The 228,791-nt window shown below is 66.6% G+C and carries 213 protein-coding genes, 2 tRNA genes, 1 other RNA gene and 3 pseudogenes (2 of these 219 running past the window's edge); 94 read left to right on the top strand and 125 right to left on the bottom strand.

Annotation, left to right across the window (positions count from 1 at the left end):
- Positions 1–1,211: the 3' portion of a hypothetical protein gene (locus TEF_18670; protein ID ANK82594.1), read on the top strand. It extends 7 nt beyond the left edge of the window; only the last 1,211 of its 1,218 coding nucleotides appear in the window; its start codon lies off the left edge, out of view; it ends in the stop codon at positions 1,209–1,211.
- Between the two features lie 19 nt (positions 1,212–1,230).
- Here the strand turns inward: TEF_18670 and TEF_18675 are convergent, their stop codons facing one another.
- The 8 genes from TEF_18675 to TEF_18710 form a co-directional block, all read right to left on the bottom strand.
- On the bottom strand, positions 1,231–2,139 hold the full coding sequence (locus TEF_18675; GenBank protein ID ANK82595.1) for an ectoine hydroxylase: 909 nt from the start codon (positions 2,137–2,139) through the stop codon (positions 1,231–1,233).
- A 306-nt stretch (positions 2,140–2,445) separates the two neighbouring features.
- Positions 2,446–3,147, bottom strand: coding sequence for a monofunctional biosynthetic peptidoglycan transglycosylase (locus TEF_18680; protein ANK82596.1), 702 nt, complete (start codon positions 3,145–3,147; stop codon positions 2,446–2,448).
- Between the two features lie 27 nt (positions 3,148–3,174).
- A complete protein-coding gene (locus TEF_18685; protein ANK82597.1) occupies positions 3,175–3,585 on the bottom strand; it encodes a hypothetical protein in 411 nt (136 codons plus the stop codon).
- 102 nt (positions 3,586–3,687) lie between these two features.
- Positions 3,688–4,794 carry a hypothetical protein gene (locus tag TEF_18690; protein ID ANK82598.1) on the bottom strand — a complete coding sequence of 369 codons (1,107 nt, stop codon included), beginning with the start codon at positions 4,792–4,794 and terminating at the stop codon, positions 3,688–3,690.
- Positions 4,791–5,189, bottom strand: a complete 399-nt coding sequence (locus TEF_18695) for a biopolymer transporter ExbD (protein ID ANK82599.1) — start codon at positions 5,187–5,189, stop codon at positions 4,791–4,793. The genes TEF_18690 and TEF_18695 overlap by 4 nt, the downstream gene beginning before the upstream one ends.
- On the bottom strand, positions 5,186–5,614 hold the full coding sequence (locus TEF_18700) for a biopolymer transporter ExbD (protein ID ANK82600.1): 429 nt from the start codon (positions 5,612–5,614) through the stop codon (positions 5,186–5,188). The genes TEF_18695 and TEF_18700 overlap by 4 nt, the downstream gene beginning before the upstream one ends.
- Positions 5,568–6,254, bottom strand: a complete 687-nt coding sequence (locus TEF_18705) for a hypothetical protein (GenBank protein ID ANK83598.1) — start codon at positions 6,252–6,254, stop codon at positions 5,568–5,570. The genes TEF_18700 and TEF_18705 overlap by 47 nt, the downstream gene beginning before the upstream one ends.
- A 99-nt stretch (positions 6,255–6,353) precedes the next feature.
- Positions 6,354–6,767, bottom strand: coding sequence for a hypothetical protein (locus tag TEF_18710; protein ID ANK82601.1), 414 nt, complete (start codon positions 6,765–6,767; stop codon positions 6,354–6,356).
- 184 nt (positions 6,768–6,951) lie between these two features.
- Between TEF_18710 and TEF_18715 the strand changes: the two genes are divergently transcribed.
- From TEF_18715 to TEF_18760, 10 genes and pseudogenes are all read left to right on the top strand, one after another.
- Positions 6,952–7,386: a nitroreductase gene (locus TEF_18715; GenBank protein ID ANK82602.1), complete on the top strand. Its 435-nt coding sequence runs from the start codon at positions 6,952–6,954 to the stop codon at positions 7,384–7,386.
- Positions 7,387–7,453: 67 nt separating this feature from the next.
- The gene (locus TEF_18720) at positions 7,454–7,837 is read left to right on the top strand and encodes a hypothetical protein (GenBank protein ID ANK82603.1); all 384 of its coding nucleotides are present in this window, start codon (positions 7,454–7,456) and stop codon (positions 7,835–7,837) included.
- Positions 7,838–8,116: 279 nt separating this feature from the next.
- Positions 8,117–9,274: a hypothetical protein gene (locus TEF_18725; protein ANK82604.1), complete on the top strand. Its 1,158-nt coding sequence runs from the start codon at positions 8,117–8,119 to the stop codon at positions 9,272–9,274.
- Positions 9,275–9,755: 481 nt separating this feature from the next.
- On the top strand, positions 9,756–10,196 hold the full coding sequence (locus TEF_18730) for a hypothetical protein (protein ID ANK82605.1): 441 nt from the start codon (positions 9,756–9,758) through the stop codon (positions 10,194–10,196).
- Positions 10,193–12,372 (top strand): annotated as a pseudogene (locus TEF_18735) (recombinase RecD). The gene TEF_18730 and the pseudogene TEF_18735 overlap by 4 nt, the downstream one beginning before the upstream one ends.
- Positions 12,369–13,079: a hypothetical protein gene (locus TEF_18740; GenBank protein ID ANK82606.1), complete on the top strand. Its 711-nt coding sequence runs from the start codon at positions 12,369–12,371 to the stop codon at positions 13,077–13,079. The pseudogene TEF_18735 and the gene TEF_18740 overlap by 4 nt, the downstream one beginning before the upstream one ends.
- Before the next feature lie 162 nt (positions 13,080–13,241).
- Entirely contained in the window at positions 13,242–13,955 is a 714-nt protein-coding gene (locus TEF_18745; protein ANK82607.1) for a hypothetical protein, read from the top strand.
- Positions 13,956–14,129: 174 nt separating this feature from the next.
- Entirely contained in the window at positions 14,130–15,470 is a 1,341-nt protein-coding gene (locus TEF_18750; GenBank protein ANK83599.1) for a DNA methylase N-4, read from the top strand.
- Entirely contained in the window at positions 15,467–15,916 is a 450-nt protein-coding gene (locus TEF_18755; GenBank protein ID ANK82608.1) for a hypothetical protein, read from the top strand. Before TEF_18750 ends, TEF_18755 begins: the two co-directional genes overlap by 4 nt.
- Positions 15,909–17,366, top strand: a complete 1,458-nt coding sequence (locus TEF_18760) for a terminase (GenBank protein ID ANK82609.1) — start codon at positions 15,909–15,911, stop codon at positions 17,364–17,366. The genes TEF_18755 and TEF_18760 overlap by 8 nt, the downstream gene beginning before the upstream one ends.
- A gap of 214 nt (positions 17,367–17,580) precedes the next feature.
- Here TEF_18760 and TEF_18765 read toward each other — a convergent pair whose 3' ends face one another.
- Positions 17,581–18,489, bottom strand: coding sequence for a hypothetical protein (locus TEF_18765; protein ID ANK83600.1), 909 nt, complete (start codon positions 18,487–18,489; stop codon positions 17,581–17,583).
- A 151-nt stretch (positions 18,490–18,640) separates the two neighbouring features.
- On the opposite strand from TEF_18765, the gene TEF_18770 reads away from it, so the two are divergent.
- Both TEF_18770 and TEF_18775 read left to right on the top strand, forming a co-directional pair.
- On the top strand, positions 18,641–18,844 hold the full coding sequence (locus TEF_18770; protein ANK82610.1) for a transcriptional regulator: 204 nt from the start codon (positions 18,641–18,643) through the stop codon (positions 18,842–18,844).
- A gap of 148 nt (positions 18,845–18,992) precedes the next feature.
- On the top strand, positions 18,993–19,217 hold the full coding sequence (locus TEF_18775) for a hypothetical protein (protein ID ANK82611.1): 225 nt from the start codon (positions 18,993–18,995) through the stop codon (positions 19,215–19,217).
- A gap of 79 nt (positions 19,218–19,296) precedes the next feature.
- Here TEF_18775 and TEF_18780 read toward each other — a convergent pair whose 3' ends face one another.
- Positions 19,297–20,817: a hypothetical protein gene (locus TEF_18780; protein ANK82612.1), complete on the bottom strand. Its 1,521-nt coding sequence runs from the start codon at positions 20,815–20,817 to the stop codon at positions 19,297–19,299.
- A gap of 129 nt (positions 20,818–20,946) precedes the next feature.
- Between TEF_18780 and TEF_18785 the strand changes: the two genes are divergently transcribed.
- Together TEF_18785 and TEF_18790 are read left to right on the top strand one after the other, a co-directional pair.
- Complete coding sequence (locus TEF_18785; protein ANK82613.1) at positions 20,947–22,047, top strand: nucleoside-diphosphate sugar epimerase; 1,101 nt, start codon at positions 20,947–20,949, stop codon at positions 22,045–22,047.
- Positions 22,048–22,068: 21 nt separating this feature from the next.
- Positions 22,069–23,166, top strand: a complete 1,098-nt coding sequence (locus TEF_18790) for a nucleoside-diphosphate sugar epimerase (GenBank protein ID ANK82614.1) — start codon at positions 22,069–22,071, stop codon at positions 23,164–23,166.
- A 13-nt stretch (positions 23,167–23,179) separates the two neighbouring features.
- On the opposite strand, the gene TEF_18795 is transcribed toward TEF_18790, so the two are convergent.
- Complete coding sequence (locus tag TEF_18795; GenBank protein ID ANK82615.1) at positions 23,180–23,596, bottom strand: hypothetical protein; 417 nt, start codon at positions 23,594–23,596, stop codon at positions 23,180–23,182.
- Position 23,597: 1 nt separating this feature from the next.
- Positions 23,598–24,740 carry a hypothetical protein gene (locus TEF_18800; GenBank protein ID ANK82616.1) on the bottom strand — a complete coding sequence of 381 codons (1,143 nt, stop codon included), beginning with the start codon at positions 24,738–24,740 and terminating at the stop codon, positions 23,598–23,600.
- Between the two features lie 153 nt (positions 24,741–24,893).
- Here TEF_18800 and TEF_18805 point away from each other — a divergent pair, with 153 nt between their 5' ends.
- Together TEF_18805 and TEF_18810 are read left to right on the top strand one after the other, a co-directional pair.
- Positions 24,894–26,501: a hypothetical protein gene (locus tag TEF_18805; protein ANK82617.1), complete on the top strand. Its 1,608-nt coding sequence runs from the start codon at positions 24,894–24,896 to the stop codon at positions 26,499–26,501.
- Between the two features lie 31 nt (positions 26,502–26,532).
- On the top strand, positions 26,533–27,459 hold the full coding sequence (locus TEF_18810; GenBank protein ID ANK82618.1) for a gluconolactonase: 927 nt from the start codon (positions 26,533–26,535) through the stop codon (positions 27,457–27,459).
- 17 nt (positions 27,460–27,476) lie between these two features.
- Here TEF_18810 and TEF_18815 read toward each other — a convergent pair whose 3' ends face one another.
- Together TEF_18815 and TEF_18820 are read right to left on the bottom strand one after the other, a co-directional pair.
- Entirely contained in the window at positions 27,477–28,226 is a 750-nt protein-coding gene (locus TEF_18815) for a hypothetical protein (protein ID ANK82619.1), read from the bottom strand.
- A gap of 30 nt (positions 28,227–28,256) precedes the next feature.
- Positions 28,257–29,828: a hypothetical protein gene (locus TEF_18820; protein ANK82620.1), complete on the bottom strand. Its 1,572-nt coding sequence runs from the start codon at positions 29,826–29,828 to the stop codon at positions 28,257–28,259.
- Between the two features lie 269 nt (positions 29,829–30,097).
- Between TEF_18820 and TEF_18825 the strand changes: the two genes are divergently transcribed.
- The 5 genes from TEF_18825 (at position 30,098) to TEF_18845 (ending at position 35,104) form a co-directional block, all read left to right on the top strand.
- The gene (locus TEF_18825) at positions 30,098–31,078 is read left to right on the top strand and encodes a hypothetical protein (protein ID ANK82621.1); all 981 of its coding nucleotides are present in this window, start codon (positions 30,098–30,100) and stop codon (positions 31,076–31,078) included.
- Between the two features lie 60 nt (positions 31,079–31,138).
- On the top strand, positions 31,139–31,666 hold the full coding sequence (locus tag TEF_18830; protein ID ANK83601.1) for a hypothetical protein: 528 nt from the start codon (positions 31,139–31,141) through the stop codon (positions 31,664–31,666).
- A gap of 4 nt (positions 31,667–31,670) precedes the next feature.
- Positions 31,671–33,002 carry a C4-dicarboxylate ABC transporter gene (locus TEF_18835; GenBank protein ANK82622.1) on the top strand — a complete coding sequence of 444 codons (1,332 nt, stop codon included), beginning with the start codon at positions 31,671–31,673 and terminating at the stop codon, positions 33,000–33,002.
- Positions 33,003–33,036: 34 nt separating this feature from the next.
- Positions 33,037–33,978, top strand: coding sequence for a hypothetical protein (locus TEF_18840; protein ID ANK82623.1), 942 nt, complete (start codon positions 33,037–33,039; stop codon positions 33,976–33,978).
- 109 nt (positions 33,979–34,087) lie between these two features.
- Positions 34,088–35,104, top strand: a complete 1,017-nt coding sequence (locus tag TEF_18845) for a hypothetical protein (GenBank protein ID ANK82624.1) — start codon at positions 34,088–34,090, stop codon at positions 35,102–35,104.
- Between the two features lie 221 nt (positions 35,105–35,325).
- Here the strand turns inward: TEF_18845 and TEF_18850 are convergent, their stop codons facing one another.
- The 4 genes from TEF_18850 to TEF_18865 form a co-directional block, all read right to left on the bottom strand.
- On the bottom strand, positions 35,326–36,579 hold the full coding sequence (locus TEF_18850; protein ANK82625.1) for a hypothetical protein: 1,254 nt from the start codon (positions 36,577–36,579) through the stop codon (positions 35,326–35,328).
- Positions 36,576–38,297: an amidohydrolase gene (locus TEF_18855; GenBank protein ID ANK82626.1), complete on the bottom strand. Its 1,722-nt coding sequence runs from the start codon at positions 38,295–38,297 to the stop codon at positions 36,576–36,578. The genes TEF_18850 and TEF_18855 overlap by 4 nt, the downstream gene beginning before the upstream one ends.
- A 404-nt stretch (positions 38,298–38,701) precedes the next feature.
- Entirely contained in the window at positions 38,702–39,607 is a 906-nt protein-coding gene (locus TEF_18860) for a hypothetical protein (GenBank protein ID ANK82627.1), read from the bottom strand.
- Between the two features lie 45 nt (positions 39,608–39,652).
- Positions 39,653–40,474, bottom strand: coding sequence for a hypothetical protein (locus TEF_18865; protein ID ANK82628.1), 822 nt, complete (start codon positions 40,472–40,474; stop codon positions 39,653–39,655).
- A gap of 155 nt (positions 40,475–40,629) precedes the next feature.
- On the opposite strand from TEF_18865, the gene TEF_18870 reads away from it, so the two are divergent.
- Positions 40,630–41,034 (top strand): hypothetical protein, encoded by a 405-nt coding sequence (locus TEF_18870; protein ANK83602.1) that lies wholly within the window; start codon positions 40,630–40,632, stop codon positions 41,032–41,034.
- A gap of 7 nt (positions 41,035–41,041) precedes the next feature.
- Here TEF_18870 and TEF_18875 read toward each other — a convergent pair whose 3' ends face one another.
- From TEF_18875 to TEF_18895, 5 genes are all read right to left on the bottom strand, one after another.
- A complete protein-coding gene (locus TEF_18875; GenBank protein ANK82629.1) occupies positions 41,042–42,166 on the bottom strand; it encodes a hypothetical protein in 1,125 nt (374 codons plus the stop codon).
- A 513-nt stretch (positions 42,167–42,679) separates the two neighbouring features.
- Entirely contained in the window at positions 42,680–43,114 is a 435-nt protein-coding gene (locus tag TEF_18880) for a hypothetical protein (GenBank protein ID ANK82630.1), read from the bottom strand.
- A gap of 244 nt (positions 43,115–43,358) precedes the next feature.
- Positions 43,359–44,198: a 5-carboxymethyl-2-hydroxymuconate isomerase gene (locus tag TEF_18885; GenBank protein ANK82631.1), complete on the bottom strand. Its 840-nt coding sequence runs from the start codon at positions 44,196–44,198 to the stop codon at positions 43,359–43,361.
- 23 nt (positions 44,199–44,221) lie between these two features.
- A complete protein-coding gene (locus tag TEF_18890) occupies positions 44,222–45,013 on the bottom strand; it encodes a hypothetical protein (GenBank protein ANK82632.1) in 792 nt (263 codons plus the stop codon).
- 47 nt (positions 45,014–45,060) lie between these two features.
- The gene (locus TEF_18895; GenBank protein ANK82633.1) at positions 45,061–45,369 is read right to left on the bottom strand and encodes a hypothetical protein; all 309 of its coding nucleotides are present in this window, start codon (positions 45,367–45,369) and stop codon (positions 45,061–45,063) included.
- Between the two features lie 603 nt (positions 45,370–45,972).
- On the opposite strand from TEF_18895, the gene TEF_18900 reads away from it, so the two are divergent.
- The 3 genes from TEF_18900 to TEF_18910 all read left to right on the top strand — a co-directional run bounded on the left by TEF_18900 (position 45,973) and on the right by TEF_18910 (position 50,038).
- Positions 45,973–46,671 (top strand): hypothetical protein, encoded by a 699-nt coding sequence (locus TEF_18900; GenBank protein ID ANK82634.1) that lies wholly within the window; start codon positions 45,973–45,975, stop codon positions 46,669–46,671.
- 303 nt (positions 46,672–46,974) lie between these two features.
- Positions 46,975–47,970, top strand: a complete 996-nt coding sequence (locus TEF_18905; protein ID ANK82635.1) for a hypothetical protein — start codon at positions 46,975–46,977, stop codon at positions 47,968–47,970.
- A gap of 115 nt (positions 47,971–48,085) precedes the next feature.
- Positions 48,086–50,038 carry a hypothetical protein gene (locus TEF_18910; GenBank protein ID ANK82636.1) on the top strand — a complete coding sequence of 651 codons (1,953 nt, stop codon included), beginning with the start codon at positions 48,086–48,088 and terminating at the stop codon, positions 50,036–50,038.
- A gap of 116 nt (positions 50,039–50,154) precedes the next feature.
- On the opposite strand, the gene TEF_18915 is transcribed toward TEF_18910, so the two are convergent.
- Positions 50,155–51,021 (bottom strand): integrase, encoded by an 867-nt coding sequence (locus tag TEF_18915; protein ID ANK82637.1) that lies wholly within the window; start codon positions 51,019–51,021, stop codon positions 50,155–50,157.
- Positions 51,018–51,326, bottom strand: a complete 309-nt coding sequence (locus TEF_18920) for a transposase (GenBank protein ANK82638.1) — start codon at positions 51,324–51,326, stop codon at positions 51,018–51,020. Before TEF_18920 ends, TEF_18915 begins: the two co-directional genes overlap by 4 nt.
- 187 nt (positions 51,327–51,513) lie before the next feature.
- On the opposite strand from TEF_18920, the gene TEF_18925 reads away from it, so the two are divergent.
- Together TEF_18925 and TEF_18930 are read left to right on the top strand one after the other, a co-directional pair.
- Entirely contained in the window at positions 51,514–53,574 is a 2,061-nt protein-coding gene (locus tag TEF_18925; GenBank protein ID ANK82639.1) for a hypothetical protein, read from the top strand.
- Positions 53,575–54,471: 897 nt separating this feature from the next.
- Entirely contained in the window at positions 54,472–55,140 is a 669-nt protein-coding gene (locus TEF_18930) for a disulfide bond formation protein DsbA (GenBank protein ANK82640.1), read from the top strand.
- Positions 55,141–55,271: 131 nt separating this feature from the next.
- Here the strand turns inward: TEF_18930 and TEF_18935 are convergent, their stop codons facing one another.
- The 3 genes and pseudogenes from TEF_18935 to TEF_18945 all read right to left on the bottom strand — a co-directional run bounded on the left by TEF_18935 (position 55,272) and on the right by TEF_18945 (position 59,018).
- Positions 55,272–55,991, bottom strand: a complete 720-nt coding sequence (locus tag TEF_18935) for a hypothetical protein (protein ANK82641.1) — start codon at positions 55,989–55,991, stop codon at positions 55,272–55,274.
- A 213-nt stretch (positions 55,992–56,204) separates the two neighbouring features.
- A complete protein-coding gene (locus TEF_18940; GenBank protein ANK82642.1) occupies positions 56,205–58,169 on the bottom strand; it encodes a hypothetical protein in 1,965 nt (654 codons plus the stop codon).
- A 207-nt stretch (positions 58,170–58,376) separates the two neighbouring features.
- A pseudogene (locus tag TEF_18945) lies at positions 58,377–59,018 on the bottom strand (transposase).
- A 207-nt stretch (positions 59,019–59,225) separates the two neighbouring features.
- Between TEF_18945 and TEF_18950 the strand changes: the two are divergent.
- The gene (locus TEF_18950) at positions 59,226–59,903 is read left to right on the top strand and encodes a hypothetical protein (GenBank protein ANK82643.1); all 678 of its coding nucleotides are present in this window, start codon (positions 59,226–59,228) and stop codon (positions 59,901–59,903) included.
- A gap of 4 nt (positions 59,904–59,907) precedes the next feature.
- Positions 59,908–60,654, top strand: a complete 747-nt coding sequence (locus tag TEF_18955; GenBank protein ANK82644.1) for a serine/threonine protein phosphatase — start codon at positions 59,908–59,910, stop codon at positions 60,652–60,654.
- 47 nt (positions 60,655–60,701) lie between these two features.
- Here TEF_18955 and TEF_18960 read toward each other — a convergent pair whose 3' ends face one another.
- Together TEF_18960 and TEF_18965 are read right to left on the bottom strand one after the other, a co-directional pair.
- Positions 60,702–60,941, bottom strand: a complete 240-nt coding sequence (locus tag TEF_18960) for a hypothetical protein (protein ID ANK82645.1) — start codon at positions 60,939–60,941, stop codon at positions 60,702–60,704.
- A 1,920-nt stretch (positions 60,942–62,861) separates the two neighbouring features.
- Positions 62,862–64,070: a hypothetical protein gene (locus TEF_18965; protein ANK82646.1), complete on the bottom strand. Its 1,209-nt coding sequence runs from the start codon at positions 64,068–64,070 to the stop codon at positions 62,862–62,864.
- A gap of 466 nt (positions 64,071–64,536) precedes the next feature.
- Here TEF_18965 and TEF_18970 point away from each other — a divergent pair, with 466 nt between their 5' ends.
- From TEF_18970 to TEF_18980, 3 genes are all read left to right on the top strand, one after another.
- Positions 64,537–65,079, top strand: a complete 543-nt coding sequence (locus tag TEF_18970) for a hypothetical protein (GenBank protein ID ANK82647.1) — start codon at positions 64,537–64,539, stop codon at positions 65,077–65,079.
- A 175-nt stretch (positions 65,080–65,254) separates the two neighbouring features.
- On the top strand, positions 65,255–65,782 hold the full coding sequence (locus tag TEF_18975) for a hypothetical protein (protein ANK82648.1): 528 nt from the start codon (positions 65,255–65,257) through the stop codon (positions 65,780–65,782).
- A gap of 112 nt (positions 65,783–65,894) precedes the next feature.
- Entirely contained in the window at positions 65,895–67,580 is a 1,686-nt protein-coding gene (locus tag TEF_18980) for a hypothetical protein (GenBank protein ID ANK83603.1), read from the top strand.
- A 196-nt stretch (positions 67,581–67,776) separates the two neighbouring features.
- Here TEF_18980 and TEF_18985 read toward each other — a convergent pair.
- Positions 67,777–67,852: transfer RNA gene (locus TEF_18985), tRNA-Val, on the bottom strand.
- Between the two features lie 177 nt (positions 67,853–68,029).
- Between TEF_18985 and TEF_18990 the strand changes: the two genes are divergently transcribed.
- The 8 genes from TEF_18990 (at position 68,030) to TEF_19025 (ending at position 76,822) form a co-directional block, all read left to right on the top strand.
- Complete coding sequence (locus TEF_18990; GenBank protein ID ANK83604.1) at positions 68,030–68,971, top strand: malonyl CoA-acyl carrier protein transacylase; 942 nt, start codon at positions 68,030–68,032, stop codon at positions 68,969–68,971.
- Between the two features lie 25 nt (positions 68,972–68,996).
- The gene (locus TEF_18995) at positions 68,997–69,734 is read left to right on the top strand and encodes a 3-oxoacyl-[acyl-carrier-protein] reductase (GenBank protein ANK82649.1); all 738 of its coding nucleotides are present in this window, start codon (positions 68,997–68,999) and stop codon (positions 69,732–69,734) included.
- A 183-nt stretch (positions 69,735–69,917) separates the two neighbouring features.
- Entirely contained in the window at positions 69,918–70,151 is a 234-nt protein-coding gene (locus TEF_19000) for an acyl carrier protein (GenBank protein ID ANK82650.1), read from the top strand.
- A 25-nt stretch (positions 70,152–70,176) separates the two neighbouring features.
- Positions 70,177–71,445, top strand: a complete 1,269-nt coding sequence (locus tag TEF_19005) for a beta-ketoacyl-[acyl-carrier-protein] synthase II (GenBank protein ANK82651.1) — start codon at positions 70,177–70,179, stop codon at positions 71,443–71,445.
- A gap of 10 nt (positions 71,446–71,455) precedes the next feature.
- A complete protein-coding gene (locus tag TEF_19010; protein ANK82652.1) occupies positions 71,456–72,433 on the top strand; it encodes an aminodeoxychorismate lyase in 978 nt (325 codons plus the stop codon).
- 38 nt (positions 72,434–72,471) lie between these two features.
- Positions 72,472–75,237 carry a hypothetical protein gene (locus TEF_19015; GenBank protein ID ANK82653.1) on the top strand — a complete coding sequence of 922 codons (2,766 nt, stop codon included), beginning with the start codon at positions 72,472–72,474 and terminating at the stop codon, positions 75,235–75,237.
- Positions 75,238–75,300: 63 nt separating this feature from the next.
- Positions 75,301–76,179: a YicC family protein gene (locus tag TEF_19020; GenBank protein ID ANK82654.1), complete on the top strand. Its 879-nt coding sequence runs from the start codon at positions 75,301–75,303 to the stop codon at positions 76,177–76,179.
- Between the two features lie 10 nt (positions 76,180–76,189).
- Positions 76,190–76,822: a guanylate kinase gene (locus tag TEF_19025; protein ANK82655.1), complete on the top strand. Its 633-nt coding sequence runs from the start codon at positions 76,190–76,192 to the stop codon at positions 76,820–76,822.
- On the opposite strand, the gene TEF_19030 is transcribed toward TEF_19025, so the two are convergent.
- From TEF_19030 to TEF_19055, 6 genes are all read right to left on the bottom strand, one after another.
- Positions 76,807–77,640 carry a 16S rRNA (adenine(1518)-N(6)/adenine(1519)-N(6))-dimethyltransferase gene (locus tag TEF_19030; GenBank protein ANK82656.1) on the bottom strand — a complete coding sequence of 278 codons (834 nt, stop codon included), beginning with the start codon at positions 77,638–77,640 and terminating at the stop codon, positions 76,807–76,809. The two genes, TEF_19025 and TEF_19030, sit on opposite strands and share 16 nt — an antisense overlap.
- A complete protein-coding gene (locus tag TEF_19035; protein ANK82657.1) occupies positions 77,637–78,629 on the bottom strand; it encodes a 4-hydroxythreonine-4-phosphate dehydrogenase PdxA in 993 nt (330 codons plus the stop codon). The genes TEF_19030 and TEF_19035 overlap by 4 nt, the downstream gene beginning before the upstream one ends.
- A gap of 3 nt (positions 78,630–78,632) precedes the next feature.
- Entirely contained in the window at positions 78,633–79,895 is a 1,263-nt protein-coding gene (locus tag TEF_19040) for a hypothetical protein (protein ID ANK82658.1), read from the bottom strand.
- 103 nt (positions 79,896–79,998) lie between these two features.
- Positions 79,999–82,134, bottom strand: a complete 2,136-nt coding sequence (locus TEF_19045; GenBank protein ID ANK82659.1) for a hypothetical protein — start codon at positions 82,132–82,134, stop codon at positions 79,999–80,001.
- A 2-nt stretch (positions 82,135–82,136) separates the two neighbouring features.
- On the bottom strand, positions 82,137–83,237 hold the full coding sequence (locus tag TEF_19050; GenBank protein ID ANK83605.1) for an LPS export ABC transporter permease LptG: 1,101 nt from the start codon (positions 83,235–83,237) through the stop codon (positions 82,137–82,139).
- Between the two features lie 5 nt (positions 83,238–83,242).
- Positions 83,243–84,358, bottom strand: coding sequence for a hypothetical protein (locus TEF_19055; GenBank protein ID ANK82660.1), 1,116 nt, complete (start codon positions 84,356–84,358; stop codon positions 83,243–83,245).
- Positions 84,359–84,533: 175 nt separating this feature from the next.
- Here TEF_19055 and TEF_19060 point away from each other — a divergent pair, with 175 nt between their 5' ends.
- From TEF_19060 to TEF_19070, 3 genes are all read left to right on the top strand, one after another.
- Entirely contained in the window at positions 84,534–86,039 is a 1,506-nt protein-coding gene (locus tag TEF_19060) for a leucyl aminopeptidase (GenBank protein ANK82661.1), read from the top strand.
- On the top strand, positions 86,036–86,482 hold the full coding sequence (locus TEF_19065; GenBank protein ANK82662.1) for a DNA polymerase III subunit chi: 447 nt from the start codon (positions 86,036–86,038) through the stop codon (positions 86,480–86,482). The genes TEF_19060 and TEF_19065 overlap by 4 nt, the downstream gene beginning before the upstream one ends.
- 76 nt (positions 86,483–86,558) lie before the next feature.
- Positions 86,559–87,479, top strand: a complete 921-nt coding sequence (locus tag TEF_19070) for a hypothetical protein (GenBank protein ID ANK82663.1) — start codon at positions 86,559–86,561, stop codon at positions 87,477–87,479.
- Positions 87,480–88,548: 1,069 nt separating this feature from the next.
- On the opposite strand, the gene TEF_19075 is transcribed toward TEF_19070, so the two are convergent.
- The 5 genes from TEF_19075 to TEF_19095 all read right to left on the bottom strand — a co-directional run bounded on the left by TEF_19075 (position 88,549) and on the right by TEF_19095 (position 90,972).
- The gene (locus tag TEF_19075) at positions 88,549–89,034 is read right to left on the bottom strand and encodes a hypothetical protein (GenBank protein ANK82664.1); all 486 of its coding nucleotides are present in this window, start codon (positions 89,032–89,034) and stop codon (positions 88,549–88,551) included.
- Entirely contained in the window at positions 89,034–89,525 is a 492-nt protein-coding gene (locus TEF_19080; protein ANK82665.1) for a hypothetical protein, read from the bottom strand. Before TEF_19080 ends, TEF_19075 begins: the two co-directional genes overlap by 1 nt.
- Before the next feature lie 71 nt (positions 89,526–89,596).
- The gene (locus TEF_19085) at positions 89,597–89,824 is read right to left on the bottom strand and encodes an ATP F0F1 synthase subunit C (protein ID ANK82666.1); all 228 of its coding nucleotides are present in this window, start codon (positions 89,822–89,824) and stop codon (positions 89,597–89,599) included.
- A gap of 70 nt (positions 89,825–89,894) precedes the next feature.
- Positions 89,895–90,632, bottom strand: coding sequence for a F0F1 ATP synthase subunit A (locus TEF_19090; protein ANK82667.1), 738 nt, complete (start codon positions 90,630–90,632; stop codon positions 89,895–89,897).
- Position 90,633: 1 nt separating this feature from the next.
- Positions 90,634–90,972, bottom strand: a complete 339-nt coding sequence (locus TEF_19095) for a hypothetical protein (protein ANK82668.1) — start codon at positions 90,970–90,972, stop codon at positions 90,634–90,636.
- A 238-nt stretch (positions 90,973–91,210) separates the two neighbouring features.
- On the opposite strand from TEF_19095, the gene TEF_19100 reads away from it, so the two are divergent.
- Positions 91,211–91,621 carry an alkylhydroperoxidase gene (locus TEF_19100; protein ANK82669.1) on the top strand — a complete coding sequence of 137 codons (411 nt, stop codon included), beginning with the start codon at positions 91,211–91,213 and terminating at the stop codon, positions 91,619–91,621.
- 8 nt (positions 91,622–91,629) lie between these two features.
- Here the strand turns inward: TEF_19100 and TEF_19105 are convergent, their stop codons facing one another.
- The 12 genes from TEF_19105 to TEF_19160 all read right to left on the bottom strand — a co-directional run bounded on the left by TEF_19105 (position 91,630) and on the right by TEF_19160 (position 101,438).
- Positions 91,630–92,151, bottom strand: a complete 522-nt coding sequence (locus TEF_19105) for a hypothetical protein (GenBank protein ID ANK82670.1) — start codon at positions 92,149–92,151, stop codon at positions 91,630–91,632.
- Positions 92,142–92,732 carry a hypothetical protein gene (locus TEF_19110; GenBank protein ID ANK82671.1) on the bottom strand — a complete coding sequence of 197 codons (591 nt, stop codon included), beginning with the start codon at positions 92,730–92,732 and terminating at the stop codon, positions 92,142–92,144. The genes TEF_19105 and TEF_19110 overlap by 10 nt, the downstream gene beginning before the upstream one ends.
- A 10-nt stretch (positions 92,733–92,742) precedes the next feature.
- Entirely contained in the window at positions 92,743–93,651 is a 909-nt protein-coding gene (locus TEF_19115; GenBank protein ID ANK82672.1) for a hypothetical protein, read from the bottom strand.
- A 49-nt stretch (positions 93,652–93,700) separates the two neighbouring features.
- A complete protein-coding gene (locus TEF_19120) occupies positions 93,701–95,056 on the bottom strand; it encodes a hypothetical protein (protein ID ANK82673.1) in 1,356 nt (451 codons plus the stop codon).
- Between the two features lie 2 nt (positions 95,057–95,058).
- Positions 95,059–96,189, bottom strand: coding sequence for a flagellar motor protein MotA (locus tag TEF_19125; GenBank protein ANK82674.1), 1,131 nt, complete (start codon positions 96,187–96,189; stop codon positions 95,059–95,061).
- A 33-nt stretch (positions 96,190–96,222) separates the two neighbouring features.
- Entirely contained in the window at positions 96,223–97,254 is a 1,032-nt protein-coding gene (locus TEF_19130) for a hypothetical protein (protein ID ANK82675.1), read from the bottom strand.
- A 41-nt stretch (positions 97,255–97,295) separates the two neighbouring features.
- Positions 97,296–98,069, bottom strand: a complete 774-nt coding sequence (locus TEF_19135; GenBank protein ANK82676.1) for an inositol monophosphatase — start codon at positions 98,067–98,069, stop codon at positions 97,296–97,298.
- Between the two features lie 38 nt (positions 98,070–98,107).
- Positions 98,108–98,671 (bottom strand): elongation factor P, encoded by a 564-nt coding sequence (locus TEF_19140; protein ID ANK82677.1) that lies wholly within the window; start codon positions 98,669–98,671, stop codon positions 98,108–98,110.
- Between the two features lie 79 nt (positions 98,672–98,750).
- The gene (locus TEF_19145; GenBank protein ANK82678.1) at positions 98,751–99,395 is read right to left on the bottom strand and encodes a thiamine-phosphate diphosphorylase; all 645 of its coding nucleotides are present in this window, start codon (positions 99,393–99,395) and stop codon (positions 98,751–98,753) included.
- A 49-nt stretch (positions 99,396–99,444) separates the two neighbouring features.
- Positions 99,445–100,209: a class II aldolase gene (locus TEF_19150; GenBank protein ANK82679.1), complete on the bottom strand. Its 765-nt coding sequence runs from the start codon at positions 100,207–100,209 to the stop codon at positions 99,445–99,447.
- Between the two features lie 33 nt (positions 100,210–100,242).
- The gene (locus TEF_19155) at positions 100,243–101,055 is read right to left on the bottom strand and encodes a hypothetical protein (protein ID ANK83606.1); all 813 of its coding nucleotides are present in this window, start codon (positions 101,053–101,055) and stop codon (positions 100,243–100,245) included.
- An 11-nt stretch (positions 101,056–101,066) separates the two neighbouring features.
- Positions 101,067–101,438, bottom strand: coding sequence for a ferritin (locus TEF_19160; protein ID ANK82680.1), 372 nt, complete (start codon positions 101,436–101,438; stop codon positions 101,067–101,069).
- 138 nt (positions 101,439–101,576) lie between these two features.
- Here TEF_19160 and TEF_19165 point away from each other — a divergent pair, with 138 nt between their 5' ends.
- Both TEF_19165 and TEF_19170 read left to right on the top strand, forming a co-directional pair.
- A complete protein-coding gene (locus TEF_19165) occupies positions 101,577–102,566 on the top strand; it encodes a hypothetical protein (protein ID ANK82681.1) in 990 nt (329 codons plus the stop codon).
- A 5-nt stretch (positions 102,567–102,571) separates the two neighbouring features.
- Complete coding sequence (locus TEF_19170; protein ID ANK82682.1) at positions 102,572–103,279, top strand: hypothetical protein; 708 nt, start codon at positions 102,572–102,574, stop codon at positions 103,277–103,279.
- Between the two features lie 121 nt (positions 103,280–103,400).
- Here the strand turns inward: TEF_19170 and TEF_19175 are convergent, their stop codons facing one another.
- The 4 genes from TEF_19175 to TEF_19190 are packed head-to-tail and all read right to left on the bottom strand — an operon-like array spanning position 103,401 to position 106,905.
- Complete coding sequence (locus tag TEF_19175; protein ID ANK82683.1) at positions 103,401–104,723, bottom strand: cobyrinic acid a,c-diamide synthase; 1,323 nt, start codon at positions 104,721–104,723, stop codon at positions 103,401–103,403.
- Positions 104,724–104,726: 3 nt separating this feature from the next.
- Positions 104,727–105,584: a uroporphyrinogen-III C-methyltransferase gene (locus TEF_19180; GenBank protein ANK83607.1), complete on the bottom strand. Its 858-nt coding sequence runs from the start codon at positions 105,582–105,584 to the stop codon at positions 104,727–104,729.
- Between the two features lie 50 nt (positions 105,585–105,634).
- Positions 105,635–106,141, bottom strand: a complete 507-nt coding sequence (locus tag TEF_19185) for a DNA-binding protein (GenBank protein ID ANK82684.1) — start codon at positions 106,139–106,141, stop codon at positions 105,635–105,637.
- Positions 106,142–106,143: 2 nt separating this feature from the next.
- Positions 106,144–106,905, bottom strand: coding sequence for a hypothetical protein (locus TEF_19190; GenBank protein ID ANK83608.1), 762 nt, complete (start codon positions 106,903–106,905; stop codon positions 106,144–106,146).
- A 151-nt stretch (positions 106,906–107,056) separates the two neighbouring features.
- Between TEF_19190 and TEF_19195 the strand changes: the two genes are divergently transcribed.
- Both TEF_19195 and TEF_19200 read left to right on the top strand, forming a co-directional pair.
- A complete protein-coding gene (locus TEF_19195) occupies positions 107,057–107,890 on the top strand; it encodes an MBL fold metallo-hydrolase (protein ID ANK82685.1) in 834 nt (277 codons plus the stop codon).
- 43 nt (positions 107,891–107,933) lie between these two features.
- Positions 107,934–108,740 (top strand): hypothetical protein, encoded by an 807-nt coding sequence (locus TEF_19200; GenBank protein ID ANK83609.1) that lies wholly within the window; start codon positions 107,934–107,936, stop codon positions 108,738–108,740.
- A gap of 79 nt (positions 108,741–108,819) precedes the next feature.
- Here TEF_19200 and TEF_19205 read toward each other — a convergent pair whose 3' ends face one another.
- From TEF_19205 to TEF_19225, 5 genes are all read right to left on the bottom strand, one after another.
- Positions 108,820–109,848, bottom strand: a complete 1,029-nt coding sequence (locus TEF_19205; GenBank protein ANK82686.1) for a hypothetical protein — start codon at positions 109,846–109,848, stop codon at positions 108,820–108,822.
- A 185-nt stretch (positions 109,849–110,033) separates the two neighbouring features.
- Complete coding sequence (locus TEF_19210) at positions 110,034–113,837, bottom strand: hypothetical protein (protein ANK82687.1); 3,804 nt, start codon at positions 113,835–113,837, stop codon at positions 110,034–110,036.
- Between the two features lie 192 nt (positions 113,838–114,029).
- A complete protein-coding gene (locus TEF_19215) occupies positions 114,030–117,587 on the bottom strand; it encodes a hypothetical protein (GenBank protein ANK82688.1) in 3,558 nt (1,185 codons plus the stop codon).
- Between the two features lie 151 nt (positions 117,588–117,738).
- Positions 117,739–118,278, bottom strand: a complete 540-nt coding sequence (locus tag TEF_19220; GenBank protein ID ANK82689.1) for a hypothetical protein — start codon at positions 118,276–118,278, stop codon at positions 117,739–117,741.
- 2 nt (positions 118,279–118,280) lie between these two features.
- On the bottom strand, positions 118,281–119,072 hold the full coding sequence (locus tag TEF_19225) for an enoyl-CoA hydratase (protein ANK82690.1): 792 nt from the start codon (positions 119,070–119,072) through the stop codon (positions 118,281–118,283).
- Positions 119,073–119,145: 73 nt separating this feature from the next.
- Here TEF_19225 and TEF_19230 point away from each other — a divergent pair, with 73 nt between their 5' ends.
- The 9 genes from TEF_19230 to TEF_19270 all read left to right on the top strand — a co-directional run bounded on the left by TEF_19230 (position 119,146) and on the right by TEF_19270 (position 127,039).
- A complete protein-coding gene (locus TEF_19230; GenBank protein ID ANK82691.1) occupies positions 119,146–119,940 on the top strand; it encodes a hypothetical protein in 795 nt (264 codons plus the stop codon).
- A 62-nt stretch (positions 119,941–120,002) separates the two neighbouring features.
- On the top strand, positions 120,003–120,347 hold the full coding sequence (locus TEF_19235; protein ID ANK82692.1) for a hypothetical protein: 345 nt from the start codon (positions 120,003–120,005) through the stop codon (positions 120,345–120,347).
- A 448-nt stretch (positions 120,348–120,795) separates the two neighbouring features.
- The gene (locus TEF_19240) at positions 120,796–122,196 is read left to right on the top strand and encodes a uroporphyrinogen-III C-methyltransferase (protein ID ANK82693.1); all 1,401 of its coding nucleotides are present in this window, start codon (positions 120,796–120,798) and stop codon (positions 122,194–122,196) included.
- A 16-nt stretch (positions 122,197–122,212) separates the two neighbouring features.
- On the top strand, positions 122,213–122,494 hold the full coding sequence (locus TEF_19245; GenBank protein ANK82694.1) for a hypothetical protein: 282 nt from the start codon (positions 122,213–122,215) through the stop codon (positions 122,492–122,494).
- Between the two features lie 9 nt (positions 122,495–122,503).
- The gene (locus TEF_19250; protein ID ANK82695.1) at positions 122,504–124,159 is read left to right on the top strand and encodes a sulfite reductase; all 1,656 of its coding nucleotides are present in this window, start codon (positions 122,504–122,506) and stop codon (positions 124,157–124,159) included.
- Positions 124,146–124,652: a hypothetical protein gene (locus TEF_19255; protein ID ANK82696.1), complete on the top strand. Its 507-nt coding sequence runs from the start codon at positions 124,146–124,148 to the stop codon at positions 124,650–124,652. Before TEF_19250 ends, TEF_19255 begins: the two co-directional genes overlap by 14 nt.
- Before the next feature lie 25 nt (positions 124,653–124,677).
- Positions 124,678–125,406 carry a phosphoadenosine phosphosulfate reductase gene (locus TEF_19260; protein ANK82697.1) on the top strand — a complete coding sequence of 243 codons (729 nt, stop codon included), beginning with the start codon at positions 124,678–124,680 and terminating at the stop codon, positions 125,404–125,406.
- Positions 125,407–125,420: 14 nt separating this feature from the next.
- The gene (locus TEF_19265) at positions 125,421–125,846 is read left to right on the top strand and encodes a sulfurtransferase (protein ID ANK82698.1); all 426 of its coding nucleotides are present in this window, start codon (positions 125,421–125,423) and stop codon (positions 125,844–125,846) included.
- Positions 125,843–127,039, top strand: coding sequence for an O-succinylhomoserine sulfhydrylase (locus TEF_19270; GenBank protein ID ANK82699.1), 1,197 nt, complete (start codon positions 125,843–125,845; stop codon positions 127,037–127,039). Before TEF_19265 ends, TEF_19270 begins: the two co-directional genes overlap by 4 nt.
- Positions 127,040–127,172: 133 nt before the next feature.
- Here TEF_19270 and TEF_19275 read toward each other — a convergent pair whose 3' ends face one another.
- The 5 genes from TEF_19275 to TEF_19295 form a co-directional block, all read right to left on the bottom strand.
- Complete coding sequence (locus TEF_19275; GenBank protein ANK82700.1) at positions 127,173–128,390, bottom strand: aminotransferase; 1,218 nt, start codon at positions 128,388–128,390, stop codon at positions 127,173–127,175.
- A gap of 55 nt (positions 128,391–128,445) precedes the next feature.
- On the bottom strand, positions 128,446–128,868 hold the full coding sequence (locus tag TEF_19280) for a hypothetical protein (GenBank protein ID ANK83610.1): 423 nt from the start codon (positions 128,866–128,868) through the stop codon (positions 128,446–128,448).
- A 40-nt stretch (positions 128,869–128,908) separates the two neighbouring features.
- Complete coding sequence (locus TEF_19285; GenBank protein ID ANK83611.1) at positions 128,909–130,075, bottom strand: nicotinate phosphoribosyltransferase; 1,167 nt, start codon at positions 130,073–130,075, stop codon at positions 128,909–128,911.
- 10 nt (positions 130,076–130,085) lie between these two features.
- Entirely contained in the window at positions 130,086–131,471 is a 1,386-nt protein-coding gene (locus TEF_19290) for a 3-deoxy-7-phosphoheptulonate synthase (GenBank protein ID ANK83612.1), read from the bottom strand.
- A gap of 112 nt (positions 131,472–131,583) precedes the next feature.
- Positions 131,584–134,271, bottom strand: a complete 2,688-nt coding sequence (locus TEF_19295) for a hypothetical protein (GenBank protein ANK82701.1) — start codon at positions 134,269–134,271, stop codon at positions 131,584–131,586.
- Between the two features lie 172 nt (positions 134,272–134,443).
- On the opposite strand from TEF_19295, the gene TEF_19300 reads away from it, so the two are divergent.
- Positions 134,444–135,727, top strand: a complete 1,284-nt coding sequence (locus TEF_19300) for a hypothetical protein (GenBank protein ID ANK82702.1) — start codon at positions 134,444–134,446, stop codon at positions 135,725–135,727.
- A gap of 108 nt (positions 135,728–135,835) precedes the next feature.
- Here the strand turns inward: TEF_19300 and TEF_19305 are convergent, their stop codons facing one another.
- From TEF_19305 to TEF_19315, 3 genes are all read right to left on the bottom strand, one after another.
- Positions 135,836–136,705 carry a hypothetical protein gene (locus TEF_19305; protein ANK82703.1) on the bottom strand — a complete coding sequence of 290 codons (870 nt, stop codon included), beginning with the start codon at positions 136,703–136,705 and terminating at the stop codon, positions 135,836–135,838.
- Between the two features lie 167 nt (positions 136,706–136,872).
- A complete protein-coding gene (locus TEF_19310) occupies positions 136,873–137,787 on the bottom strand; it encodes an RNA polymerase factor sigma-32 (protein ANK82704.1) in 915 nt (304 codons plus the stop codon).
- A gap of 151 nt (positions 137,788–137,938) precedes the next feature.
- Entirely contained in the window at positions 137,939–138,880 is a 942-nt protein-coding gene (locus TEF_19315) for an RNA pseudouridine synthase (protein ANK83613.1), read from the bottom strand.
- A gap of 58 nt (positions 138,881–138,938) precedes the next feature.
- On the opposite strand from TEF_19315, the gene TEF_19320 reads away from it, so the two are divergent.
- From TEF_19320 to TEF_19335, 4 genes are read left to right on the top strand one after another with little or no spacing between them, the layout of a single operon-like run.
- Positions 138,939–139,262 carry a hypothetical protein gene (locus TEF_19320; GenBank protein ID ANK82705.1) on the top strand — a complete coding sequence of 108 codons (324 nt, stop codon included), beginning with the start codon at positions 138,939–138,941 and terminating at the stop codon, positions 139,260–139,262.
- Complete coding sequence (locus TEF_19325) at positions 139,259–139,708, top strand: hypothetical protein (GenBank protein ID ANK82706.1); 450 nt, start codon at positions 139,259–139,261, stop codon at positions 139,706–139,708. The genes TEF_19320 and TEF_19325 overlap by 4 nt, the downstream gene beginning before the upstream one ends.
- Positions 139,705–140,730, top strand: a complete 1,026-nt coding sequence (locus TEF_19330) for a threonine aldolase (protein ANK82707.1) — start codon at positions 139,705–139,707, stop codon at positions 140,728–140,730. Before TEF_19325 ends, TEF_19330 begins: the two co-directional genes overlap by 4 nt.
- An 11-nt stretch (positions 140,731–140,741) precedes the next feature.
- A complete protein-coding gene (locus TEF_19335) occupies positions 140,742–141,944 on the top strand; it encodes a 2-octaprenyl-6-methoxyphenyl hydroxylase (GenBank protein ID ANK82708.1) in 1,203 nt (400 codons plus the stop codon).
- On the opposite strand, the gene TEF_19340 is transcribed toward TEF_19335, so the two are convergent.
- The 3 genes from TEF_19340 to TEF_19350 all read right to left on the bottom strand — a co-directional run bounded on the left by TEF_19340 (position 141,934) and on the right by TEF_19350 (position 146,684).
- On the bottom strand, positions 141,934–144,411 hold the full coding sequence (locus TEF_19340; protein ANK82709.1) for a hypothetical protein: 2,478 nt from the start codon (positions 144,409–144,411) through the stop codon (positions 141,934–141,936). The genes TEF_19335 and TEF_19340 overlap by 11 nt on opposite strands.
- A gap of 75 nt (positions 144,412–144,486) precedes the next feature.
- The gene (locus TEF_19345; protein ANK82710.1) at positions 144,487–145,365 is read right to left on the bottom strand and encodes a hypothetical protein; all 879 of its coding nucleotides are present in this window, start codon (positions 145,363–145,365) and stop codon (positions 144,487–144,489) included.
- Between the two features lie 62 nt (positions 145,366–145,427).
- Positions 145,428–146,684, bottom strand: a complete 1,257-nt coding sequence (locus TEF_19350) for a hypothetical protein (protein ID ANK82711.1) — start codon at positions 146,682–146,684, stop codon at positions 145,428–145,430.
- 298 nt (positions 146,685–146,982) lie between these two features.
- Between TEF_19350 and TEF_19355 the strand changes: the two genes are divergently transcribed.
- Positions 146,983–147,195, top strand: a complete 213-nt coding sequence (locus TEF_19355; GenBank protein ID ANK82712.1) for a hypothetical protein — start codon at positions 146,983–146,985, stop codon at positions 147,193–147,195.
- Positions 147,196–147,268: 73 nt separating this feature from the next.
- Here the strand turns inward: TEF_19355 and TEF_19360 are convergent, their stop codons facing one another.
- The 5 genes from TEF_19360 to TEF_19380 all read right to left on the bottom strand — a co-directional run bounded on the left by TEF_19360 (position 147,269) and on the right by TEF_19380 (position 153,580).
- A complete protein-coding gene (locus TEF_19360; protein ID ANK82713.1) occupies positions 147,269–150,538 on the bottom strand; it encodes an error-prone DNA polymerase in 3,270 nt (1,089 codons plus the stop codon).
- A gap of 236 nt (positions 150,539–150,774) precedes the next feature.
- Complete coding sequence (locus tag TEF_19365; protein ANK82714.1) at positions 150,775–151,065, bottom strand: excinuclease ABC subunit C; 291 nt, start codon at positions 151,063–151,065, stop codon at positions 150,775–150,777.
- Positions 151,066–151,130: 65 nt separating this feature from the next.
- The gene (locus TEF_19370; GenBank protein ID ANK82715.1) at positions 151,131–151,313 is read right to left on the bottom strand and encodes a hypothetical protein; all 183 of its coding nucleotides are present in this window, start codon (positions 151,311–151,313) and stop codon (positions 151,131–151,133) included.
- 16 nt (positions 151,314–151,329) lie between these two features.
- Positions 151,330–152,775 (bottom strand): hypothetical protein, encoded by a 1,446-nt coding sequence (locus tag TEF_19375; protein ID ANK83614.1) that lies wholly within the window; start codon positions 152,773–152,775, stop codon positions 151,330–151,332.
- A 28-nt stretch (positions 152,776–152,803) separates the two neighbouring features.
- Positions 152,804–153,580, bottom strand: coding sequence for a hypothetical protein (locus TEF_19380; protein ID ANK82716.1), 777 nt, complete (start codon positions 153,578–153,580; stop codon positions 152,804–152,806).
- Positions 153,581–153,749: 169 nt separating this feature from the next.
- Between TEF_19380 and TEF_19385 the strand changes: the two genes are divergently transcribed.
- Both TEF_19385 and TEF_19390 read left to right on the top strand, forming a co-directional pair.
- Positions 153,750–154,607, top strand: coding sequence for an enoyl-CoA hydratase (locus tag TEF_19385; protein ID ANK82717.1), 858 nt, complete (start codon positions 153,750–153,752; stop codon positions 154,605–154,607).
- Positions 154,608–154,669: 62 nt separating this feature from the next.
- A complete protein-coding gene (locus TEF_19390; GenBank protein ID ANK82718.1) occupies positions 154,670–155,296 on the top strand; it encodes a hypothetical protein in 627 nt (208 codons plus the stop codon).
- Between the two features lie 26 nt (positions 155,297–155,322).
- Here the strand turns inward: TEF_19390 and TEF_19395 are convergent, their stop codons facing one another.
- From TEF_19395 to TEF_19415, 5 genes and pseudogenes are all read right to left on the bottom strand, one after another.
- Positions 155,323–156,612 carry a 2-hydroxy-acid oxidase gene (locus TEF_19395; protein ANK82719.1) on the bottom strand — a complete coding sequence of 430 codons (1,290 nt, stop codon included), beginning with the start codon at positions 156,610–156,612 and terminating at the stop codon, positions 155,323–155,325.
- Positions 156,612–157,826: a 2-hydroxy-acid oxidase gene (locus tag TEF_19400; protein ID ANK83615.1), complete on the bottom strand. Its 1,215-nt coding sequence runs from the start codon at positions 157,824–157,826 to the stop codon at positions 156,612–156,614. The genes TEF_19395 and TEF_19400 overlap by 1 nt, the downstream gene beginning before the upstream one ends.
- Before the next feature lie 147 nt (positions 157,827–157,973).
- Positions 157,974–159,460: pseudogene (locus tag TEF_19405) on the bottom strand (glycolate oxidase subunit GlcD).
- Between the two features lie 30 nt (positions 159,461–159,490).
- On the bottom strand, positions 159,491–160,129 hold the full coding sequence (locus TEF_19410; GenBank protein ID ANK82720.1) for a hypothetical protein: 639 nt from the start codon (positions 160,127–160,129) through the stop codon (positions 159,491–159,493).
- Between the two features lie 23 nt (positions 160,130–160,152).
- A complete protein-coding gene (locus tag TEF_19415; GenBank protein ID ANK82721.1) occupies positions 160,153–160,278 on the bottom strand; it encodes a 50S ribosomal protein L36 in 126 nt (41 codons plus the stop codon).
- Between the two features lie 218 nt (positions 160,279–160,496).
- Here TEF_19415 and TEF_19420 point away from each other — a divergent pair.
- From TEF_19420 to TEF_19470, 11 genes are all read left to right on the top strand, one after another.
- Positions 160,497–160,571, top strand: a tRNA-Val gene (locus TEF_19420).
- Positions 160,572–160,685: 114 nt separating this feature from the next.
- Entirely contained in the window at positions 160,686–161,042 is a 357-nt protein-coding gene (locus tag TEF_19425; protein ANK82722.1) for a hypothetical protein, read from the top strand.
- A gap of 179 nt (positions 161,043–161,221) precedes the next feature.
- Positions 161,222–162,853, top strand: coding sequence for a hypothetical protein (locus TEF_19430; protein ANK83616.1), 1,632 nt, complete (start codon positions 161,222–161,224; stop codon positions 162,851–162,853).
- 152 nt (positions 162,854–163,005) lie between these two features.
- Positions 163,006–163,329, top strand: coding sequence for a hypothetical protein (locus TEF_19435; protein ID ANK82723.1), 324 nt, complete (start codon positions 163,006–163,008; stop codon positions 163,327–163,329).
- Between the two features lie 201 nt (positions 163,330–163,530).
- On the top strand, positions 163,531–164,742 hold the full coding sequence (locus tag TEF_19440) for a hypothetical protein (GenBank protein ID ANK82724.1): 1,212 nt from the start codon (positions 163,531–163,533) through the stop codon (positions 164,740–164,742).
- Between the two features lie 174 nt (positions 164,743–164,916).
- Positions 164,917–165,954: a hypothetical protein gene (locus tag TEF_19445; protein ID ANK82725.1), complete on the top strand. Its 1,038-nt coding sequence runs from the start codon at positions 164,917–164,919 to the stop codon at positions 165,952–165,954.
- 108 nt (positions 165,955–166,062) lie between these two features.
- Complete coding sequence (locus TEF_19450; GenBank protein ID ANK82726.1) at positions 166,063–166,581, top strand: hypothetical protein; 519 nt, start codon at positions 166,063–166,065, stop codon at positions 166,579–166,581.
- Complete coding sequence (locus TEF_19455; protein ID ANK82727.1) at positions 166,578–167,918, top strand: hypothetical protein; 1,341 nt, start codon at positions 166,578–166,580, stop codon at positions 167,916–167,918. The genes TEF_19450 and TEF_19455 overlap by 4 nt, the downstream gene beginning before the upstream one ends.
- A 60-nt stretch (positions 167,919–167,978) precedes the next feature.
- Positions 167,979–168,767, top strand: coding sequence for a hypothetical protein (locus tag TEF_19460; GenBank protein ANK82728.1), 789 nt, complete (start codon positions 167,979–167,981; stop codon positions 168,765–168,767).
- 36 nt (positions 168,768–168,803) lie between these two features.
- On the top strand, positions 168,804–169,571 hold the full coding sequence (locus TEF_19465; protein ID ANK82729.1) for a hypothetical protein: 768 nt from the start codon (positions 168,804–168,806) through the stop codon (positions 169,569–169,571).
- Positions 169,572–169,648: 77 nt separating this feature from the next.
- A complete protein-coding gene (locus TEF_19470) occupies positions 169,649–170,542 on the top strand; it encodes an alpha/beta hydrolase (protein ANK82730.1) in 894 nt (297 codons plus the stop codon).
- Positions 170,543–170,551: 9 nt separating this feature from the next.
- On the opposite strand, the gene TEF_19475 is transcribed toward TEF_19470, so the two are convergent.
- A complete protein-coding gene (locus TEF_19475; protein ID ANK82731.1) occupies positions 170,552–171,022 on the bottom strand; it encodes a hypothetical protein in 471 nt (156 codons plus the stop codon).
- 157 nt (positions 171,023–171,179) lie between these two features.
- On the opposite strand from TEF_19475, the gene TEF_19480 reads away from it, so the two are divergent.
- Positions 171,180–172,682: an FAD-containing monooxygenase EthA gene (locus tag TEF_19480; GenBank protein ANK82732.1), complete on the top strand. Its 1,503-nt coding sequence runs from the start codon at positions 171,180–171,182 to the stop codon at positions 172,680–172,682.
- 95 nt (positions 172,683–172,777) lie between these two features.
- Here TEF_19480 and TEF_19485 read toward each other — a convergent pair whose 3' ends face one another.
- The 6 genes from TEF_19485 to TEF_19510 form a co-directional block, all read right to left on the bottom strand.
- Positions 172,778–173,371, bottom strand: a complete 594-nt coding sequence (locus TEF_19485; GenBank protein ANK82733.1) for a recombination protein RecR — start codon at positions 173,369–173,371, stop codon at positions 172,778–172,780.
- A gap of 29 nt (positions 173,372–173,400) precedes the next feature.
- The gene (locus TEF_19490; protein ANK82734.1) at positions 173,401–173,724 is read right to left on the bottom strand and encodes a nucleoid-associated protein; all 324 of its coding nucleotides are present in this window, start codon (positions 173,722–173,724) and stop codon (positions 173,401–173,403) included.
- Positions 173,721–175,415, bottom strand: a complete 1,695-nt coding sequence (locus tag TEF_19495) for a hypothetical protein (GenBank protein ANK82735.1) — start codon at positions 175,413–175,415, stop codon at positions 173,721–173,723. Before TEF_19495 ends, TEF_19490 begins: the two co-directional genes overlap by 4 nt.
- Before the next feature lie 30 nt (positions 175,416–175,445).
- An RNA gene (ffs, locus tag TEF_19500) (signal recognition particle sRNA small type) lies at positions 175,446–175,541 on the bottom strand.
- A gap of 43 nt (positions 175,542–175,584) precedes the next feature.
- Positions 175,585–176,397: a pyrroline-5-carboxylate reductase gene (locus tag TEF_19505; GenBank protein ANK82736.1), complete on the bottom strand. Its 813-nt coding sequence runs from the start codon at positions 176,395–176,397 to the stop codon at positions 175,585–175,587.
- 71 nt (positions 176,398–176,468) lie between these two features.
- Complete coding sequence (locus TEF_19510; protein ID ANK82737.1) at positions 176,469–177,113, bottom strand: hypothetical protein; 645 nt, start codon at positions 177,111–177,113, stop codon at positions 176,469–176,471.
- A gap of 119 nt (positions 177,114–177,232) precedes the next feature.
- Between TEF_19510 and TEF_19515 the strand changes: the two genes are divergently transcribed.
- The gene (locus TEF_19515; GenBank protein ID ANK82738.1) at positions 177,233–177,643 is read left to right on the top strand and encodes a hypothetical protein; all 411 of its coding nucleotides are present in this window, start codon (positions 177,233–177,235) and stop codon (positions 177,641–177,643) included.
- Between the two features lie 4 nt (positions 177,644–177,647).
- On the opposite strand, the gene TEF_19520 is transcribed toward TEF_19515, so the two are convergent.
- The 7 genes from TEF_19520 to TEF_19550 form a co-directional block, all read right to left on the bottom strand.
- Positions 177,648–178,142: an ArsR family transcriptional regulator gene (locus TEF_19520; protein ID ANK82739.1), complete on the bottom strand. Its 495-nt coding sequence runs from the start codon at positions 178,140–178,142 to the stop codon at positions 177,648–177,650.
- A 74-nt stretch (positions 178,143–178,216) separates the two neighbouring features.
- Positions 178,217–178,987 carry a hypothetical protein gene (locus TEF_19525; protein ID ANK82740.1) on the bottom strand — a complete coding sequence of 257 codons (771 nt, stop codon included), beginning with the start codon at positions 178,985–178,987 and terminating at the stop codon, positions 178,217–178,219.
- Positions 178,988–178,989: 2 nt separating this feature from the next.
- Positions 178,990–179,703 carry a hypothetical protein gene (locus TEF_19530; protein ANK82741.1) on the bottom strand — a complete coding sequence of 238 codons (714 nt, stop codon included), beginning with the start codon at positions 179,701–179,703 and terminating at the stop codon, positions 178,990–178,992.
- Positions 179,700–181,349 carry a hypothetical protein gene (locus tag TEF_19535; GenBank protein ID ANK83617.1) on the bottom strand — a complete coding sequence of 550 codons (1,650 nt, stop codon included), beginning with the start codon at positions 181,347–181,349 and terminating at the stop codon, positions 179,700–179,702. The genes TEF_19530 and TEF_19535 overlap by 4 nt, the downstream gene beginning before the upstream one ends.
- Positions 181,350–181,374: 25 nt before the next feature.
- On the bottom strand, positions 181,375–181,731 hold the full coding sequence (locus TEF_19540; protein ID ANK82742.1) for a hypothetical protein: 357 nt from the start codon (positions 181,729–181,731) through the stop codon (positions 181,375–181,377).
- 80 nt (positions 181,732–181,811) lie between these two features.
- A complete protein-coding gene (locus tag TEF_19545) occupies positions 181,812–182,129 on the bottom strand; it encodes a lipid A biosynthesis (GenBank protein ID ANK82743.1) in 318 nt (105 codons plus the stop codon).
- Complete coding sequence (locus TEF_19550; GenBank protein ID ANK82744.1) at positions 182,126–182,851, bottom strand: glycosyl transferase; 726 nt, start codon at positions 182,849–182,851, stop codon at positions 182,126–182,128. The genes TEF_19545 and TEF_19550 overlap by 4 nt, the downstream gene beginning before the upstream one ends.
- A gap of 189 nt (positions 182,852–183,040) precedes the next feature.
- Between TEF_19550 and TEF_19555 the strand changes: the two genes are divergently transcribed.
- The 8 genes from TEF_19555 to TEF_19590 all read left to right on the top strand — a co-directional run bounded on the left by TEF_19555 (position 183,041) and on the right by TEF_19590 (position 193,018).
- Positions 183,041–184,003 carry a malate dehydrogenase gene (locus tag TEF_19555; GenBank protein ANK82745.1) on the top strand — a complete coding sequence of 321 codons (963 nt, stop codon included), beginning with the start codon at positions 183,041–183,043 and terminating at the stop codon, positions 184,001–184,003.
- Positions 184,004–184,091: 88 nt separating this feature from the next.
- Positions 184,092–185,288, top strand: a complete 1,197-nt coding sequence (locus tag TEF_19560; GenBank protein ID ANK82746.1) for a succinate--CoA ligase subunit beta — start codon at positions 184,092–184,094, stop codon at positions 185,286–185,288.
- Positions 185,289–186,164, top strand: a complete 876-nt coding sequence (locus TEF_19565) for a succinate--CoA ligase subunit alpha (GenBank protein ANK82747.1) — start codon at positions 185,289–185,291, stop codon at positions 186,162–186,164.
- An 86-nt stretch (positions 186,165–186,250) separates the two neighbouring features.
- The gene (locus tag TEF_19570) at positions 186,251–189,154 is read left to right on the top strand and encodes a 2-oxoglutarate dehydrogenase E1 component (protein ID ANK82748.1); all 2,904 of its coding nucleotides are present in this window, start codon (positions 186,251–186,253) and stop codon (positions 189,152–189,154) included.
- 34 nt (positions 189,155–189,188) lie between these two features.
- On the top strand, positions 189,189–190,493 hold the full coding sequence (locus tag TEF_19575; protein ID ANK82749.1) for a dihydrolipoamide succinyltransferase: 1,305 nt from the start codon (positions 189,189–189,191) through the stop codon (positions 190,491–190,493).
- Between the two features lie 75 nt (positions 190,494–190,568).
- The gene (locus TEF_19580; protein ID ANK82750.1) at positions 190,569–191,981 is read left to right on the top strand and encodes a dihydrolipoyl dehydrogenase; all 1,413 of its coding nucleotides are present in this window, start codon (positions 190,569–190,571) and stop codon (positions 191,979–191,981) included.
- Between the two features lie 11 nt (positions 191,982–191,992).
- Positions 191,993–192,355: a hypothetical protein gene (locus TEF_19585; GenBank protein ID ANK83618.1), complete on the top strand. Its 363-nt coding sequence runs from the start codon at positions 191,993–191,995 to the stop codon at positions 192,353–192,355.
- A 165-nt stretch (positions 192,356–192,520) separates the two neighbouring features.
- Entirely contained in the window at positions 192,521–193,018 is a 498-nt protein-coding gene (locus TEF_19590) for a hypothetical protein (GenBank protein ANK82751.1), read from the top strand.
- Positions 193,019–193,030: 12 nt separating this feature from the next.
- On the opposite strand, the gene TEF_19595 is transcribed toward TEF_19590, so the two are convergent.
- Positions 193,031–194,914 carry a glycosyl transferase family 1 gene (locus TEF_19595; protein ANK82752.1) on the bottom strand — a complete coding sequence of 628 codons (1,884 nt, stop codon included), beginning with the start codon at positions 194,912–194,914 and terminating at the stop codon, positions 193,031–193,033.
- 154 nt (positions 194,915–195,068) lie between these two features.
- Here TEF_19595 and TEF_19600 point away from each other — a divergent pair, with 154 nt between their 5' ends.
- The gene (locus TEF_19600) at positions 195,069–195,491 is read left to right on the top strand and encodes a nucleoside-diphosphate kinase (GenBank protein ANK82753.1); all 423 of its coding nucleotides are present in this window, start codon (positions 195,069–195,071) and stop codon (positions 195,489–195,491) included.
- A 59-nt stretch (positions 195,492–195,550) separates the two neighbouring features.
- Here TEF_19600 and TEF_19605 read toward each other — a convergent pair whose 3' ends face one another.
- From TEF_19605 to TEF_19720, 24 genes are all read right to left on the bottom strand, one after another.
- Positions 195,551–196,378 carry a hypothetical protein gene (locus tag TEF_19605; GenBank protein ANK82754.1) on the bottom strand — a complete coding sequence of 276 codons (828 nt, stop codon included), beginning with the start codon at positions 196,376–196,378 and terminating at the stop codon, positions 195,551–195,553.
- A 61-nt stretch (positions 196,379–196,439) separates the two neighbouring features.
- The gene (locus tag TEF_19610; protein ID ANK82755.1) at positions 196,440–197,306 is read right to left on the bottom strand and encodes a hypothetical protein; all 867 of its coding nucleotides are present in this window, start codon (positions 197,304–197,306) and stop codon (positions 196,440–196,442) included.
- A gap of 69 nt (positions 197,307–197,375) precedes the next feature.
- The gene (locus TEF_19615; GenBank protein ANK83619.1) at positions 197,376–197,843 is read right to left on the bottom strand and encodes a hypothetical protein; all 468 of its coding nucleotides are present in this window, start codon (positions 197,841–197,843) and stop codon (positions 197,376–197,378) included.
- 5 nt (positions 197,844–197,848) lie between these two features.
- Entirely contained in the window at positions 197,849–198,625 is a 777-nt protein-coding gene (locus TEF_19620) for a hypothetical protein (protein ID ANK82756.1), read from the bottom strand.
- Positions 198,622–199,497: a hypothetical protein gene (locus tag TEF_19625; protein ANK83620.1), complete on the bottom strand. Its 876-nt coding sequence runs from the start codon at positions 199,495–199,497 to the stop codon at positions 198,622–198,624. Before TEF_19625 ends, TEF_19620 begins: the two co-directional genes overlap by 4 nt.
- A 73-nt stretch (positions 199,498–199,570) precedes the next feature.
- Positions 199,571–199,864, bottom strand: a complete 294-nt coding sequence (locus TEF_19630) for a hypothetical protein (GenBank protein ANK82757.1) — start codon at positions 199,862–199,864, stop codon at positions 199,571–199,573.
- A 160-nt stretch (positions 199,865–200,024) separates the two neighbouring features.
- A complete protein-coding gene (locus TEF_19635) occupies positions 200,025–200,552 on the bottom strand; it encodes a hypothetical protein (protein ID ANK82758.1) in 528 nt (175 codons plus the stop codon).
- 181 nt (positions 200,553–200,733) lie between these two features.
- Positions 200,734–201,036 (bottom strand): hypothetical protein, encoded by a 303-nt coding sequence (locus TEF_19640; GenBank protein ANK82759.1) that lies wholly within the window; start codon positions 201,034–201,036, stop codon positions 200,734–200,736.
- A 247-nt stretch (positions 201,037–201,283) separates the two neighbouring features.
- Positions 201,284–202,912 carry a cyclohexanone monooxygenase gene (locus TEF_19645; protein ID ANK82760.1) on the bottom strand — a complete coding sequence of 543 codons (1,629 nt, stop codon included), beginning with the start codon at positions 202,910–202,912 and terminating at the stop codon, positions 201,284–201,286.
- A 96-nt stretch (positions 202,913–203,008) separates the two neighbouring features.
- On the bottom strand, positions 203,009–204,469 hold the full coding sequence (locus TEF_19650) for a transporter (GenBank protein ID ANK82761.1): 1,461 nt from the start codon (positions 204,467–204,469) through the stop codon (positions 203,009–203,011).
- Positions 204,470–204,715: 246 nt separating this feature from the next.
- Positions 204,716–206,443, bottom strand: coding sequence for a hypothetical protein (locus TEF_19655; GenBank protein ID ANK82762.1), 1,728 nt, complete (start codon positions 206,441–206,443; stop codon positions 204,716–204,718).
- A 101-nt stretch (positions 206,444–206,544) separates the two neighbouring features.
- A complete protein-coding gene (locus TEF_19660; GenBank protein ID ANK83621.1) occupies positions 206,545–207,105 on the bottom strand; it encodes a hypothetical protein in 561 nt (186 codons plus the stop codon).
- Between the two features lie 44 nt (positions 207,106–207,149).
- Positions 207,150–208,613, bottom strand: a complete 1,464-nt coding sequence (gene gatB / locus TEF_19665) for an aspartyl/glutamyl-tRNA amidotransferase subunit B (protein ANK82763.1) — start codon at positions 208,611–208,613, stop codon at positions 207,150–207,152.
- Positions 208,598–210,076 (bottom strand): aspartyl/glutamyl-tRNA amidotransferase subunit A, encoded by a 1,479-nt coding sequence (gatA, locus tag TEF_19670; protein ANK82764.1) that lies wholly within the window; start codon positions 210,074–210,076, stop codon positions 208,598–208,600. The genes gatB and gatA overlap by 16 nt, the downstream gene beginning before the upstream one ends.
- Positions 210,077–210,364 carry an asparaginyl/glutamyl-tRNA amidotransferase subunit C gene (locus tag TEF_19675; protein ID ANK82765.1) on the bottom strand — a complete coding sequence of 96 codons (288 nt, stop codon included), beginning with the start codon at positions 210,362–210,364 and terminating at the stop codon, positions 210,077–210,079.
- A 206-nt stretch (positions 210,365–210,570) separates the two neighbouring features.
- The gene (locus tag TEF_19680) at positions 210,571–211,269 is read right to left on the bottom strand and encodes a hypothetical protein (GenBank protein ID ANK82766.1); all 699 of its coding nucleotides are present in this window, start codon (positions 211,267–211,269) and stop codon (positions 210,571–210,573) included.
- A 238-nt stretch (positions 211,270–211,507) separates the two neighbouring features.
- Entirely contained in the window at positions 211,508–212,200 is a 693-nt protein-coding gene (locus tag TEF_19685; GenBank protein ANK82767.1) for a hypothetical protein, read from the bottom strand.
- Positions 212,201–212,204: 4 nt separating this feature from the next.
- Positions 212,205–212,882, bottom strand: coding sequence for a 3-methyladenine DNA glycosylase (locus TEF_19690; protein ID ANK82768.1), 678 nt, complete (start codon positions 212,880–212,882; stop codon positions 212,205–212,207).
- A 25-nt stretch (positions 212,883–212,907) separates the two neighbouring features.
- Positions 212,908–213,342, bottom strand: coding sequence for a glyoxalase (locus TEF_19695; protein ID ANK82769.1), 435 nt, complete (start codon positions 213,340–213,342; stop codon positions 212,908–212,910).
- On the bottom strand, positions 213,308–213,658 hold the full coding sequence (locus tag TEF_19700; GenBank protein ID ANK82770.1) for a hypothetical protein: 351 nt from the start codon (positions 213,656–213,658) through the stop codon (positions 213,308–213,310). The genes TEF_19695 and TEF_19700 overlap by 35 nt, the downstream gene beginning before the upstream one ends.
- A 311-nt stretch (positions 213,659–213,969) precedes the next feature.
- Positions 213,970–214,536 (bottom strand): alkyl hydroperoxide reductase, encoded by a 567-nt coding sequence (locus TEF_19705; protein ANK82771.1) that lies wholly within the window; start codon positions 214,534–214,536, stop codon positions 213,970–213,972.
- A 69-nt stretch (positions 214,537–214,605) separates the two neighbouring features.
- Complete coding sequence (locus TEF_19710; GenBank protein ID ANK82772.1) at positions 214,606–217,281, bottom strand: hypothetical protein; 2,676 nt, start codon at positions 217,279–217,281, stop codon at positions 214,606–214,608.
- A 70-nt stretch (positions 217,282–217,351) separates the two neighbouring features.
- Positions 217,352–218,530: an ABC transporter substrate-binding protein gene (locus TEF_19715; protein ID ANK82773.1), complete on the bottom strand. Its 1,179-nt coding sequence runs from the start codon at positions 218,528–218,530 to the stop codon at positions 217,352–217,354.
- Positions 218,531–218,677: 147 nt separating this feature from the next.
- Positions 218,678–220,096, bottom strand: coding sequence for a hypothetical protein (locus TEF_19720; protein ANK82774.1), 1,419 nt, complete (start codon positions 220,094–220,096; stop codon positions 218,678–218,680).
- Between the two features lie 90 nt (positions 220,097–220,186).
- Between TEF_19720 and TEF_19725 the strand changes: the two genes are divergently transcribed.
- From TEF_19725 to TEF_19740, 4 genes are all read left to right on the top strand, one after another.
- A complete protein-coding gene (locus TEF_19725; GenBank protein ANK83622.1) occupies positions 220,187–221,455 on the top strand; it encodes a hypothetical protein in 1,269 nt (422 codons plus the stop codon).
- 122 nt (positions 221,456–221,577) lie between these two features.
- A complete protein-coding gene (locus TEF_19730) occupies positions 221,578–222,450 on the top strand; it encodes a short-chain dehydrogenase (protein ID ANK82775.1) in 873 nt (290 codons plus the stop codon).
- Between the two features lie 58 nt (positions 222,451–222,508).
- Complete coding sequence (locus TEF_19735; protein ID ANK82776.1) at positions 222,509–223,342, top strand: hypothetical protein; 834 nt, start codon at positions 222,509–222,511, stop codon at positions 223,340–223,342.
- Between the two features lie 22 nt (positions 223,343–223,364).
- Complete coding sequence (locus TEF_19740) at positions 223,365–224,201, top strand: LLM class F420-dependent oxidoreductase (GenBank protein ID ANK82777.1); 837 nt, start codon at positions 223,365–223,367, stop codon at positions 224,199–224,201.
- 180 nt (positions 224,202–224,381) lie between these two features.
- Here the strand turns inward: TEF_19740 and TEF_19745 are convergent, their stop codons facing one another.
- A complete protein-coding gene (locus tag TEF_19745) occupies positions 224,382–225,539 on the bottom strand; it encodes a cyclohexanecarboxyl-CoA dehydrogenase (protein ANK82778.1) in 1,158 nt (385 codons plus the stop codon).
- Between the two features lie 46 nt (positions 225,540–225,585).
- On the bottom strand, positions 225,586–225,807 hold the full coding sequence (locus tag TEF_19750; protein ANK82779.1) for a hypothetical protein: 222 nt from the start codon (positions 225,805–225,807) through the stop codon (positions 225,586–225,588).
- A 116-nt stretch (positions 225,808–225,923) separates the two neighbouring features.
- Here TEF_19750 and TEF_19755 point away from each other — a divergent pair, with 116 nt between their 5' ends.
- Complete coding sequence (locus tag TEF_19755; protein ID ANK82780.1) at positions 225,924–227,780, top strand: DNA primase; 1,857 nt, start codon at positions 225,924–225,926, stop codon at positions 227,778–227,780.
- A 20-nt stretch (positions 227,781–227,800) separates the two neighbouring features.
- On the top strand, positions 227,801–228,791 hold the 5' end (the start) of the coding sequence (locus tag TEF_19760) for an RNA polymerase sigma factor RpoD (protein ANK82781.1). 1,022 nt of this gene lie beyond the right edge of the window; the window shows 991 of its 2,013 coding nt (coding positions 1–991); its start codon is at positions 227,801–227,803; its stop codon lies off the right edge, out of view.

The raw sequence follows: 228,791 nt of genomic DNA on the forward strand, positions 1-228,791 counted from the left end.
CCGGGCAAGCGAAAATCTTCTATGGCTGGATCGTGGTCGGCGCGGCCTTCGTCGGCACCTTCTTCGCCTTCGGCATCGCCTATTCATTCGGCCCGTTCTTTCCCGCCATCGAAACCGCCTTCCAGGCCAGCCGCTCGGACGTGGCGCTGGTCTCCGCCATCGCCGGCAGCCTGCTGTTCAGTCTCGGCGCCGCCAGCGGCCCGCTGGCCGACCGGCTGGGACCGGCCGCCGTCGCGTCGACCGGCATGATCCTGATCGCCTGCGGCCTGCTGGCGGCGTCGCGGGCGACCGAACTCTGGCACGTCTATCTGGCCTATGGCCTCGGCGTCGGCGTCGGCACGGGCTGTATCTACATTCCGGCGATCAGCGCCGTGCAACGCTGGTTCGTGCGCCGCCGCGGCCTGGCGTCAGGACTGGCGGTCATGGGCATCGGCGCGGGCACGCTGGTGACGCCGCCGGTGGCGAACTGGCTGATCGAACTGCAGGGCTGGCGCGGGGCGATGACCACGCTGGCGCTGGCGGTCGCGGCGATCGGCGGCCTGGCGATGCTGGCGCTGCGTCATTCGCCCGAGAAGCGCGGGCTCAACCCCGACGGCGGCCCGCCACCGGACCCCGCGGCCCCCGCAGGACCGGCCGCCACCCTGCGCGAAGCCCTGGGCGCGGGCGAATTCTGGCTGCTCGGCGCGGCGGGCATGTTCATTTCCTTCTCGCTGTTCGTCCCGCTGGTGCACATGGTTCCCTACGTGCTGGACCATGGCATGGACGAAGCGACCGGCGCATGGCTGCTCGGCGTGATCGGCGTCTCCAGCATCGCGGGACGCTTCCTGGTCGGCGTCGTGGCCGACCGGCTGGGCCGGCTGAAGACCCTGATCGGCGTCTATATCGGGCTCGCCGTGATGCTCGCCTTCTGGCACTTCGCCCGGGAAGTCCGGACCCTGGCCCTGTTCGCCGCCGTTTTCGGCACGCTCTATGGCGGCTTCGCGCCGCTGATGCCGGCGATTGTCGCCGATGTCTTCGGCGTGCGGCATCTGGGCTCGATCCTGGGCGTCAACTATTCGGGCGCCGGTCTCGGCGTGCTGCTGGGACCGACCATGGCCGGGCTGCTGTTTGACCTCACCGGCGGATACGGTCTCGCCATCGCCGTGGCCGTGGCGGGCATGCTTGCCGGCGCCGTCTGCCTCGCCGTGACCGCCGCGCGGCGGCACGAATGATACCGCGGGAGGCCCTGTCCTAGGCAGCCTGGGCCGTCGCTTCTTCGTTGCGGCGGGACGCCAGATACCAGGGCCGCGGCGCAGGCGCGGCGTATGGCGCGCGGAGCCGGTTCTCGACACTGTTGAACACCATGAAGACGTTGCTGCGCGGATCGGGCGAGATGTTGTCGGCGGAGCCGTGAAGGGTGTTGCAATCGAAGATCAGCACCGAGCCGCACGGGCCCAGAGGCGCGGATATGCCGCCGCGCTCCGCCAGCCATTTCAGGCTTTCCGTGTCGGGCGTGCCGATTACCTGCCGCCGCAGCGACGTCCGGTGATTTTCCTCCGGCGTCTCGCCCACGCAACCGACGAAGTGTCGGTGCGAGCCGGGTATCAGCATCAGCGGGCCGTTGTGCGGCGTGTTGTCGGTCAGCAGGATCGACATGCTGACCGCGCGCATCCCGGGCATACCGTCCTCGCAGTGCCAGGTCTCGAAATCGGAGTGCCAGAAGAACCCAGTACCGGCGAAGGCCGGCTTGTAGTTGATGCGGGACTGATGGACATAGACGTCGCTGCCGAGGATCTGGCGTGCGGCGTCGGCCAGCCGCGGATCGTCGGCAAGCCGCGCGAAGACGTCATCGGACTGGTGAACGGCGAAGATCGAGCGGACCTCGTCGTTCTCCGGCTCCCGGATGATCTCCTCGGCCTCCGAATCACGGCCGTCCCGGCACAGACGATCCAGCCGCGCCCGCAGCGCCCTGACCTCGTTCGCAGGAAAAAGTTCGGGCAGAAACAGGAACCCGTCCCGCTCGAAGCGGTCGAGTTGCGCATCGTCGAGGGGGCCGGTCCGGCGGGCCGCGCCATGCGCATGAATCACCGGTTCGGTGCGGGGCGCGACATAGGGTTTCGAAATGCGGCGCGAGGGATACGGGTCGCGTGGTTCTTCCATTTCCAACCTCCTTTCTTGCCCCTCGATTTCAACTCTGCAGTCCCGGGCCGGCGGCCGGCCCTTCGGCGGCGTTCGGCCGCCATGCCGGCGGCCAGCCCGTCCGACGGCCCGATCGCGGCGGCCGCCGACAGGCCCGCCTTCGGGACCGCGCTGTTCGAATGCCGACAGATCGCCCGCGGCCGTCGAAGTGGCGGCTCACGGCAACCGTGGCGTTCGTGGAGTTGGGGAAAGGGCGCGGCTTTTCAACTAGCCGTGAGGCTGAGTCGGGGAAGCCGCAGGTCCGCGGTCATTGGCGCGTCAGCCCGTTCATTCGATGCACGCCGCGAGGGGGGCGATGTCGCGCATGCGGCGGAGCAGCACGGGCACGCGCTCGCCCGCATGGCCCTGGCCCGGGCTCCAGCCGCGCGGATTGGGCAGGATCGCGGCGATGGCGGCCGCCTCCCGCGCCGACAGGGCGGCGGCACCCTTGCCAAAATAGCGATGCGCGGCAGCCTCGAAACCGAACGTGCCGATGCCCGTCTCCGCCATGTTCAGATAGATCTCCATGATCCGCCGCTTGCCGAGGAACAGTTCCACCGCCGGCGTCCAGAGCGCCTCCAGCCCCTTTCGGAACCAGCCGCCGCCCGGCCACAGGAACAGGTTGCGGGTGAGTTGCATGGAGATCGTGCTGGCGCCGCGCAGGCCGCGGCCGGCGCGGGCCTCGTCGATGGCGTCGCCGATGGCCTCCCAGTCGAAGCCGGCATGCCCGCAGAACCGGTTGTCTTCGGCCGCCAGCACCGCCAGCGGCACATGGTCCGGCAGGTCGTCCAGCGCCACCCAGCGGCGCGTCGCCCCGTCGCCTTCCAGCGCGCGTATCGCCATCAGAGGCGTCCCCGGCGGCGGCACGATACGGTAGAGCGCGCTCAGCACGACGGGGAGCAGAAGCAGGGCGACGACGGTCAGAAGAAGACGTCTCGCATACCGGCTCGCCCGGGAGCGCTTCTGCCGCGATGTGGGCGGACGGATCATCGGCTTCCCGGCGTGAAATCGCCCGGTTCAGGTCGGTGACGGGACCGCGCGGGATGAGTCGAACACCACCGGTTCGTCGAAATCGGCGCAGAGCCAGACCCGGTAGCGGCTGATCCGGTCACCGGCGAGGTCGAAGAAGCTGAACACGTCGCCGGAGATATCGCGGCCGGTCGGCGCGCGGCCGAGCCACGGCCCGACGTGCTTTCCGCTGAAGGACCACCAGGCCATCACCTCGTTGTCGCCGGCGACGATCCGTTCGACGACCAGTTCAAGCTCGCCGACATTGCGCCGGAAGCCCACGACGTGCGCAACCAGCCCCTCGCGGCCGGGCGGTCCGCCGAACGCCTGGTTGGCCTCGTCGACCATGTCGGGCTGGGCCAGTTCCTCGATGAGTTCGAGCCGGCCCTTCGCGGCAACCTCCAGAAGGTAGGTTTCCATCAGCTGTCTTGGTGTGCGTTTCATGGCGCCATCATGCGCCGCGCCGTGCGGCAGGACAACTCCGCGGCCTGCACGATCTGCGGGCCGGGCCCGGAACGGTCGTCAGCGCAGGGAAAAGACGATGGGAACGACCAGCTCCAGCCGGCTCTGGCGCATCGAGTCGGGGATGGCCGGCAGCGGCTGGGCGCGTTCGATCATGGCGCGAACCTCCCGGTCCAGGGCCTCGTGGCCGGAGCTTTCCTCGATCCGGGAGTCGAGGACGCGGCCATCGCGGGACATGACGAAGAAGAGCGTCGCCGTGCCCTCCTGACGGCGGCGCTGCGCGCGCCGCGGATATTCCTTGTGCCGCTCCAGCCAGGCCTGCAGCTGCGCCAGGAAGTCGGCGTGCTCTCCCGGCGAGCCGCCGCCTTCGGCGCCCGGTCCGTCACCGGTTTCGGGCGCGGCCTTCGACCCGGCGCGGCCGCCCGAGCCCGGCGGGGCGGCCCGTCTGCCGGCGTCCCCGCCGCCGGGCGGCGCGGTCGCCGCCGGGGCCGCGGCCATCTCGGTTCCGCCTTCCGGAACCTCGACGGGTTCGGCGGTCCGCTCGGGCGCCGGAGGCGTCGGTTGTGCGATACGCGGTTCGCGCTCGGGTGCGGCCCGGGCCGGCCGCGCGGGCGGCGGCGGCGGGGCCGCTGCGACCGCTTCCGTCGCCTCGCGTTCCGGAAGTTCGGCCTCAGCCACGTCCGCCTCAGCCACGTCCGCCTCCGCTGCGTCCACCGTCACCGGCTTGGCCGCCGGCGATGGATCGGGCGGCGAGGCCGTCGGGAGCGGTTCGGCCAACCGTGTCGTGGCGGGCGTGGCCTGTGGGGGCGTCGTCTCCACTGGCGACGCAGTCGCCTCCCGGGCCGGAACCGCCGCTGGCGGCGCTTCCACAGGCGCCGCCGCAACCAGCCGGGTGGCCTTCGCGTCGACCGCCTTCGCGGTTTCCGTCGTCACGGGCTCGGCTTCCAATGCCCGTTCGGTCACGGTCTCGGCAAGCGCAGGGTCGCCCGCAGCATCGGCGCCGGGCGGGGCGCCTGCGGCCGCCAGACCCACCGCCACGCCGGCCGCACCGTAGCTCTGCGCCCCCGAGGTTGGGGGCTGCCAGACAAGCACGACGGCCGCGCCGACATGGATCAGCAGGGCGGCCACCAGAGCCAGAACCCAGGTGCGGCGGCGGATCCCGCTCATCGCCCGGCCGGCACCGTGAGGAGGTGCAGGTTCTCGACGCCGGCGTCGCGCAGGACTTCCATGACCTGCACGACACGCACCGCCTCGGCCTCCGCATCGGCCTTCAGCCGGACCCGGCGCGGCTCGCGGCCCAGGCGTTCGGCCAGTTCGGCCTCGCTCACCATCGCGCCGTCCAGCGCCAGCCGGCCGTCTGCGGCGACCAGGATCAGCATCTCCTCGGCCACGGGATCCGCGCCGCTCGCCGATTCCGGCGGCGCGATCTCGAACGGATCGGCGGCGGTCAGGCGGCCCGCGAGCATGAAGAAGATCAGCAGCAGGAAGACGAGGTTGATCAGCGGCATGATCCGGTCGTCGTCATTGCGCGGGCGGCGCCGGCTTCCGGAAAGTCGGCTCATCGCCCGCCCGCCCGGTTGAGCGAGAGGTTCGCCGCGCCGGCAGCGGCCAGACGGTCGAGGACGCGGACCGTGCGCTGCAGCGACACGCCGGCCGCGGGACGGATGACCACGCTCTGGCCGGGCCGGTCGGCGAGACGCGCTTCAACGCGCCCCGCCAGCGTCTCCAGATCGAGGCGTTCGCCCGAAAGCCGCAGACCGTCGGGCCGCACATCGACCAGCATCGCGCCCTCCATCAGCGCCCCAGAACCGGCCCGCGCGGGCGGCGTCAGGTCGATGGCGCGCCAGTCCAGGAAGGACGACGCCAGCATGAAGAAAACCAGCAGGATGAAGACGACGTCGATCAGCGGCGTCAGGCTGATCAGCGGCCGGCGGCGCCCGCTAATCGCCGCCGTGAGCGACGGCGGGGCGGTAGCCTTCTCCGGCATGGCGCGCCTCCTGTTCGGGAACCGGGGCCAGTTCGCGGGTGAACAGCCGGGTGATGGCGCTGTCCATCTCGTGGGCCAGGCGCTCGACACGCCGTTCCAGCCAGTTCAGCGCGACGACCGCAGAGATGGCGACCGCGAGACCCACGGCGGTGGTCAGCAGGGCTTCCCAGATGCCGCCCGAGAGGATCGACGGATCGACCTGGTTGCCGGCGGTCTCGAGCTGGCGGAACGCCTCGATCATGCCCAGCACGGTGCCGAACAGGCCGAGCAGCGGCGCCAGCGAGGCGATCACCTCCAGCGGTCTGAGCCAGCTTCTGAACGCCTCCAGCACGTCGCCGCCCCGGCGCATGGCTTCCTCCCGCACCTCGCCGGCCGGCAGGTCGCGCCGCAGCCCCTGCATCGCCGCGGCGGCGATCCCGGCGAGCGGCCCGCGCGCGCCCTGCAGCAGGGTCAGCGCCTCCCCCCTCCGGCCCGATTGCCACAGCGCCAGCGCGCGGTGGGTGCTCGGCATCTCGCCGGACCGCAGATCGCGGAACTGCCAGAGCTTGGCGAGCACGATCGCCAGCGCCGCCACCGACATGGCCAGCAGCAGGGCGACCACGGGTCCGCCGGCCTGTAGCGTCTCGAGAAGCTGCGCCACGCCCGACGCGGGCGCCGCCGGCCCCGCCAGCACCGCGCCGGCCTGTTCGCCTTCCTGGTTCATCTGAAATACGTCTCCATGCCTGCCCTCCGCCGGCAGTTACTTGATGAATTCGAGGCCGCCGCGGGCCGAGGTCTCGACCAGGTCCATGCATCCATCGCGCCCGCCCGTGCCGTCGTCGCAGGCCAGCACCTCGTTGAGCAGCACGCGGCCGACCTGTCCGCAGGCCAGGCCCGCCACGTCGAAGACCTTCAGGCTGGTCTTGCCGGCCGGAAGCGGCCCAACCTCCAGCGCCAGCCGTTCGGCCACGATCCCTTCCCTGTCGAACATCACCAGATCCAGCTTCAGGCTCTCGAAGGCCGTCGGGGTTCCGTTCTCGATGACGATGTAGGCGCGGCAGGCGCCGTCGCGCGGCTCCAGCTTGTTCAGCTCCAGGCCCAGCCGCTCGGCCGCCGCGGCGGCGCCGCCCGTCAGCGCCAGAACGGCGAATGCGATCATCAGGATGCGATTCATCGGAACCTCGATTGCTGATCCCCGGAAACCCGTACGAACGACCAGCCCGCGCCGGAACGGTCATATCAATAATGACTATGACTCTCAATCGCAATAACTGCCGTTCGAATGGCGGCACGGAAAGAGAGCGACTGGCATTTCGTCCGGGCAGGGTCCACGCTGCCCGCCGCACAAGGAGGATTGCATGACGAAATACATCCCACCCGCGATCGACTGGGTTCGGGAGCAAGTCGAACTCTACGAGGGCAGCGGCGGGACCAAGGGGACCACGCTGCGCGATTCCGGCCTGCCCTGCATCATCGTCACCCACAAGGGCAACCGGACCGGCGCCATCCGCAAGATCCCGCTCATGCGGGTCAAGGTCGACGAGGGCTACGTACTGATCGGCTCCTATGGCGGCCGGCCGAAGGATCCCGTCTGGGTCCACAATCTCCGGGCCCATCCGGATGTCGAGATCCGTGACCGCACCGAAGTGTTCCCGATGCGCGTCCGCGAAGTGCCCGAAGGGCCGGAACGCGATCGCCTTTGGAATGCCGGCGTGAAGGCCTTTGCGCCCTATGCCGAGTACCAGGCGAAGACGTCGCGGCTGATCCCGGTGTTCATCGCCGAACCGGCCTGAGCCCGACGGCCATCGACGGCCGCGGCCCGTCTATCCACCGCTGGGCCCTCCCGGTAGGATGCGCGCTATGCTGGGATTCCTGGAACTGTTCGGCGCGTCGCGCCCGGTCCAAAGACTGGATGGCGCCCTGCGCGCCGTCGGCGTGCACCCGCGCCTGATGCCGGGTGCGGTGAAGATCGCCATCATCCGCCAGCTTGAAACGACCGGCCGCAAGGACGGCCCGGACGAGGCGGCCTGCGCGCATGCAGCCGAACTGTTCGGCTATCTGATGCATGGCCCGGGCGTGTTCGCCGACGACAATGGCGCCAGCGCCGCGGCGGCCGTCGAAGACCGCATCGCGGCGGCGGTCGGCGCGGGCACCGGGCCCGACGCCCGCCTCATCCTGCTGGCATTGCACGCGGGCATCATTGCGCCTGAAGTGCTCGAGCGTCATCAATTCGAAATCGATTGAAGCCGCGCCGTCCCCCACCGCGCCGTCGGCTGCCTGACGAAAGTGTTCGGCCCCTTACAGGGACAACCGAGTCTCAATCGGGGACCTCGGCAAGCGTTCAGGGAAGACACGCTTTCCCGGACGGCGGACGGCCCGCATGATCGTCAGCCGGTCGGGCACTGATCGATTTCCGGGACAAGGGGCGCTATCTGTCGGGGGACGACCGGCGCGAGGGGGAGGAATAGCGCGATGACGGCAACCGGCGAGCGGGCGGCAACGCCTCGGATCCTGCCGCTCCTGATGCTGCTGTTCGCAGTGGGCGACCTGTCGACCTCGCTGCTGGTGCCAAGTCTGCCCGGTATCGCCCGCGAGTTCGGCACGCCCGATGTCACCGCCCAGCTCGCGATCTCGGGCTTCGCCATGGCGTTCGGCCTCTGCCAGTTGCTGATGGGACCGCTCTCCGACGCTTTCGGCCGGCGGCCGGTGCTGATCGGCGGCCTGGTGCTGTTCGGCGCCGGCTCCGTGCTGGCGGCGCTGGCCCCCGGCATCGAGGCGCTGATTGCCGGCCGCGTCGTGCAGGGCGCCGGCGCCAGCGCCGGCTACGTGCTGGCCCGGGCGGTGGTGCGCGACATCGCGACCGACGACCGCCAGACCGCCCGGATGATGGCGCCGCTGTTCATCGCCAACGGCTCGATGATGATCTGCGGCCCGTTGATCGGCGAGGCGCTGATGCCCCATGGCGGCTGGCGGGCCGCGATCCTCGCCGGGCTGCTGGTCGCCGGCATCGCCTGCGTCTGGGTGGTCTCGAGCTTCCGCGAGACGTTGCCGGAGCGCATGACGGGCGGGCTGAACCCGATCCGCATGGCCCGGACCTATGGCGGCCTGGTCGTCCACGGGCGCTATTTCGCCTACCTGATAACGCATTGCTGCGCCTATGGTGCGACCTACACCTTCGTCGCCAACGCGCCGTTCATCGACTTGGCGAACGGCCAGGCCGGGCCGCTCGGCGTCGGCATCAGCGTCGGCGTGGTGATGGCCGGCTTCCTGACCGGGCTGATGATCGCCCGCCGGCTGGCGGCATCGATCGGCGTGCCCCAGGGCGCGCACTATTTCGTCATCGCCTCGATCGTTCCGGTGCTGGTGCAGATCGCGCTCTATCAGACGGGCCTGCTGCACCAGTACGCCTATCTGGCGCTGGAATTCCTGATCGTCGCGCTGGTCGGCGGCATGGCGCCGTTCACCGCCGCCGGCGTGGTGATCGAGGCACCGGGCCGCGCCGGATCGGGCGCGGCGCTGCTCGGCGCTGCACAGATGCTGACCGCCGCCGGCGTCATCATTGTCGTGGGTTTCCTGAACGACGGCACCATGCTGCCGCTCGCGCTGATGCAGGTCGCGCTGCTGGTCGCCGCGGTGGCCGGCTTCCGCCTGACCTACGGGCCGATCCCGAAGGCGGCGTAGCGCCGCAGGTCTCCGCCGGGACGCAGTGTGGACATGGGTTCGCGGGAGACCGGATGGTGGTGTCGGCAGTCCCGACCCAGCCAGTCTCTTGCATCGAATTCCCTGATAAGGCCGGAAAAACAGGGAATTTTGTCGAATTTACAGGGAATCGGGGACTGCTGGACGTCCATTTATCCAGCCATTACAGGGTGTTAGGTGTAGAATTCCCTACGCACTGGAACAGGGAATTTTTTGAGCCGAACAGGGAACTTGAAACGCCGATCAGGGAACTCCGGTAAGCGCCGATGACCACCGCGCTACCCAGCTACACCACGTCCGGGGACGTCACCGAAACTTGTCGCCCTCAGCGGCCGCCTCGGCCGATCAAATTTTATCTGACAGCCTCCTGGCCGACCTTCCATTGCGCTGAGGGCGTGTGCGCCGGCGATGGTCGCAAACCCGGAAGATCGATAGGATCGCCAGAACGACGGGGGACATACTGGTGGCCAGCGAAACCGAACTGCTCGAAAAGCTGGAGAAGATCGAGGCGCTCTTCGCGGGTGCCACGACCCCCGGCGAGAAGGCCGCGGCCGATGCGGCAGCGGACCGTATCCGGGCCCGGCTCAAGCAGACGGAACGTCGGGAGAAAGCCGCCGAGATCAGGTTCAGCCTGCCCGACCCATGGTCGCGTCAACTTTTCTGTGCGCTTTGCCGGCGCTACGGCCTCCGGCCGTACCGCTACCGTCGCATGCAACGGCAGAGCATCGTCGTGCGGGCACCCTCGAGCTTCGTCGATGAGGTGCTGTTGCCCGAATACCAGCAACTCAACGAGGCGCTCACCGTATACCTGGCCGAAATCACCGACACGGTGATCCGAACCGCAATCCACGGTGAGACCAGCGAGGCCGAGGTCGTCGCCGAGCGGCCTCAGGTCGGTCGGTGACCACGTACGGCACCCGAGAAGTGCTCGCCGGCCTCGTCGAGCGTGTCACGTTCCACAGCCTCGAGAGCGGTTTTTGCGTTCTGCGGGTGAAGGCACGCGGTCACCGCGACCTGATCACGACGGTCGGCCACGCGGCGTCGATCTCGGCCGGCGAATGGGTGACCGCGTCCGGCGAATGGGTCAACGACCGCATCCACGGTCCGCAGTTCAAGGCGCGGTTCCTGAAGACCTCGGCGCCATCGTCGCTCGAAGGCATCGAGAAATACCTCGGCTCCGGCATGATCCGAGGCATCGGACCGGTCTACGCCAAGCGGATGGTCAACCAATTCGGCAAGGACGTCTTCGACATCATCGAGGCGGCGCCCGAGCGGCTCAGGGAAATCGAAGGCATCGGGCCGAAGCGGGCCGACAGGATCACCTCGGCCTGGGCGGACAGAAGGTCATCCGGGAGATCATGGTGTTTCTGCACAGCCATGGTGTCGGGACCGCCCGAGCGGTACGCATCTTCAAGACCTATGGCACGGATGCGGTCCAGGTCATGAGCGAGAACCCTTATCGTCTGGCCAGAGATATCCGCGGTATCGGGTTCCGGACCGCGGACATGATCGCGGAGAAGCTCGGGATCGAGAAGACCGCGATGATCCGCGTGCGGGCCGGAATCTCCTACGCGCTGACCGAGGCGATGAGTGACGGCCATTGCGGCCTGCCGATGGACGAACTGGTCCCGCTGGCCTTCAAGCTGCTGGAGGTGCCGGACACGCTGATCCAGACCGCGATCGATCTGGAAATGACCCAAGGCACGATCACGGCCGATACGGTTGCAGGGACGGCGTGTGTCTTTCTGAGCGGGCTTTATCACGCGGAGCGCGCCATCGCTGATCGGCTCCGCTGCCTGAACGCCGGGTCCATGCCATGGCCGGAACTCGATGCCGAGAAGGCGCTGCCGTGGATCGAAATGAAGACGGGTCTCACCCTTGCGCAGAGCCAGGCCGAGGCCATCCGCCTCGCCCTTCGCTCGAAGGTGATGGTGATCACCGGTGGCCCGGGCGTCGGCAAGACCACGATCGTCAACTCGATCCTGCAGATCCTGAGCGCAAAGGCGGTGCGGCTCCTGCTCTGCGCACCGACCGGGCGGGCCGCAAAGCGGATGAAAGAGGCCACCGGCATGGATGCCCGGACCATCCATCGCCTGCTGGAGATCGACCCGAAGTCCTTCGGCTTCAAGCGCAACGAGGACAACCCGCTGGAATGCGATCTGCTGGTTGTCGATGAAAGTTCGATGGTCGATGTCTCGCTGATGCAATCGCTGCTGAAGGCGGTTCCGGATAGCGCCGCCCTTCTGATCGTCGGCGATATCGACCAGCTGCCATCCGTGGGGCCGGGTCAGGTCCTGGCCGACATCATCGGCTCGGGGAAAATTCCGGTCATGCGGCTGACGGAGGTGTTCCGCCAGGCGGCCCGCAGCAAGATCATCACGAGCGCGCACCGGATAAACCAGGGTCAGATACCGGACCTCACCCGACCAGTCGGCGAGAGCGATTTCTACTTCGTCGCCGCCGAAGATCCGGAGCAGGCCGTCGCGCGCATCCTGGAATTGGTGAAGTTCCGGATCCCGAAGCGCTTCGGGCTGGATCCCATCCGGGACATTCAGGTGCTCTGTCCGATGAACCGCGGCGGTGTCGGCGCCCGCTCGCTGAACGTCGAACTGCAGGCCGCACTCAATCCCTCCGGCGACAACAGGATCGAACGCTTCGGTTGGACATTCGCACCCGACGACAAGGTCATGCAGATCCAGAACGACTACGACAAGGAGGTCTACAACGGCGACATCGGCTACGTGGACGGGCTGAACGCAGACGAAGGCGAGTTGGTCGTCGATTTCGATGGCCGTGCGGTCAGCTATGTCTTCGGCGAGCTCGACACGCTGGTGCCAGCCTATGCCGCGACGATCCACAAGAGCCAGGGGTCGGAGTATCCCGCGGTCGTCATCCCGCTGCTGACCCAGCATTACGCGATGTTGCAGCGTAATCTGCTCTACACGGGGATCACCCGCGGCAAGCAGCTCGTCGTGCTTGTCGGCCAGCGGAAGGCCGTGGCCATCGCGGTGAAGAACGTGTCCGGCCGGCGAGTGTGGTCGAAGCTGGACGAATGGCTGGTTGAAGAGTGTAGCGCGTGATCGAGTTCAAGACGATACCAGATGATCACCCGGCGCTTTGCCATTCGCCGATGGTTCGAGGACTCGTAAAGACCTGCGACTACATCGCCGAACATGGCGGCATCGGCCTGACGCCGTCGAGGGCCTTCAATCGCAAATTCGTTGAGTGGGCGGCGGGCGAGTTCGACTGGCCGGGCTATACCGAGGCCGATCTCTACGCGATCAACAAGGTCCTGAACGAGATCGACTTCCCGCCGCTCGAGTTGCTGCACGGACTGATGAATTTGATGAAGCTCGGCCGGCACTACAAAGGCCAGTTCAGGCTGACCAGATCGGGTCAGGCGCTGGTCGGCCACCCCGGTCAGATCTTCGGCACCGTCGTCCCGTTCTTCGTCTTCCGGGTGAACCATGCCAGCTTATCGCGGTTCGAAGATGAGCCGATCCTTGGCAACTGGGACATCTTTCTCAACGTGCTGAACGTCGAGACCGAGGATGGCGCCACGGGCGCGGATCTTCGCCGCGTGTTCTATGGCGAGCCCGGTTCTGGCTACGACAAGATGATGGGCCGGCTCTACGTCGAGGTCCTGAGGCCGCTCTGCTGGGCGGGTCTTCTGAAGAAGGAAGAGAGCGCAACCCGGTACCGCACCGAGGAGGCGCTGTTTCTCAAGACACCGCTGTGGAAGGTCGCGCTGGCACTCGATATCGACGGCGGGCATCGTCATGTGTGAACGGCCGATCGAAACAGCGGCCTGTTCACCTCCCAGACTGGCAAAACAGCGACTTATGTGATCTACTTTTCTTCGGTGGAAAGGCTGGCCCGACGCAGTCTTTCCAATTTGTCACCCGCGGCGAATTCCTGATGTCCGCCGCGCATTCGTCGGAGTCCGATCATGCCTTTGCTGAATATCAACCGCCCGGATGGTTTCAACGTACTCCTCGGTAGGATGCTCTATCCGGACAAGCGGCCGGATGAAACCAGGCGCGCCGCGGATTGCGCAAGCCAGATCACAGCGGCAGCGATCTCAGCCTATCCGGGACGGGTTGGGGAGATTTGGCGCGAGGGGTTGTCCGGAAAGCATAGTGCGATCAACGTCGGACTCGACGATCTGCCGACGCGATGGCGGCGCGGCACAGCCGCCGGCGCGACACTCTGGATGCTTTTCGCGCTTCACGGTTCGGAGCCTCAAAGAGCATCCTGGAACTTGGCCGCTGACCTGGTCGAGGAGCATGCAAAGGATCCCGACTTTCCGAAGGACAAGACAACGCTGCTCAATTGCGTCAAGCAGTTCCGGCCTGTGCTTCATTTCTGGGGCGCCCTCTGGATGCGTGAGGGCGGCTTTCGCGTCGATTTCGAGAACCAGGGCCCGGCCGTTGATGACTTCCGACGTTTTCTGACCACGGCGGAAATCCTTCGGCAGTGGGGACAGGCAACTCAGTCCGGGCGAAAGCCCAACAAACCATTCCTGCCGGCAAACATGTGGACGGTCCCGCAGGAATTGCTGCTGCTGGAACCGCCCAAAGGGCCGGTAAAGCTTCATGCGCTCACTCTGGATGAGGCCATCTTTAATGGCCGCAAAAAGCCCGGTCGGCCGAGGGTTGTGTAAAACGCAAGCCATCTACTTTGTGGTTTGATTCTTCGTCTTTTATCTTTATCCGAATAGCGGCTACGGCCTTCTTCATCACGCCCATGATGAAGGAAATTGGCTATGTCGAAGCGATATCATCGCAAAACCCGCTCTCCTCGCTCCGCCGTTTGCACGCAGGCCATCGAACGCCGGCTGGGTCCGCTTGAAATCCAGGATGTGGCGATCGGCGAACTGAGGCCGAACCCGCGCAACCCGAAGACACATTCGGCGAAGCAGGTCGGGCAGATCGCGGCAAGCATCCGGGAGTTCGGGTTCTGCAACCCGATCCTGGTCGACGAGGACAGCCGGGTCATTGCCGGGCACGGGCGTCTCGAGGCGGCCCGGCTGCTGCAGATGGCCAGTGTACCGGTGATTCGGCTTGCCGGGCTCAGCGAGGCACAGAAGACGGCGCTGGCGATAGCCGACAACCGGATCGGGGAGAACGCGGGCTGGGACGAAGAGTTGCTTGCCCTTGAGATCGAGAGCCTGCTCGACACCGGGATCGACCTGACCTTGACCGGCTTCGAGATGGGCGAGATCGACCTGGTTCTCCAGGAGGGCGAGGACGGCCCCGCCCTCGACGGCGACGACGAGATCCCGGAGGCGGGCGCCGATACACCGGCCGTCACGCGCCCGGGCGATCTCTGGCTGGTCGGCAAGCATCGCCTGCTCTGCGGCGATGCCCGTGACCCGGCTGCCTACGGGCGGCTGCTCGACGGTGAGACGGCGGCGCTCTGCTTTACCGACCCGCCCTACAATGTCGCGATCGGCGGACACGTCTCCGGCCTCGGCCGTCATCACCACCGCGAGTTCGCGATGGCGAGCGGCGAGATGGCGGAAGCCGACTTCGTCACTTTCCTCCGGACCACCCTCGGTAACGCGGCCCGGGTCAGCAGCGATGGCGCCATCCACTTCGTCTGCATGGACTGGCGCCATATCCACGCCCTGCTGACCGCGGGGCGCGACGTCTACCGCGAGCTCAAGAACCTCTGCGTCTGGAACAAGGCCAATGGCGGCATGGGCACGCTCTATCGCTCCAAGCACGAACTGGTCGCCGTCTTCAAGGCGGGCACGGCATCGCACATCAACAATGTCGATCTCGGCACCCATGGCCGCTACCGGACCAATGTCTGGGACTATGCCGGCGCCAACAGCTTCGGCGCCGGCCGCGACGAGGCGCTCGCCATGCACCCCACCGTCAAGCCCGTCGGGCTGGTCGCCGACGCTATCCTCGATTGCTCGAACCGCGGCGACCTCGTCCTCGATCCCTTTGCCGGCGCGGGCACCACGCTCGTGGCGGCCGAGCGCACGGGCCGGCGGTGCGTCGCGATGGAACTCGACCCCGCCTATGTCAACGTCACCATCCGGCGGTGCCGAAAGGCCTTCGGCGCGGAGATCACGCACGCGGAGACCGGGCGGTCCTTCGACGAACTGGCGGAGGAGCGACTGGCGGATGAGCGCCGGGCCGACCAGGCAGAGGAGGCCGGCAAATGAGCGAGGACGAAAACGAAGACAAGGTCGGCTACGGGCACCCGCCGAAACACTCGCGCTTCAAGCCCGGCCAGTCCGGCAACCCGAAGGGCCGGCCAAAGGGCCACCGGAACTTCGGAACGGATTTGCGCGAGGTCCTGGCCATGACCGTCGAAGTCAAGGTCAGGGGAAAAGCCCGGACGCTCACCTCACAGCAGGCGATGCTTTACCGACTGCTTGAAAAAGCTTTGAAAGGAGAAAACCGGGCAAGCCAGCTGCTGCTCGATCTGGCCGCCCGCTACAACGGGGAGGCGCCGGCACATGACAGTGACCCGGCGCTCCCCGACGAGGACCAGGCGATCCTCAAGCAGTACCTGGCCTCCGGGCAGGCGAAGGCACCGGACGATGCAACGACAGAGGATCAGGACGGGGGACCGGAGAAGTCCGGCCAGGAGGACGAGGATGAATGACCGCCGCCTCCTGGACGCGCTTCTCCGAACGGACCTGAATGCATTCATCCAGAAATGCTTCACCACCCTCTCGCCCGGAACAGAATTCAAGGCCAACTGGCACATCAGGGCAATCACCTATGAGCTCGGGCAATGCCTGGAGAACGATGGCGGCCGGTTGGTGATCACCCAGCCGCCGCGGTCGCTGAAGTCGATTTCCACCTCCGTCGCCTTCGTCGCCTGGGCCCTCGGTCATAACCCGGCCATGCGGTTCATCTGCGTCAGCTACAGCAACGAGCTCTCGGAGGAACTCGCCCGCCAGTTCCGCCTGGTGGTGGACAGCGACTGGTACCGCCGCCTGTTCCCGGCCATGAAGCTGTCGCGGTCAACCGCGACGGAGTATGTGACGACGAGGGGCGGCGGGCGCCTGGCCACGTCCGTCGGCGGCACGCTGACCGGCCGGGGCGCCGACATCATCATCATCGACGATCCCATGAAGGCGTCGGACGCGCAGTCCGAGTCCGCCCGGCGCAAGGTCAACAACTGGTTCGCCGAGACCCTCTCGACCCGCCTGAACGACAAGCGAAAAGGCGCGATCATTCTGGTGATGCAGCGCCTCCACGAGGAAGATCTCGCAGGCTACGTCCTCGAAGCCGGCAATTGGCGTCACCTCGACCTGCCGGCCATCGCCATCGAGGACGAGCAGATCCGCATCGGGCCGAAGCCGGGGGACATCCACTATCGGCGGAAGGGCGACCTCCTCCACCCCGACCGGGAGCCCCGGGAGACCATCGAGCGAATGCGCGGCGAACTGGGCAGTCTCGCCTTCTCGGCCCAGTACCAGCAGCGGCCGGTGCCCCTGGAGGGCAATCTCGTCCGTCGCGACTGGTTCCGGCGCTACGACACGGCACCCGTGAGGAGCGAGAACATGACCGTGGTCCAGAGCTGGGACATCGCGGGGGCGATCGGCGAACGGGCCGACTACTCCGTTTGCACGACCTGGCTGGTCGACGGCCGCAGGCTCCATCTTGTCGACGTCTGGCGCGGGCGGCTCGAATTCCCCGCTCTGCGCAAGCGGGTGATCGGGCATGCGATGGACCACCAGGCCAATGTGGTGCTGGTCGAGAAAGCCGGGCTGGGGCTGAGCCTGGTCCAGGATCTGCAACAAGGTGCCCCCGACAGCTTCCCCAGCCTGATCGGCATTGCCCCCGAGGGCGACAAGGTCGTCCGCATGGTGGCGCAGAGCCAGCGGCTTGAGGCCGGCGACGTGTTCCTGCCGGAGAAGGCGCCATGGCTGGCGGACTTCCTTCACGAGGTTCTGGCCTTCCCTCACGGACGCAATGACGACCAGGTCGACAGCCTGTCTCAGTTCCTCAAATGGCAGCGGTATTGGGAGCCCCCGATCGACATCGGCAGCCCCGGCGGCGATCGAATTGAGAATATCCTGCCGCCGTTCGAATACGATGACTGACGCAAGCCGCATCCGCATCCGCATCCGCACCCGTGCCGGCGCCACCGCCGGGGTCCGGCGCCGGCGACTCACGGCATGCAAGGGGGGCTCGGGGCCATGTCGCCCACCCTCATGGGCACACAGGGGCGCCAGGTGGATCGCCGAGGCCGTTGACCGGCCGCCCTCGCAGGCGCCCGTCCAGGCGGCCCGGATGCCCCTCCAGGGGCCCTCTCGGCTACCGGGTCCGTTCCACCAGCCAGTCGAAGAGGCCGACGTCGATCGCCCGCTCCGCCACCTCGGCGGCGGCCCACAGGTGCCGGCCGGGACCAGCCTCCAGGACGAGGGCACCGGCGGGGCTGTGGCAGACGAAGAAGAACCGCTCGCAGCTGCCGTCACGCTCGAAGCGGCCCAGGTAGTCGTCCAGCGCGCTCTGCGTCGCCCTGGACTTGACCTGCACCCAGGCGCGCTCGCCGGTCACGGGCTGATCGAGGATGAGATCGACGTCGGGCATGGTCTTGCCGAGGGTGCTCGTCCGCCGCCAGCCGCCGCGGGCGAACATCAGGTCGACCAGGGTCTCGAACTCGGCCCAGTGCAGCTCCGCGATCATGCGGCGGGCAATATCCTGCATCCGCGCCTTGACCGCCACGGCCTCCTCGTGAACCGGGTTGGGCTCGCCGCGGATGCGGCGCAGAAGATAGGCCGCCGCCGGGACATCGCAGACGGTCCGGCGGTAGTTCGCCGTCTTCGTCAGGACCGAGCTCAGCGTCCGCACGAAGAGGGGCTCGCCCGTCAGGCTGTCGCGGCGCCAGCCCCCGCGCGCCATCCGGTAGCGTGTTGGCGTCCCCGGCGACGGGTCATCGGCCGGCCGGGGCGGGCCGTCGGCAAAGGCCCACCAGAGATGGCCATCGGCGAAGGTGACCCACAGGGTCTGCGGGTCGGCCTCGTAGAAGGCGCGGAGCTCGCGGAGGTCCTCGGCGATCGCCTGCCGGCCGCGCCCGGCCTCGGCCAGCTGCCGGGCAACGGCGTCCCAGTCGCCCCGGGCGCAGGCGTCGTGGGCCGCCTCCGGAAACCCGAAGGGGATGACGCCATCCCGGATCGCCGCTTCGGCCCACGCACCCCCGCTACCGAGCTTGATGTAGCGCACTGCCGTCGGTTCGAACGTCTTCGGGGTCAAGCTGCCGCCTCCTGTCGACGATAAGTCTCACCGACTTCCGCCCAGGCGCGGCGGCCAAGTCAAGTCGAATGTCACCGATCGTCTGTAGACCGATAATCTGCATCGGCCTGACATCCTGTGCGTGGATATTCGCTCACGTCTCGGTCACAACATCAGGCGCATTCGACGGGCCCAGGGCTGGTCGCAGGAGCAGTTCGCCTTCGAGGCCGGTATCCACCGCACCTACATCAGCGACATCGAGCGCGGCGCCCGCAACCCCACGATCACGGTCGTCGAGAAGCTGGCGACGGCCCTGGGCGTCAAGGCCGGGGAGCTGCTGGACTGAACGGCGCAATGGGCCGAAGGCGAGGCTGCCGCGGCCCGGGCCGTCAGCACGGGCTCGTGCAGCCACCGCCGGCCCGTGAGGGGGACTGGACTTCACCGCCACGGCAAGCGTCCATGGGCGCCGGGATCACCGGCCCGGGAGCTGCGCCATGGACGCCGACCGCCTCGACCTTGTCCGCCACCTTTTCGCCCTGGCGACGGAGATCGCCGAGGATGCCCATGACGTCGCCGTGGACGGCCAGAACGGGTCGGCAGCCGGGGCGGCCGAGTTACGCCGCGCCGCCGAGCGGCTGCAGGCCGAGGCCGGCAACCTGGGTGATCTGGCGCGCGCCATCGCGGTGATCACCGACCGGGAGCGGAATGGCGGCGGCTAGCGCCCTGAGGTGGCACGAATGAACCACATTCCGTCCGAACCGAACAAATCTGACCAACGCCGCGCCTATCTCATACGGGTCAAGTCTCGAAGTCGAAGAACTGGCCTGCGCTGACACGCACGCGATTTCCGCACACACCAGAGGCCTCTATACGCTCAATCGCAAGAGGGTCGGCGCTCTCCGCGACCACACCTTTGCCGTCCGGCGCTGTAGCGATAACTACTGCCTTGTCCGGCTTGCCCTTGGTATAAAGAACCGTCTCGCCGTCTACGCGCGCCTCGCCTTCGTACTCCATGGTGACCGCACGCGTGCGAGACTCCCGCTTCACGGCCTCAGTCACATCTGCCCAGTAGAAACCTTCAGCCGGGCGATCGCTCCAAATTCCGAATGCCTGCTTCGTAAGGACGCCCGAGGCGTTGGAGATGAGCCCGAGACGGGGCGCTTGCCGACCTGCTCCACCGCCAGAGGGGACGCGCTGCGAGGCTTGAAGAAGATCGGCCATGCGGCACACCGCCTGCAGTGTGTAATTATTGTAGGGTCCGCCGGCGAAGCTCATTCCACCCGTAACGGTAAGCGGTCTTCCCACGGGAACGCCTAGTTCCGACCCATAGAGTTCGACGGCGGCGGGAAATGCGCTGTAGAGATCAAACAGGTCAATGTCCTCGATATTGAGGCCCGCACCAGACACCGCCTCTCTTCCCGCGATGGCTGCGCCCGGGACTCGCCACAGCTCAGTGCGCGTCGACGCCTGAGCCATGTAGTTGGATTCCGTACTGGAGATTGGATAGATCCAACTGCTTTCGGGAATGCCGAGCTCGCGCGCCCTGGCGATGGAACAGAAAATCAGCGCACCAGCCTGATCGACGCTCCAGCTCGAGCACATGCGCCGCGTATATGGAAACGCCTGCATCGGATTCCGTTCAGAGGGAATCTCTACCTCCTCAGGCATGTAGGTCTGCCGGTTCCAGGCGTCAGGATTCGCGGCGGCGACCTCGCTGAAGCCGCTCCACAGCTCGGCTATAGCGTGCCGATGCTCGGCGACCGAGCGGCCAAGTTGAGCCCGAAAGGCGCTGTGCGCCATACAGTAGATGCCAATCGGCATCTGCAGGCCCACACGGAGTTCCGCCGGATGGCGCAGTTCCTGTTCTGGCGACCAGACGGCGCCCGGCTCATCGCGCTGCTGGCGGTCTTCAATCTCGACGTCGGCGATGCGCGCGCGCAGCAGCCGATAGCCGGCCTCGCCGCCGACGACAAGCGCTGTCCCCAGTTCGCCGTCGCGGATTCTGCGGCAGGCATCACCGATCAGAGTCTGCTGCAGGACACCGACCGTCGACAGCACGGTGCGTGCATGCGGTGCGCCAACCGCGCGTCCGATCTCGCCGCCGGGGTTCGCATACGACCAGCGGCCCCTAGGCGTGTAGATGCACTCAATCGTCGCCAGCACCCGTTCGCTGGCGGCGCGGCGCGCGGCGGCGCGTGTCGCGTCAATCATGAGGTCAATCGGCTCGCGCGCAGTCGTTGCGTCGTCCTCACGCTGGCTGACGGCAGCCCAGCCCACTAGGACCGGGGTGGCGGGATCAAGGGATTGCGTTTCGGTCATGGGCTCACGACTCCGTCAGGCTGGTGAAATCGGGCTCGGGCCGCGGGGGGCATGCTAGACACGCCCCGCCCGCCGATGCGAGGTTGCGATGGCCGGCCAGGAAGGGCCGGCGCCTACGGCGAGGGCGACATGGCGCGGCGCAAGATTCTGATAGCAGGAGCATCCGGGCTGGTGGGCTATGCGGCCATCAAGCATTTCACGGCCCGGCCCGACGCGGAGGTGATCGTTGTCTCGCGGCGACAACCGCCCGAACTGCACGGCGCACGCTTCATCGCCCTTGACCTGTTCGACGCCGGGAGTTGCGCCACCACCGCGGCCGATTTGGCCGACGTCACCCACGTTGTCTATGCCGCCGTCTACGAGAAGCCAGGGCTGCTCGACGGCTGGCGGGAGCGGGACCACATCGAGACCAACGCGCGCATGCTGCGCAATCTGATGGAACCGCTGTTGGCGCGTAACAATGCACTGCGTCACGTCGTGCTGCTGCAGGGAACGAAAGCCTACGGGGCACATGTCCGACGCTTCCCGATCCCAGCCCGAGAGGGACGCACGGAGGCGCGCGACATCGACAACTTCTACTGGCTCCAGGAGGACTACATCCGCGAGCGCCAGGAGGGGCAGCCCTGGTCTTGGACAATTTTCCGGCCGCAGGTGATCTTCGGCGAGTCGATCGGCAGCGCCATGAACGGAATCGCGGCCATCGGTGTCTACGCGGCACTGCTCCGCGAGGCCGACCAACCGCTCCGCTTTCCGGGCGGCCCGCCGATAGTGCTTGAGGCCACCGACTCCGGCCTGCTGGCACGGGCGATCGACTGGGCGGGCGAGAACGCGGAGGCGGCAAACGAGGTCTTCAACATCACCAATGGCGACGTCTTCGTCTGGGAGAATTTGTGGCCGGCAATCGCCGAGACCCTCGGCATGGAGGTGGGCGAACCGCGGCGAACCTCGCTGGCAGAGACGGTGCCGCCTCAAGCCGGAACATGGGATCGGATTCGACGGAAATACGATCTGCAAGCGCCTCCGCTCAACGAATTCATCGGTGAGTCGCTGTATTTCGCGGACAGCAATCTGGGTTACTACCTCAAGCGAGGCGGCCACGCACCGCTGGTGTCGACAGTCAAACTTCGCCAAGCCGGCTTCCATGAGGCCATGCACACCGAGGAGATGATGTGTGGCTGGTTCCGCACCTTCCAGAAACACCGGCTGCTGCCGCCAGCCACAGACAACTAGAGCTCCGACGAGGACTCCGCCATGGCACGCCGACATGTTCTGATCGCGGGCGCCTCCGGGCTGGTCGGCTACGCGGCACTCAAGCATTTCACCGCCCAGCCGGAAACGGACGTCACTGTCATCTCGCGTCGGTCGCCGCCGGCCATCAACGGGGCTCGCTTCGTGTCGATTGACTTGTCCGACCCCGCGCGATGCGCCGAGGCCGCTGCCGCGCTGGCTGATGTCACCCACGTCGTCTACGCCGCCGTGTACGAAAAGCCGGGCCTCGTCGCCGGTCGCCTCGAGCGCGACCACACCGAGACTAACGGGCAGATGCTCGTCAACCTGATGGAGCCGCTGCTCCGCGCCGCCCGGCACCTTCGGCACGTGACCCTGCTGCAGGGCACAAAGGCCTACGGCATCCACGTGCGGCGCTTCCCCGTGCCAGCGCGGGAGGGACGTTCGGAAGCGCACGACCAGCACAGCTTCTACTGGGTGCAGGAGGACTACCTGCGCGAGCGCCAGCAGGGTCAGCCCTGGTCGTGGACGATCTTTCGCCCGCAGCTCATCTTCGGCGAGTCTGTTGGCAGCGCCATGAACCTGATTGCCGCCCTCGGTGTATATGCCGCGCTGGCGCGCGAATCCGGCCAGCTGTTCAGTTACCCGGGCGGTGCGACCGCCGTATGGGAGGCGACGGATTCCGGCTTGCTGGCGCGAGCCATCGACTGGGCCGGCGAGAGTGACGCGGCGGCGAACGAGGTCTTCAACATCACCAACGGCGACGTCTTCGTCTGGGAGAACCTCTGGCCGGCGATCGCCGAGAGCCTCGGCACGGGGATAGGCGAGCCGCGGCGCACGTCGCTTGCGAAGACAATACCGCCGCAGGCTGCGGCTTGGGACCGGATCCGGGCGCGCCACGACCTGAAAGCGCCAGCCCTGGCGGACTTCGTCGGTCAGTCGCTCCATTTCGCCGACTACATCCTGGGCTACGATCGCGACGAAGATGGTTTTACACCGCTCGTCTCCACGGTGAAGATCCGCCAGGCCGGATTCCACGAGGCGATGGACACCGAGGCGATGATGTGTGGCTGGTTCCGGACCTTCCAGATGCATGGCCTCTTGCCGCCGCCGGGCGGCTGACCTCCCGAAACGCCTAGACCGCCGGGGCGTAGGCGGCCACGTAGTAGCCGTCCGCTCGCACCGGCTGGAGTCGGACGCGAATTCCGATCTGTGGCTCGCCCCCGTCCGCGTCGACGAACAGGCTTGGAATGCGCACGCCCGGCGCATCTTCTGGCTCGACCAGCATCACTGTGTAGGGCAGATCTGACGGGTCGCCGTCGGGCAGAAAGCTGTGGTAGACGGTAGTGAAGCTGTAAACGCGCCCGAAATCGGAGGCGCGCCGCCACTCCACCTCCGCACCCGGATGGCATGGCGCCACCGGCTTCGGATACCAGATACGGGCGCCACAGGCACCGCAGGTCGGCAAGTGCAGTTCACCGCGCGAAAGGCATTCGTAAAAATACTCACCGCCCTCACTGATATAGCGGGGCGCCTGGTGGGGAACGCCCATCTCAATGGTCCTTCCGCAGGATTGCGACGGCATGTGCGCCGGCGCCGTAGCCCGAGACGATGCCCATGTCAGCGCCCGGCACCTGGCCCTCACCACGAACGCCGCGAAGCTGACGTACCGCCTCGACCATCAACACACCACCGGGGACGTAGGCGTGCGCCATGTGACCGCCACTGGTGTTGATCGGGATGCGGCCGCCGGGCGCGGTGGCCCCGGAATCGAAGAGCCGGGCCCCCTCTCCGCGCTCGGTCAGGCCGATGCGCTCAGCCTGGTTGATGCAGGCAATCGAGAAGCAGTCGTATATCTGGGCAAACTTCATGTCCTTCGGTGCCGCGTCAGCCATGCCATAAGCACGCTCCACCGCCTGCTTGGTCGGGAAGTCGAGCAGGTCCTCGGACTGACTCAGCACGGCCGACATCGGCTTTCTGTGGAAGCCCATGCCAATCCCGGCGGCGACCACCGGCGGCTGCGGCAGGTCGCGGGCACGTTCGACACTCGTGACGATGTACGCGCAGGCGCCATCCGTAATCAGGCAACAATCCGCGGCGCGCAGCGGCGTTGCAATCATCTGGCTCTGGAGATAGCCCTCGAAGTCGAGGGGCTTTTTCTTCTGTGCCTTATCGTTAAGCAATGCCCATTGGCGGCTGGAGCGCGCGACAGCGCTCAGCTCACGCTCGGTCATTCCATGTTCGTGGACGTAGCGCTGCGCCATGGCAGCGAAGTACACGGCCTGACCGTAGTAGCCGACCGGCATCTCGTAGTCGGCCTTGTCGGGGTCATGCTTGTGGAATTCGTAGGGGCCACCCGGCCGCGACGACTTCATCGAAGACGGCACAAGGACGGTTGTCGCCAGCCCCGCCTCGATAGCGAGCTGGGCCAGCAGGAGTCCGCCCACGGCCGACGCGCCAGCGGCGGCCTCATTGCGCGACATGAAGCCAATATTTTCGACGCCGAGCGCCTCGGCAACCTCGTCGATAGTCAGATTGTAGACGCCGACCAGCCCGTCGATGTCGCGCGGCGTCAGTCCAGCGTCGGCGAGCGCGTTGTGCGCGGCCTCGACGACCATCTCCAGCGGCGACTTCGGGCTGGCCCGCATGAAGGGTGTCTCACCGACCCCGACGATCGCTACCTTGCCGCTCTGCATATTCATGGGGCCGCCTCCTCCGCCTGCGTTCGGGCGGCCGACGGGCCGCCATTCGTGCACAAGGCTTTGTTGCATTATCGATAATCGATAGAATGCGGCGTACGGTAGCACGGGTCAAGGACGGGCCCAATCCCGCGTGGGCTGGAGTACCGGATGCGGGAACGGGCGATCGGGGAGGACTTCGAAATGTGGATCGAGCGCGAGCCGGTCACGGTCTGCACCTATACGGACGCCAATGCGCTGGCGATGCACAATGCAACGGCGGTGCAGTCGCTCGACGAGCGTGTCACGTGGAACGAACTGCACACGCGCACGAACGCGCTCGCACGACATCTGCAGGAAGCCGGCATGCGGCGCGGCGACCGGCTGGCGCTGCTGGTCGACAGCGGCGTTCCATTCGTCGAGCTTGTACTCGCGGCCCTCAAGGCCGCGATCAGCGTTGTCCCGTTGTCGCCGATGCAGACACGCGACGTGCTGGCGCGCCTGATCAACGACGCCGAGGTACGCGCCATCGCCGCCAGCCCGACGCACCTCGAGACCGCCCGGGAACTCGCTGCGTCCCGCGGCATCGGCAGGCCCCTGACACTGGTTGATCGCGGCGAGGCCGAGGGCTTTCATTCGCTGGAGTCGATACTCCGCTGCGGCGACGCGAGCGACCTGATGACATGGCCGGCGCCGGAGGACGAGTTCAACGTCATCTACTCGTCGGGCACCACGGGGCTGCCCAAGGGCATCGTGCATACCCACGAGTCGCGGCTGTTCAATGCGCTGGGCTGGGGCTACCGCTACCAGATCACGCGCGGCTCAACGATGCTCCTCACAACACCGCCGGCTACCAACGCGACCTGGGTCAACCTGATCCCGACGCTGCTCGCCGGCGGGCGTCTCGTGCTGCTGCCCAAGTTCGACGCCAACCACACCCTCGAAACCATGGAGGCGGAGGGAGTCACCCACACGCTGCTTGTTCCGACGCAGGTCAAGGCGCTGATGGACGTCCCGGATCTCGAGCGCTTCGATCTCTCCAAGCTCAGCTGCGTTGTCGTCGGCGGCTCGAAGTTCTCACGCGCGTTAAAAGAGCAGGCGTCGCAACGGCTGCCCGACCGACTGCACGAGATGTACGGAACCACTGAATGCGGCAGCACCGTACAGTACCCGAACGAGCTGCCCGAGAAGATTGAATCAGTCGGCCGTCCGATTTTCGGCGCGGAGTTCCGTGTCATTGATGACGACGGCCACGAGCTGCCGCAGAGTGAGCGCGGCGAGCTGGTGGTGCGGGGCACGACGATGATGAAGGGCTACCTCAACCGTCCCGAAGCGAACGCCGATATCATCTGGCGCGACCATCGTGGACGGATCTTCATCCGCACCGGCGACGTTGGCCGCCTCGACGCCGACGGTTGCGTCTACGTCCTCGACCGCAAGCGGGACATGATCGTCACCGGCGGTTTCAACGTCTTCGCCTCAGATCTCGAGGACGTTCTGCGAGAGCACAGGTCGGTCGACGACGTGGCCGTGGTGGCAGCGCCGCACGCGAAGTGGGGCGAAACACCAGTCGCCCTGGTCATCCCGGCCCCCGGCATCGTTCTGGACGCGGAGGATCTGCGTGCCTGGGCCAATGCCCAGCTCGGGAAGTACCAGAGGCTCGGCGCTGTCGTTGTCCGGCGCACTCCGTTCCCGCGCAATCATCTGGAGAAGGTGCTCAAGCGCCAACTGCAGAGCGAGTATGCGGACGAGTTCAGCCGCCTTTTCCCTGGCAGCTGAGGGCAGCCATCCACCCACAGGAGGTCAGACCATGCTACCGCCACCACCCGATATCGAGACCAGAGTCTTTGCCCGGGTCCCCGAGGAGTTGCAGGCCGAGGAGCGGCCGTCTCGCTGGCTCGATCAGTTGGGCCGGGTGTTGGGACGTACCGCACGCATGGGTTCGTTCCTTGAAGGCCCCTCCTTCGACCGCGATGGCAATCTTTATCTCGTCGATCTTGCCCACGGGCGCATTTTCCGCGTCTCACCCGACGCGGAGTGGAGCGTGGTCGCCGATTATGACGGCCAGCCCAACGGCCTGAAGATCCACCGTGATGGCCGCATCATCGTCACAGACCAGCAGAACGGACTGGTCGAGATCGATCCCGTCAACGGCAAGGTGACACCGTTTCTGCCAGCCGATCTGATCCACGGCTACAAAGGCGTCAATGATCTGTTCTTCGCCGAGAACGGCGACTGCTATTTCACCGATCAGGGTCAGATGACAGGCTTGCAGGACTGGGCCGGACGAGTGATGCGCTATACGCCTGCGGGTCGTCTCGAGGTCGTCCTGGACAAAGTGCCAAGCCCCAATGGACTGGTGATGAATCTCGCCGAGACAACACTGCATGTCGCAGTCACGCAGATGAATGCCGTCTGGCGGGTGCCCTTCCTGGACGGCAAGGCCGTCAAGGTCGGTGTGTTCACCTACCTGATGGCTGGTATCGGGCCGGACGGGCTGGCTCTCGACATCGAAGATAACCTTGCCATTGCTCATCCGGGCAACGGCCAGGTCTGGCTGTTCGACCCTCACGCCGTACCTATCGCACGCCTGGTTTCATGCGCAGGCAAACTGCCTACCAACGTCGCCTATGGCGGCCCTGACAACAAACAGCTTTTCATCACCGAATCGGAGACTGGGACCGTGCTGGTCGCCGACCTGCCGGTACCCGGCAAGCCAATGTACTCGCACATGTAGGCGGTCTCTCAACTCCCTCAGACAGCCTCACGACGCGGGATGGACTGAGTCACCATGTTCTCGCGGATCTCACTGATCGAGATTGTGTGCATTGTGGCGAGCGCGGCGACGGCCGCATCGGCGTCGCCGCGCTCACAGGCTTCGAGCAGAGCGCCATTCCGCTGCGTCCAGCGTGCAACATAATCGAAGAATATCGCGGGATTGGTGACGTAGCGCCCGATATTGCCGCGACAGTGATCGCAGATTTCCAGCATCCGCGACCACCCGGAGGCGGCAAGCAGCGCGCGGTGGAACGCTTCGTTGGCCCGGTACCAGACGATCGGGTCATGCTTGTTTTCCGCCATCACCGAAAAATTCCGACGCATATCCGCGAGCGTCCCGGCATCCAGGGTCGGGACCACCCGACGCGCTGCACTCTGTTCCAGGGAAGCGACAATGCAGTACATCTCGTCCAGTTCGTCGGGGCTCATGCGCGAAACGACGGCTCGGCGATGAGACTCCAGTGTCACCAGCCCTTCCGCGGCGAGGACGCGTAGCGCATCGCGGACCGGCGCCTGACTAACGCTGAACTCGGTCGCCAACCGGCCCTGCAGCAGTGGCTCTCCCGGCGCGACATCACGCGCCAGGATACGATCGCGCAGGGTGGCCGCTATGGATTCCGCCAGCGTTCGTGGTCCCGCCCGCTCCAATTTGAAACTGGACCTGTTTGTATCTGCCATACGCGACTCCGTAGCCGTTCCCTGCCGAAGCGAAATGAACGCGGTCATTAGCAGATTGTTTCGCCAAGGCGAAGCCTGTCAGGCGCCGCTCTTGGCCTGCGCCTGTGAGCTAAGCCGGCCCATGACACGGTCGCGATCCCAGGCGTTCGCGTTCCCCCAGTCCTTTACCTTTCCCCGCTCGACTTCCCGCTTGGTCGCCGAACGCGGAAAATCGTCGACGAACTCGATGAATCGCGGAATCTTGAATGCGGCCATGCGTGTCCCGCACCATTCTACGAGATCGACGGGATCAGGTGCCTCGGCTCTGGCCATCACATAGGCCTTGACCTCCTCCTCCCCGAGTTCAGAGGGGACGCCAACGACGATGACCTCCTCGACTGCTGGATGCTGGCTCAGAATATTCTCGACCTCGTAGGCGGAGATGTTCTCGCCGCGCCGACGCAGCCAGTGCACCTGGCGGCCTTCGAAGAACAAATTGCCCGCTGAGTCGAGGCGTCCGATGTCACCAGTGTGCAGCCACTGGTTCCGCATGACCTCAACCGTCAGGATCGCGTTGTTGTGGTAGCCCAGCATGAAGCTGAAGGGCACGGTCGGCCGCATGACGATTTCGCCCGAGACGTCTGCCGGCTGCGACTGGTCAAGTGCGTCGACGACTGCGACTTCGCACCAACCATGCGGCCGCCCCACGGAATCGGGTACCTGATATCCGAGCCGGTTGCTCGTCAGCATGCCACCCCCAGCCTCGGTCAATCCGTAGATATCAACGATGTCGATGCCAAAGCGCTCGGCGAAGCGCGCCGGCACCGATTCGGGAAGTTGGCCGCTGACGCCCGTGGTAATCCGAACATGGTGATCTCGTTCGCCAGGCGTCTCCTCCTGCTGCGCCAGCACGGTCATCATCGTGCCGATCGGGTCGATCACGTCGGCGTCAACCTCGATCACGCGCTGCCAATAGCCCGAGCCGCTGAAGCGGCGATCCATGACAACGGTCATGTCATTGAACAGCGGGCCAACGATGCCGAGCTGGACGCCGCCGGCATGGAACAGCGGCAATGTCGAATAGTGACGTTCTCCCGCCCGGGCCTCGAGCACCTCGCCATATCGCAGACCAGCACAGACGTGGGCGAAGTGTGGCAGCACCACGCCCTTGGGCAGCCCCGTGGTACCGCCCGTGTAAATGATCATCGCCGGATCGCCGGGACCTATGTCGGTTTCGGGCAACGCGCCGCCCTCCAGGATCAATTCCTCGAAAGGCACGACGCCATTGACCTTGCCGCATTCACCGACACCAACCAGAACAAGGTTTTCGGGCAGCTTCTCCCGGATGGCAGCAATACGATCCCAGGTCTCGTCCTCGACGACAAGCAATGTGGCGCCAGCATCACGCACCGCATAGGCAAGGTCATCGCCGCTCAGCGCCGCATTTAGGGGCGCCCATATGGCACCCACCCGGCCCGCAGCGAACCAGCCGAACAGCTGCTCTGCGCAGTTGTACATGTAGCTGGCGACACAGCCGCCCTTCTTGATGTCATGGGCGACCAAGCCGCACGCGACAGCCTGCGAAAGCCGGTCGAGTTCGGCGTAGCTCAATCGGCGGCCATATATCTCGCAGAAAAACGCGTCTCCGAAGCGCTCGGCCTTGTCGCGCAACAGCTCCGGGACCGTATTCCAAGGGATCTCTCGCCCTTTCACCAACATCAATTCTCACTCCCCTTCTGGGCTCGCTGCGCCCGCAGACTCAAACACATTGACACTAATTTATCGATAATCGATAATTTTGAAAAGCGCCGCCGGTTCCAGGCTGAGGTTCCTTTAGCGGCCAATTGAATCGAACTGTTCGGGGAAACGCGTCGCATTGATGCGAAGCGACCGTACTGACGCCCACGAGCAGGCAGATAACGTCAACAGTGGGAGGAAATTTGATGCGACGGATCATCACCGCGGCCGCCTTTGGCCTTGCGTTCGCAGCAACAAGCGCTTCGGCGGAGACAAACTGGACTGCCTACACATTCTCGCCAAGCGAGACGCTGGTGAACGTCCCCGCGATGCGAGAGCTCTTCACCGAGATCGAGAAGAAGACTGGCGGCGAACTGAAGATCAGCCTCAAGCTGGGCGGCCAACTTCCCATCAAGCACACCAACATCTCCCAGGCGGTCGGCGACAACATCGTCCAGTTCGGCGACGACGGTTTCGCCGCTGGCAATATTCCGCTCATCGGCCTGCTCAAGCTGCCGCTGCTATTGCAGAGCGAGGAAGATTTCCAGAAGGCGCGCGAGATCGCTGTCCCCTACATTCGCGAAGCCTATGCGGAGCAGGGCATCCTGCTATTGGCACCCTATTACTGGCCGGCGCAGATGGTATTTTCGACCGAGGAGTTTGACAGCCTCGACGACTTCCAGGGTCGGAAAGTGGAAACCGACTCGCCCCAGCAGTCGGCCTTCGTCGAAGCGTTCGGCGGTGCCGGCTTCTCCGTCAACTCCGCTGATGTGCCTTCGGCGCTGCAGCGAGGGACGATAGACACGGTGCTGACCGCGAGCTCCGGTGGCGGCAAGATCTGGTCGGACATGCTTGATTTCAACTACCGCATGCCCGTCACCGAGTTCCCCGCGATGCTGATCGTCAACATGGACGCCTTCGAGGCCCTGTCGAAGGAGCATCAGGAGATCGTGCTCAACGCGACGCAGGACGCGGCACCAGATGTGACTCAGGACTTCGTCGACGACGAGAAGAAGGTCGCCGCGCAGCTCGAAAAACAGGGCATGGTCATCACCGTGCCCACCGACGAAGAACTCCAGCGCGCGACAGAGGCAATGAAGCCCTACTGGGAAGAATGGGCCGAAGCTACCGGCCCCACGGCCCAGAAAGCGCTTTCTGAACTACGCGAAGCGATCGGACGCTGACCCTCTGATAGCGGGCTTGGAGCAATGGCCTCTTCGCCGGTGCATGGCACGGGAGCGGACGTGGACGGCGATGTCGCCGTCCACGGCCCGCTTACAAGCCGACTACGGCCGTTGTTCAGAGCCCAACGGGCGATAGCAGGAGCGTTTATCCTCGCCATCGTCATACTCGTAACGATCGAAGTCTTCCTGCGCTCGGCCTTCGTTTACTCGCTCGGATTCGCTCACGACGTTTCGGGTTATCTTTTCGTCGGCGCCTCGTTCCTGGGCTTCGCCGTAGCCACTGCCGACGGACGACTCTTCCGCATTGAGTTCCTGATCGGCAATGTCAGCGATACGGTACGGCGGGCGATGCAGTTTGTCTTTGACCTGCTGAGCCTGACGCTCACGCTGATCATTGACTGGCATCTCGTCATGTTCGTGATCAGCTCGTTCGAGAGGGACGTGCGCGAGGCGACGGCCCTCGGGACGCCGTTGTTCGTTCCTCAGATCATGATGCCGGTAGGTGCAACTCTGCTGGCGATCGTTTTGGCTGCCCGCCTGGCCGACACGGTCATTGTAGCCCTCGACGCGACACGCAGGGAGCGATAGCGACATGTCGCTGATCGTCCTCTTTGGTGTATTCTTGGCGCTATTGATCGCCGGAACCGCGATCCCTTTTGCCATCGGCATTGCCGCGCTGATCTCACTCTACATGCAGGGCGGCTTGATATCGTTCAATGCCCTCGGCCTGATCAGCTGGGGCAGCATGGACAATTTCTCGCTGACGGCCGTGCCGCTGTTCGTGCTCATGGCAGAGATCGTCATGCAAAGCGGCCTCAGCCATCGAGTCTATCGCGGGATGTACACGCTCGTGCGTCATCTGCCGGGCGGCCTGTTGCAGACCAACATCGCCGGCTGCGGCGTCTTCGCGGCGATCAGCGGCTCCAGCGTGGCGACCGCTGCGGCGATAAGCGCGGTGGCGCTGCCACATCTGAAGGAGCGTGGCTACAATCAGCGGCTCGCACTCGGCACGCTGGCTGCCGGGGGCACGCTCGGCATCCTGATTCCGCCAAGTGTCGCCATGATCATCTATGGCACCTTCACCCAGACTTCGATTGCGAAGCTGTTCATTGCCGGCGTCATCCCCGGCATCGTGCTGGTGCTGCTGTTCATGGTCTATGTGGCGCTTTTGGCATGGATCCGTCCGCAGTGGGTGCGCGAGGCAGCTGCGGCGCAGACAACCACCGTCAAGCCTGAAGACGAGTCGGCGGAGCTCGACATGGGCAGCGGCAGCATGCTCGGCGCCGCGAACGATCTTTTGCCCTTCGCCATTCTTATCGCTTTCGTTGTCGGCTCGCTCTACTTCGGGTGGGCGACGCCGACCGAGGCTGGCGCCATTGGCGCCGTGGGCGCGACCGTGATCGCATATATCTGGTCCCCGCACGGCTTTCGCTCGCTGTGGCCGGCGTTGGTCTCAAGCGCCCAGATCACCGGCGCGGTCCTGTTCATCGTCTACGCTGCGTTCTTGTTCTCCTACGCCATCAACCTGTCAGGTTTCCCCGGCGAGGCGGCAACCTGGTTGGTCGGGCAGGAACTCAGCCGTCTGGAGTTCCTGATCGCGCTGTTCGTCCTCTACATCATCATGGGCTGCATCATGGACAGCCTGGCGATGATCGTAATTACGATTCCACTCTTGCAACCGGTGCTGATGGCGTACGGGATCGATCTCATTTGGTTTGGCGTCGCTCTGGTGCTGCTCATCGAGTTGGGGCTGATCACGCCGCCGCTCGGACTGAACCTGTTCGTTCTTCAGAGCATCTCCAAGGGCAAGCTATCGGATGTCATCTGGGGCACGGCGCCGTTTTGCGTGATTGTCCTGATCATGCTGGCATTGCTGACCGTTTGGCCCGACCTTGCCCTTTATCTGCCATCAACGTTGGAATGACCTGTCGATACGATCGGATGGGAGATGTACATCGATGGAAAATGATCTGCCCGACTACGATGCCCTGCCATTGATCGAGCGGATCGGCATGCGTCACGCTTGGGACGTGTTCGGTCGCGACGATCAACTTGGCACGATCAATCTGCTCACGCCTGATCGCGTACTTGCTGCAATCAAGACTGTCGAGCGCGGTGAGACAATCAATCTGTCGCTGCCCCTGACCGAGCCCGACCCGCCCCTTTATGGCCGCAGGCGACTGCAGCACGAGGTCTTTTCCATCGATCGCAACAACCTGGACGACCGCATGGACTCGTTCTATCCGCAGGCCTCGAGTCAATGGGACGGCCTGCGGCATGTTCGGGCCCGGGAGTTCGGATATTACGGCGGCATGACAGAGACACCGGAGGCCGGCGGCGGCCACCTCGGTATAGAACGTTGGGCCGAGCATGGCATGTTTGGCCGCGGGGTGTTGCTGGACATCGCGGGATACTTCGAAGGCTTGGGGGAGCCGCTCGATCCGCTCGAGCCGCGCCCGATAACCGCAGACGATCTTCGTGCCACGGCCGCCGGCCAGAACGTCCGGATCGAAACAGGGGACATCCTGTGCCTGCATTTCGGCTGGATCGAGGGCTATCGCGCAATGGATCATCCCGGGCGCGAGCGCTACGCCCACGCCCCGTCCTTCCCCGGTCTCGAGGGCTCCGAAGCGATGGCTCGGCTGCTGTGGAATTGGCATGTGGCTGCGCTCGCTTGCGACAACCCGGCGGTGGAGATGATGCCGGGCGATCCGCAGGTCGGATCTTTGCATCGGCGGATTCTACCGCTGCTTGGCTTCTGCCTGGGGGAGATGCTCGACTTTTCGCGCCTCACTACCGAGCTGCGTGCGGCCGGCCGATGGACGTTTATGTTTGGGGCCGTCCCACTGAACCTGCCGGGAGGCGTCGGATCACCGGCGAACGCCATAGCGATTCTATGACCAACCGAATGAAGGCGGTTCCAGAACGGCCGCAGCTGAGTCTGGTTGGCCGCTACTCACGCATCATCTGGCGGTCGTACGATTGTGCGATCGGTGCGCCCCGGACGGAATGCGCAGTGAAGGGTGGGACTGGAGAAAAGAGATGCCACTACCCCTCGAAAAGGGTCTGAAGTTCGGTATCCAGTCGATGTACCGTCGGACCGAGCCGGCGACTTCTGCCTGGCAGCCGTCGGTGGAAGACGGCCGGACTTTCGTCGAGCTTGTCGACGCGCTTGGTTTTGATTCGCTCTGGGTGGGCGACCATCTGGCCTTCGCACTTCCCATGCTTGATCCGCTGATACAACTGGCGCAGGCAGCAACATACAGTGATCGCCTCACGCTCGGCACGGCGGTCTACCTGTTGCCGCTCAGGCATCCGGGACCGGTGGCCAAGCAAGTCGCGACACTGGATCTGCTGTCCAGCGGCCGTTTCGTTTTCGGGGTGGGCGTCGGCGGCGAGTTTGTAACCGACTACGCCGTCGCGGGAGTGCCGAGAGGCGAACGCGGCGCGCGTCTGACCGAGTCGATCGACGTGCTGCGAAAACTGTGGCGCGGAGAACGCGTCAGTCACCAGGGTCGCTACTTCAAGTTCGACGACATCCTGATGCAGCCACCGCCGCTACAGTCTGGGGGCCCTCCCATCTGGTGTGGCGGCCGGTCCGATGCGGCTTTGCACCGGGCGGGTCGCGTGGCGGAGGGTTGGATGAGCTACGTCGTGACCCCAGAGATGTACCGGGACGGACTGCGCAAGATCGAGACCACCTACGACGAAGCGGAGCGCCATCTGGCGCACTTCACCACAGCTCATCTCGTCTTCGCGCGGCTCGACAAGGACTACGAGACCGCGCTCAACAAGGCGACAGAGACCCTGTCGATCCGCTATGACATGGATTTCCGTGCGGCGGCGAAGCGGTATTGCGCACTCGGTACCGCCGACGACATTGCAGCCCAACTCAACGGATTCCATGAGGCCGGTGTTCGCCACATCGTGCTCGATCTGGTCGGCGACTACGAGGAGCGCATCGACCACATGCGCGCTTTCGCCGATTCGGTTCTGCCACGTCTACGCAGTCTCGGCAGCCAATAGCGGGCCTCTTCAGGTCAAGCAACGGCACCCTTCGAGCATGCCCCCTGCCGAACTGCAGGTGGTCGCCGCCGCCCGCCGCAGCGTGATGCTCCCGCATTCGCGTCAATGCGGCCAAGTCTTTCGTGCCTTTGCCGAGCGTTCGACACTCCGATAGGTTGCCACAACGCCTCCTCGCCTTCGAGACGGCGCCGACACCACGCGTTAGTCAGGGCAGAGGGCCATCAGATGACCGGGGCCGACCTCAGCACACCCCCGGCCTCGAGCTGCCCGATCTCTGCCGCCGACAGCCCGAGGTGCTCGGCGAGGATCTCGCCGTTGTGCTCGCCCAGATCGGGTGCGTTGCGGGAGGTCAGATCACCCCGGTCCGGGAGGCGGAACAGTGAGCCCGGAACCTTGAAGGGCCCGAGCGCCGGATCATCGATGTCGATGACGGTCTGGCGCTCGAGGAGTTGTGGATGGCGGATAGCGTCGGCGACGGTCAGCACGGGGGCGCAGGGCACGCGCTCGGCCTGCAGCCGATTGATTGCCGCCGCGTCGCTCGGCTGTTCGGCAAACCATGCCTCGATGATGCGGCGAATCTCGTCGCGGTAGGCATAGCGTGATGGGCTGTCATGGAACCGCTCGTCCTCGCCAAGGTCGGGGCGACCCATCGCCCGCAACAGCCGGCGCCACATGTCCTCGCCAACAGGCAGCAGGACGACATGCCCCTCGCGTGCCTTGAAGACGCCTGCCGGCGCGATCGCCATATGATCGGGGCCAGAGCGGCGATGTTCGATCTCGCCGCCGGACGCCGTATACGTCTCGAGGGCAACGGCATGGCCATGGAAGTAGAAGTCGAGCAACGAAACGTCGATTCTCTCTCCCCCACCGCCGCGCTTCATCCGGCCGTAAAGGGCAGCATTCAGTGCCGCGAGCGCAGATACACCGGCGCCAACATCGCCAATCGCCGCCCCGACAAAAGGCGGGGACGCGTCCGGATCGCCGATCAACGACATGATGCCGGAATAGGCTTGGCCAATATGGTCAAAGCCCGGAAGGTTGGCGAGCGGACCTTCCTGGCCGAAGGCCGAGATCTGGCACAGGATCAGGTCAGGATTCAGCGCGTGGACCACCTCCCAGCCGAGGCCGAGGCGCCCGATCACGCCGGGCGAGAAATTCTCGACCATGACGTCAGCTTTGACGACGAGCCGCTGCACGAGATCGAGGCCGCGCTGCTGGTGAATGTCCACGCAGAGGCTCTTCTTGCCCAGATTCTGCTGGATGAAATAAGCGCTTCGGCCATTGCGCAACACCGGCAGCCTACGCGCATGGTCGCCAGTCGGTGCAAGCTCGATCTTGATGACCTCGGCGCCCAGTTCGGCCAAAGCGCGGGTACAAACCGGTCCCGCCACAAACTGAGTGAAGTCGAGGACCAGAAGGCCTTCGAGCGGTCGGCTATCTAAGCTATCAACGCCCGGCGCCCGTGTCACCGTCATCGCGTGGCAGGCGCCGCCTGGCCCCCGCGCACCAGCCGGCCCGGCATGGCTCCAGTCGCCTCGCCGTTCTCGAAGGTGACTTCGCCCCCGTTAACGATGGCGCGGAAGCCTTCGGCGCGCTGCACCAGCCGCCGGCCGCCAGCCGGCAAATCGTAAACCATTTCGGGCGCACACAGACGCAGGTGCTCGAAGTCGATCACGTTGAGGTCGGCCTTGTAGCCTTCGGCAACCCGGCCGCGGTCATTCAGGCCGTAGAGCGCGGCCGTCTCCGACGTCTGTTTCCGCACCGCCGCCTCAAGGGAAATCTTCGGCCCGCGGCTCCGGTCGCGCGCCCAGTGGCTCAGCATGTAGGTCGGGGTCGAGGCGTCGCAGATCAGGCCGCAATGCGCCCCGCCGTCGGAGAGACCGAGGATGGCGTTGGGATGCGCCATCATCCGCTCGATTGCCCCGAAATCGCCTTCCGCGTAGTTGAGTGCCGGCATGAACAGGAGTTCGTGACCATCGCGCTCCAGCAACACGTCGAGCGCGACCTCCTGTGGGTCCAGGCCCTCGCGCTCGGCCTTCGCTGCGATGCTCGCCTCGGCCGGCGGCTCGTAGTCCGGCGGGTCGCCAAGGCGGAACATCCGATCGAAGCGCGTGGTGACCGTGCGCATAATGTCGCTCTTGTGACTCCGCCGCTCGCTCATCAGCTGCGCGCGGAACTCTGGGTCGCGCAACGCTGTCACCCGCTCGGCGAGCGACAGGTTGGCGATCCGCTTGTAGCTCGGGCGGCTGATAAAGGGGTTGAGACTGCTTTCCAGTCCGAGCAGAAAGCCAATCGGCCGGCCGGCAACCTGGCAAAGGACCTCCTCCCCCTCGGCCGTCGACTGGGCCATACGGTCGAGCAGTCGGGCATATTTCTGCGGATCGTCGTTCATCTGCGTGAGCAAGAACCAGACCGGCCGGCTCGAGACACGCTTCAGTCGGCGGAGCAAGCCGAAATCATCGTCCTCGTCGAGGAAGTCGAGATTGACGCCTATCGCGCCCTTGCCGGTCTCGCCAACGGCCTGTGCCAACGCCACGAGTTCGTCAGCGCCGACCCCGTAGCCTGGGATGTGTGCGCCCTTCGAGGTGCGATGGACGTCGGCGCGGGAACTGGTGAGCCCGAGTGCTCCGGCGTGGATCGCCTCGCGGACCATTCGCGTCATCGAGGAAAGGTCGTCCGCAGTCGCTGGTTCGTTGGCCGCCCCCCGGTCGCCCATTACATAGGCACGCATCGCCGCATGGGTGGCTTGGGCGCCCACGTCGATCGCCCTGGGCACTCGATCCAGATGATCGAGATAATCGGGGAAGGTCTCCCACTCCCACGAAATGCCTTCGTGCAAAGCAATGCCGGGGATGTCCTCGACCCCCTCCATCATCTCGATCAGGAAATCATGCTGGTCGGGACGGACTGGCGCAAAACCGACGCTGCAGTTGCCCATGACGATAGTGGTAACGCCGTGCCAGGACGACGGCGCAAGCTGACCATCCCATGTCGCCTGTCCGTCATAATGCGTGTGCACATCGACAAAGCCCGGGGTGATCAGTTGACCACCGGCGCGGATCTCGCGCCGGCCTGGGCCCGCCTGGCGCCCGACTTCGGCTATCCGACCGTCGCTGACTGCGACATCGCCCCGATATGCAGGCTTCCCCGTCCCGTCGACGATAAGACCATCGCGAATGACAAGATCAAACATGGTTCCTCCCCGCAACGCTGCTTGTTCCTAAGCTAGATATTAGCCGACATCGTTCTCCAGACAATGTCGGCAGCCCGCCTTCCCATCGGTCAACTTGATGCCACGGAACCTGGACAGGCTATCTTGCAGGCATTTCTGTACATTGCCGTGCACGATCCGGCCGCGTAGCCGTCTCGGCTACCGACCCGCCCGGAGGTCATCATACCGCCAGGCCGGCCGTCAGGCTCCGCTTCGCCAGCCAGCCGGCCTGACGGTAAAGCAGCCCATGCACTAACATTCCACCCGGACCAATCGCTCGGGGCTGGTCATCCCGTTTGAAATCGTCGCTGAAATTGGCCTTACACTTCTTGTCGCCTCCCTGCCTCAAAATCAGGGAAGAAGGCATCTACGAATCCGGGGGCTATTCATTCCCAGAGGCGCTTCGAAAAACGTGTCCTCGCGTCGACGTTCTTCAGGGGCAGATGGACATCGTAGCCATACACTTCCGAACGCAACCAGACAATCTCCTCGTCCGGTGAGCCGGTGAGCGTCCACCATGACTTGGGCCTTTCCGGCGTCCCGGGGTCCCAGCGATAGCCTCGGTTTCTGAGCAGATCTTTCGCCTCGAAGGGCGAATCCGTTGCCCGCAGAAGGCTGAGTTCTCTTCGCGCCGAATCCAGTAACGCAGCCATCGCGGTGCGTCCGCTGGCAGGCAGTTCCCTAGTGAGGGCGAAGGCCGCCGCGATACAGTCGTTCAGAGCCCTGTGCCCGTCGTAGAACCATCCCATCCGAAGCAGCAGGAACTCTAGCGCGCCGCCGGGGAACCCCTCGCCCCGCCAATCCACGTCGGCGAGCGAACAGGCCCAGGGAACCTGTTCGAAGACCTTCCAGGGGCGCTCGACCATGGGACGGTCAAACGCGGCATTGTGCGAGATCACGAGATCGGCGCCCTTTACAAGGGATGTGAGCCGATCCTCGTCGACCACCTTGCCGGCGACCATCTCTTCGGCGATTCCATGGATCTCCAGGCTTGCCGGCGGGATGGGCATTCCGGGATCCCGCAGTTCATCGAGCGCTTCATCGAAAAAGATTGCCGTGATGCCGCCGCTCCGCAGATCATACTCGAAAGGAAGGATCGCGATCTCGATGACTTCATCGACTTCGATATCGAGGCCGGTGGTCTCGACATCGACGAACAGGCCGCGTCGGCGGGGACCTTCCGGGGAGGGCAAATTCCAGTCCTTCGGGTCCGGCAAGCGTTCCAGAACACGGTAGTCCGGGTGCGCATTCAGGAGCTGGACAGCAGCTGTGATGTCATCAAGGTCGGCCATGCAGCAGCCTAACCCGCCCTGCTACCGCAGGGCACCTGCCGGAGGTCAGATTTCAACCAGGTATCGCGCCTGGAGGTTGGCAACATGCGCGCGAAGCCAGTCGGGGCCTTCCCGATTCTGCCACGACTCCCAGAGCGCCGGGTAGGAAAGCGAGGCAAAGCGCGGGAATCCGCCCCCTGTGCGCCCGGCAAGGGCCTCGATCTCGGCTTGGTGCCAGGCAAAGACCGGGTCTGCCTCCGGGTTGGCGGGCTCCCAGTAGAGGTAAAGCAGCATCACCTCCTGGCCCGGGAAAGTGTACGCGAGGCCGAAGGCGTGCTTGATGAGCTGCGCCGCGTCGAGATGAACGTATCCGCGCGGGTCCCGCTTCAGCCGTTCCATTTCCGCGAACCAGGGGCTGTCGCGACGCTCGTCCCGAATCTTGTCCGAGTAGGCATCCGCGAACCTGGCCTCATGCGAAGCCAGGTACTCAGTGCACTTGGACTCGACGGCAAGAACCTGGCCTCCCGCCTCTGCGACGAGGTCGAGGTTGGGGCTGTTGCCCCTGAGACCCGTCGGGCACTTATGTTCGAAGCCGAGCCTGGTGATTTCACTCACACCAGCCAGCGCGAGTTCTTCGGGCCGCGTCTTGAAGGGGCCAAAGCAGTTCGCCGCAAGCGCTGAAGAGGAATGGGCAGCCAGGAACTTGCCCTCCAGTTCGTTGCCATCACCCTGCTCGAAATCCTGCCTGAAATCATCCAGGCGGACGCCTTCGAGAAGATTGGCCTCCGCCGTCTCGCCGTAGCCTTTTCCGTCGAGTGGCCTGTCGGGACGGGTGCGCCTGTAAGCGGCTGCCAGAGCGTGCGCGGCACGAACCGATATGCTGGACATGGATCATGTCTACAGCGAGATGTCGCCCTATGCCAGAAACACGCGCCGCAGAGAGGACCGGTTTGGTCGAACTGACGATTTCTTGTTCCTACAACCCGCTGACGCGTCCGCGCCCGCGGTTGATGGTCCTGGCAATGATGGCATTGGCCTTGATCATGGCTCTGGCCGTCTGCTTGCCAGGCATTCTGCAAGCGGCCGAACGGGAGGCCAGCGGAGCCGTCACGAAGGTCCGCGACGGCGACACGATCATAGTCGGCAATACCCCGGTGCGCTTCAACGGAGTTGCTGCCCCGGAACTGGCTGAACCTTATGGCCAGCAATCAAGAAGGGCGATGAGCGGCCTGGTGGCGGGCAAGCAGATCCGTTGCGAGCGCACAGGTCATCGAAGTTATGACCGTTGGGTCGGCACCTGCCATCTGCCCGACGGGACCAACCTGTCCGCCGCGATTATCTGGATGGGCCTCGCGAGGTATTATCCCCGCTACAGCGGCGGCCGCTACCAGGAGTTCGAGACCGCCCGGAGCAAGCGCCTTGCCTTTCCGGGCTATTGCCGGAACTGACGTGCGCTCACCCCGTCAATCTTGCGGACTCGCTCATACGATGTGCTACAGAGAGGAAGCGATGCAGCACGCTAGGCTCAGACATCTGGTCCAGAGCAATTGCTGGAACACCTGAAGGGTTTGACGTTGTGGTCTGGATCCCGTCAATTGCTTGGATTTCGTCCAGAAAGCGTTGGCGTACGTCCACATCAGCCAATGCCGGCCGCGATTTGAGGTAATGGAAGGCTATTTCCAAGCGTCCGCCGGAGCGCCGGACAAATAGTGGCCACGCACGTTTGCCATCATTCGTTTGAACGCTTATCGCAATTGCATCTTGAGTGTTTGTAGGGGCGGCTTCGTAGCCCTGTTGTTCGGCCCATTCGACGATTTGCCCTGCGACAAACCCATGCTGCTCGCCATACTTGGCGGCAAGTTGAGCAATCCACTCAGCATTTGAAATGGGCGGCAGCTTGCTCCCGGACGCGGATTTGTTACTTGCGGCGCGGGCGGTTTTGCCGATGACGCCCGGCACGATCGTTCTGGTGCCCGCCTCATCCGTGAAATGAGCAACTTCGATCGCTAGAACTTCTGCCGGCCGCATTTGCTCGTTGAGAAACTCGATGATCCTACGCAGCTCTTTAGGGATCACGTCGGCCACGAACACCATTCGGATCCGACCAGCTTTCAGATTCGCTTCCACGCGTTGCCAGAACTCCTCACCGTCGAGATCGTCGCCGAGGAAGTTCGACAATCTCTCGTTGGGCTCCACGCCATCCGCTCGACAGGAGAGCTCGAACTCTTCAATGAATTCAGCGGCAGGCCAATACGCAACGCCGTTTGCCGCATAATCCAGCATTTGGGCCACAACTTCCCTACGCGCTCGCGTGTCCGACGCCCGCTTGACCTCCACCAGGATCGGAATGCCGTTCTCGTCCACGAACAGGTGGTCGAGAGACCATCGGGCACTACCACTATCTTCATCGGGAACGGTCTTTTCCCGCTTGATCAGTAGGAGACCATTGGATTGGCCTGCAGCGCCGATCAGCTCCGGGAAACTGGCTAGCATCTCCTGCAGCACGTCCTCAGACTCGTAGGGTCGTGCATCGAGCCGGACGATGCTTCCTTCCCTGATGATGAAGATCGAACCGGACATGAATGAACGCCCCCTTGCTGCCTAGGCGCGCTCACGACAGCTGTTTCGCTGACGGTTGTCCAGTTTCAAAAGCCGAATTTTGGACACCGGAGAACGGGACTGGATTAGTCCCGCATGGAAACCACGAATTTGCAGTACTGCGGTGAACCCTGGATCCACAGGTCGAGCCAGATCGGTCAGTGTGTCAATCGGCACGCAAAACTGACCCCCTATCGGCGTGCAATATTGACCCCCTCGATGGTCGGATGGCTGGCTCGATCCGGCATAGCTTGCAGCACGACAATGAAGATGAGAGTGCGGCGTCAATCAGGATGAGAATGCCGCCGGGCGGGAACGCAGGGAGGGCGTAGCCCGACCGGAGGCTCCGCCCGGCGGCAGTGGCCTTTTTGCGGACCTCACGCGCGTGTCTTGAATCGCCAGCTCTCGTTGCCGGTCTCTACGATGTCGCAGTGGTGGGTGAGCCGGTCGAGCAGCGCCGTCGTCATCTTCGCGTCGCCGAAGACGCTGGGCCATTCAATCAACGGCCAGCCCCTGGTTCTCGAAATCGACACGAATTCCGCGCTCACGCATCCAAAGGGCGCCCCAGAAATGAAGTACAGGCCCGAACTGCTTGACGCATTTGACCAGCATGGTCTTGTCGCTAGGGAAGTTGGGGTCCTCTGCATATTCCTCCACCAGGTCAGCGGCCGCGTTCCAGGATGCCTTTCGTGAATCCGAACAGCGAAGCGCGAAAAGCATCCAGAGTGTCGCGCCGGCGGCCGTGCCGCGCCGCCATCGCGTCGGCAGATCGTCGAGTCCGACGTTGATCGCACTATGGTTCCCCGACAGCCCCTCGTACCAAATCTCCCCAACCCGTCCCGGATAGGCAGAGAGCGCTGCCGCTGTGATCTGGCTTGCGCACGCGACAGCGATGCTGGTTTCAGGCGGCCGTGTACCCGGATAGAGCATTCTCCCGAAAAGCAGATTTGCGCCTTCCGGGCAATTGATATCCAGCATGGGCATGATCGGACTCCGACGTCTGTGCGGCGGACATCAGGAGTTCGCCGCGGGGCACAGTTCGGAAAGATCTCGTCGGAGCAGTCTTTCCACTGAAAAGAAGTAAATCACATAGGCTGCTGTTTTTCCAGCCCGCCGAGGAGCGATGGCTTGAATGGTGGTCAAACCTGCGCAACGGAAGGAGAATAGGTCAGTTCTACCGATCTTCATCCACTACAGTGTTAGCAAGAGTTCCGATACTCGTAATTTCAATCTCTACTTGGTCCCCGGCTTTCATAAATAGTGGTCTCTCGCGCGTGGCACCAATCCCCAACGGTGTGCCAGTTGTGATGACGTCGCCCGGCTCCAGGACTGCAAAGGTGCTGATGTAGGCGATGAGGAAGGGCACCGAAAAGATCAACTCGGCAACGGACTCATGCTGCATCCGCTCCCCGTTTAGGCGTGTTGTCAGTACCAGGTGAGCCGGATCCGGTATCTCGTCGGCAGTGACCAACCACGGTCCCATGGCACCGCTGTGTTGGAAATTCTTACCTGCCGTCGCCTGGCTAGAATGTCTTTGCCAGTCCCGAACAGAATGGTCCCCGAAACAAGTGTAGCCCCCTACAAACGACAGGGCGGTCTCCTCTTTGACGCGGTGAGCGCGTCGGCCGATTATGACTGCCAGTTCGCCTTCGAAGTCGTATTGATTCGATACGCTGGGTCGAACGATCGACTGTCCATGGCCGACCACAGACGACGGAAACCGCACGAAAAGCGAAGGCTTCTCTGGAACGGAACGGCCTGCTGCCGCGACGTGGGGGCGGTAGTTCATACCCACGCAGATGATCTTATCGGCATCCGGAACCGTCGGTTCAAATACGATCTCCGCGAGCGGTCGTGCTGCTCGCCCCTTCGCCGCCGCCTCAATCTCACTCGTTGAGGCCCTTCCCAGCGCGGCCCTCATAGAGGGCCAGCAGCTCGTCAAATCGACGACGCCTGCATCTGTTACAGCGCCAAAGCGCCGGTCAACTCCATCAAGGTAGCTCAACAATTTCATGGCTGAGGGACTGGCGATTCAGATCAATATGAAACAACGGGCACCGAGCCGCCGTCGACGGCTATCGCTTCACCGGTGATCGCCGCGGCCTGGGCAGATGCGAGAAATACGACCAAGGGTGCGATGTCGGATGGCTCGACCAACCGACCGATAGGGAAGTCCGAGATAAACGCCGCCTCTGCCTCTTCCTGGGTGCTGCCGAGCAGTTCGGCCTTAGCCTTAAGCCTGTCGTTGTAGCGGTCGGTCCTCGTGAACGGTGGATGTACTACGTTGACGGTGATTCCGTCCGGCGCTGTGTCGATGCTGAAGTGCTTAGCGAAATTCACCAGCGAAGAGTTGCCGAGTCCGCTCGGCAGAGAACGAGCGGCGGGTGTGCGCGCGGAAGTGCCTCCGATGCAGATAATTCGCCCTTGGCCGGATATTCGCAGATGCGGTAACGCCGCGCGCGCGCAACGCATGGTTGCCAGCGTCTTACCCATGACGCGTTCCATCAGAGCGTCGTCACTCAAGGTTTCGAGTTTGCCACTGATATTAGTCGACGCGTTGCTGATCAAGATGTCAAGACAACCGAGCGCGGCGGCCGCGTCCCCGACCACTTTGGCACAGCCCTCAGCCGTGAACAGATCGGTCACGAACGCTTCCACTTGGCCACCGTGGGCCGCAATGGCCAAGCGCGCTTTATCCAGCGCAGAACGGTCTCGCCCACAGATGGCTACCTTGGCACCCTCCTCGGCAAACGCCAGCGCAATGGCCAATCCGATCCCGCGGTTGCCCCCGGTGACGAGGACCGCCCGTCCTTTAAGGCCCAACTTCATTGGTGATGGCTACTCCCGATCGGTCCGGTGATCAAACTTCATTGTCCCTACGCCTTGGCCGACTTAAGCATATTGTTGCGCTTCAGATCCTTAGAGTTTCGCCGAACGTAGGACTTATTCTCGGGATCGAAGTAATTGCGGTCCGGCTTGTAGTGCCCCCCGACGATGGTCACCGACCAAGTGTCGTCGGTCAGCGCCGTAAAGCTGTGAATTTCCGAAGGAGGGGCAACCATCATCATATCGCCAGTCTCGAGCATGCGGTCGTCCAGCATCTCGAGATCCGCGAACCCCTCCTTGGTCCCGTCGTCCTTGCGCTCGAACAGAGCATGATTCAACTGGCCACTGTAGATGCCCATAGCCTCCCAGACGCCGTGGTCGTGGGGGGGACATATTTGCCCTTAGGCAAGTGGTCGAAGGAGATATAGATCTCACCATCATAATATAGATAGCGCGATTCATCTATATGGTTGCCTTCGCGCTTGACACCGATTTCGGTCAGATCGCTGGCAAGAACTTTAGCCAACGACTCCCGCAGCCCGTCCATCAGCTTCGGGCCGTCCATGCCTACCAACGCCTTTTGACGCCGAACTTCGTCCGCCAAATCGCGAACGACGTGACTTGAGTGCCGTACTGTGTCAGGCATTGACCTATCTCCTCGTTATCAACATCTAGATTATCGTAGCATGCGGTAATATGTACGGACAAATAATTTCTGGAGCCTCCGCACTTTATCCGCAACTTGATGATCGGAAGAACCTCACCGCCATGTCCGGCACGGACACTCCACGCAAGGTTAGGGAACTAATGCAAAACCGGCCATCAATTGGCATGCATGCCGGAACCACAGAGAAACAGGTCGAGCTGTCAGGTTTGGTAGGATGACGTCCACTGGAAATCGCGCTCAACTACCGCTAGACGATAATGTGGGATCTCCGCTCTACGCACGCCTGCGCGAAGATTTGCGCGCGTCGATCGAGAAAGGCGAGTACGCGGTCGGCGACTACTTGCCGACCGAAGCGGAACTTTGCAGGACTTTCGGTGCGAGCCGGCATACGGTCCGCGAAGCGCTGCGCGGACTGGTTGAAGCCGGCATGATTGAACGCCGGCAGGGGGCGGGCAGCAAGGTAGTTCCGTTTTCCTTGGACAAGGTCCTCGTCCAATCCGTGGCCCATTCGTTCGCCGAGATCTGGGAAACGGCGAAGGCCACCCGGCTCACGGTTGGCAGCTCAGAGATCGCCGCGCTGGATGACGCTGAAAGCGATCTGATGGGGGTGCCGGTTGGAAGCCGCTGGCTTCGAATCGAGGCCGAGCGACGTACACTCGAGGGCAACCGGCTGATCAACACTATGGTCATATATGCCCACGCGCGTTTCAATCACATACTCAAGGATTTGGGTAACATCCAGATGCCACTGTTCGCGATTGTCGAAAGCCATTCCGGCGAACGCGTCGAGGAGGCGATCGTGGAAATCTCGACCTGTTATCTGACGAAACCAGAGGCTGAACGTCTCCATCAAGATGAAGGATCAGCGGCGCTCAAGATCGTGAGGCGGTACTTAGACGTCAGCGGCAGCACGATGTTAGTTGGTGTCAATTACCACCCGGCCGAAACCTTCACATACAAGATAAAGATGGAGCGCAAGCCTGATCGATCCTGACGCCGGCCCCTTGTCCCTTCCCGGGGAGCCAGTGTCCAGTGTCGGGGGGTCACCGCGGGCCAGCACGGCTTTCCGGAACGGGCGCATGGGTTGCCATGCAAACGAAGCTCGACAGGAAGGTCTTTCGACACGCCGAAGGCGGCGCAATATTCTGCTGAAAAATCGTAGTTTTGCGATAGACCCCGCCCGAGCCGACCTGACAAATTGACAAAAATACTGCATCGTGATATTTGTCCGGACATACATAAAGAACAGGGGGGAGCTAAAATGAGCGGGCAATATCTTAGGATAAAAATTGGGCGAATGGTCGTCTTCGCGACCGTTTTGGTTGGCGCATCAATCACTGCGTCCTACGCAAGCGCGAATGATATCATCCGGTGGGGATCATCTGTCGTCGGCGCCGGATCGCAGGCAACCATTGCGGCTATGGCTTCAGTCATCACTGCGAACACTGACCTGACCGTGCTGGAACAGGTCACGGGCGGCCCCGCGGAAAACATGCGGCTGTTGCCACGCGGCGAAATCGATGTAGGCCAGCTATCATCCGACGTCGCCTACCACGGCTATCGGGGCGAAGCCAACTACGCGAGCCAAGGCAAGTCGGATCTCATGGGGCTATTCACGCTCTACCCGGCCGGTTTGACCTTCATGACGGCGAAGAATTCCGGGCTGACACATATCGATCAGCTCAAGGGCAAGCGTATCGCCGTTGGCCCTGCCGGTTCCGCAGGGCCCCGGATCGTGGAGGCCTGGCTCAAAGCCTATGGGATTGCCGAGGGATCAGACCTGGTGGCCATCGGATATAGCGAGGGCGCGGACGCTCTTCGCAGCGGCACGGTGGATGCCGCCTTCATCGTGACCACCGGCAAAGGCCCGGCGGGCTTCACAAACAAACTCGATCTTTCGATGGACGCGGTGCCCGTCGAGTGGAGCTTCGATGGTCCTGGGTATGCCAATCTCCAGAAGAACTCGCCCGAGTTTGACGTGACAGCGACAATCGAGAAGGGTTGGCTGAAGCACCTTGATCGGGATATTCGAGTGCCGGCAACGTACTCCGCAGAATATGCGACAGGCCGCCTCTCGGAAGACAGCGCTTACAGGCTGGTGAAGGCCGTCTGGGAGCTGCGCGAAGAGATCAAGAGGCACGTCGCCAATGCCAAGTGGTACGCTGCCGATCCGGCGCGTCTCCTGCAGGGTCTGGCCCCCGCGGTTCCGGTCCATCCCGGTGCGGTTCGTTTCTACAAGGAAATCGGAGTCTGGGATCCCGAAGTCTACACCGTGGGTGTAATCCGCGAGTAGCATTCTCCCGCTCTCATTTGGATGGACGTTACGCAGGCGCGCTCGGTGCGCCTGCGTAACGTAGTTCCGAAGAGGATAACACGCGTGAGAGCCGGCAGGTAGATTTGGGATCGCGATGTTTTCGAAGAGCCGAATTTTCAATGCGATGGTCGTCGCGCTGTCCGTTGCGATGGTGGTCTATCAGGTCTGGTATGTATTTCGCCCCACCATTTCACCCGTCGAAGCCGGCAACATACATCTGGGCTTCGGCCTAACCCTGGTTTTCCTCTACGCCTTGCGCCGCGCCGCGGGTTGGTTGGAAGCGTCGCTGATCGTCGTCTTCATTGTCGCCGGACTAGCGGTCACTGCCTATGTCGGCATCAATTACGAAGCGCTCATTGATCGAATGGGCGCGTCCACCAAGCTTGATTTCTATGTCGGAATCGTTCTCATCATCGTCGTGCTGGAAGGTGCCCGCAGGGCCTTTGGCTGGGCGATCCCGATATTCGCATTGATAATCTTGGCCTATGCTTACTGGGGCCCACATATGCCCGGGCTCCTGATGCACGGTGGCTTCTCCGTGACCCGTCTGGTCGGCAACATGACCACTTATCTCACCGGAGTTTACGGTTCCGTCCTTGCCACATCGACCTCGTTGATCGCCATTTTCATGATTTTCGGCGGCATACTCAATGCCTGTTACGCTAGCGATTTTTTCGTAAAGCTGGCGTTGCGTCTAACCCAAGGCACCCGCGCCGGTCCCGCACTTGCTGCTGTGAGCGCCAGCGCATTGTTCGGGTCGATCAGCGGTTCGCCGGTGGCCAATGCGACCACAACCGGCATATTCACCATTCCGCTGATGCGGCGACATGGCTTCTCCGGCTCGTTCGCCGGCGCCACAGAGGCCGTCGCGTCGACCGGCGGCACCCTGATGCCGCCGATCATGGGCGTGGCGGCCTTCCTAATGGCGTCGATCACGGGAATTCCCTACATCGAGATCGCAGCGCATGCGCTGGTTCCATCTATCATCTACTTCGCGGCGGTCACAATCGCGGTGTATATTCAGGCGCGAAAGGCAAACCTGAAACACTCGCGCATCGAGATCGCCGCCGAACGGCGTTGGACAATGATACTCGAGGCCGTGACCTTCTTCGTTCCCTTCGGTCTGATCGTGTTCCTCATGATCGCCCGCTATCCTGTAACCATGGCGGCCCTGGTCGGCACCTCGGCACTGATCTTCCTCGTGATCTTGCGCGAAGCTCTTTACTGGCTACTACCAATCCCTCCGCCGACTCTATTGGGCGCGACGCAGCGAAATACAAGCCCAAACGAAGTGCGCGCCCGGCGCGAAGGCATAATTGGCCAGATGCTGAACGGCGCCGCTGACGGTGCCATCAACGCGGCACGCATCGGTGTGGTCTGCGCGACGCTCGGCATGGTCATTCATGCCTTCACGATGACCGGGATGGCCGGGCGCCTTGTTCACAACATGTCAGCGCTCGCCGGGGATAATCTATTGCTGACGCTTTTTGTGGTGGCCGCCGTCTCCTTGCTGTTCGGCCTCGGTGTGCCGACCGTCGGCTCTTACGTGATCGTTGCGGTGCTCGCTGCGCCGCTGCTGACCATCTTGGGCGTCGAATTGCTCTCGGCCCACATGTTCGTTCTCTACTTCACTATGATGTCCGGCCTAACGCCGCCTGTTGGCACGACCGTTGTCGTGACAGCACAAATTGCGGCGGCCAATTACTGGAAGACCGCTCTAAAGAGCATTACAATGGCGATGCCGGGCTTCGTTGTTCCGTTTCTCTATGCCTACGAGCCAGCGCTACTGGGTTTCGGGAACATGACCGAAATTGTCTGGACTTCGCTTTCGGTCATAATCGGAGTTTTCGCTTTCACGGCCTGTATCGAGAACTTCACTGTCGCGCGCTGTAGTCTCCTTGAACGGGTGGTGTTACTTTTTGCCACGGCGCCGTTGCTACTTGCCGGTGTGATCGGCTTCTGGGCTGCGGTAGTTGGCGCGTGTATTGTCGCCCTGCTCCTGTTGATGCAGCAACGCCGCCTGCGTTTGCAACAGGCTAACGTATAGTGGATAAAATCTAAGATTGAACCGCGCCGGTTGATCTACTCCCCTTCGGTTGGACAGGTTTGACCAGGATTTAAGCTACAGTCGGTGCCGGCCGATCGGGTTTTCCATCACTTCCGTCACGCTACCATGGCTGCCGGCTGGAGGTCCGGGCGGGAGCTCGGGCCGGAGGCCGACAGCGCATTTCGATATACCGAAGCCGGGGTCGCCCCGCCATGGGCGGTGTGCGGTCGTCGGTGGTTGTAGAAGCTGATCCAGGCTTCGATGCCCCGGCGCGCATCGCTGCCGCCGGCGAAGGCGTGCAGATAGACGCACTCGTACTTCAGCGACCGCCAGAGGCGCTCGATGAAGATGTTGTCGAGGCAGCGTCCGCGCCCGTCCATCGAGATGCGCACACCGAAGTCCTTCAGGCGCTGCGTCCAGGCCCAGGCCGTGAACTGGCTCCCCTGATCGGTATTGAAGATCTCCGGTGGCCCGTGGCGTTCCAGCGCTTCCTCCAGGGCATCAATGCAGAACTGCGCCTCCATGGTGTTCGACAGCCGCCATGCCAGCACCTTGCGGCTCGACCAGTCCATGATGGCGACGAGATAGAGGAAGCCCTTTGCCAACGGCACGTAGGTGATGTCGGCGCACCAGACCTGGTTCGGCCGGTCGATCATCATCCCGCGCAGCAGATAGGGGTAAAGCCGATGGCCTTTGGCGGGGATCGTCGTCCGTGGCCGGCGATAGATCGGCGTCAGACCCATCAGGCGCATCAGCCGGCGCACCCGCTTCACGTTCACAAGGCGCCCCGTGGCACGGAGATGCCAGGTCATCTGCCGGGCGCCGTAGAACGGGGCCTCCAGGAACTGGCGGTCGATCTCCGCCATCAGCGCCAGGTTCTCGGCGCTCTCGCCCCTGGGTACGTGGTAGTAGGTTGAACGGCTGATCGACGCCAGCCGGCATTGCCGGACAATCGACAGCTTCGGGTGGTCGGGCTGGATCATCGCCTTCCGCTCCTGCCGGGAAGCCGACGCAGCCCGTCGGCTAAAAAATCCCGTTCCACCGTCAGCTCGCCGATCTTGGCGTGCAGGTCCTTGATCCGTGCCGCGTCCGCCTCCGGGTCGGACGTCGCACGACCGCGCTGGAACAGCTCCGAAGCACCCTCCAGCAGCGCCTTCTTCCATTGATGGATCATCGTCGGGTGGACACCGAACCTGCTCGCCAGTTCCGAGACCGTTTGTTCGCCCTTCAGGGCCTCCAGCGCCACCCGCGCCTTGAACTCGGGCTTGTGCTGCTTCCGTTTCGTCATCGCTGATCTCCTCGTCTCGAGGATCAGCAGACACCGCCACCGTAGCCTACGTCACTGTCCGATTTACGGGGCACAGCTCAGTCCAAAGAGCTACCGCTCACTTACGCTACTCTCCGCCTGCGATTGCCCAGGTCACCAGGAAAGATTAGGCTCGGCCCGTGAGGCAGGGGAACCATCCGGTGGCAAAATGGCGATAAATGAGGATGCGCTAAACGCGTTTTTTCAGACGCATCCCAAGCAGAAGGCGGCTGCTGCTGCGCTGGACGAAGCGTTCGATGTAACATACGGCGCCTACCAGTTCGGACAGGCGTTCTGGCTTTGCAAGCCGAAACCATTTGCAGCTGAGAGGTTTGGACTTCAGCGCGAGGTTATCGCGGTGTATTCGCCGCATGCGCGGGCCGACGCACGGCTGCTGACGGCGCTTGAGAATATATCTCGGGCGCCAGAGTTTCGCCATCGGGTGGAGAACGTCGTCGCGCTGGTGATCTACGAAGGTGATGAGGAGCCAATCGAGGGCTTGGTGGCCCAGAGCAAAGAATGGGTGATTGTTCCCCTTTCGGCGGAGGAACTGGAAAACAGAGGCAAGCGGACCTTCCTCATACGATTGAAGATGGCCGCAACGATCGGCCGCTTCGATCTTTTCGGGATGTCTTCGCCGATCAAGCATGACAAATACTTCTATGGGCGTGATGCGATTGTCCAGGAACTGGTGCAAAGGGCGCTAGTCCGTAAGGAGCAATCTGGGCTGTTCGGGCTACGCAAGACCGGAAAGACGTCCGTACTGTTTGCGATCCAGCGACGGCTTTCCGAAAAGGGTGCAATCGCTGAATATGTTGATTGTCAGAGTCCCGGTATTTACGGCAGTCGTTGGTGGGCAGTGCTAGAAGAACTCTCGCGGCGAATGCTAGAGTCTGCAGCGAAAAGCGGGTGTCCAGCTCCTTCAGAACTCTCGTTCGATACGGCTGGCGCGGCGAACTCGTTCATTCGAGCGGTGAAGTGGATCCAAGATAGATCCACGGTAGGGCAGATCGTGCTCCTCCTAGATGAGGTCGAGTTCATTACGCCGGGCATCGCCAACCATCTCGGCCAGCATTGGGACGGCGACCACCTGCCGCTGTGGCAGACGATCAGGTCTGCATCGCAGGAGACGAAGGGGTTTCTTACCTTCTGCGTAGCCGGGGTCAACCCGTCAAGCGTGGAGCAGTCGCACTTCAATCAGGTTCCGAATCCAATCTTCCAGTTGGCGGTTCCATTCTATCTCGATCCGCTGACCCGTCCCAGCGTGCGAGAGATGGTTCGGTCCATCGCGAAGTATTCCGGTGCTGTGCTCGAGGAGAACTGCTTCGATCTACTGACCTCAGAATACGGTGGGCATCCCTATTTGATCCGGCTGGCATGCAGCGAGGTGTTACGTTCACTTGACGAATTGCCGGTGGACAAAAAGGTGAAGATTTCGAAGTCTAGATTCGATGCGGTTCAGCACAATATTGCCATCCGACTAGCTCAGCCAATCAAGGACATCATGCTGTCGTTGGTGTGGTGGTATCCAGACGAATATGAGCTGCTGTGCCTTTTGGCGGAGGGCGACACGGCCTTCGTTCAAGATTTTCTAGCTTCGGAACCTGAGAAGGCCTCTCGGTTCGCGCGCTACGGCTTGCTGGAAGCTGACAACGGCTCTTTCGCGATCAAGGAACTCCGAACTTTCCTCGTGAAATCTGGACTGGAATATAAGAACGCGATTTCACCATTTACCCGTGGCGATCTCCCCTTAGAATACTTGCCAGAAGAGCCGAATATCAACGACCTCGCCGCGCTTTTTGAGCGCAGGACAGAGGTCGAATATGCGCTGCGGAAGTTGCTGATAACTGTTCTGGAGTACCGTTTCGCGTTCGACGACGCAAAGGTAGCAAATGCGATCACCGGAGCGTTGCCGAAGCATAATGGAAACAGAGCTCAGCTCTTTGTCGGCAGATTACCAAAGGATGCCGTCAGTGAGCTTTACATGAGTGATATGAAGCCTGTTTTTGTCAAGAACTGGGATAATTTTTCTGCCTATTTTGGGCAAAAACCTGAAAGATTTGAGATGAATCTCGACACGATTAATATCGCTCGACGGTATGAGGCGCATACAAAGCCGGTCAGCTCAAAAGATCTTGAGGCATTTCAGAACAGCTATTTGTGGCTAAAAATACGGCTTCAAAAGATACCAGGGCTAATTCCGGAGGCTGCGGTGGCCAAGCCTTCCTAGTCTCTGTTGACAAAGGTCGGTAGCCATAGTCTTGCGGCTGCGAGGTTCAGGAAGCCGAGGAACGACAGGGCGGTTTTGTCGTATCTGGTTGCAATGCCGCGGAACTGCTGGATGCGGCGAACTGCTGGATGCGGCCGAACATGCGCTCAATCCGGTTTCGGTCCCTGTAGCTGTGAACCGGCCTGCAAAAGTGACCCCTTAGCGGGGTAATCGGCGTCCTGCTCTGAGCCCCAACGTTGGACCGCCGGATCATGGAGTTTTCCGGCTCTGGTCACGGTGACGGGCTGGTATCGCCGCCGTGATCGTGCAGCGTGATCGGCAGGCGCTGCCAGAGCAAATTCCAAGCCGATGCGATAGGCTGGATGGATGCGCAACCCCTTCCGCTATTTCAACAGCTCGCTACCTTCAGTCGCCTCCTTGGCCGAGCAAATTTGCTCTGACAGCGCCTTTCCGGGCTATTGCCGGGTCCGGTAAGTTCAATCCATGCCCCGCGCGGAGGAAGCAAGTGATGTTGCCCCGTCACGACCGGGCCAGGGATCCTCCAGTGCTCGCCAAAAGGCTGGAAGCGGAGACCGATTACCTGCAATGTTTCCGAAATCCGGTCATGCTCCAGAAGTTCGTCTCCGTCCACACATGACAATGCCGTCTCTGGGCACGGACGCCGACAGCTGGTCCGCATCTGCTTCGCCATCCAGCCTATCGATGCGATTCGCGCCGGCGTCGCGAAGCTGGCCACCATCTGCCATGTGGAATGCGGCGTGGCGGAGATCGGCGGCAACCTGAAACGCTGAACCGGCGATCTTTCAGGCCATCACCTGCATGGGTTACTATCGGGGTCACGCGCCCACCGAAGCACGGCAAACACGGCACCCGCGGACATGATCGAGAGGACCACCAATGACCCAGCCACTGCGAATCGATATAGTGTCCGACGTGATGTGCCCCTGGTGCATCATCGGGTACCGCCAGTTGGCCGAGGCGCTGGACGCCACGGGCACAGCGCATGATATCCACTGGCATCCGTTCGAACTGAACCCCGACATGCCGCCGGAGGGGCAGAACGTCCGGGAGCACATCGCCGAGAAATTCCGGGAGCACATCGCCGAGAAATACGGCTCGACGCTGGAACAGTCCGACAAGAGCCGCAAGCAGATGACCAGCCTCGGCGCGGATCTCGGCTTCGACTTCCGCTACACCGACGACATGCGGATGCACAACACGTTCAACGCCCACCAGCTGCTGCACTGGGCCGATACCCAGGGTCGCAAACACGACCTGAAGCTAGCCCTGTTCACCGCCCATTTCACTAACGGCCGCGACCTCTCCGATGACACCGTGCTGGCCGACGTGGCGGGAGAGACCGGGCTCGACCGGGCCGAGGCACTAGCGGTTCTGGCCGATCAGCGCTTCGCATCGGAAGTCCGCCAGATCGAGAACTTCTGGGTCCAACAAGGCATCCGCGGCGTCCCCGCCGTCGTGCTCGACCGCAAGCACCTGGTTACGGGCGCGCAGGGGATCGAGAATTACACGAGCATCCTGGGGCAGCTTCCGAAGGAGACTGGGTGAGGAGGCTTTGTCAGACTAATCTTGAGGCAGCACTGAGCGGCTTTCGGTAAGCTAGCCGTATGCGTAATTCTGGCATGTTGTTGCATCTCTTGATTACTGCCCAACGCGAACGGGCAATCGATAAGGTCTGATCAGCTAATATCGCACCCATCCGGCCGCGCCCAAGACTCGGTTGGCTTGGCACCCTTGTTGACTGCATCGAACGTCAGCCCCGTCACCGTCTCGATCGTCTCAACCGCCTCCAGCCACCCATCGAGGGAACTGCGCGGCGCTGCCCCGTTCGAGACGATCCACGCGTTCGCCTCGCGGTTATCCGCCCGGATCACGACCTTCCAGAAAGCAGAGGGGGTCTGGATACCATGCGTACCGACAAAGCGGTCATCCGCGAAGTTCGCGCCCCAGATCGGCCCGCCCCACACCTCGAGTGTCACCAGCTCCCGCAGGCATTCGATAATGTCTTCCGTCTCCCGCCAGGCTCCTCGGTTCATGGATGCCGTCTGCGGTAGGAGGTTCGTCCAGTAATTCGTCTGCCGGATGGCGGTCTCGGAGCCATCCATGTGATTGGCGGGCACCTGGTGGCCAACGTCATAACGCGGGCCGCCGTCCGGAATGGTCGACTGGAATGTTTCCGTGCTCAGGGACTGGCAGTGCGCCGGGATCTCGGGATCGATCTCATAATCCGATTCCCGCTCTTCGTTCCCAGTGTCCGCCGCCGCCATATAGTGAAACAGCACGGCACCCCGCCGGCCGCAGTCCACCCAGACCGTGAAACCGTCATAGTCGATTTGCATGACCTGAGCAGGAACGACCTGAGGCAAGAGAAGTCCGACGCACAGCACCAGCGCTCGCATTCCCAACCCTCTGCAGTTCTCCGTTACCGTCATCGTGAAGCGCGACGCTATGGCAGACAAGCCCCCAGGCCATGCATGTTCTCATGGCGTTTGTTCGGCCCGACCCTTGTTTCCCCGGCATCAGCGTCTTCACCTACTGCGACAACTGTCGTCACGGCCGCCCAAAAAATCTCTCAGCGTCGCGCTCATTGATTGTTTATCTGCGACCAATTCTCAATCTAGAGAGGTGGCGCCGCAATCTATCAGTGCGGACACAACAGCGTCATAGGCCTCGGGTGGTCGCGTCTCATCTGCGGCGCTGCCACGCGGGACGAACAGAACCATCCCTTGCCGCGCACGCGTGAGCAGCACCCGATACGCGTTCTTAAGATAGAGCCGCTTCTCATCGGACCGGACCTGCTGCCAGCGGCTGCCAACGAACCGAAAAGATCGCCAGGCGCCATCCACATATCGGAGATCCAAATCCCAACAAACGGCAGTCCAATCCAGCTCTAATCCCTGGATATCGAACTCGGTGGCCACCTCTTCGAGCGCAAATGATGACCGGACATCTTCTCTCGGGTTTAAGAACCAGTTGGGCGGGTCGATTTTGACGCGCGGGTTGATGCCTTCCGATCTCAATCGGTAGCCACCTGACGAGGCGACCAGGCCAACTCGTTCAGTGCCACGCGCCTGGGCTCGGAGCCATTCTCGAGCGCGATTAAGATCCCGGGTGACATGGATCGGGTATCGCGCGCGGAAGCTACCAAATACCTCTCGAGCCTGGACGATCCGGTTCTCAAGCAGGTGTCCGACAAAATCCGAAACGGTCTCTGCTCTGAAGGATCGCATCGATACGCCGAGGTGGAGCGCGGCTGAGGTTTCCACCTCAGGACGCTCGAGAGCGTTCTCCGCCGCTTGGGTCCAAATGTAGTCGGGGTCTTGAAGGCGATCGGAAACGAATATCCGCCAGTCTGGGAAGCTGTGCTGGAGTGCTGTCACCCATTCAGACAGACCCGCCTCGCCCGTGTTGATCTCTTGGCCACCGCCGACCAGGCATATGATCACGCACCAATCTGCATGCCGATCCATCACGCTGATCAAAAACTCAGGCTCGGACATCTCAAAATCAGCGAGTCCGCGCTTCTCCTTCATGAACCGGCTTGCCTGATCCTTCGTCCAAGCTCGTTGTGCCTCGTCGAAAATAACGATGCGCTCGTGCGGGGGATTGGGGTCTCTAATCGCCTCATCTCGGAAATGATGAATATTCTGGATGAAGCTTGCGACGCGTCGGCGCGCGTCACCGATACGGAGGCTTTCTCGCGCGGACTGATCTCGAGCCAAAGCCTCCCGCAAAATCGAAACCAAAGGCCCATTGCCTGACAAAAAGACGGCGTGCTCGTCATCGGCCTCATCAGCACGCTGTGTCGCGATATTGAGTCCGGCCAACGTCTTGCCGGCGCCTGGGACACCGGTGACAAAGCAGATAGCGTGAAGACGCTCCGTTTGTGCCTGTCGAACGACATCATTGATGAAATCAGTTGTCGCGGCGAGGTTCTTTGCACCCGCGTCCGAGCGAGAGATTTCTTGCACATCGTGGTCACGATAGAGCGCTTGGGCCGCTTCGATGATTGTGGGCGTCGGCCGGTAGCCCGAGGAGAGCCAGGCTTCAGGGTCCAGATTCAAGTTCGGTGTCGCGTCCAGGACCGATCGGATAGCGTCCGCCAGACCAAAACGCCCGACTTTGATGGGCTCGATGACATCGTCCGAAGCCAAATGAATGTTTGGTTCCTGAGCAGAAGCTGCATCGGTCGCCACAAGAATGGGGGCGATAACGAGGCCATGGCTGCCGAGATGAAAGTTCTTGAGGTCCAACGCGTAGTCGTGGACCTGTTCAAGCGCCGATCGATCGAAGGTCTCGGATCCAACTTTGAACTCGATGACAAAGACGATTCCGCCAACGAGCAAGACAGTGTCTGCTCGCTTGCCCATTCTCGGGATGGCAAACTCGAGAAACACCGTCGCGTCAGGCAGGGTCGCTATTTCTCCGCGTAGGTAATGGAGTTGCACAAGCCAGGCATTGCGTTGAGCAAGGTCAAGCGCGAAGCCATGTGCAGCAGCGAGTTGGCCCAATACGGCGTCATCAGACGCAGACGTGAACTCAGCCACATTTGATTGGAAATAGGCCTGGCGAAGCATGGAGCGTCTGGCTCTCAATCGAAAATGAGGATTCGAACGCTGGCATCCCGAAAGGCGTTGCCGCAACAACTTGGTTGCCGATGGCCTGTGGTCTGATCCCCACCGTGTCCGCGCCTATGAGTTATAGCTGTTGAAGGCTTGGTCCTCTCCCGACGGCATTGTCATACTAGCGCGGGCCGAGCGCGCGAAAGCTCAGTTTGCTCGATTTCAGGCGGCCAGTTGACGCCAATCTGCAAGCGCCGCATCGCGGCGCTGCCTGAAATCAGTCCGACGGATCAGCTGGCGATCGAGGTTTAAGTGATTGTGGATGGCGGCATGGGCGGAGACGAACTTCTGCAGCGTGGCCGGGCTTCGGAATCGCTGCATGGATCGCTCTTGTCGTCGGAACGGCTGATGGGAGTTCTCGGCACGATTGTTCAGCCACCTCTTGGTGTCCTGGCGTCCCGCGATGCCGAGATCCGAAAGCGCCGCTCGGTAGGAGCGGAGGCGGTCGGTGACGATGGTGCGTGGTGAGCCATGGCGTTTCAGCGCCCGCTTCAGGAAAGCCAGGGCAGCCCTGCGATCCCGCGTCTTCGTGACATAGAGCTCCAGGACCTCGCCTTCATGATCAACGGCTCGCCAGAGATAGCGTCGCTCGCCGTTGATGCGAACAAAGACCTCATCCAGGTGCCATCGCCACTGGATGTGCTGGTGAGCCGTCGTTCGCTGCCGCTTTCGGAGTTCGGCGGCAAAGACCGGTCCGAAACGGTTTCACCAGAAGCGGACGGTCTCGTGGCTGATATCAATACCCCGTTCGTGCAGCAGATCTTCAACCTGGCGCAACGATAGAGGGAAGCGAATGTAGAGCATCACTGCAGAGCGAATCACCGCTGGCGGCTGTCGAAATAGCGGAAGGGATTGCGCATTCCGACAGCCGACCGGTCCCCAATCGGTGCGGCACAGAAATTTGGTCTGACACTACCACCGTCGGGGCTTCCTCCTGAGCTCCTATGTCAATAAGGTAGCTGCAAAGAGGTGTGTTACATCTCGAACGCTCTAATTTCGAAGGCAATTTGCATGGACGAATTTGACCAACAGCCATTCAGCGATGCTGAGTTCGCGGAAAACCCGGAACAACGTTGCCCGGTAATACTTCTTCTGGACACGTCCTATTCCATGAGCGGCGCGCCTATTTCAGAATTGAACGAAGGGCTGGCCACATTGCGGCAAGAACTTATGAACGATGCCATGGCCGCGAAGCGCGTGGAATTGGCGATGGTCACTTTCGGGCCGGTAGAGGTTAAATCCGACTTCGCTACAGCGGACCATTTCTATCCCGAAACGCTTGTGGCGGGCAACGCAACCCCGATGGGGGAAGCGATTGTGACCGGGCTTGACATGCTCCGCCAACGCAAGGACCGCTACCGCGAGAATGGCGTCAAGTATTACCGGCCGTGGGTGTTCCTCATTACCGATGGTGCTCCGACTGACAATTGGCAGGAGGCAAAGCAGCGCGTTCATCAAGGCGAAGAACGCAAGGAGTTCATGTTCTATGCCGTAGGTGTGGAACAGGCGGACATGAATGTGCTTGGCCAGATCGCCAAGCGTCAGCCGCTCAAGTTAAAAGGACTGGCTTTCAAGGAACTGTTCCAGTGGCTTTCCAGTTCACTTAGCGCCGTTTCGCAGTCCAATCCCGGCGATGCCGTTCCGCTCGAAAATCCGACCGCCCCAGATGGCTGGGCTATAGCAGGGTGACACTGTGGCTTGGCGGTGGGCGTCCGCGTCCGTAATCGGTACGTCTCACATTCAAAGCGGCGATAGGTTGCAGGACGCCTACGCCGTTGCTGAATTGGGTGATGGGGGCATTCTCGCTGTTGTTTCGGACGGTGCAGGTACCGCCAAATTCGGCGCATATGGTGCTTGGCTCACGTGCCGTTTCCTGTCGGTTCGATTCCGCGGATGGTTTCGCGCTTATCCTGACCTGCCGCCAGACGAAGAACTGACGTGCTGGATAGATGAACTACGGGACCGAATATCGGCAACAGCTATCCGGCGGCAATCTACACCCCGCCAATTCGCCGCGACGCTGGCGGCAATCATTGTCACGCCGGATGAAGCCGCAACGCTGCACATCGGGGATAGCGCCGTTGTGGGCCGGAAAGGCACCGAATGGGATGTACTGTGCTGGCCCGAGAATGGCGAGTATGCGTCCAGCACCTACTTTGTCACCGATGATCCCGAACCGCGCCTGAACATCACCCGCCACCCGAGCGGACACGATGCATTCGCGCTATTTTCCGATGGTGTTGGCGATCTGGCGTTGTCACATCTGGAGCAGGCCGCGCACCCCCGCTTCTTCGACCCCATGTTCCGCCCGGTTGATGCCGCATCGGGCGAGGGACGGCTTGTCGATCTATCGGAAAAGCTGGCCACATACCTTGCCGGACCATCGGTCTGCGAACGCACCGACGATGACAAGACACTCATTCTCATTTCCGGGGGCTGACCGTGCAAGAAGTCGTCATCGGAAAGGATCGGGTTTCAGTTGCCGAATTAATCGGCAAGGGTGGCGAAGGCGAAGTCTACGCGATCAAAGGCCGCTCCGGGCAGGCCGTCAAAATCTACAACACCGGCTTGCGTGCCAATCGAGAAGACAAGATTCGGGTGATGGTAGGCGAGGGACTCGCCGTCAAGACCGACCTTGTTGCCTACCCCAGCGAGGTCGTGACTGACCGTCGCGGCAACTTTCTTGGGTTCGTCATGCGGCTTGTGTCGGACTATCGCCCACTGCATGAACTATACAGCCCGAAGTCTCGCCAGCGCCATTTCCCAAAGTCTGATTGTCGGTTCATCGTCCATGCTGCGCTGAACGTCGCCCGCGCTGTTGGGAGAGTGCACCAGACGGGATGTGTAATCGGCGATCTGAACCATTCCGGCGTGCTTGTGGCTCAAGATGGAACCGTTGCCCTAATCGACGCAGATAGCTTCCAGTTCAGCTTGAACGGCAGGTCATATCCTTGTGTCGTCGGCGTTCCTGACTTCACGCCTCCCGAGCTACACGGGAAGAACCTCGCGTCCGTTCAGCGCACCATAGAGCACGATAACTTCGGGCTGGCAGTTGCGATCTTCCACCTGCTGTTCATGGGCCGTCATCCCTATGCCGGGCGCTACAAGGGACCGGACATTTCCATAGGGGAGGCAATTGCCCAAAATCGTTTTGCCTTCTCGCTAACTCGGCAAGCGGCAACACAGACAACTCCGCCACCCGGTGCACCGACACTCGACATATTCCCGGATTCTATTTCCCGCGCATTCGAAAACGCATTCGGACTGACACCAGGCGCGCGTCCGAGTGCGCTGGACTGGATTCAAGCCCTGAACACTCTCGAAGGCTCACTGAACCGCTGTAGCAAGGTCAAGACGCACTATTACCCCAGCGCCGCCGGTAGTTGTGTCTGGTGTAAACTGGCCGGCATCAGCGGCTTTGACATGTTCCCGGACCTGACCGCCGTGGAACCGAATATCCTGACCGATGCGCCCGGCACGGAACAGGCAATCCGCGAGATTCTGGCATTCCGGTTCCCAACGGTCGCGGACTTGCTTCCGGCTGCGTCTGCGCCGCGCAGTGCCAGCAATGCACTGCGCGAAGCAAGGAGCGGAAAGCGAGGGCGGGCACTCATGGGCTTGTTGATGATGGGCGGTGCGGTAGCGGGTTTCATCTACGCCGCCCCGGCGTGGTTTGTGTGGATCGGGCTGGCAATCTGGGGGTGGTTCACATTCTCCAACCATGAAGTTGAAACTGGCCCGTTTCAACAGGCCTTCAAGGATGCCGATGAACGCGTGCAGCGCGAGTTGAATGCCTTTGTTCAGCGCAACAACATGACTGAGGTTGTGAAGGTGCGCGCCGATTTGGACGCCACAATCGCCGCCTATAAGGGCCATGACGATGCACTCGCTCGCGAACTCATGGTGATGAAGTCCAACCGGGAGGCGCGCCAGCGACATGCCTATCTTGACCGTTTTTCCGTCCGGCGCTCGAATATCTCAGGTATCGGCCCGGCGAAAACGGCAACGCTGATTTCCTTTGGAATCGAGACCGCCGCCGATGTGAATCGTTCCGCTGTTCTGCGGGTGCCGGGGTTCGGTGACGTGATGACCGGCAGGCTGGTGGCATGGCGGCGCGGACATGAATCCCGTTTCAAGTATGAACGGACGCCAAACTCTCAGGACGTTGCCGATGAAAGGGCATTACGTGGGCGGTTCGCGGTAGAAAAGGCGAAGCTGGAATCCACGATCCGCAACGGGCTGGGCACCCTGAGAAATGCCAAGGCCCGGTTGGACGCATTGCCCGCCAAGGCCCGAGGCGATAGGGCGCTGACCGACGCGCTTGCCACTCGCGCCCAAGCTGAACAAGATCTGCGAGAGTTGGGAGCAACGGTTCCGGCCTCTACCGTGGCGCTGACGGTGACGCCACCACAGCGACCAGCACCACAATCAGCTGGAACACCCCGCGTCACCACACCCACGCCGCCGCATGTGACCGCCACAACCGGCACGTCAACCTGCCCGCGTTGTGGAGCCCCAATGGTGCGCAGAACGGCGCGCCGTGGCCGGAATGTAGGCGGGCAATTCTGGGGCTGCTCGCGGTATCCTCGGTGCAAAGGAACGCGAAACCTCTAGTTCGCTCCATAGACTTGAACGGTTGCACACATTTTAGAGCTGCCGTTTTCGGAAGTTTTCGAAATGAAAGCCGAGGCTCTTGGGGGAGACTTCATCGGAAACGGTCTTGCCGCGAAGGCTCTGGTAATCCGGAGATTCAATGTGGTCTGAAACCTCAATTTTCTTGGTCTCGGGGTTGATCGAAATCAGGTGCGCATCAAAGAGTTTGTGAATGTCACTTCTCAATAGAAGACCATTCTCGGGCCTGTCACGGTCGGCAAACCGTTCCGCATAGGGGATGATGTGGGCGGCTTCCAGAACCGAAAGCTCGCTCGTGCCGGTGATCGCGCAGCAGTTTGGGCGCTTGCTCAAAAGGGCCTGCCGGAACGCGCTCTGGTATCGACGCAGGACCATTTGGCGAAGGGCGGTGGCGTCTTCGATCTTCTCGAGGTTCAGGGGTTCGTGCGGGTCCGGGTTCTGGTTCTCATATTCCGCGATCTTGTGGGCCTTCTCCCGAACGGCGGACAAAAGCGAGTCCACGTCGCTATCCGAGATCGGCCAAACCCGGCTGTGGCGGCTCGCTCCGACACTGGAAATGAAAGTCCCGTCATACTTGTGCGCCGCCAAGAGTTCCTTCCCAACGGGGCGCGCGAAGAACACGGCGTCAAGCACCTGGGCGCGACGATCCGGCTGCATGGGGCCGAACTCGACCACGGCCGTCAAGCCTCGCCCGCGCTCGCCGTCCTTCCCCTGTTCATGCAGCCATACGAGGCCCCGGAAGCCCTTGGACAGAATCTCGTCGGCATAGCTGTTCTCTTTGCGAAGCTCGGGCAGGGCTGCGTCCCGACCGACCCAGCTTTCGGCTGCGGACCGAACACCGTGCTCTCCGAATAGGTCAATTGCGCTGGATTTGACGAAGAACTGAATATCCTGCCGCTGGAACTGATTCACCTTGGTCGCACCAAGCTTCAACCGCTCCTGTGCGGCGGCGATCACGTCAGGGGTGAACCGATCCGGGTATTTGAGCACCAAGGCTTCATAGCTCTGATCCGGGTCAATCTCCTCGAACCCGGCGGAGGCGTTCAAGACCCGGCTGGAAATCATCTCTTCCGGGCCTTTCGCCCTTATGTCCCGGGGTTCATACCCGAGGCCCGCGCGTTGGCCTTGGCTTCGCTTGACCTCTTGCCAATGATCGTAGACTCGGGCGAGATCGTTTTCCAACGGATCGGCGCTGCCTCTGAGGGCTTCCATGACTTCAGACATGCGGCTCCCTGCACTCGGCTCCCCGGGGCGAGTTATTCAGGATTTCGGCAAACGCTCGGAAATTCAAATGGAAATCGGCTGTCCGGCGGTGAAGTCGCCCAAGGCGGCGGCCTTCGCCATGCGCAATGTCGTGAAGTGTTGAATCGTGCTCGCGGTGGCGATTCCGTGGCGATTTAGGCCAAAAGACGAGGGGGCGGTTGAAGCGATCTATCGCCTATATCTCGGATTTTATTGAGAGGTTCTTGCTCCGACGGTAGTGATCGAAACTACGACCAATTGATCGACAGTCAGCTTTATCGGATTGCATTGGACTTTGCGCGGCAAGGAAGCATGCATGCTGTCGGGACCGGCGGCGCCCGCATGTGTGCAGCCGGCCCCGGCCCGGCCTCCGCATCGCGGTCCGGGCTTCTCCTGGTGACAGCGCCAGCATCGGGCCGGCGCGGGAACGAAACCACGGAGACCGACCATGACCAAGCTCAATGACAAGCATATCGCCATCCTCGCCAACGCGGCAAACCGTACTGACGGCTGCGTGCTGCCGCTGCCGGAAGACATGCGACTGCAGGGCGGCGCACTCACCGCCGTGCTTCGGTCTCTGGAGCGCCGCGGCCTTGTGGAGCGCTCACCGGACGACGTCTGGACCATCACCGAGGCCGGTCGTGCAGCGGTCCCGGGAACGGTCGCGACCGACGCCGACGAGAGCGAAGAAGAGAACACGGCGCCGCAAGTCGCGACCGCGGACCCGAATGCAGGTGAGAACCATGACGCCCCGGCGCCGCTCTTCCGCCCGGGCACGCGGCAGGCGCAGGTCCTCGACCTCCTGCAGCGGGAAGAGGGCGCCGACATCGACGAGATGATGCAGCTCACCGGCTGGCAGCCGCACAGCGTCCGGGCGGTGCTGACGGGCTTCCGCAAACGCGGCGTGGACGTGACCCGCACCAAGGAAGGCAACGGCGTCAGCGTCTATCGGGCTCAGCTGCCGGCCAGCGCGGACGCGATGGCTGACTGAGGGCGCCGCGACCATGCGAAGGGACAACTCCATCCGCGCGGGCGGCAGCGGCAACGTTGCCGCTGCCGCCCGCGACACGATTCCGAGGCCGTCCCCTTCCGATGCCGCAGCCGGCGCGGCGTCATCGGTCGCTGCGCAAACGCCAGCAGGAACCTTTGACGCCCGCGTCCGGGCCATGTCCCGCGACGAGCTTGCCGTGCTCTGGCAGCGGCGCTGGCGGCGCCCGCCGCCGAAGGGTCTCAGCCGCCGGCTGCTGGAATACAACGCCGCATGGCTGCTGCAGGCTGAAGCGCAGGGCGGGCTGACGGCCGCAACCCAACGCCGTCTCGACACGCTGGCGAGCGCCAGCCAGAGCAACGGCGATGGCGCAGCGGAAGGCCGACGACACCACGGCAATGATGACCGCAGGACGCCGCGCCGCGCCCTCCGTCCCGGCAGCCGGCTGGTCCGCCAGTGGCAGGGCCGCAGCCATGTCGTCGAAGTCATCGTTGGCGGGTTCGCCTATAGGGGGCGGTCATACACCTCCCTCACCGCCATCGCTTTTGAGATCACAGGCGCGCGCTGGTCCGGCCCGCGATTCTTCGGACTGAATGCCCCTGCACCGGAGAGGAAGTCCGTCAGGAACGGAGAAAAGCGGCACTCAGACGGCAAGGGAGGTCTCGCCGCTGCGATGCACGGGGGGCAGGGCGAGAGCGATGGCTGAGCGCGGACGGCGGGAGGGCAATGGGTCGACGGCTCGGGGCGGGAAGCTCGACCGTTCATCGCTCGGCGGTTCAACGCGTACCGTTGGAGGCAGCCGTTCTGTCCGCTGCGCCATCTACACGAGGAAGTCCACCGAGGAGGGGCTGGAGCAGGCCTTCAACTCGCTGGGTGCTCAGCAGGAAGCCTGCGCCGCCTATATCCGCAGCCAGCAGCAAGAGGGCTGGAAGGAACTGCCCGCCCGCTACGACGATGGCGGCTTCTCCGGCGGTTCGATGGAACGGCCGGCACTGGCGGTGCTGCTGGACGACATCCGGGCCGGCCGCATCGACACGGTCGTCGTCTACAAGGTCGACCGGTTGACCCGCTCGCTCGCCGACTTCGCCAGGATCGTCGAGCTGTTCGAGAACCACGGCGTCTCCTTCGTTTCGGTCACCCAGCAGTTCAACACCACCACCTCCATGGGACGGCTGACGCTGAACGTGCTGCTCTCCTTCGCCCAGTTCGAGCGGGAGGTCACCGCCGAGCGTATTCGCGACAAGATCGCCGCCTCCAAAGCCAAGGGCATGTGGATGGGCGGCGCCGTGCCGATCGGCTACCGGGTCGAGGACCGCAAACTGGTCATCGACCCGGACGCAGCGGCGACCGTCCGGCGCATCTTCGGTCACTATCTGGAACTCGGGTCGGTCAGGGACGTGAAGGCCGCCTGCGACCGGGACGGCATCGCGACCGCCACCCGGACCAGCCGCTCGGGCCGCACGACCGGCGGCGGGAGCTTCAGTCGCGGCCATCTCTACTGGCTGCTCAGGAACCCGATCTACATCGGACGCGTGAAGCATCGCGGCCAGACATTCGATGGCGAGCACGAGCCGATCGTCGACATGGCCAAGTGGGAGGCGGTGCAGGCGATGCTCGACCGCCATGCGAAGCACAGACAGGCGGCGGTCAATCTCCCCTCCCCGTCTCACCTGTTGAAAGGCCGGCTGTTCGACGAGGCCGGCGAGCCGCTCTATGCCACCCAGGCCAGCAAGCAGGGCCAGCGCTACTTCTACTACACCTCCAAGCATCTGGTGACGCGCAGGGGAACCAACGGCGCCGGCTGGAGATTGCCCGCGCCGGCATTCGACAAGCTGATTATCGACCAGCTCGAGGCCCTGCTGCGCGACCCGCTGCGGGTGATGGACCTACTGGTATCCGAACATGACGACAGCATCGAAGTGACACGAGCTATCGATGCGGCCAACCGTGCAGCCGATGTCCTGACCGGCACGGACGGCAATGCGCGTCGGCGGATGCTCGATGCCCTGCTCGAACGCGTCGAGCTCCGGGAGAGCGGCATCGCCGTCCGTCTTCGACCTTCCGCCGTCGATTGCGGGTCTGACCCCGAAGGCCCGAGGGCCGGAGTCTCGGGCGATGGCGAATGGACCGAAGCCGTGGCCGTCGAGCTGCCGGTCCAGCTGACGCGACGCGCCAATGGCAGCCGCATCGTCCTAGCCGACCGCGAACAGGAAACCGGCGGGCCCGACCCGAAGCTCGTTCAACTGGTCGCGGACGCGCATCGCTGGAACCGGATGCTGGCGGAAGGCGATGTCATCTCACTGCGGGAGCTTGCCAAGCACGAACGGCTCGATACCAGTGACGTCAGCAGGGCGCTCAACCTCGCGTACCTGGCGCCCGACATCATCGAAGCCATTCTCGATGGCCGTCAGCCCGCAGGTCTGACGGCGAGGAAGCTCAAGCGGATGAACGAACTGCCGCTCGACTGGACCGCGCAACGCAAGATGCTTGGCTTCCCGGCCTGACCATATTGTTGCTCACCGCTGCCCGATGGTTTGGACCCCGAAATCGGCCAGTAGAGACACTCCCGCATTCAGCCGGAAATCGTCTCCCCTTCGGCGTCTCCCGGGAATCCAATCGCCGCCACGAGGCCCGCAAAGCCGGCAAAGCCGCGGGTCTCCGCCGGGACGCAGTGTGGACATGGGTTCGCGGAAGACCGGATGGTGGGCGATACTGGACTTGAACCAGTGACCCCTGCGATGTGAACACAGTGCTCTACCAGCTGAGCTAATCGCCCCTACCGAGGCGCGGGATATAGGTTCGTCCGGCCGCGCCTGTCAAGCGCGAACGCCGCCGCCGCGCGCCCGTCACGGCCCATTATACGGTTGCGCGCGCGCGATCCCCTGTCATATGTGGGAACAGCCCCCGCGAAGGGGGCCGGAACAACAAGACGCGAACGATACTGGGGATGGAAATGGCGCGGGCGTTTGTCTTTCCGGGACAGGGCTCTCAGGCGGTGGGCATGGGCGGCGAACTCGCGAACGCGTTCCGTCCCGCGCGGGAGGTCTTCGAGGAAGTCGACGAGGCCCTGGGCCAGCATCTCTTCCGCCTGATGCAGGACGGCCCCGAACAGGAACTGGTCCTGACCGAGAACGCCCAGCCGGCGCTGATGGCCGTGTCGATGGCGGTCATGCGGGTGTTGGAGACGGAAGCCGGACTGGACATCGCGAAGGCGGCGAAATTCGTCGCCGGACATTCGCTGGGCGAGTATTCGGCGCTGGCCGCGGCCGGCGCGCTGGAACTGCCCGACGCCGCGCGGCTGCTGAAGCGCCGCGGCCTGGCCATGCAGCGCGCCGTTCCCGTCGGCGAGGGCGCCATGGCGGCGCTGCTGGGGCTCAGCCTGGAGGACGCCGCCGCGGTCGCCGAGGAAGCCGCGCAGGGCGAGGTCTGCAGCCCCGCCAACGACAACGCCAGCGGCCAGGTGGTGATATCCGGCTCGACCTCGGCGATCGACCGTGCGGTCGAGATCGCCAGGGGCCGGGGCGCGAAGAAAGCCATGCGCCTGAACGTCTCCGCGCCGTTCCACTGCGCCATGATGCGGCCCGCGGCCGAGGAGATGGAGACCGCGCTGGCCGAGGTCGCGATCGCCGCTCCGGCCGTGCCGCTTGTGGCCAATGTCACCGCCGAACCGGTCAGCGAGCCCGAACGCATCCGCGCCCTGCTGGTACAGCAGGTCACCGCCATGGTGCGCTGGCGCGAATCGGTGCTCTACATGAAGGAACAGGGCGTGGACGAACTGCTGGAAATCGGCGCGGGCAAGGTGCTGGCCACCATGACCCGGCGCATCGACCGCGACGTCCAGGCCAGCGCCGTCAACACGCCCGAGGATATCGAGCGGCTCGTCGGCTCGCTCTGACCCACGGCAAGGCAAGGGGACCCGCATGTTCGATCTGACTGGCAAGACCGCCCTGGTGACCGGCGCCTCCGGCGGCATCGGCCGCGCGGTCGCCGAAGCGCTGCACGGGGCCGGCGCCACCGTGGGCCTGCACGGCACCCGCGAAGCGGTGCTGAAGGAAGTCGCCGACGCGCTGGGCGGGCGGGCCCACGTGCTGCCCGCCAATCTGGGCGAGGCCGGCGCGCCCGCGGACCTGGCCAAGGCCGCGGAGGCGGCGATGGGCCAGGTCGACATCCTGGTCAACAACGCCGGCATCACCCGCGACAACCTGGCGATGCGCCTCAAGGACGAGGACTGGGACGCGGTGATCCGGGTCAATCTCAACGCCGGCTTCCAGCTCGCCAGGGCACTGCTCCGGGGCATGATGAAGCGCCGCCACGGCCGTATCGTCTCCATCACCTCGATTGTCGGCCAGACCGGCAATCCGGGCCAGACCAACTACGCCGCCGCCAAGGCAGGCACCGTCGGCTGGTCCAAGTCCCTGGCCCAGGAAGTGGCCAGCCGCGGCATCACCGTGAACTGCCTGGCGCCGGGCTTCATCGAGACGGCGATGACCGCCGACCTGCCCGACGAACAGAAGGCGAAGCTGAACGAAGCCATTCCGGCCGGCCGCATGGGTACGGGCGCCGACATCGCCGCGGGCGTGATCTATCTGGCCTCCGACGAGGCCGCCTACGTCACTGGTCAGACGCTGCACATCAATGGCGGAATGGCAATGATATGATGGGAATTACCGGTGATTCGACGGCCTGCGGTGCGCTTCCCCTGTTCTGGAAAGTGTGTTAAGAGCCGCCGGATTTCGGCACGGAACAGCCTTCAGTACGTGCGCAGGACGGGCTCGAACGCCCGGCGTACCGGGGACCTTCAACAGAGACAAACCGAACCGTAAGAGCAAAGGGAACGGACCATGAGCGACATCGCGGACCGCGTGAAGAAGATCGTTGTCGAGCACCTCGGCGTGGAAGAAGACAAGGTCAAGGAACAGGCCCACTTCATCGACGACCTCGGCGCCGACAGCCTGGACACCGTCGAGCTGGTGATGGCGTTCGAGGAAGAATTCGGCATCGAGATCCCGGACGACGCCGCCGAGAACATCCAGACCGTCAAGGACGCGATCGACTACATCTCCGCGAACACCTGAGCGAGAAGAGGTTTCGGAACCCGATATGCGTCGAGTAGTCGTTACGGGGCTGGGGGCGGTCACGCCTCTGGCCTGCGGAGTGGAGGAAACGTGGTCCCGCCTGCTGAAGGGTGAATCGGGCTCCGCCACGATCGCCAAGTTCGAGACATCCGACCTGGCGACCAACTATGGCTGCGAGGTCAAGCCGAAGAGCGACGACCGGCCGGACGGCTTCGATCCCGACGAATGGGTCGAGCCGAAGGAACAGCGGCGCGTCGACGAGTTCATCGTCTACGGCCTGGCGGCCGCCAAGCAGGCGCTGCGTGACGCGGGCTACACGGCGGATACCGAGGAACAGCAGTTCCGCACCGGCGTCCTGGTGGGTTCGGGCATCGGCGGGCTCTCCGGCATCGCCGAGGGCGCGATGACGATGGAGACTCGCGGGCCGCGGCGGCTCTCACCGTTCTTCATTCCCGGGCGGCTGATCAACCTGCTGTCGGGCTACATCTCCATCGAGCACCAGTTCAAGGGTCCGAACCACGCTGTGGTGACGGCCTGCTCGACGGGCGCGCACGCCATCGGCGACGCCGCCCGCATCATCGCCCTCGACGACGCCGACGTGATGGTCGCCGGCGGCGCCGAAGCCGCGCTGAGCCGCCTGGGCATCGCCGGCTTCGCCGCCGCCAAGGCGCTCTCGACCGGCTACAAGGATACGCCGGAGCGGGCCAGCCGCCCCTGGGACCGGGGCCGCGACGGCTTCGTCATGGGCGAGGGTTCCGGCATCGTCGTGCTCGAGGAACTGGAGCACGCGAAAGCCCGCGGCGCGAAGATCTACGGCGAGGTCATCGGCTATGGCATGTCGGGCGACGCCTATCACATCACGGCGCCTTCCGAAGACGGCTCGGGCGCTTATCGCTGCATGCAGGCGGCGGTGAAGCGCGCCGGCATCTCGGCCGCCGACATCGACTACGTCAACGCCCACGGCACGTCGACGCCGCGCGGCGACGAGATCGAGATCAGAGCCATCCGGCGCCTCATGGGCGATGGCGCCCAGACCAGCACCATGTCGTCGACCAAGTCGTCAATCGGTCATCTGCTTGGCGCCGCGGGCAGCGTAGAGGCCATCTTCTGCCTGCTCGCCCTGCGCGACCAGGTGGCCCCGCCGACCCTCAATCTCGACGATCCGGACGAAGCCACCCAGGGGCTCGACCTCGCCCCGTTCCAGCCGCGCGAGCGGAAGATCGACGTGGCGCTGTCCAATTCCTTCGGCTTCGGCGGCACCAACGCCAGTCTGATCTTCAGACGCCTGAACTAGGCCGCGGTCCGTGAGGACGGCGCTGCGTCTGGCCCTGCTTCTCGCCGTGATCGCCGTTTTCGGCGCGGCGGTCGCAGGCTGGCTGGGCTGGGAACGCTACAACGAACCGGGACCGTTGGCGGAAGCCGCCACCGTCATCATCCAACCCGGCGACGGACCGCGTCGGATCGCGTCGAAACTGGACGCCGCCGGGGTCATCGGGGATCCGATGCTGTTTATCGCCGCGGTCCGCCTCACCGAACGGGGCGGCCGCCTGAAGGCCGGCGAATTCCGCTTCGAAGCCGGAACCAGCATGCGCACGGTGATCGGCGACATCGTCGCCGGCCGCACGGTCGTCCGCCGCATCACGGTGCCGGAGGGCCTGACCTCCTGGCAGATTGCAGCCCTGCTCGACGACGCGCCGGCCCTGGACGGCGAGACGCCCGTGGCCGAGGAAGGGGCGTTGCTGCCGGAAACCTACCATTACAGTCATGGCGACAGCCGGGCGGCGATCGTGGAACGCATGCGCGCCGCGCGCGACGCGGCCCTGGCCGACCTGTGGGCCGGGCGCGCCGAAGGACTGCCGCTGCGGACACCCGGGGAGGCCGTCATCCTCGCCTCCATCGTCGAGAAGGAAACCGGCGTCGCCGGGGAGCGCCCGCGGGTCGCGGCGGTGTTCGTCAATCGCCTGCGCAAGGGCATGCGGCTGCAGTCCGACCCGACCGTGATCTACGCGCTGACGGAGGGCAAGGCCGATCTCGGCCGGCCGCTCAGCCGCGCGGACCTGAAGACCGATTCCCCCTACAATACCTACGCCGTGAAGGGTCTGCCGCCGACAGCCATTGCGAACCCGGGACGAGCGGCGCTGGAGGCGGTTCTTAATCCTTCGCAAACGAACGAACTCTACTTTGTGGCCGATGGATCCGGGGGGCACGCGTTCGCGAAAACCCTGGCTGAGCACAATCGAAACGTGAGACGTTGGCGCCGGCTGCAGCGAGAGAACGAGTAGGCTTCGGACGGGACGGCGGCGGCGCTTCCGGCAAGGCAATGGTGACCGACCGTCAGATCGACCGAAACGACGTATCCGTGATCCACGCGCTGGACGCCCTGGGTCATGCGGCCGCGCTGTTCGACGCCGAGGACCGGTTGGTCGCCTGCAACCAGGCCTATCAACAACTCTGGCAGGAAATGGCCGACGGCATCCGGCCGGGCATGTCCTATCGCGAACTCTGCGAAATCGCCTGGGACAGCGGCGTGGTGCCCCGACGCTCGCTTCAGCGCGCCGAATGGCTGGATCTGGTCCACAGCCAGCACCTCACGATGGACACCCCCGTCGACCGGCTGAGTTCGGATGGCCGCTATCTGCGTTTCATCAACCGCGAGCTGCCGGAAGGCGGTATCCTGGCGCTGGTTTCCGACGTCAGCGACGAGCGGGCCGCCGAGAGCCGGGCCCGTCACGAAGCCAGGGTGCTGCGCGAGTTTTCCCGCGCCACTGCCGACTGGGTCTGGGAGACCGATGCCGAGCACCGCTTCGTCCGGCCCGCGCACGCCGACGCGGAGAGCGGCCGCCTGACGGAAGCCCTGCTGGGCAGGACCCGCTGGGAAGCCGCCGGCGATCCGGACACCCGCACAGAGTTCTGGCGGACCCACCGCGCGGTGCTGGATCGTCACGAACCGTTCCGCGAATTCCGCTACGAGCTCGACCGCGGCGATGGCGACCGGCGGCGCGTGCGCGTCGGCGGTGTGCCGGTCTTCGATGTGCATGGCGTCTTCACCGGCTATCGCGGCACGGGCATCGACGAGAGCGCCCTGGCAGACGCCGACGCCCGCGCCAACCGGGCGGAGGCGGAACTGCGCGATGCGATGGAGGGCCTCGACCAGGGCGTCATTCTCTTTGATGCCGACGGCCGCGTCGAACTGTGGAACCGGTCCTTCGAGGAGGTGTTCGAGAAACGCCTCGAGCTGTTCCGCGGCATGCCCTTCGCCGAGCTGCTGGCTGGTATGGCATCCACGGGGCTGGTCGCCGGCGCGCGCGATACCGGAGAATGGGTGCGCGAGCGCCTGTCGGTGCCGCGTCCGGTACCCGAACTGCGGGAGCGTCAGATCGGCAGTCGCTGGTTTCAGCTCCGCGAGAGCGGCACGGGCGCCGGCGGCATGGTCCATGTCTACTCGGAGATTTCCGCGCTGAAGCGACAGCAGACCGAACTGCTGGCGGCGCGGACGCAACTGGAGGAGCGGGTCCAGCAACGCACGCGTTCTCTCGCCGCCGCCTTCGATCGCGTGCGTGCCGAAATCCGGGAGCGCACCGACACAGCCGAACGCCTTCGCGAGAGCGAGCAGAAGTTCCGCGCCATCACGGAAGGCTCGATACAGGGCATCTTCGTCCACAAGAACCTGCGGCCGCTCTACGCCAACGCCACCATGGCGCGGATGCTGGGTTTCGACGACGCCGACCAGCTGACCGCCCTGGACAGCGTCACGGAATTCTTCTCGGCGGAAGACCGCGAGCTTCTGGTCCGCCGAACGCACGAACGCTCTGCCGGCCTGGCGCCACCGGCGCGCTACGACGTGCGCTACCGCCGCCGGAACGGCGAGACCTTCTGGGTCGAGCTGTTCGTGTCGGAACTGATGTGGGACGGCCAGCCGGCCATCCTGGTCACGGCCGTCGACATCGACGAGCGCCGCCGGGCGGAGGATGCCCTGCGGAACGCGGAGCGCGACTACCGCAACATCTTCGTCAACGCCACCGAAGGAATCTACCGCACGAGCCTGGATGGCCGGGCGCTCAGGGCCAATCCCGCGCTGGTGGAGCTGAACGGCTACGAGAGCGAGGAAGCCCTGCTGGCCGACGTCAACGATCTGGAAAGCCGCTGGTACGTGGAGCCGGGACGCCGCACGGAGTTCAAGGGCGAGATCGAGGCCCATGGCCAGGTCACCGAGTTCGTCTCGGAGGTCTACCGCTACCGGACCCGCGAACGGCTATGGGTGTCGGAAAACGCGCGGCTGGTGCGCGACGAGGACGGCAATCCGCTCTACTACGAGGGCAGCGTCCGCGACATCACCGAACAGCGTACGGCCCAGGCGGACCTGCTTGAAGCCAAGAACGAGGCCGAACGGGCAAACCAGGCCAAGACCCAGTTCCTCGCCAAGATGAGCCACGAACTGCGCACCCCGCTCAACGCCATCATCGGCTTCTCGGAGATCCTGCAGCAGCAGATCTTCGGCGAGATCGGCAATGCGCGCTATCTGACCTACGCCGCCGACATCGCCGAGAGCGGCCGGCATCTGCTGGATCTGATCAACGATCTGCTCGACCTCTCCAAGATCGAGGCCGGCGCATTCGCCATCCGCCGGGAACCCGTCGATCTCGACGCCCTGGTGGCGGAATGCCTGGATATCGTGCGGCCCATGGCGGATCGCTCCCGCATCGCCCTCGCGCCCCCTGCCCTTCCGGCGCCACCCGGCCTGCGCGCCGACCGCCGGGCCATGAAGCAGATTCTGCTGAACATCCTTTCCAATGCCGTGAAGTTCAACCGCGAGGGCGGCCGGGTCAGCGTGACCTGTTCTCTCGAAGGCGGCGAGTACGCGATCGTGGTGGGCGACGAGGGGGTCGGCATCGCCCGCGAGGACATGCGGCGCATCTTCGAGCCGTTCGGCCAGATCGAGAACCAGATGGTGGCCGGCCACAAGGGCACGGGCCTCGGCCTGCCCATCGTCCAGGCGCTGGTGGACCTGCATGGCGGACGTGTCGCCGTCGACAGCCGCCCCGGCTCCGGCACACGGGTGACACTCACCTTCCCCGCCGACGCTTGATCGATCGCGGGCGCAGGTTAACTTGACCCGGCATTTCGACGCCGATTCTGAGGTTGCCCGCCCATGACGCTCGCCAGCATGACAGGATTCGCCCGCACCGAAGGGACCGCCGAGGGCTGGACCTGGACCTGGGAGCTGCGCTCGGTCAACGGCCGTGGCCTGGATGTGCGGCTGCGCCTGCCCGCCGAGGTGGGTGGGCTGGAATCGGCCGCGCGGCAGGCCGCCCAGTCGGCCTTCGCGCGCGGCAATGTCACCGTCAACCTGCAGATGGAACAGGCCGGCGGAGCCGAAGGCTACCGCGTCAACACGGCGTGGCTGAATACCCTGCTGGACACCGCGCGTGCGCTGGCGCCGGAGGCCGAAGTTCGCCCCGATCAACTGCTCTCGGCGCGCGGCGTCATCGAAACCGCCACGGCGGCCCAGGACGCCGGACAGGCTGAGCGGCGCGACGCCGAGGTCCTGGCATCGCTGGAACAGGCCGTGACGGCGCTGGACCGGTCCCGGCGCACCGAGGGCGCGCGCCTTGCCGAAATCCTCGGCGCGCTGATCGTCGACATCGAGACCCTGATCGCCCGTGCGGCGGCGACCGAAGGTGCCCGCGGCGGGCAGCGCGCGGCGCGGCTCCGGACCGTCCTGGCCGAACTGCTGGAAGCGGACCCGCCGGTCAGCGAGGAGCGGCTGACGCAGGAACTGGCTCTGCAGGCCGCACGCGCCGACGTACGCGAGGAACTGGACCGCCTGAAGGCCCATGTCGCCCAGGCGCATGAACTGCTCGCCGCAGAAGAGCCGGTCGGACGCCGGCTCGACTTCCTGGCCCAGGAGTTCAACCGCGAGGCCAATACCCTCTGTTCGAAGTCCTCGGACATCGAACTGACCCGCATCGGCATGGACCTGAAGGTCGCCATCGACCGCATGCGCGAGCAGGTGCAGAACGTTGAGTGAGGCCGGAAGAATGACGCGCCGGGGGTTGATGCTCGTCCTGTCCTCCCCTTCGGGTGCCGGCAAGACCACGATCTCGAGGCGGCTGCTGGAGGACGAGCGCGACCTCAGCATGTCGGTCTCCGTCACGACCAGACCGAAGCGACAGGGCGAAGTCGAGGGCCGGGACTACTACTTCGTCGACCGAGGAACCTTCGACAACATGGTCAGGGACAACGCGCTGCTGGAGCACGCCACGGTCTTCGACAACAGCTACGGCACCCCGGCGGGACCCGTCGAGGACGCTCTCAAGGCTGGCAGGGACGTCCTCTTCGACGTCGACTGGCAGGGCGCGCAACAGATGAAGCAGCGCCGCGAGACCGACATCGTCAGCGTGTTCATCCTGCCCCCCAGCACCGCGGAACTCGAGCGGCGGCTGCGCACCCGGGGCCGCGACCCCGATGACGTCGTGAAGCGGCGCATGGCCAAGGCGGCCGACGAGATCAGCCATTATGACGGCTACGACTACGTGGTCGTGAACGACGACCTGGAACGCTGCCTGACGCAGATCCGCGCGATCCTGGTCGCCGAACGGGTGCGGCGTCAGCGGCAGCCGGGACTAGCGGATTTCGTCGAGAAGCTCACCAGGCCCTATCGCGGCGACTGAAGCGTCCGGGCGAGGGCGCAGAACTCCTCGACAGTCAGCGTCTCTGCACGGCGGCGCGGATCGATGCCGGCCTCGCCGAGCCAGGCTTCCGCGTCCGGCCTCAGCCCCTTCAGGCTCTGACGCAGCATCTTGCGGCGCTGGTTGAAGGCCGCCGCGACCACCCGCGACAGCGTGCCGGCGTCGGCCGGGGCCAGCGCCTCGGTCCGGGGCGTCAGGCCGACAACCGCCGAGGTGACCTTGGGCGGCGGCGTGAAGGCGCGCGGCGGCAGATCGAACAGCACACGCGTACTCCAGCGCCAGTTGGCCATCACCGCGAGCCGGCCATAGTGCTTCGTACCCGGACGGGCGGCGATGCGCTCGGCGACCTCGCGCTGGAACATCAGGGTCATGGAGCCGAAATGATCCGGCCGGGCCAGCCAGCGGAACAGCAGCGGCGTACCGACATTGTAGGGCAGATTGGCGATGATCGCTGCGCCCGGCCGCACGAGTTCGGCGGCTTCCGTCTCCAGGGCGTCGGCGCGGATGACCTCCAGCCGTCCCGGATAGACCGCCGCCAGCTGCGCCAGGGCAGCGATGCAACGCTCGTCCTTCTCCACGGCCACCACCCGAGCCGCGTCCGTCTCCAGCAGCGCGCGGGTCAGCCCGCCGGGCCCGGGCCCGACCTCAAGCACGTCCCGGCCCGTCAGAACGCCTGCGGCGCGGGCGATCTTGTCGGTGATGTTGAGGTCGAGCAGGAAATGCTGGCCCAGTCCCTTGCGCGCGTCCAGACCGTGGCGGCGGATCACCTCGCGCAGCGGCGGCAGACCCGGAACGCTCATCCCCGTCTGTGGCCGGCGATCTCGCCCGCCAGACGGATCGCCGAGATGAGGCTGTGGGGCCGGGCGACGCCGCGCCCGGCAATGTCGAAGGCGGTGCCGTGGTCAGGCGAGGTCCGCACGATGGGCAGGCCCAGCGTGACGTTGACCGCGCTGTCGAAATCCAGCGCCTTGACCGGGATCAGAGCCTGGTCATGATACATGCAGATGGCGGCATCGTACTCGGCCCGCGCCGGCGCATGGAACATGGTGTCCGCCGGCAGAGGACCGACGACGCTGTCGCCGCCCCGCGCCAGCTCGGCCACCGCGGGCGCGATGATGTCGATGTCTTCACGGCCCAGGGCGCCGTTCTCCCCGGCATGGGGATTGAGTCCGGCGAACGCCAGCCGCGGACGGTCGATGCCGAAGTCGTCCCGCAGGGTCCGGAGCACGATGCGGCCGATGGCGACGAGATCGCCGCCTTTCAGCGCCCGCACGGCATCGGCCAGCGGCAGGTGGATCGTCGCAGGGACGACCCGGAGGCTGGGACCGGCGAGCATCATCACCGCGCGCGCGCCGCCGCAGAGATGGCCGATGAACTCGGTATGGCCCGGATGGGTGAAGCCCGCCCGGTAGAGCTCGGCCTTGTTGATGGGATTCGTCACCACGCCCGCGGCCCCGCCTTCGAGACACAGAGCCACCGCGCGCTCGATGGCCGCGATCACCAACGGCGCGTCGGCCGGATCGGGACGGCCCGGCCCGGCCGAAACGCGGCCCTCGACCGCCAGAACCGGCAGCGCCTCCGCGAAGACCCCGGCCGCCTCGGAGGGGTCGCGGATCGGGACAACCGGCGCGTCGATCTCCAGACGCCGCGCCAGGCGTTCGAGCCGCGCGGGGTCGTCGATGACGAAGAACGGCGGCAGATCCATCCGCCCGCGGTCCCGCCAGGCGGCCAGGGTGATGTCCCCGCCGATGCCCGCCGGCTCCCCCATCGTGACCGCCAGCGGCTTCATGGCCTATCTGTAGTCCACGATCGAATCCCGGCGCAGGTCGCGCAACTGGGCCTGGGCGCGAAGGTTCAGCTTGCGGTTCAGGATCGCGTTGCGGATCCGCTCCCGGTCGACGGTCGCATCCACCGGCTCCGAGCGGTCGCAGACGATCAGCAGGTGGATGCCGGCCGCGGTGCGCAGCGGCGGGCTGACACCACCCACATCAAGGTCCGAGATGGCCGAGCGGAAATCGACGGGCAGGTCGCCGATGCGCAGTCGCCCGAGATCGGCCGCCTGCGCGCCCTGCACGTCCCCGGCCAGCCGTGCAGCGTCGGCGCAGCCTGCGATCCCGGGTCGGAGCGCGGCCGCCCGGGCCCGCGCCTCGTCCACCGCTTGCTGCGGCGCATTCCGCCCCAGCGGAATGAGGATCTGGCTGAGTTCGACCTGGACCTTCTCCGGCTGGCGCTGGCCTTCGATCCGCGTTTCGCGCAGCGCCACGATGGCGTAGCCGGTGTCGGTCCGGATCGGATCGGAAACCGAGCCCGGCGTCATGGTCGGCAGTACCTCGCCGATCTCCGGGCCGAGCTGTTCAGCGCGGATCCAGCCGACATCCCCGCCGCTCTGGGCAGTAGCGCCGGACGAGAACTGCCGCGCCAGAGCGGCAAAACTCGCGCCGGCCCGAATCTGGCGCACCAGGCGTTCGGCCGAGCCGCGCACCTCGTCCTCCTGGGACGGCTGTTCGACCGCCAGACGGATCTCGTTGACCAGATAGGATGTCTCGCCCTCGGCGGCCTTGAGCCGGGCGATCTCCTCATCGATCTCCTCGTCGGAGACATCGACGGTCCGCAGCAACCGGGCGCCGATGAAGCGCTGCCAGGCGATCCCGGCCAGGACCTGCTGGCGGATGGCATGTTCGTCGACACCGGCGCGCTCCAGGTTCTGCACCAGTGCCGGGCCGCTCATGTTGTTGCGTTCGCCGATGGCCTCGATCTCGGCGTCGATATCGCCGTTGGTGACCGTGATGCCGAGATTGCGCGCCGCCTTCTTCTGCAATTCCTCGTCGACCAGAGTGCGCAGCACCTGCGGGCGCAGCCGCTGCCGCGTCTCCTCCGTACGCGGCAGATCGGCGGTGACGATGATCAGGTCGATCCGCTCCTCCAGGTCGTAGGCCGAAATCACCTCGTCGTCGACCACGGCGACGATGTCCAGCACCTGCTGGGAAAACGCCGGCGCGGCGAACGCCATCCAGAGCGCGGCGGCGATGGCCGGCAGTATCAGCTTCACGTTCATCGGGGCGGAACGCTGCCTCCTGTTCCATCGAATTCGCGCCTGCTCTAGCGCAGCACGGTGGTTCTTCCAACCGGCAAGTTGCAGCCCGGACACCGAGGCTGAGCTAGTTCAGCCCGGTGAGACTGATCCGCACGAAGACGGAGGTCGACGCCTCCAGATCGCGGTCGCTGGTGAAATCGCGGACGACGCCGAGCTGGAAGTCGAAACATTCGTCCTCGTAGCGCAGACCTCCCTCGAAGCGGATCGGCACGCCCCGGTCCAGGTCGCCGCGATAGGCGCCGAGGACCTGCCAGTTCTCGGCGAAGTTCAACGTGCCTTCGGTGGTCAGTTCCTGGGTGTTGCCGACTGCCACGGCGCCGCCCACACGCGGTACGGAGATGTAGCCGAGGCTGAAACTGTACCAGTCGTCGCGAAGGCTCAGGCGATGCTCGTGCCGATCCAGATCCGGCCCCTTCATATCGACCCGGAAACGGAATGTGTAGTCGATCGAGTCCGTCGGCGCGATGAGCAGCCGCCCGACCACGTCGGAGAGACGGTCGTCGAGTCCGGTCCCCGGCCCGAACGCACTGGTTTCGTTGAAGCGGAAGGACTGCCCGATCAGGAGCTCGCTCTCGCCCCCGCCGTCGCCATAGACACCCATCCGCACCCCGTAATTGACGCGGGAGCCACTCTCGACGCGGTCGAAGCCGACGAAGCGGTTGCGGTCGAACAGGTTGGCGTCGGAGAACTCGAAACTGAGCGAGTCCTCGTTGGGAATATCGTTCGGGTTGGCGCCGCCCGGTGACCCGATCAGCTGCACCACCGGCTCGATCTTCTGGAAGTGCCCGTTGGCCGGTCGCACCAGCGGCAGACGCCAGTCGAGCGTCGCCTGCGGCCAGATGCGGCCCTCGTAGTAGTCGTTCTCGCTGGCGGTCGGGTCGGTGTCCTGGGCTTCCGAAACCATGTAGCCATCGGCGCGGAAATGCATGCCGAAGGTCGTCAGGCCGCCGAAGGGGTCGACGGCCTGGCGTTCCCAGGATCCGTCGAAGGACAGCCGGCGGGTGTCGCGACCGCTGGTGCGCTGCAGGGCCACACCGCTGAAGGTGTAGTCGACCCGTCCGCCCAGCACGCCGGGGCTGAATGTGTCCTGCCATGTCGCCAGCGGCATCACCAGTGGCGTCTCGCCGTCGTCATCGTTCTCCTGCAGGCCCTGGAAGGAGAAGAACTCCAGCCCGCGGAACCGCCGGCCATCGTAATCGGTGACATAGGCCGTCGAGGTGAGTGTGTTGCCGCCGCCGATATCGTAGATGCGCAGATAGGTGTCGTCGCTGGTCCGGAACAGGTTGAAGCCCCAGTCGGCGCCATCGTCGATACGGAAGTCGCCCTTGGAGCGGAAATGACCGCGGAACTCCTTGTCGCCGGTCTGCGTGCGGCCGACCACCTCGTCGACATAGGTCAGCGAGACGTCGGTATCCCAGCGCCCGGCGTCGAACTGCTGGCGGTACTCCGCCCCCATAACCGGAAGTTCCTTGGTCAGGAAACGCGGCGTCAAGGTCATGTCCTTGTCCTCGTCAAGGACCAGGTAGACCGGCTGTGAGTACTGGAAGCCCAGTTCGGTGGACGAGCCGACGATGGGCGCTAGCAAGCCGGACTTCCGTTCGACCGTGGGGTCGGGATGATAGAAATAGGGCGCGTAGAAGACCGGCACGCCGAACATTTCCAGGCGCGCGTTCTGATATTCGACGATTTCCTTGTCCAGATCGCGCGTGACCCGGTTGGCCTTGATCTGCCAGATCGGCGGCCGGTCCGGATGTTCGGGACATTCCTCGCAGCGCGTGTAGACCACGCGCTCGAGAATGGTGCGGTTCTCGCCTTCGCGGCGGGCGCGCCGCGCCGCCATGCGCGCCCGGTTGGCCAGGCGGATCTTGAGCTCCTCGACGACGCCCTGCTTGAAGTTGTCGGTCAGTTCCACGTAGTCGGCGAACAGCACGTCACCCGAAGGTTCCCGCAGCACGACATTGCCGCTGGCGGTGACGACCTCGTCGCGTTCGTTGTAGGTGACGGTGTCGGCGAACAGCACCCGCTCGCCCTGCAGGATCTCGACTTCGCCCCGGGCCGTCACCACGCCCAGTTCCTGTTCGTAGATCATTTCCCGGGCCGAGAGCTCGACCGGCAGGTCGCTCACCTGCGCCGCCGCGGCGAGCGGCATCCACAGAAGGGCGAACAGCAGCAGAATCGGGAGCGGCCTGCGCGGCGCCATTCCTAGCCGTCCTCCAGATGGAACATGGCCGCGATGGCCGTCATGGTGGTGACCGCCGCCGGTGTCCAGGCGGCGAGCACCACGGGCAGCTTGCCCGCGGAGCCGAACGCCTCGACCACGTCGGTGACGAAGAATATCGCAAACCCCGCCATGGTGCCGGCGAAGAACACAAGCCCGACGCCGCCGCGGCGCACGCTGAGCCGGATGCAGAAGGTGGCGGCCAGCAGAACCATCGAGGCCAGCATCAGCGGCAGGGACAGCAGCGAATTCCAGTGCAGCCGGTGCGCGAGCGCATTGAAACCCGACTTCTCCAGCAGCTCGATGAAGGCCGGCAGTTCCCAGAACGAGAGCGATTGCGGCGGCGCCAGGCTGTCGATGATCTGCGCCACCGTCAGCCGGGTCGGCACCAGCATGGACTCGCGCTCCTGACGCGGACGGTCCAGCTCCGTCACCACCGCGTTCTTCAGCCGCCACTGCCGGTCGAGCAATTCCGCACTCTCGGCGTCGATCCTGCGCACGAAACTGTTGTTGCGGGTAAAGGTGAAGAAGGTCGGGTTGTCCAGCGAAGTGCCCTGCGCCGAAGCGGACCAGGCATGGATCACCTGATGGCCTTCGGCGTTCACCTCCCGGAGCCAGAGGCCGGTCTTGTCGGAGACCGTGATGCGGCTGGTTTCGCCCTGGAACTTGGCGCTCGCGAGCTGCTCGTACTGTCCCGTCAGGGCGGCGGCCAGGGGATTCAGCACCGTTATCAGAATGCCGCCGATGATGGCCGCAGACAACACCAGGGGTGTCAGGATCTGCCAGATCGAGACACCGGCGGCCCGCGCCACGACCAGCTCGTTGGACCGCGACAGCCGGGTCAGCGCCAGCATGCCGCCGAACAGCACAACGAATGGCCAGAGCTTCTCGATCACCGATGGCATCTTGAGCAGGGCGAATTGCACGATCAGCCCCAGCCCGATCTCGTCGACGCCGCTGGCGCGGCGCACATGATCGATCACTTCGGCCGTGAACATGACCAGCGACAGCAGCGCGAAGACGAGGCCGGCGCCAAGCAGGAACTGACGGATCAGATAGCGGGTCAGGGTAGGAAGCGTGCGCAGCATGATCACGCCGCCATCGGCGCCGGTCCCGGCGTCGGCATGCCCGCGCCGGCCCGCATCAGGAACAGGCTGCCGGCGATCGCGGCCAGCAGCAGCACATAGACCAGCGTATTGAAGAAAGGCTCCGTCGCCGCCGCCTGGGTCAGCCCCAGCACAGCCGCCTGCAACAGCCCCGCGCTGAGGCAGCCGACCCAGATACGCGCGCCAACGCCGCGCCGGTCGAACTCGCCATAAAGCACCGTCGCGATCGCCATCAGGGCAAAGGCGATGGTCAGCAGCGGCAGCGCCACGCGCTTGTGCCCTTCCGCCTGGATCCTGTGATAGGCGGCCCGGTCGAAATCCCCCGGATCGACGAGGAACAGATCGTCGATCGTTCGTTCCTCGATCTTGGCCACACGCACCGGCGCACTGCTGCCTACCAGATCGATCTCGACGTTGTAGCGGTCGAAATAGAGGACGTTGATGTTGCCGCTCTCGTGATCCTTCTCCTGGCGATTGCCGTTGAGCAGCAGAATTTTCGGTCCCTCTTCTGCGCGGATCAGGGTCCCCTGCTCCGCCATCATGGTCACCGACTTACCCGGCTCGCGCTCGTCGTGAATCAGCAGGCCGTGGAGTTCGCCGCCGGACCGCCGTTCGGCGACATAGACCGTCAGACGGGTCTTGAGCGGCGTGAACGCCCCCTCGCGCAGGACCACGGTGGAGTAGATGTACTTCCACGCGAACCGCGTGTCGCGCATGGTCGAGTTCGCCATCGGCATGAAGTAGAACGTCATCGACGCGACGAAAACCGCGCAGAATCCGGCCAGCAGCAGGCCGGGCCCGGCCAGCGCCATGCGGCTGAGACCGGCGGCGCGCATCACCACCAGTTCGCTGTCCGACGACATCCGCCAGTAGGCGTAGAGCATCCCGCAGAACAGGCCGATCGGCAGGGTCACCGGCAGAAGCTGCGGCAGCAGCAGGAAGGAGATGTAGAAGAATGCGCCCATCGACATGTCATAGTTGATGATCTCGTCGACGAAACGCAGCGCCTGAAGGATCCAGATGATCCCCGTCAGCACCATCGTCACGAAGGCCGTAGGGCCCGCGGCGGCGCGAATCATGTAGCCGGTCAGGTGACGCATGGCGGCGGAGTATAGCGACCTCAGCGGCCTGTGAAACCCGCTTGGGATGCCTTGCGGCATGCAACCGGGCCGCCTCTCCCGGCGCAGGCCGTAGCGAACGCAAACCGCGCCATTTACATGGCCCGGCAAAGCTTGCGATATATCTGTCCGACGGTTTTTCAATGGGATGAGACAGATGGATATCTCGATTTCCGGCGCAAGCATTCCGGGCCGCGGCGTCGTCGTCGTCGGCGTCGCGAAGGACGGCAAACTGACGCCTGCCGCCAAGGCCCTGGACGAGAAGACCGAAGGCGTCATCCGCCAGGTGCTGCGCGCCAGCCGCTTCACCGGCGCAAGCGGGCAGAGCCAGACGATCGCCGCGCCGCGCGGCACCAGGCTGGACCTGATCGTCCTGCTGGGCCTCGGCGAGACCAAGTCCCTTTCTTCCCATGACCTGGAGCTGATCGGCGGCCGCGCCTTCAAGGCGGTCGCCAGTTGCGGCGCGAAGCAGGCCAAGGTGATCATCGACGCCGAGGATCTGGCAGCGAAATCGAAACTCACCAAGGGTGCGGCCCAGGCGCATATCGCGATGGGCGCGCGGCTGGCCAGCTACCGCTTCGATCACTACCACACGAAGCTGAAGGACGAGGACAAGCCCTCCCTGGAGCAGCTCGCCATCGGCGCCCGCGGCGCAGCCGCAGCGCGCGACGCCTTCGCCGCGCTGGACAAGGTCGTCGACGGCGTCTTCCTGACCCGCGATCTGGTCAGCGAGCCTGCCAACATCCTCTATCCCGCCACCCTCGCCGACCGCTGCCAGGAACTCACCAAGCTGGGCGTCAAGGTCGAGGTGCTGGGCGAAGCGCAGATGAAGAAGCTCGGCATGGGCGCGCTGGTGGGCGTCGGCCAGGGCTCCGAGAAGGAAAGCCGGCTGGTCGTCATGCAATGGAACGGCGGGGCGAAGAACGACAAGCCGATCGCCTTCGTCGGCAAGGGCGTCACCTTCGACACCGGCGGCATCTCCATCAAGCCGGCCGCCGGCATGGAGGACATGAAGTGGGACATGGGCGGCTCCGCCGCCGTCATCGGCGTCATGGCGGCGCTCGCCGGCCGCCAGGCCAAGGCCAACGTCATCGGCGTGGTCGGCCTGGTCGAGAACATGCCGGACGGCAATGCGCAGCGCCCCGGCGACGTGGTCACCTCCATGTCGGGCCAGACGATCGAGGTGCTGAACACCGACGCCGAAGGCCGCCTCGTGCTCTGTGACGCGCTGTGGTACACGCAGGACCGCTTCAAGCCCGAGTTCATGATCAACCTCGCCACGCTGACCGGGGCCGTCATCATCTCGCTCGGCGACGAGTACGCCGGCCTGTTCTCCAACAACGACCGGCTGGCCGGGCGGCTGATGGAAGCCGGCGAGGCCGTCGACGAAAAGCTCTGGCGCTTCCCGCTCCACAAGAACTACGACAAGAAGCTGAAATCCGAGATCGCCGACATGCGCAATATCGGCAACGCCCGCGGCGCCGGCTCCATTACCGCCGCGCAGTTCCTGCAGCGCTTCGTCAACGACGTGCCCTGGGCGCATCTCGACATCGCCGGCGTCACCTGGTCGGGCAGCGCGAAGCCGACAACGCCGAAGGGCGGCACCGGCTTCGGCGTCCGCGTCCTCGACGAACTGGTCCGCCGCCACTACGAGAGCAAATGACGGAAGTCGCGTTCTATCACCTGACCCGCAAGCCGCTGGAACGGGCCCTGCCCGAGCTGCTGGAAAAGGTGCTGGAGCGCGGCATGCGCGCAGTGGTTCTGACCGGCTCTGAGGAGCGGGTGCGCGCCCTGGACGCTCATCTGTGGAGCTATGACAAGGCCTCGTTCCTGCCGCACGGCGCGGCCGGCGATGGCGATGCCGATCGGCAGCCGATCTGGCTGACCGCCGAGCCGGAAAACCCCAATGCCGCCGACGTGCTGATCCTGGTCGACGGCCGCGACGTGGCGGACAAGTCAGGCTACGCCCGCTGTCTGGACATGTTCAACGGCCTGGACGAGGACGCCGTGGCCGCGGCCCGCACGCGTTGGCAGGGGGCCCGTGCGGCGGGCCACGCCTGTACCTACTGGAAACAGGGCGAGCGCGGCTGGGAACGAGGCGCGTAGGAAGTCACGGGGCTTACGCTCCGAACCCGCCCTGTAATAGAATGGCCCGGACGCAATTTGCGGGGAGCAAAGAGCCATGCGGGACTACAGCCATATCCGGGTCATGCCGCTGACCGGCGTGCTGGGCGCGGAGATCGAGGGCGCGGACCTCACCAGGCCGCTGCCCGACCCGGTCTTCGAGGAGATCGAGCAGGCCTTCGCCGATCATTCGGTGCTGGTCTTCCGGGACCAGGACATGTCCATCGAGGATCAGAAGCGCTTCACGCGCCGCTTCGGCGAGTTCGGCTTCGAGCCCTATGTCGACACGATGCAGGAGCACCCGGAAGTCATCGAGGTCCTCAAGGAAGCCAGCGAATCCGGCATGCTGAATTTCGGCGGCAACTGGCACTCCGACTGGAGCTTCCAGGAGGCGCCGCCCCGGGCCACCATCCTGCACGCCAAGGAGATCCCGCCCTTCGGCGGCGACACCTGCTTCGCCAGCATGTATCTCGCCTATGACACGCTTTCCGACGGCATGAAGGCCATGCTGGAAGGGCTGAACGTGATGCATTCGGCCCGACGTCCCTATGGCGTCGGCAACAAGCTGTTCGGCAAGTTCAACCGCGCCATGAAGATCCACAATACCGAGGAGGCGCATGCGGAACTGGCCCATCCGGCGGTCCGCACGGTGCCGGAGTCGGGCCGCAAGGCGCTGTTCGTCAATCCCGTCTATTCGATCCGGTTCGAGAACATGAGCGAACGCGAGAGCCGGCCGCTGCTCGAATTCCTGCACGCCCACGCGACCCGCATCGAGCTGACCTGCCGCGTGCGCTGGGCGCCGGGCACGCTGACTATCTGGGACAACCGCTGCGTCCAGCACAACGCCATGAACGACTATGACGGCTACCGCCGCCTGCTCCACCGCACCACGGTCAGGGGCGAACGGCCCTGGCTGGAAGGCCGGGCGCCGGGCGGCGCGGGAGAGCGCGAACCGTCTCTGGCCCAGTCCGCCGGCTAGGACGCCCCGCACCCGCACGACAGCAAATGAAAGGCTCTATTCTACTTGTCGTACCCGCACTTTGAATTCCCTCTGGCTTCAGCCGGTCTACCTCATTTGCGCCCGCAAGAATGGCATCAGCAGCAATCGGCTTCACCGCATCATGGCAGGACGGTTTGAGCGGGCGGTGCAAAAAGTTGCCGATCGAGGTGAACTAACGCGCTTCACGAAAAGGGTCGTTCAGGATCGGCTTGATCTCTTCAACCATCTCGGAGATTTGCCGCGGTCCTAGCCACCGAGCTTGCGCGTCATGCGCACCCCTGAAGAGCTTTTTGAGGTGCACTTCTGGCTCTGAAGCGGCGCTCCCTGCATAGGCATCGAAGAACCGATAGGTTTCATGCGCAACAAGGTCGGCGGCTTGCAACGCGCAACTTTCACGTACCGAGATGAAGGCAATAGAAGGTTCGGGGTCGGCGCCCGCGGCTTCAAGAGCTGGCAATATCATGCTGTCCAGCTTTGGGGTTTTCCGACCAAGGTCAAACCGCAGTGAGCATCTCTCTTGTTCGTTCTTCGCTGCTTCACAGCAGAATTTGATCACCATTCCAAACAGCGCACGCTCGTGGTCGCCAAGCGCATGCCGCATATTTGCGGGCACCAACCGCTCCCAATCATTGACTGAAATTCCGAACGACAAGACGGTCAGACCCGCGTTTTCGATCACTTCGCGGAAAAGATACCTCGAACGATCAGATTCAGCCCGATTGTAACCACGAAACTCGCCCGACCCCGACATCAAGTTGGTAGAATGAAAAGCGCTAACGGGCGGCTTGCCCTCGCACGGTGCGTTTAGTCGCTCCTTCCAGGCATTCTCAAACTTGTCAAAAAAAACGCTGTGGCCGAGGACGCCTCCCCATACCATCACGGACGATCCATCATGCGTTCCGCTATCGTCAAAATAGCATTCTAGCATGAGGAACTTCCCCCTACGCCGCGCGAAAAGGACGAGAAGCGGGCCAGTGGTCGCAGCAAATGAAAAGGGCTCCGGATCAACTCCGGAGCCCTTGTTCGTTCGTGCCGGATTTCCGGAAGCTCAGTGCAGGTGGCGTCCGACACTGCCGATGGCGTCGTCGATCAACCGGTTCCCCGCATCGCCCTTCAGTTCCTCGCGCAGGATGCGCGCCGCCGCGGCGGTGGCGATTTCGACGGCGCGGTTGCGCACCTCGTCGATCGCCTGCTGCTCGGCCTGGGCGATCTTGGATTCCGCCTGGGTCTTGCGGCGTTCCAGCGCGGCCTCCATGTCGGCGCGCATCTTCTCTGCCGTGCGCTCGGCTTCCTCGCGGGCGTGCTCGACGATGCGGTCCGCTTCCTGGACCGCTTCCTCGGCCTTGCGCTGGTAGTCGGCGTAGAGGGACTGCGCCTCCTCCCGGAGCCGCTTGGCCTCCTCCAGCTCGCCGCGGATGCGGTCCGCGCGGGCGTCGAGCTGCGCCACGATCTTGCCCGGCAGCTTCAGATAGATCATCAGCGCGAAGAAGAGGACGAAGGCGACGGCGACCCAGAATGTCGGATCTGCGAACATCAGCGGCCTCCCTCGCGCGCGGCCGAAACCGCCTGGTTGACCCGGTCGTCCGACGGCGCCGCGCCCGAAAGCTTCTGGACCAGAGCCGCGGTGACGCTGCAGGCGACGTCATCCAGCGAGGCCAGAGCCGCGTCACGCTGCTGCGCGATCTGCTTTTCCGCCTCGGTCTGACGCTGGTCCAGCTCCGCCTCGATCTCCTGGCGGCGCTTGTCGATCTCGGCGTTCATCTCCGCCTTCATGCCGGCGACGATATTCCCCGCCTTCGAGCGCGCTTCGGCCAGCCGGGCCTCGTAGTCCCGGATCGCCTTGTCGGTCTCCGACTTCAGCTCCTCGGCCTTGTCGAGGTCCGACCGGATACGCTGCTCGCGGTCTTCCAGGATCCCGCCGATCCGCGGGATGACCACCCGCGCCATGATCAGGTAGAGGATCACGAAAGTGATCGCGAGCCAGACGATCTGGGATGCAAAGGTTTCTGCAGCAAGCTGCGGCATGAGCCCGTGGCCTCGCTGTTGACGTTACGTGTTCGAGTTCGCGGAAAGGGACGCGCCCGAAGGCGCGCCGATCAGAATGCGAACAGGATCAGGAACGCGATGACCAGCGCGAACAGCGCAACGGCCTCGGTGAGCGCGAAGCCCAGGAGCACGTTGCCGAACACACGGCCGGCAGCGCCCGGATTGCGCAGCGCGCCCGCGACGAAGTTGCCGAAGATGTTACCGATACCCACGCCCACACCGGCGAGCGCGATGGTGGCCAGACCGGCGCCAATCAGCTTTGCGGCTTCAGCTTCCATTTTCCTAAGTCCCTCTTCAATTCAGGTTGAGGATGATGATCGAAGTTCGAAGTTTCCGGCTCTCTCCGGCTCAGTGCCCGGGATGCAGGGCGTCGTGGAGATAGAGACAGCTCAGAATGGTGAACACATAGGCCTGGAGCAGCGCGATGCCGATCTCCAGACCGGTCAGCGCGACGATGAAGAGCAGCGGCGCCCAGCCGGCGATGATGCCCAGAGAGACGACGAAGCTGCCGAAGACCTTCAGCATGGTGTGGCCAGCCATCATGTTCGCGAACAGTCGCAGGCTCAGGCTGATCGGCCGCACGAAATAGGAGATGATCTCGATCGGCACCAGGATGAACATCAGCGGCAGAGGCACGCCGGAAGGGACGAACAGCTTCAGGAAGCCGATGCCGTGCTTGAAGATGCCGATCAGGGTCACACCGATGAAGACCACCAGCGCCATCGCGAAGGTGACGATGATGTGGCTCGTCGGCGTGAAGCTGTAGGGCACCATCCCCAGCAGATTGCAGAACAGGATGAAGAAGAACAGCGTGAACAGGAACGGGAAATAGGGCCGGCCTTCGGATCCCGCGTTGTCCCGCACCATGTTGGCGATGAATTCGTAACTCATCTCGGCCACCGACTGCAGCCGCCCCGGCACCATGGCCCGGCCGCGCATGCCGACGGTCAGCAGCACCGTGGTGACGATCACCGCGATGACCATCCACAGCGCGGAATTCGTGAAGGATACGTCGACGCCGCCGATCTCCAGCGGGACGATCGGGGTGATCTCGAACTGATGCAGAGGGCTTTCGCCTGCGGCCACGCTATCCGTCCTCTCGTTCCTCGGCGGCCTTCTGGAACTTCATGGCCACCCTGTACACGTTCCTGATACCCACCGCGCCGCCAATCAGCAACCCGGCAAGGAAGACCCAGGGTCGCGTTCCGATCCACTCGTCGATCCACCAGCCGACGAAGCCGCAGACCAGGAACGCCGCCACCAGCTCGGCGGAGATCCGCCAGGCGATGCCGTCCGCCCTCGACCTTTCCCGCGCCTCGGCCCGCTCCCGATCCCGTCCCACGTGTCCGGACTCGCGCGCCGCCTTGATGCGGGCTTCCAGCGTCCCCACACGATCGCGCCACTTTCCGCGCTCATCGTCGCTCATCGACCGGTCCCGCCGGCCGACGCCGCGCCCCGCTCAAGGCGATGATTGATGATCACGGTACCCATGGCCCGAACGTGATCCGGTTCGGAAGCGGGCGCAACCTATGACGCGCCCGGGGGGTGGTCAACGCGGCCCCAGCGGACCAAATGACGCACCGATCCGCACTTTGGCCGCGCAGCTCCCGGGGTCCACGATGGCCCGCAGGAGAAGCCCGCAAGCCAGCGAGGAGCACCCAGCCATGGCCACCGTCCGACCGCCCCGAGACGCCGAGACCGACCCCCGCGTGAAGGCCGTCTTCGACGACATCCGAAAGACGCGCGGCACGGACTTCATCAACAACTTCTGGCGTTATCTGGCGTTCGATCCGGGCCTGCTGGAGCAGGTCTGGACCGACGTCCGCGACGTCATGGCGAAGGACAGCGCGCTCGACGGCAAGACCAAGGAAATGATCTACATCGCCGTCTCCATCGCCAATTCGTGCGACTACTGCATCCATTCGCACACCGCGTCCGCACGCGCCCGGGGCATGACCAGCGCGGAGTATGCGGACCTCCTGCGGGTGGTCTCCACCGCGGCGCGGACCAATCACCTGGTCAACGGCATGAAGGTGCCGGTCGACCCCGAATTCGACGCCGATCCCGCAACGTAGCGCGGGACCTACGCCGGTCCGCAGGCGATGTCGGCGCGCTCGCGCTCGACACTCTCCCAGTCGGCCGGGCGCCGGACCAGACGGCGGATCAGGACCACGCCCCTCTCGCCCGGAGCAACGACTACCCGGCCGCCGAGATCCGCCACCTGCGCCTCCGTGGCGAGCGTCACCTCGCCGGCTGCGAGGTCCGCGCCGGTCAGGGTCAGGAAATTCTCCGTGTCACCGCCATAGGCGGTGACCGAAGCGCGGTCGCCGGGCACGCCGAATACGATCCGCACCGGGCCTGCGGCGAGGTCGAAGGGACAGATCGAGTAGGCCAGATCGGGCGCCGGGCGCGGCAGCATGCGGGCCGCCGCGTCGACGGGCGCGGCGTGGATCATGCGGTTGTAGCCGGAGCGGTCACCGGTCTCGGCAAAGACGCGCTTCATCACCATCCACGGCATCACCGCGACGACGACGACATGGATCAGCGCCGAGGCCAGGGCCGTGAAGACGGCCCAGCGGAAGATGGTTCGCGCGTTCACCGGCACGCCCCCCGGTCGATGGCGAAGAGCGGCGCTTCGTCGAGCCGGCGCCAGACCGTCTCGTCGGGGCCATGGATTCTGAGGGTGAGGCTGAAGACCCCGCCCGCCCCTTCGACGGCGAGGCGGTTGGCGGCGCCCGGCGGCCCGCCGACCGTGATCTCGATCCGTCCGTCGCCCCGGAGCTGCACCGTCCCGGCGTCCACCGCGCCGCCCCGCGCCGGATCGGCGACCAGGAACTGGTCACGGCCGTAAAGCGCCAGGGACCACCACTCACCCGCCGGCGGCCGCCCGGTCAGATGGTAGAGGCATTCCTCCACCAGCGGCTGGCCCCGGCTGTCGGTATCGGCGGTGAAGTACAGCGCCTGCGCCCGCGGCAGGGCGAACAGGCCGGTCATGGCCTGCGCCGTCCGCAGCCAGGGCGTCGGACTTTCCTCGCCATAGCTGGCATGTGTCCGCCAGGGACCGTTGTGGAAGGATTCGACCTCGGCGACCGTGCGCACGGCATAGAGCGCGGAGCCGACGCCGAGCACGCTCGAGACCATGAGGACCGACAGCACGAAGATCACGCGGCTCCAGTCGAAGTTCATCCCCGCTCCCTCACGCCGGTTGCCGCGCCACGAACTGCGCCAGTTCGCCGATGGCCCGGCGACCCTCGGGCACGAAGGCCGCGCCCAGATGCCAGACATGATACATGCCCGGCCAGACCCTGAGTTCGGAGACCACACCGGCGGCGGTCAGCCTGGCGTGCAACCGCTCACTGTCGGAAAGCAGCACCTCGTCGCCGCCCACCTGAATCAACGTCGGCGGCAGACCGCGGTGGTCGCCCAGGAGCGGCGAGGCGCGCCAGTCGTCGAACGGAACCTCATCGGCGCAATAGAGCGTGGCCGCCGCCTGCAACGCGGCCGGACTCAGCATGGGATCGGCGCGGTCGCGGGTGCGAAGCGACGCGCCGGCGCCGGTCATGTCCGTCCAGGGCGAGATCAGGCAGGCTGCCGCTGGCAGGGGCTCGCCCGAGTCCCTCAGCGCCATCAGCGTCGCCAGCGCGAGACCGCCGCCGGCCGAATCGCCCGCAATCACCGTGCGGGCGGGATCGAGACTATCGGCGACAAGCGCCCGCCAGGCAGCGAGCGAATCATCCAGGGCCGCGGGGCAGCGGTACGCCGGCGCCAGGCGGTAGTCCAGCAGGAAGACCTCCGCTTCCAGCGCCTGCGCCAAGCGCCAGCCGAAGTCCCTGTAGTCCAGTGGCGAGCCCCAGAAATAGCCGCCGCCATGGCAGTAGAAGACCGAGCGGACCGCCTTCCTGTCGCCCAGCCGCAGCCTTTCGCCGCGCGGCGTCGCCTCGACCACCAGATCGCGCGGCGGAGCCGGCAGCCAGCGCCGGGAACTGCTGGCCATGCGGGAGAACTCGGCGGCAATGGCCTCGGGCGTCGCGGCCTCCATCTCGCGGCTGCGGCGGCGAAAGCGCAGCCACAGCAACCAGTGCGCCAGCCTCGCCTGCCAGCTCATGGCGCAGCGCCGCCGGGCCACCGGCGATGGCGGACGAAGACGGCGCGGATCACCGCTGCGTCAGCTTCAGTTCGATGCGGCGGTTGCGGCGCATGGAGAGTTCGCTGTCGCCAGGCTCGATCGGATGGAACGCGGCGAAGCCGGTCGGCGCCAGCCGGTCTGGCGGAATGCCCTGGTCGGTCAGGAACTTGGCCACGGCGATGGCGCGCGCGGCCGACAGCTCCCAGTTCGACGGGAAACGCGGCGTGCTGATCGGCCGGGCGTCGGTATGGCCGTCGATGCGCAGCACCCAGTCGATGTCGTCGGGAATCTTGTCCATCACGTTCTTCAGGGTGTCGGCCAGCTTGGTGAGCTGGATCTGACCCGCCACGCCCAGATCGGCGCTGCCGGTCTCGAACAGCACCTCCGACTGGAAGACGAAGCGGTCGCCGACAATGCGGATGCCCTGCTGGTCGGCAAGCGCCTCACGCAAGCGGCCGAAGAACTCGGAGCGGTAGCGCGCCAGCTTTTCCACCTGGCTGGCCAGCGCCTTGTTGAGCCGCCGCCCCAGATCGGCGATCTGCGCCTGGCTCGCCTCGTCGCGGGCCTCGTATTCGTCCAGCAGCGCCTGGATGTCGTTCAGCTGCTTGCGCAGATCCGCGATCTGCAGGTTCAGCAGATGCACCTGCCTGCGCGCAGCCTCGGAAATGCGCTGTTCTTCCGACAGTTCCGAAGCCGTGCGCTCGCGCGCCGCCCGAGCCGTATCGAGTTCCTCTTCGCGGCCTTCCAGTTCGTCGAGCGTCGCCTGCAGCCGGGCCGTCGTGTCCTCCAGGTCGCCCTGCAGGTTGGCGATGCGGGTCTCCGCCTCGACCTGCTGCTCTTCCAGTTCCGCGACCCTGTCCTGGGACTGGAAATAGAGTGTCTGCAGTTCCTGCAGGGACTGCTCCGCCTCGGCCCGGCTGGTCTCCGATTCGTCGCGCAGGCGGGCCAGGGCGGCCTCCCGCGCGCGCAGCTCGGCGAGTTGCGCCTCGAGCTCGGCCCGGTCGGCTTCGGTGAAGTTCTGCAGCCGCTCCAGTTCGCCCTCGGCCTGTTCGGCGCGCTCACGCAGGGTGGCGATCTGCAGCGCCAGCTCGTCCCGCTCGGCTGTCGAGGCGCTGAGCGCCGCGGAGAGCTGGGAGACGTTGCGGCGCAGATCCTCGTTGGCGCGCCGCTCGCTCGACAGGATGCTCTGCAGCGTCGCGATCTCCTCGGAGAGCCGCATCAATTCCTCGTCGCGGCCCGAGATGGCCTGGCTGAGGAAGAACTGCGCCAGCACGAAGACTGACAGCAGGAAGATCATGGCCAGCAGGACCGTGGCCAGCGCGTCGACGAATCCCGGCCAGATATTGGCCTCGTTGCGGGAACGGCCGCCGCGCAACAGCGCCATGATCAGCGCCCTTCGTCAGCGATGGCCGCGATGGTCCGCGTCAGCACCTTGATTTCGGCGCGGATCTCGTCGACCGAGTGCTGGCGGCCGGAGGTGGTCTCCTCCAGCAGCCGCGCGACATAGACGTCGAGATTGCGCAGGTGGGTTTCCATCGAGCTGTCGCCGCCCTGCTCGGTCGCGACAGCGATACGCTGCAGGATCGGCTTCATCTCCATCTGACCCTCGGCAAGCTTCACCATCAGGTCGCGCTCTGCGCGCATCTGGTCGGTCAGGCTGGCGAGCCGTTCGGCGAGCTGGAGCAGCGTCTGGTTGCCGGTGCCGCGGGATTCCTCGGACCGCGCCATGATCCGCTGCAGGTTGTCCAGACTGTCGGCGGTCTGCTCCAGCAGGGCCTGGACGTAAACGGGAACCGAGGCCTCGGACTCGGCCAGCCCGCCGCCGCTGGACAGCCGCGTGAAGCTGGAAAGCCACTCCTCCAGGTCGTTGTAGAAGCGGTTCTGCGCCTGAGAGGCCTGGAGGTCGAGGAAACCCAGCACCAGCGAACCGGCAAGGCCGAAGAGCGAGGACGAAAAGGCGGTGCCCATGCCCTCCAGGGGCTGTTCCAGCCCGCGCTTGAGGTCGTCGAAAACGGCGCCGAACTCGACGCCCTCCACAGACAGCGAACTGATCGTGTCGCCGATCGATGCGATCGTTTCCAGCAGGCCCCAGAAGGTGCCCAGCAGGCCGAGGAACACCAGCAGTCCGATCAGGTAACGCGACATGTCGCGGCTTTCGTCCAGCCGCGCCGCGATCGAATCGAGGAGCGATCGCATGGAAAGCGTCGACAGGCTGACCCGCCCCTTCTTGTCCTGCAGCATGGTCGCCAGCGGCGACATCATGGCCGGCGGCGACTGCGTCGACAGGCCGGGCTCCTTGCGCCGGAAGGTCTCCACCCAGCGCACCGCCGGCCGCAGCTGGAAGACCTGGCGCAGCACGTAGACCACGCCGATCAGCAACACGCCGACGATCAGGCCGTTCAGCGCCGGATTGGTCATGAAGGCACGGATGATGGGTTCGTGCAGCACGGCGATGACGCCGACGACGATCACCAGGAAGACGAGTATCCGCGTCAGATAGGCTGAGGGCTGGGTCATGCGTCTCGGGGTCCCTGAATCTGGTCCGCCACGTCAGCGCGACGCGATTTCGACATCCACGCGGTTGCCCGGTCCTTCATCGGCGGGCTCGCCGAGCGCGCGCACCAGGATGCGGAAGCTCTCGACCCCGTTGTCCAGCAGGACCCGGCGCACGGTCTGCGCGCGTCTGAGCGACACGCGCCGCTTCCAGTCACTGGTTTCGGTCTCCGAATCGGCATAGGCGCGAACCTGGATGCGGTCGTTGCCGTCCTGCACCGCGCGGGCGATCTCGGTCAGCCTGGCGCGGCCGGCGTCGGGCACGTCCACCTCCGCGCCTTCGAACAGGATCCGGGTCACGCCCGGCGCAGCGGCCTGGGCCGGAACGGCGGCGACCCGGGGTTCGGGTTCGGGCGCCGGTTCGGCGGCGGGGGCAGGCTCGGGGCGCGGCGCAGGCGCGGGCGCCGCCGCCTGGCGCGCAGGCCGCTCGACGGTCTCCGGCGCGGCGGGCGCGGCCACGCGGACCCTTTCGGGTTCGGGCTTCGGCTCCGGCGCCGCCGCAGGACGCGGCTGCGGGGCCGGCTCCGGCGCGGGCGTCGGCTGCGGCCTGGATTGGGACGCCGGGGCGGCGCGGACCTGCTCCCGGGCCGGTTCGGCGGCCCTCTCGGGCGCGCGCTGCGGCGCAGCCGGTTCGGCGCGGACGCTGGCGCGCCGCGCCGCGGCAGGCGGCGGACTGGCGTCGCCGCCCGGCGGCCGCAATGTGATTCGGCGCTCGCCCTGCCTCGCCTGATGCGGCGGAAGGGACGTGTCCGTGGGCGCCATCACCGGGCCGCGCGAAGTGTTGAAGGGCTTCATTGCACGGTCGGGAACGCTGGGCCCCAGAACCGATCCCGGGCGCACGGCCATGGTCGGGTCGACCGAGACGGAAGGCGGCGCGTAGTCGTCCGCGGTGCGCACGCCGCCGCCGTCGATGATGATGGTGGCGCCGTCGTACTGGGCCATCGCAGGCGCCGCCGCCAAGGCAGCGAGGATCACGGCGCCGGCGCCGATCCCTGGCAGTCTGCTCACCCGGTTGCTCTCATCCCGCATGCCGGGGAGGATATCGCAACCGGTCAGGATTGCCAGCCCTCTCAGGTACTTGCCGATGCCTTCTTGAGCGCGTTGAGAAGCAGCGGGTGGATCGACGTGTTGCCGGCGACGACGTCGCCGGTCTCCAGCATCTTCCGTCCGCCCCCGATGTCGGTCACCAGACCCCCGGCCTCCCTGATCAGGATGAGGCCGGCGGCCATGTCCCACTGCTGCAGACCGCGCTCCCAGAAGCCCTCGAAACGGCCCGCGGCGACATAGGCCAGGTCCAGCGAGGCCACGCCGAGGCGGCGAATGCCGGAAACGCTGTCGGTCAGCGCCCTGAGTTCCGCCAGCAGCGTGTCGTGGCCCGGCTTGCCCATGTAGGGAATGCCCGTCGCCAGCAGGGCATCGGCCATCTTCGTGCGGCCGGACACGCGCAGGCGGCGGTCGTTCATGAACGCGCCCTTGCCCTTCTCGGCGTAGAACAGCTCGTCGCGCACGGGTTCCAGGATGACGCCGGCCTGGATCTCTCCGCGCTGCATCAGCGCGATGGAAATGGCGAAATGCGGAATGCCGTGCAGGAAGTTCGTTGTGCCGTCCAGCGGATCGATGATCCAGTAGCTGTCGCCGTCGGGCGCCTCGACGCGGCCGCCCTCCTCCAGGATGAAACCGAAATCGGGACGGGCCTTCGACAGTTCCTCGCGGAGGGTCTTCTCGGCCTGCAGGTCCGCGGTGCTGACGAAATCGGCCGGGCCCTTGCGGGACACCTGCAGCTGCTCGACCTCGCCCAGATCGTGCAGCAGGTTGCGCGCCGCCTTGCGGGCCGCGCGCTCCATGACGTTTATGTTGGCTGTCTTGCGCAAGGTACTGGCGATCAGTCGGCGCGCTTGACGTAGGCGCCTTCGGCGGTGGCGACCACGATCCGTTCGCCGACGTCGACGAAGGGCGGCACCATGCAGCGCATGCCGTTGTTCAGGATCGCCGGCTTGTAGCTGGAGGCCGCCGTCTGGCCCTTCACGGTCGGCTCGGTCTCCGTGACTTCCAGCGTGACGTGCTCGGGCAGGATGACGCCCAGCGGCTCCTCCTCGTGGAACTCCACCTGCACCATCATGCCGTCCTGCAGGTAGACCGCGTCGTCGCCGACGAGTTCCCTGTTGATGTTGATCTGTTCGTAGCTCTCGGTGTCCATGAAGGTGATCATGTTCTCGTCCATGAACAGGTACTGATAGTCCCGCTGCTCGAGGCGCGCGCGCTCCACCGTCTCAGAGGACCGGAAGCGCTCGTTGAGCTTGCTGCCGTCGCGCAGGTTGCGCAGCTCTACCTGCAGATAGGCCCCGCCTTTGCCCGGCTGGGTGTGCTGGATGCGCACCGCGCGCCAGAGTCCGCCCTTGTGCTCGATGACGTTGCCGGGACGGATGGCGTTTCCGTTGATCTTCATGGCTCGATGGGTCCGGTGATCTGAATGGATGGCGGCGCGCCGGGCCGGGGCCGGGCCGCCGCGAGGCTGCGGTTGTCTATCAGCTTGGCCGGTTGGCCGCAATCGCCCGCTCGAAGGCGGCGACCGCGGCTCCGGGGCCGCCCTCGCGGCCCCAGACGCCATTGACCACCGCCAGAAAATCCGCGCCGGCGCGGACCAGCGGACCGCAGTTCTCCACGGTGATCCCGCCGATGGCCACACAGGGGACGGTGGTCATCGAAGACCAGATTTCAATGACATCCGGCGTCACGGAAGTCTTCGGCGTCTTGGTGGCGGTGCGAAAGAAGGCGCCGAAGGCGACATAGTCGGCGCCGGCATCGCCCAGTTCCATGGCCCGCTGGCGCGAGTCGTAGCAGGAGACGCCGACGATCGCATCGTCGCCCACGATGGCGCGCGCTTCCGGATAGGGCGTGTCCTCCGCGCCCACGTGGACGCCGTCCGCCCCCATCTCGACGGCGATGTCGGGCCGGTCGTTGATCAGAAAGGCGACGTCCCGGGCATGCGCGAGCGGCATCAGCCGTTCGACCGCGCGGCGCACATCGTCATCGCCGGCGCCCTTCAGGCGAAGCTGCAGGCAGGCGACGTCACCGCCGTCCAGCGCGGCGGCCAGATCCTCGGCGAAGGCATCAAGGTCGATCGCCGGCGGGGTGATCAGGTAGAGACGGCAGGAGGCTTCATCGGTCATGCCGTCCTGTTAGACCCGCCCCGCGGACGATGCAACATGGACCGTACGGCTACGCCCGGAAACCCGGATCGATGCGGTCGAGCTTGCGCAGCAGGCCCGGCCAGTCGCGCTTGCCCAGCGGCGAGAACTTGTCGAACTGCTGGGCGGTGAACTCGCAGGTTTCCTCGTCCGGCAGGTGCAGTTCGCGGCCGCTGCCCAGGCAATCGACCTGAAGCTGGCAGGACTTCTCCAGATAGAACAGCACGTTGAAGGTCTCCGAAACCGACTCGCCGCAGGTCAGCAGGCCGTGGTTGCGCAGGATCATCGCCTTGTTCTTGCCCAGGTGGCCTATCAGCCGCTCGCGCTCGGAGTGGTCGAGCGCGACGCCTTCGTAGTCGTGATAGGAAAGGCGGTTGTGGAACCGGAGCGCGGTCTGGGCCAGCGGCAGCAGCCCGTCCTTCATGGCGGAGACGGCCATGCCCGCGCGGGTATGGGTGTGTGCCGCACAAGTCACGTCCGGGCGGCCGCTCAGCACCGCCGAATGGATGGTGAAGCCCGCCTGGTTGATCGGATAACCGCCGTCCAGCAGCACGTTGTTGTCGTAGTCCACCTTCACCAGGCTGGACGCCGTGATCTCGTCGAAGAACAGCCCGTGCGGATTGAGCAGGAAGGCGTCCTCGCCCGGCACGCGGGCCGAGATATGGGTCGCGGTCAGGTCGTCCCAGCCATAGTGGGCGACGAGACGGTAGAAGGCCGCGAGATCGACGCGGACGTCCCATTCGGCGTCCGAGACCTTGTCGCGGACGGATTTCACGATCGGTGCGGTATCAGGCATGTTTCACGTTTCCTCCCGGCAGTGCTTCCCGCTTCAGCCGGCCGCGACGGGCAGCGACAGTGCGGCCTCGTCACCGATCACGCGGAAAGTGAGCGTCTCCTGAATATACAGGCGGACGCGCTCGGCGTCATGAGACGAATATCCGATGGCGAAGTCCCGCCCGACGAATAGCTCGAAGTCGCCGCCACGGGTCGACAGCAGCACGCCGCCGTCCAGGGAGCGGCAGGGAATGACCGGGCCGTCCAGCAGTCGCTGCACATGGTCGAGCACGCGCCGGCCTTCGGTGGTCACGGCGCTCTGGAGACCGGTATAGAGGTCCGAACCGACCACCAGCGCATAGGGGCCATGCGCACCGACTGCGGTCAGCCGGTCGAGTCCCTCGGCGATGACGCGCGGCCAGGCGGTGGCGTCTTCGGGCGCCGGACCCACCGAGTCTCCGGCGCGCTCCATGATCCCTTCGACGCCGGCGGCGCCATATCCGTGAAACACCATGCGGTCCTCGGCCATGGCGATGTCGCGCGCGGCCTCGATGACGCTGTCGATGTCGGCGTCCGGCGCGCCGCGGGCCAGGTCGTCCAGTTCCCGCATGGCGATGTCGAAATCGACGCGCAGTTCGACCATCGGCAGCACTTCCCGGCTGCGCGCCTCGACGCCCTCGAAAACCGGCTCGGACAGCCGCGTCACACGACCTGTGGCGACGGCGTCATGCCGGTAACCGAGAGGACCATTGAAGTCCACGACCCGCCGGGCCGCGAGCACGGACTTCAGCGTGTCGGCGGCCGTCTCGTCGATTTCCGCCCAGCCTTCCGCCGTGATGGGCGCCAGGTTTCGCTTCAGATCATCCATCGTCATCTCCCTCACGCCTTCAGGCTGCGAATGCCCAGATCACCGTCCCCGCCGGCCGGTTCGCCGTGCGCTTCGCCCGCGTCGCCGTCTTCACCGTGATGGCCGGTGATCGGGCCTTCGGTAAACAGGTTGGCGCGCAGTTCCTCATCCAGCTTGGGCATGTTCCGGCGCAGCCATTCCAGGTTCATCGCCGCGTGTTCGATTTCCTCGTCGCGGTTGTGGGCCAGCACCGCCTTGAGCTCGGCATCGCCGGTCGCGTCGACGCGCTGCTGGTACCAGTCCACAGCCTCGAACTCTTCCATCAGGCTGACGATCGCCCGATGGAGATCCAGGGTCTCTTCCGACAGGCGTTCGATCGGCTCGTGCAGACCTTCGCTGGACATTCCAATCCTCCTCGACTTGGCAGAACCGTCTAGGTGGTGGCAAGTTGGGCGGATCGAAAGGGGTGCGGGACAATCCGCGGCAAAGGCCGCAGGATGACCCGCGTACCACGCACCCGACCATCACGGAGAAGACGATCCATGAAGCAGATGCAGTTCAGCCGCTTCGGCAAGCCCTGGGAAGTCGCGGAAATCGTCGAGGCCGATGAACCCGGTCCGCCCGGCCCGGGCCGGGTCAATGTCCAGGTGCTGGCGAGCCCGATCAATCCGGCCGATCTGCTGAACATGGAAGGCCGCTACGGCGCGGAGCCGCCGAAGCTGCCCATGACCCAAGGCGCCGAAGGGGTCGGCCGCGTCACCGCCGTGGGCGAGGGCGTCGACAATGTGAAGGTCGGCGACCTGGTGACCCCGCCGGCGCGGGGCATGTGGCGCGAGATGGCCCAGGGCCCCGCGCGCGGACTGGTCGCCCTGCCGGAGAATGCCGATCTGCTGCAGCTCGCCATGCTGCGCGCCAATCCGGCGACGGCGTGGCTGATGCTGAAGGACTACGTGACGCTGGAGGCCGGCGACTGCGTGATCCAGAACGCCGCCAACTCGGCGGTCGGCCGGCACCTCATCCGGCTGGCGAAATCCCAGGGCTGGCGCACGGTGAACGTGGTTCGCCGTCCCGAGCTGGTGGCCGAACTGACCGAACTCGGCGCCGATCATGTGCTGGTCGACGGCGACGACCTGGACGCCCGCGTCGCGGAAGCGACCGGCGGCGCGGCGCCGAAGCTCGGCATCGACGCCATCGGCGGCAGCGCCGTCCAGCGCCTCGCCCGCTGCGTCGCCGACGGCGGCACGGTGGTGAACTATGGTCTGCTGTCGGGCGAGCCGCTGATGATCGACGCTCGGGAGACCGTCTTCCGCGACATCACGCTGCGCGGGTTCTGGCTCGCCGCCTGGTTCGGGACGACCGACCCGAAGGAAATCGGCGCCACTTACGCCTTCCTGGGCGAGAAGATCGCGTCCGGTGAGCTGCACGCGCCGGTGGAGGCCACCTATCCGCTGGAGCGCGTGGCCGAAGCGCTGAAGCATTCGGCCCGCGAGGGCCGGTCGGGCAAGATCATCCTGACCATGGGTGACGCCTGATCGACATGAAGCGGCCGGTCCTCCTCGTCGTCCATCAGAAACACTCGGATCCAGGCCGGGTGGGCATGCGTCTGCGCACGTTGGGCCACCAGATCGAGATCTGCCGCCATGCCTGCGGCGATCCCCTGCCCGAGAACTTCGACGCCTATCGCGGCGTCGTGGTCTTCGGCGGCCCGATGAGCGCGAATGACGACCACGAGCCCTTCATCCGCAGCGAACTGGACTGGATCCCCCGCGCGGTGGAAAGCGGCGCGCCGTTCCTCGGCATCTGCCTGGGGGCGCAGCTTCTGGCGCGCGCGGGCGGCGCGGCAGTGCGCGCCCACCCCGAGGGCCTGGTCGAGATCGGCTACTACCCCGTACGCGCCACCGAGGCAGGCCAGGATCTGTTCCCCAACGAGATGCACATCTTCCAGTGGCACCGGGAAGGATTCGAACTGCCCGAAGACGCCGAACTGCTGGCCACCGGCGACGCCTATCAGAACCAGGCCTTCTCCCTGTGCGATCATGCCATCGGCATCCAGTTCCATCCGGAAGTCACCGAGCAGATGAACCGCCGCTGGCTGATCGGCGGCGCCGAGCGGCTCGGCCTGCCCAACGCCCAGCAGCCCGAAGCGCACATCGCCGGACGCCGCCAGCACGACGTCTTCGTCGACGAATGGGTCGACGACTTTCTGGGCCAATGGCTGGCCCGCGACGGGCGCGGGACCGACTGACCCGATTCGCCCGCCGAGCGGGAACGAAACACGGACACGGCAGGGAGTCCGACGGGCACGGGGAGAACAGAATTCGAGTCTGTTTTCCGGAACATTCGCGAACATAAAGGGAAATTTCCCTTCAGGTCGTACCACCCGATTCGGTAGGCGATTCGCGCCTGGCGATCACGTGGGCGAAAGAACCCATGACGCTGCCCGCGCGGCGTCCCATGGGGGGGAGCGGCGTGCCGTCGGCTGCGGCGGCATCGAACAGGGGCTCGCCGGCACCCTCCGACAGCACCGTCGCGTAGTGGAACTCATGCGCCGCCAGCGGCCCGTCCCAGGGCCCCGGCTCGCGCGGCCTCAGTTCCCGGTAGCCGAGATGGAGGCGCCGTTCCGCGAAGGAGGTTTCCAGCGGCAACAGCCCCGCCATCCGATGACGCACGCCCTCGGCGTCGACGAGCCCCTCGCCCAGGACCATGTAGCCCCCGCATTCGCCGTAGACCGGCACCCCCAGACCGGCCGCGCGGCGCAGGCCGTCCAGGAAGTTTCCAGCCATCGCCAGCCGGCCCGCATGCAGTTCCGGATAGCCGCCCGGGAGGAAAACCGCATCGGCCTCCGGCGCGGGCGGTTCATCGGCCAGCGGCGAGAAGGGCAGGATCTCGGCGCCCGCGCGTCGCCAGCCGTCCAGCAGATGCGGGTAGGCGAAGCAGAAGGCGATATCCCGCGCGACCGCGACGCGCTGGCCGGGCGGCGGTAGCGCCGGCGGCGCAGATGCTGCGGCCAGGGGCCGGGCCAGCCGTTCCAGGCAGTCGAGGTCGACACACTCGGCGATCAGGTCGCCCAGCGCATCGATCGCCTTGCTCACCCCTTCGATCTCGGCTGCCGGCACCAGGCCGAGATGCCGTGAAGGCATGGCGAGATCGGCGCGCCGCTGGACCGCGCCGAGCACAGGGATATTCAGCGGCGCCAGCGCGCCGCGGATCAGGTCGGCGTGGCGGGCGCTGCCGACCCGGTTGAGAATGACCCCGGCGATACGGATGTCCTCGCGATGGCTGTCGAAGCCCCTGACCAGCGCCGCCGCCGACTGCGCCTGATGGGCGGCATCGAGCACCAGAACCACCGGCAGGCCGAGCGTTGCGGCGAGGTCGGCGGTGGAGCCGCCGCCCCCGGCTGCACCGTCGAACAGACCCATGACGCCTTCGATCAGCAGCAGACCCGCATCGGCCGCCTGCGTCGCGGCAAGGCCGCGCAGCATGTCGGACGTCATCGCCCACGGGTCCAGGTTCACCGAGGGCGCGCCGCAGGCCAGGGCGTGGAACATGGGATCGATGTAGTCGGGGCCGCACTTGGCCGCCCGCACCCCGCCGCGGCGGGCGAAAGCCGCCAGCAGACCGATCGTCAGCGTCGATTTGCCCGACGCCGAAGACGGCGCAGCGAGAATCAGCCCCCCGGCGGCCGTCACCGGTCAGCCGGCGTCTCGGGAGCCGCGCCCCAGCGCCTGAAAGACATCCTGAGGCGCGGGCGCGCCGGCCTGCCAGTCGAGGACGCGGCGCAGCGGCACCACGCCGCCGACGCAGATCAGGGCGGGCGGCGTGATCCCCTCGGTCTCGACATCGTCGGCCGCCTCGCCAAGCGTCGTCTCCAGCACCCGCTGGGTCGGCAGGCTGGCGTCGCAGACCACCGCCACCGGTTCATCCGGCGAACGGCCGGCGGCCATCAGCCGGCGCGCGATATGGTCGAGATGTTTCACCGCCATGTACATGACGATGACCGGGGAGCCTTTGGCGATGGCATCCCAGTCGATCCGCGAGGGCGCCAGACCGTTCTGGTCGTGGCCGGTCAGAAAGGTCACTGCCTGATTGACGTCGCGGTGGGTCACCGGAATGCCGGCATAGGCGAGGCCGCCGACTCCAGCGGTGACGCCGGGAATGATGCGGAACGGCACGCCGGCCTCCGCCAGGCTCAGCGCCTCCTCGCCGCCGCGCCCGAAGACGAAGGGGTCGCCGCCCTTGAGCCGCAGCACGCGCTTGCCCTCGCGCGCCAGCTCGATCAGGCGGAGCGAGATGTCGCGCTGTTTTGGCGACGGCTTGCCGCCGCGCTTGCCGGCATACTCGGTCGGCACGTCCGTCCGCACCCAGCCCAGGATACGGCTGTCGACCAGGGCGTCGTAGACGACGACGTCGGCCTGCTTCAGCGCCGAGAGCGCGTGCAGGGTAACGAGGCCCGGATCGCCCGGCCCCGCGCCGGCCAGCCAGACCCAGCCCGGCAGGAACTCGGGCCAGACCATGTCGGTGCCGGTGTCGATGTCATGGATGTTTCGCATCGCCCTCAGCATAGCGCGGCGGGGCCGCCGCGTCCTTCCATTCGCGGCGTCTAGTCGTCGCGCGTCTCGTCGATTTCGCTGATCAGCGGTTCGTGGCCGGTGGCGCGGGCGAAGGCCACCAGGTCATCCGGCGCGATCTGCGTCGTGGCGTCGTTGCGCAGCGGATGGAAATTGAGCGGATCGATGTCCAGCATCTCCTGGTCCAGCACCAATGTGACCTCACCGCGGTGATCGTTGATCACCGAGAACGGCGTCACCGACCCCGGTTCGATACCCAGCTTCTCGCGCAGCAGATCCGGCTTGCCGAAGCTGAGCTGCGCCGCGCCGAGACGCTTGCGCAGCGCCTTGAGATCGACGCGGCGGTCCTCCAGGCAGACCACCAGCCAGAGCGCGCCCTTCTTGTCCTTAAGGAATAGGTTCTTGGTATGACCGCCCAGCAGGTCCCCGCGCAGGTCCTTCGCCTCCTCGACGGTGAAGACCGGCGGATGATCCACGGTACGGGTTTCGATGCCCAGCTCGTCCAGCCGCGCCATCAGGCTCTCGCGCGTCGCCGTCATGCTCACCTCCCCTGAAAGACCGGCTTGCGCCGTTCCGCGATGGCGCGCTGGCCCTCCTTGAAGTCTTCCGAAACGATGCACGAATGGACGCCCAGCATGGCCTTCTCCTCGTCCAGGTCGCCGCGGGCCACGGCGTTCAGCACCGATTTCATGCCGCGGACGGCCAGCGGCGCCATGCCGGCGATCTCGGCGACATAGCCGGCGACGAACGCGTCGAATTCCGCCGGCTCCACCAGGTGATCCAGAAACCCGACCCGCTTCATCTCGTTGGCGTCGAAGGTCTCGCCGGCGAGATAGAGCCGCTTTGCCGGCCCGAGGCCGATGCGCCCCACGGCCCGGCGCAGGCCGCTGATCTGGTAGTGAATGCCGAAGCGCGCGGGCGGAATGAACATGCGCTGGCCCTTCTGGCCGATGCGGAAGTCGCAGGCCATGGCGACGTCCGTTCCACCACCATAGACGGAGCCGTTGAGCGCGCAGACAGTGGCCCCGGGGAAATGCTCCAGGGCATTGGAAAGCCGGCTCAGCGGATCATCGTCCCACGGCCACTGGTCGCCGACACCGCTCAGGTCGGCGCCGGAGCAGAAACTCCGCCCGCCCGCGCCGGTCAAGACCAGCACGCGGATGGCGCGATCCCCGGCGAGGCGCTCGATCACCTCGGCGACGTCACACATGGTCGGCACGTCGAGGGCGTTGTGCTTTTCGGGGCGGTTCAGCGTCAGCTTGACGACGGAGGCGGCGCGATCGACCAGAAGGGCTTCGGACATGTCGTTTTCCAGCTTGCTTCGGCCCACGAGGGGCGGGAATCTGCGTCAAGACCGTGCGATTCTTCACTTTATCCGGTCTGGTTGGCGGTATAGGTAGATCATTGGCTGCCGCACTGTCCATCGGCAGGCGGCGCGAACAGAGGGGGGAAGTTTGAGCGGAAACGACGACTTTTCCGTCCGCTTCTGGGGGGTGCGCGGCTCCATCGCCTGTTCGGCGCCGGACGTGATCCGTTATGGCGGCAACACCTCCTCCCTGGAAGTCCGCGCCGGCGAGCGGCTTCTGGTCTTCGACGGCGGCTCCGGCCTGCGCTATCTTGGCAAGCAGCTGGCCGCACAGCCCCCCGGCGACGCCGACCTGTTTCTGACCCACACCCATTTCGACCATGTCTGCGGCCTGCCCTTCTTCGTGCCCTTCTTCATTCCGGGCTGGAAGTTCCGGGTCTGGGCGGGCCACCTGCTGCCGGCGCTGACGCTGGAGCGGGTGCTGCACGACATGATGATCGCACCGCTGTTCCCGGTGCCGCCGACGATCTTCAATGCCGACATCGATTATCGCGATTTCCGCGCCGGCGAGGAACTCGTACCGGCCGACGACGTCGTGGTGAAGACCTGTCCGCTGGAGCACCCGAACGACGCCACGGGCTACCGCGTCGAGTTCGACGGCCGCTCGATCTGCTACATCACCGACACCGAGCATCCGGCCGAGGGCAACGATCCGCGGCTGGTCGAGTTCCTCAGGGACGCCGACATCGTCATCTACGACGCCAGCTATACCGACGAGGAATACAAGCAGCGCGTCGGCTGGGGTCATTCGACCTGGGAGGCCGGGATGCGCCTCTGCGACGCGGCGAACGCTAAGACCTATGTCGTCTTCCATCACGATCCCGAACATGACGACGATTTCATGGACGGCATCGCCCGGGACGTCGAGAAGGCCCGGCCCGGCTCCGTCGTCGCCCGCGAAGGCATGGTGCTGAGGCCGTAGGACAATGACGGAGAAAGCCTCCTTCGAGGCGCGGCGCCGGGAGATGGCGCGGCGGACGCTCTCCGGCGAGGCGCGCGAAGGCTGGTTCATTCCCTATCGGCACGCGGCCGACGCCAGGCCCGAAGCCGTGGCTCCGGCGGTGGAGCGGATCTTCGCGGACGCGGCGGACCGCTTCGAGGCGACGCTCGACCTGATCGCCGGATACCGCGAGGCGCTGCTGGCCATCGGCGCCGACGACCCCGCGCCCGCGCCCCGCTGGGACCAGGACTGGTTCGCCGGACTGGACGCGGCGGCGGCCTATGCTCTCGTCCGCGACCGCCGGCCGGCCCGCATCGTGGAGATCGGCTCGGGGCATTCCACACGCTTCATGGTCCGCGCTGTGCGCGACGGCGATTTCGATTGCGCGATCACCGCCATCGATCCCGCACCGCGCGCGGATATCGCCGCCCTGCCGCTGACGCTGGTGCAGGACATCGTCCAGAACGCGGACCGTTCGGTATTCGCGGCGCTGAAGCCGGGCGACGTGCTGTCGATCGATTCCAGTCACATCCTGATGCCGGGGACGGACGTCGATCTGCTGTTCGGCGAGATCGTTCCCGCCCTGCCCGCGGGCGTGCTGGTGCACGTCCACGACATCTTCCTGCCCTGGCCCTATCCGGAAGACTGGGAGGCGCGGGGCTACAACGAACAGAACGCGCTGAGGCCGCTGATTGCCGCCGGCGCACTGGAACCCCTGTTCGCCAGCCAGTACGCCGCGCGGGCGATGACGGGGCTCTGCGGTCGGCTGACCGGCTTCATCCCGCGTCCCCGCCCCAATCACGACGCCAGTTTCTGGGCCATCCGCGCCTGATCCGCCACAAGAGAAAAAGGCCCGCCGGACGCATTCGCATCCCGCGGGCCCCGTTCCCGAATAGCCGGATGAAACGGCGCTACTTCGCCTCGGGCGGAACCAGCGCTTCAGGAATGTCGACGCCCTGCTCCTTGTAGTAGCGGTAGGCGCCGATATGCAGCGGCACGTTCATCTCGTTCAGCGCCGTATTCAGGGTGATGGTCTTCATCCAGGGCGCGGTCTGGTGCACCTCATCCAGATTCTCGAAGAAGGTCCGGACCATGTCGTAGACGAGATCCTCGCCCAGCCACTTCTGGGTCTGGATGCCGACCCAGGAGCCGATGGTCTGCACGGCTTCCTTGTTGACCTGGTTGTCATAGGATCCGGGCGGGATCTCCCAGATGGTCCGGCCGGGATATTTCAGCGAAGCCTGGATCAGTTCGTGATCCATCTTGTCCGCCGGAATGCCCAGGAAGCGGATCTCGCGGATCAGGCCGAACTGCTGGATCTGCGGGCTGGGCATGCTGGTCGGCACGACATAGACGTCCATCTGACCGTCGAGGAAGGCGGTCTCCGCCGAAGACCAGTCATAGCGCATGATCTCGAAGTCCTCGCCGGGCTCGTAACCGGTGACGGCCTTGACCACGTCGATCATGACCTTGGTCGCTGCGCCGGCGGGCGGGCCCAGGAAGACCTTCCGGCCCTTGATGTCGTCCAGCGTCTCGATGCCGGAATCGGCATAGGTGACGATCTGATACGGGCCAAGCGGGTAGTTGATCATGCCCCGGAGCGTGGCGTTCATTTCCGGCGCGTCGTCCACCTTCGCGAACATCGCCGCCTTGTTCTGCATGTACCAGTTGATGGTCGGCGCGCCGGTGTAGAGATCGACCTGCTGGCGCGCCGCGTCGACGGCCGACTTGGTCGCCGGCTTGCCGGTGGAGATCTGGATCTCGATCGGCAGGTATTTCTGAACGACCTGGCTGAACGCGATCATGAACTGCCCGACGGTGGTGCCGGCGGGATTGCTGTCCATGGTGAGAAAGGTCTTGTCCTGCGCCAGCACGGGCGCGCCCGCCAGGCTCAGGCCCACGCCGATGGCGGCGGCCCTCAATAGATTGCGACGTTGCATGACTTCGGATTCCTCCCCTTCCTTGTCAGGCGGCAGGCGCAGGCGCGACCGCCACCCCGTCCCGGATAATGTAACCGAATTAATTCATCTGTCGCAATCCTCCTGCGCGCCATCTCCAGCGGCCGGAAAAAGAAAGGGCGGCCCCCTGCGGGACCGCCCCTCGCGTCTCGCGGTTGGCCGTACCGTCAGACCAGGCCGATGAAGTCGTCCTCGCCGATGGAGCTGGTGTAGGTGTCCTCGATCCGGATCGCGCCGTGATCGCCGACCTTCACCAGGACGTCGCGGCCGACGTCGATGATCCGGATGTCGCCAAAGGAGACGCCGAGCTGGCTGACATCCATCCTGTCGCCATCGCTCTCGCACCAGTCGCTGATCCGGTCATAGCCGAAATCCTCGCCGGAGAAGGTGAAGATGTCCGCGCCCCGGCCGCCCTTCAGCACATCGTCGCCGGCGCCGCCGTCGAGGATGTCGTCGCCATCATGGCCTTTCAGGGTATCGTCGCCGCCGAGACCGCTTATCAGGTCGTCGCCATCGGTGCCGTCGAGCCGGTCCCGCCAGCGCGAACCGACAATCTCGTTGCGGGCCGGCGCCTCGAGGCCCACGAAGTCATCCGCATCCAGATAGCGTTCGTCGAAGTTCTTGAGCCGGATCTGGCTGCCGTCGGCGAAGTCGATCAGGGTATCCCGGCTCCACCACCAGCCGCTGGAGCTGATCGAGAGATCGTCGAACGCCAGCCCGAGGCCGGTCAGGTCGATCCTGTCGCCGCTGCCGAAGTCGCAGATGACGTCGCGGCCGAAACCGCCTTCGCCGAAGACGAAGGTATCGTCGCCGCCGCCGCCGGAGAGGAAGTCGTCGCCGAGGCCGCCATGGATCACGTCGTCGCCGCGCTCACCGTCGATGGTGTCGCTGCCGGCGCCGCCGTACAGCGTGTCGTCGCCAGCGCCCGACCAGATGCGGTCGTCGCCCGCCCCGGCATCGACCAGGTCGGCGACGCGATCGCCATAATCGGTGTCGAAGACATCGTCGCCCGCGCCCAATTCATAGGCCATTTCTGTCTCGGCGCCGTAGATCGTGTCGTCAAAGGCCGTGCCGCGGAAGGCCTCGACCTCGATGAACACATCGCCCAGGGCCTCGCCCGCGAGTCCGCCTTCGCCGGCATAGCGGAAGGCGCCGCCGATGCCGTAGCAATCGACGTCGGAGAATGCGATGGCGATCGCATCGCAGGCCTCGGAGTAGTCGGCGAGGTCATAGCCGGCCTGGCCATGCAGGGTGTCTGCGCCCTTGCCGCCCACCAGCGTGTCATCGCCGTCGGCGCCACAGACGAGATCATCGCCCGCGCCACCGCTGACGAAATCGTCGTCCAGGCCGCCGTCGATGAAGTCATCGCCGGCGTCGCCATAGATGGTGTCATTGCCGTCGCTGCCGAACAGCGTTTCCTTGGCGATCTGCTGCAGCGAGATGTTGTCGACCAGCGCGCCATAGGTGTCGTCCGACCCGCGGCCGATCAGTTCGAGGTCGGTCGCGCCGTACTGGAGCTGCACCTCGAACTCATAGGTTTCCCAGCCGACGCAGTCGGAGGAGAGCACCGCCACCGTCTGACCGCCGATGCGGATCTCCAGCTGGCTGGTCTCAGAAGTGTCGGTCCACCAGCTCTTGTAGCGCGGCGAATAGTCGACCTTAAGCAGATAGGTGCCGTCGACGGGGACGTCGACGTTCTGGACCACCGTGGCGTTGGTCGACCAGTCGCACCAGTGTTCGGGATGGGAATCGAGCTCGATGAAGGAGTTGTCGTCCGGCGTCCAGGGCGTGCCCCAGTGGCTGCCTTCCTGGACCTCGATGGTGCTGCGCGTCGCGGCCCACCCGTCGATCTGGTCGAACGTGCCCCAGTCGCCGCGGTTCAGCGCGCCGTGGCTCTCGAAGTCGCCGTTCTCGATCAGGTTCTCGCCCAGCAGGACCTCGTTGTCGCCGCCGTAGATCAGGTCGTTGCCGAAGCTGCCGGTGATGAAGTCGATGCCGTCGCCGCCATAGACGATGTCGTCGCCCTCGCCGGCCTGGACGAGGTCGGAGCCGTCGCCGCCGCGGATGGTGTCGTTGCCGAGGCCGCCCACGATGTCATCGTCGCCCGCGCCGCCGTCGATCTCGTCGGCGCCGTCGCCTCCATCGAGCGTATCGTGATCGGCGCCGCCGTCCAGCGTATCGTTGCCGCCGCCGCCCTGGATCGAATCCCGCCCGCCATCGCCGTTCAGCAGGTCGTTCTCTTCGGCGCCGACCAGGGTGTCGTTGCCGTCACCGCCGTTGAGCTCGTCATCGCCGCCGCCGCCGCGCAGCAGATCGTCGCCGGCATCGCCGAACAGCGTGTCATCGGCGATGTCGCCGTTCAGCAGATCGTCGCCGTCGCCGCCGGAAAGGACGTCGCTGCCCGACTCTCCCAGGATCGTGTCGTTGCCGGCGCCGCCGTCCAAGGTGTCGTCACCGGCGCCGCCGCGGATTTCATCGTCACCCGCGCCGCCGTCGGCGAAGTCGTCGCCGTCCTCACCCAGAATCAGGTCGTTACCCAGGCCGCCTTCCATGGAATCGTTGCCCGCGCCGCCGGTGACGAAGTCGTCGCCGTCGTCGCCATGAACGCAATCGTCGCCCTCGTCGCCGCGCACGGTGTCGTCGCCGTCGCCGCCGTAGATATCATCGTTCTCGGCGCCGCCACGGATTGTGTCGTTGCCCTCGTTGCCCTCGGCGTAATCGTCGCCATTGAGCAGCTGGATCACGTCGGCGCCGGCGCCGCCTATGACGATGTCCTGGCCGTTGCCGCCGCGGATGTCGTCATTGCCCGCACCGCCATTCAGTTCGTCGTCGCCGTCCTCGCCGAAGATCACGTCGTCGCCGTCCTCACCGTCGACCGTGTCATTGCCGCCGCCGCCGAACAGCAGATCGTCCAGCAGCCCGCCCACGATGTCGTCGGCGCCGTCCTGCCCGAAGACCGTGTCCGCGCCATCGCCGCCGGAGAGAATGTCGTCGCCAAGTTCGCCGACGATGCGATCGTCGCCCGCCTGGCCATGGATATCGTCGTTGCCATCGCCGCCGCGCAGGTCGTCGTTGCCGTCGCCGCCTTCGATGTCGTCATTGCCGCCATTGCCGTTGATGACGTCGTCGCCCTGACCGCCGAACAGGAAGTCGTCGTCGTCCTCGCCGCTCAGCGTGTCGTCGCCCTCATTGCCGTTGAGGTCGTCGCTGCCCGCGCCGCCGAAGATGTTGTCGTTGTCCGCGCCGCCCTCGGCGTAGTCGTCGCCGCCATCGCCGCGGAGCGTGTCCTCGCCATTGCCGCCGAACAGCTCGTCGACGCCATCGCCGGCTTCCAGCAGGTCGTCGCCGTCATTGCCGACCAGGATGTCATCGCCCGCGCCGGTCTCGATTTCCTCGTTGGACGAATCGCCGGCCACGAAGTCGTCGCCGTCGCCGGTCTTGACGATCTCGATGGAGTCCAGCGTGTCCTCGCCGAAGTCGTCGCTGTTGGCCAGGCCGTTGTCGTCACCGGCCGCGCCCAGGTCGACGTGGACGTCGCCGTCGGTGCCGCGGTAGTCGACCTCGTCGCGGCCACCGCCGCCGAAGAGTTCGTCGTTGCCGGCGTCGCCCTTGATGGTGTCGTCGCCATTGTTGCCGCGCACCGTGTCGTCGCCGTCATTGCCGACCAGGCTGTCATTGCCATTGTCGCCGGTCAGACTGTCGTCACCGGCGCCGCCGAAGACCCGGTCGTCGCCCTCGTCGCCGCGCACCACGTCGTTACCGCCGCCGCCGAGCGCATTGTCGTCGCCGTCGCCGCCGCGCACCGTGTCGTCGCCGGCGAGGCCGTTCATGGTGTCGTCGCCGCCGCCGCCGAAGATGCGGTCATCCCCGGAGGTCCCCTGCAGATTCTCGGAGGTCTCATCGCCGTTGATGGTCGCGAAGGCGATGCCGCGCTGTACGCCCAGAGCTGCGATTTCGGCAAGAAGCGACATGTCGGTCTCCTGTGTGTCCCGATCCGGAACAGTTTTTCTAATTCTGCTCTACGATGTCCGGTCGGGGCCGGCCCATCGCGGTTCCGTTACCAAATCCTGAAGACCGCCATGCCAGCGCCATGCCAGACGCGGGCGGCGAGCGGGAATCGTCCGGAACAGGGGAGCAGGCGCGGGAGCCGGCCCGCGCGGCGGTCAGAGCAGGATCAGGAGATCACGATCGCCGTCGATGACCTCGTAGGTCTCGCCGCGGCTGTCATAGCGGAGCGAGCTGCCGACCTCGCCCAGGCCGTCCATCAGGTTGATCTCCGCGACGACGCTCGGATCGAAGGTGATGGTGCCGCCGCCGTCGGCGAAGGCGGCCGTCCAGGTGCCATCGCCATTGTCGCGGAAAGCGACCTCGTCGAGATCCAGATCGCCCTCGCTGTCATGCAGCTCCAGGGTGTTGTTGTTCCACTTCCGGTCGCTGATGACGTCGTCGTTCGATCCGCTCTCATCGCGGCGGAAGATATAGAGATCCTCGCCGTCGCCGCCGTCGAGGAAGTCGTTGCCCGCGCCGCCGATCAGCGTGTCGTTGCCGCCGCCGGCCGACAGGGTGTCATCGCCCTCGCCGCCATCGAAATAGTCGTTGCCGTGATCTGCGGTCAGGCTGTCATTGCCGGATCCGCCGATGACCGTGTCATTGCCGTTGCCGGCGATCAGCGTGTCGTCGCCCGCGCCGCCGTCCAGGCTGTCATTGCCGTTGCGGGTCTCGAGGAAATCGCCGCCCGCGCCGCCCAGCAGGGTGTTCTGGCCCTCGCCGCCGATCAGGCGGTCGTCACCATCACCGCCGTCCAGGAAATCGGCCGCGTTGCGGCCCTCCAGCGTGTCCGAGCCCGCACCACCGAAGAGCTGGTTCAGGCCCTCGCTGCCGTTGATCTCGTCGTCGCCGTCGCCGCCCTGGATCGTGTCGGCCGCATTGCCGCCGTCGATCGTGTCGTTGCCGGCGCCGCCGTCCAGAAGGTTCTCGCCTTCGCTGCCCTTGATCTCGTCGTCGCCCTCGCCGCCGCGGATGGTGTCCGCCGCGTTGCCGCCATAGAGCTTGTCGTCGCCGTCGCCGCCTTCGAGGGTGTTGAGCCCTTCCGAGCCATAGACCTTGTCATCGCCGGCGCCGCCGAAGATCTCGTCTTCCCTGTTGCCGCCGCGCAGTTCGTCGTCGTCGTCGCCGCCATGAATGGTGTTGACGCCCTCGCCGCCATAGACCTTGTCCTTGCCGGCCCCGCCGACCAGCAGATCGGCGTTGTTGCCGCCATAGAGCTTGTCGTCGCCGTCGCCGCCGAAGAGGGCGTTCTCGCCGCCATTGCCGTAGAGCTGGTCGTCGCCGCCCAGGCCCACCAGCGTGTCGTCGTCGTTCCAGCCGCCGTAGAGCTTGTCCTTGCCGTCACCGCCATGCTGTGCGCCTTCGGCGTTCTCGATCTCGCTGAAGTCGGGCGCCTCGCCGTCGCCGGGGAAGAACATCGCCTCGCCCGCCAGCATGGCCGGCAGCACGCCCAGCAGGGTGACCGAGTTCGCGCCCGCGGTGATCACCGTATTGCCGTTCGATTCGGTGATCTGCACGTCGCGCCGCGTGAAGCTGGTGCCCGAGAAGTCGAGCAGGTCGCCGGCCTGGAAGTCGGTGATGACCTCATGGCCGAACTCGTCGCCGTTCAGATAGAACCAGTCATCGCCGCCGCCCCCGGTCATGGTGTCGTTGCCGGTGCCGCCGATCAGCAGGTCCATGCCCTCGCCGCCGTCGATGCTGTCATTGCCGGCGCCGGCGTTGATCATGTCGATGCCGTCACCGCCGAAGATGGTATCGGCGTTGGCCCCGCCCAGAATGGTGTCGTCGCCTTCGTCGCCGTGAATCAGGTCGAAGCCGACGCCGCCGTTCATCTCGTCGCCGTCCGCGCCGCCGAACAGCTGGTCGTCGCCAGTGCCGCCGCCGACGAAATCCGCGCCAGCGCCGCCGTGGACGGTGTCGGCATTGGCGCCGCCGGCGACCGTATCGTCGCCGTCGCCGCCATCGATCAGGTCGTCGCCCGAGCCGCCGAAGATGCGGTCGATCCCGGCCTGACCGCTGAGCGTGTCGCCGCCGCCCTCGCCGTGGATGGTGTCGTCGCCCTCGCCGCCGTCGGCGATGTCATCGCCCACACCGGCCAAGATCTGGTCGTTGCCGGCGCCGGCGTTCAGGGTGTCGTTGTCGCTGCCGCCGCGCAGGTCGTCATTGCCGTCGCCGCCTTCCAGGCTGTCCTCGCCGGAATTGCCGACCAGCTTGTCGTCGTCCGCCTGACCCAGCAGGGTGTCGTTGCCGGCGTCGCCGGTGAGGAAATCCTCGCCATCGCCGCCCTCGACGCGGTCGTCGTTCTCGCCGCCGCGGACCACGTCGTGGCCGGCGCCGCCATATACGGTGTCGTTGTCCAGGCCGCCGCGCAGGGTGTCGTCGTCGGCCCCGCCGGTCAGGACGTCGGCGCCGTCATGGCCGAACAGCCAGTCGGTGCCGTCGCCGCCCTCGATACTGTCATTGCCGCCGTCGCCGCGGAGCTTGTCGAAGCCCGCGCCGCCGAACACCAGGTCGTCGCCGTCCTCGCCGCGCACCAGGTCGTCGCCATCGCCGCCCCAGAGGCTGTCCGTGCCGGCGCCGCCGCGCACGTCGTCGTTCGCCTCGCCGCCTTCGATGGAATCGTCGCCGTCCTTGCCGATCAGCTTGTCGGCGCCCAGACCGCCGATGATGACGTCGTGGCCGTTCTCGCCGACAAGGATGTCGTCGCCATCGTCGCCCCAGAGCGTATCGTCGCCGTCGCCGCCGCGGCCGTAATCGTTGCCGCCGCCGAAATCGAAGGTTTCCGAACCCTCGCCGCCGATCAGCTTGTCGCGCGTCTCGCCGCCGACGAAGCCCTTCGGCTCCGCCTCGGCCACCTTCAGCAGCACCGGTTTCTCTTCGCCCTGAAGTTCGCCCTTGCCGGCCTGCTCGTCGTCCGCAGGCCTGTCGTCTCCCGCGCCGCCCTCGAGCGTGTCCCCGCCGCGTTCGGCGAACAGGGTATCGTCGCCGACATTGTCGCCGCCCCGGAAGAGATCGCTTCCGCCCAGCGTGTCGCCGCCGTCGTCCGCGACCTTCTCCTTCTTCGGGTCCTTGTCCTGTTCGGCCTTCTTCGGCTGTTCGGCCGGCTGGTTCGCCGCGCCGGCCTTCGCATCCTTGCCGGCGTCGACACCGTCATCGGCCTGTTCGATCTTCCGGGCCTTCTCTTCGGTCCGGGCATTCTTTCCGGCAGCCTCCGCGTCGCGGTCCTCGCCGTCCTTCTCCTCGGCGCGCTTGCGCTCCTCATCCTTGTCGCGGCCCTTGCCGCGCGCCTCGGGCGCGTCGTCCTCGTCGCGCTCGTCCTTGCGGGTCCGTTCGTCGTCCTTGTCGGCTACGCGTTCGCGGCCATCGCGATCCTTCCGACCCTCGCGGCCGTCCCCATCGCCGTCTTCGTCGCCGCGGCCCGGGTTCCTGCCGCGCTCGTGATCCTCGTCATCGTCGCGGTCGTCCTCGACCCGCTCCCGCCCGACGCCCTTGTCACGGCCGCGCACGATCTCGCCGCGGTCTTCGTCATCGCGGCCGCGGTTCTCTTCGCGCTCTTCCTCGGCCCGTCCCCGCTCGACGCCCTTGTCACGGCCGCGCACGATATCGCCGCGCTCGTCTTCGCGCCGATCATCGTCACGGCCGCCGCCGCGCTTGCCGGATGAGTTGCTGGCCATGATATCCTGTACCAATTCGAAACAGTCGAAGCCCGAATCCGGACCGGTTGCGCCACCCTGAGGCGTCCCGGGGCCATGCTGCGGCCCGAACACGAATATACTGGCAAGATACGGGCCGGTCTGCTGTCCGTCAGCCGGCGAACATCACATCTCAGCGTTCGAGGTTGATCCGGCTCTTGCCGTCGGCCTCGATCTCGACATCGAAGGTGTTCAGCAACCGCGAGACCATCATGTAGAAACCGATCGCCATGGTGAGTTCCACCAGGCCCTGGTGACTGAGCTTCGCCCTGAGCGGTTCGAAGGTCGCGTCGGAAGCGCGGACATTGTTCACCACGTCGTCGGTGTAGGCGAGGATCAGTTCCTCGTCCGCATCGAAGGCGTCGGTTTCCGGCCATCGGCCCACGGCAGCGATCTTCTCCTCGGGGCCGCCGACGGCGCGGGCCAGCGCCTCGTGCTGGAAGATCTCGTAGGGCGCGTTCGACAGGTGACCGACCCTGAGGATCGCGAGTTCCAGCCACCACTTGTCGATGTCTGATTTCCTGAGCAACGCGTCCGAAAAGGACACGAAACGCCGGAACTCGGGCGCCGCGTGCGCCAGCATGCGCATGACGTTGATGGGCGGCACCTTGGCGAGCAGGGCGGCGACGTCCTCCGGCGCCTCGGCCGGATCGACATAGGGAATACGGGCCATCTCTATTTACCCGTGAAGTTGGGACGCCGCTTCTCGCGGAAGGCGTTGACCGCTTCCTGGTGATCGTCGGTCAGGTTGCTCATCAGCTCATAGGAGATCGAAGTGTCCATGATGGAATGGGCGAGTTGCTTGAGTCCGATATTGACCGAGACCTTGGTCCATCGGATGGCCTTGGAGGCGCCGCCGGCCAGCCGCTTCGCCATCTTGTCGACCTCGGCGTCCAGCGCGTCCGCGGCGACTGCGTGGTTGACCAGACCCATGCCGGCGGCCTCGGCCGCGCCCACCAGCTTGCCGGTCATGAGATATTCCTTGGCCCGGGCATAGCCGATGAGCTGCGGCCAGATCACCGCGCCGCCGTCGCCGGCCACCAGGCCCACCGAGACGTGCGGATCACCGATCCGCGCCGTGTCGGCGGCAATGACGATGTCGCAGAACAGGGCGATCGTCGCGCCGAGACCGACGGCGTCGCCGTTGAGGCGGCAGATGATCGGCTTCTCCAGGTCCAGCAGGCCGAAGACGATCTGCTTGGCTTCGTAGGCGGTGGTCTCGAAGCCCGCGGGCTCGTCGATCCCCTCCTGCATCCAGTCGATGTCGCCGCCGGCGCAGAACGCCTTGCCGGCGCCCGTGAGCACGACGATCTCCGCCTCGTCGCGCTGCAGGTCGTAGAACAGCGTGCTCAGTTCCGTGTGCAGCCGGGCGTTGACGGCGTTGAGCACGTCGGGACGGTTGAGCGTCACCGTCAGGATCTTGCCGTCACGGCTGAACGAAATGCATTCGTAGTCGTCATAGGTCATGATGCGGCCCCTCCCCCGAGCCATGCCGGATTATCGGGACCGCCCGCGACAGCGTCAATCGAAGGAGCCCCTGATGGCCGCCAACGCCTGGAACCCGGACCAGTACATGAAGGGCGCCATGGGCGATCTGCGCACGCGGCCGGCGCTCGACCTGCTGGCGCGTATCCCGGTCGGGGAAGCGCGGCTGGTCTACGACCTCGGCTGCGGCCCGGGCAATTCGACCGCGCCGCTGAAGGCCCGCTGGCCCGAAGCCCGCGTGATCGGCGTGGACAACAGCGAAGCCATGCTGGAGAAGGCGCGGACCAACCATCCCGGTCTGGAGTTCCAGCCTGGCGACATCGCCGAATGGAAGCCGGACGAACCCGCGGACGTGATCTTCGCCAACGCCTCGATCCATTGGGTGGCCGACCATGAGGGCCTGTTCCGGCGGTTGCTGGCGGCGCTCCGGCCCGGCGGCGTCGTGGCGATACAGCAGCCCAACAACTTCGAGGCGCCGTCCCACACGCTGATCGGAGAGATCGCGGCGCAGGCCCCGTACCGGGAGCGGTTGCTCAACAGGCTGGTCGGCGACTTCGTGCAGGCGCCGGCCTTCTATCACGGCCTGCTCAGGGCGGACTGCAACCATGTCGATATCTGGGAGACGGTCTACCAGCAGGCGCTGACCGGCGAGGATCCGGTGTTCGAGTGGGTGCGCGGCACGGCGCTGCTGCCCGTGGAGCGCCACCTCGACCCGCTCGACTTCGACGACTTCGTCAAGCTCTACAGGAAGCGGCTGCGCGAGGCCTATCCGATGGCGGCGGACGGGATCACGCTGTTTCCGTTCCGCCGCATGTTCATCATCGGCCGGCTGGCGGGGGACGCGACTTAAGACTTCCTTCAACCCCGCATCCGAAGCTGCCGCGGAACGACAGACAGTTTCGGAGCCATGTCATGGAACAGAAACCGGGACCCGGCGTTTCCCTGCTCGCGCGCTGGCGGGACCGCACCCGGACATCGCCCAGGTGGCCCGCCCGCGCCGAGGTCCGCGTCGGCGGCGCGGATGGCGGCGACACGCAGAGCGCCAATGCGGTCGATATCTCACGGGGCGGCATGCTGCTGGCTCCGGCGATCGCCGCGGCCGAGGGCGACCGCGTGTTCGTCGACGCGGCGCCCTGCCTGCAGCGCGTGGCCGCACGGGTGGTCTTTCAGGGCGAACACGGTACCGGGCTGCAGTTCGACAGCCCCATCCATGAGGACGACATCTTCCTGCTGACCGGGCCGGCGCTCGCCGGCTGACGATACCGCGTCCGGCGCGCTGGCTGCGCCTGGCGTCCTGCATGTTCAATTTCTACACGAAAATTATGTGATTAATAATATATATCCCTTTCTGCGTAATAATTTTATTGACTTACAGTTCGAGATAACGAATTTTCGTCCATGTCGAACACGGCGCGATATCCTGGCGGCGAGCCCCGCGGCAACCGAAGGGCAGACCCCGGAACAGCGCGAAGGACGACGGACTGGTCCGACCGGAAACCGGACCCGCGGCATTTGATTGGGCAGCTTGCACCGCGTCACCAACAGCTAAAGCGCCACGGAGCTTTCTCCGTGGGCCCGGAACAGAGCCACGGAGGTCACGCCATGACGGCGCAGCCCATTGCAGAACCGCATTCCGCCGGCCACAGGCGTGCGCATTTCTTCAGCGCTTCCAGCCACTTGAGCCTTTTCCTATAGGAGCGGCGTCATGCAGGCATTTCCGATCTTCCTGAAACTCACGGGCCGCAAGGTTCTCGTCGTCGGCGGCGGCGAGGCCGCGATGGCCAAGACGCGGCTGCTGCTGGACGCCGGCGCCGCGGTCACGGTGGTAACGCCGCAGCCGGACGCGACCCTCTCGGCCTGGGCGGCCGAGGACGTGATCGCGGTGCACCGCCGGGAATTCCACAGTCAGGATCTGGAAGAGGCGGCATTTGTCATTTCCGCTACGGATGACGAGGCCGCCGACCGGATCGTCTCCGACGCGGCCCGCATCGCCGGCGTGACCGTGAACGTGGTCGACCGGCCGGCCCTGTCGGACTTCACCATGCCCGCGATCGTCGACCGCGCCCCTGTCACCGTGGCCATCTCGACCGGCGGCGCGGCGCCTGCGCTGGCCCGCCAGGTGCGCGGCATCATCGAAACCGCCCTGCCGCGAAATCTTGGCAGCCTCGCCGGCTTCGTGGGCCGCTTCAGGGGCGCCGTGAAGGCTGTGCTGCCCACGGCCCGCCAGCGCCGCAAGTTCTGGGACCGGTTCCTCGACGGCCCGGTGGCGCGTCAGGTGCTGCGCGGCGAGGAACACGGGGCCAGCCAGGACATGCTGGCGCTGATCAACCGTGCTGCGGCCGGCGAGATCATCGGCCGCGTGGCCATCGTCGGCGGCGGCCCGGGGGACCCGGAACTGCTGACCCGCAAGGCCCATCGCCTGCTGCAGCAGGCCGACGTCATCGTCCATGACCGGCTGGTCAGCGACGAGGTGCTGGACCTCGCCCGCCGCGACGCCCGCCGCGTCTATGCCGGCAAGTCGCGCGACGCACATTTCCGGAGCCAGGACGAGATCAACCGCATCCTGCTGGACGAGGCCCGCGCCGGGCATCTCGTGGTCCGGCTGAAGGGCGGGGATCCCTTCGTCTTCGGCCGCGGCGGCGAGGAAGCCGACTTCCTGAAGCGCCACGGCGTCGAAGTCGAGATCGTGCCCGGCATCACCGCCGCCACCGGCTGCGCCGCAGCCGCCGGCTTCCCGCTGACCCATCGCGACAAGGCCAGCGCCGTCACCTTCCTGTCCGGCCAGGGCAAGGCGGGTGGCGAGCCGGACCTGGACTGGCGCCTGCTGGCCAGCGCTCGCCACACGCTGGCGGTCTACATGGGCGTCGATACGGCCCGCGCCTCCAGCCAGGCCCTGATCGATCACGGCCGCGACCCGGCGACCCCGGTTGCGGTGATCGAGAACGGCACCCTGCCCGGCCAGCGCGTGGTCTATGGCCGGCTGGACGACCTGCCCGACCTGCTGGTCCGGGAAGCGGTCGCCTCGCCCGCCCTGATCGTCATCGGCGAAGTCGCCGGCGACACCCTTGCCGCCACCGCCAGCGAGCGGCTGGCCCTCGCCCTCTGAGTCGCGGAGAGACACCATGAGCCTCAACGTCATCACCGCCAACCGCCTGAACGACGGCGTCGTCATCTTCCTGACGGGGACCGGCTGGTCCACGGATCTGCAACAGGCCGAGACAGCCGAAGGCAAGGAGGCCACGGCCGCCCTGCTGACCCGCGCCGAAGCCGAGCCGGGCGTCGCTGTCGGTCCCTACGAGATCGCCGTCGAACGGATCGGCGAAGAACTGCACCCGCTGCGCTACCGCGAGCGGCTGCGCATGAGCGGTCCGTCCGTCGACTACCTGAAGCCCCAGGCCGCGTGAGGTAGAGCAATGTACGCCTATGACGCCATCGACCGCGAACTCGTCGAGACCCGTGTGGCCGAGTTCCGCGATCAGGTCGCCCGCCGGGTTTCCGGCGAACTGACCGAAGAGCAGTTCCGCCCGCTGAGGCTGATGAACGGCCTCTACCTGCAGCTTCACGCCTACATGCTGCGGGTCGCCGTGCCCTATGGCGTGCTGTCGTCGACGCAGATGCGCAAGCTGGCGCATATCGCGCGCCGCTATGACCGTGGCTACGGCCATTTCACCACGCGTCAGAACATCCAGTACAACTGGCCGAAGCTGGAAGAGACGCCGGACATCCTGGCCGAGCTGGCCGAGGTGGAGATGCACGCCATCCAGACCTCCGGCAACTGCATCCGCAACACCACCGCCGACCAGTTCGCCGGGGCGGCCGCCGACGAGGTCGACGACCCCCGCATCTGGTCGGAGATCATCCGCCAGTGGTCGACCTTCCATCCCGAGTTCTCGTTCCTGCCGCGCAAGTTCAAGATCGCGGTGACCGGCGCGCAGAAGGACCGCGCGGCGATCAAGGTGCACGACATCGGCATCGTCATCGTCCGCAACGACGCCGGCGAGTTGGGCTTCCAGATGTGGGCCGGCGGCGGCCAGGGACGGACGCCGATGATCGCGAAGCTGATCCGCGGCTTCGTCGCCGAGCGCGACCTGCTCAGCTATCTCGAGGCCATGCTGCGCGTCTACAACCGCCATGGCCGGCGCGACAACAAGTACAAGGCGCGCATCAAGATCCTGGTGCACGAGCTGGGCGCCGACGAATACGCCCGCCAGGTAGAGGCCGAGTGGGCGCGGATCCGCGAGGGCGTGCTGTCCCTGCCCCAGGCCGAGATCGACCGCATCCGTGCCGCCTTCGGCGAACCGCCCTTCGAGCGTTTCGAGGGCGACTCCCGGACCTTCCATGGGAAGCAGTTCGAGGACCGGGGCTTCCAGCGCTGGGTCCGCTCCAACGTCAAGCCGCACAAGAAGCCGGGCTATGCCATCGCCAACATCTCGCTGAAGCCTGTCGGCGGCATCCCCGGCGACGCCACCGCCGACCAGATGGACGCCGTGGCCGATTTCGCGGACCGCTGGTCCTTCGGCGAGGTGCGCGTCGCCCACGAACAGAACCTGGTGCTGCCGCACGTCCGCCAGGACGACCTCTACGACCTCTGGCTGGCGCTGGGCGCAGTGGACCTGGACACGCCGAACATCGGCCTGCTGGGCGACATCATCGCCTGCCCCGGCCTGGACTACTGCAGTCTCGCCAACGCCCGCTCGATCCCGCTCTCCCAGGCGCTGTCGGAGCGCTTCGGCGACCTGGACCGGCTGCACGACATCGGCGAGATCAGCCTGAACATCTCCGGCTGCATCAACGCCTGCGGCCACCATCACGTCGGCAATATCGGCATCCTCGGCGTCGACAAGAAGGGCGAGGAATTCTACCAGATCACCCTCGGCGGCCGCGCCGACGAGGACGCTGCAGTCGGCAAGATTGTCGGCCGGGCCTTCGACGCCCACGAGACCGTCGACGCCGTCGAAACCATCATCGAGACCTATGTCGCCCAACGCCGGGGCGGTGAGCGTTTCATCGACACGCTCGAGCGTACCGGCCCCGCACCGTTCAAGGAGGCTCTCTATGGCGCTGATTAAGCAAGGCCGCGTCCTGCAGGACCGCTGGCAGACCGCCGAGACCGCGACCGAGGCCCTGAAACCCGGCGCGTATTTTGTCAGCCTGGAGCTCTGGCAGGCCGAACGGGAGCTGCTGCGCGGCAAGACCGCCATCGGCATCATCCTGCCCAACGACACCGATCCGGAGGTGCTGGCCCCCGACCTGGACCGCATCGCGGCGGTGGCGTTGCGTTTTCCCGCCTTCACCGACGGCCGCGGCTTCAGCCAGGCGCGGACGCTGCGGGAACATCTGGGCTTCAGGGGCGAGATCCGCGCCGAGGGTCCGCTGATCCCCGATCAGCACCAGTTCCTGCTGCGCTGCGGCGTCGACGCCGTGGTTGTCGATGATGCGGCGGACACCGGCCCGTGGCTGGCGGCGGCACGGCGCTACCGCTCGGTCTACCAGCCGGCGGCTGACGACCGCATTCCCGCCTATCGCGGCCGTCATACGGCGCCGCAGGCGATCGCGTCCTGATCCCAGACGAACGGAATTCAGCGTCATGTCCTTCCAGTCACGATTTCCCTTCGCCGACACCGAACGGCTGATCCGGGCCTCCAACCAGGCCTGGGAGCTCGACCGGGCATTCGGACATTTGCAGGGCCGGGACCTGATCGAGGTCGCTTTCGACCGCTATGGCCCGAAGCTGACCCTGGTCTCCTCCTTCGGCGCCGAGGCCGCGGTATTGCTGCATCTGGCATCCGAGGTCAGCCGCCACATCGCCGTCACCTTCATCGACACCGGCCGGCTGTTCGGCGAGACGCTGCGCTACCGCGACGCCCTGGCCGACCGCCTCGGCCTGAGCGACGTCCGCACGATCAAGCCCGAGCCGCGGGCCGTGAAGTCGGCCGATCCCGACCTGCTGCTGTTCAGCCGGGACGCCAATCTGTGCTGCTATGTGCGCAAGGTGGAGCCGCTGAAGCGCGCGCTGCAGCCCTTCGACGCCTGGCTGTCGGGCCGCAAGCGCTTTCAGGGCGGCGAGCGCCATCATCTGCCCGCGATCGAGGCCGCCGACGGCCGCGTGAAGTTCAATCCTCTTGCGAAATGGACCCCGGACGACATAGAAGCCCATTTCGTGAAATACGGTCTGCCGCGGCATCCGCTGGTGGCCGACGGCTTCCTGTCCATCGGCTGCATGCCCTGCACCGATCGGGTGGCGCCGGGCGAGGACGCCCGGGCCGGCCGCTGGCGCGGGCAGGACAAGACCGAATGCGGCATACACACGCTCTGAAAGGCATCGAGGGGATGACCGAGACAGGATATGCGGGCGACCGGAGCCCGGCGGAGGTCTTCGAGGCGCTGAAGGCCGACCCGAACGCGGTGCTGGTCGACGTGCGGACCGTGCCCGAATGGCAGTTCGTCGGCGTCCCCGACCTGACCGGGCTGGACCGCGCGGCGCTGTTCGTCGAATGGCAATCCTACCCCGAGATGAACGTCAACCTCGCCTTTGTCGACCAGGTCCGCGCCCAGGGGGTGACGCCGGAACAGCCGGTCTACCTGCTCTGCCGCTCGGGCGTGCGTTCGAAGGCCGCCGCGAAGGCGCTGACCGAGGCCGGTTTCGCCGCGTGCTACAACGTGGCCGAGGGCTTCGAGGGCGACAAGGACGACGCCGGACGGCGCGGCAATGTCGGCGGCTGGCGCCATCGCGGCCTGCCCTGGCGACAGCAATGAGCGGGCGCGACGACGATGTCGACGGCTGGGCGCCCGAGACGCGGCTGGTCCGCGGCGGGCTGAACCGTTCCGGCGAGGGCGAGACCAGCGAGGCGCTGTTCCTGAACTCCGGCTTCGTCTACGAGACAGCCGCCGACGCCGAGGCGCGCTTCAAGGGCGAACAGGACGGCTTCATCTATTCCCGCTACGGCAACCCGACGGTCGCCATGTTCGAGGAACGCCTCAGGCTGCTGGAAGGCGCCGAGGCCTGCTTCGCGACCGCGACCGGCATGGCCGCGGTCTTCGCCTCGCTGATGGCGCAGTTGAAGGCCGGCGACCGCGTCGTCGCCTCCCGCGCGCTGTTCGGAAGCTGTCATCACATCCTGACCCAGATCCTGCCGCGCTTCGGGATCGAAGCCGTACTGGTCGACGGTCACGACCTGGACCAGTGGGCGGACGCCCTGCGCCCCGGCGCGGCCTGCGTCTTCATGGAGACGCCGGCCAACCCGACGCTGGCGCTGATCGACATTGCCGCCGTCAGCGAACTGGCCCACGCCGCCGGGGCGCAGGTGATCGTCGACAACGTCTTCGCCACGCCGCTGTTCCAGAAGCCGCTGGAGCTCGGTGCCGACATCGTCGTCTATTCCGCGACCAAGCACATCGACGGCCAGGGCCGCTGTCTGGGCGGCGCGATCCTCTCGACGCGGGCCTTCGTCGACGACCTGCTGATGCCCTTCATGCGCCACACCGGCCCCTCGCTCAGCCCGTTCAACGCCTGGGTGATGCTGAAGGGTCTGGAGACCCTGCCGCTGCGCGTGGAAAAGATGGCCGCCAACGCGCTGTCACTGGCCGAGCACCTGAAGGCCATGCCGCGCGTCGCCGAGGTGCACTATCCGGGCCTTCCCTGCTTTGCGCAGGCGGCCCTGGCGAAGCGTCAGATGAAGGCCGGCGGCACGCTGATTTCCTTCGAGGTCGACGGCGGCAAGGCCGCGGCGTTCCACTGTCTCGACCGGCTGAAGATCGTCGACATCTCCAACAATCTGGGCGATTCCAAGAGCCTGATCACGCATCCGGAGACGACAACGCACCGCGCCATCTCCGAGGAGGAGCGGCGGCGGATCGGCGTGACGCCCGGGCTGGTGCGCCTGTCGGTCGGCCTGGAGAACGTCGACGACCTGAAACGCGACTTCAGCCAGGCGCTCTCGAACTACTGACGGCCGGGACGTTTCCCGGCGTGTCACCCCCGCCTTGTGCAGGGGTCCGGAACGGCTTTGCCGAGATTCGATAGTTCACCGGATGCCCGCACGCAGGCGGGCATGACACGGAATTCGTGGCGCTCTATTCGCCTTACAACCTCACATTGCCGCTGATTTCGGGCACGCCGAATTCCTCGTGACAGACCTTCGCCAGCGCCTCGATGCCGGCGCGGGTCGTGGCTTCGGGCGGGTTGGCGAAGCAGATGCGAATCCAGCGGCCGGCGTCCCCGGCCAGCGACCATTCCGCACCGGGATTGACGGCGATCCCGGCCTGGCCCGCGACCTCGGCAAGGCGGGTCGTGTCGACGCCATCGGGCATGCGGACCCAGAGGAAGATGCCGCCCGGCGGACGCGTATAGCTGACGCTGCTCCCGAAGAAGGCGTCGAGCGCGCCCGTCAGGTTGTCCAGCTTGGCCTCGAGACGCTCGTTGAGCCGCTGCAGATGGCCGTCGAAGTGCTTCTGGCAGAACTCGGCCAGCACCATCTGTTCGAGCGCACCGGAGCCGGCATCGGTCTTGACCGAGAGGATGCGAGAGAGGATCGGCCAGCCGGCGACGATGTAGCCGACGCGGAGCGCCGGAGCGATGGTCTTGGAGAAGGAGCCAATGTGGATGACGCGGCCGTCGTCGTCCAGCGCCTTCAGCGCCGGCGGCCGCGCGCCCGACCAGACCAGGTCGGCATAGCACTCGTCCTCGAAGACGGGCACGTCATGAGCTTTCGCCAGCTCGAGCATGCGCCGGCGGCGCTCCAGCGGCAGGATGGTGCCCGTCGGGTTCTGCACCGTCGGAATGGTGTAGATGTATTTCGGCTTCACGCCCCGGGCGGCGAGATCGTCAAGGGTCGCCTCCAGCGCATCCATGCACATGCCGTCCGCGTCCAGCGCCACCGGCGCGGGCTTCGCGCCGCAGCGGGCCAGGCGCGGAAACACGCCGCCATAATTGTCGGCCTCGACCACCACCGTGTCGCCGGGTTCCAGCAGGACGTCGTTGATCAGGTCGATCGCCTGCAGCGAGCCCGAGGTCAGCAGGATGTCATCGGCGCCGCAGTCGACCGCCGCGTAGCGTTTCAGCTTGTCGGCCAGCCAACGGCGGAGCGGGCCATAGCCCTGCGGCCCGCTGTGCAGCCCGTACATGCCCAGCGTCTCGCCCTCGCGCGCCAGCACCGCGTCCGCCGCCGCGCGGAAGGCCTCGACCGGCACCATCTCCTCGGCGTTGTGGCCGCCGACGAAGTTGAAGGCCGGAAACCCGGTGAAACGCTGCGCCGGCGGCGGCAGGTCGTCACGAAACACGGATGAGAAGTCATAGGTCATCGGCAGGCCCTCCTGACAGCAGCCTAAGCGGCAGGCGCCGAGGAAACCAGACGCCTCAGAAATCGAGCCGGAAGTAGAGCAGGTCCGGGTGGCCGCCGCCGGCGGCGGGGACGTATTCGCGGAATCCCATACGGCGGTAGATGCCCTGCGCCGCGGTCATGGAGCGAAGCGTGTCCAGGACCACGCCCGGATAGCCCAGTTCCCGGGCGCGTTCGACAACCGCCGCGGCCAGGCGCCGGCCAAGTCCGGTCCCGCGCGCCGCGTCAGTGAGGTAGAAACGTTTCATTTCCGCGCAGCCGGAAACGTGCGGACGCAGGCCGGCGACGCCGACGGGCTCGTCGCCCTTCCACGCCAGCAGCAGCGCACCCTTCGGCGGCCGATACTCGCCGGGAAAGCGCGCCATCTCCTGATCGAAACCCTGGAAGCAGAGATCGACGTCGAGACTGGCGGCGTAGTCGAGAAAGAAGCGCCGCGCGATGGCGGTCTCCGCCGGCCCGGCGGCCGCGCGGACGGCCGTCTCAGCCACTGCGCAGCAGGAACTCGCGGCCGACCTTCACCCTGGGCTTGCCGCCATACTCGATGACATCGGCGGTGGCGTAGGTCTCAGCCCAGCGCTCCGGCAGGTATGAGCCGGTGCCGACAACGTCGATCGGTGCGCCGACGGAGCCCATGACCCGGCACTTCTCCGGCCCGAAACCGGAGGAGGCGACGATCTTCACCTGCTGGAAGCCCTCCGCGTCGAGGCGTTCGCGCATGTGGAAGATGGCCGCCGCGGAAACGCCGGTGCCGATCAGGTAGCGCAGTTCCGCCTCGCTGCGGTACTGCCGCGTCGCCTTGGGCACGTGGCGCTCGAGCACCGCGTAGGAGAGGCTGGGATCAAGCCCCTCGACATAGCGGCTGCCGTGGGTGTCGAGCCGGATCGAGAGCCGGCCCCGGCTGGCCAGATCGGGAAAGCGGCGGCAGACGGTCAGCGCGTCCGTGACCTCGCGGCCGAAATAGTCGACCAGCACCGTCAGCGCATCGTCGGGAAAGACCTCCCGGAACATCTCCGCGGCGCGGAGCGTGGAGCCGGCATAGCCGATCAGCGCATGCGGCATCGTTCCCAGACCGCTCGCCTGGCCGAAGAAATGCGCCGTCGCGTCGGTGGCGTTACCGACGAAGCCGACCGCGCCCTTGTCGCGCTTCGCCGCCTCCGAGCCCACCGAGGCGGCATAGGCCATCAGTTCGGCCATGTCGGGGCCGGTGCAGTGGCGCGCGTCCATGGCAAGGAAGCCGGCCTTCGGCATGTCGCAGCACATGGAATAGGCATTGTGCGCGGCGACGCAGGCGGCGCCCAGCTTCTGCAGATAGAGCGTCTCGAGGTCGACCAGATGGACCAGGCTGCCGGTCAGGTAGATCAGCGGGTCGCCCGCGCCGACCCACTCGCCCTCGGCGTGGCAGAGTTCGACCTCGAAGGCCACGCCGCGTTCGCGCGCCACCTGCTCGATCCATTCGACCGCCAGCCGCGGCGAGAAGATCACCGGCCGGCGCATGAAGATGGCGTAGCGGACCTGAATGTCGCCGAAGCGTTCGACGATCGCCTTGGTGCGGCGGAAATAATGGTCCGTGCGGCTGGCGATGGCGGCTTCCAGCACGGGATCGGGATCCCGCGGCTCGCCAGGCGCGCCGTCGGCGCCCGCACCTATGACCTTCAGTTCAGGACGCTTCTCTGAGGCTGTCATCCTCGCGCCCCTCCTTCAGCATCTCGGCGATCAGAAACGCCAGCTCCAGCGCCTGCGGACCGTTGAGACGGGGGTCGCAGTGGGTGTGGTAGCGATCGGAGAGATCCTTGTCGCCCAGATTGTAGGGGCCGCCGATGCACTCGGTGACGTCCTGGCCGGTCATCTCGAAATGGACGCCGCCCATGTGACTGCCCTCGGCGCGATGGATGGCGAAGACCTCCTGCACCTCCTTGAGGATCGCGTGGACGGGCCGTGTCTTGTAGCCGCTTTCCGACTTGATGACGTTGCCGTGCATGGGGTCGCAGGACCAGACCACCTTGCGGCCGGCCTTCTGCACCGCGCGCACCAGTTGGGGCAGATGATCGCCCGCCTTGCCGGCGCCGAAGCGCGAGATCAGCGTGATGCGTCCCGGCTCGTGGTCCGGGTCCAGCCGGTCGAGCAGCTTCAGCAGGTTGTCGGGCTCCAGCGACGGGCCGCACTTGACGCCGATCGGGTTGAGGATGCCGCGCATGAACTCGACATGGGCCTCGTCCAGATCGCGGGTGCGGTCGCCGATCCACAGCATGTGCGCCGAAGTGTCGACCCAGGGCGCGTCCTTGCGCGTCGAGTCGCGCCGGGTCAGCGCTTCCTCGTACCAGAGCAGCAGCGCCTCGTGGCTGGTGTAGAAATCCACCCTGGAAATCGACGGCGTGTTGGCGCCGTTGACGCCGCAGGCCTCCATGAAGGTCAGGGAGTCGGCGATCCGCTCCGCCATCTCCTGGTAGCGTTCGCCGGTCGGCGTGTCGGCGATGAAGCCCATGTTCCACTGGTGCACCCGGTGCAGGTCGGCGAAACCGCCCTGGGAGAAGGCGCGCAGCAGATTAACCGTGCTCGCCGCCTGGCTGTAGGCGCGCAGCAGCCGTTCCGGATCCGGCTTGCGGGAGGCGGGATCGAAGTCGATGCCGTTGATGATGTCACCGCGATAGCTGGGCAGCTCGACGCCGTCGACGGTCTCGGTCGCGGCCGAGCGCGGCTTGGCGAACTGGCCGGCCATGCGGCCCACCTTCACCACCGGCAGCTTCGCGCCGAAGGTCAGGATGACGGCCATCTGCAGCAGCACCTTGAAGGTGTCGCGGATGTTGTCGGGATGGAACTCGGCGAAGCTCTCGGCGCAGTCGCCGCCCTGCAGCAGGAACGCGCGGCCTTCGGCCACTTCGGCCAGCCGCGCCTTCAGGCTGCGGGCTTCCTCGGCGAAGACCAGCGGCGGAAAGCGGCTGAGTTGTCCTTCCACCGCCTCGAGAGCGGCAGGATCGTCATATTCGGGCACCTGCCGGATCGGCTTGTCGCGCCAGCTCTTCGGGCTCCAGTCCTTCGAAGCCATCATACTCTCCCGTACTCCGGTATTGGGCGGCTCCTTATAAGCCCTCGGCGGGGGAATGAAAACACCGCATGCCCGCGCCTCAGGCCAGCCCCCGGAGCAGGGCCACCGAGCGTCAGGCCGCGCGCCGGGACCGGGCCGCGGCGGCCTCCCGCAGCATGCCCGCGGGAAGTTCGGCGTCGTCGCTTTCGGGAAGGCTCAGGCTCGGTCCCTCGCCCGCCGGCGGTCCCTCCGCCGGATCGACCAGACGGATGGCCGCGACGCCGCTCCGCGCCAGCCTGGCCACCATCTCCGCGCCGCCGAAGCGGGCGGCGTCGACGAAGGCGGCCCTGACACCCTGCAACAGCGTCTCGGTCAGGTGCTCGGGATCCGAAACGGTCAGCGCCTGCCAGCCGTTCCGTTCCAGAATAGCGGTCATGCGCGACTGCACCTGTGGCCGGTCGCTGAGGATCAGCGCCCGGCCGGCGGCCGCAACGCGGCCGAAGCGTCCCACAAGGGCGGTCAGCGCCTCGCCGCCCACCGGCTTGGTCAGCCATTCCACCGCGTCGAGAACGGCGTGGTGCTCCTCGCGCTCGGAACCGGAGACGATGGCGACGGGAATGCCGGCCGTCGCCGCATCGGCGCGCAGTTCCGCGAGCACCTCGGCGCCGCTGCGGTCGGGCAGGCTCATGTCCAGCAACACCAGGTCCGGCAGCACGCGCCGCACCAGCGCCACGCCCTCCTCCCCGGTGTCGGCGGTGTGGACCTCGTGGTTCTCGCGTTCGAGTTGCCGGCGGTAGAGCGCCAGGGTGGCGGCGTCGTCGTCGATCATCACAACGCGGGTCACCGCGGCCGCCGCGGCATCGACGGGAACCGCCGCTGCCGCCGCTTCCATGGCGGTTTCCTCGACCGGCTCCAGGGGCGCCCGGATGGTGAATGTCGAGCCCTCGCCGGGGGCGCTCTCGACCGTGATGTCGCCGCCCATGGCCTCGATCAGCCGGCGGGTGATGGTGAGGCCGAGACCCGTGCCTTCGGCGCCGCGGGTCGCGCGGTCATCGACCTGGGCGAAGGCCTCGAAAACCCGATCCAGCTGGTCCGCCGACATGCCGATGCCGGTATCGCGCACGGTCAGGGTCAGCATCCGCCGTGGGCCGCCGCCGTCGATCGCGACATCGAGCCAGATATCGCCGGCGCGGGTGAACTTTGCGGCGTTCGACAGCAGATTCAGCAGACACTGGAAGAGGCGCTTGCGGTCGGTCTCGATGGTGTCGACCATCGCGTCGACATGCACGTGCATCCGGCTTTCGTGCCGCTCGACCATGGGCTCGGCGGTCGCCACGGCCTCCTCCACCAGCGCGCGCACGTCGACGATGTCGTGGTCGAAGGTGTAGCGGCCGGCCTCGATCTTGGCGATGTCGAGAATCTCGTTGATCAGGTCCAGCAGATGGCGGCCCGCACCCTCGATGCGCTTCAGATCCTCGGTGGTCTGCGTTTCACCCTCGGCCTCGAAGTCTTCCAGCAGCATCTCGGTGTAGCCGATGATGGCATTGAGCGGCGTGCGCAGTTCGTGGCTCATGTTGGCGATGAAGCGGCTCTTGGCGCTGTTGGCCGCCTCGGCGGCCTCCTTGGCGCGGGCGAGCGCCATGGTGCGGTCCTCAACCTTGCGTTCCAGTTCGGCATTGGCCGCCGCCAGCGCTTCGCGCGAACGTCTCTGCTCGCTGATGTCGCGCATGGTGGCGACGAAACCGGTCATCTCGCCGGTATCCTCCCGGACAGGATAGATGATGGTGTTGGCCCAGAACTCGGAGCCGTCGGCGCGGATGGCGCGCATGTCGAACTCGTTGCGGCCCTCTCGGCGCGCCTTCTTGAGCGCCCGGGCCAGGCTGCGGGCCGCACGCTCGCCCCGCAGATTGAGCACCCACGAGGGCAGACCGACGATGTCGGCCTCGGTCCAGCCGAACTGACGCGCAGCGCCATCGTTCCAGCTTTCGATCCGGCCTTCCCGATCCAGCATGAAGACGGCGCAGTCCTTCAGGCCATTGACCATCAGGCTGAAGCGGTGCTCGCTCCGCCGGATGCGGTCGTAGGCCGCCTCGAGCGCGGTGGCGGAGCGCCGGTCCAGCGAGACGAAGGCGAAGCCGCCGAAGCAGACCAGAGCGATGATGCCCGCGATGATCACCGCCAGCAGATTGGGATAGATGCTGGCGAAGTCCGAAGGCTGCATTCCGGAAACGGGCAGGTAGTCGATCCCCATCATGCCCGTGTAGTGCATGGCGCCGATCGCCAACCCCAGAAGGGGCGCCGCGGCCAGGTTGCGCCCGACCGAGTTGTCCCGATTGAACAGCCACAGCGCCAGCGTTGCCGCCGCGATTCCGATAACCACCGAAAGGGCAACCATGGGGCTGTCATAGACCGCGACGGCCGGCATGCGCATCGCCGCCATGCCGGAATAGTGCATCGCCGCGATGCCAAGTCCCATTACCGCACCGGCAAAGATCAGCCGAAGGCGTCCGCCTCCGCCACCGGTCAGCAAGGCCTGACCGACAAGGGCGACGACGATCGCGATGGCGAGGGAGACGCCCGTCATGACCGGCTCGTAGCTGACCGGGATTCCCGGCAACGTCATCGCCAGCATGGCGATGAAGTGCATGGACCAGACGCCGCTGCCGAAGGTCACGGCGGCCAGGGCGGTCCAGAGCCAGACGCGGCGTCCCGTTGCGGCGCGGGCGCGGGCGCAGAGGTTCAGGGCGCCGAAGGCGGCCGATATGCCGACGGCGACCGCCAAGGCGACGAGTACTGGATCATGGTGACCGTGCAGGTCCATGGACGCGCTCCATTGATGACCATGAAACTGACGCGGCGAGCTTTAAGAAACGCTGAACGCGGACCCGCCGGCAACCGGCGGGGCGTCGTCCGCGTGTTCCGGCCATTAACGCTTTGTTGAATGGGCGCCGGTTAGCGTGGCGGTCCTGATCCACGCCCAGAGCGGGGGAACCATGTCGGAATCGGACACCGTCAGCGTCCTCGTCGTCGACGACCTCGAAGCCAACCGCGCGATGCTGTCGCGGCGTCTGGAACGCCGCGGCTTCTCGACCGTCATGGCCGAGGACGGCCCGTCGGCGCTCAAGCTGCTGGACGAGCAAGAGTTCGACATCGTGCTGCTGGACATCATGATGCCGGGGATGAGCGGGATGGACACGCTCAGACTGATCCGGTCGGTGCGTAACGCATCCGAACTGCCGGTCATCATGGTCACTGCGATCAACGAGCGCGACGGCATCGGCGAAGCCATCAAGTCCGGCGCCAACGACTACATCACCAAGCCCGTCGACATCGACATCACCGTGGCGCGCATCCACACCCAGGTCGAACGCCGACGCGCCTCCGCGGCGCTCAGGGCGGCGAACGAGAACCTGAAACGCCGGGTCGCGGAGCGCACGCTCGACCTGGAGCACATCAACGACGAGCTCCGCGACGAGATCAAGCGCCGCCGCGACCTGGAGACAACGCTACGCGAGGCCAAGCGCAAGGCCGAAGCCGCCAACAAGGCGAAGTCCGAATTCCTGGCCACCATGAGCCACGAACTGCGCACGCCGCTGAATTCCATCATCGGTTTCTCCGACCTGATCCGCCAGCAGCTCAAGGCGATCCCCGATACGGAGCGGTTCACGGAATACGCGACCTATATCAACGACAGCGGCCATCACCTGCTGCGCATCGTCAACGACATCCTCGACCTGACCAAGATCGACGCCGGCAAGACGGTGCTCAACGAATCCCATGTCCGCATCGACGACCTGTTCGACCGCAGTATCCGCCTGGTCGATGCGATGGCGGCCAAGTACGACGTCAGCATCGACTTCCGCGGTGACTGCGGCAGCCTGGAGATATTCTGCGACGAGATCCTGATGCGCCGGGCGCTGCTGAACATGCTCTCCAACGCGGTGAAGTTCTCCCACGAGGGCTCCCGCGTCGAGGCGCGGGCCGATCTCGACGCCCAGGGCGACCTGCATCTGACCATCGCCGATACCGGCGTCGGTATCGCGCAGGAAGACATGCAGAAGGTCCTGGAACCCTTCGGTCAGGCCGATTCCCGCCTCGCCCGCCAGCACGAAGGCACCGGGCTCGGCGTGCCGCTGACCAAATCGCTGGTCGAGCTGCACGGCGGCCGCTTCGAAATCGACAGCGAGCCCGAGGTCGGCACCACGGTCACCCTGGTGGTTCCGAAGTCCCGCATCATCGACAAGGCCGGCAATGTATCGGAAATGGGCGTCGCCTGAGCCGCTCCGGCGCATCCTGTTCAGGCTGCTGGCCGGCCTGGTGCTGACCGCGATAGCGGCGGGACATTTCTACTGGTGCTGGCGCGCTGCCCGCCGCCTCCGCCGCACCTATACCCTGCGCCGCTCCCTGTAGGCGATGTAGAGGCCGCTGCCGGCGACGACGAGCGCGCCGACGCCGGTCCAGATGTCCGGCAGGGTCCCGAAGACCAGATAACCCAGGATCGTGGCGCCGATGAGCTGTCCGTAGGAAAAGGGCGCCACCACCGACGCCTCCGCGAACTGGAAGGAGCGCGCCACCATGTAGTGGCCGAAGCCCCCCAGCGCCCCCACCCCGGCGAACATGCCCCAGTGGAGCAGGTTGTCGGGCACCACCACGCCGTCCAGCAGCAAGAACGAGGAAACCGTGGCGCCGACGACGGCCGTCAGCGTGTTGGTGGTTTCCGGGTTGTCGTTGAAGGCCATCTTCCGCGTCAGGAGCTGGAAGAAGGCGTAGCAGACGGTGTTGGCGACAACGAGCAGCATGGCCCAGTGAAACGCCTCGCCACCGGGACGGATGATGATCATCGCGCCCGCGAAACCGACGATCACGGCGCACAGGCGGCGCACGCCCACCCGCTCGCCCAGCACCGCGAAGGAAAGCGCCGTGACGACGATCGGACTGGTGAAGGAAATCGACGCGGCGACGGTCAGATCGATGAACTGAAGGGCATAGAAGTACATCGCCGTACAGGCGAAGAGCAGGAACGACCGCACGAGTTGCACGCCGGGGCGGGCCGTTCTGAAAAGCGAGAGGCCGTGGCGCGGCATGAACACGATCATCATGAACACCAGATGTCCGGCATAGCGGGCCCAGACCACCTGGCCGAAGGGGTAGCCCTGGGCGGTGAGATACTTCACCGCCGTGTTCATGGTCGGGAACATCAGCGTGACCGCAGCCAGCATGAAGGCGATTCCGATCAGCGGGTTCTGATCGGGCATCACGAAGGCCTTGGCCCGGCGCTGGGGAGACGCGCTTGGCAAGTCGCTCACTCGGTCCGTGGAAACACGGACTCTCTTCTAGCGGATTGGAGCGGCCTCACCCATGCGGATCACGCATGGCTCGGGGGCGCGCCGCTCAGGCGAGGGGCGCCGCCGGTCCGGGCCGGTCAGGCCCTCGTGAGGGCGACGCGACGTTTCTCGGCCCGGTTGCGTTGCTCGGAGGCCGCATTCTTCATCGCTCGCTGCAGCTTCTCGAAGGCGCGGACCTCGATCTGACGCACGCGCTCGCGGCTGACGCCGTATTCCTGGCTGAGTTCCTCCAGCGTGGACGGATTGTCCTTGAGCCGGCGCTCGGTGAGGATGTGGCGCTCGCGGTCGTTGAGAACCTTCATCGCGCCTTCGAGCATGGCGCGGCGCTGGGAGAGTTCCTCCGCGTCGCCGAAGGTGTCTTCCTGGGTCTCCGAATCGTCCGTCAGCCAGTCGACCCACTCCTCGTCTCCATCGATCCGGAGCGGCGCGTTCAGCGAATGGTCGGGCGCGGCGAGGCGGCGATTCATGTCGATCACCTCCTGCTCCGAGACCTGGAGCTTGGTGGCGATGGTCGTCACCATGTCGGGGTGCAGGTCGCCCTCCTCGATGGCCTGCAGCTGGCCCTTCAGCTTGCGCAGGTTGAAGAACAGCTTCTTCTGCGCCGCCGTGGTGCCCATCTTGACCAGCGACCATGAGCGCAGGATGTATTCCTGGATGGCCGCACGGATCCACCACATGGCGTAGGTCGCCAGCCGGAAGCCCTTGTCGGGATCGAAGCGCTTGACCGCCTGCATCATGCCGACATTGCCTTCGGAAATCAGTTCCTGCACCGGCAGGCCATAGCCGCGGTAGCCCATGGCGATCTTGGCCACCAGACGCAGGTGAGAGGTCACCATCTTGTGCGCGGCCTTGGTGTCGCCATGCTCCTGCAGGCGCTTGCCGAGCATGTACTCTTCCTCCGGCTCCAGCATCGGGAACTTGCGGATTTCATCGAGATAGTGGCTCAGACTGCCTTCTGGCGTGATAGCGGGCATATTGTTGCGTGAAGCCATTTTTCTTGTCCCTCCTCTACGCGTGCGACTTTACCGGCACTGCACGGGACAGCCTGCGGATCGGCCTGAACCGAGGCTGTCTCACCGCGTGGCGGCGCGCCGCCACGCAGGCTTATTTCATCTGGTGCCCGGAATGCGTTGGATCAAGGATTCATACGGTATTGTCGAGGGCCCGGATCACCGCGCGCATGTCTTCGGGCATGGGCGCCTCGAACCGCAGCGTCTCACCGCTCACGGGATGGCGGAAACCCAGGACGGCGGCGTGTAGCGCCTGCCGGCCCAGGGCGCGGACCGCATCCTGGCCCGCTGCGTCGAGCCCTTTCGGCATCGCCTGACGGCGGCGGCCATAGACCGGGTCGCCGATCACGGGATAGCCGGCATTCGCCAGATGAACGCGGATCTGATGGGTCCGGCCGGTTTCCAGGCGGCATTCCAGCAGGCTGGCCGCGGCGCCGAAACGGCGCGCCACGCGGTAGTGGGTGAGCGCCGCCTTGCCGCCCTCGCGCACGGCCATGCGCTTGCGGTCCTTCGGGTCGCGGCCGATCGGTCCCTCGATCACGCCGCGCGGCCGGATCGGTGCGCCGAAGACCAGGGCCATGTAGACGCGCTCGATGTCGTGCTCGGCGAACAGCGTCGCCAGGCCCTGATGGGCGCGGTCGGTCTTCGCGGCGACCATCACGCCCGAGGTATCCTTGTCCAGCCGGTGAACGATGCCGGGCCGGCGCACGCCGCCGATGCCCGAAAGGCTGTCGCCGCAATGGCCGAGAAGTGCGTTGACCAGAGTGCCGTCGGGATTGCCGGGCGCCGGGTGCACCACCATGCCCGCGGGCTTGTCGATCACGATCAGATCGGCGTCCTCGTACAGCACCGTCAGTGGAATCGTCTGCGGCTCGGGGTCCGCCTCCACCGCCGGCACCCAGGCGACCATGACGTGCTCGCCCGGTTTGACCCTGTATGAGGGCTCCGTTATCGTCCGGTCGTCGATCTCGACCTTGCCCTGTTCGATCAGCGATTTCAGACGGGTGCGGGAGAGATCGCCGAAGACCTGCGACAGATGACGGTCCAGCCGTGCGCCGGCGGCATCCGGCGGGATTTCGGTTTCCAACCAGTCGGATTCGTCGATGTCAGAGCCAGACCAGCCCAATTTCCGCGTGCTCAAGATCGTTGTCGTTGTCCTCGGCATAGCGATTCTGGCCATGACCGCAATCATCATCTACACGGCGATCAATCGTTTCGGGAACGCGGTGGTGGAGGAAGACCCCGCCCCGGCGCGCGCTTCGGCGCCCGCACAGCCTGCGCCCGCTGCATCGGACGAAGCGGCGTGGTCGCGCGACCTGGGCGATGGCCGCATCGTCGACGCCGCGCTTTCCGGCGGGTTGCTGATGCTGCGGACGGAGACGCCGGGCGGACGCGTGACCGTCGAGATCGTCGATCCGGCCACCGGCCGCACGGTCGGCCGCGCGACGGGCCGATGACGTCGGGCCGCGTCGCCCTGCCGGAGGATTGCGCGGGCGAGATATTCGCCGCGCTGTCGGGGAGCTTTCCAGAGGAGGGCTGCGGACTGCTGGTCGGCCGTCTCGAAGACGGCAGCGTCCGGATCGAAAGCGTCGTGCCCAGCCCCAACATCGCCGAGGCGCGGGAGAAGACCTTCGAGATCGACCCGGGCCTCAGGCTCCGCACCCAGCGCGAGGCGCGGGCGGCGGGACTGGAGATCGTCGGCCACTTTCACAGCCATCCGTTCGGCGAGCCGGTCCCTTCTGACACCGACCGGGGACGCGCCGCGGGCGAACCGGAACTGGTCTGGCTGATCATGGGCCTGCGCTGGGGTGGCGCGCAGGGTCTCGCCGCCTGGCGCATGTCGCCCGACCTGGAGCCCGAGCGGCTTGCCCTGGACATCATCGAAGAAGGACATGCCGGATGAACTTCGCTTCGGACAACATCGCCGGCGTCCATCCGCGGATCATGGAGGCGCTTCAGAACGCCAACGCGGGATTCAGCCCGTCCTACGGCGCCGATGACCTGACTGCATCGCTGGAGGCGCAGCTCAAGGATATTTTCGAGACCGATCTCGCCGTCTTTCCCGTGGCGACGGGTTCTGCCGCCAACTGCCTGGCGCTGTCCGCGCTCTCGCCGCCCTGGGGAGCGATCTACTGCCACGACCACGCCCACATCTTCGACGACGAGTGCTGCGGCCCGGAGTTCTACACCGGCGGCGCCAAGCTCTATCCCGTCGAGGCGGAGCACGGCCGGCTGACGGTCGAAGGCCTGAGGACGGGTCTCGGCCGCTTCAGGGCCGGATTCGATCACAACCCCCAGCCGGCGGCGATCTCGCTCACCCAATGCACCGAGTGGGGGGCGGTCTATCCGGTCGACCGGATCGCGGCGTTGAGCGATCTGGCGCATGCTCATGGCTGCCGCGTCCACATGGACGGCGCGCGCTTCGCCAACGCCCTGGTCAGCCTGGACGTCAGTCCCGCCGAGATGACCTGGAAGGCCGGCGTCGACGCGCTGTCGTTCGGCGCGACGAAGAACGGTGCCATGGCGGCCGAAGCGGTGATCTTTTTCGACACCGACCTGGCGAAGGACTTCATCTACCGCCGCAAGCGGGCGGGCCACCTGTTCTCCAAGATGCGGTTCCTGTCGGCGCAGCTTCTGGCCTATCTGGAAGACGATCTCTGGCTGGAGAACGCGCGTCACGCCAACCGGGCGGCGGCGCGGCTTCACGACGGCCTCGCACGTCTGAACAGCGTGGCGTTCGCAGCGCCTGTCGAGGCGAACGAGTTGTTCGTCGCCCTCCCCGAGGGCGCGGCCGCGCGGCTGCGGGAGGCGGGCGCGAGCTTCCACACCATGCGCAAGGACGACCGAGACGTCTCGCGGCTGGTCACCTCCTTCGCAACCGGCGATGATGAAGTCGACCGTTTCATCGGAATCTGCGGCGGCTGACCGGACAGAGCATGGCGGAAAAACGCACCAGGGTACTGATCGTCGGCGGCGGGCTGGTGGGCCTGAGCCTGGCCGCCGCGCTGGGCCGCGTTGGCATCGAGACCATGGTCGTCGACCGGGAAGCGCCGGAGACGACCGTCGCGCCGCCGTTCGACGGGCGCGCCTCCGCCATCGCTGCCGCCTCCTGGCGCATGCTCCAGCGCCTGGATGTCGCGCAACGCATCCGGGACGTTCAGCCGATCGAGGAGATCCGCGTCTCAGATGGCAATGCGCCGCTGTTCCTGCACTATGACCACCGGGATCTGGGCGATGAGCCCCTGGGCCAGATGGTGGAGAACCGGTTCACCCGCCGCGCCTTGCTGGACACCGTGGCCGAACTGGATTCGGTCATCCTCGCCGCGCCCATGTCGGTCGGCCGCCTGCGCCGCGGGCAGGCCGGGGTCGAGGCCAGCCTTTCCGACGGCACACTGGTGCGCGCCGAGCTTTGCGTCGCCGCCGACGGGCGGCAGTCGCGGTTGCGCGAGGAGGCGGGGATCGACGCCATCGCGCGTCGCTATCCGCAGGACGGCATCGTCTGCACCATCGCTCACGAACTGCCCCACCATGCGATCGCGCATGAGCGTTTCCTGCCCGCCGGGCCGTTCGCGATCCTGCCGCTGACCGCCAACCGCTCCTCGCTGGTCTGGACCGAACGCAGCGATCTGGCGCCGGCCTTCCTGGAGCTGGACGACGCGGCCTTCGCTCATGAGATCCAGCGCCGGGTCGGCGGCTTTCTCGGCGATCTGGAGGTGGTGGGCCCCCGCTTCCGCTATCCGCTCACCCTGGTGCTGGCGCAGGACTACCATGCGCACCGTCTGGCGCTGATCGGCGACGCCGCCCACGGCATCCATCCGATCGCCGGCCAAGGCTTCAATCTGGGCCTCAGGGACGTGGCGGCGCTGACGGAGATTCTGGAGGAAGCCGCCGGGATCGGCATGGACCTCGGCGACGCCACGCTGCTGGCGCGCTACGAACAGTGGCGGCGCACCGATTCGGTGGTGCTGGCGGGCGTCACCGACATCCTCAACCGGCTGTTCTCCAACGATCTGCCGCCGGTCCGGCTGGTCCGCGACCTGGGCCTCGCCGCCGTCAACCGCACGAAGCCGCTGCGCCGGTTCTTCATGCGCCACGCCATGGGCGACGTCGGCGACAGCCCGGCCCTGCTCAGGCGCTGAGACGCTCCTCGGCGACCTTCTCGATCGTCTTGCGCAGATCCGGGTTGGCGTCCAGCAGCTTCTGGAAATCCCGCCGCTCCAGGATCAGCAGGTCGGAGAAGGTCTTCGCCACCACGTCGGCGGTGCGCGGCGCGTCCTTGAGCAACGCGATTTCGCCGAAGAAATCGCCCGAACCCAGCATTACCGGGGCCGGTTCGACGCGCACTTCGATGGCGCCCGAGGAGACGAAGTACATGGCGTCGCCCGTCTCCCCCTTGCGGCAGAGGTTTTCGCCCGGCAGGGCCAGTTCCGATTTCAGCAGCGCCGCGATGGCCTGGATGCGATCCTGGCTGAGCCCCTGGAACAGCGGCACGCCGGCGACGAGCTGTTCCGGGTCGAGGCCGAGGTCCAGCGCAGGTCGCTGGCCCAACTCGTCCTCGCGCTCCTCCAGTTCCTGCTGCAGATTGGCGTAGATCTCCGCGCCGATGATGGCCTCGTCGTGCAGTCGGGCGTAGTCGCTCCGCTCCCGACGGATCGCCACCTGCTGCAGGTAGCGCCGCTGCAGCTTGCCGGCATAGTCCGGATACTGGACCCGCAGCGCGTTCAGCGCCGACATCACGGTGTCCCGGCGCTCGTCCAGTATCTCGCACAACCGGTCGGCAGCCGGATCCCCCACCAGGGCGCGGATGTCGCCGATGCCCTGATCGCGCACCTCCGCCAGCACCGCGATGACCGTCCGCAGCCGCTCCATGCGGTTGGCGAGCCGGCGGCCGAGAGGCCCGGTCACCCCGAAGCGGCGCTGCGCATGCATCGACAGCATGAAGCGCCAATTGAACTCGAGCAGCTTGTCGGCAGCCTTGCGGTAACCCTCGACGCCGCCGGTCTTGGTGGCGTCCATGAGTTCGTCGGTCAGCGCCACCAGTTCGCGCGCCGTGGCCGAGGGCACGTAGCCGCGCGAGTAGTGGTTCAGATAGCCCTGGCGTTCCCGCCCGACGGTGGCCAGCAGACCGATCTTGAGCCAGTCGCCATCGCTGAGTTCCACGGCCGTCCCTTCCGCCGCGGTCATCCCCTCGACCCGCCGGGCGTAGTCGCCGGCCACCTGTGCGCCGACTTCCCCGGGGATGTTGTGCCGCTCGGCCCAGCGGGGCACGGCGTGGCTGATGTCGTCCAGCGCCCGGGCGATGGTGCGATTGCGCACGGCGAGGTCGGCCGGCGACAGCCGGTCGAGCCCGAATGCCTTCATCACCGCGCCCACCGTGGTGGCATTCACGAACAGCGTGAACAGCACGAAGGCGCAGACCAGGGCGGCGACGAAGTTGCGCACGTCGACGGGGAAGGCCTCATTCTCGAACACCGCCAGCGCCAGCGCCAGCGAGACGGCGCCACGCAGACCGCCCCACCACATCACGGTGCGGAAGCCAAGGCTGACATTGGCGGCGATGCCGGAACGGCTGAGCATGGGCAGCACGGCGTGCGTGAGCAGGCCGCGGGCGAAGAAGGCCGTCGCGAGCAGAACCACGAGCGTCAGCCACATATCGCCGGTAAACACCGACAGGATCTGGGGCACCGCCATGCCGACCAGGACGAAGATCAGCGAATTGGCCCAGAAGCCCAGGTTCTCCCAGGTCTCCTGCAGCAGATGCCAGCCATTGCCCGAGATCGTGGTGCGGCCATAGGAGCCCATCACCAGCGCCGCCGTGACCACCGCCATGACGCCGGAGACATGCAGATAGTGCTCGGCGACCAGGAAGGAGAGATAGGCCAGGGAGATCGTCAGCGTGACCTCCACCAGGGCGATGCCGCCGACCCGCCCGATCACCCAGGCGAAGCCGCGGGCCATGAGGTAGCCGACGACGATGCCGCCCACGAAGACCTTGAGGAAGCCGAAGGCGCCGCCGATCAGGTCCGCTTCGGCAGCACCCAGGATCATGGCGACCAGGATATTGAACAGCACGATGGCCGTGGCGTCGTTGAACAGGCTTTCGCCCTCGACCAGGATGGCGAGCCGCTTCGGCGCGCCCAGATCCTTGAAGATCGCCACGACCGCGACCGGGTCCGTGGCCGAGAGGATGGCGCCAAGCAGCAGGCAGACGACGAAACCCATGCCGGAAACCGCGTAGACCGCGCCGCCGACCATGAAGGCGGAAATCAGCAGGCCGATGATCGCCAGGAACAGGATCGGACGTATGTCCGCCATCAGCTTGCGCACGTCGATCGACAGGCTGCTTTCGAAGACCAGCGCCGGCAGGAAGACGAAGATGATGATCTCCGACGTCAGGTCGAAGCTCTCGAAGCTGTGCAGCAGATCGCTGACCGGCCCCAGATGGGCGTCATGCGCGGCGCTGATCAGCAGGCCGAGGATGATCCCGACCACCGCGAGCAGCACCGTGTACGGAAACTTGTAGCGCTTCGCGACCGGCAGGATCAGCACGGCGATCGTCATCAGGCCGAACAGCCCGAGAATGGTCGTCCAGATTCCCTCGTGCATCGCTCAGAACCCCCTCGTCGACGATGCCGTCCCTCTCAGGGGATCAATATACGGCCACATGCAACGAAAGGGCGATTAATTATCCGAACCGTCCGCCCGCCCTCGGCCGGCCAGTTCTCCGCCGGCGCCGTTCATCTCGCGGGCGCGCGCCAGCCAGGGCGGCGGCAGCTTGTTCAGGAAGGCGCGCATGCCGGCCGGCGCTTCGGGACGCCGGAGCAGGCGGATCAGGTGCTGGGCCGCCGTGTCCAGGGTCTCGTCAAGCGCAGCCTCCTCCGTCATCAGCACGATCTCCTTGACCGCCGCGACTGCCGCCGGATCGTTGCGGTCGACCTCGTCCAGCACCGCGGCCAAGATCTCCTCCGCCTCCGTCTCCGTGCGGGCGAGATAATGGCCAACGCCCAGACGGAACGCCTCCTCGCCGCCGATCCGCTGGCCCAGCACGGCGATCCGGCGCAGCTGGCCCGCCCCGATCCGTCGGGCGATGAAGGGCAGGATCTGGGATGGAATGAACCCCACCTTTGGCTCCGGCAGGGCGAACTTCGCGTCAGCCCGGATGATGGCGACATCGGCGCAGCAGGTCATGCCGAAGCCGCCGCCGGCGGCGCCGCCCTCGACCACGGCGACAACCGGAATCGGCATGCGGTCGAGGTCGTGCAGCACGTCGCCGAAGAACCGGTAGGGGCCGAACAGCGGGTCGGTGTCGCCCGGCGCCGGGGCCGGCGGCATCTCCTGCATGGCATTGAGGTCTCCGCCGGCAGAGAAATTTCCGCCCGAGCCGCGCAGGATCAGTACCCGGGCCTCGGCGTCGGCCCGGACGGCGGCCAGCGCTTCCCCGATCTCCTCCATCATTCGGTGGGTCAGCGCGTTGCGGGCCTGGGGCCGGTTGAATGTCAGCCAGGCGCGCGTGCCAACGCGCGCCAGCCGGATGAATTCGAAATCCGGATAGTTCGTCAAATCGCTCCTCCCCTTGGGCGGGGCGGATTTTATCCGCTTTGGCGGCGCAGGCCAGCCCGGGCTCAGTCGGCGGCTTCGCTCGCGGCGACGGGGCCCAGCAGCCACCAGGTGGGCATCATGCCCTTGCCCTTGACCTCGACTTCGCCGCGGGCCTCGAACGCGTAGGCTCCGTCCAGCGCCTCGACGACTTCGCGCGTGACCTGGATACGGCCCGGAGCCCCGGTGGTCTCCATGCGGGAAGCGGTGTTCACGGCGTCACCCCAGAGGTCGTAGAGAAACCGGCTGTCGCCGACCACGCCGGCGATGATCGCCCCGCGCGCCATGCCGATGCGGATGTTCAGCGGCGTCCCGTCCGGCCGGCGGCATTCACTCATGCTCGCCAGCATGTCGAGCGCCAGGCCGGCGGCCGCGCGCGCATCGGCGGTGGAGCCCTTGGGCGCGCCGGCGGCGACCATGTAGGCGTCGCCGATGGTCTTGATCTTCTCGACGCCGTGCTTCCGGGTCAGCCGGTCGAAACGCTCGAAGGTATCCGACAGCATGGCCAGGGTTTCCTCGGGCGCACACTCGGCGGCGATGTTGGTGAAGCCTTCCACGTCGGCGAACAGCACGGTGACATCGGCCAGTTGTTCCACCACCTGGCTTTCCCCGTCGCGGAGGCGCGCGGCCACCGACTTCGGCAGGATCCGGTCGAGCAGTTCGCGCACCCGCGCGCGCTCCCGGTCGATCAGGTCGTTGTTGGCGAAGTCGAGCCGGCGGAGTTTCTCGACCCGGCGCAGCGCGATCAGCCCGATGACGTTCGCGGTGAGCATCAGCATCACCGCATAGATCGCCTGCTGGAAGTCCGGCGGCGGCCAGGCGAGCCCCAGCGTGATGGCGACGAACAGCGCCGTCGCGAGCAGGGCCGTCACCACGGCCTGGATGTAGAAGAACGGAAACAGCGCGTAGATCGCGAAGATGACGATGATGAAGGCGTGGTCCAGCGGCTCGGGATGGCCGCCGTAGACGTTGGCCAGCGCCTGGAAGAGCGTATAGACGAGCGCGCCCAGCATCAGCAGCGCCGGCCATCGCGTACGGAAGTGGCCGGTGTAGCTGAGGCCCAGGATCGCCAGGAACAGGCCGTTGACGCCCAGCGCCCGCACAAGGGCGATGGTCTCCGCGTTCTCCGGAAAGAAGAACAGATCCTGCGGCACGAAGACGAGATTGATGACGATCGTGATCAGGAAGGCCAGGCGGACCGTGCGGAGATTGTCCTCGCGCTGCGTCTCCCGATAGCGCGAATCCCACTCCCGGTCGACAAAGCGAAGTGTCAACGGGTGCATCGGCGGCAGCCCCCGTTCTGCCGTGTCCCGGCCGATATGTGCATGCAGGAATCTCATGACGCCAGCATAGGCCGGGGCTGCCGTGGCGTCAGGTCAAAACGGGTAACATTCTGCAACGCTGCACGGCGGTTGACACACTGCCGGGGCGGCTTCCCGAGCTATGCACAGAATGCAATGCTGCACCTGCGAAGAAAACGATTTCGCGGCAGCATCACTGACCTATATAGGGGGTGAAAGCGGTCGCCCCGAAGCCGCTTCATGGGAGGTCCGGGACAACACGGGTTGAAAGGACTTTGACATGCGACACGAACAGATCGACCACCGCAGCACCGCCGACTACGCGTCCATCGCGCACGGCATGCCGGAATACTACATGCCCTCCTTCGGCGAGATCGACCATGGCATCGCGATCGCGCGCCGGGAGCAGTCCCGCATGATGGCCCGGTGGTTCCGCCAGGTCTTCGCCCGGCTCCGCGCCCGGATCGCCGGCGGCAAGCACCGCGCGGCCTGACGAGACGAACCGCCCGCGCGGCGCGGCGCCCTCCGGCCCGCACGGCGGTTTCTGACGAAGCCCGGCGGAAGGCTTACTTGAAATTCCGCCCCTTCGGCATGGCTTCCCGGGCCGGCTCAGGCCGGCCCAGGCGCCATTCCGGCTTTTCCTCCATACGTCTTCTCGGCGCCTGCGGCCGGCGCACCTCGTCGGCGCGGGCGATGCTTCCATCCACAGCCTCCGGCGGCGCGAGGTCCGGATCCTCGGTCAGCGTGGCCAGTTCCCCGCTCAGGTCGAACAGCCGTTCGGCCACCACGTGGATCACCAGCCCCTCACGCTGCAGCTTCCCCGATACCCCCAGCAGCCTCGACGTCAGCAGCACGCGGCGGAACCGTTCGAACACGTGCGGCCAGACGACGATGTTGGCCACCCCCGTCTCGTCCTCCAGGGTCGCGAAGATGACGCCGCTGGCGCTGCCCGGGCGCTGGCGCACCAGCACCAGTCCCGCGACCACCGTGCGGCGGCCGTCCGGCAGCGCCGAAAGCGCCTGCGCGCGTACTGCGCCATGGGCCCCCAGACGCTCCCGCAGCAGCGCGCAGGGATGGGCGCGCAGCGACAGCCTGAGCCGCTGGTAGTCGGCGACCACTTCTTCCCCCGGCCGCATCTCCGGCAGATCGACGGCCGGTTCCTCGATCAGATCGAAGGGCCGGTTGTGGCCGGCCGCGCCGGCCCGGGCCTCGGCGGCGGCGAACAGCGGCAGCGGTTCGGGCTCCACCGCACGCGCCGCCCAGAGCGCGCGGCGACGGTCGAGCCCCATGGAACCGAAGGCGTCGGCATCGGCCAGCACGCGGAGCGTCGTCTGGTCCAGCCCGGCCCGCCGCGCCAGTTCCTGCACCGTGGCGTAGCCGCCTTCCGGCCGCGCCGCGGCGATGCGGTCCGCCGCCTCCGCGTTCAGCCCCTTGACCAGGCGGAAGCCGAGCCGCACCGCCGTCCCGAGGCCGGTCTTCGGATCGGGCGCCGGCAGGGGCTCCAGCAGGTGGTCCGGCATGGAATGGTTGACGTCGACGGGGCGGACCTCGACGCCATGGTCGCGGGCGTCGCGGACAAGCTGCGCCGGGGCGTAGAAGCCCATGGGCTGGCTGTTCAGGATGGCGGCGCAGAAGACGTCCGGATAATGCCGTTTCAGCCAGGCCGAGACGTAGACCAGCAGGGCGAAGCTGGCGGCGTGGCTCTCGGGAAAACCGTATTCGCCGAAACCCTCGATCTGGCGGAAGCAGCGCTCGGCGAAGTCGCGGTCATAGCCGCGTTCCGCCATGCCCTCGACCAGCTTCTCCTGGAAGGTGTGGATGGTGCCGACCTTGCGGAAGGTGGCCATGGCGCGGCGCAGACGGTCCGCCTCGGAGGGCGTGAAGCCGGCCGCGACGATGGCGATCTGCATCGCCTGCTCCTGGAACAGCGGCACGCCCATGGTCTTGCCCAGCACCCGGCGCAGCTCTTCGGATGGAAAATCCACCTTCTCCTCGCCGTTGCGGCGTCTGAGATAGGGATGGACCATGTCGCCCTGGATGGGGCCGGGGCGGACGATCGCCACCTCGATCACCAGGTCGTAGAAGGTCCGTGGCTTCAGGCGTGGCAGCATGGTCATCTGGGCCCGGCTCTCGACCTGGAAGACGCCGATGGAATCGGCCTCGCAGAGCATGTCGTAGACCGCCGGATCGTCGGGCGGGACCGAAGCCAGGTCCATCGGCCGGCCATAGCTCTCGTCCAGCATGCGGAAGGCCTTGGCGATACAGGTCAGCATGCCGAGGCCGAGCACGTCGACCTTCATCAGGCCGAGCGCGTCCAGATCGTCCTTGTCCCACTGGATGACCGTGCGGTCGACCATCGCCGCATTCTCGACCGGCACCAGCTCCGACAGCGGCCCGCGGCTGATGACGAAGCCGCCGACATGCTGCGAGAGGTGCCGCGGGAAGCCCTGCAGTTCGCGGGCGAGGCGGAGCGCCTCCGCCACGGTCGGATCCGCCGGATCGAGGCCGGCCTCGGCAATGCGGTCGTCCTGCAGCCCTTCCCGCCAGACGCTTTTCGTCATGGCGTCCACCGCGTCCAGCGACAGGCCCAGCGCCTTGCCGACCTCCCGCATGGCGCTCTTCGAGCGGTAGGAGATCACCGTCGCCGCCAGCCCCGCCCGGTCGCGGCCGTATTTTTCGTAGATGTACTGAATCACCTCCTCGCGGCGCTCATGCTCGAAGTCGACGTCGATGTCGGGCGGTTCGTCGCGCTCGGCGCTGACGAAGCGCTCGAACAGCAGGTCCATGCGCGCCGGGTCCACCGAGGTGACGCCCAGGCAGTAACAGACCGCCGAATTGGCCGCCGAGCCGCGTCCCTGGCAGAGGATGCCGCGCTCGCGGGCGAAGCGGACGATGTCGTGGACGGTCAGGAAATAGGGCGCGTAACCCAGCTGTGCGATCAGTTCCAGCTCATGGGCGATCTGCGCCGCCACCTTCGCCGGCAGACCGCCCGGATAGCGGTGCGCCGCGCCCGCGCGGGTGAGCCGCTCCAGGGTCTGTTGCGGGCTCTCGCCGGGCTCGACCACCTCGTCGGGGTATTCGTAGGCCAGTTCGTCGAGTGAGAAGCCCGTGCGCTCCAGAATCTCCAGGGTCCGCATGACCGCTTCGGGCGCGTCGGCGAACAGCCGCGCCATCTCGGCCGGCGCCTTCAGATGCCGCTCGGCGTTGGCGGCCAGCCGCCGGCCGGCCTCGTGGATGGTGCAACCCTCGGCGATGCAGGTCAGCACGTCCTGCAGCCGGCGCCGCTCGGGAACGTGATAGCGCACGTCGTTGGCGGCGATGAGCGGCAGGCCGAAGCGCCGCGCCAGCGCCAGCCGCTCACCCAGGCGGCGGCGGTCGTCGCCCCGGCGGAGCATCCAGGCGGCGAGATAAGCGCGGCCGCCGAAGGCGTCGCGCACCCGGCCGAGGAATCCCTCCTCGGCGGAGAGGGCGATGGCGATCTGGCCCTCGGCGGCAGCGGCCGCGTCCTCGAAATCGAGATGGCATTCGCCCTTCTCCGCCCGCCGCCGGCCCAGCGTGATCAGACGGCTGAGCCGGCCATAGGCGGCGCGGTCCGAGGGGTAGACCAGCATTTCCGCGCCGTCGCGGAAGACCAGCCGGCACCCCGGACGGAAGGGCAGACCGAGGTTCCTGGCCGCCAGATGCCCGCGGACGACGCCCGCCAGGCTGTTGCGGTCGGCGATGCCGATCCCCGCCAGCCCCAGCGCCTGCGCCTGCGCCGCCAGCTCCTCGGCATGGGAGCCGCCCTCCAGGAAGGAGAAATTGCTGGTGATCTGCCATTCGGCGTAAGCGGTCATGATCCTCACATTCCGCCGCGGCAAGATCCCGGCTCTCCGCTCAACGGAGCCCGTCCCGGCCTTGAGCCGGGATGACATCGAGGGGCGGCCTTGATCATTAGTGCCATCCCGCCAGGCCGGGCATCGCGAGACGCGAGACGCGAGGCGTGAGCCGGGACCCCGAACGCGCGACGTCTCCCCCTGGTGTCATCCCGGCCAAGCCGAGCATCGCGAGGCGCGAGCCGGGACCTCCCAGTTCACCCAAGCCGGTCGGAGATATCCCGCCAGTCGGGATTGCTTGTTTCGATCAGTTCGTCCTTCCAGGCGCGCCGCCAGCGCTTCAGGCGCTTCTCCCGGCGGATGGCTTCCTCGACATCGTCGAAGGCCTCGACATGCACGAGACGGCGGATGCGGTACTTGCGGGTATGGGCGATGGCGACGCCTCGGCGGTGTTCGTCCACGCGGCGCGCAAGATCGTTGGTGACGCCGACATAGATGCTGCCGCGCGGCCGGCTGGCGAGAATGTAGGTGAAGTACTGCTTCTTCATCTCTCTTTCCTTTTCGAGGAGGTCCCGGCTCTCCGCTGCGCTCCGGCCGGGATGACACCGTTTGCTCACGCCGCCGCCGCGAGGCGTTCGAACAGGGCCCATTTCTCCTCGGGCGTCATTTCCCGGGCCGCCATGGCCGTCAGGATCTCGCGCAGTTCGGCCTCCAGCGAGCGGCCCTGGATGCGGGCGCGGCGCTTCAGCCGCACGATCACGGCCTCGTCCAGCTTGCGGATCGTCACTGTCGCCATTGTCTCTCTCCTTCTTTCAGAACAGGCCGTGCAGGAACCAGCGCGGCGGCCGCGCGGCGGGCGCGTCATAGAGCCCCTCCCGGTAGAGCCAGAAGCGCCGCCCGTCGGCGCAGTCGACGCGGTAGTAGTCGCGGGTCGCCGCCGCCTCCCGCTCGGGGCTGCGCATGTCGCGCCACCATTCGGGGGCGATGCGCTCCGGCCCCTCCGCCGCGACCACGCGATGGGTGACGCGCCGCCAGCGGAACCGCCGGGGCGGCAGGTCGGGCAGACCGGCCACCGCCTCCACCGGCTCCGGTTCCGCCAGCAGCCGCGCCGGCCTGGGCGGGGTACGGGACCAGCGCTCGGCCCGTATGCGGACGCCGGGGGCGACACGGCGCTCGGCCCGCTCGGGCAGATGGCTGTCGCCGGGACGCAGCATGGCCACGCTGCCGGCTCCCAGCCGGTTGGCCAATCGGTCGGCCAGCCGGCCGAGCCCGTCCACCGGCGCGGCGCGGCGGTCCAGCCGGGGCTCGGCGGCGGCCAGCGGTTCGGTGCGCGGCGCGGCCAGGATCATGGCGTCGATGCCGAAGCCGGGATCGAGTTCGGCCAGCTTCTCCGCGAACAGCCGCTCCCAGTGCCCGGCATCGCGCATGGCCCGGGCGCAGCCCACGGTCAGCACCGAGACGCCGCCGTCGGCGAGATAGGCCGCAAGGTCAAGACGGCGCGCGCCGCGGCGCTCCTTCGCCAGCCATTCGGCCATGCGCGCGATCAGCCGGCCGGCGGTGCGGGCGATGTCCCCGGCCGCGCCGATGGGCTCGCCGAAATCGGCGCGGACACGGAACTCCGGTGTAGGCAGCAGCGGCGAGATAGGCTCGCCCGCCCGCCCCAGCGCCCGGTCGAGGCGGCGCATGACCTCGGTTCCGAAGCGCCGGCCCAGACTTTCGCGCGGCAGGCGGTAGAGTTCGCCGATGCGGTGAAGGCCCAGGCGGCGGAGCCCTTCGACGGTCTGCGCGTCCAGGCGCAGCGCCGCCACCGGCAAGGCGGCGAGCCGCACCATGGTCCCGCCCGGCGGCGCGATGACCCCCGCCCCGCCTTCCGCGGCCGCATCACCGAAATGGGCCAGCGCCCAGGCTGCGCCGGGCGTGTCCGCCAGGGCGAGGCGAACCGTGATCCCGGCCCCGTCGAAACGCTTCGCCATGTCGTCCAGCATCGCCGTCTCGCCGCCGAAGAGATGATCGCAGCCCGTGCTTTCCAGGATCAGCCCCTCGGAGCCGTCCAGGGCCGTCCAGGGGCTGTAGCGGCCCGCCCAGCGCGCCAGCACCGCCAGCGCCTCCGCGTCCGCCTCAGGCTCGGCCGGCGCGGTCCTGAGCGAGGGGACCACGGCGCGGGCGTCGGCCAGGGTCATGCCGGGAGACAGCCCCGCCGCGACGGCGGCCGGACTCACCGCCTGCAGGCGCTGGCCGCCCCGGGCGGCATGGGTCAGCGCCAGCGGACCGCCGGGTGCGCCGGCCTCAAGCCGTTCCCTGCGATCGGTCGGCCAGTGGGGCAGCCAGATCGAAACATAGCGTTTGCTCATCGTGGCGAAGGGTCCAGTCTGCGGCGCGGCCGCCGCGGCAGCGCCAGAGGGAGAGGTGGAGGTGAAGGGGGCCCGGCAACGGCATCTCGCCGGCGCTTTCGGGCGGGACCAGGGGTTCGGCGCGCCAGCGGGTCAGCGCCGCGCCGGGCGCGCGGTCCCCCGCGGGACCGCGCAAGAGCAGACCCATCGCCTTCCCCTTCTGGGCGGCGAGCTGCAGCCGGCGGGTCTCGGTCATGCCGATGGCCGGCGTTTCCGCGACCGCCGCGGCCACCGCGCCGGAGGCGAGCGCCTCCTCCATCGCCCATTGGGCGTCCCGCTCCCGTTTCGCGGTAACGAACAGCACCCGGGCCGGATCGACGCCCCGCCCGGCGAGGCCGGGTCCGTAGAGCCGCCCCCGCTCCCGCGCGCCATCGGCCGTCTGGCACCAGAGGACCGGGCGGTCTTCCGCCTCCCGCGCCAGCAGGCGGCGGACAAGGAAAAGCGCGAACCCGGTCTCCATCAGGCCGGCGATCTCGTGCAGGCCGACGAGCGGCAGCCCGCCCCATGGCAGATGCCGGTCCAGCGCGGCGACGCCCGTCGGCAGCGCGGGCCGCCACGGCTCGCCCTCGGGCGCCAGGTCGGAGAGCTGCCGCTTCAGCCAGGCGAGCCGTTCACGGTCTCCCGCGTCGGTCTCCGGACGCGCCGGCCGGTCGATGTTGCGATAGCTTCCCATGCCGCCGTTCCGTTCTCATCAGCCTATTTGTTCTATTTTTGTTCTTACCAACAGGCGGCCGCAGAGTCAATTGGAAGGGAGGGCTGCGCGGCGAGGCACTTGACGCCGCCGGACGCCCGTGCCGTCTTCCCGCCATCGCAAGGACAGGCCGCAAGACGGGGAGGCGCCAATGGATTACGAACACATCATCTACGCGGTCGAGGACGGGATTCTCACGATCACGCTCAACCGCCCCGACAAGCTCAACGCTTTCACCGAGCAGATGCGCACCGAGATCATGGACGCCCTCGACAAGGCGGACGCCGACGACGACGTGCGCGCCATCATCTTCACCGGCGCGGGCCGGGGCTATTGCGCCGGCGCCGACCTGAGCCGGGGCGGCAGCACCTTCGATTATTCCAAGCGCGGCTATGCGGAAGGCGAAGTCGTCCGCGACGGCGGCGGCGTGATGACGCTGCGCATCTATCAGTGCAAGAAGCCGGTGATCGGCGCCATCAACGGCCCGGCGGTCGGCGTCGGCTCCACCATGCAGCTTCCGATGGACATCCGCATCGCCTCCGAAAAGGCGCGTTTCGGCTTCGTCTTCGCCCAGCGCGGCGTGGTGCCGGAGGCCTGCTCGTCCTATTTCCTGCCGCGTCTGGTCGGCATTTCCCAGGCGCTGGACTGGGCCTATTCGGGCCGCGTCTTCGAGGCCGACGAGGCCCTGAAGGGCGGCCTGGTGAAGGAAGTCGTGCCCCACGACCAACTCCTGCCCCGCGCCCGCGAGATCGCGAAGAGCTACATGGAGCGCAGCTCCGCCGTCTCGGTGGCCATGATCCGCGCCATGTTCTGGCGCCTGCTGGCCGCCGATCACCCGATGGAGGCGCACCAGATCGACAGCCGGGGCATGGTCGCCATGGGCGCCGCGGCGGACGCGCAGGAAGGCGTCAGCTCCTTCCTTGAAAAGCGCGCGCCGAACTTCACCATGAAGCCCTCGCAGGACATGCCGGACTTCTATCCGTGGTGGGAAGAGCCGGAGTTCAAGTAAGGGGGAACCGCACACCCGGGGATGGCATGGCTGGCCGGGTGTGCGGCTCCGGGAGTGAAGGGATGACCGAATACGTTCTCCACAACCGCCGGGGTTCCGGCGGCTTCGCGGTCGAGGCGGCGCTGGCCATGGCCGGCGCGGATTTCCGGCTGGCCGACATCGATGCCCCGGTCAGCACGCCGCTGCCCGATAGCTTCCGCGCCATCAATCCCTGGAAGCAGGTGCCCGTCCTCGACCTGCCCGACGACACGCGGATGACGGAGACGGCGGCGATGCTGATCCATATCGCCGACGCCTTCCCCGCAGCCGGCATCGCGCCAGCGCCGGAGTCGCCCGACCGCGCGCAGTTCCTGCGCTGGATCGCGTTTCTGGCGACAAACGTCTACGAGAGCGTCCTGCGCCGCGTCTATCCCGAGCGCTATACGGACGATCCGTCGGGCACAGGGGCGGTGGCCAGCGCCGCAACCCGGCGCGGGATGGAAGCGCTCCGGGTGGTGGAGGACGCGATCGGCCTGCACGGCGTCCTGCTGGGCGAGCAGTTGTCGGTCGCCGACGTCTATCTCGCCATGCTGCACCGCTGGGTCGACAAGCGGGAAGAACTGCCCCGCTGCACGGCGCTGCGCCGGAGCGTCGCCCGGGACGAGGTCGTCGGGCCGGTCTGGCGCAGGCATTTCGAGCGGCAGGGGTGAAGAACCGGCCTCCTCGGGCCTGAAACCTACCCCATCGCAGCCGGTTTCGGCCCGCCGCTCGCCCAGTCGAGCAGTTCGACCGTGTGCACGACCGGGGCGCCGACCGCGCCCTGAAGCTGGGTCATGCAGCCGATGTTCCCCGCCGCCACGACGTCCGGCGCGGTGCGGCGGATATGCTCGGCCTTGCGCGCCTTCAGCTTCTCCGCCAGCACCGGCTGCATCAGGTTGTAGGTCCCGGCGGAACCGCAGCAGAGATGCGGTTCCATGGGCTCGACGACACGGAACCCCGCGGCGCGCAGCAGGTCCTTGGGCGGATCCACGATCTGCTGACCATGGCGGAGCGAGCAGGCCGAATGGTAGGTCACCGCGACATCCGACGGCGCCGCGGCGCCGTCGGGCAGGCCGAGTTCGGCCAGGAGTTCGGTGACGTCGACGGCGAGTTCGGAGACCCGCGCCGCGCGCCCGGCCCACTCGGCATCGTTGCGCAGCATGAAGCCGTAGTCCTTCACTGTCGTGCCGCAGCCCGAGGCGTTGATCACGATGGCGTCCAGCCCCTCGTCTTCGGCCTCGCGGCTCCAGGCCGCGACATTGGCCTTCACCGAAGCGTGCGCCGCGTCCTCCATGCCCATGTGATGGGTAAGCGCGCCGCAGCAGCCCGCGCCCTCCGCTACCACCACATCGCAGCCGAGCCGGTTGAGCAGGCGGATCGTCGCCCCGTTGATGGCCGGGTTCAGCACCTGCTGGGCGCAGCCGGCGAGCAGGGCCACGCGCTTCCGCCGCTCCCCCGGTGCCCGGTGTACCTGGGGCCGGTCGACGCCTGAGGGCGTCGGCAGCGAGCGGGGCGCCAGCGCCAGCATCGCCTTCAGCCGCCCCGGCATCATCCGCGCAAAAGGCCGGCCGGCCATGGCGCCGATCAGCGCCAGGCGGAACCGCTTCGGATGGGGCAACAGCCAGGCCAGCAACCTCCGCAGCGCCCGGTCGGTCAGGGGCCGCCGGTGGTGTTCTTCGATATACGCCCGCGCGTGATCGACCAGGTGCATGTAGTGCACACTCGCCGGACAGGTCGTCATGCACGACAGGCACGACAGACAGCGGTCGATATGGGTGACCACCTGCGGCTCCGGCGCGCCGCCGCGCTCCAGCATGTCGCGGATCAGATAGATGCGCCCGCGCGGGCTGTCCCGCTCGTCGCCCAGCAGCACGTAGGTCGGGCATGTCGCGGTGCAGAAGCCGCAATGGACGCAGGAGCGCAGGACCTCGTTGGAGCGCTCGTAGGCCGGATCCGCGAGCTGGACGAGAGAGAAGTTCGTCTGCATCAGACGCCCTCCACCATGCGGCCCGGATTGAGCACGCACTTCGGGTCGAAGCCCTCCTTGATACGGCGGGAGAGCGCGGCGACGGGCGCCGCTTCCGGCTCGAAGACGGGCACGCTCATGCGCACGCCGTCCGGCGCGCGCATCAGCGTGGCGTGGCCGCCGTTCAGCCCCTGCCGCACGATAACAGCGCGGGCGTCATCGCCGGGCTCGACGGCGAGCCAGACCAGCCCGCCGGCCCAGTCGAGATAGCCGTCGCCGCCCGTCTCAGCCATCGCGCGGTCCAGCCAGGCGCCGCCGTCGGTCGCCGGCAGGGAGACCCGCCAGAGCGCCCGGTCACGGCCCAGCAGCGGCTGCACGTCCCGGATCTCGGTCCAGAATTCGCCCGAGCGATGGCCATGCAGTTCCTCGACCCCGCCACGCCCGGCGAACATCGCCTTCAGCGCCCCGGCGCGGTGTTCGACCGACGGCCCCGGTCCCTCGACGCGGATCGCGGTCACCGAGGTCCCGGCCCCGGCGACGTAGTCCACGGTCGATTCCATGGCGATCGCGGCCGGCAGGTGGCAGAGGCCGGTCACCTCGTGCGGCGCGCCGGCGGCCTCCGCCATCGCCGCCGCCGCCTCCGCCACGCCGAGGCCGAAGACCATCACGGTCCAGGTCTTCTCCGGCGCCGGCAGCACCTTGAAGGTGACTTCCGAAAGCGCGGCCAGCGTGCCGAAGCTACCGCAGACCAGCTTGGAGAGATCGTAGCCCGTGACGTTCTTTACCACGCGGCCGCCGGACTTGAAGATCTCGGCGCGGCCGGAGACGCCGCGGAAGCCCAGCAGATGATCGCGCGCCGCACCCGCCCGGAAGCGCCGCGGCCCGGCGAGGTTGCAGGCGAAGACGCCGCCGATCGTACCGCCGGCCTGCGCGTGGCCGTAGATCCGGCCCAGATGGGGCGGCTCGAAGGCCAGCATCTGCCGCTTCGCCGCCAGCGCCGCCTCGATCTCGTCCAGCGGGGTCCCCGCGCCGGCGCTCATCACCAGTTCCTCGGGCTCGTAGAGGCGGATGCCCGAGAGCGCCGACAGGTCCAGCCGCCGGTCCGCTGCGGCGGGCCGGCCGAAGCCGCGCTTGGTGCCCTGCCCCGCCACCTCCAGCGGCGCGCCACTGGCCACCGCCTCGGCGACGCACTCACGCAGGTGCTCCTCGTTCAGGGGCTTCATGTCAGCGGCCATCGGGATTTCCTCGACGCGTCCCGGCCCCGAGCCGGGACCCATGCCTGAGCATCTCCGGTGACGCAGCGAGGGCGGAAAGGCTCTGGCGTGGGTCCCGGATCGGCGCTGCGCGCCGCCCAGGACGCGGGAATATCAGAGTCAGAACCATCAGAAACGCGGCAGGTCGGGGAACGGCATCTTGCCGCCATGAATGTGCATGCGGCCGAGCTCGGCGCAGCGGTGCAGCGTCGGGAACACCTTGCCGGGATTGAGCAGGCCGTCGGGGTCGAAGGCGCATTTCAGCCGCTGCTGCTGGTTGAGGTCGACCTCGGTGAACATCGTCCCCATCAGGTCGCGCTTCTCGACGCCGACGCCGTGCTCGCCGGTCAGCACACCGCCCACCTCGACGCAGAGCCGCAGGATGTCGGCGCCGAAGTCCTCGGCACGTTCCAGTTCGCCCGGTTCGTTGGCGTCATAGAGGATCAGCGGATGCAGGTTGCCATCGCCGGCGTGGAAGACATTGGCGACGCGCAGGCCGTACTTCTCGCTCATCTCCGTCATGCGGGCCAGCACGTGGGGCAGCCGGGCGCGCGGGATCGTACCGTCCATGCAGTAATAGTCCGGCGAGATCCGCCCCACCGCGGGAAAGGCCGCCTTGCGGCCGGCCCAGAAGTTCAGCCGCTCGGCCTCCGAGGTGCTGACCCGGAGCGAGACCGCGCCGCGCTTCTCGCAGAGCCCGCGCACGATCTCCGTCAGGTGATCGACCTCGACCGCCGGCCCGTCGAGCTCGATGATCAGCAGCGCCTCCACATCCAGCGGATAGCCGGGATGACAGAAGGCCTCGGCGGCGTGAATGGCCGGCCGGTCCATCATCTCCATGCCGGCCGGTATGATGCCGGCGCCGATGATGTCGGCGACGCAGGCTCCGCCCGCCTCGACGCTGTCGAAGCCGACCAGCAGGCCGCGGGCCACCTCGGGCCGGCGCAGGATGCGGACGGTGACCTCGGTGACCACGCCCAGCAGACCCTCCGAGCCCGTCAGCACGCCGATCAGGTCATAGCCCGGCTGATCCAGGTGCCGCCCGCCCAGGCGGATCACCTCGCCGTCCATCAGCACGACCTCCAGGCCCAGGATGTTGTTGGTGGTCAGGCCGTATTTCAGGCAGTGCACGCCGCCCGAATTCTCGGCGACATTGCCGCCGATGGAGCAGGCGATCTGGCTGGACGGGTCCGGCGCGTAGTAGAAGCCCTCCCCTCCACCGCCTGGCTGATGGCGAGGTTGGTCACACCGGGCTGCACCACGGCGGCGCGGTTCGGGTAGTCGATCTCCAGCACGCGGTTGAGCTTGGCCAGCCCCAGCAGCACGCCGTCGGCCAGCGGCAGCGCGCCGCCCGAGAGCGAGGTGCCGGCGCCGCGGGGCACCACCTTGACCCCGGCGGCCTTGCAGAGCGTCAGGATGCGGCTCACCTCGGCAGTCGTCTCCGGCAGCACGGCGATCATCGGCGGCTGGCGGTAGGCGGTCAGCCCGTCGCATTCGAAGGCGCGCAGCGCCGCCTCGTCGACGACGACGCTGTCGGACGGCAGGAATTCGCGGAATCGGGCGACCAGTTCGCTGCGCTGGCTCAGCGCGGCCTGATCGGGTTCCGGCATCTGCATGGTTCGGGCTCCCTTGCTGCGGGGGCCATCCTACAACAGGCCGTGGCCCGCGAGGCAACGCTCCAGGTTCCCGGGATCCCGGAAGTGATGGACGCGGAACCCGAGCCGCTCGGCGGCGGCGATGTTGGCCGCCGAATCGTCGACGAACAGCGTCCGCCGCGGCTCGAGCCCGCAGGCCCGGACGGCGTGATGGAAGATCGCCGGGTCGGGCTTGATCAGCTTGACCTGGCCAGAGACCACGATATGGCCGAAATGGCCGAGAAAGCCGAAGCGCTCGAGCGCGAAGGGAAAGGTTTCCGCCGACCAGTTGGTCAGCGCATGCAGGCGGACGTCATTGGCCTTCAGCCGCTCCAGCAGCGCCACCGAGCCCTCGATGGCGCCGGGCAGCATCTCCGGCCAGCGGGTCCAGAAGGCCTCGATCTCGTCGGCATACCAGGGATGGCGCGCCGCCAGCGCGGCGACATTGTCCTGGAAGCGCTCGCCGGCGTCATGCCGCGCGTTCCAGGCCGGCGTGCAGACGACCGAGAGGAAGTGCTCCATCTCCCGCGGACGTCCGGCGAAGAGGCGGCGGTAGAGATGGCGCGGATCCCAGGCGATCAGGACATTGCCCAGATCGAACAGGACGGTGTCGACGGGGTTGCCGCGGACGGCATCCGCGGCGGCGGCCATGGGCCGCGCGGGCCCGGGCGGCGTCAGCCCTGGCGGGCCTTCATGCGCGGGTTGCGCTTGTTGATCACATAGATCCGGCCCTTGCGGCGGATCATGCGGCAGTTGCGGTCGCGCGACTTGGCGGACTTCAGCGAGCTCAGAACCTTCATCGTCTCTCTCCGTGGGGCGCCCGGCCATGGGGCAGCCGTCGCGAATGTTCGGAAGTCGCGCTTTCTAGTGGGCCGGCCGGGGGCTGTCAACCGCAGGGCGGCTGCGGCGGCGCGGCTTGTGCGCAACGGGCCGGAAACCCCCTTGCAGGGGCCGCGCGGCATCGCTATAGAACCGCTCTCGCCCCGCCGGTCCCGGCCGCGCCGGGGGAGACCCTTGGGGGCGCGTAGCTCAGTGGGAGAGCACTACGTTGACATCGTAGGGGTCGCTGGTTCAATCCCAGCCGCGCCCACCATTTATCCCCAACCATTGCCAATCGATCGACGGCCTGATCTGCATCCGTCGCGCAACCCGGCCATCCGCGCTAGCATGATGGGGTTCGCGTGCACGAAGACGAGGCAGCGATACCATGCCTGTCCGCTACGAGAAGAACGCCTATGACCCGCCCGACGCGAAGCGGGACGGCGTGCGCATTGTCGCCACGCGTTACTGGCCGCGCGGGCTGAAACGGGAGGCGGCCGACCTCTACCTGCCCGATCTGGCGCCGTCGACCGAGTTGCTGCACGCCTTCCGGGATGAAGAGATCACCTGGCAGGCCTTCGCGAAGCGCTACCGCGAGGAGATGAAGGGCCAGACCTCCCACCTGCGCACCCTGAACTGGCTGAGCGAGCGGGCGGGCCGGCGGCTGACCGTCCTCTGCACCTGCGAGACCGCCGAGCGTTGCCACCGCCGCCTGCTGGCCGGGCTGATCGAGAAAGCCGGCTGACAGCGACGCCCGCGGGCCACGTGCCCGGAAATCGCCGTTCAAATCCTGGGCGCCGTGGACTAGATATCGGGAACATTCGTTCAGGGCGCTGTCCGGCCGGCATGTGGGGAGACATGCCGGGGATTGCGGCTGCGGCCGCCGGAAGCGGCGCCCGGGACGGCGGGAAACGGGGAGAGATCATGACCGAACATGCAAATGCCGCCACGCGTCCCGACTGCGACGTGGTCGTGGTGGGCGCGGGCTTCGCCGGGATCTACGCGCTGTGGACGGCGCGGCAGCGGGGCCTGAGCGTCCGCGGCTTCGAGAGCGCCTCGGACGTGGGCGGCACCTGGTACTGGAACGCCTATCCCGGCGCGCGCTGCGACGTCGACAGCTATTCCTACGCCTACTTCTTCGACAACGAGGTGGTGCGCGAATGGAGCTGGTCGGACATCTGCGCCGAACAGCCGGAGATCCAGAACTACCTCCGCTTCGTCGCCGAACGCTGCGGCGTCATCGGCGACATCACCTTCGAGACCCGGGTCACCGGCGCCGAGTTCATGGAAGAATCCGGGCTCTGGCGGGTCCGCACCTCGGGCGGCGAGGAAGTCCTCTGCCGCTATCTCGTCCTCGCAGTGGGCGCGCTGTCGCAGCCCAAGGCGCCCGACATCGAGGGTGTCGACAGCTTCGCCGGCGAGGCCTATTTCACCTCGTCCTGGCCCAGGGACCGGGAGGTCGACCTCCGCGGCAAGCGCGTCGGCGTCATCGGTACGGGCTCGTCGGGCGTGCAGGCGATCCCCGAGATCGCCAAGGTCGCCAGCGAGGTCGTGGTCTTCCAGCGCACGGCGAACTTCGTGACGCCCACCGGCGGCGGCCCGATGGACCCGGAGAAGGTGGCCGGCCTGCGCCAGGATCCGCAGGCGGTGCGGCAGGGCATGCGCGAGACCTATGGCGGCACCTACCCGCCCAGCATGGGCGACCTGCGCTTCAGCGACCTGGACGAGGCAGGCCGGGAGCGCGAGCTCTGGAAGGCCTGGGAGGGCGACTATGTCCAGCTCGCCTTCCTCGACGCCCACACGCCGGAAGCCAACGAGGCGATCTCCGCGTTCATCCGACAGCGGATGCTGGAGCAGGTAAACGACCCCTGGACCGCCGAGCGGCTGGTGCCCTGGGACCACCCCTATGGCGGCAAGCGGCCCTGCCGCAGCGACGTCTACCTGCAGACCTACAACCAGCCCCATGTCCGGCTGGTGCACCTGCCGGATACGCCGATCGAACGCATCGTGCCGGCGGGCATCGTGACCTCGGAGGAGACGTTCGAACTCGACGTGATCGTCTACGCGACCGGCTTCGACGCGCTTTCCGGCCCGGTCCGCGCCATGAACATCGCCGGCATCGACGGCGTACGGATGAACGACGTCTGGGCGGACGGGCCGGTGAACTATCTGGGGACGATGGTGCACGGCTTCCCGAACCTGTTCCTGCCGTCCAGCGCCATGTCGCCGTCGGTGCTGTCGAACATGGCGACCCTGGCCGAGCAGCAGGTCGACTTCATCTTCGACACCGTCGCCTGGCTGGAGGAGAACGGCCGGCCGGCGCTTCATCCCAGGGCGGAATCCCAGGAATTCTGGGCCGACGAGACCCTGCGCTACGCCAGGCGCGTGCCCGGCGCCCTGACCACGGACAGCTGGTACAACGGCGCCAACGTGCCGGGCAAGCCACGCCGCTACATGGTCTATCGCGGCGGTTTCAAGCGCTACAACGAGACCTGCTACGCCGAACTGGAAAACGGCTTTCCGGGCTATGAACTGATCGCCTTGGACGCCGCCTGACGCGGCCGCGGGACCGCCGCGCCGGCAGTGCGGCGGTCCCTGCGCATTCCGCTTGTGTTTCCGCGCGTCCGGTCCACCTAATGGCGCGCCCCGGTCGGTGTGCAGTCCGGGGCATTCCCGCCATCTCTTTCCAGACCGGAAGGTTCAAGGAAATGCGAACGCTCATCATTGTCATGGGCCTGACGGCGCTGGTCTCGTTCGGGGCCCGCGCGGAGAATCTCTACTTCCTTCTCATCAACCAGAGCAGCGCGGACATCGTCGAGTTCCATGTCTCACCGCCCGATGCGTCCCGCTGGACGGACAATCTGATCCCGGACGGCTACGTCCTGCCGGCCGGCAACGAGGTCGAGGTCGCCATCGAGGACGGCCAGGATCACTGCGCCTACGACATCCGCGCGGTCTTCGCCGACGGCGAGGTCTTCGAGGAGTACGATACCGACCTCTGCGAACTGGGGCAGTGGACCTTCACCGACTGAACCGCCGCGATCGTGCGGGCTACGCGCGAGACTGATTTTTCTACTCGCGGGTCAGCATTGTCATCCTTTCATGGCATCGGGCGCCGTCCTTTGGCATACTCCGCCCGCGCCGGGCCGCGTAATGGCCCGGCCGGGGAGGCATTCGATGACTGATTTTGCAGACACGCCGGCCGGCTGCGGCCGGCCTGAACGAGGCGGCGCATGAGCGGGCCGCTGGAGGGAATCCGCGTCCTCGACCTGACGCGCTTCGCCGCCGGTCCGCACGCGACCCAGATGATGGGCGATTCCGGCGCCGACGTGGTCAAGGTCGAGGGCCTGACCGGCGACGGCATGCGCATGGCCGATTCCAAGGTCGGCAAGCCCGACAGCATGTTTTTCATGACCATCAACCGCGCCAAGCGCAGCCTGTCGGTCGATCTGCGCAACGAGGACGGCAAGGCGGTGCTGCGGGAACTCGTCACCCGGGCCGACATCCTGGTGGAGAACTTCCGTCCCGGCGTGATGGAGGATATGGGCTTCGGCTGGGAAACGCTGCAGGAAATCAATCCACGGCTGATCATGGTACGGGTCTCCGGCTTCGGCCAGGAAGGGCCCTGGGCCAAACGCGCCTCCTACGATCCGGTGATCCAGGCGCTGTCCGGTTTCCAGGAGCTGACGGGGTCGCCCGACGGCCCGCCCACGGTCTGCGGCACGGTCGTGACGGACTATCTCACCGGCCTGCACGCCGTGATCGGCGCGGTCACCGCGCTGCAGGGACGCGAGCGTACCGGCCGCGGCCAGTGGGTCGACGTCTCCATGCTGGACGCGGCGACCAGCCTGCTGATGACAGCCATCCCGGAGTACCTCCATCTCGGTCAGGTCCGGACCCGGCGCGGCAACAAGAACCCGGTTTCCGTGCCGTCGCACTGCTTCGAGTGCGCCGATGGCCGGTTCGTCCACATCACCGCCTGGACCGACGGCGAGTTCGCCAAGCTGTCCAGGGCGATGGGGATGCCGGAACTGCTGGAGGATCCGCGCTTCGCCGACATCGACAACCGGGTCGCCAACGAAAAGGCGATCGAGAAGATCATCGCCGACTGGATGATGCAGTTCGACGCCGCGGAGGTCGAACGCCGTTTGATGGCGATGAGCCTGCCGGCGGCGCGGGTCGCGACCATCGCCGAGGTCGCCGAGAACCCGCAATTGCAGCATCGGGGACACATCGTCGAGGTGGAGCACGCCAGCCAGGGACGCCTACCGGTGGCGGGGCCCGCAATCCGTTATTCCGACAGCCCCTTGCCTGCGGTGCACAAGGTGCCGATGCTGGGCGAGCATAGCGCCGAGGTGCTGCGCGAGTGGCTGGACTACGACACGGCGCGCATCGACGCGCTGGAGACGGCCGGCGTGATCCGGACGGCGGCAGGGGGCCGCTGACGGAGACACCGACCGGACGCAAGGAGCCGGCGGCAACCGCCGCGGCGCATCGTTCGTGGGGGAACGGTGGGCCGGCGCGGCGGGAACGCGGTCGGGTGCCGAAGCGTCAGAGGCCGGCGACGGTCGCCGGCATTCGTGCAACGGGCGCCAAGCCCACAACGGGGAGGAGAAGACATGCAGACCCTGATCAGGAATATCGCGCCGGTGGCGTTCGCGGCGGCGCTTGTCGTCGTCGGCGTCTCGCAGGCCCGCGCCGAATGCGACGAGGTCTTCACGCTGAAGTACCACAACGCCTATCCGCCGACGCTGGCGCTCTACAACAAGGTCGGCGCCGGCTTCAAGGAGCGCGTCGAGAAGTGGTCCGACGGCTGCATCAAGTTCGAGAACTATGATTCCGGCGCCCTGACCTCGGTCGCCGGCATGGTCGACGCCACCGACCAGGGCATCATCGACATCAGCCACAGCTGGGGTGCGTTCTACGTTGGCGACATCCCCGAAGGGGACATCGAGATCGGCCTGCCGCTGGCCTGGGGCGAGACCTACGAAGCCTATGACGCCTACTACAACCGCGGTCTGAAGGAAGTCATCGCGGAGGCCTATGAGAGCCGCTTCAACGTCAAGCACTTCCCCTCGATCATCGGGCTGGAATACGTCATCGCGACCCGCGAGGAGATCAGCGGTCTCGAAGACCTGAAGGGCATGAAGCTGCGCGCGCTCGGCGTCTACGGCGAGATGGCGCAGCAGCTCGGCGCATCTGCAGTGGTCATTCCGGGCGGTGAGCTCTACTCCGCGCTGCAGCTCGGCACCATCGACGGTCTGATCTACGGCGCCGAAGCCATCGTCGCCCAGGGCCTCCAGGAGTTCCTGAAGACCGCGATCGTGGAGCCGAACCTGAACGCCGGCGCCGGGCACTGGCTGTTCAACCGCGACACCTGGGAGAGCCTGCCGCCGAACCTCCAGAACGTGATCAACATGGCCGTCGATTACGGCAACCTGGCCGGCGCCATGGACTACCGGGTGGTCGAGGCCAAGAACATCGGCGTGCTGGCGCGCGACGGCGTCAAGCTGCTCGAACTCTCCGGCGAGGAGCAGGCGCGGCTGAACGGGATCGCCGTGGAGATGTGGAACAAGATCGCCGAGCGTTCCGAACTCGCCGCCAAGGGCGTCGAGATCGTGAAGCAGCAGCAGCGTGAGTTCGGTCAGATCGACTGACGCAACCGGCTTCGGCGGCGGCCCGCGTGGCCGCCGCCGGACCGTTCCGGCCGCCGGCCCCGGAACCGGCCGGCGTTCCGGATGTCCCCAATCCTGGAGAATGGCCCGATGGATCGGCTGAAGTCGATCGACAGGATCAGCGGCTGGATGTCGGTGATCTCGTCCTGGACACTGCTTGCAATGACCCTGATCGTCGGCTTCGAGGTGGCGGCCCGCTACCTCTTCAACAGCCCGACCATCTGGGCGTGGGATGTCAACGTGCAGCTGATGATGCTGCTGCTCATGTTCGGCGTCGCCGAGGCCTACCGCCGCGACGCCCATGTGCGCGTCGACATACTGACCGGGGCGCTTCCGCCGCGCGGCCGCGCCATTCTCGACGTGCTCTACGCACCGGTCTTCTTCCTGATCACGGTGATCATCGTCTGGACCGGCTGGGAGTATTTCCACCAGGCCTTCGAGCGCGGCCAGACCGCGCCCACGATCCTGGCCCCGCCGCTCTGGCCCATCAAGTTCGCCATACCGCTGGGCGGCGCGGTCCTGTTGCTGACGGGCGTGGCGAAGCTGATCCGTGACCTGCGCGTCGTCTTCCGCGGCGCCGAAGACGAGAGCGGCGAGGGCGGACGATGAGCCCGGAACTGATCACCGTCCTGATCTTCGCCAACCTGATCCTGTTCCTGGCGACGGGCTTTCCGGTCGCCTTCTCCCTGATCGGCATCTCGCTGATCTGGATCCTGATCCTGCACGGCGACCGGGCGCTCGGCATGGTGCCGTCGACCATCTTCGACACCGCCACGACCGACATCTTCATCGCGGCGCCACTGTTCATCTTCATGGCGATCGCGCTCTACCGCGTCGGCATCGGCAACCTGATCTACGAGGCGATCCATCACTGGACCGCCGGCGTGCCCGGCGGACTGGCCATCGGCACGGTCGCGGCGGCCGCGCTGATCGCAGCCATGACCGGCATCGGCGGCACGGCCGTCCTCGTCCTCGGCGTGCTGGCCATTCCGGAGATGCTCCGCCGCGGCTACAACGTCCGTCTCGCCATCGGCGGCCTGCCGCCGGGCGGCGCGCTGGGCGTCCTGATTCCGCCCACCGTGATCGGCGTGCTGCTGGGCGGTTTCACCGGCATTCCGGTCGGCCATCTGTTCTTCGGCGCAGCCGTGCCCGGCCTTCTGATCGCCGTGTTGTTCTGCATCTACATCCTGATCCGCTGCACGATGAACCCCGAACTGGCGCCGCGGCTGGCCAAAGAGGATCGGCCACCGATGCGCGAGAAGCTGATCGCGACCAGCCGTATCGCCTTGCCGATGGTGCTGATCGCCGTGGTCCTCGGCAGCATCTGGCGCGGCGTGGCGACACCGTCGGAAGCCGCGGGCATCGGCGCGCTCGGCACGCTGGTGATCGCATTGGGCATGGGCCGGCTGAACTTCCGTGCGCTCAGGGAGATGCTGGCCGACGCAGGCCAGGTTTCGGTGATGGTTCTGACCCTGGTCGTCGGCGGCGCGCTTTTCTCACGCCTGCTGCAGTTCTCGGGATCGGCGCGGATGATCTCCGACCTGATGGTCGGCATCGACGTCGGCGTCTACGGCACGCTTCTGATCTTCCTCGGCCTGGCGATCCTGCTGGGCATGTTCATCGATGGCGCAGCGATCATCTTCATCGTCACGCCGATCATGATGCCGGTGGTCGAATCCATGGGCATCCATCCCGTCTGGTTCGGCGTCATGCTGATGATCGCGGTGGCGATCGGCTATGTGACCCCGCCCTTCGGCATGAACCTGTTCTACCTGAAGGGGATCATCGAGCAGATCAAGGGCACGCCCGGCTGCGAGGTTCTGAACCGCGTCGGCGTCCGCGACATCTGGATGTCGTGCCTGCCCTATGTCGTGGTGATGATCCTGGCGCTGCTGCTGGTGCTGCTGTTCCCGGGGCTGGCGACCTGGCTGCCGGGCCACATGTAGGCTGCGCCCGGCCGGGGAGGGCCGGACGCCGGAAACAACGAACCGGGGAGGAGTGAAGACATGGCCGAGGAAGTCATCAAGGCGGGCGGGACCCCGCATTATCCGGAGGGCGTGGCCGTCGTGGTCGGCGGTTCGGGCGGCATCGGCCGCGGCTGCTGCGAGCGGCTCGCCGCGCACGGCACCGACGTCGCGCTGACCTACCGCAACAACAAGGCCAAGGCCGACGACGCCGTGGCCGCGATCCAGGCGGCGGGCCGGAAGGGCCACGCGGCGCCGCTCGACCTTTCCGACCGGGACGCGGTCGTCCGCTATTTCGACGATGTGGCCGAGCGCTTCGGCGCCATCCACACCGTCGTCTTCGCTGTCGGCGCCGACATCACCATGGCCTATGTCGGCGACATCGACCCCGACGAGTGGGAACGCACGATCGAGGGCGACCTGAACGGCTTCTACCGCGTGTTCCGCGCCAGCCTGCCCCACCTGCGCAAGCAGGGCGGATCCTATGTGGCGCTGACGTCCGCCGGCATTCCCCGCCATCCGCCGCGCGACATCCTGTCGACCGTTCCGAAGGCGGGCATCGAGGCGCTGGTGCGCGGCATCGCCCGCGAGGAGGGCCGCTACGGCATCCGCGCCAACGCGATCCAGCTCGGCGTGATCGACGCCGGCCTGTTCGACCGGATCAGGGAGCAGGTCTCCGACAAGTTCGTCGAGGCGATGAAGAACAACACCGCGCTGCGCCGCTTCGCCTCCGCGCACGAGGTGGGCGACGCCGCCGTCTATCTCTCGTCGTCGGTCGGCAGCTTCATCACCGGCCACAGCCTGCTCTTCGACGGCGGCTACGCGGTCTGACAGAATGAAGCGGTCACCATACAGGGAGGGACGGCCATGACGGAGAGGAAGGGCATACTGCCCTCCATGCGCCTCGACGGCATGACGGCGCTGGTCACCGGCGCCGGCCGCGGCATCGGGCGCGGCTGCGCCCAGGCGCTGGCGGAGGCGGGCGCGGAGGTGATCTGCGTCTCGCGGACCCGCTCCGAACTGGACGAACTGGTCGCCGACATTAAGGCGCTTGGCGGCAAGGCCCGGGCCGAGACCTGCGACGTCTCGGAACCCGAACAGATCGAGGCACTTTTCGAAGGGCTGGAGCGGCTCGACGTGCTGGTCAACAACGCGGGCATGAGCACGGTCCATCCGGTCGCCGAGATCCCGGTCGAGAACCTGGACCGCATGCTGAACGTCAACTGCCGCGGCATGGTGCTGGTCGCCAAGGGCGCGGCGCGCATCATGGAGCGCCAGCAGAGCGGCGTGATGATCAACCTGTCGTCGACCTACGGCAAGGTCGGCCGCGCGACCAACTCGGTCTACGCCGCCACCAAGCACTTCGTCGAGGGTTTCACCAAGTCGATCGCGCTGGAGCTGGCGCCGAAGGGTGTCCGTGTCTGCGCCATCGGCCCGACCGCGATCGAGACGCCGATGACCACCGACCGGCTGAACGACCCCGTCTACGGGCCGGATCTGCTGGCGCGCATCCCCATGGGCCGCTTCGGTCAGGTGCAGGACGTCGTGGGCGCGGTCGTCTTCCTCGCCTCGCCGGCCGCGGCGCTGATCACCGGCACCACGATCATGGTCGACGGCGGCTGGACGGCACAGTAATGGGCCTGGACCGCTTCGCTGAGAATCCTTCGCATTGACGCTCGACGGTCCGGGACGACGGAACTAGTTTCCGCCTCATGACGGAGAACATGATCGATGCGGGCGTCCTCCGGGTCGCCTACCGGGAATTCGGACCGGCCGATGGCTGGCCGGTCATTCTCGGACACGGCTTTCCCTATGACGTGCGCGCCTACCGGCAGTCGGCGCCGATCCTGGCCGATGCGGGCGCGCGGGTGATCGTGCCCTGGCTGCGTGGCTATGGCCCGACGCGGTTCCTGTCCGGCGACACGCCCCGCTCGGGCGAGCAGGCCGCGCTCGGCGCCGATCTGAAGGCGCTGATGGATGCGCTGGAGATCGAGCGCGCGGTCCTCGCCGGCTATGACTGGGGCGGGCGCGCCTGCTGCGTGGTCTCGGCGCTCTGGCCGGAACGGGTGACCGCGCTGGTGTCGGGCAATTCCTACAATATCCAGCACATCGCCCGCGCCATGGAGCCCGGCCCCGCCTGGCTGGAGGCGCAGCTCTGGTACCAGTACTATTTCCATTCGGATCGCGGTCGGCGCGGGCTGGAGGAGAACCGCCGCGACGTCATCCGCTATCTCTGGCGCACCTGGTCGCCGACCTGGTATTTCGGCGATCCGGCCTTCCAGGCCTCGGCGCCGAGCTTCGACAATCCGGACTTCGTCGACGTGGTCATTCACTCCTACCGCCACCGCTACGGCCTGGTCGACGGCGACCCGACGGTCGCCGACATCGAAGCGCAACTGGCGAAGCAGCCCGACATCGTGGTTCCGGCAATCACCATCGACGGCACCGCCGATCCTCTGGCCGCCGACACCTCCGCCCATGCGCCCAAGTTCACCGGCCCGCACGAGCACCGCTTCTTCGACAATGCCGGCCACAACCTGCCCCAGGAACGTCCAAGCGACTGGGCGGCGGCGATACTCGACGCCCGCGCGATGGCCTCCGCCTGACCCGAACCGTCAGCGGTCCAGATGGGGTTTCATGTCAGCGCGCCCGAGCAGCCGCCGCGTCTCCCGCTCCACCAGCCGCGCCAGCCTAAGGGCCGGGAAACCCATCATGTGCCGCGCCGTCTGGGTGGCGGCGACCTCCTCGTAGCTGGCGATCAGCCCGTCCTTCAGGTGACAGATCGAGACGCCCTCGAACCCGGCGCGCACGCCCTTCGAATCCGGCAGCTTCGAATCCCAGCTGAACAGGTAGCGGGCATAGCCGACGCCGCCCTGCGCCACCGGCTCGTGGAAGGTCCAGCGGAAGTTCTCCCCGTCCCGGTGGAAGAAATCCGAGAACAGGCGCGCGATCTCCGCCCTGCCCTCGAACGCGCCATAGAAATCGTCGTGATAGACGCCGTCCGGCGTGAAACAGGCGGCGGCCTCCTCGAACGCGCCGCGGCACACCGCATCACCCATGCGGCCGATCAGGTCTTCGAATGACATCGTGCTTCCTCCCCAGGAAATGAAGGCGGCAACGCTAGGCCGCCCTGCCCGGTCTGTCCATTCGCGGCCGCCTTGACCGAGATCAACTTGCGTGCGCCGGCCGATGGCATTATCCCGTTGACGCAAACGTAAGTCCGTCTTCGGGGGAGCGAAGCCCATGAACGTCACCGCCGCGCCCGCCCGGCACGCCGATGCAGCCGTCGAGAATTTCGACGTGCTGATCGTCGGCGCCGGCATTTCCGGGATCGACGCCGCCTACCACCTGCAGCAGCACTGCCCGGACAAGAGCTTCGTCCTGCTGGAGAACCAGGAGAGCTTCGGCGGCACCTGGCTGACGCACAAATATCCCGGCATCCGCTCCGACAGCGACCTGTTCACCTTCGGTTATTCCTGGAAACCCTGGGTCGACAAGCCGATCGCCACCGCCGACAAGATCATGCGCTATCTCGACGAGGCCCTCGACGAGCAGGACATCCGCCGCCACATCCGCTTCCGCCATCAGGTAACGGCCGCCCGCTGGTCGAGCGCGGACAAGCGCTGGGCCGTCGAGGTGCTCGACAGGGCGACCGGCGAGATCCGCCGTTTCTCGGCCAGTTTCCTGTGGATGTGCCAGGGCTATTACCGTCACGAGGAAGGCTACAAGCCGGACTTCCCCGGCCAGGACCGCTTCAAGGGACAGATCGTCCATCCGCAGGAATGGCCCGAGGACCTCGACTACGCGGACAAGAAGGTCGTCGTCATCGGTTCCGGCGCGACCGCGGCGACGCTGATCCCGGCGATGGCGGAGAAGACGGCGCACATCACCATGCTGCAGCGTTCGCCGACCTATTTCTTCGCCCGGCCCAACGAGAACGAACTCGCCACGCAGCTCCGCGAACTCGACATCCCGCAGGAGTGGATCCACGAGATCGTCCGCCAGAAGATCCTGAAGGACCAGCGCATGATCCAGACGCTCTCCTTCACGCAGCCCGACTTCCTGAAGAACCAGCTGCTCGGCGCGGCGAAGGAGTATCTCGGCGAGGACTTCGATTACGAAACCCACCTGACGCCCAGCTACCGCCCCTGGCGGCAGCGCCTCGCCCTGATTCCCGACGGCGACCTTTACACGGCGATCAGGGCGGGCAAGGCCGCCATCGTCACCGACGAGATCGAGAGCTTCACCGAGACCGGCATCCGCGTGAAATCGGGCGAGGAGCTGGAGGCCGACATCATCGTCACGGCGACGGGCTTCAACTTCTGCATCCTGGGCGACATCGAGATCGAGATCGACGGCCGGCCGCTCGACTTTGCCGACACGGTGACCTATCGCGGCGTGATGTATTCGGGCGTGCCGAACATGGCTTGGGTCTTCGGCTATTTCCGGGCGAGCTGGACGCTGCGCGCCGACCTGATCTCGGGCTTCGTCACGCGGCTGCTGAACCACATGGCGGACAAGGGCGCGGAGATGGTCGTGCCGACGCTCCGCGACGAGGACCGGGGCATGAACTTCGGCCCCTTCATCGACCCGGAGAACTTCAATCCCGGCTACGTCACGCGCTCGCTGCACCTGCTGCCGAAACAGGGCGACAAGGACCCCTGGCGCTTCGAGCACGACTACTTTGCCGAGAAGGACGTCCTGCCGGTGGCCGAACTGGACGACGGGGTGCTGATCTACCGGTAGTCCCACATGGCGCGCGGGGGGTGGCATGACCGGCCCGCCTTCGGACCGAGTCCGAGGCAACAGTTTCCGGCGGTTCAATCAAAGATTGGAACGACCTAGATTCCCTTGCGGCTGGCGAAGGCGGTCACCAGCGTGCCATCGTCGAGATAGTCCAGCTCGCCGCCGACCGGCACGCCGCGCGCCAGCCGGGTGATCTCGACGCCGCTTTCTTCCAGCCGCTCGGTGATGTAGTGGGCCGTGGTCTGTCCGTCGACGGTGGCGTTGGTGGCCAGGATGATCTCGGTGACCGCCGGGTCGGCGGCGCGCGGAATCAGGCTCTCGATGTTGAGGTCCTCGGGGCTCACCCCGTCCAGCGCGGAGAGTACGCCGCCGAGGACGTGATAGCGGCCGCGGAAGGCGGAAGCGCGTTCCAGCGCCCAGAGGTCGCCGACCTGTTCGACGACGCAGATGATCGCCGGGTCGCGCCGCGGATCGGCGCAGATCTCGCAGGGGTTCACGGTGTCGACATTGCCGCAGGTCGCACAGACGCCGACCGATTCGGCGGTCTGGGCCAGCGCCTCGGCCAGCGGCAGCATCACCGCCTCCTTGCGCTGGATCATATGGAGCGCCGCGCGCCGCGCCGAACGCGGACCGAGTCCGGGCAGCTTGGCCAGCAGCCTGATCAGGCGTTCGACATCGGCGGCGGCCATGGTTCAGTGACGCTCCAGATCCGGCGTCTTCAGAACGGCAGCTTCATGCCGGGCGGCAGGTCGAGCCCGCCGGTGACTTCGCTCATCTTCTCCTTGGCCGCCCCGTCGGCGCGGCGCTTGGCGTCGTTCAGCGCCGCCACGACCAGATCCTCGACCATCTCGGGGTCTTCGGGGTCGAGCAGGGAAGGATCGATCTTCACCTTCTGCACCGCGCCCTTGGCGGTCATGGTGACCTTGACCATGCCGGCTCCGGCCTCCCCGGTGACCTCCAGCGTCTCCAGTTCGGCCTGCAGGGATTCCATCTTCTCCTGCATGGCCTTGGCCTGCTTCATCAGGTTGCCGAGATTCTTCATCCGTCTTCGTTCTCCTCGTCATCCGGAGCGGGGGGGACCGGCTCGGCGCCAAGCTCCGCCCGGCCGATCACGAACGCCTTCGGAAAAAACTTCTTCACCTCGCGGACCAGCGGATCGTCCTCGTCGGAGGCCTGGCGCTGCGCCGCCGCGGCCCGGCGCTGCTCGGCAACGGTCGGCTCGCCCTCGGCGTTGGAAATGATAACACCCCAGCGCGCGCCGGTCCGCTGGTTCAGCCAGTTGACCAGCCGCTGACTGAAATCCGCCGGCGCGCCGTCGGTCAGCGCGATTTCCAGGCGGCCGGGCTGATAGCTGACCAGCCGGACGTGGTTCTCCAGATGGCCCAGCAGGCCGATCTCCTTGGCGTCGTCGACGAACTGCAGCAACGCCTGGAAGTCCTGCGGCAGCGGCGGCCCGTCCGGTTCCGGGGCCGCCTGTGGCGCGGGACGGGAAACCGCCTGCGCCTGTGGCCGGGCTCCGCCGCCGCCATTGCCGCCGCGCGGGGCCTGCGGCTGTGGCGCGGCCGGCGCCGCGCCGCCGTCCTGCTGCAGGCGGCGCATCAGGTCCGCCGGGTCCGGCAGGTCGGACGCGTAGGCCAGGCGGATCACCGACATCTCGGCCGCGGCGATCGGCGACGGCGCGTTGCGCGCTTCCGCCAGGGCCTTCAGCAGCATCGACCATGCGCGGGAAAGCACCGGCATCGACAGCGCCGCCGCCATGGCCTGGCCCTTCTCCCGCTCCTCGGCGGCGCGCGCCTCGGGCGGTTCGTGGCCCGGCGCCAGCTTCTCCGCCGACAGCCAGTGGGTCACTTCCAGCAGATCCTGAAGGATCATCTGCGGGTCCGCGCCGGCGTCGTAGAGTTCCCGCAGAAGGGTCAGCGCTTCGGCGCCCTCGCCCTTCATCGCCGCCTCGTAGAGCTCCAGCACGCGGCGGCGGTCGGCGAGTCCCAGCATGTCACGGACCAGCGCCTCGTCGGCCTGCCCGCCGCCATGGGCGATCGCCTGATCCAGCAGCGAAAGCGAATCGCGGACGGAGCCCTCGGCGGCGCGCGCCAGCAATTGCAGCGCGCCCTCGTCGACGGTCGCGCCCTCGCTGTCGGCGATCGATTTCAGGTGCCGGATCAGGCCGTCTGCCGGCACGCGCTTCAGGTCGAAGCGCTGGCAGCGCGACAGCACCGTTACCGGCACCTTGCGGATCTCGGTGGTGGCGAAGATGAAGACGACGTGCGCCGGCGGCTCCTCCAGCGTCTTCAGCAATGCGTTGAAGGAGTTGTTCGACAGCATGTGGACCTCGTCCACGATGTAGACCTTGAAGCGGCCCTGCACCGGCAGATAGGGCACGCTGTCGAGAAGCTCCCGCATCTGCTCGACCTTGGTGCGGGAGGCCGCGTCCAGCTCCTGAACGTCGATGTGCCGCCCCTCGGCGATGTCGCGGCAGTCCTTGCAGGTCCCGCATGGCGTCATGGTCGGGCCGTCGACCGAGCCGCAGTTGAGCGCCTTGGCGATGATCCGCGCGGTCGTCGTCTTGCCCACGCCGCGCACGCCGGTGAGCATGTAGCCGTGGTGCAGACGCTTGTGCTCGATGGCGTTGGAGAGAGTGCGGACCAGCGCGTCCTGGCCGATCAGTTCGTCGAAGCTCTGGGGGCGGTACTTGCGTGCGAGAACCTGATAGGGCGCTGGACCGGCCTCTGTCATCGTCCCTGCACGGCTCCATGGAGTGATCGGGCGGGAGATTGCCCGGCGACCCGGACCGGATTCGTTACGGCTGCTTCCTTCCGGATCTGACCGGGTTGGCGAGCGGTCCGTCCGCAGGCAACCTCCCGGGCCGTATATCGCAAGGAAGTCCCCCCCATTTCAAGGGGAGTCAGCCGCCCAGTTCGCGTCCCCTGTCGCGGGCGGCCAGAACCGCCTTTTCCATCAACGGCTTCAGGCCGCCTTCTGCCATCAGCACCTTCAGCGCCGCCTCGGTCGTGCCGCCGGGGCTGGTGACATTGACGCGAAGCTGCGCCGGGCCGTCATCCGCATCCCGCGCCAGGCAACCGGCGCCGTAGACCGTCTGCAGCGCCAGCCTGGCGGAGAGCTCCGCCGGCAGGCCCGCCGCCTCGCCCGCCGCGGCCAGACATTCGATCATGTGGAAGACATAGGCCGGACCGGAACCGGAAACCGCCGTCACCGCGTCCATCTGGCCCTCGTCCTCGACCCATGCGACTTCGCCCACCGCCGCCAGCAATTCACCGGCGCGGGTCTTCATCGCCTCGGTGACGTTCGGATTCGGACAGGCGACGATCATCCCCTTGCCCACGGCCGCCGGCGTGTTGGGCATGGTGCGCACGATCGCCGCGTCACCGCCCAGCGCGCCCTCGAAGAAGCCGATGGTGGTGCCGGCGGCGATGGAGAGGAACTGCGTCGCCGGCGACCTGAAACGGGCATAGGCCGGCGCGACATCGGCCATCATCTGCGGCTTCACCGCCAGGATCACGCAGTCGGGGGCGAATCCGTCCGGGACGTCGTCCGCAGAGGACACGACGGTGACACCCTTCGCCTTCAACGCCGTCTGTGCGGCCTCGGCCGGCTCCACGATCACCACGGTCTCCGGATCGGTGCCGCGCGCCAGCCAGCCGTCCAGCATGGCGCCGCCCATCTTGCCGCAACCGACGAGAAGCCGTCCGTTGGCCATTTTCAAGGTCCTCCGCGTTTTCAATCCCCTCCCTCGATGGGGGGAGACCTCTCTAATCTATCCGCCCCGTCTCAGACCTGCACGAAGTCGGCGCAATAGGGGTTCGTCATGCGCTCGTTGCCGAAGGTGGACGTGTCGCCATGGCCCGGCACGAAGGTGACGTCGTCGCCCAGCGGCCAGAGCTTCTCCCGGATCGAGGTGATGAGCTGCTGATGGTTGCCACGAGGGAAATCGGTGCGACCGACCGAGCCGCGGAACAGCACGTCGCCGACAATGGCGATCTTCGAGGGCTCGTGGAAGAAGATCACGTGGCCGGGCGTGTGGCCCGGGCAATGGCGGACCTGCAGCGTCATGGTGCCGACGGTGACCTCGTCGCCGTCTTCCAGCCAGCGGTCCGGCGTGAAGGAGCGGGCATGGCCGAAGCCGAAACGCTGCGCCTGCTCGTCGAGACGGTCGATCCAGAAGGTCTCCTCCTTCTGCGGCCCCTCGATCGGCAGCTCCAGCTTCTCGGCCAGTTCCGCCACCGCGCCGGCATGGTCGAGATGTCCGTGGGTGACCAGGATCTTCTCCAGCCTGACGCCGTTCTCCTTCGCGACCTCCAGCAGGTGCTCGGCGTCGCCGCCCGGATCCGTCAGCGCCCCCACCATGGTCTCCGGGTCCCAGATGACGCAGGCGTTCTGTCGGAAGGGCGTGACGGGCACGATGGCGACTTTCATGGACTTCTCCCCTTGGCTGTCATGCAGATGTAGCGGCCCCCGCCCCGCGCGTGAAGAGGCGGCGATTGACGCCCGCCACGCCCTGGGGCATCTGACGCCGGTTCCAGGGGAGGGAGCACATGATTCGCAACGAGATCAGGGCCACGCCGATCTTTTCCGACCACATGCCGATCCGTGTGGTGGAGAAGGCGAACGGCCGCTACGTGCTGGAGACGGAGTTCGGCGACTATCACCTGAACGCCGCCGGCTCGGTCCATGGCGGCATGCTGTCGGCCTTCCTGGACTGCGGGCTGGCCGGCGGCGGCGCTTCCGCCGTGGATGGCGGGCGCGGCAAGTACGGCGTCACCATGACCATGACGGTGAACTTCGTGCGCGAGGCCCGCCCCGGACTGCTGCGCTGCGAGGCGGTGGTTGTCGGCGGCGGCCGGGCGACGAAGTTCGTCGAGGCGAAGCTCTACGACGACGGCGCCGGCGCGGTGGCGACCGCCAGCGGCGCGGTCAGGGTGATCGACCTTCCCGCAAGCGGCTGAGCGCCTACTCGCCGGCCGCGGTCTCGGCCAGTTCGACGGGGACGCCGGGTTCGTACTTGGACTGCCGGATGCCGAGCGAAGTCTTCACGTGGGCCACGTTCGGCGCGGCGGTGAGTTCCGTCGTCAGGAAGTGTTGATAGGCTTCCCAGTCCTTCGCCACGACCTTCAGGATGAAGTCGATCTCGCCGGCCAGCATGGTGCACTCACGCACCAGCGGCCAGTTGCGCACCCGGGTCTCGAAGGCCTTGAGATCGTTCTCCGCCTGATTCTCCAGCCCCACCATGGCGAAGACCGTGACGCCGAAGCCCAGCAGTTCGGGCGCGAGGTGGGCGTGATAGCCCTGGATGTAGCCGGCGTCCTCCAGGGCGCGCACCCGGCGCAGGCATGGCGGCGCGGAGATGCCGACCCGTCGGGCCAGTTCCACATTGGTGATCCGGCCGTCAGCCTGCAGATCGGCGAGGATCCGCCGGTCGATGCCGTCGAGCTTTACGCGCTGCATGAAAAGTACCCATCGGCCATTCTGCGCGCAACATTATTGCGTGACGCGCGATTCCGCAACCGCGAAATCAGCATTCAGCGGGGATGGCGCAGCCAGCGCCAGGCGAAGGCCGCCCCCTCGCCCGCTGCGCGGCCCATGGCCGCCAGCCGCCTGGGCAGCGCCCTGACCTCGGCCCAGCGCCAGCGCATGAACGGACGCCACAGAACCGCGGCAATGGCGACGTTGATCACCCCGGCATAGACCACGTCGAACAGGTAGTGTGAGCCGTTCAGCATCCGCAGCAGCCCCACCGTCGCACCGATCCAGAGCGTCGCTTTCATCAACTGCCAGCGCCGCCGGCCGGAGGCGAAGGCGAGCGGCAGGGCGATCAGGACGAACCCCGCCGCGGCGTCGCCGGAGACGAAGGAGCAGTTCCGCTCGCAGCCCTTCGCCGGCAGCACGGGCGGCTGATAGCGCGCCTCACCGCCATACTCGACCGTCTGCATCGGCCGGGGCCGGTCGAAGCGGTCCTTGAGGATGTTGTTGGTGACCAGACCGAGCCCGAGACCGACGACCGCGCCGACATAGAGCAGCCGCCGGAGCGTCAGCCAGCGCTGTCCCGGCATGCGGAAGCTGCGGACGGCCAGGGCGACCACAAGGGCCGCCAGCAGCCAGTAGAAGGCCGGACGGATATAGCCGTGAAAAGCCGTGCCGACCCAGGAATCGGTCAGCCAGAACTCGCCGCCGCCCAGATGGAACAGTCCCGCCGTCCAGTGATCGAGGGGCACGTAGATCCCGACCGGCGCAAGGAACAGCCCCGCCACGAGGCAGATGTCGCGGATGCGGTCGAGACCTGCGGCGCGCATATTCATGCCGATGCCGCCACGGGCGCGACGCCCCGGCGCGCCATGAAGCCCTTCAGCCACCACGCAGTAAAACCGCCCAGCGCCGCGCCGGCGACGATGTCGGCGAAGAAGTGCGCCCCGATGGCGAGCCGGCCGAGGGAGCCCGCCACCGCCGCGCCGATGAAGAACCAGCGGAAGCGCGGGAACAGGACCGAAAGCGCCACCGCCGCCGAGAACAGCGTCGTGGCGTGGCCCGAGGGGAAGGACTGCAGCCGCCAGTCGAAGGCGAACAGGGTCCACTCCGCCGTCTCGCCGGGGCTCAGCGCCATGGGACGCGCGCGTCCGAAGATAGTCTTGAAGATGTTGGCGACGATGCCGGAGACCGAGACCGAGGCCAGAAGATAGGCGAGGCTGACTGTCCACCAGCGCAGACGGCGGCGGACTTCCGGATCGCCGGCCAGCCGGAAAAGCAGCAGACAGGCCAGCAGCCAGCAGGCGCTCGGCACGATGAACCACTTGCTGTCGCCCAGGTCCTCGACGGTCCGCAGCGCCGTGGCCAGCATCCCCTGCGACTGATGCAGCTTCGTCGTCAGCCAGAGGTCGAAGCCGGCCGAGCCAACCACCGCCGCCGCCAGGATGGCTTCGTAGAGCGCGATCTGCCAGGGCAGCAGGTAGCGGCCGCGAACCTCGGCCAGGCGGCGCTCCCCGGCGGCCCGAAGCGGGTTGGCGTCGCTCATTGCGGCCCTTCGCTGACATAGATCGTGATCGCCACCGGCCGTCCCCGGGCGTAGTTGAAGCCTGCAACCGTCTCCATCGCGACCACCTTGTGGCCCGTGGTCCCCAGCCGGTCAAGAAAGGCGTCCCGCTGGCGCGCTTCGACCGCGGCGACGCCGCACCGGGGATGAGCCGCCAGGTGGTCGGCCGCTTCCGCCCCGCTGCCCAGGACGGTGCGGGTTTCGGTCAGGAAGACCAGGCTCGGCTCGGTGAAGCCCGCACTGGCCAGCCAGGGACGTTCGCAGCCGGCCCGCGCCGGCAGCGCCTCGACCAGGCGCGGCGCGACGAAGGCCGGCTCGAGGGACGGAATGAAGCGTCCGAAGACCGCACCGGAGAAGACCATCGCCAGGAGGCCGAGACCGACCAGATGCCGCGCGGTCGCCCCGCCGACCGCCAGCCTGTAGCCGGCGTGCAACGCCGCGAACAGCAGCACGCCGGCGAGCCAGGCAACGCCGAAGGACAAGCCGATCTCGATTCCCATGACCGGCATGGCCAGCGCCAGCGCCAGGGTAATCAGACTCCAGAGTCCGAATGCGGTCCAGCGCCACCAGCGCGGCCCGGCCGGGTCCGCGTCCGCCAGCGCCGCGGCGGCGAGGATCGCCAGAGCCGGATAGGCCGGCAGGACGTAGTGCGCCAACTTGGTCGGCGTCAGTGCGAAGACGATCCAGGTGAGCAGCGCCCAGCCGAGCAGCAACAGCACCTCGCCGCGGCGGCGGCTCCGCCAGATCCAGGGCAGGGCCAGCAGGCCCAGCAGCGAGAACGGCCAGAAGGTCAGCGGCGCCAGCGCCAGATAGAGGCCGGGCGGCGCGCCGTGGCTCTCCTGCCCGCCGGCGACCTTGGCGAGCATGTCCTTGCCGATGGATTCGGCGAAGAAGCTGCCGTCGGTCGCCATGCCGATGGCGATGAACCACGGCGCGCCGACGGCGGCGAAAAGGAGAACGCCTGTCAGCGTGCGCAGCCGCCCGATCCAGCCGAGGCCGCGGCGGCGCCAGCTTTCCGCCAGCGCAAGGCCCGCGACAGGCAGGAACAGGATCGGCCCCTTGACCAGGAAGCCGGCGCCGAGCGTCGCCCAGAAACCGTAGGCGGAAAGCACCGCGCGGGCCCGCCCCTGGATGACGCGGACCATCAGCGCCAGCGCCGCGAGGGTGAATGCCAGCAGGGCCGCGTCGGTCTTGGCCGTGCGCGCCTCGACGTTGAGCAGCACCGCCGCCGCCATGATCGCGCCCGCCGTGAAGCCGACGCCGGGGCCGAACAGCATGCCGCCGATGGCCGCGGTCAGCAGTACCGCGGCGACCGCCGAGACGAGCGACGGCAGCCGGTAGGCCCAGATCGCCTCGCGCTCGCCCGTCAGGCTGACCGCGGCGGCCTGCAGCCAGTAGATGCCGGCCGGCTTCTTGTGGCGCGCCTGGTCCTGGAAGCGGATGTCGACCAGGTCGCCGGTCTCCAGCATCTGCTTGGTCGCCTGAGCGAAGCGGCTTTCGTCGCGGTCGACGGGCGGGATCGAGAACAAGCCCGGCAGGAAGAAGGCCAGCGCGACGAGGGTGAGGAGGCCGTAGCGCCAGCGCCTCGGCCAGTCGCCGATGCGGTCGATGAGGGCGGCAGGACTCATGCCGCCCATTGTGCGAACAGGTTGGTCATCCCCGATGCCGCGTCCGCAGCACTCGGGGATCGGGCAGCACGGGACATTCGGAAATCGCCGCCCCGCCAAGGCTGCCGCTCAGATCGCGCCATTCCGGATTGTGCGCCTCGATCACCGAGGTCTTCTGTTCGCGTGTCCACCGCTTTATCCGTTTCTCCCGCCGGATCGCTGACTCTGGATCGCCGTGCGACTCGTACCAGATCAGATACTTGATGCTGTAGCGGTTGGTGAACGAGTTGGGAATGCCCGCCTTGTGCTGATGACACCGTCCAATGAGGTCGGATGTCACGCCGACATAGAATGCGCCACGTCGTGCATTGGCGAGAATGTAGACGTAGTAAGCCTTCACCATTGCCCGCGACCGGAGACCACCCGATCCCCGCGCGCTGCTTCGCAACGGCGGGGATGACGGAAAGGGGACGCCCGGAGCAATCAATCCGCGCCGGGAAAGCGGCGCTTCTCCCGCCAGATGAAGTAGATGTTGCGCGAATAGATGATGATTCCGGTCGACTGGCCCAGCATGATCACCGGATCCTCCCTGAGCACGGCGTAGATGAACATCAGGATCCCGCCTGCGATGGAAAAGTACCAGAACATCTCCGGGACGATGGAGCGGCGGGCGCGTTCGGAGACGACCCACTGCACCGCGAAGCGCATGAAGAACATCGACTGCGCGATGACGCCGAAGACGACCAGCCAGGCCTCGATGCCCGTCATCCGGTCCCACCAGGCGAGTACCGCCTCCATCATCGTTCGATCTCCGTCGCCACGGGCGTGCGCGTCCGCGACCTGAGCCAGGTGAAGGCCAGCAGGTCGAAGGCGCCGTCCAGCCCGCGCTTCCAGTTGGTGTACTTGGACGCGCCGGCGTCGCGCGCGCGGTCGCCCACTTCGACTGTCGCGGTCTGGCGGCCGTAGAGGCCGAACAGCGCCGGCATGAAACGGTGCATGGTCGCGAAGAAGGGCAGCGCGAGATAGTTCTCCCGCCAGAACGCCTTCAGGCCGCAGCCGGAATCGGGGCATTCATCCTTCAGCGCCCACTGCCGCACCCGGTTGGCGAAGCGGCTGGCCAGGCGGCGGCTGCCGGTAGCCTTGCGCCCGGTGCGCCAGCCATTGACCAGCGCCGGCTCGCCCGCCGGGCCGCCGGCCAGCGCCGCCAGCAGCTTCGGAATGTCCGCGGGCGGGTTCTGGCCGTCGCCATCCATGGTCACGATGACTTCCGCCCGCGCCGCGCGCACGCCCGAACGCACGGCCGCGCTCTGGCCCGAACGGCGGTCATGGCGCAGCACCCTGAGCGACGGCACCTGCGCCATGGCGGCGCGCAGTTCGTCGGCCGTCGCATCGTCGGAGCCGTCGTCGATGACGATGATCTCCGCGGGCGGATCGTCGGTCAGTGTCTCGTGAATTTCCACGACCAGCCGGCCGATGTTGCCGGCCTCGTTCATCGCGGGGATCACGACCGAAAAAGCTGGCATGCGTCCCGTTCCGTCAAGAAGCCGCGCCTATGCCAGATTTACGCTGACGCGTCCATTGCGCCATTCACGGACGCGGCGGCCGAATTGACCTCCCCGGCAGCCGCGACAAGTGGCACACTGGCGGCGCGCAGGGGCCCGGGCCTAAAAGGGCCGCAATCCGGAAACCAACGTCACTGGGGGACAATCAGAATGGCGCGCAGGAAAATCGCACTGATCGGCGGCGGCAATATCGGCGGCACCCTCGCCCATCTCGCCGCGATGAAGCAGCTCGGCGACGTGGTCGTCTTCGACATCGTCGAGGGCGTGGCAAAGGGCAAGGCGCTGGACCTGGCGGAGAGCGCGCCGGTCGACGGCTTCAACGCCGTGCTCAAGGGCACCAAGGACTACAAGGACATCGCGGGCGCGGACGTCATCATCGTCACCGCCGGCATCCCGCGCAAGCCGGGCATGAGCCGCGACGACCTGCTGGAAACCAACATCAAGGTCATGAAGCAGGTCGGCGACGGCATCAAGCAGTACGCCCCGGACGCCTTCGTCATCTGCATCACCAACCCGCTCGACGCCATGGTCTGGGTGCTGCAGAAGGTCTGCGGCCTGCCCCACGCCAAGGTGGTCGGCATGGCCGGCGTGCTCGATTCCGCGCGTTTCCGCTTCTTCCTGGCCGAGGCGATGAACGTCTCGGTGGAGGACGTCACCGCCTTCGTGCTGGGCGGCCATGGCGACACCATGGTGCCGTCGACCCGCTACACCACCGTCGCCGGCGTCCCCATGCCCGACCTGGTGAAGATGGGCTGGATCAGCCAGGACAAGCTGGACCAGATCGTCCAGCGCACCCGCGACGGCGGCGCCGAGATCGTCGGTCTGCTGGGCAACGGCTCGGCCTTCTACGCCCCGGCGACCTCGGCGATCCAGATGGCCGAGGCCTATCTGTTCGACGAGAAGCGCGTGCTGCCCTGCGCGGCGCACCTGACCGGCCAGTTCGGCGTCGACGACCTCTATGTCGGCGTCCCGGTGGTGATCGGCGACCAGGGCGTGGAGCGCATCGTCGAGATCGAGCTCACCGACGAGGAACAGGGCAACTTCAACAAGTCCGTCGAGGCGGTGAAGGGCCTCGTCGACGCGTGCAAGAAGATCGATAGCTCACTCGGTTGAATTCGGCGGCTGCGCTGGTTAGGTTGAGCCCCCGTTCGCGCCCGGGAGGCTGCGGACGGGTCGTCTTGTCTCGGAACCCGGGAACACCATGAACATTCACGAATATCAGGCGAAGGCGCTGCTGCGGAAGTACGGCGTCGCGACGCCGAACGGCAAGCCGGCCTTCACGGTCGACGAGGCGGTCAAGGCCGCCGAGGAACTGGGCGGACCCGTGTGGGTCGTCAAATCGCAGATCCACGCGGGCGGACGGGGCGCCGGCCGCTTCAAGGGCAACCCGGACGGCAAGGGCGGCGTGCGCGTCTCCAAGTCCGTCGACGAGGTCAGGACCAACGCCGGCGAGATGCTGAACCAGGTGCTGGTCACCAAGCAGACCGGCGAAGCGGGCAAGGAGGTCAAGCGCCTCTACATCGAGGACGGCTGCGACATCGCCCGCGAGCTCTACCTCTCGGTCCTGCTCGACCGCGGCACCAGCGCCATCACCTTCATGGCCTCGGCCGAGGGCGGCATGGACATCGAGGACGTCGCCGAGAAGACGCCGGAGAAGATCCTGCGCGTGAAGGTCGATCCCGGCACCGGCATCTCCGGTTTCCACGCCCGCAGGATCGCCTTCTTCCTGGGTCTCGAGGGCGACCAGGTGAAATCGGCGACGAAGTTCATCACCGCGCTCTACAACGCCTTCGTCGATCTCGACGCCAGCCTGGTGGAGATCAACCCGCTGGTGGTCACCGGCGGCGGCGAGGTGATCGCGCTCGACGCCAAGATGAACTTCGACGACAACGCGCTCTACCGCCACAAGGACGTGGCCGAACTGCGCGACGTCGAGGAAGAGGATCCGATGGAGGTCAAGGCCTCCGAATACGACCTCAACTACGTCAAGCTGGACGGCGAGATCGGCTGCATGGTCAATGGCGCGGGCCTCGCCATGGCGACCATGGACATCATCAAGCTCTACGGTTCAGAGCCCGCCAACTTCCTGGACGTGGGCGGCGGCGCCACCAAGGAGAAGGTGACCGAGGCGTTCAAGATCATCCTGTCGGACCCCAACGTGAAGGGCATCCTGGTCAACATCTTCGGCGGCATCATGCGCTGCGACGTCATCGCCGAGGGCGTCGTCGCGGCGGCCCGCGAGGTGAAGCTGGACAAGCCGCTGGTGGTCCGGCTCGAGGGCACCAATGTCGAGCAGGGCAAGCAGATCATGGCCGATTCGGGCCTGACCATCGTCGCCGCCGACAATCTGGCGGACGCCGCGGAGAAGGTCGTCAAGGCCGTGAAGGAGGCTGCGTAAATGGCGGTTCTGGTCAACAAGGACACCAAGGTCATCTGCCAGGGCTTCACCGGCAACCAGGGGACCTTCCACTCCGAGCAGGCGATCGCCTACGGCACGAAGATGGTCGGCGGCACCAGCCCGGGCAAGGGCGGTTCCGAGCATCTGGGCCTGCCCGTGTTCAACACCGTGGCCGAGGCGAAGGACAGGACCGGCGCCAACGCGTCCGTGATCTACGTGCCGCCACCCTTCGCGGCCGACGCGATCCTGGAAGCGATCGACGCCGGGATCGAGCTGATCACCTGCATCACCGAAGGCATTCCCGTGCTCGACATGGTGAAGGTAAAGCACGCGCTGCAGCGGTCCGGCAGCCGCCTGATCGGGCCGAACTGCCCCGGCGTCATCACGCCCGACGAGTGCAAGATCGGCATCATGCCCGGCCACATCCACAAGCGCGGCAATGTCGGCATCGTCTCGCGCTCCGGCACGCTGACCTACGAGGCGGTGGCGCAGACCACGGCCGCGGGGCTGGGTCAGTCGACCTGCATCGGCATCGGCGGCGACCCGGTCAACGGCACCAACTTCATCGACTGCCTGGACCTGTTCCTGGGTGACGACGAGACCGAATCGATCATCATGATCGGCGAGATCGGCGGCACCGCCGAGGAGGAGGCCGCGGAATTCCTCAAGGCCTCGAAGGTGAAGAAGCCGGTCGTCGGCTTCATCGCCGGCGTGACCGCGCCGCCGGGCCGCCGCATGGGCCATGCGGGCGCCATCATCGCCGGCGGCAAGGGCGGCGCCGAGGACAAGATGGAGGCCATGCGTTCGGCCGGCATCACCGTCGCGGACTCGCCGTCGGCGCTGGGCACCACGCTGGTGGAGAAACTCAAGTCTTAACGGGGCGTCAATCGCAGCTATGCTAACCCGCCCCTTTGGAATGACGACAGAAGGGACGCGGGGGAAAGCCCCGCGCCGGGCACGAAATGGGTTCTGAGAATCTCGCAGCCGCTTTCCTGAACGGCACGAACTCCATTTTCATCGAGGAGCTCTACGAGAAATATCTCGAAGATCCGACCTCCGTGGACGAGAGCTGGGCCGGCTTCTTCGACACCGTGGGCGACGAGCTGGAGACGGTCCGGCGCGCCACCGACGGCGCGAGCTGGGGCGCGAAGAACGGCAGCCTGGAGGTCGACGACCCCTATGAACTGCTCGGCCCCGCGGTCAAGGCGGGCGCGCGCACCGAGACTCCGGTCGATTCCGAGCAGGCCCGGCAGGCGACGCTGGACAGCCTTCGGGCCCTGATGCTGATCCGCGCCTATCGCGTGCGCGGACACCTGCAGGCCACGCTGGATCCGCTGGGTCTGGACCAGCCGATGGAGCATCCGGAGCTCAATCCGAAGACCTACGGCTTCGAAGACAAGGACATGGACCGTCCGATCTTCCTCGACAAGGTTCTCGGCATGGAAGCCGCGACCATGCGGGAAATCCTGGAGGTCGTGCAGAAAGTCTACTGCGGCACCCTGGCCGTCGAATACATGCACATCCAGAGTCCGGAACAGAAATCCTGGATCCAGAACCGCATCGAGGGCCCGGACAAGGAAGTCACCTTCACCCTGATGGGCAAGAAGGCGATCCTGAACAAGATCGCCGAGGCCGAGGGCTTCGAGAACTTCATGAACGTGAAGTACACCGGCACCAAGCGCTTCGGCCTGGACGGCGGCGAGGCGCTGATGCCGGCCATGGAGGCGATCATCAAGCGCGGCGGCCAGCTCGGCGTGCAGGAGATCATCCTCGGCATGCCGCACCGCGGCCGCCTGAACGTGCTGACCAACGTGATGGGCAAGCCGTTCCGCGCCGTGTTCTCCGAGTTCCAGGGCAACGCCGCCAACCCCGACGACGTCCAGGGCTCGGGCGACGTCAAGTATCACCTCGGCACCTCGTCCGACCGCGAGTTCGACGGCAACAAGGTGCATCTGTCGCTGACCGCCAACCCGTCGCACCTGGAAGCGGTCGATCCGGTGGTCCTGGGCAAGGCGCGGGCGAAGATCCGCCAGCTCGGCCCCAACAGTTCCCACAAGGTGCTGCCGATCCTGATGCACGGCGACGCCGCCTTCGCCGGCCAGGGCATTGTCGCGGAGTGCTTCGGCCTGTCGGGCCTGAAGGGCTACGCCGTCGGCGGCACGATCCATATCATCGTCAACAACCAGATCGGCTTCACGACCTCGCCGAAATACTCCCGCTCCTCGCCCTATCCGTCCGACGTGGGCAAGATGGTCGCCGCGCCGATCCTGCACGTGAACGGCGACGATCCGGAAGCCGTCGTGCACGCCGCCAAGATCGCCACGGAGTTTCGTCAGGAGTTCGGCGTCGACGTGGTGCTCGACATGTTCTGCTATCGCCGCCACGGCCATAATGAGGGCGACGAGCCCTCCTTCACCCAGCCGCTGATGTACCGCAAGATCGCCTCCCACCCGACGACTCGCCAGATCTACGCCCGGCGGCTGGTCGAGGACGGCGTGATGACCGAGGAGGAAGCCGACCAGATGGTTTCCGGCTTCCGCGAGTACCTGGAAGGCGAGTTCGAGGCGGCCAACTCCTTCCGGCCCAACAAGGCCGACTGGCTGGAGGGACGCTGGAGCGGCCTGTCCGTCGCGCCGCTCGGCGACCGCCGCGGGGCGACCGCGGTGCCGATGGAGAAGCTGAAGGAGATCGGCGCGGGGCTGACGCATATCCCGGAGAACTTCAACGCCCACCGCACCATCAAGCGCCTGATGCAGTCAAAGCAGAAGATGTTCGAGAGCGGCGAAGGCATCGACTGGGCCACCGCCGAGGCGCTCGCCTTCGGCAGCCTGGCGCTGGAGAACGTGCCCGTGCGGCTGTCGGGCCAGGATTCAGGCCGCGGCACCTTCAGCCAGCGCCATTCGGTGCTGGTCGACCAGGTGACCGAGGACCGCTACCAGCCGCTGAGCAACATCGCCGAGGAACAGGCCACCTTCGAGGTCATCGATTCCATGCTCTCGGAGGCCGCGGTGCTCGGCTTCGAATACGGCTTCTCGCTGGCCGAGCCCAACGCGCTGGTGTTGTGGGAAGCGCAGTTCGGCGACTTCGCCAACGGCGCCCAGGTGATCATCGATCAGTTCCTCTCCAACGGCGAGGCCAAGTGGCTGCGCATGAGCGGACTGGTGATGCTGCTGCCGCACGGCCATGAAGGCCAGGGACCCGAGCACAGCTCCGCCCGGCTGGAGCGCTATCTGCAGCTCTGCGCCGAGGACAACATGCAGGTCGCGAACTGCACCACGCCGGCTAACTACTTCCACATCCTGCGCCGCCAGGTGCACCGCGATTTCCGCAAGCCGCTGATTCTGATGACGCCCAAGTCGCTGCTGCGCCACAAGCGTTGCGTGTCGACCCTGGACGACTTCTCGACCGGTTCGTCGTTCCACCGGGTGCTCTACGAGGAGACCCTGCCGAGCGACAAGAAGAAGGCGAAGACCCTGATCCTGTGTTCCGGCAAGGTCTATTACGACCTGGTCGACAAGCGCGAGGAACTGGGCGCCGACGACGCCCACATCCTGCGCATCGAGCAGCTCTATCCCTACCCGACCAAGCCGCTGGTCGAGGAACTGAAGCCCTACACGCACGTGGACCGGGTGATCTGGTGTCAGGAAGAGCCGCGCAACATGGGGGCGTGGCTGTTCGTCCAGAACTGGCTGGAGGAATGCTTCCAGCTGGCCGACATGAAGAAGGTCAAGCGGCCCTGCTATGTGGGACGTCCGCCCTCGGCCTCGCCCGCCACCGGTCTGGCCCGGGTGCACCTGAAAGAGCAGGACATCCTCTGCACCAAGGCGCTCAAGGGCGAGCCCGCCGGCGCCAACCCGGAATACTGAAGACCAAGAAGAGCACCGACGCGAAAGGCGCGACATGGCTGTTGAAATCAAGGTGCCCACAATGGGCGAGTCGATCACCGAGGCCACGGTCGGCCAGTGGTTCAAGAAGGAAGGCGACGCCGTCGCCGTCGACGATCCCCTCTGCGAACTGGAAACCGACAAGGTAACGCTGGAGGTGAATGCGACCTCGGCCGGCGCGCTTTCCGAGATCGTCGCCGAGGAAGGCGCTACCGTCGAGGTGGGCGCCCTGCTCTGCCGCATCGACGAAAACGCCGAGGGCACAAAGTCCGAGGACAAGCCGAAGGCGAAGGACGAGGCGCCTAAGGACGAGAAGAAGGACGCGGGCGACAAGCCGAAGCAGGACAAGGCGCCGGAGAAGAAGGACGCGGCGCCGAAAAAGCCGGCGAAGGACGTCGTCGCCATGGACTCCGCGAAGGCCCTGGCCGAGGAGAAGGGCGTCAGCCTGGATGGTATCGAGGGCACCGGCAAGGACGGCCGCGTCACCCGCGCCGACGTCGCCCGCGCCATCGCCGAGGGGCGCGCCAAGCAGGCCGAACGGCAGCGGTCGTCGTCGGGCGGCGGTCAGGCGGCGCTCGCGCCGGAGAGCGTCCCCGGTTCTTCCGGGCCGCGGCCCGAGGAGGACCGCGAAGAGCGCGTGCGCATGTCGCGGCTGCGCCGCACCATCGCCCGGCGTCTGAAGGAGGCGCAGAACACCGCGGCCATGCTGACCACCTTCAACGAGGTGGACATGACCGAGGTCCTGGCGCTGCGCAGCGCCTACAAGGACGATTTCGAGAAGAAGCACGGTGCCCGACTGGGCTTCATGGCCTTTTTCATCAAGGCCTGCATCGCGGCGCTGAAGGAGCTGCCGGCGGTCAACGCCGAGATCGACGGCGACGACATCGTCTACAAGAACTACTACCACATCGGCGTCGCGGTCGGCACGCCGAACGGCCTGGTCGTTCCGGTGGTGCGGGACGCCGATCAGAAGTCCGTCGCCGGCATCGAAAGCACCATCGCGGATCTCGGCACGCGCGCCCGGGACGGCAAGCTGGGACTGGACGAGCTGCAGGGCGGCACCTTCACCATCTCCAATGGCGGGGTCTACGGCTCGCTGATGTCGACGCCAATCCTCAACCCGCCGCAATCGGGCATCCTGGGCATGCACAAGATCCAGCAGCGGCCCATGGAAGTCGGCGGCGAGATCAAGCTGCGGCCGATGATGTACCTGGCTCTCTCCTACGACCACCGCATCATCGACGGCCGCGAAGCGGTGCTGTTCCTGGTCAAGGTGAAGGAGAACCTGGAGGACCCGCGGCGGCTGATCCTGGATCTCTGACGGCGGCCGTCGCCGCGGAGCGCCGGGGAGCGAATTGAACCCTCGCCAAGCGAGTGCGGGCAGGAGAGTGATACGATGAGTGACGACAAGCGCTACGACCTGGTGATCATCGGCGGCGGCCCGGGCGGCTACGTCGCCGCGATCCGCGCCGCGCAGAACGGCATGACAGTGCTCTGCGTCGACAAGCGCGGGCGGCTGGGCGGCACCTGCCTCAATGTCGGCTGCATCCCCTCGAAGGCGCTGCTGCAGAGCTCTCACCTCTATGAGGAGGCCGCCGGCGAGCACTTCGCCGGGCACGGCATCAAGGCCAGTCCGAAGCTGGACCTGAAGACCATGCTGGGCCGCAAGGACGAGGTCGTCACCAGCCTGACCGACGGCATCGAGGGGCTGTTCAAGAAATACAAGGTCGAGCTGGCCTATGGCTTCGGCAAGATCGTCGACCGGGAGACCGTCTCGGTGACGCCCAATGACAAGAAGAAGGCCTACGAGGTCAAGACGGACACGATCCTCATCGCCACCGGTTCCGACGTCGCCACCATCCCGAATGTCGAGATCGACGAGGAGCGCATCGTCTCGTCGACCGGCGCGCTGGACCTGAAGAAGGTGCCGAAGTCGATGATCGTCATTGGCGGCGGCTATATCGGCCTGGAGCTGGGTTCCGTCTGGCGGCGTCTGGGCGCCGAGGTGACCGTCGTTGAGTTCCTCGACCGCATCCTGCCCAACATGGACAACGAGGTCTCCAAGCGCGCCAAGGTGCTGTTCTCCAAACAGGGCATCGAGTTCAAGGTCTCGACCAAGGTCACCGGTGCGGAAGCGCAGAAGACCCAGGTCAAGCTCACCGTCGAGCCCGCGAAGGGCGGCGACGCCGAGGAGCTGAAGGCCGACGTCGTACTGGTCGCGGTGGGCCGCCGGCCCTACACGGAGGATCTGGGCCTCGAGGATCTGGGCATCGAGACCGAGAAGGGCTTCATTCCCGTCGACGAACACTTCCAGACATCCGTACCTGGCGTCTTCGCCATCGGCGACTGCATTCCCGGGCCGATGCTGGCGCACAAGGCCGAGCACGAGGGCGCGATCGTCGCCGACCATCTCGCCGGCGAGGCGGGGCATATCGACTACGACCGCGTGCCGGGCGTCGTCTACACCTGGCCGGAAATCGCCTCGATCGGCCGGACCGAAGAACAGCTCAAGGAAGCCGACATCGCCTACAATGTCGGCAAGTTTCCCTTCTCCGCCAACTCCCGCGCGCGCTCGATCGGCGAGAAGGACGGCATGGTGAAGATCCTGGCCGACAAGGAAAGCGACCAGGTGCTGGGCGTCCACATCATCGGTCCCGACGCCGGCAACATGATCCACGAGGCCCTGGCCGTGATGGAGCTTGGCGGCACCGCCAGCGAGGTCGGCCACATGTGCCACGCCCACCCGACGCTGAACGAGGCGGTCAAGGAAGCTGCCATGGCGGTGCGCGGGCAGACCATCAACATGTGAGCGGGCCGATGATGCGCCTGGACCACGTCAATGTCCGCTGCACCGACCTGGAAGCGACCCGCCGCTTCTTCGAGGAGATCGTCGGCCTGCACGTCGGCGACCGCCCCGACTTCCCCTTCCCCGGGTACTGGCTCTATGCCGGCGACCAGGCGGTGGTGCACCTGGTCGGAAGCGACCTCATCGACGCCGCGCTGGGCAAGGGCACGGTCGACCATTTCGCCTTTCGCGGTGGCGACTATGACGGCCAGAAGGCAGCGATCGAACGCGCCGGCTTGAAGTACCGGGAAAACGACGTGCCGGGCGTGCCGCTCCGGCAGATCTTCGTCGCCGGTCCCGACGGCATAACCGTGGAACTCCAGTACGACACCGACTGATCCGCCGCCCTCGGCGGCGCGAACCACAGGTGCAGCCATGCGTCCTGCGACGGTGGCGCCGTGACCTTTGTCACATTTTTCCGAATAGCGGGTGACGCATGACTGTTGACTACAGGGACCGCTGCATTCGGGCGCGGTCGTCCGCGTATTCTCATTGGGCGTGTGATGCTGGCGAAACCTGACGACGGCAAGATCAGGGACACCGTGGCCGAGGCGCAGGACCGGCTGCGCTCGGAGGTCACGCAGGCCGCCCTGCGCTACTGGCTGTCGACCCGCGGCGAGCGCATCTGGCCCCGGCGGGAAGATTTCGACCCGTCCGAGGTCAAGCACCTGCTGCCCAATCTTGCCGTGCTCTCGGTCGAACGCAATCCGGTCGACTTCGTCTACCGCCTGACCGGCACCGATGTGGACGCGCACATGGGCGGCAACCTCAAGGGCCGGCAGGTGGGCGAAATTCCGAACCAGCGGGCGCCGAGCGCCTACTGGACGACCCTGCTCGCCACCGCCGAAACCGGTCTGCCGCAGGCCAGGGAAATCGCCTACGCCAATGCGCGCGGGGACTTTCGCTCCTGCGAGGTCATCGGCCTGCCCTATTCGACCCACGGCCAGTCCATCGACCGGGTCATCGTCGCCTTCGAATTCCGCCGCCTGGACGACAGCTGAGCCCGGCCCGGCTCAGCCGGCGTCCTCCAGACGCTCCGCCGCCTCCATCCAGCGCTGTTCCGCCTCGGCCACCGCGCGTTCGGCCGCGGCCTTGAGACGATTCAGTTCCGCCTGTTTGTCCGGCGAGCCCCGGTAGATTTCCGGATCGTGCAGATGCGCCTCGATGCGGCGGATCTGCGCCGTCAGCGTCTCGATGTCCTTTTCCGCCTTCCGCATCGACTTGCGCAGCGGCGACAGTTCGGCGCGGGCGTCCGCAGCCTTCTTGCGCGCTTCGCGCCGGTTCGGCTTCGCCGCGCCTTCCCGGGCCGCGCGGTCGGGGCGCGCGGCCTCCGCCGCCTCCGACAACGCCAGGCGCTTGTAATCGTCCATGTCGCCCTCGAACGGCTCCACGCCGCCGCCGGCGACCAGCCAGAGGCGGTCGGCGACGGCCTCGACCAGATGACTGTCATGGCTGACCAGGATCACCGCGCCGCCGAAGGCGTTGAGCGCCTGCACCAGCGCCTGGCGGCTGTCGATGTCGAGATGGTTGGTCGGTTCGTCCAGGATGATCAGATGCGGCTCCCCCTGCGCCATCAGGCAGAGCGCCAGCCTGGCCTTCTCGCCGCCCGACATTTCGGCAGCCGGCGTCTCGACGCGCTTGTGGTCGAGACCGAAGCCGTCCAGCCGCGTGCGCAGCGCCGCCTCGCTGTCATAGGGGCGCAGTTCCCGTATGTGGTCCAGCGCCGTCCGGCCGGGTTTCAGATCCTCGATCTGGTGCTGGGCGAAGAAACCGATCTTCAGCTTCGAGGACCGGCTGACCTTGCCGGATTCCGCCTTCAGCCGCCCGGCGATCAGCTTGGCCAGCGTCGACTTGCCGTTGCCGTTCGCACCCAGCAGGGCGATGCGGTCGTCATCGTCGAGCCGGAGACTCACGCGCCGCAGCACCGGCCGGCCCGGCTCGTAGCCGACATCGACGCTCTCCATGGAGACGATCGGCGGCGCCAGCCGTTGCGGTTCGGCGAACGGAAAGCGCGGCGCACGCGCATCGACCACCGCGGCGACGGGCTGCATCTTCGCCAGCATCTTCAGCCGGCTCTGCGCCTGGCGCGCCTTGGAGGCCTTGTAGCGGAAACGGTCGACGAAGGACTGGATGTGCGCCCGCTCCGCCGCCTGCTTGTTGGCCAGGTCCGCCTGCTGGCGCTGGGCCATGCGGCGGCGCTCCTCGAAGCTGTCGTAGTTGCCCGAGTAGAGCGTCAGGCCGAGCTGGTCGAGATGGAGGATATCGGTCACGGCCCGGTTCAGCAGGTCCCGGTCATGGCTGACGATGATGACCGTGTGCCGGTATTTCTGCAGGAAGTCCTCCAGCCAGAGCGTCGATTCCAGGTCGAGATGGTTGGTCGGTTCGTCCAGCAGCAGGATCTCCGGCTCCGCGAACAGCGCCGCGGCCAGCGCGATGCGCATGCGCCAGCCGCCGGAGAAGGCGCTGCAGGGCTGGTCCTGTCGGTCGGCGTGAATGCCGAGGCCGTCGAGGATGGTGGCGGCGCGCGCCGGCGCGGCATGCGCCCCGATGTCGGTGAGCCGGGTCTGGATGTCGGCAATGCGGTGCGGGTCCGTCGCCGTCTCGGCCTCCGCCAGCAGATCGGCGCGCTCGGTATCGGCCGCCAGCACCGCCTCGATCGCCGGCATGGGCCCGGTCGGCGCCTCCTGCGCGACGGTGCCGATCCTCGAGCCGCGCGGCGTCTCGACCGACCCGGAGTCCATCGCCACCTCACCCATGATGGCGCGCAGCAGCGTCGTCTTGCCGGTGCCGTTGGGACCGACCAGCCCGGCCCGATGGCCGGTGGCGATGCGCGCGGTCGCGCCCTCCAGCAGCGTCCGCCCGGCGATGCGGATCGTGATGTCTTCCAGTACAAGCATGGGGCGCTTCCATAGCGCAATCGGCGGCGCGGCGCATCGCCGCTGTTGGCCGCAGAGGACGGTGCGGCTATAAGCCGGGCGTCATTCTTTCGCGGCCGATCCGGCACGGGCGGCGCGAGTTCTCAACGCGACCCGAACCGAACGAGGTAGGACCATGGCCACCGAACGCACGCTCTCCATCATCAAGCCCGACGCGACCCGCCGCGACCTGACCGGCAAGATCAACGCCATGATCGAGGGCGCGGGCCTGAAGATCATCGCCCAGCGCCGCATCCGCCTGACCCGGGAGCAGGCCGAGGGCTTCTACGACGTCCACCGCGAGCGTCCGTTCTTCGGTTCGCTCTGCGATTTCATGACCTCCGGTCCGGTTGTCGTGCAGGTGCTGGAAGGCGACGACGCCGTCGTCCGCTACCGCGAGGTCATGGGCAAGACCAACCCCGCCGAGGCCGACGAGGGCACCATCCGCAAGGCTTTCGCCGAATCCATCGAGGCCAACTCGGTGCATGGCTCCGACAGCCCGGAGAACGCCGCCAACGAGATCGCCTACTTCTTCGCCGCGGTCGATATCGTCGGCTGAGGCGGCGCAGGCGGGCCGGGGATGGCCGGGCCGGCGCACCGAAGGGGGCGGTTTCAATGTCACCCCGCCCACTCCTCGATCAGGGGCTTCCAGGCCAGCGCGTCTTCGGGGCCGCGGAGAGCTGATTTCAGTCCCGCCATGGCGGAGACCGGCACCGTGACCCGTCCCACGCCGAGACGGACCAGCCCGTCCAGTTCCTTCGGGTCTTCCGGCATGGAGACGGTGATCTCCACCGAGGCCGGATCGCGGCCCGACTCCTCCGCCGTCTTCCGCGCCAGGTCGATCAGGTCGATTGGGGCGCCGCGGGCGGGGAAGAAACCGTCGCCCAGCCGGCCCGCTCGCCGCGCCGCCGCCTTCGAATGGCCGCCGACGACGATCGGCACGTGCCGCTTCGGCGGCCTGGGCTCGCAGTAGAGCGGATCGAAGCGGATGTGTTCGCCATGAAACTCGACGGGGCTGTCGGCCCAGAGCCGGCGCAGCGCCCGGATCGCTTCGTCGGTGACCGGTCCCCGCGCCTCGAAGGGCGCATCCAGGGCGCGGAATTCCTCCGGCATCCAGCCGACGCCGACGCCCAGGACGATCCGCCCGCCGGCCATGTGGTCGAGGGTCGCCACCTGCTTGGCGACATGCACCGGCTTGTGCTGCGGCAGTATCAGGATGCCGGTCGCAAGCTTGATCCGGCTGGTGCGGGCGGCGACATATGCCATCCAGATCAGCGGGTCGGGCAGGTCGATGTCTTCGGTCCCGCCGGCCATGCGGCCGCCTTCGGCATAGGGATAGTTGGGCTGGTAGCCTTTCGGCACGACCGTGTGTTCGACGGTCCAGAGGCTCTCGAACCCCGCCTCCTCGGCCGCCTCGGCCAGTTCAACGGCGCGGACCGGGTCCACATAGGGCCCTGTATTGCAGTATCTCAGTCCGAACTTCATGTCGCTGCTCCCTTGCCCGGTGTCAGGCCGCCCAGTCTTCCAGAAGGCCCTTCCATGACAGAACCTCTTCGGGACTCGAGACCGCCGTCCGCATGCCGGTGACCGCCGAGACCGGCACCGTCACCCGATCGACGCCCATCTTCCGGTAGTCGGAGAGCTCGGCCCGATCATCGGGCATCGAGGCCGTGATCTCGATGTCTGCCGGATCGCGTCCCGCTTCCTCGGCCGCTTGCCGGGCGATCTCGAACAGGTCCGCCGGCGCCCCGCGCGCGGGGAAATAGCCGTCGCCCAGCCGCCCGGCGCGGCGCGCGGCTGCTTTGGAGTGGCCGCCGACGATGATCGGAATGTGCCCGCCCGCCGGACGCGGCTCGCAATAGAGCGGCGGGAAATCGACATGCGCGCCGTGGAACTCGGCCGGGCTGTCGGCCCAGAGCCGCCGCAGGGCCTGGATCGCCTCGTCGGCGAACCGGCCCCGGTGCTCGAACGACGCGCCCAGCGCCTGGAATTCCTCCGGCATCCAGCCGACGCCGACGCCCAGCATGAAGCGCCCACCGGCCAGCCGGTGCAGGGTGGCGGCCTGCTTGGCCACGTGCAGCGGCTTGTGTTGCGGCAGGATCAGGATGCCGGTCGCGACATTGATGCGGCTCGTGCGCGCGGCGACGAAGCTCAGCCAGACAATCGGGTCGGGCATGTCGACATCCTCGACGCCGCCGGCCATCTTGCCGCCTTCCACCTGCGGCGCATTGGGCGCATAGCCCCTGGGCACGACGGTGTGCTCGATCGCCCACAGGCTCTCGAAGCCCGCTTCCTCCGCCGCCTCGGCCAGCTCGATCGCCGGCCCCGGTTCGACGAACGCGCCCGTGTTGCAGAATCTCAGTCCGAATTTCATGCCGCTCCTCCCCCAGGGCGCCGGCCGTCAACATGGCAGACCGCCCGCGGGGAAGGAAGGCTACGGGGTTCAGACGGTACCCGACTTCCGCCAGATCAGGTGATCGAGGGAGATCGGCCCCGCGCCGCGCACGAAGATGTAGACGAGGCTCAGCATCCAGAAATAGTGCTCCCACTGGAAATAGGCCGGGTTCGATGCGCCGAGCACGAACTGGATGACCAGCGCCATGCCGAGCAATGGCAGGGCCGCGAGTCGGGTCATGAAGCCCAGCACCAGCAGAACCGGCATCGCCAGTTCGAAGAAGGTGGCGAAATACGCCGCAATCTCCGGCGGCAGCACCGGCACGGCGTATTCGTACTGGAACAGGAAGACCGTGTTCTCGAAGTCGTTGAGCTTGAGCCAGCCGGACTGGAAGAAGATGCGCGCCATGATGAGCCGGAAGGCGAGATCCACCAGCGGGCCGCCCACCCGCTCGACCGGGCCGAAGATGCCCGCATAGAGGCCGGCCAGGCCTTGACCGCTCCGAGGCGTGTCCATCGTCGTCATCTCGATTCTCCTTCGTCGTCATGGCCGCCGCGGACGAAGAGTCCGCCGGCCAGATGGCGCGCCAGCGCGCCCTGCAGATCGAAGCCCGGATCGGCCTGCTGACAGCGCGCGGCGGCCTCGCCCAGCGTGCAGCCCTCGGCCAGCGCTGCGAGGAAGGCGTACTCGGCCGGATGCAATGGCAGGCAGATCACCTCAGCCTCCGGCCGCGCGACCAGAGCCGCCTCCGGCCGGGGCCGCACCGCCGCCGGGTCGGCGGCTGTTTCCGGGCTCATCCGGATCGCATGCACCGGCCAGTCCGAAGCGATCAGCGCCGCCGAGGGATGCAGCCCAAGACGCAGCGCCATCAGATCTTCCGGCGAGAGCCCGGCAAGCTCGGAAGGGCCGACCGGCGTCGCCTCGGACGCGCCATAGGCCGCATTCACCGCCCATTCGAGGCGGGCCACATCGGCGAGGAACGGCCATCGCTGCAAGGGCTCCGAGAGGGCGACGAATTCCGCCAGCTCCGCGCCGTAGTCCAGCAGATGGTTCGCTCGGGGCGGCGCGTGCCGCACGAACGCGGCCGACAGCCGGCCGAACAGATCCTCGCCAATGATGGCGACAATGGCGGGGAAGGTATTGGCCAGAACCTCGCGGAGCGAGGCGAAGGTGTTGTTGCGGTAGACCTCGAAGCGGTCAGCCTGCCGGCCGTCATCGGCGAGCGCGCCCAGTATCGGACCCGGCTCGCCGGCGACGCTTTCGGCGAAGCGCCGCTGCAGCTCGGCGAGGCCGCTCACGCCGTCGCCCGGCGCGGTCCCGCCAGCGCGTCCATGCGCCGCTGGGCTTCCGCCGTCTCCGCCAGGATGACCTGGAGATCGGGAATGCAGGTGTCCCATTCGATCAGGGTCGGCACCCCTCCGAGCCGGTCCAGAGCACGCTCGTAGAGCGTCCAGACGTCGTCGCGGACGCGGCTGCCGTGATCGTCGATCAGCAGCGTGCCGCCCGGCGTCTCGCGCTCGGCATGGCCGGCAAGGTGGATCTCGCCCACCGCCTCGAACGGCATGCGGTCGAGATAGTCATTGGCGTCGAAACCCAGGTTCCGCGCACTGACATGGATGTTGTTGACGTCGAGAAGCAGGCCGCAGCCGGCGCGGCGCACGGTCTCGGCCACGAAGTCGGCATGGTCCATCTCGGCGCCGGCGAACTCCAGATACATGGACGGATTCTCCACCATCACCCCGCGGCCAAGCGCGTCCTGGAAGATGGCGATATTGCGCACCAGGATGTCCAGGGCCTCCTCGGTGCAGGGCAGCGGCAGCAGATCGTTCAGGCTGGCCCCGCCCGCGGCCTTCGGGGCCCGCACCCAGGCGATATGGTCGGAGATGGCGGCGGGACGGAACCGGTCGGCCAGAGCGCGGATGCGCTTCAGATGATCCCTGTCGGGTTCGTCGACGGAGCCGAGCGAGAGGCCGACCCCGTGCAGGCTGAGTTCGAAGCGCTCGCGCACGGCCTCGAGCTGGCGCAGGCGCGGACCGCCCGGGTACATGTAGTTCTCGGTGTGGACCTCGACCCAGTCGACGGCGGGCGGCCGGTCGATGACCTGCAGCACATGAGGATGACGCAGGCCGAACCCGGCGGTCGGCGGCAGGCTGGGTGTGGAATGGTTCACGACGGACGGCAGCCGTTCCGGCAGGGCACAGAGGGACACCGGATGATCCGGCGTCCCCTGTCCCGGCTGGAAATCAGCCCTTCATCTTCTCGTTGACGCCGTCGAAGGCCTGCTCCTGGCCGCCCATCTCCTCGCACTCGGTCTTGGTGGCGAGTTTCCACTCGCCGCCGGAGTAGTCGACGGTGGACTGACCGGCGCAGGAATGGGTGCCGGCCTTGTTGGCGCAGTCGTTCTGGCCGGCCTTGGCGATGCCGTAGCACTTGACCTTGTCGGCGGCGACCGCCTCGACCGGGCCGAGGGTGGCGGCCATGCCGACCGCACCGGCGAGGGCGGCGGCGACGGAAAGGGACTTGAAGGTGGCGTTCATCAGGATTCTCCTCTGTGTTTCATTGACCCGCGGGGCGGTCAGTGTTGCCAGCGGCCGGGTTCCCCGCAACCCCGTCCGCCAAGACCGCTCCGGTTAAAGCCGGAACGACCGTGTTCGAAACGATGCCATCACAGCATTGCAGAAGCCGTGCATGGCGTGATCACTCGGTGACAGGCGCCTTTGCGCCGTCCAGTTCCGGCACCGCTCCGTCATTGGCCGGACGATCCTCGATGCCGGACCAGTTGCCTTCGGCGGCGGTCAGGTTGCCGCCGATGTCGGCTTCCCAGAAGCCGACCACCGCGCGGGTGACGTTGAGATAGAGCTTGCCGTCGACGATGCGCCACAGATGCGGATTTCCCGGCGCCTTGCCGCCCTTGGCCACGCCGAAGGCGCAATGGCCGTCATAGGCGGGCGCGTATTTCGCCGGATCCGCCAGGAAGGCGTCCCGGTTCGCGGCGGTCGAAAAGGCCCAGGTCGCGCCGTTGTACTCGGCGGTGAAGTTGGCCCGTCCGGGCACGGCCGGCGGCTGGCGTTCGCCCACTGGCGCCTGCGCCAGACCGCGATAGGCGACGGGATCGTAGCCGCTCAGCGCGAAGCCGCTGCCGTCGACATACTGCTCGCCCGCCTGGACGCCGCCCGAAAGGATCAGGATGACCGCAGCCGCAAGCATCGCAGCGCCTCGCATCATCCGGTCGGCCTCCCTGTCTGGTTGACTTCTTTCAGGCCGCTGTCCGGCGGCCCGCTGAGATGGAAGATAAGACCGCAACCTGCCCACGCGCCCTACACGAGTTGTTGAGAGATCGCGTGATCGGGCGCCGGAAGCGAAAGGGCGCGGCGAAGGACGAACCGCCGCCGCGCCCCCGGGACGGTCAGCCGTCCTTCATCATCTTCGCCTTCTCGTTCATGCCCTCGAAGGCGGCCTGCTTGCCGCCCATCTCCATGCACTTCCCGGCGTCGTCGACCATCTTCCAGTCCTGGCCGCTGTAGTCGGCCGTGGAGTGGCCCTTGCAGCTGTGGTTGCCGGCCGCGCAGTCGTTCTCGCCGGCCTTCGCGACGCCGAAGCACTTGACGCCGTCAGCGGCCAGGGCCGGGGCGGCCGTCATTGCGGCGGCCATGCCGACAGCGCCGGCGAGAGCGGTGGCGACGGTGAGGGATTTCAGGGTGGTCTTCATGGCTGGTTCTCCTTGCTGTCCAGTGAAGGCAGCGGGATGATGACGAAGCGAACCGGGGTGCAACAGGGGCCGTTCGCGCCGGGAGCCCCGGTATCCGGGGGTTTCGGAGCGCAGCGTGAAGACGGCGTGAACGCGCGTCAGCAGCCGGCGCCGCCGTCCGGGCCGGGCCTGCCGAGGCGCGAAAACGCGCCGATCCCGCAGCTTCAAATTGTCTTGAGAACCCGGTGTTCGCGCGGTTTGGGCCGCGTCAGCGCAGTTCCATGCCCTCATAGCCCTTCGCGGCGACCGCGTCGCAGCGCTCGCGATAGGCCGGCATGCCCGCCGTGTAGAGCAGATAGACCCGGCGGGAGCGGCCGTCGATATTGCGGTTGATGCCGGTGAACCAGCTGTCCGCCTTCGACAGGAGCATCTTGTCCGACGAGCGGGTGACCTCCTCCTGCCATTCGGCCTCGGCCTCAGGCGTTGCGGCGACGTATTCCAGGCCGTTGTCGCGCATGTGGCGGACCAGGCGCGCGACCCATTCGACGTTCTGCTCGATGCCGCGGGGAATATTGCCGAAGCCGGCGGCGTTCTGCGGCCCGACCAGCGTCAGCATGTTGGGAAAGCCGGCGACCTGCAGCCCCAGATAGGTCGCCGGCCCCTCGGCCCACTTGTCGCGGAGCCGCTGGCCGCCAAGCCCCCGGATATCGATCCTGTTGAAGCCGCCCAGCACGGCGTCGAAACCGGTCGCGTAGACGATCATGTCGAAGTCGCGATGACCCGATTCCAGCTCGATGCCGGTCTTCGTCATGCGCCGGATCGGGTCGGCCAGTATGTCGACCAGTTCGACATTGTCCTGGTTGTAGACCTCGTAGTAGCGGGTCTCCATCGGCACCCGGCGCTGGCCGAAGCCGTGGTCCCTGGGGATCAGCTTCTCCGCCGTCGCCGGATCCTTCACCCGCTCACGGATCTTGCCGGCGATAAATTCCGACAGGATCCGGTTGGCTTCCTCGTTGGTGAAGGTGTCGCGGAAATTGCCCATCCAGATGCCGAAGCCGGGCTCGGCGTATTTCTTCTCCAGGAAGGCGAGACGCTCGTCCTCCGGCGTCTCCAGCAGGCGGCGCGGATCGGCGTCGTGGATGAAGCCGCCATGGGTGTTGCGGCAGTGGGCGAAGATCTCCTCGTGGCGGGCGCGGATGTCGGCCTGCTCTTCGGGCGTGATCGGGCTGTTGTGGAGCGGCGCGCACCAGTTCGGCCGCCGCTGCAGCACGGTCAACTGGCCGGCGGTCTTCGCCACTTCCTGGATCAGTTGCACGCCCGTCGCCCCGGTGCCGATCACCGCCACGCGCTTGCCCGCGAAGCTCACCGGCTCGTGCGGCCAGCGGGCGGTGTGATATGCCTCGCCCCCGAAATCCCCGATGCCGTCAATGGCCGGCCAGACCGGGACCGACAGCGGCCCGATGGCGGTGATGAACAGCCGCGCCCGGGCGGCGTAGCCATCCTCGGCCTCGATGGTCCACTCGTTGGCGTCCTCGTCGTAGTGGGCCGCGGTGACGCTGGTTCCGAAACGGATATCCCGTTTCAGGTCCAGCCTGTCGGCGACGAAACGGCAATAGCGGAGGTTCTCCGGCTGGCTGGAGAAGTGCTCCGACCATTGCCACTCGTCCAGGATCTCCTGGCTGAACGCATAGCCGTAGGACCAGCTTTCGGAATCGAAGCGCGCGCCCGGATAGCGGTTCCAGTACCAGGTGCCGCCGACATCCGTGCCGGCTTCCAGAACCCGGGCGTTCAGCCCCAGTTCCCGCAGCCGGTGCAGCATGTACATGCCGGAAATGCCGGCGCCGACGATGATGGCGTCGAAACGTTCCGGATCCTGCGCGCTTGCAGTCTCAGTCATGGCGAACCTCCCCGATCACCGCCCCTGTCAGGCAACTGTTTTAGGGCGGGCTTGCGTCGGCAGGCAAGCGCGGCTCGAAATCGCTCAGCGCCCCCCTCAGAACGCGCCGATCACCGTACCGAGCAGGATCGCCACGGCCAGCGCCAGGATCGGGCCCAGGACGGCGACCACGAAAATGTCGGCGTAGGACTGCCGGTGGGTCAGGCCGCAGATCGTCAGCAGGGAAATGACCGCGCCATTGTGCGGCAGGGCATCCAGCCCCCCGGTGGCGATAGTGGTGACGCGGTGCAGCAATTCGGGCGGGATGCCGGCGGCCGCACCCATTTCAAGATAGGTCGGGCCCAGCGTCTGGAGCGCAATCCCCATTCCGCCCGAGGCCGAGCCCGTTATCCCCGCCAGCACGTTGACGGAAATCGCAAGAGAGATCAGCGGGTTGCCCGGCGCAATACCGAGGATCGCGTCCCGGATGGCGGCGAACGCGGGCAGCGTGGCGATGACCGCGCCAAAACCCACGAGCGCGGCGGTGTTGAAGATCGGCAGGACCGAAGCGTTGGCGCCGTCCGACAGCGTCTTGCCTGGCGCATTCAACCGTCGAATGTTCATCGCCCAGACCGCCAGGATCGCCGCGGAAAGCGCCGCGATGATCGCCCACATCCCCCTGACCGAATCGAGTGTGGCCGGGCCATAGGGCGGCGCGACAAGATAGTCGGTGTCCAGTTCCGGGACGATGACTTCGAGGAACAGCAGGTTGAAGACGACGACCAGGACCACCGGCAGCACCGCAGAACCGAAGCCGGGCCGCCCGTGCCGCCCGGACCCGGCCAGCGGCGGAAGTTCGGCCGTATCGAACCCCTCGCCCTGGGCGCGCTCCCGGATTGTCCGCTGGACCTGCTCCATGGCCACCGGTTCGACCGCAGTCAGGTAACCTTCGCCCGCCTGCCGCGCCCTGCGCTCGCGGAAACCGAGCCAGACGAGCCCGACGCCGAGCATGATCGCTCCGGAGACGATCCCGATCCCCGGAGCGGCGAAGGGTGTGGTGCCGAAGAACGGCATCGGGATCACATTCTGGATCGCCGGCGTGCCCGGAAGCGCGGTCATGGTGAAAGTGAACGCGCCGAGCGCGATCGTGGCCGGGATGAGCCGTTTGGGTACGCCCGCTTCGCGGAAGAGCGCTGTCGCGATCGGATAGACCGCAAAGGCAACGACGAAAAGCGACACACCCCCGTAGGTCAGCAGGGCGCAAGCCAGAACGATCGCCAGTATCGCGCGTTTGCGCCCCAGCCAGGTGATGGTTCGATGCGCGATCGCAGCGGCTGACCCCGACGCCTCCATCATCTTGCCGAATACCGCGCCGAGCAGGAACAGCGGGAATAGAAGCACGATGAAATTGCCTGCTGCCTTCATGAAGACCTGCGTCAGGGTCGCGAGCAGGGGCGCGCCGGCAAAGGCCGCCGCCAGCAGCGCCAGCAGCGGCGCCAGAAGCAGCACGCTGACTCCCCGGTATGCCAGCAGGATCAGCAGAAGGAGCGAGATCAGAATACCAAGGATGTCGAGCATGGGCGATCTCGGCTCAGGTCGGAGGCGGCAACAGGTGGCGGGGAAATCCGGAGCGGACCGCTTGCCCCGGTCACCAAGGGTAGCGGCAAGCCTGGCCTCGCCGCCGCGCTATTTGGCTTCGGATCGGGCGTTCCGCAAACACGCGGGCCCCGGGCGAGAACCCGGGGCCCATGCCGGTGCGTGACCGGGAAAGTCCGAAAGACGCGCGAGCCGCCCGGACGGACCGGACCCTCGCGCGCCAGCCGGTTACTCTGCGGCCTGTGCCATCTGCTGTTCGACGCCGCCGTGACGCAGCAGCCGGCCCGAATAGGTCTCGGTCTGCTGGTCGTCGCGGATGGTGACCTCGCCGTTGACGAGGACGTAGCGGTAGCCGCTGGCCCGCTGGATACGGCGCCACTCCCCGCCCGGCAGGTCGTGGACGATCTCGTCGGGCAGCACCTTCAGGTTCTCGTAATCGTAGGCAATGATGTCGGCCGGCGCGCCGAGGGTCAGCGTGCCGCGCCCGGTGAAGCCGGCAAGCTGTGCCGGCAGGGCCGCGAGCCGCCAGTGCGCCTCCTCCAGGGTGATCATGCCGTTGTCGCGCACGATCTTGCAGATCGTCTCGGTCGGATAACGGCCGGCGGTCAGGAACTTGGTATGCGCGCCGCCGTCGGAGACGCCGAACAGGACATAAGGGTCGTCCACGATCTCCTTGAGGTACTCCAGCTTCCCGTTCGGCGGGGCGGCGAAGAACTCGGTCTCCAGGTCCTCCTCCACGGCCATGTCGAGCATGACGTCGACCGGGTGCTTGCCCATCTTCTCGCCGGCGAGCGCCAGGGTATGGTCCTCCCACTGCTTGTTCTTCTCCAGCTGCGGGCCGACGATGACGATGTCGACCAGCGGGCCGGTCGCCGTCTGCGGCATCTGGTCCTTCATCGCCTGGCGGCGCGCCGGATCGGCCAGCTTCTGCTTGCGTTCCTCCAGCGTGCCGGTGGTCGCCTCGCGCCAGGCTTCCGAATCGTCGAACAGGTTCCAGTTCTCGAAGGTGAAGGTGAAGCCGGCGTCCGTGGTCAGGCCCTGGCCGACGACGCGGATGCCCCGCTCCCGGCAGGATTTCAGCCATTCGAGGACGCGGCGGTGGATTTCGGGGCGATGGTCGAAGGCCTGGACCACGTTCATGATCATCGGCCGGCCGGAAATCTCGGCCATCTCCTCGTAGAACGCGTGGTCGCGCTTGTTGTCGCCGGAGACCAGCAGCATCTGCATGAAGCCCTCGTTGCGGTCGCGCAGCACGCGCGCCAGCACACGGCAGGTCTCGTCATGCATGACGTCGGTCGGCATCGGCGTGCCGTCGAAATCGCGCTGCACCGAGGCCGGGCCATCGGGAATCATGCGCTGGGCCGACCAGCCGCAGCCGCCGGCGTCCAGGCTCTCGTTGAACAGGCGCACGATCTCGGCATGCTCCTCGTCGGTCGGCATCTCGCCGGCCTTGGCGCGCTCGAAACCCATTACCCAGATCAGCAGCGGGCCGATCGGCACATAGGGCAGCAGGTTCATCGCCTTGGGCGTGCGCTCGACGGAATCGAGAAACTCGGGGAAGGTCACCCAGTCCCAGGGCATGCCTTCCTTCATCGATTCCATCGGAATGGCCTCGACGCGGGTCATGGACATCATGGCGCGCTCGCGCATCTCCGGCTTCACCGGCGCGAAGCCGAAACCGCAATTGCCGATCACCGCCGAGGTGATGCCGTGCCAGCCCGACAGCGTGCAGTACGGATCCCAGAAGACCTGGGCGTCGTAATGGGTGTGCAGATCGACGAAGCCCGGCGCGACGATCAGGCCGGTCGCGTCGATGACTTCCGCCGCGTCCTTCGCGTCGATATGGCCGATCTCGGCGATGACGCCGTTGTTGATGCCGATGTCGGCGCGGTAGCGCGGCGCGCGCGTGCCGTCCACGACCATCCCGTTCTTGATTACGCGTTCAAAGCGGGCCATTCGATCCTCCCCATGGCGTCCTGATACGTGAACGGACTCTCGCATGAACGATCGTTCAGGGCAAGAGCGGACCGGGAGTCAACCGACAGGGAGGCAAGGGCTCAGCCTTCGCCGGCCCCCAGGATCGCCAGCGCGAAACCGACATAGATTCCGGCCAGATCGTCGGGGCTGCGCGGACCGCCCTGCTTGTACCAGCCGGCCACCGAGGTGCACATGGTCAGGATCGCCAGATTCGCCTCGGCCGGCGCCTCGCAGCGGAAGCTGCCGTCGGCGAGTCCGGCGGCGATCACCTCCTTGTAGAGCGCCGAGACCGCGTCGCGCGCGGCCATGGCTTCGGCCAGGGCGTCGGGGCCGAGGCTGCGCAGCTCGGTATTGCCCACGAAGCTTTCCGCCTGGCGGGCCGTGTGCAGGCGGACATGGGCGCGGACCAGCGCCGCCATCTGGTCGACGGGGTTCGGCCCGGCTGCCGCCCGCGCCGCCACGAGCTCGTCGCGCAGGTCGTTGGTGACCTTCAGCATCAGCGTGCGCAGGATCTCTTCCTTGGACGGGAAGTGATAGTAGATCAGCGCGATGGAGACCCCGGCCTCCTTCGCAATGGTGCGGATCGAGGTGCCGTGGAAGCCGTCGCGGACGAAGACCTCCAGCGCGGCGTTCAGAATCATGGCGGCGCCGTCCCGGCCCTCGCCCTCCGCCGCCGCGCGGGCCATCAGCCGAGGATCTTCTGGCGCAGGATCTCGTTGACCGCCTGCGGGTTGGCCTTGCCCTGGCTGGCCTTCATGACCTGACCGGTGAACCAGCCGAGCAGCTTCTCCTTGCCGTCCTTCACCTCGGCCACCTTGTCCGGGTTCTCGGCGATCACCTGGTCGACCAGCCCCTCGATGGCGCCGGTGTCGGTGACCTGCTTCAGGCCCTTCTCCTCGATGATCGCATCCGGGTCCCGGCCGGTCTCGCACATCGCCTCGAAGACCTCCTTGGCGATGCGGCCCGAAATGGTCTTGTCGGCGATGCGGTCGATCAGCTGGCCGAGCTGTTCGGCCTTCACCGGGCTCTCGTCGATGTCCTGACCAGTCCTGTTCAGAAAGCCGAACAGGTCCGTGGTCACCCAGTTGGAGGCCATCTTGGCGTCGCGTCCGCTGGCCACCGTCTCGAAATAGTCGGCGCGGGTGCGGTTCGACGTCAGCGTCCGGGCGTCGTATTCGGACAGGCCGTACTGCTCCTTGAAGCGCGCCTTCTTGGCGTCGGGCAGTTCCGGCAGGCCGGCGCGGACCTTCTCCACCCATTCCGGCTCCAGCTCCAGCGGCAGCAGGTCCGGGTCCGGGAAGTAGCGGTAGTCGTGCGCCTCCTCCTTGGAACGCATGGACCGCGTCTCGCCCTTGTTGGGGTCGAACAGCCGGGTTTCCTGGTCGATCGAGCCGCCGTCTTCCAGGATGTCGACCTGGCGGCGCGCCTCGTACTCGATGGCCTGGCGGATGAAGCGCATGGAGTTGACGTTCTTGATCTCGCAGCGCGTGCCATAGCCCTCGCCGGGGCGGCGCACGGAGACATTGACGTCGGCGCGCAGCGAGCCCTCCGCCATGATGCCGTTGCAGGTCCCGAGATACTGCACGATCTGGCGGACCTTCTCGACATAGGCCGAGGCTTCTTCCGCCGAGCGCATGTCAGGATCGGAGACGATCTCCATCAGCGCCACGCCCGAGCGATTGAGATCGACATAGGACATGGACGGATGCTGGTCGTGCACGGACTTGCCGGCGTCCTGCTCCAGGTGCAGGCGCTCGATGCCGATGTCCTTGGTCCCGCCGTCGGCCAGTTCGATGGTGATCATGCCGCGGCCGACCACGGGCTGCTTGTACTGGCTGATCTGGTAGCCCTGCGGCAGGTCCGGATAGAAGTAGTTCTTGCGGTCGAAGACCGAGTAGTTGTTGATCTCCGCGTTCAGGCCCATGCCGGTCCTGACCGCCTGCTCGACGCAGTGTGCGTTGATCACCGGCAGCATGCCCGGCAGGCCGGCGTCGACGAAGCTGACCTGGCTGTTGGGTTCGGCGCCGAAGGCGGTCGAGGCGCCGGAGAACAGCTTGGCGTTCGAGGTCACCTGGGCGTGGATCTCAAGCCCGATGACGATTTCCCACTCGCCCGTGGCGCCCTGGATCGTGCTCATTTCACCCACCATTTCGAAGGCCGGGCGTCGTAGCCCGCGCGCTGCTCCAGCGCGCCCGCGACGCGGAACAGCGTCATCTCGTCGAAGGCGGGACTGAGGATCTGCAGGCCCAGCGGCATGCCGTCCTTCGACAGCCCCACCGGCACCGACGCGCCCGGCAGTCCGGCCATGGAGGCCGGCACCGTGAAGACGTCGTTGAGATACATCGAGATCGGGTCGCCCGTCTTCTCTCCCTCGGCGAAGGAAGGCGTCGGCGTGGTCGGCGTCAGGATCGCGTCGACCTTCCCGAAGGCCTGCTCGAAGTCGCGCAGGATCAGGGTGCGGACCTGCTGGGCCTTGCGGTAATAGGCGTCGTAATAGCCGGCGGAGAGCACATAGGTGCCGATCATCACGCGCCGCTGCACCTCGTTGCCGAAGCCTTCGGCGCGGCTGCGCTCATAGGTATCCAGCAGGTCCTCGCCGGGCACGCGCAGGCCGTAGCGCATGCCGTCATAGCGGGCGAGATTGGACGAGGCTTCCGCCGGCGCGACGATGTAATAGGTCGGCAGGGCGTACTTCGTGTGCGGCAGGCTGATTGGGACGATCTCGGCGCCCGCGTCGCGCAGCATCTCCTCGCCGCGCGACCAGAGCTGCCCGATCTCCTCGGGCATGCCGTCGACGCGGTACTCTGCGGGAATGCCGATCTTGAGGCCCCGCACGTCCTGGCCCAGCGCGGACTCGAAGTCCGGCACCGCGGCGTCGACCGAGGTCGAATCCTTCGGATCGAAGCCGGCCATGGTTTTCAGCATGATCGCCGCGTCGCGCACGGTGCGCGTCATCGGCCCCGCCTGGTCCAGCGAGGAGGCGAAGGCGACGATGCCGAAGCGCGAGCAGCGCCCGTAGGTCGGCTTCACGCCGACGATGCCGGTGAAGGCCGCGGGCTGGCGGATCGAGCCGCCGGTGTCGGTGCCCGTCGCGGCCACGACGATGTGCGAGGAGACGGCCGCCGCCGAGCCGCCCGACGAGCCGCCGGGAACGTATCGGCGATTGTCGCCCTCGGGCGCCCAGGGGTTCACCGCCGGCCCGTAATAGGAGGTCTCGTTGGACGAGCCCATGGCGAACTCGTCCAGGTTGAGCTTGCCCAGCATCACCGCGCCGGCGTCCCAGAGGTTCCGGGTCACGGTCGATTCATAGGGCGGATGGAAGCCGTCCAGGATGTGGCTGGCCGCGGTGGTCAGCACGCCCTCGGTGCAGAACAGGTCCTTGATGCCGAGCGGCACGCCCTCAAGGGCGCCGGTCTCGCCCTTCCGGCGGCGGGCGTCGGACGCCTTCGCCATTTCCACCGCCTTCTCCGGCGTCTCGGTGATGAAGGTGTTCAGCGGACGCGCCGTCCCGATGGCCCTGATATAGGCCTCGGTGATCTCGACGGAGGTGAAGTCGCCCTTGGTCAGCCCGTCGCGGGCCTCGGCGAGGGTGAGGTCGGTCAGGTCCGTCATCTACTCGACCACCTTGGGCACGGCGAAGAAGTTCATGTCGGACGCCGGCGCGTTGCCGGTGACCTTTTCCGGATAGCCGCCGTCGGTGACCTGGTCGGCGCGCCAGCGCAGCTTGTGCTTTTCCACCGAGGTCATGGGCGGCACGTCGGTGGTGTCGACTTCGCCCAGCTGCTCCACCCAGTCGATGATCTGGTTCAGCTCCCGGCCGAGATCGTCCAGCCGGTCCTCGTCGACCCTGATCCGCGCGAGCTTCGCCACGCGGCGCACCGTTTCCCTGTCCAGCGACATCGCGCTCCGTCCATTGTCTGAAGACACAAGGCGGCAACCGCCAAGGCGCGTTTCCTACCAAGGCGCTCGGAAGGCGGCAAGTGGCGCGGCGGCGCACGAAAGAACCGGCGCGCCCGGATCATTCAACCCGATGGCATACGCCGGTTCATTCAGGGAGCCGCCGGACGGCGTCGCGCCGTCCGGGGCCGTTGCCTGCCGCGGGGAGATTACTCCTCGCCGAAGGCCTCGCCTTCCCAGTTGTCCTCGTCGAGCCGGCCGTAGTTGAAGCGCTCGGTCTCCTCCAGCTCCGCCAGGGTGTACGGCGTGCTGTAGTACGGCTGGTACGGGTCGAAGGTGTTGGCGTAGGGGACCGCCCGCGGGCCGAGGCCATAGCCGTAGCCGTAGCTCGGACGGACGATCACGCTCTTGATGGCGCCATCATTGCCGAAGATCACATCGTCCACCAGGCCATAGCCGACGCGGTTCTCCAGCAGCATGGAATCGCCGATCAGGTTGCTGACGCGCCAGTTCTGCGGCTTCGCTGGCATGTCATCGACGGTTTCGAACATGCCCACATGGCCGTCCTCGAGCTCTTCCTCGGTGAGCGGCGCGGTGAAGGAATCCGAACGGTTCCGTTTCATCCGGTCATAGGGAATGGCCACGTGGCTGTCGCCGATATCCAGGAAGCCGCCGCCTTCGACGACCACCCTGGCGATCTTGCCGTCGGGTCCGATCATGAAGTCCTCGACCTCGCCGATCTCGTCGCCATTGGCGCCATAGACATCCTCGTCCAGCATCGCGTCGGCGCTCCAGCCCTTGTAGACCGATTCCTCGTCCCAGCTTTCGAGGTCCACCCAGTCGTCGTTCTGGGCGTCCTGCGCCTGCGCGACACTGATCGCGCCAAGCGACACGGCGCCGGCGAGCATGGCTGCGGTAATCCGTCCAGGGTTCCTAAACATTACGCTCCTCCTGGTTATCGTGCTTGTTGGGTCGCCTGTGCGCCGACGCCATGGCCCCGGGCGGGCCGCGCCTTGCGGCGCCTGCCCGGTGATTGTTGGTCTTGTTGGACCCGTCGTCGGCGACGGCGTCACCCGCCCACATGGTACGACGCACCGTTCGCGCAAGGGGTCTGCGGCGACCGTGTCGCGGCGAAACCGGCCAGTACTATTTGAGCTGTTCCAGCAGGCCCGCGACCTGGCGGCTGCCCGAGGAACGGTCGGCCAGCGCCCGGCGGCCGCCGGCGGCGTAGACCGCGACCGCGCGCAGCAGTTCCTTCAGCGCCTCGGCGCTGTTGGCGTCGAAGCGGCAATAGGCGCCGCCCGACAGTTTCGCCATCTGCCGGAAGGTCCCGGCGGCGAGCGGCTCCCCGCCCTCGTGGAACATGAACAGCGGCGTGTTCAGCAGGCCGAGCTGGCCGGCCTGGTCGCAGAGGTAGTCGGCATCCTCTTCCATGCAGTCGCCGACGAAGACGACCGCCTGCACGGGCTTCGCCTTCGTTTCCTTCATTGCGCGGCCCAGCACCTTGCCGATCTGGGTGCGCCCGCCGAGGCAGCGCACCGTCAGCATGGCGCGGCGCAGCTCCGCCGGCTCCGAGTACCATTTGCTCGCCCGGCACTCGCCGAAGCCGCGGTAGAAGATGAGCTGGATATCGAGGCCGCCCAGTTCCTCGGCGGCCTGGAACATCTCCGCCTGGATGTGCAGCGCCCGGTCCCACTGATGCTGGCGGCTGGCGGTCGCGTCCATGGCGAAGATCAGCCGCCCGCGCCGGCCGGTCGATTTCGCCGGCGTCGACTTCACCTTCTTCAGGAATGCGTCGATGTCGCCCCGGCCCGAGGGCCTGTCCAGGTCGCGCGCCATGGCCTCAGTCCTCCTCGCCCACCGACATGGCGAGCGTGCGGCTGATATGGGCCATGGGCCGGCCGGATTCATCGGCCCAGGCGTTGAAGGCCGCCTGGGTCGCGGCGAGGTCTCGTTTCGAGGTTGGGTTGCGGTCGACCGCGCCCCATTTGATCAGGGCCTTCACGACGTCGCCGCCCAGCACGTAGCCGTCGCGGCCCATCTGGCGCAGGAAGTACATCCCCGAATTGCCCGAGAGGCGCTTCGCCCGCTTCTTCAGAACCTCCATCAGCCCCGTCTGATCGGTCACCGGATGGTTGGCGAAGAAGGCGCCGGCGGAGCCGTGCTCGCGGATCAGGCCGATGACGAAGACCGCGTTCTCCCGCGTCGCCTGGATCTTGGCGGCGTTGCGCACGATGTCGGGGTTGCGGGTCAGCGCGTCGAGGGCGTCATCGTCCATCATCGCCACGCGGCCCGGATCGAAGCCGTGGAAGGCGGCCTCGAAGCCCGGCCACTTGGCGTCGATCACCTTCCAAGAGAACCCGGACTGGAACACCGCCCGGGTCATGCCCGCAAGCCAGCGGTCGTCGGGGATCGCGGCCACCTCCTCGGGTGGCCGGATCGCCGGCATCAGCGCTTCGAGGGCGTCCTCGCCGCCCTTGCGTTCGGCGGCGCGGGCCCGGATTCTGGCGAACGTTTCCACGCCGTATAATTGGCGCGGTCCCGCCTCAGCCGCAACAGGCGCCGCCGCTCCTCGGCGCGGTTTCCTCGGTCGGCGCGTGGTCGACGCCATAGACCGGGATCTCGTTCAGCGTGTGGAAGATCTCCCACGGAACGCCGGCGGGATCGCGGGACCACGACTTGTTGCCGAAGGCGTAGCAGCACTCGGCGTTGCGCTGCGGCGCGACCGCCTGCTCGGCGGCGGCGAGACGGCCCTCGATCGTCTCGACCTCCTCGTCGCTGTCGACCTGAAAGCCCAGGTGGTCGACGCCGGTCTTCGCGCCGCGGTTGGAGATGGCGAAGTTCACCGCCGGATCGTCCAGCATCCACTTGGCGTAATCGCCCTTCAGGACGGTCGGCTCGGCGGCGAACAGGGTGGAATAGAACGCCGTGGACTTCTCCAGGTCGTCAACGGCGATGTGCACGTGCAGGCGTCGGGCCATGGTCTTCGCTCCTCTGGCTGGGTGTCTGTGTCTGCCGGCTGCAGCAATTGCGCAGCAGGAAGGTCGAAAGCCGCTGGACGGCGGCGAACTCCGCGGTGTGGACCAGCCGCCGGCCCTCGCGCGCCGCCCGCACGAGGCCCGTCCGCTTCAGGTGGTCCAGGTGGTGCGACAGCGTCGTCCAGGGGATGGAAAGCGCCGCCGACATAGTCGAGGCGTCGGCCCCCTCCGGCCCGCATTCCACCAGGAACTGCAGGATGGCGAGGCGGCTCTCATGGCCCAAGGCGGCGAAGGCTTCGGCTGCGGTCAAATTATCCATATCACTAGATATATAGATAATTTGACGGACGTCAATCCCCTCCGAACCCCTGCGCCAGGGGGGAAGTGACTATACGGTGACGCCTGCGCCTGCCGGTCCCGTGACTTGATCGCGGGACCCGGTGGGGCGGCGCTACAGTGCTGGACCCCGGGATCAAGTCCCGGGGCGGGTGGTGTCGTTCTCTACCGCGTCATGCCCGCCCCCCGAACGGGGGTCAGGGGCAGGCTTGTGCGGGCATCCGGCAATGCAACGGACCTGCAGCGAAGCAGCTCCGGACCCCCGCACGGGGGCGGGGGTGACTGTTCGAGGAGTCAGTCCGGTGCGTTGCCGGGCTTCCACTTGATGGAGCAGCCCATGGAGGGCACCTGGTCCGCCGGCGCCTCGCCGCCCGTCGCGACGGCCTTCATGGCCTCGACCAGATCGCGGGCCGCACCCGGCTTCGGCGTGATCCCGCCTTCGGCCAGCCGGCCGCGGTAGACCAGCTTCAGATCCCGGTCGAAACCGAACAGGTCGGGCGTGCAGACCGCGCGATAGGCCTTCGCCACCGCCTGGCTTTCGTCGATCAGGTAGGGGAAGTCGAAGCCGTGCTGCGCCGCGAAGGCGGCCATCTTCTCCGGCGCGTCGTCGGGATGGGCGCGATAGTCGTTGGGCATGATGCCGACCGTGGCCACGCCCACCCGTTCCAGTTCGCGCGCGTCCGCCGCCAGATCCTCGGCCACCGCCTTCACATAGGGGCAGTGATTGCAGATGAAGGCGATCACGATGCCGTTCTCGCCTTTCAGATCGGCGAGCAAGCGGGTCTCGCCGCCGGGTTCGGGCAGGCTGAAGTCCGCCGCCGTCCAGCCCAGCTCACCCGCAGGGGTTTCGGTCAAGGTCATTCGGGGCCTCCCTCTGGCTGAAGGAAGCCCCGATGGTGACAGGTGCGGCCCGCGATGGCCAGTGGCGGCTCAGGCGGCGCGGACGCCGTCGAGGAAGCGCGAGACCACCTGCTTGAGCTCGCCCGAGGAGGCGTTGAGCGAACCCGAGCGGTCCAGCACCAGGGTCGCCGCGCTGCCGGTCTGGCTCGACGCCTGGGAGAGCTGTTCGATCGCCTCCGAGACCGAGCGCGTGCTCTCCGCCGCCTGGCGGGTGCTGCGCGAGATCTCGTTGATCGAGGCGATCTGCTCCTCCACCGCCGAGGCCACTACCGTGTTGGTCGTGTGCAGCTCCTGGATCCGGGTCTTGATCTCCTTGATCGCGTCGACCGAGTTGTTCGAGGCGTCACGGATGTTGTCGACCTTGCGGCGGATGTCGATCGTCGCCTCCGCCGTCTGGTCGGCCAGGTTCTTCACCTCGGTCGCCACCACCGCGAAGCCCCGCCCGGCGTCGCCCGCCCGGCTGGCCTCGATGGTCGCGTTCAGCGCCAGCAGGTTGGTCTGCTCGGCGATGTCGCTGATCAGTTCCACGATCGAGCCGATCTCTGCCGCTGTCAGCGACAGCGACGACATGGTCTCGTCGGTGCGCTCGGTCTGCGCCGCGGCCTGCTCGGCCGCGCTCGCCGCCTGGCTCACCTTCTCGCCGACCTCGTTGACCGCCGCCGCCAGCTGCTCGGCCGCCGCCGAGACCGACTGCACGTGCTCGGTCGTGGCCCGGGCCGCGTCGGCGACCTCCTGCGCCTGACCGCTGGCGGATTCCGCCATGCCCGACATCTCCTGCGCGGTCGAGCGCATGTCCCCGGCGGCGCCGGCGACGCTGTCGACCACGCCGATGACGCCCGATTCGAAGCCGTCGGCCAGGTCGTGCATGGCCTTTCGCTTCTCTTCCGCGGCGCGGCGTTCGTCCTCTACCTTCTCGGCTTCCAGGCGGCGCATCTCCTGCGCGTTCAGCTTGAAGACCTCGACGGCGCGGGCCATGCGGCCGATCTCGTCGTGCTGCTTCGTCGCCGGAATTTCGGTTTCCAGCTCGCCCTCCGTCAGCCGGCCCATGGCGCCGGCCAGAGACTTCAGGCTGCGCACGATGACCCGGCCGACGAACAGCCAGCCGATCAGCACGGCAACCGCCACGGCGACCGCCGAGACGATGGCCAGGATCATCGAGTTCTGCTCGATCTGCTGCTCCACGGCGCGGGCGGTGCCGTCCCCGGAGCGGATCGCCTGATCGACGATCGCCGCCACCGACGACGCCATGCGCGCCGAGGAATCGCGGGTGTCGGCCAGCGCCTGGGCCACTTCGGCCTCCGCTTCCAGTTCCGCGATGCGCAGCTTCGGCACGCCGGTCGCGCCCTTGAGAATGGACAGCATGTCTTCGATCGCCGGCGCGATGGCCGTGGTGTCCTCGATGGAGACGTCCCACAGGGCGCTTTCCAGGTCTTCCTCGCCCCGGGCCAGGCGCGCGACGATCGGCGCCAGCGCTTCGGCGCTCGGCTGATGCGCCGCTGCGGCCAGCAGGCCGCCGATCAGGTTGGCGTGGCTCTGCACGTTCAGCAGGCCGCGGATGCGCGCGACATCATTGTCGACCAGGTCCGAGATCGTCTCGGCGGTCTCGTCGGCGACGTTCTCGCCGCCGATCAGCAGGTTGAAGGTGGCGTTGTCGACCACAACGGCCGTGGCGGCGCCGAATTCCTTGAGCAGGCTGTTCAGTTCGGCATCGAAGGCCTCGCGCCGCGCCCGGATCTGATCCATCTGCGCGGAGCTCATGCGCCAGGCGTTCAGTTCGTCGTTGCGGATATCGAAGAAGCCGCCTTCGGCGCCCAGGCCGACGATCAGACCGGCAAGCCGCCGCAGTTCCTCGCTCTCCTCGTTGGCGGGCAGGGGCTCCAGGGCGCGGGCCATCGACTGGGCGGCCGCGGTGTAGCGTTCGCGCAGCGGCTGCAGTTCCTCCGGCTTCACCACCAGTTCGGCCTCGGCGAAGATCAGGGTGAGTTCCTTGCCGTAGACGCTGACCTGCAGGCCGGCGTGAAGCGCGGCCACCTCGGTATCCATCAGCTGGGCGACGCCCTCGCGGTTGCGCCCGGTCGCCGCGCCGATGGCGACGTCGAGTTGTGCGCGGGCTTCCTCCACCTTCGGTTCCAGAATCCCCAGCAGTGTTTCGTGCATGGCCGCAGCGCGGGAGACGCCGGCCTGCTTCTGCGCGCCCAGTTCCAGGCGGCGGGCGACCGCGTCGTCCAGTGTCTGCAGGTGACTGGAGAAGTCCTGCGCCAGGGTGCGGACCTGGTCCACACCCGCGATCCGCATGCCTTCGATGCTGGCGATACCGTCGTTGAGGCGCTGCATCTCGCTGTCCAGCAACGCCCGGGCCTCCAGGCGCGCTTCGGGCGTCGCCACACCGGCGAGCCGCGGCGCGGCGGCGGAGATCCGCTCGCCGGTCAGGGCGAGCTGCTGAGACTCGACGATGGTCGGCACGGACACGCGGGTCAGACGCTGCAGCGCGTCGTCGGCCTCCCGGAAGGAGAGCACCGCCAGCGTGCCGGCGGCCACGGTCATCAGCGCAATGGCGCCGAAGGCGAGGTAAAGCTTGCCGCCGACGCCCATGTGCCGGATGTCGAGAATGCGTTTCCAGCCGCGGCGCGCATCGTCGCCGGCGGCCTTGCCGGCGCCGGGCAGCATCGCCTCGCTCAGGCTGGAATGATCAACGGGTGCGTTCATCGCTCAATCCCCTCGTACTGGGGCCCGGGGCCGGCCCCGCCCGGCGGGCGGGACCGGCGGCGGGACGCGGTCAGGAGCCGGTGTGGATGGCCGTGAAACTCGAGGCGCTCTCGATCACGGTCATGAAGATTTCGTCCATGCCCTGGTTGTCGCCTTCGCCGAAGGTCAGCATGACGCCGTCCAGGTCGAAGCTTCCGGTGGCGTAGACGGCGTCGAGCAGACCGGCGCGGGTCGGTTCGGGACCGGCCTTCTCCATCGCCGCGACCAGCAGCCGGCCGACGATGTAGCCCTCGAAGGAGACGAAGCCCGGTTCGGCCTCGGCATCCCGGGCCTTCAGCGCCTGGTGATAGCGCGCGACCAGCGGCATCTCGGTGTTCCAGGGGAAGGGGACCACCTGGGTGATGTAGACGCCCCGGCCGTCATCGCCGAGTTCCCTGGCCAGCGCGCTGGAGCCGACGAAGGAGATGGTCACGAACGGGACGTCCATGCGGGTCTTCTTCGCCAGCTTGACGAATTCGGCGATCGGCTTGTAGGCGCCCACCATGACGATGGCGTCGGGCTCGCCCTTGCGGATCTGCAGCAGCGCCGACTTCACCGCCGTGGTGTTGCGCTTGTAGGTGCCCTCGGCGACCAGTTCCATGCCGCGCTGCTCCAGCGCCCTGGTCACGCCGGCCAGGCCGACGCGGCCGAAGCTGTCGTCCTGATAGAGGATGGCGATGCGGCTGGCCTTCTTCTCGGCGGTCAGGAAGGCGATCCACTTCTCCGCTTCGGCGTCGTAGGTGCCGCGGACGTTGATGACGTTGCGGTTCTCAGGGGCGCGCAGGAAGCCGGCGCCGGTGAAGGGGCCGAAGAACGGCACCGCGTTTTCGGTGGCGATGGGCTGCGCGGCCTTGGAGGTCGGGGTGCCCACCTCGCCGACCAGGGCGAAGACCTTGTCCTCGCCGATCAGGCGGTTGGTGTTGGCGATGGCCTTGTCCGGCTCGTAGCTGTCGTCATAGCTGACCAGGTCGAAACGGCGTCCATGCACGCCGCCGGCCTGGTTCGCCTCGTGAAAGGCGGCCTCGATGCCGAGACGCATGCCGAGGCCGAGCGCCTGGGCCGGGCCCTCGAAGGCGGCCGACTGGCCGAAGACGACGCGATCGGCTTCGACGCCGTCTTCCGCGGCGGCGGCAAGGGGCAGACCGGCCGCGAATACGGCCAGGGCGACCGCGGCAGCGCCGCCCCTCACGGCCTTGTGGATCGAATTCATGTGGCGGTTCCTCCGTAGCTTTTATCGTGGCCGACATTACGGAGGCGGAACCTTTAAGATTCGCTGAACCGGCGCGCGGAAAGCCGCGAAACTCAACGACGGTTGCGCTTCAGGAAGGAACCTGACGCTGCAATTCTTCCAACGCGTTCAATTACTTGAGGTGCTCTCGATGACCGTCCGCCCGGTCAGGCGCGGCAAGAACAGCCAGCCGGCCAGAAGCACGGGCAGGCAGCCGGCATAGATCCAGAACCCGACCGCGGGCGCGTCGGACGCCTGCTCCCCGTCCGCGAAGCCCGCGGCATTGGCGAAAAGCCCCGCCATTGCCGCGCCCACCGCGTAGCCGATGAGCTGGGTTGTCGGCAGGGCCGCGGAAGCGCGCTCCTTCTGGTTCTCGCCGACGCTGTCCACCACCCGCTTGACGACGAAGGCCCAGAAGGCGCCGAACCCCATGCCGAGCGCGCCCGTGGCGACGACGATCGCCCAGAGCGGGCCCACGGGCAGGACAGCCACCATGCCGACCACGCCGGCGCTGGCGATCAGGGCCCCGGCGCGGATCACCCAGGGTTCCGCACGCGGACCGGCCTGCGCCACCGTCACAGCGGCCAGCGTCCAGCAGAGCGATTCGACGGCGACGACATAGCCGCCCACCAGCGGCGAGACGCCGAAACGGAGCTGCAGCAGGAGCGGCCCGTAGACGGTAAAGGGAATGGTCGCGGCGGCGAAGCACATCACGAACAGGATGCCCGCCCCGCTCATCGTGCGCGGGTCCGCCGCCGTCGGCGGTAGCAGCGACTGGCGCGCAACGCGGTCGAGGCGGAAGAACAGCGCCAGCAGGACGAGTCCCGCCGTCAACAGCGCGGCGGCGGCGGCCGTCGCGGTCACGTTGCCGGCGCTGGCCACGGCGACGATGGCGAGTCCGAGCAGGCCGAGTCGGCCGAACGGGACGGGGCCGACATCCTGTTTCTCCGCGGCGCGGCGCGGCAGCAGCCAGAGCGTCAACAGGGCCAGGACCAAGGCCTGGAGGGCAAAGGCGCCGAAACCCCAGCGCCAGAGGCCGTAATGGGCGAAGACGCCGCCCACCAGCGGGCCGCAGAAGGCGGACGCGCCCCAGACCGAGGACACCACGGCCATCACCGGACCCATGAGCCGGCTGGGAAACAGGCCTTCCAGACCGACAAAGGTCAGCGCCAGCATGGCTCCGCCGCCCACGCCCTGGACCAGGCGGCCCAGCAGCATCAGCCCCATTTCCTGCGCCAGCGCGCTCAGCAGGCAGCCGAAGGCGAAGACCAGCGCCGCGCCGGCCATGGCCCGGGCCACGCCGAAACGCAGGGCGAGCTGGCCGCCCGCGGCGCCGGCGACGATGGAGCCGACGATATAGAGGGCGATGGTCCAGCCCATGAAGGCGACGCCGCCCAGTTCACGCGCCGCGTCGGGCATCAGGGTGGCCACCAGCAGCGCGTCCGCGGCGTGCAGCCAGACGCCGGCGCAGAGCACCAGCAGCCGGGCGAGCTGGTCGCTGCGGCGAAGCGCCCGCCAGGGCGAGAGTGTCGTCGCCTCGTCGATCATGTTCCCCTACCTAGCGCATCCCGGCCGGAACGTATGCGCATTCGCGCCGCCCGGGCTTCGCGTTATGATGACCGCGGGGAGGACAGTTGCATGGAAGCAATCGCGATTACCGGAACGGGCGTGGTCTCGGCGCTGGGCAGTTCGGTCGGCCAGTTCCACAAGGGCATGCTCGCCGACCGCAGCGGCATCGGCCTCGCGCCCTGGTGCGATCCCGAACGCGACGGCGGCAAGGTGTTCTGGGGCACGGTCACGGATTTCGACCCGCTGGACTGGATGGACGCGAAGATCGCCGACGGCAGCGACCTGTTCGCGCAGTTCGCGCTGGCCGCCGCGCAGCAGGCGATGCAGCAGGCCGGACTGCACGACGGCGGCTATGACGCCGAACGGCTGGGCGTGGTCCACGGCACGTCGGGCGGCGGCGTCCGCGCCTTCCAGAAGGCGCAGTACATGCTGGACACGCAGGGGCCGGAGGCCGTGCCGCGCAAGACCCAGCTGCAGGTCTGGGCCAACATGGCGGCGGGCCAGATCTCGCTGCGCTACCGCCTGCACGGGCCCAACCTGACGGTCACCACCGCCTGCGCCAGTTCGCTGGACGCCATGGGCACGGCCGCGCGCCTGATCCGCGCCGGCGAGGCCGACATCATGATCGCCGGCGGCACCGAGGGCGGCATCTCGGGCGCCGGCGGCAAGCCCGACGGGGACTTCGTGCCGGCCATGTACTACGCCGGCGGCGCCTATGGCATGGAAGGCGCCTCCGACGACCCGCGCCGGGTGATGCTGCCCTTCGACGTCAAGCGCCAGGGCATCGTGGTCGGCGAGGGCTCGTCCATCGTCGTCCTGGAGCGCGAAAGCCACGCGAAGGCGCGCGGCGCGAAGATCCTGGGCTATTTCCGCGGCTACGGCTCGCTCTCTGACAGCTTCCATCCCTCCTCCCCCGATCCGAGCGGGCAGTGGGAGGCGAAGGCGATGGAGAAGGCCATTCAATCGGCCGGCATGAGTCCCTCGGACGTCGGAGGCCTGGCCGCCCACGCCACGGCGACGCCCAAGGGCGACACCGCCGAGATCGCGGCGATCAACCGGGTCCACGGCAAGGGGCGGTCCGCGCCGCTGCCGGTGACTGCGCCCAAGGGGCATTTCGGCCATTCCGGGGCGTCCTCGGGCGGCATGGCGCTGATCGAGCTGCTCTGCGGCATGGCCGACGGCGTCTTCGTCCACACGTCGAACACCGACGAGCCGGACCCGGCGGCCGAGTTCGAGCTGGTGATCGGGAAGCCGAAGAAGCTCGACTTCGACGTCGCCCAGATCAATTCCTTCGGCTTCGGCGGCCAGAACGCATCCGTCGTCATCAGCCGGAGTTGAGGAAGCGATCCAGATCGCTCACCCGTCCCGGGACTTGATCGCGGGACCCAGTGGGATGCGATGCAGAACTGGGCCCCGGGATCGAGTCCCGGGGCACGAGACACACTGAAGGGGAGGAACACATGACAGGCAGACTGGAAGGCAAGGTCGCGGCAATCACCGGCGGCGCGTCGGGCATGGGGCGGGCGACGGTGCTGCGCTACCTGCAGGAAGGCGCATCCGTCGTCGTCAACGACATGAACCAGGCCAATGGCGAGGCCACGATCAAGGCCGCCGAAGAGGCCGGCGCGGGCGACCGGGTCGCCTTCGTCCGCGGCGACGTCTCGGAGGAAGCCGATATCGAGAAGCTGGTCGGCGCCGCGGTCGACCGCTTCGGGCGGCTCGACATCATGTTCAACAATGCCGGCGTGGGCGGGGCCTTCGGGCCGATCACCGAGACCACGGTCGACGAATGGGACTACACCTTCCACGTGCTGGTGCGCGGCGTCTTCCTGGGCATCAAGCACGGCGTGCGGCAGATGAAGCAGCAGGGCCAGGGCGGCGCGGTGATCAACACCGCCTCCATCGCCGGGCTTTCGGGCGGCGCGGGCTCCAGCGCCTATTCGGCGGCCAAGGCGGCGGTGACCAACCTCACGCGGGCGCTGACCACGGAACTGGCGAAGGACCGCATCCGCATCAACTCCATCGCGCCGGGCATCATCCGCACGCCGCTGTTCCACGCCAACCGGGCCGACCAGATGGAAGCGATGGCGCACGAGATCACCCCCTGGCCGGACCTGGGCGAGGGCAGCGACATCGCCGGGGCGGCGGTCTTTCTCGCCTCCGACGACGCCGGCTTCGTCACCGGTCACACCCTGGTGGTCGACGGCGGCGCGCTGGCGTCCTCCCCGGGCTTCTGGCGCAATGTCGACGACACGGTGCTCAAGCAGCGTTCCGGCATCAACCGGGGCAGCACCGGCGACAAGTCGGAGGCGCGCAAGACCGGTTCTTCCTGAGAACGGATAACTCCCGGGCCGCTACCATCGGGGGATGGCGGCAAGGGGAAATGGAACCATGGCGATCCGGGAACTTCGGCGTGGCAAGGCCGGGCCGGCGGCGGTGCGCGAGCTACAGGCTTTGCTCAACCGCGTCGGCGCGGCCATCGCCGAGGACGGCGATTTCGGCCCGGCGACGGAGCGGGCGGTGAAGTACGCCCAGGGCCTCGCCCGCCAGCCGGCGAACGGCGTCGCCGATCCGGCGCTGCGGCGCTGGCTGGCGGCCCGGCCGGAGCCCTCCCCCGACATTCCGGCATCCTGCCTTGCCCTGATCGTGCGCCACGAGGTCGCGAGCCGGGAGCACTATGAACGCAGGCTGCGGCGTCCGGTCTGGCCGGAAGGCGAATCGGGAGTCACCGTCGGCATCGGCTACGACCTGCGCTTTCACGAGGCCGAGGCCTTCCGGGGGCTGATCCGGAACGATCATGTGGACCTGCTGAAGTCCGTCGAAGGCTGCCGCGGCAGCGCGGAACTGGCCGCGCTGGTCGCCGGGGCCGAGGTGCCGTGGCGGGCCGCCTGGCGCGTCTTCTGCGTGCGCTCCGCGCCGGAATTCATCGCCCGCACGCGCGCCGCCTTCCCGAATTTCGACACGCTGCCGGACCTCTGCCGGGGCGCGCTGTTCTCACTGGTGTACAATCGCGGCGCCAGCATGAAGGATACCGACAGCCGCCGGGAAATGCGGGAGATCCGCGACCTGATGTCCGATGGCGGCCGCGCCGCCCTTTCCCGCGTCCCGCGGCGCATTAGATCGATGAAACGGCTCTGGCCCGGGCTGGCGGGTCTGAGACGGCGGCGCGACGACGAGGCGGACCTGTTCGAACGCGGCCTCGCGCAACAACAACAAGGGGCATGAGATCCATGGGAGGACCGAGGCCATGAAGTTCGGGACGTTCCACTTTCCGACCCACTACGGCATCGACATCGCGGAACTGGCGAAAGCGCTGGAGGACCGCGGCTTCGAAAGCCTGTTCGTCTGCGAGCACACCCACATTCCGGTCAGCCGCCGCACGCCCTTCCCCGGCGGCGGCGATCTGCCGGACCGCTACTACCACACCTACGATCCCTTCGTCGGGCTGAGCTTCGCGGCGGCGGCGACCGACACCCTGCGACTCGGCACCGGCATCTGCCTGTTGCCCCAGCACGACCCGATCGTCACCGCCAAGGCGACGGCGACGCTGGACCTGCTGTCGGGGGGCCGCTTCGAGTTCGCCCTCGGCGCCGGCTGGAACGCCGAGGAGATGGAGAACCACGGCGTCGAGTACGACACCCGCTTCAAGGTGATGGAGGACAAGATCAAGGCCATCAAGGTGCTCTGGACGGAGGAGCACGCCCAGTATCACGGGCCGTTCGTCGACTTCGATCCGGTCATCTCCAGCCCCAAGCCGGCGCAGAGTCCGCACCCGCCGGTGCTCTTCGGCGGCGAGACCGACCACACGCTCAAGCGCGTCGTGCAGCTGGGCGACGGCTGGTTTCCGCGCGCGGGGCCGAAGTTCGAGCCCGGCGAGGGCATGGCGCGGCTGAAGCGCATCGCCGAGGAGAACGACCGCAAGCCTTCGGACTTCACCGTCAGCGTCTTCCGCGCCCCGCCCGATGCGGCGACGCTGGAATCATACCGCGAGGCCGGCATCGACCGGGTGCTGTTCGACGTCCCCGACGAGGGCCGCGACGCGGTGCTGGAACTGCTGGACAAATACGCCAAGCTGATCGAGTAGAAACCGCCCGGCACGCCCACGAGGCTCATTCCGGCCGAGTCCTGCGCGGCGCGAAGTGCCGGTGCGGGACCCATGCCCGAGCTTTCCCGGAAGCGCGGCGGCAGACGCCAATACTCTGGCGTGGGTCCCGGGTTCCGGCTGTGCCGGCCCCAGGACTCGCCCAAGGGATGCCGATATGCCTCAGGCGTAGGGCACCGCGATCTTGCCGATCTTCTCGCGGGCGATGATCATCTTCTGGATCTGCGCCGTGCCGTCGCCGATCTGCAGGCCCATGATGTCGCGCAGACGCTGCTGGTGCGGGGTGTCCTTCGCGTAGCCCATGTGGCCATGCAGCAGGATGCACTGGTGCACCGTCTCGAAGGCGGTCTGCGGCGCGAACCACTTGCACATCGCCGCTTCCGCCGTGTGCTTCAGACCCTGATCGCGCAGCCACAGCGTCTGGTAGCAGAGCAGTTCGGCGGCGCGGAGCTTGGTCTCGGCCACGGCCAGCGGCTCGGTGACGCCCTGGTATTTCGCGATCGGATGGCCGAAGGCGGTGCGCTGCTGCACCCATTCCCAGGTCTCCTCCAGGGAGGCCTTCGCGCAGCCGATGACCTGCAGGCCGATCAGCGCCCGCGAATAGTCGAAGCCGGCCATCACCTCGCGGAATCCCGCGCCTTCGGCGCCCAGGCGGTGCTCGTCGCCCACCCGGACATCGTCGAAGAAGACCGAGCCGCGGCCCACCGCCACCGAACCCACGTCGTCGAAGGTGGAAGTGGAGACGCCGGGGGCATCCATCGGCACCAGGAAGGCGGTGACGCCGCGCGCGCCGTCCTCCGGCGTGCCGGTCCGGGCGACGGCGATGATCCACTTCGCCTGGGCAGCGCAGGAAATCGAGGTCTTCTCCCCGTTCAGCACGTAGCCCGCATTGGTGCGCTCCGCCTTGGTGACCAGATTGGCCGCATCGGAGCCGCCGCGTGGCTCGGTTAGGCCGAGCGCGATCAGGTCCTGGCCCGAGGTGAGCCGGGGCACGCAGGCATTCTTCATCGCCTCGGAGCCATGGCTGGCGACGATGTCGCCCAACAGCGAGGTCAGCAGCGGCGCGTAGGAGACCGACAGGTCGCCCCAGCCGATCTGCTCGATCAGCATGCCCGACGTCACGCCGTCGATGCCGGAGCCGCCATATTCCATCGGCAGATCGGCGCCGAGCAGGCCGAGCGCGCCCATTTCCTCCAGCAGGCCGTCCTCGAAGCCGCCTTCGGCCTCGCGCGCCTGGTAGCGCGGCTGGAGCCGGTCGGCGGCGAAGCGCCGGGCTGTGTCGCGGAACGCGCGCTGTTCCTCGGTAAAGCCGAATTCCATGGCCCGGATCCTCCCCTGATCAGGCTGAATGTCGCCGTGGCCGGCGCTACTGGCCGCAATTGCTGCAGGGCGTGCCCGGCGCGGTGAAGGCGCCGCAGTTGCCGCACTTCACCAGATCGACCGCCTGGCCGTCCGATTCGGTCCCGCGCCCCTTCTTCCGCGTCTTCCGCGCCGCCGGCTGGCGGCCGTCGGAGGCCCGGGAGATCATCCTGAAGCCGTAGAGCACGGCGACGATGATCGCGATAAGCAGCAATATCTTCCACAGCATGGGGCCGGACAGTACCGGCAATCGGCGGACCTGAAAACGGCCTTTCGATTCGCCATATCGCTCCCGATCTGGCATGAGTATGGCTCCCGCCGAAACTGGATGAAGACAGGACGAAGTTGGCCTTTCCCAAGCACTTCCTGGATGAACTGCGCGCCCGCACGAACGTCGTGGAGCTGGTCGGCCGGCGCGTCCAGTTGAAGAAGCGGGGCCGCGACCACTGGGGCTGCTGCCCCTTCCATGGCGAGAAGACCGCCTCCTTCAAGGTTTCCGAGGACCGCGACGACTATCACTGCTTCGGCTGCGGCGCCCACGGCTCGGCCTTCGATTTCGTCATGCAGATCGAGGGGCTGTCCTTCCCCGAGGCGGTGGAGCGCCTGGCCGAGGCTGCCGGCATGGACGTGCCGAAGATGCAGCCGGAGGACCGCCAGAAGGCCGACCGCATGTCGCGCCTGGCCGAGGCCAACGAGGCGGCGGCGAAATGGTTCGCCGCCCAGCTTCACGGCGCCGCCGGCGCGGAGGCGCGCGCCTATCTGGAGCGCCGGGGCGTCGGCGCGAAGGCCGTCGGCGACTTCCGCCTGGGCTTCGCGCCGGACCGCAATGACGGGCTGAAGTCGGCGCTGCTGGACCGCGGCTTCACCGAGGCGGAGCAGATCGAGGCCGGCCTGATCGCGAAGCCCGATGATGGCCGGGCGGCCTATGACCGCTTCCGCAACCGCCTGATGTTTCCCATCGCCGACCGCCGGGGCCGGGTCATCGCCTTCGGCGGCCGGGCGCTGGGCGAGGCGCGGGCGAAGTACCTGAACAGCCCGGAGACGCCGCTGTTCCACAAGTCCCGCGCGCTCTACAACCTGGCCATGGCGCGGGAAGCGGCGCGCGACGCCGGCACCGTGATCGTGGCCGAGGGCTACATGGACGTGATCGCGCTGGCCGAGGCCGGTTTCCGCCACGCCGTCGCGCCGCTGGGCACGGCGGTGACCGAGGACCAGATCGCCCTGCTCTGGCAGATGACCGCCGAGCCCGTGTTCTGCCTGGACGGCGACGCGGCAGGCCTGCGCGCGGCGCAACGGGCCGCCGAACGCGCGCTGCCGGTCCTTAAGCCGGGCAAGTCGCTGCGCTTCGCGCTGTTGCCCGAAGGCCTCGATCCCGACGACATGGTGCGCAGCCAGGGCCCGGACGCCATGCGCGAACTGCTGGGCCGGACCGCCGGCATCGCCGAGACGCTCTGGCGCGCGGCGACAGCGGACCGCGAACTGGGGACGCCCGAACGGCGCGCGGCTCTGGAGAAGGATCTCGAACGCCTGGCCTTCCAGATCGCCGACGAGACCATCCGCCGTCACTTCCTGGACGATTTCCGCGCCCGCGCCCGCGCCGCCTTCCGGCGTCCGTCAAGGCGCGACGACCGGCCCTGGCGTCCCGGGCAACCGGGCCAGCGCGGTTTTCGCCGCGAGGAGGAAGACCTGACGGCGCTGCGGGCCTCCCTGCCCGCCAACGCCGGCCGCGTGCCCGAGGAAACCATCGTCGCCGCGCTGCTGGCCTGGCCGGAACTGCTCGAGGAATTCGGCGAGCAACTGGATGCGTTGCAATTGCGCCACGATGATCTGGATCGGGCGCTCGTCATCATGCGCGACGCGGCGATGCGGCAGGCGGAGCTTGACAGCGGCGCGTTGTCACGCCATCTCCTTGCGGCTGGCTACGAACGATTGATCGCGCGCCTGAGTGCGCCGAACGCCGCTAGGCTGAGCTTCAAGAGCCGCAAGGATACTCCCTACAGCGAGATAAGGGAGCAATTCGACGCAACGCTGCACCACTATCGCATCGAGGCGGTGCAGGAGGAGTTGAATGAGGCGGTTACCATTGCCCGACGGGAACTGAGCGCCGAGGCGTTCGACCGGGTATCCGCGCTCAAGTTGGAGTTGGACCGCCTCATGGCCAGCGAGCCGACCGCAAGCGGCGTCGCCCAGGCCGAGGCGTGAACAGAAACGACAGGACACACATGGCCACCAAAGCTTCCGAGAAAGAAACCGCCGCTGCGCCCGAACAGCGCGACGGACCGCTGCTCGACGTCGCCAAGCAGGACATGAAGAAGTTCATCGCCAAGGCGAAGGAGCGGGGCTACGTCACCTATGACGAGCTCAACAAGGCCCTGCCGCAGGACCAGGTTTCATCGGAGCAGATCGAGGACATCATGGCCATGCTCTCGGAAATGGGCATCAACGTCATCGAGTCCGAGGAGCAGGAAGAGCAGGCCGACGAGACCAAGCAGGAGGTCGCCACGACGTCCGGCAACTCCTCCGAGGCCGCCGAGCGCACCGACGACCCGGTGCGTATGTACCTGCGCGAGATGGGCTCGGTCGAGCTGCTCTCCCGCGAAGGCGAGATCGCCATCGCCAAGCGCATCGAGGCCGGCCGCGAAGCCATGATCGGCGGCCTCTGCGAAAGCCCTCTGACCATGCGCATGCTGGTCGAGTGGCGCGACGAGATCGTCGCCGGCAACATGCTGCTGCGCGACGTCATCGACCTGGAAAGCACCTACGGCAAGCCCGAGGGTCCGTCGGCGAGCGACGACGATTCCGACGACGAGGACGATGGCGACGCCGGGAAGTCCGGCGCCGGGAAGTCCGGCGACGAGGCCGGGTCCGCCGAGGCGAAGACCGGCGCGCCGGCCAAGGATGCCGACAACGACAACGACGAGTCGTCCGCCTCCACCAGCGACGACGATGACGACGATTTCGACGACACCACGCTCTCGCTCGCGGCGATGGAAGAGGCGCTGAAGCCGGAGATGCTGGAGCAGTTCGACGAGATCGCGAAACTGTTCAAGCGCGTCGACCGCGCCCAGGAGAAGCGGGTCCAGGCGGCGCTGGACGGCGAGGAAGTCTCGGTTTCCTCCGACCGGCGCTATCAGAAGCTGCACGGCGAGATCGTCGAGAAGATGAAGTCGATCCGCTTCAACAATCCGCGCATCGAGATGCTGGTCGAGGAGC

The organism is Rhizobiales bacterium NRL2 (assembly GCA_001664005.1).
Classification (GTDB): domain Bacteria; phylum Pseudomonadota; class Alphaproteobacteria; order Minwuiales; family Minwuiaceae; genus Minwuia.

Excerpts from the sequence above, each read along its gene's own strand:
- TEF_18675 (ANK82595.1), bottom strand. The coding sequence starts at position 2,139 with ATGGAAGAACCACGCGACCCGTATCCCTCGCGCCGCATTTCGAAACCC.
- TEF_18680 (ANK82596.1), bottom strand. The coding sequence starts at position 3,147 with ATGATCCGTCCGCCCACATCGCGGCAGAAGCGCTCCCGGGCGAGCCGG.
- TEF_18685 (ANK82597.1), bottom strand. The coding sequence starts at position 3,585 with ATGGAAACCTACCTTCTGGAGGTTGCCGCGAAGGGCCGGCTCGAACTC.
- TEF_18690 (ANK82598.1), bottom strand. The coding sequence starts at position 4,794 with ATGAGCGGGATCCGCCGCCGCACCTGGGTTCTGGCTCTGGTGGCCGCC.
- TEF_18695 (ANK82599.1), bottom strand. The coding sequence starts at position 5,189 with ATGAGCCGACTTTCCGGAAGCCGGCGCCGCCCGCGCAATGACGACGAC.
- TEF_18700 (ANK82600.1), bottom strand. The coding sequence starts at position 5,614 with ATGCCGGAGAAGGCTACCGCCCCGCCGTCGCTCACGGCGGCGATTAGC.
- TEF_18710 (ANK82601.1), bottom strand. The coding sequence starts at position 6,767 with ATGAATCGCATCCTGATGATCGCATTCGCCGTTCTGGCGCTGACGGGC.
- TEF_18715 (ANK82602.1), top strand. The coding sequence starts at position 6,952 with ATGACGAAATACATCCCACCCGCGATCGACTGGGTTCGGGAGCAAGTC.
- TEF_18720 (ANK82603.1), top strand. The coding sequence starts at position 7,454 with ATGCTGGGATTCCTGGAACTGTTCGGCGCGTCGCGCCCGGTCCAAAGA.
- TEF_18725 (ANK82604.1), top strand. The coding sequence starts at position 8,117 with ATGCTGCTGTTCGCAGTGGGCGACCTGTCGACCTCGCTGCTGGTGCCA.
- TEF_18745 (ANK82607.1), top strand. The coding sequence starts at position 13,242 with ATGCCTTTGCTGAATATCAACCGCCCGGATGGTTTCAACGTACTCCTC.
- TEF_18755 (ANK82608.1), top strand. The coding sequence starts at position 15,467 with ATGAGCGAGGACGAAAACGAAGACAAGGTCGGCTACGGGCACCCGCCG.
- TEF_18760 (ANK82609.1), top strand. The coding sequence starts at position 15,909 with ATGAATGACCGCCGCCTCCTGGACGCGCTTCTCCGAACGGACCTGAAT.
- TEF_18775 (ANK82611.1), top strand. The coding sequence starts at position 18,993 with ATGGACGCCGACCGCCTCGACCTTGTCCGCCACCTTTTCGCCCTGGCG.
- TEF_18780 (ANK82612.1), bottom strand. The coding sequence starts at position 20,817 with ATGACCGAAACGCAATCCCTTGATCCCGCCACCCCGGTCCTAGTGGGC.
- TEF_18785 (ANK82613.1), top strand. The coding sequence starts at position 20,947 with ATGGCGCGGCGCAAGATTCTGATAGCAGGAGCATCCGGGCTGGTGGGC.
- TEF_18790 (ANK82614.1), top strand. The coding sequence starts at position 22,069 with ATGGCACGCCGACATGTTCTGATCGCGGGCGCCTCCGGGCTGGTCGGC.
- TEF_18795 (ANK82615.1), bottom strand. The coding sequence starts at position 23,596 with ATGGGCGTTCCCCACCAGGCGCCCCGCTATATCAGTGAGGGCGGTGAG.
- TEF_18800 (ANK82616.1), bottom strand. The coding sequence starts at position 24,740 with ATGCAGAGCGGCAAGGTAGCGATCGTCGGGGTCGGTGAGACACCCTTC.
- TEF_18805 (ANK82617.1), top strand. The coding sequence starts at position 24,894 with ATGCGGGAACGGGCGATCGGGGAGGACTTCGAAATGTGGATCGAGCGC.
- TEF_18810 (ANK82618.1), top strand. The coding sequence starts at position 26,533 with ATGCTACCGCCACCACCCGATATCGAGACCAGAGTCTTTGCCCGGGTC.
- TEF_18815 (ANK82619.1), bottom strand. The coding sequence starts at position 28,226 with ATGACCGCGTTCATTTCGCTTCGGCAGGGAACGGCTACGGAGTCGCGT.
- TEF_18835 (ANK82622.1), top strand. The coding sequence starts at position 31,671 with ATGTCGCTGATCGTCCTCTTTGGTGTATTCTTGGCGCTATTGATCGCC.
- TEF_18840 (ANK82623.1), top strand. The coding sequence starts at position 33,037 with ATGGAAAATGATCTGCCCGACTACGATGCCCTGCCATTGATCGAGCGG.
- TEF_18845 (ANK82624.1), top strand. The coding sequence starts at position 34,088 with ATGCGCAGTGAAGGGTGGGACTGGAGAAAAGAGATGCCACTACCCCTC.
- TEF_18850 (ANK82625.1), bottom strand. The coding sequence starts at position 36,579 with ATGACGGTGACACGGGCGCCGGGCGTTGATAGCTTAGATAGCCGACCG.
- TEF_18855 (ANK82626.1), bottom strand. The coding sequence starts at position 38,297 with ATGTTTGATCTTGTCATTCGCGATGGTCTTATCGTCGACGGGACGGGG.
- TEF_18860 (ANK82627.1), bottom strand. The coding sequence starts at position 39,607 with ATGGCCGACCTTGATGACATCACAGCTGCTGTCCAGCTCCTGAATGCG.
- TEF_18865 (ANK82628.1), bottom strand. The coding sequence starts at position 40,474 with ATGTCCAGCATATCGGTTCGTGCCGCGCACGCTCTGGCAGCCGCTTAC.
- TEF_18870 (ANK83602.1), top strand. The coding sequence starts at position 40,630 with ATGGCTCTGGCCGTCTGCTTGCCAGGCATTCTGCAAGCGGCCGAACGG.
- TEF_18875 (ANK82629.1), bottom strand. The coding sequence starts at position 42,166 with ATGTCCGGTTCGATCTTCATCATCAGGGAAGGAAGCATCGTCCGGCTC.
- TEF_18880 (ANK82630.1), bottom strand. The coding sequence starts at position 43,114 with ATGCTCTATCCGGGTACACGGCCGCCTGAAACCAGCATCGCTGTCGCG.
- TEF_18885 (ANK82631.1), bottom strand. The coding sequence starts at position 44,198 with ATGAAATTGTTGAGCTACCTTGATGGAGTTGACCGGCGCTTTGGCGCT.
- TEF_18890 (ANK82632.1), bottom strand. The coding sequence starts at position 45,013 with ATGAAGTTGGGCCTTAAAGGACGGGCGGTCCTCGTCACCGGGGGCAAC.
- TEF_18895 (ANK82633.1), bottom strand. The coding sequence starts at position 45,369 with ATGGGCATCTACAGTGGCCAGTTGAATCATGCTCTGTTCGAGCGCAAG.
- TEF_18905 (ANK82635.1), top strand. The coding sequence starts at position 46,975 with ATGGTCGTCTTCGCGACCGTTTTGGTTGGCGCATCAATCACTGCGTCC.
- TEF_18910 (ANK82636.1), top strand. The coding sequence starts at position 48,086 with ATGTTTTCGAAGAGCCGAATTTTCAATGCGATGGTCGTCGCGCTGTCC.
- TEF_18915 (ANK82637.1), bottom strand. The coding sequence starts at position 51,021 with ATGATCCAGCCCGACCACCCGAAGCTGTCGATTGTCCGGCAATGCCGG.
- TEF_18920 (ANK82638.1), bottom strand. The coding sequence starts at position 51,326 with ATGACGAAACGGAAGCAGCACAAGCCCGAGTTCAAGGCGCGGGTGGCG.
- TEF_18925 (ANK82639.1), top strand. The coding sequence starts at position 51,514 with ATGGCGATAAATGAGGATGCGCTAAACGCGTTTTTTCAGACGCATCCC.
- TEF_18930 (ANK82640.1), top strand. The coding sequence starts at position 54,472 with ATGACCCAGCCACTGCGAATCGATATAGTGTCCGACGTGATGTGCCCC.
- TEF_18935 (ANK82641.1), bottom strand. The coding sequence starts at position 55,991 with ATGCGAGCGCTGGTGCTGTGCGTCGGACTTCTCTTGCCTCAGGTCGTT.
- TEF_18940 (ANK82642.1), bottom strand. The coding sequence starts at position 58,169 with ATGCTTCGCCAGGCCTATTTCCAATCAAATGTGGCTGAGTTCACGTCT.
- TEF_18950 (ANK82643.1), top strand. The coding sequence starts at position 59,226 with ATGGACGAATTTGACCAACAGCCATTCAGCGATGCTGAGTTCGCGGAA.
- TEF_18960 (ANK82645.1), bottom strand. The coding sequence starts at position 60,941 with ATGCAGTGGGCGATAGTCCGACACAAGCCGCATGACGAACCCAAGAAA.
- TEF_18965 (ANK82646.1), bottom strand. The coding sequence starts at position 64,070 with ATGTCTGAAGTCATGGAAGCCCTCAGAGGCAGCGCCGATCCGTTGGAA.
- TEF_18970 (ANK82647.1), top strand. The coding sequence starts at position 64,537 with ATGACCAAGCTCAATGACAAGCATATCGCCATCCTCGCCAACGCGGCA.
- TEF_18975 (ANK82648.1), top strand. The coding sequence starts at position 65,255 with ATGTCCCGCGACGAGCTTGCCGTGCTCTGGCAGCGGCGCTGGCGGCGC.
- TEF_18990 (ANK83604.1), top strand. The coding sequence starts at position 68,030 with ATGGCGCGGGCGTTTGTCTTTCCGGGACAGGGCTCTCAGGCGGTGGGC.
- TEF_18995 (ANK82649.1), top strand. The coding sequence starts at position 68,997 with ATGTTCGATCTGACTGGCAAGACCGCCCTGGTGACCGGCGCCTCCGGC.
- TEF_19000 (ANK82650.1), top strand. The coding sequence starts at position 69,918 with ATGAGCGACATCGCGGACCGCGTGAAGAAGATCGTTGTCGAGCACCTC.
- TEF_19005 (ANK82651.1), top strand. The coding sequence starts at position 70,177 with ATGCGTCGAGTAGTCGTTACGGGGCTGGGGGCGGTCACGCCTCTGGCC.
- TEF_19015 (ANK82653.1), top strand. The coding sequence starts at position 72,472 with ATGGTGACCGACCGTCAGATCGACCGAAACGACGTATCCGTGATCCAC.
- TEF_19020 (ANK82654.1), top strand. The coding sequence starts at position 75,301 with ATGACGCTCGCCAGCATGACAGGATTCGCCCGCACCGAAGGGACCGCC.
- TEF_19025 (ANK82655.1), top strand. The coding sequence starts at position 76,190 with ATGACGCGCCGGGGGTTGATGCTCGTCCTGTCCTCCCCTTCGGGTGCC.
- TEF_19030 (ANK82656.1), bottom strand. The coding sequence starts at position 77,640 with ATGAGCGTTCCGGGTCTGCCGCCGCTGCGCGAGGTGATCCGCCGCCAC.
- TEF_19035 (ANK82657.1), bottom strand. The coding sequence starts at position 78,629 with ATGAAGCCGCTGGCGGTCACGATGGGGGAGCCGGCGGGCATCGGCGGG.
- TEF_19040 (ANK82658.1), bottom strand. The coding sequence starts at position 79,895 with ATGAACGTGAAGCTGATACTGCCGGCCATCGCCGCCGCGCTCTGGATG.
- TEF_19045 (ANK82659.1), bottom strand. The coding sequence starts at position 82,134 with ATGGCGCCGCGCAGGCCGCTCCCGATTCTGCTGCTGTTCGCCCTTCTG.
- TEF_19055 (ANK82660.1), bottom strand. The coding sequence starts at position 84,358 with ATGCGTCACCTGACCGGCTACATGATTCGCGCCGCCGCGGGCCCTACG.
- TEF_19060 (ANK82661.1), top strand. The coding sequence starts at position 84,534 with ATGGATATCTCGATTTCCGGCGCAAGCATTCCGGGCCGCGGCGTCGTC.
- TEF_19065 (ANK82662.1), top strand. The coding sequence starts at position 86,036 with ATGACGGAAGTCGCGTTCTATCACCTGACCCGCAAGCCGCTGGAACGG.
- TEF_19070 (ANK82663.1), top strand. The coding sequence starts at position 86,559 with ATGCGGGACTACAGCCATATCCGGGTCATGCCGCTGACCGGCGTGCTG.
- TEF_19075 (ANK82664.1), bottom strand. The coding sequence starts at position 89,034 with ATGTTCGCAGATCCGACATTCTGGGTCGCCGTCGCCTTCGTCCTCTTC.
- TEF_19080 (ANK82665.1), bottom strand. The coding sequence starts at position 89,525 with ATGCCGCAGCTTGCTGCAGAAACCTTTGCATCCCAGATCGTCTGGCTC.
- TEF_19085 (ANK82666.1), bottom strand. The coding sequence starts at position 89,824 with ATGGAAGCTGAAGCCGCAAAGCTGATTGGCGCCGGTCTGGCCACCATC.
- TEF_19095 (ANK82668.1), bottom strand. The coding sequence starts at position 90,972 with ATGAGCGACGATGAGCGCGGAAAGTGGCGCGATCGTGTGGGGACGCTG.
- TEF_19100 (ANK82669.1), top strand. The coding sequence starts at position 91,211 with ATGGCCACCGTCCGACCGCCCCGAGACGCCGAGACCGACCCCCGCGTG.
- TEF_19110 (ANK82671.1), bottom strand. The coding sequence starts at position 92,732 with ATGAACTTCGACTGGAGCCGCGTGATCTTCGTGCTGTCGGTCCTCATG.
- TEF_19115 (ANK82672.1), bottom strand. The coding sequence starts at position 93,651 with ATGAGCTGGCAGGCGAGGCTGGCGCACTGGTTGCTGTGGCTGCGCTTT.
- TEF_19120 (ANK82673.1), bottom strand. The coding sequence starts at position 95,056 with ATGGCGCTGTTGCGCGGCGGCCGTTCCCGCAACGAGGCCAATATCTGG.
- TEF_19125 (ANK82674.1), bottom strand. The coding sequence starts at position 96,189 with ATGACCCAGCCCTCAGCCTATCTGACGCGGATACTCGTCTTCCTGGTG.
- TEF_19130 (ANK82675.1), bottom strand. The coding sequence starts at position 97,254 with ATGCGGGATGAGAGCAACCGGGTGAGCAGACTGCCAGGGATCGGCGCC.
- TEF_19135 (ANK82676.1), bottom strand. The coding sequence starts at position 98,069 with ATGGAGCGCGCGGCCCGCAAGGCGGCGCGCAACCTGCTGCACGATCTG.
- TEF_19140 (ANK82677.1), bottom strand. The coding sequence starts at position 98,671 with ATGAAGATCAACGGAAACGCCATCCGTCCCGGCAACGTCATCGAGCAC.
- TEF_19145 (ANK82678.1), bottom strand. The coding sequence starts at position 99,395 with ATGACCGATGAAGCCTCCTGCCGTCTCTACCTGATCACCCCGCCGGCG.
- TEF_19150 (ANK82679.1), bottom strand. The coding sequence starts at position 100,209 with ATGCCTGATACCGCACCGATCGTGAAATCCGTCCGCGACAAGGTCTCG.
- TEF_19155 (ANK83606.1), bottom strand. The coding sequence starts at position 101,055 with ATGGATGATCTGAAGCGAAACCTGGCGCCCATCACGGCGGAAGGCTGG.
- TEF_19160 (ANK82680.1), bottom strand. The coding sequence starts at position 101,438 with ATGTCCAGCGAAGGTCTGCACGAGCCGATCGAACGCCTGTCGGAAGAG.
- TEF_19165 (ANK82681.1), top strand. The coding sequence starts at position 101,577 with ATGAAGCAGATGCAGTTCAGCCGCTTCGGCAAGCCCTGGGAAGTCGCG.
- TEF_19170 (ANK82682.1), top strand. The coding sequence starts at position 102,572 with ATGAAGCGGCCGGTCCTCCTCGTCGTCCATCAGAAACACTCGGATCCA.
- TEF_19180 (ANK83607.1), bottom strand. The coding sequence starts at position 105,584 with ATGCGAAACATCCATGACATCGACACCGGCACCGACATGGTCTGGCCC.
- TEF_19185 (ANK82684.1), bottom strand. The coding sequence starts at position 106,141 with ATGACGGCGACGCGCGAGAGCCTGATGGCGCGGCTGGACGAGCTGGGC.
- TEF_19190 (ANK83608.1), bottom strand. The coding sequence starts at position 106,905 with ATGTCCGAAGCCCTTCTGGTCGATCGCGCCGCCTCCGTCGTCAAGCTG.
- TEF_19200 (ANK83609.1), top strand. The coding sequence starts at position 107,934 with ATGGCGCGGCGGACGCTCTCCGGCGAGGCGCGCGAAGGCTGGTTCATT.
- TEF_19205 (ANK82686.1), bottom strand. The coding sequence starts at position 109,848 with ATGCAACGTCGCAATCTATTGAGGGCCGCCGCCATCGGCGTGGGCCTG.
- TEF_19210 (ANK82687.1), bottom strand. The coding sequence starts at position 113,837 with ATGTCGCTTCTTGCCGAAATCGCAGCTCTGGGCGTACAGCGCGGCATC.
- TEF_19215 (ANK82688.1), bottom strand. The coding sequence starts at position 117,587 with ATGGCCAGCAACTCATCCGGCAAGCGCGGCGGCGGCCGTGACGATGAT.
- TEF_19220 (ANK82689.1), bottom strand. The coding sequence starts at position 118,278 with ATGGCCCGTATTCCCTATGTCGATCCGGCCGAGGCGCCGGAGGACGTC.
- TEF_19225 (ANK82690.1), bottom strand. The coding sequence starts at position 119,072 with ATGACCTATGACGACTACGAATGCATTTCGTTCAGCCGTGACGGCAAG.
- TEF_19230 (ANK82691.1), top strand. The coding sequence starts at position 119,146 with ATGGCCGCCAACGCCTGGAACCCGGACCAGTACATGAAGGGCGCCATG.
- TEF_19235 (ANK82692.1), top strand. The coding sequence starts at position 120,003 with ATGGAACAGAAACCGGGACCCGGCGTTTCCCTGCTCGCGCGCTGGCGG.
- TEF_19240 (ANK82693.1), top strand. The coding sequence starts at position 120,796 with ATGCAGGCATTTCCGATCTTCCTGAAACTCACGGGCCGCAAGGTTCTC.
- TEF_19245 (ANK82694.1), top strand. The coding sequence starts at position 122,213 with ATGAGCCTCAACGTCATCACCGCCAACCGCCTGAACGACGGCGTCGTC.
- TEF_19250 (ANK82695.1), top strand. The coding sequence starts at position 122,504 with ATGTACGCCTATGACGCCATCGACCGCGAACTCGTCGAGACCCGTGTG.
- TEF_19255 (ANK82696.1), top strand. The coding sequence starts at position 124,146 with ATGGCGCTGATTAAGCAAGGCCGCGTCCTGCAGGACCGCTGGCAGACC.
- TEF_19260 (ANK82697.1), top strand. The coding sequence starts at position 124,678 with ATGTCCTTCCAGTCACGATTTCCCTTCGCCGACACCGAACGGCTGATC.
- TEF_19265 (ANK82698.1), top strand. The coding sequence starts at position 125,421 with ATGACCGAGACAGGATATGCGGGCGACCGGAGCCCGGCGGAGGTCTTC.
- TEF_19270 (ANK82699.1), top strand. The coding sequence starts at position 125,843 with ATGAGCGGGCGCGACGACGATGTCGACGGCTGGGCGCCCGAGACGCGG.
- TEF_19275 (ANK82700.1), bottom strand. The coding sequence starts at position 128,390 with ATGACCTATGACTTCTCATCCGTGTTTCGTGACGACCTGCCGCCGCCG.
- TEF_19290 (ANK83612.1), bottom strand. The coding sequence starts at position 131,471 with ATGGCTTCGAAGGACTGGAGCCCGAAGAGCTGGCGCGACAAGCCGATC.
- TEF_19295 (ANK82701.1), bottom strand. The coding sequence starts at position 134,271 with ATGGACCTGCACGGTCACCATGATCCAGTACTCGTCGCCTTGGCGGTC.
- TEF_19300 (ANK82702.1), top strand. The coding sequence starts at position 134,444 with ATGTCGGAATCGGACACCGTCAGCGTCCTCGTCGTCGACGACCTCGAA.
- TEF_19305 (ANK82703.1), bottom strand. The coding sequence starts at position 136,705 with ATGCCCGATCAGAACCCGCTGATCGGAATCGCCTTCATGCTGGCTGCG.
- TEF_19310 (ANK82704.1), bottom strand. The coding sequence starts at position 137,787 with ATGGCTTCACGCAACAATATGCCCGCTATCACGCCAGAAGGCAGTCTG.
- TEF_19325 (ANK82706.1), top strand. The coding sequence starts at position 139,259 with ATGACGTCGGGCCGCGTCGCCCTGCCGGAGGATTGCGCGGGCGAGATA.
- TEF_19330 (ANK82707.1), top strand. The coding sequence starts at position 139,705 with ATGAACTTCGCTTCGGACAACATCGCCGGCGTCCATCCGCGGATCATG.
- TEF_19335 (ANK82708.1), top strand. The coding sequence starts at position 140,742 with ATGGCGGAAAAACGCACCAGGGTACTGATCGTCGGCGGCGGGCTGGTG.
- TEF_19340 (ANK82709.1), bottom strand. The coding sequence starts at position 144,411 with ATGCACGAGGGAATCTGGACGACCATTCTCGGGCTGTTCGGCCTGATG.
- TEF_19350 (ANK82711.1), bottom strand. The coding sequence starts at position 146,684 with ATGCACCCGTTGACACTTCGCTTTGTCGACCGGGAGTGGGATTCGCGC.
- TEF_19355 (ANK82712.1), top strand. The coding sequence starts at position 146,983 with ATGCGACACGAACAGATCGACCACCGCAGCACCGCCGACTACGCGTCC.
- TEF_19360 (ANK82713.1), bottom strand. The coding sequence starts at position 150,538 with ATGACCGCTTACGCCGAATGGCAGATCACCAGCAATTTCTCCTTCCTG.
- TEF_19365 (ANK82714.1), bottom strand. The coding sequence starts at position 151,065 with ATGAAGAAGCAGTACTTCACCTACATTCTCGCCAGCCGGCCGCGCGGC.
- TEF_19370 (ANK82715.1), bottom strand. The coding sequence starts at position 151,313 with ATGGCGACAGTGACGATCCGCAAGCTGGACGAGGCCGTGATCGTGCGG.
- TEF_19380 (ANK82716.1), bottom strand. The coding sequence starts at position 153,580 with ATGGGAAGCTATCGCAACATCGACCGGCCGGCGCGTCCGGAGACCGAC.
- TEF_19385 (ANK82717.1), top strand. The coding sequence starts at position 153,750 with ATGGATTACGAACACATCATCTACGCGGTCGAGGACGGGATTCTCACG.
- TEF_19390 (ANK82718.1), top strand. The coding sequence starts at position 154,670 with ATGACCGAATACGTTCTCCACAACCGCCGGGGTTCCGGCGGCTTCGCG.
- TEF_19395 (ANK82719.1), bottom strand. The coding sequence starts at position 156,612 with ATGCAGACGAACTTCTCTCTCGTCCAGCTCGCGGATCCGGCCTACGAG.
- TEF_19400 (ANK83615.1), bottom strand. The coding sequence starts at position 157,826 with ATGGCCGCTGACATGAAGCCCCTGAACGAGGAGCACCTGCGTGAGTGC.
- TEF_19410 (ANK82720.1), bottom strand. The coding sequence starts at position 160,129 with ATGGCCGCCGCCGCGGATGCCGTCCGCGGCAACCCCGTCGACACCGTC.
- TEF_19415 (ANK82721.1), bottom strand. The coding sequence starts at position 160,278 with ATGAAGGTTCTGAGCTCGCTGAAGTCCGCCAAGTCGCGCGACCGCAAC.
- TEF_19425 (ANK82722.1), top strand. The coding sequence starts at position 160,686 with ATGCCTGTCCGCTACGAGAAGAACGCCTATGACCCGCCCGACGCGAAG.
- TEF_19430 (ANK83616.1), top strand. The coding sequence starts at position 161,222 with ATGACCGAACATGCAAATGCCGCCACGCGTCCCGACTGCGACGTGGTC.
- TEF_19435 (ANK82723.1), top strand. The coding sequence starts at position 163,006 with ATGCGAACGCTCATCATTGTCATGGGCCTGACGGCGCTGGTCTCGTTC.
- TEF_19440 (ANK82724.1), top strand. The coding sequence starts at position 163,531 with ATGAGCGGGCCGCTGGAGGGAATCCGCGTCCTCGACCTGACGCGCTTC.
- TEF_19445 (ANK82725.1), top strand. The coding sequence starts at position 164,917 with ATGCAGACCCTGATCAGGAATATCGCGCCGGTGGCGTTCGCGGCGGCG.
- TEF_19450 (ANK82726.1), top strand. The coding sequence starts at position 166,063 with ATGGATCGGCTGAAGTCGATCGACAGGATCAGCGGCTGGATGTCGGTG.
- TEF_19455 (ANK82727.1), top strand. The coding sequence starts at position 166,578 with ATGAGCCCGGAACTGATCACCGTCCTGATCTTCGCCAACCTGATCCTG.
- TEF_19460 (ANK82728.1), top strand. The coding sequence starts at position 167,979 with ATGGCCGAGGAAGTCATCAAGGCGGGCGGGACCCCGCATTATCCGGAG.
- TEF_19465 (ANK82729.1), top strand. The coding sequence starts at position 168,804 with ATGACGGAGAGGAAGGGCATACTGCCCTCCATGCGCCTCGACGGCATG.
- TEF_19470 (ANK82730.1), top strand. The coding sequence starts at position 169,649 with ATGACGGAGAACATGATCGATGCGGGCGTCCTCCGGGTCGCCTACCGG.
- TEF_19475 (ANK82731.1), bottom strand. The coding sequence starts at position 171,022 with ATGTCATTCGAAGACCTGATCGGCCGCATGGGTGATGCGGTGTGCCGC.
- TEF_19480 (ANK82732.1), top strand. The coding sequence starts at position 171,180 with ATGAACGTCACCGCCGCGCCCGCCCGGCACGCCGATGCAGCCGTCGAG.
- TEF_19485 (ANK82733.1), bottom strand. The coding sequence starts at position 173,371 with ATGGCCGCCGCCGATGTCGAACGCCTGATCAGGCTGCTGGCCAAGCTG.
- TEF_19490 (ANK82734.1), bottom strand. The coding sequence starts at position 173,724 with ATGAAGAATCTCGGCAACCTGATGAAGCAGGCCAAGGCCATGCAGGAG.
- TEF_19495 (ANK82735.1), bottom strand. The coding sequence starts at position 175,415 with ATGACAGAGGCCGGTCCAGCGCCCTATCAGGTTCTCGCACGCAAGTAC.
- TEF_19505 (ANK82736.1), bottom strand. The coding sequence starts at position 176,397 with ATGGCCAACGGACGGCTTCTCGTCGGTTGCGGCAAGATGGGCGGCGCC.
- TEF_19510 (ANK82737.1), bottom strand. The coding sequence starts at position 177,113 with ATGAAAGTCGCCATCGTGCCCGTCACGCCCTTCCGACAGAACGCCTGC.
- TEF_19515 (ANK82738.1), top strand. The coding sequence starts at position 177,233 with ATGATTCGCAACGAGATCAGGGCCACGCCGATCTTTTCCGACCACATG.
- TEF_19520 (ANK82739.1), bottom strand. The coding sequence starts at position 178,142 with ATGCAGCGCGTAAAGCTCGACGGCATCGACCGGCGGATCCTCGCCGAT.
- TEF_19525 (ANK82740.1), bottom strand. The coding sequence starts at position 178,987 with ATGCGCGCCGCAGGTCTCGACCGCATCCGCGACATCTGCCTCGTGGCG.
- TEF_19530 (ANK82741.1), bottom strand. The coding sequence starts at position 179,703 with ATGAGCGACGCCAACCCGCTTCGGGCCGCCGGGGAGCGCCGCCTGGCC.
- TEF_19535 (ANK83617.1), bottom strand. The coding sequence starts at position 181,349 with ATGAGTCCTGCCGCCCTCATCGACCGCATCGGCGACTGGCCGAGGCGC.
- TEF_19540 (ANK82742.1), bottom strand. The coding sequence starts at position 181,731 with ATGGTGAAGGCTTACTACGTCTACATTCTCGCCAATGCACGACGTGGC.
- TEF_19545 (ANK82743.1), bottom strand. The coding sequence starts at position 182,129 with ATGATGGAGGCGGTACTCGCCTGGTGGGACCGGATGACGGGCATCGAG.
- TEF_19550 (ANK82744.1), bottom strand. The coding sequence starts at position 182,851 with ATGCCAGCTTTTTCGGTCGTGATCCCCGCGATGAACGAGGCCGGCAAC.
- TEF_19555 (ANK82745.1), top strand. The coding sequence starts at position 183,041 with ATGGCGCGCAGGAAAATCGCACTGATCGGCGGCGGCAATATCGGCGGC.
- TEF_19560 (ANK82746.1), top strand. The coding sequence starts at position 184,092 with ATGAACATTCACGAATATCAGGCGAAGGCGCTGCTGCGGAAGTACGGC.
- TEF_19565 (ANK82747.1), top strand. The coding sequence starts at position 185,289 with ATGGCGGTTCTGGTCAACAAGGACACCAAGGTCATCTGCCAGGGCTTC.
- TEF_19570 (ANK82748.1), top strand. The coding sequence starts at position 186,251 with ATGGGTTCTGAGAATCTCGCAGCCGCTTTCCTGAACGGCACGAACTCC.
- TEF_19575 (ANK82749.1), top strand. The coding sequence starts at position 189,189 with ATGGCTGTTGAAATCAAGGTGCCCACAATGGGCGAGTCGATCACCGAG.
- TEF_19580 (ANK82750.1), top strand. The coding sequence starts at position 190,569 with ATGAGTGACGACAAGCGCTACGACCTGGTGATCATCGGCGGCGGCCCG.
- TEF_19585 (ANK83618.1), top strand. The coding sequence starts at position 191,993 with ATGCGCCTGGACCACGTCAATGTCCGCTGCACCGACCTGGAAGCGACC.
- TEF_19590 (ANK82751.1), top strand. The coding sequence starts at position 192,521 with ATGCTGGCGAAACCTGACGACGGCAAGATCAGGGACACCGTGGCCGAG.
- TEF_19595 (ANK82752.1), bottom strand. The coding sequence starts at position 194,914 with ATGCTTGTACTGGAAGACATCACGATCCGCATCGCCGGGCGGACGCTG.
- TEF_19600 (ANK82753.1), top strand. The coding sequence starts at position 195,069 with ATGGCCACCGAACGCACGCTCTCCATCATCAAGCCCGACGCGACCCGC.
- TEF_19610 (ANK82755.1), bottom strand. The coding sequence starts at position 197,306 with ATGAAATTCGGACTGAGATTCTGCAACACGGGCGCGTTCGTCGAACCG.
- TEF_19615 (ANK83619.1), bottom strand. The coding sequence starts at position 197,843 with ATGGACACGCCTCGGAGCGGTCAAGGCCTGGCCGGCCTCTATGCGGGC.
- TEF_19630 (ANK82757.1), bottom strand. The coding sequence starts at position 199,864 with ATGAACGCCACCTTCAAGTCCCTTTCCGTCGCCGCCGCCCTCGCCGGT.
- TEF_19635 (ANK82758.1), bottom strand. The coding sequence starts at position 200,552 with ATGATGCGAGGCGCTGCGATGCTTGCGGCTGCGGTCATCCTGATCCTT.
- TEF_19640 (ANK82759.1), bottom strand. The coding sequence starts at position 201,036 with ATGAAGACCACCCTGAAATCCCTCACCGTCGCCACCGCTCTCGCCGGC.
- TEF_19645 (ANK82760.1), bottom strand. The coding sequence starts at position 202,912 with ATGACTGAGACTGCAAGCGCGCAGGATCCGGAACGTTTCGACGCCATC.
- TEF_19650 (ANK82761.1), bottom strand. The coding sequence starts at position 204,469 with ATGCTCGACATCCTTGGTATTCTGATCTCGCTCCTTCTGCTGATCCTG.
- TEF_19655 (ANK82762.1), bottom strand. The coding sequence starts at position 206,443 with ATGGCCCGCTTTGAACGCGTAATCAAGAACGGGATGGTCGTGGACGGC.
- TEF_19660 (ANK83621.1), bottom strand. The coding sequence starts at position 207,105 with ATGATTCTGAACGCCGCGCTGGAGGTCTTCGTCCGCGACGGCTTCCAC.
- gatB (ANK82763.1), bottom strand. The coding sequence starts at position 208,613 with ATGGTGGGTGAAATGAGCACGATCCAGGGCGCCACGGGCGAGTGGGAA.
- gatA (ANK82764.1), bottom strand. The coding sequence starts at position 210,076 with ATGACGGACCTGACCGACCTCACCCTCGCCGAGGCCCGCGACGGGCTG.
- TEF_19675 (ANK82765.1), bottom strand. The coding sequence starts at position 210,364 with ATGTCGCTGGACAGGGAAACGGTGCGCCGCGTGGCGAAGCTCGCGCGG.
- TEF_19680 (ANK82766.1), bottom strand. The coding sequence starts at position 211,269 with ATGCTCGCCGGCGCCGTGTCGCTTGGCGCGATCAGTGTCGCGCAGGCG.
- TEF_19685 (ANK82767.1), bottom strand. The coding sequence starts at position 212,200 with ATGGCGCGCGACCTGGACAGGCCCTCGGGCCGGGGCGACATCGACGCA.
- TEF_19695 (ANK82769.1), bottom strand. The coding sequence starts at position 213,342 with ATGGCCCGACGCCTGCACGTGCACATCGCCGTTGACGACCTGGAGAAG.
- TEF_19700 (ANK82770.1), bottom strand. The coding sequence starts at position 213,658 with ATGGATAATTTGACCGCAGCCGAAGCCTTCGCCGCCTTGGGCCATGAG.
- TEF_19705 (ANK82771.1), bottom strand. The coding sequence starts at position 214,536 with ATGACCTTGACCGAAACCCCTGCGGGTGAGCTGGGCTGGACGGCGGCG.
- TEF_19710 (ANK82772.1), bottom strand. The coding sequence starts at position 217,281 with ATGAACGCACCCGTTGATCATTCCAGCCTGAGCGAGGCGATGCTGCCC.
- TEF_19715 (ANK82773.1), bottom strand. The coding sequence starts at position 218,530 with ATGAATTCGATCCACAAGGCCGTGAGGGGCGGCGCTGCCGCGGTCGCC.
- TEF_19720 (ANK82774.1), bottom strand. The coding sequence starts at position 220,096 with ATGATCGACGAGGCGACGACACTCTCGCCCTGGCGGGCGCTTCGCCGC.
- TEF_19725 (ANK83622.1), top strand. The coding sequence starts at position 220,187 with ATGGAAGCAATCGCGATTACCGGAACGGGCGTGGTCTCGGCGCTGGGC.
- TEF_19730 (ANK82775.1), top strand. The coding sequence starts at position 221,578 with ATGACAGGCAGACTGGAAGGCAAGGTCGCGGCAATCACCGGCGGCGCG.
- TEF_19735 (ANK82776.1), top strand. The coding sequence starts at position 222,509 with ATGGCGATCCGGGAACTTCGGCGTGGCAAGGCCGGGCCGGCGGCGGTG.
- TEF_19740 (ANK82777.1), top strand. The coding sequence starts at position 223,365 with ATGAAGTTCGGGACGTTCCACTTTCCGACCCACTACGGCATCGACATC.
- TEF_19745 (ANK82778.1), bottom strand. The coding sequence starts at position 225,539 with ATGGAATTCGGCTTTACCGAGGAACAGCGCGCGTTCCGCGACACAGCC.
- TEF_19750 (ANK82779.1), bottom strand. The coding sequence starts at position 225,807 with ATGCTGTGGAAGATATTGCTGCTTATCGCGATCATCGTCGCCGTGCTC.